Origin of the sequence: Erythrobacter colymbi, assembly GCF_002155685.1 — a bacterium.
GTDB classification, from domain to species: domain Bacteria; phylum Pseudomonadota; class Alphaproteobacteria; order Sphingomonadales; family Sphingomonadaceae; genus Erythrobacter; species Erythrobacter colymbi.
The window spans coordinates 56,127-279,807 of sequence record NZ_MUYK01000002.1 but is presented as its reverse complement, the minus strand read 5'-3'; the positions used below and the strand labels follow the sequence as shown (position 1 = coordinate 279,807).

At 67.5% G+C, this 223,681-nt stretch carries 227 protein-coding genes and 1 tRNA gene (1 of these 228 running past the window's edge); 82 read left to right on the top strand and 146 right to left on the bottom strand.

Going from position 1 to position 223,681, the window contains the following annotated elements:
• The 9 genes from BZF57_RS04650 to lexA form a co-directional block, all read left to right on the top strand.
• A protein-coding gene (locus BZF57_RS04650) for a peptidylprolyl isomerase (protein WP_086735156.1) crosses the window boundary here: on the top strand, positions 1–286 show its end. The gene continues 1,649 nt to the left of window position 1, outside the view; 286 of the gene's 1,935 nt are visible here — the last part of the coding sequence; its start codon lies beyond the left edge, outside the window; the stop codon is at positions 284–286.
• Between the two features lie 13 nt (positions 287–299).
• The gene (trpE, locus tag BZF57_RS04645) at positions 300–1,820 is read left to right on the top strand and encodes an anthranilate synthase component I (protein WP_240505855.1); all 1,521 of its coding nucleotides are present in this window, start codon (positions 300–302) and stop codon (positions 1,818–1,820) included.
• Complete coding sequence (locus tag BZF57_RS04640; protein ID WP_086735154.1) at positions 1,817–2,698, top strand: phosphodiester glycosidase family protein; 882 nt, start codon at positions 1,817–1,819, stop codon at positions 2,696–2,698. The genes trpE and BZF57_RS04640 overlap by 4 nt, the downstream gene beginning before the upstream one ends.
• A complete protein-coding gene (locus BZF57_RS04635) occupies positions 2,695–3,306 on the top strand; it encodes an anthranilate synthase component II (protein WP_086735151.1) in 612 nt (203 codons plus the stop codon). Before BZF57_RS04640 ends, BZF57_RS04635 begins: the two co-directional genes overlap by 4 nt.
• The gene (trpD, locus tag BZF57_RS04630) at positions 3,303–4,295 is read left to right on the top strand and encodes an anthranilate phosphoribosyltransferase (RefSeq protein WP_086735148.1); all 993 of its coding nucleotides are present in this window, start codon (positions 3,303–3,305) and stop codon (positions 4,293–4,295) included. Before BZF57_RS04635 ends, trpD begins: the two co-directional genes overlap by 4 nt.
• A gap of 105 nt (positions 4,296–4,400) precedes the next feature.
• Positions 4,401–5,201 (top strand): indole-3-glycerol phosphate synthase TrpC, encoded by an 801-nt coding sequence (gene trpC, locus BZF57_RS04625; protein WP_086735146.1) that lies wholly within the window; start codon positions 4,401–4,403, stop codon positions 5,199–5,201.
• The gene (moaC, locus tag BZF57_RS04620; protein ID WP_086735144.1) at positions 5,198–5,671 is read left to right on the top strand and encodes a cyclic pyranopterin monophosphate synthase MoaC; all 474 of its coding nucleotides are present in this window, start codon (positions 5,198–5,200) and stop codon (positions 5,669–5,671) included. Before trpC ends, moaC begins: the two co-directional genes overlap by 4 nt.
• The gene (locus BZF57_RS04615; protein WP_086735142.1) at positions 5,668–6,849 is read left to right on the top strand and encodes a molybdopterin molybdotransferase MoeA; all 1,182 of its coding nucleotides are present in this window, start codon (positions 5,668–5,670) and stop codon (positions 6,847–6,849) included. Before moaC ends, BZF57_RS04615 begins: the two co-directional genes overlap by 4 nt.
• Positions 6,850–7,047: 198 nt before the next feature.
• Positions 7,048–7,734, top strand: a complete 687-nt coding sequence (gene lexA / locus BZF57_RS04610; protein WP_086735140.1) for a transcriptional repressor LexA — start codon at positions 7,048–7,050, stop codon at positions 7,732–7,734.
• A 178-nt stretch (positions 7,735–7,912) separates the two neighbouring features.
• Here lexA and BZF57_RS04605 read toward each other — a convergent pair whose 3' ends face one another.
• Complete coding sequence (locus BZF57_RS04605) at positions 7,913–10,141, bottom strand: ComEC/Rec2 family competence protein (RefSeq protein WP_240505854.1); 2,229 nt, start codon at positions 10,139–10,141, stop codon at positions 7,913–7,915.
• Positions 10,142–10,302: 161 nt separating this feature from the next.
• On the opposite strand from BZF57_RS04605, the gene gltX reads away from it, so the two are divergent.
• The 3 genes from gltX to BZF57_RS04590 all read left to right on the top strand — a co-directional run bounded on the left by gltX (position 10,303) and on the right by BZF57_RS04590 (position 13,308).
• On the top strand, positions 10,303–11,739 hold the full coding sequence (gene gltX, locus BZF57_RS04600) for a glutamate--tRNA ligase (protein WP_086735138.1): 1,437 nt from the start codon (positions 10,303–10,305) through the stop codon (positions 11,737–11,739).
• Positions 11,740–11,815: 76 nt separating this feature from the next.
• Positions 11,816–13,102: a citrate synthase gene (locus tag BZF57_RS04595; protein ID WP_086735136.1), complete on the top strand. Its 1,287-nt coding sequence runs from the start codon at positions 11,816–11,818 to the stop codon at positions 13,100–13,102.
• A 35-nt stretch (positions 13,103–13,137) separates the two neighbouring features.
• Positions 13,138–13,308 carry a hypothetical protein gene (locus BZF57_RS04590; RefSeq protein WP_240505853.1) on the top strand — a complete coding sequence of 57 codons (171 nt, stop codon included), beginning with the start codon at positions 13,138–13,140 and terminating at the stop codon, positions 13,306–13,308.
• A 7-nt stretch (positions 13,309–13,315) separates the two neighbouring features.
• Here the strand turns inward: BZF57_RS04590 and BZF57_RS04585 are convergent, their stop codons facing one another.
• From BZF57_RS04585 to BZF57_RS04570, 4 genes are all read right to left on the bottom strand, one after another.
• Positions 13,316–14,719: a sensor histidine kinase gene (locus BZF57_RS04585; RefSeq protein WP_086735131.1), complete on the bottom strand. Its 1,404-nt coding sequence runs from the start codon at positions 14,717–14,719 to the stop codon at positions 13,316–13,318.
• 8 nt (positions 14,720–14,727) lie between these two features.
• Entirely contained in the window at positions 14,728–15,663 is a 936-nt protein-coding gene (locus tag BZF57_RS04580) for a hypothetical protein (protein WP_086735129.1), read from the bottom strand.
• Between the two features lie 43 nt (positions 15,664–15,706).
• Entirely contained in the window at positions 15,707–16,903 is a 1,197-nt protein-coding gene (locus BZF57_RS04575; protein WP_086735127.1) for a hypothetical protein, read from the bottom strand.
• A 112-nt stretch (positions 16,904–17,015) separates the two neighbouring features.
• Entirely contained in the window at positions 17,016–17,342 is a 327-nt protein-coding gene (locus BZF57_RS04570; RefSeq protein ID WP_086735125.1) for an Hpt domain-containing protein, read from the bottom strand.
• 70 nt (positions 17,343–17,412) lie between these two features.
• On the opposite strand from BZF57_RS04570, the gene BZF57_RS04565 reads away from it, so the two are divergent.
• Positions 17,413–19,962, top strand: a complete 2,550-nt coding sequence (locus BZF57_RS04565; RefSeq protein ID WP_086735123.1) for a coiled-coil domain-containing protein — start codon at positions 17,413–17,415, stop codon at positions 19,960–19,962.
• Here BZF57_RS04565 and BZF57_RS04560 read toward each other — a convergent pair.
• From BZF57_RS04560 to BZF57_RS04450, 25 genes are all read right to left on the bottom strand, one after another.
• The gene (locus tag BZF57_RS04560; protein ID WP_086735121.1) at positions 19,959–20,243 is read right to left on the bottom strand and encodes a DUF1467 family protein; all 285 of its coding nucleotides are present in this window, start codon (positions 20,241–20,243) and stop codon (positions 19,959–19,961) included. The genes BZF57_RS04565 and BZF57_RS04560 overlap by 4 nt on opposite strands.
• A complete protein-coding gene (locus BZF57_RS04555) occupies positions 20,243–21,829 on the bottom strand; it encodes a ribonuclease J (protein WP_086735948.1) in 1,587 nt (528 codons plus the stop codon). Before BZF57_RS04555 ends, BZF57_RS04560 begins: the two co-directional genes overlap by 1 nt.
• Positions 21,830–21,921: 92 nt before the next feature.
• Positions 21,922–22,716, bottom strand: coding sequence for a type III pantothenate kinase (locus BZF57_RS04550; protein WP_086735119.1), 795 nt, complete (start codon positions 22,714–22,716; stop codon positions 21,922–21,924).
• A gap of 15 nt (positions 22,717–22,731) precedes the next feature.
• Positions 22,732–23,457: a biotin--[acetyl-CoA-carboxylase] ligase gene (locus tag BZF57_RS04545; RefSeq protein WP_086735117.1), complete on the bottom strand. Its 726-nt coding sequence runs from the start codon at positions 23,455–23,457 to the stop codon at positions 22,732–22,734.
• On the bottom strand, positions 23,454–24,932 hold the full coding sequence (gene nuoN / locus BZF57_RS04540; RefSeq protein WP_086735115.1) for an NADH-quinone oxidoreductase subunit NuoN: 1,479 nt from the start codon (positions 24,930–24,932) through the stop codon (positions 23,454–23,456). The genes BZF57_RS04545 and nuoN overlap by 4 nt, the downstream gene beginning before the upstream one ends.
• Complete coding sequence (locus tag BZF57_RS04535; protein ID WP_086735113.1) at positions 24,932–26,509, bottom strand: NADH-quinone oxidoreductase subunit M; 1,578 nt, start codon at positions 26,507–26,509, stop codon at positions 24,932–24,934. The genes nuoN and BZF57_RS04535 overlap by 1 nt, the downstream gene beginning before the upstream one ends.
• Before the next feature lie 14 nt (positions 26,510–26,523).
• Entirely contained in the window at positions 26,524–28,569 is a 2,046-nt protein-coding gene (nuoL, locus tag BZF57_RS04530) for an NADH-quinone oxidoreductase subunit L (RefSeq protein WP_086735110.1), read from the bottom strand.
• 7 nt (positions 28,570–28,576) lie between these two features.
• Positions 28,577–28,882 carry an NADH-quinone oxidoreductase subunit NuoK gene (gene nuoK, locus BZF57_RS04525; protein WP_086735108.1) on the bottom strand — a complete coding sequence of 102 codons (306 nt, stop codon included), beginning with the start codon at positions 28,880–28,882 and terminating at the stop codon, positions 28,577–28,579.
• Positions 28,879–29,502 carry an NADH-quinone oxidoreductase subunit J gene (locus BZF57_RS04520; protein WP_086735946.1) on the bottom strand — a complete coding sequence of 208 codons (624 nt, stop codon included), beginning with the start codon at positions 29,500–29,502 and terminating at the stop codon, positions 28,879–28,881. The genes nuoK and BZF57_RS04520 overlap by 4 nt, the downstream gene beginning before the upstream one ends.
• 138 nt (positions 29,503–29,640) lie before the next feature.
• The gene (gene nuoI, locus BZF57_RS04515; RefSeq protein WP_086735106.1) at positions 29,641–30,129 is read right to left on the bottom strand and encodes an NADH-quinone oxidoreductase subunit NuoI; all 489 of its coding nucleotides are present in this window, start codon (positions 30,127–30,129) and stop codon (positions 29,641–29,643) included.
• An 8-nt stretch (positions 30,130–30,137) separates the two neighbouring features.
• The gene (gene nuoH / locus BZF57_RS04510) at positions 30,138–31,202 is read right to left on the bottom strand and encodes an NADH-quinone oxidoreductase subunit NuoH (protein WP_086735104.1); all 1,065 of its coding nucleotides are present in this window, start codon (positions 31,200–31,202) and stop codon (positions 30,138–30,140) included.
• A 121-nt stretch (positions 31,203–31,323) separates the two neighbouring features.
• Positions 31,324–33,339, bottom strand: coding sequence for an NADH-quinone oxidoreductase subunit NuoG (gene nuoG / locus BZF57_RS04505; RefSeq protein WP_086735102.1), 2,016 nt, complete (start codon positions 33,337–33,339; stop codon positions 31,324–31,326).
• Positions 33,332–33,700 (bottom strand): hypothetical protein, encoded by a 369-nt coding sequence (locus BZF57_RS04500; protein WP_086735100.1) that lies wholly within the window; start codon positions 33,698–33,700, stop codon positions 33,332–33,334. The genes nuoG and BZF57_RS04500 overlap by 8 nt, the downstream gene beginning before the upstream one ends.
• Positions 33,697–34,989 carry an NADH-quinone oxidoreductase subunit NuoF gene (gene nuoF, locus BZF57_RS04495; RefSeq protein ID WP_086735098.1) on the bottom strand — a complete coding sequence of 431 codons (1,293 nt, stop codon included), beginning with the start codon at positions 34,987–34,989 and terminating at the stop codon, positions 33,697–33,699. Before nuoF ends, BZF57_RS04500 begins: the two co-directional genes overlap by 4 nt.
• Positions 34,989–35,165 carry a hypothetical protein gene (locus tag BZF57_RS21070; protein WP_156076232.1) on the bottom strand — a complete coding sequence of 59 codons (177 nt, stop codon included), beginning with the start codon at positions 35,163–35,165 and terminating at the stop codon, positions 34,989–34,991. The genes nuoF and BZF57_RS21070 overlap by 1 nt, the downstream gene beginning before the upstream one ends.
• Positions 35,162–35,305, bottom strand: a complete 144-nt coding sequence (locus tag BZF57_RS21305; RefSeq protein ID WP_169712931.1) for a hypothetical protein — start codon at positions 35,303–35,305, stop codon at positions 35,162–35,164. Before BZF57_RS21305 ends, BZF57_RS21070 begins: the two co-directional genes overlap by 4 nt.
• Positions 35,306–35,974, bottom strand: a complete 669-nt coding sequence (nuoE, locus tag BZF57_RS04490) for an NADH-quinone oxidoreductase subunit NuoE (protein WP_086735096.1) — start codon at positions 35,972–35,974, stop codon at positions 35,306–35,308. It abuts the gene before it with no gap.
• Positions 35,967–36,914: a hypothetical protein gene (locus BZF57_RS04485; protein ID WP_143738339.1), complete on the bottom strand. Its 948-nt coding sequence runs from the start codon at positions 36,912–36,914 to the stop codon at positions 35,967–35,969. Before BZF57_RS04485 ends, nuoE begins: the two co-directional genes overlap by 8 nt.
• A 35-nt stretch (positions 36,915–36,949) precedes the next feature.
• The gene (locus tag BZF57_RS04480; RefSeq protein WP_086735092.1) at positions 36,950–38,161 is read right to left on the bottom strand and encodes an NADH-quinone oxidoreductase subunit D; all 1,212 of its coding nucleotides are present in this window, start codon (positions 38,159–38,161) and stop codon (positions 36,950–36,952) included.
• Complete coding sequence (locus BZF57_RS04475; protein ID WP_086735090.1) at positions 38,158–38,949, bottom strand: NADH-quinone oxidoreductase subunit C; 792 nt, start codon at positions 38,947–38,949, stop codon at positions 38,158–38,160. Before BZF57_RS04475 ends, BZF57_RS04480 begins: the two co-directional genes overlap by 4 nt.
• 6 nt (positions 38,950–38,955) lie before the next feature.
• A complete protein-coding gene (locus BZF57_RS04470) occupies positions 38,956–39,495 on the bottom strand; it encodes a NuoB/complex I 20 kDa subunit family protein (RefSeq protein ID WP_206073190.1) in 540 nt (179 codons plus the stop codon).
• Positions 39,496–39,542: 47 nt separating this feature from the next.
• On the bottom strand, positions 39,543–39,917 hold the full coding sequence (locus BZF57_RS04465) for an NADH-quinone oxidoreductase subunit A (RefSeq protein ID WP_086735944.1): 375 nt from the start codon (positions 39,915–39,917) through the stop codon (positions 39,543–39,545).
• Between the two features lie 147 nt (positions 39,918–40,064).
• A complete protein-coding gene (locus BZF57_RS04460; protein ID WP_086735086.1) occupies positions 40,065–41,516 on the bottom strand; it encodes a coniferyl aldehyde dehydrogenase in 1,452 nt (483 codons plus the stop codon).
• A gap of 278 nt (positions 41,517–41,794) precedes the next feature.
• Positions 41,795–42,406 (bottom strand): hypothetical protein, encoded by a 612-nt coding sequence (locus tag BZF57_RS04455; protein ID WP_086735084.1) that lies wholly within the window; start codon positions 42,404–42,406, stop codon positions 41,795–41,797.
• Positions 42,407–42,418: 12 nt separating this feature from the next.
• On the bottom strand, positions 42,419–42,652 hold the full coding sequence (locus tag BZF57_RS04450) for a hypothetical protein (protein WP_143738338.1): 234 nt from the start codon (positions 42,650–42,652) through the stop codon (positions 42,419–42,421).
• A gap of 219 nt (positions 42,653–42,871) precedes the next feature.
• Between BZF57_RS04450 and BZF57_RS04445 the strand changes: the two genes are divergently transcribed.
• Positions 42,872–44,068 (top strand): thiolase family protein, encoded by a 1,197-nt coding sequence (locus BZF57_RS04445; RefSeq protein ID WP_086735080.1) that lies wholly within the window; start codon positions 42,872–42,874, stop codon positions 44,066–44,068.
• A gap of 21 nt (positions 44,069–44,089) precedes the next feature.
• On the opposite strand, the gene BZF57_RS04440 is transcribed toward BZF57_RS04445, so the two are convergent.
• Positions 44,090–44,584 (bottom strand): SH3 domain-containing protein, encoded by a 495-nt coding sequence (locus BZF57_RS04440; RefSeq protein WP_086735078.1) that lies wholly within the window; start codon positions 44,582–44,584, stop codon positions 44,090–44,092.
• A gap of 83 nt (positions 44,585–44,667) precedes the next feature.
• On the opposite strand from BZF57_RS04440, the gene BZF57_RS04435 reads away from it, so the two are divergent.
• Together BZF57_RS04435 and BZF57_RS04430 are read left to right on the top strand one after the other, a co-directional pair.
• The gene (locus tag BZF57_RS04435) at positions 44,668–45,675 is read left to right on the top strand and encodes a 2-hydroxyacid dehydrogenase (protein ID WP_086735076.1); all 1,008 of its coding nucleotides are present in this window, start codon (positions 44,668–44,670) and stop codon (positions 45,673–45,675) included.
• Positions 45,676–45,688: 13 nt separating this feature from the next.
• The gene (locus BZF57_RS04430; protein WP_086735074.1) at positions 45,689–46,111 is read left to right on the top strand and encodes a hypothetical protein; all 423 of its coding nucleotides are present in this window, start codon (positions 45,689–45,691) and stop codon (positions 46,109–46,111) included.
• Here the strand turns inward: BZF57_RS04430 and BZF57_RS04425 are convergent.
• From BZF57_RS04425 to BZF57_RS04395, 7 genes are all read right to left on the bottom strand, one after another.
• Positions 46,108–46,806: a lipase family alpha/beta hydrolase gene (locus BZF57_RS04425; protein ID WP_086735072.1), complete on the bottom strand. Its 699-nt coding sequence runs from the start codon at positions 46,804–46,806 to the stop codon at positions 46,108–46,110. The two genes, BZF57_RS04430 and BZF57_RS04425, sit on opposite strands and share 4 nt — an antisense overlap.
• Positions 46,807–46,822: 16 nt before the next feature.
• Positions 46,823–48,226, bottom strand: coding sequence for an NAD(P)H-dependent flavin oxidoreductase (locus tag BZF57_RS04420; RefSeq protein WP_086735070.1), 1,404 nt, complete (start codon positions 48,224–48,226; stop codon positions 46,823–46,825).
• Positions 48,227–48,326: 100 nt separating this feature from the next.
• Positions 48,327–49,058 carry a class I SAM-dependent methyltransferase gene (locus BZF57_RS04415; protein WP_086735068.1) on the bottom strand — a complete coding sequence of 244 codons (732 nt, stop codon included), beginning with the start codon at positions 49,056–49,058 and terminating at the stop codon, positions 48,327–48,329.
• A gap of 9 nt (positions 49,059–49,067) precedes the next feature.
• Complete coding sequence (prfB, locus tag BZF57_RS04410) at positions 49,068–50,195, bottom strand: peptide chain release factor 2 (protein ID WP_086735066.1); 1,128 nt, start codon at positions 50,193–50,195, stop codon at positions 49,068–49,070.
• Positions 50,196–50,286: 91 nt separating this feature from the next.
• A complete protein-coding gene (locus BZF57_RS04405) occupies positions 50,287–50,826 on the bottom strand; it encodes a peroxiredoxin (protein ID WP_086735064.1) in 540 nt (179 codons plus the stop codon).
• Between the two features lie 42 nt (positions 50,827–50,868).
• Positions 50,869–53,391, bottom strand: a complete 2,523-nt coding sequence (locus BZF57_RS04400) for a penicillin-binding protein 1A (RefSeq protein ID WP_086735062.1) — start codon at positions 53,389–53,391, stop codon at positions 50,869–50,871.
• Between the two features lie 54 nt (positions 53,392–53,445).
• Positions 53,446–54,354, bottom strand: coding sequence for an N-acetylmuramoyl-L-alanine amidase family protein (locus tag BZF57_RS04395; protein ID WP_086735060.1), 909 nt, complete (start codon positions 54,352–54,354; stop codon positions 53,446–53,448).
• A gap of 424 nt (positions 54,355–54,778) precedes the next feature.
• Between BZF57_RS04395 and BZF57_RS04390 the strand changes: the two genes are divergently transcribed.
• Positions 54,779–57,514 (top strand): Rne/Rng family ribonuclease, encoded by a 2,736-nt coding sequence (locus BZF57_RS04390; protein WP_086735058.1) that lies wholly within the window; start codon positions 54,779–54,781, stop codon positions 57,512–57,514.
• A 178-nt stretch (positions 57,515–57,692) separates the two neighbouring features.
• On the opposite strand, the gene BZF57_RS04385 is transcribed toward BZF57_RS04390, so the two are convergent.
• Positions 57,693–58,325 (bottom strand): class I SAM-dependent methyltransferase, encoded by a 633-nt coding sequence (locus BZF57_RS04385; RefSeq protein WP_086735056.1) that lies wholly within the window; start codon positions 58,323–58,325, stop codon positions 57,693–57,695.
• Between the two features lie 86 nt (positions 58,326–58,411).
• On the opposite strand from BZF57_RS04385, the gene BZF57_RS04380 reads away from it, so the two are divergent.
• Positions 58,412–58,708 (top strand): hypothetical protein, encoded by a 297-nt coding sequence (locus BZF57_RS04380; RefSeq protein ID WP_086735054.1) that lies wholly within the window; start codon positions 58,412–58,414, stop codon positions 58,706–58,708.
• On the opposite strand, the gene BZF57_RS04375 is transcribed toward BZF57_RS04380, so the two are convergent.
• Positions 58,709–59,464, bottom strand: coding sequence for an SDR family NAD(P)-dependent oxidoreductase (locus BZF57_RS04375; RefSeq protein ID WP_086735052.1), 756 nt, complete (start codon positions 59,462–59,464; stop codon positions 58,709–58,711).
• 154 nt (positions 59,465–59,618) lie between these two features.
• On the opposite strand from BZF57_RS04375, the gene BZF57_RS04370 reads away from it, so the two are divergent.
• From BZF57_RS04370 to zapE, 3 genes are read left to right on the top strand one after another with little or no spacing between them, the layout of a single operon-like run.
• Positions 59,619–60,410 (top strand): succinate dehydrogenase iron-sulfur subunit, encoded by a 792-nt coding sequence (locus tag BZF57_RS04370; protein WP_086735942.1) that lies wholly within the window; start codon positions 59,619–59,621, stop codon positions 60,408–60,410.
• Positions 60,411–60,414: 4 nt separating this feature from the next.
• A complete protein-coding gene (locus tag BZF57_RS04365) occupies positions 60,415–60,882 on the top strand; it encodes a PaaI family thioesterase (RefSeq protein WP_086735050.1) in 468 nt (155 codons plus the stop codon).
• 4 nt (positions 60,883–60,886) lie between these two features.
• Positions 60,887–62,008, top strand: coding sequence for a cell division protein ZapE (gene zapE / locus BZF57_RS04360; protein ID WP_086735048.1), 1,122 nt, complete (start codon positions 60,887–60,889; stop codon positions 62,006–62,008).
• Here zapE and BZF57_RS04355 read toward each other — a convergent pair.
• From BZF57_RS04355 to BZF57_RS04300, 12 genes are all read right to left on the bottom strand, one after another.
• On the bottom strand, positions 62,005–63,900 hold the full coding sequence (locus BZF57_RS04355) for an XrtA/PEP-CTERM system amidotransferase (RefSeq protein WP_086735046.1): 1,896 nt from the start codon (positions 63,898–63,900) through the stop codon (positions 62,005–62,007). The two genes, zapE and BZF57_RS04355, sit on opposite strands and share 4 nt — an antisense overlap.
• A gap of 10 nt (positions 63,901–63,910) precedes the next feature.
• Entirely contained in the window at positions 63,911–64,915 is a 1,005-nt protein-coding gene (gene xrtA, locus BZF57_RS04350; protein WP_086735045.1) for an exosortase A, read from the bottom strand.
• A complete protein-coding gene (locus tag BZF57_RS04345) occupies positions 64,905–66,125 on the bottom strand; it encodes a TIGR03087 family PEP-CTERM/XrtA system glycosyltransferase (RefSeq protein ID WP_086735043.1) in 1,221 nt (406 codons plus the stop codon). Before BZF57_RS04345 ends, xrtA begins: the two co-directional genes overlap by 11 nt.
• Positions 66,125–67,186: a FemAB family XrtA/PEP-CTERM system-associated protein gene (locus tag BZF57_RS04340; RefSeq protein ID WP_086735041.1), complete on the bottom strand. Its 1,062-nt coding sequence runs from the start codon at positions 67,184–67,186 to the stop codon at positions 66,125–66,127. Before BZF57_RS04340 ends, BZF57_RS04345 begins: the two co-directional genes overlap by 1 nt.
• Positions 67,183–68,109, bottom strand: a complete 927-nt coding sequence (locus tag BZF57_RS04335; RefSeq protein WP_086735039.1) for an XrtA system polysaccharide deacetylase — start codon at positions 68,107–68,109, stop codon at positions 67,183–67,185. The genes BZF57_RS04340 and BZF57_RS04335 overlap by 4 nt, the downstream gene beginning before the upstream one ends.
• Positions 68,110–68,112: 3 nt before the next feature.
• Positions 68,113–69,303 (bottom strand): XrtA/PEP-CTERM system-associated ATPase, encoded by a 1,191-nt coding sequence (locus tag BZF57_RS04330; RefSeq protein ID WP_086735037.1) that lies wholly within the window; start codon positions 69,301–69,303, stop codon positions 68,113–68,115.
• An 18-nt stretch (positions 69,304–69,321) separates the two neighbouring features.
• Positions 69,322–70,983 (bottom strand): preprotein translocase subunit YajC, encoded by a 1,662-nt coding sequence (locus tag BZF57_RS04325; RefSeq protein WP_086735034.1) that lies wholly within the window; start codon positions 70,981–70,983, stop codon positions 69,322–69,324.
• Entirely contained in the window at positions 70,980–71,975 is a 996-nt protein-coding gene (locus BZF57_RS04320) for an AAA family ATPase (RefSeq protein WP_086735031.1), read from the bottom strand. Before BZF57_RS04320 ends, BZF57_RS04325 begins: the two co-directional genes overlap by 4 nt.
• A gap of 15 nt (positions 71,976–71,990) precedes the next feature.
• Positions 71,991–73,511, bottom strand: a complete 1,521-nt coding sequence (locus tag BZF57_RS04315) for an XrtA system polysaccharide chain length determinant (protein WP_086735029.1) — start codon at positions 73,509–73,511, stop codon at positions 71,991–71,993.
• 15 nt (positions 73,512–73,526) lie between these two features.
• Positions 73,527–74,168 carry an XrtA/PEP-CTERM system exopolysaccharide export protein gene (locus tag BZF57_RS04310; protein ID WP_086735940.1) on the bottom strand — a complete coding sequence of 214 codons (642 nt, stop codon included), beginning with the start codon at positions 74,166–74,168 and terminating at the stop codon, positions 73,527–73,529.
• Between the two features lie 200 nt (positions 74,169–74,368).
• Positions 74,369–75,595, bottom strand: coding sequence for a pyridoxal-dependent decarboxylase, exosortase A system-associated (locus BZF57_RS04305; protein WP_086735027.1), 1,227 nt, complete (start codon positions 75,593–75,595; stop codon positions 74,369–74,371).
• On the bottom strand, positions 75,592–77,133 hold the full coding sequence (locus tag BZF57_RS04300; RefSeq protein ID WP_086735024.1) for an acyl-CoA ligase (AMP-forming), exosortase A system-associated: 1,542 nt from the start codon (positions 77,131–77,133) through the stop codon (positions 75,592–75,594). Before BZF57_RS04300 ends, BZF57_RS04305 begins: the two co-directional genes overlap by 4 nt.
• Positions 77,134–77,190: 57 nt before the next feature.
• On the opposite strand from BZF57_RS04300, the gene BZF57_RS04295 reads away from it, so the two are divergent.
• The 4 genes from BZF57_RS04295 to BZF57_RS04280 all read left to right on the top strand — a co-directional run bounded on the left by BZF57_RS04295 (position 77,191) and on the right by BZF57_RS04280 (position 80,023).
• Positions 77,191–78,126, top strand: a complete 936-nt coding sequence (locus BZF57_RS04295; RefSeq protein ID WP_086735022.1) for a GNAT family N-acetyltransferase — start codon at positions 77,191–77,193, stop codon at positions 78,124–78,126.
• Positions 78,127–78,215: 89 nt separating this feature from the next.
• On the top strand, positions 78,216–78,503 hold the full coding sequence (locus tag BZF57_RS04290; RefSeq protein ID WP_086735020.1) for an acyl carrier protein: 288 nt from the start codon (positions 78,216–78,218) through the stop codon (positions 78,501–78,503).
• 45 nt (positions 78,504–78,548) lie between these two features.
• Complete coding sequence (locus BZF57_RS04285; protein ID WP_086735018.1) at positions 78,549–79,238, top strand: alpha/beta hydrolase family protein; 690 nt, start codon at positions 78,549–78,551, stop codon at positions 79,236–79,238.
• A complete protein-coding gene (locus BZF57_RS04280; RefSeq protein WP_086735016.1) occupies positions 79,235–80,023 on the top strand; it encodes a hydrolase 1, exosortase A system-associated in 789 nt (262 codons plus the stop codon). The genes BZF57_RS04285 and BZF57_RS04280 overlap by 4 nt, the downstream gene beginning before the upstream one ends.
• Here BZF57_RS04280 and BZF57_RS04275 read toward each other — a convergent pair.
• The 8 genes from BZF57_RS04275 to BZF57_RS04240 all read right to left on the bottom strand — a co-directional run bounded on the left by BZF57_RS04275 (position 80,020) and on the right by BZF57_RS04240 (position 88,471).
• A complete protein-coding gene (locus tag BZF57_RS04275; RefSeq protein ID WP_086735014.1) occupies positions 80,020–81,228 on the bottom strand; it encodes a class I SAM-dependent RNA methyltransferase in 1,209 nt (402 codons plus the stop codon). The genes BZF57_RS04280 and BZF57_RS04275 overlap by 4 nt on opposite strands.
• Entirely contained in the window at positions 81,225–82,613 is a 1,389-nt protein-coding gene (locus BZF57_RS04270; RefSeq protein WP_086735012.1) for an NAD(P)H-hydrate epimerase, read from the bottom strand. The genes BZF57_RS04275 and BZF57_RS04270 overlap by 4 nt, the downstream gene beginning before the upstream one ends.
• Positions 82,610–82,921 (bottom strand): hypothetical protein, encoded by a 312-nt coding sequence (locus tag BZF57_RS04265; RefSeq protein ID WP_086735010.1) that lies wholly within the window; start codon positions 82,919–82,921, stop codon positions 82,610–82,612. Before BZF57_RS04265 ends, BZF57_RS04270 begins: the two co-directional genes overlap by 4 nt.
• Before the next feature lie 22 nt (positions 82,922–82,943).
• Positions 82,944–84,665 (bottom strand): dihydroxy-acid dehydratase, encoded by a 1,722-nt coding sequence (gene ilvD / locus BZF57_RS04260; protein ID WP_086735008.1) that lies wholly within the window; start codon positions 84,663–84,665, stop codon positions 82,944–82,946.
• 42 nt (positions 84,666–84,707) lie between these two features.
• Positions 84,708–85,424 carry an N-formylglutamate amidohydrolase gene (locus BZF57_RS04255; protein WP_086735006.1) on the bottom strand — a complete coding sequence of 239 codons (717 nt, stop codon included), beginning with the start codon at positions 85,422–85,424 and terminating at the stop codon, positions 84,708–84,710.
• A 91-nt stretch (positions 85,425–85,515) separates the two neighbouring features.
• Positions 85,516–86,319 (bottom strand): 4-(cytidine 5'-diphospho)-2-C-methyl-D-erythritol kinase, encoded by an 804-nt coding sequence (locus BZF57_RS04250; protein ID WP_086735004.1) that lies wholly within the window; start codon positions 86,317–86,319, stop codon positions 85,516–85,518.
• Positions 86,316–86,822 carry a hypothetical protein gene (locus tag BZF57_RS04245; protein WP_086735002.1) on the bottom strand — a complete coding sequence of 169 codons (507 nt, stop codon included), beginning with the start codon at positions 86,820–86,822 and terminating at the stop codon, positions 86,316–86,318. Before BZF57_RS04245 ends, BZF57_RS04250 begins: the two co-directional genes overlap by 4 nt.
• Positions 86,822–88,471 (bottom strand): electron transfer flavoprotein-ubiquinone oxidoreductase, encoded by a 1,650-nt coding sequence (locus tag BZF57_RS04240; protein ID WP_086735001.1) that lies wholly within the window; start codon positions 88,469–88,471, stop codon positions 86,822–86,824. Before BZF57_RS04240 ends, BZF57_RS04245 begins: the two co-directional genes overlap by 1 nt.
• Positions 88,472–88,598: 127 nt before the next feature.
• Here BZF57_RS04240 and BZF57_RS04235 point away from each other — a divergent pair, with 127 nt between their 5' ends.
• The 5 genes from BZF57_RS04235 (at position 88,599) to BZF57_RS04215 (ending at position 93,362) form a co-directional block, all read left to right on the top strand.
• Positions 88,599–89,408 carry a uracil-DNA glycosylase family protein gene (locus tag BZF57_RS04235; protein ID WP_086734999.1) on the top strand — a complete coding sequence of 270 codons (810 nt, stop codon included), beginning with the start codon at positions 88,599–88,601 and terminating at the stop codon, positions 89,406–89,408.
• On the top strand, positions 89,390–91,162 hold the full coding sequence (locus BZF57_RS04230) for a lytic transglycosylase domain-containing protein (protein WP_240505852.1): 1,773 nt from the start codon (positions 89,390–89,392) through the stop codon (positions 91,160–91,162). Before BZF57_RS04235 ends, BZF57_RS04230 begins: the two co-directional genes overlap by 19 nt.
• A 15-nt stretch (positions 91,163–91,177) precedes the next feature.
• The gene (gene moaB, locus BZF57_RS04225) at positions 91,178–91,708 is read left to right on the top strand and encodes a molybdenum cofactor biosynthesis protein B (protein WP_086734997.1); all 531 of its coding nucleotides are present in this window, start codon (positions 91,178–91,180) and stop codon (positions 91,706–91,708) included.
• 143 nt (positions 91,709–91,851) lie between these two features.
• Positions 91,852–92,937, top strand: a complete 1,086-nt coding sequence (locus tag BZF57_RS04220) for a PA0069 family radical SAM protein (protein WP_086734995.1) — start codon at positions 91,852–91,854, stop codon at positions 92,935–92,937.
• A gap of 20 nt (positions 92,938–92,957) precedes the next feature.
• Entirely contained in the window at positions 92,958–93,362 is a 405-nt protein-coding gene (locus BZF57_RS04215) for a hypothetical protein (RefSeq protein WP_086734993.1), read from the top strand.
• Here BZF57_RS04215 and BZF57_RS04210 read toward each other — a convergent pair.
• The 3 genes from BZF57_RS04210 to BZF57_RS04200 are packed head-to-tail and all read right to left on the bottom strand — an operon-like array spanning position 93,359 to position 95,905.
• Complete coding sequence (locus BZF57_RS04210) at positions 93,359–93,820, bottom strand: DUF1330 domain-containing protein (RefSeq protein ID WP_086734991.1); 462 nt, start codon at positions 93,818–93,820, stop codon at positions 93,359–93,361. The genes BZF57_RS04215 and BZF57_RS04210 overlap by 4 nt on opposite strands.
• A complete protein-coding gene (locus tag BZF57_RS04205) occupies positions 93,793–94,296 on the bottom strand; it encodes a GNAT family N-acetyltransferase (RefSeq protein WP_240505851.1) in 504 nt (167 codons plus the stop codon). The genes BZF57_RS04210 and BZF57_RS04205 overlap by 28 nt, the downstream gene beginning before the upstream one ends.
• A 1-nt stretch (position 94,297) precedes the next feature.
• On the bottom strand, positions 94,298–95,905 hold the full coding sequence (locus BZF57_RS04200; protein WP_086734988.1) for a long-chain fatty acid--CoA ligase: 1,608 nt from the start codon (positions 95,903–95,905) through the stop codon (positions 94,298–94,300).
• A 274-nt stretch (positions 95,906–96,179) separates the two neighbouring features.
• On the opposite strand from BZF57_RS04200, the gene BZF57_RS04195 reads away from it, so the two are divergent.
• On the top strand, positions 96,180–97,319 hold the full coding sequence (locus BZF57_RS04195; RefSeq protein ID WP_240505850.1) for an OmpA family protein: 1,140 nt from the start codon (positions 96,180–96,182) through the stop codon (positions 97,317–97,319).
• A gap of 42 nt (positions 97,320–97,361) precedes the next feature.
• On the opposite strand, the gene dnaE is transcribed toward BZF57_RS04195, so the two are convergent.
• From dnaE to BZF57_RS04170, 5 genes are all read right to left on the bottom strand, one after another.
• Complete coding sequence (gene dnaE, locus BZF57_RS04190) at positions 97,362–100,862, bottom strand: DNA polymerase III subunit alpha (RefSeq protein WP_086734984.1); 3,501 nt, start codon at positions 100,860–100,862, stop codon at positions 97,362–97,364.
• Positions 100,863–101,006: 144 nt separating this feature from the next.
• The gene (locus BZF57_RS04185) at positions 101,007–101,486 is read right to left on the bottom strand and encodes a glutathione peroxidase (protein WP_086734982.1); all 480 of its coding nucleotides are present in this window, start codon (positions 101,484–101,486) and stop codon (positions 101,007–101,009) included.
• Between the two features lie 21 nt (positions 101,487–101,507).
• Positions 101,508–101,795 carry a hypothetical protein gene (locus tag BZF57_RS04180; RefSeq protein ID WP_086734980.1) on the bottom strand — a complete coding sequence of 96 codons (288 nt, stop codon included), beginning with the start codon at positions 101,793–101,795 and terminating at the stop codon, positions 101,508–101,510.
• Between the two features lie 59 nt (positions 101,796–101,854).
• Entirely contained in the window at positions 101,855–102,538 is a 684-nt protein-coding gene (locus tag BZF57_RS04175) for an ABC transporter ATP-binding protein (RefSeq protein WP_086734978.1), read from the bottom strand.
• Positions 102,531–103,784 carry a lipoprotein-releasing ABC transporter permease subunit gene (locus tag BZF57_RS04170; protein WP_086734977.1) on the bottom strand — a complete coding sequence of 418 codons (1,254 nt, stop codon included), beginning with the start codon at positions 103,782–103,784 and terminating at the stop codon, positions 102,531–102,533. Before BZF57_RS04170 ends, BZF57_RS04175 begins: the two co-directional genes overlap by 8 nt.
• Before the next feature lie 229 nt (positions 103,785–104,013).
• Here BZF57_RS04170 and purF point away from each other — a divergent pair, with 229 nt between their 5' ends.
• From purF to BZF57_RS04155, 3 genes are all read left to right on the top strand, one after another.
• Positions 104,014–105,501 (top strand): amidophosphoribosyltransferase, encoded by a 1,488-nt coding sequence (gene purF / locus BZF57_RS04165; RefSeq protein WP_086734974.1) that lies wholly within the window; start codon positions 104,014–104,016, stop codon positions 105,499–105,501.
• 6 nt (positions 105,502–105,507) lie between these two features.
• On the top strand, positions 105,508–106,233 hold the full coding sequence (locus BZF57_RS04160; RefSeq protein ID WP_086734972.1) for an SDR family NAD(P)-dependent oxidoreductase: 726 nt from the start codon (positions 105,508–105,510) through the stop codon (positions 106,231–106,233).
• A gap of 135 nt (positions 106,234–106,368) precedes the next feature.
• Entirely contained in the window at positions 106,369–106,716 is a 348-nt protein-coding gene (locus tag BZF57_RS04155; protein ID WP_086734970.1) for a PilZ domain-containing protein, read from the top strand.
• Between the two features lie 117 nt (positions 106,717–106,833).
• Here BZF57_RS04155 and BZF57_RS04150 read toward each other — a convergent pair whose 3' ends face one another.
• The 3 genes from BZF57_RS04150 to BZF57_RS04140 form a co-directional block, all read right to left on the bottom strand.
• Complete coding sequence (locus BZF57_RS04150) at positions 106,834–108,063, bottom strand: serine hydrolase domain-containing protein (protein ID WP_338029815.1); 1,230 nt, start codon at positions 108,061–108,063, stop codon at positions 106,834–106,836.
• 66 nt (positions 108,064–108,129) lie between these two features.
• A complete protein-coding gene (locus BZF57_RS04145) occupies positions 108,130–109,515 on the bottom strand; it encodes a cryptochrome/photolyase family protein (protein ID WP_086734968.1) in 1,386 nt (461 codons plus the stop codon).
• Between the two features lie 168 nt (positions 109,516–109,683).
• Positions 109,684–110,679, bottom strand: coding sequence for a metal-dependent hydrolase (locus BZF57_RS04140; protein ID WP_086734966.1), 996 nt, complete (start codon positions 110,677–110,679; stop codon positions 109,684–109,686).
• Positions 110,680–110,785: 106 nt separating this feature from the next.
• Between BZF57_RS04140 and BZF57_RS04135 the strand changes: the two genes are divergently transcribed.
• Entirely contained in the window at positions 110,786–111,736 is a 951-nt protein-coding gene (locus tag BZF57_RS04135; RefSeq protein ID WP_086734964.1) for an alpha/beta hydrolase, read from the top strand.
• On the top strand, positions 111,733–112,215 hold the full coding sequence (locus BZF57_RS04130) for an RNA pyrophosphohydrolase (RefSeq protein WP_086734962.1): 483 nt from the start codon (positions 111,733–111,735) through the stop codon (positions 112,213–112,215). The genes BZF57_RS04135 and BZF57_RS04130 overlap by 4 nt, the downstream gene beginning before the upstream one ends.
• Positions 112,216–112,324: 109 nt before the next feature.
• On the opposite strand, the gene BZF57_RS04125 is transcribed toward BZF57_RS04130, so the two are convergent.
• The 5 genes from BZF57_RS04125 to BZF57_RS04105 all read right to left on the bottom strand — a co-directional run bounded on the left by BZF57_RS04125 (position 112,325) and on the right by BZF57_RS04105 (position 117,989).
• Positions 112,325–112,825, bottom strand: a complete 501-nt coding sequence (locus BZF57_RS04125; protein WP_240505849.1) for a tetratricopeptide repeat protein — start codon at positions 112,823–112,825, stop codon at positions 112,325–112,327.
• A 62-nt stretch (positions 112,826–112,887) separates the two neighbouring features.
• Positions 112,888–114,066: an RsmB/NOP family class I SAM-dependent RNA methyltransferase gene (locus tag BZF57_RS04120; RefSeq protein ID WP_086734960.1), complete on the bottom strand. Its 1,179-nt coding sequence runs from the start codon at positions 114,064–114,066 to the stop codon at positions 112,888–112,890.
• A 123-nt stretch (positions 114,067–114,189) separates the two neighbouring features.
• Complete coding sequence (gene guaB / locus BZF57_RS04115) at positions 114,190–115,644, bottom strand: IMP dehydrogenase (RefSeq protein ID WP_086734958.1); 1,455 nt, start codon at positions 115,642–115,644, stop codon at positions 114,190–114,192.
• Between the two features lie 87 nt (positions 115,645–115,731).
• Positions 115,732–117,240, bottom strand: a complete 1,509-nt coding sequence (locus tag BZF57_RS04110) for a M28 family peptidase (protein WP_086734955.1) — start codon at positions 117,238–117,240, stop codon at positions 115,732–115,734.
• Positions 117,237–117,989 (bottom strand): 3-hydroxybutyrate dehydrogenase, encoded by a 753-nt coding sequence (locus BZF57_RS04105; protein ID WP_086734953.1) that lies wholly within the window; start codon positions 117,987–117,989, stop codon positions 117,237–117,239. Before BZF57_RS04105 ends, BZF57_RS04110 begins: the two co-directional genes overlap by 4 nt.
• A 105-nt stretch (positions 117,990–118,094) precedes the next feature.
• Between BZF57_RS04105 and ypfJ the strand changes: the two genes are divergently transcribed.
• Together ypfJ and BZF57_RS04095 are read left to right on the top strand one after the other, a co-directional pair.
• Positions 118,095–118,985 carry a KPN_02809 family neutral zinc metallopeptidase gene (ypfJ, locus tag BZF57_RS04100; RefSeq protein WP_086734951.1) on the top strand — a complete coding sequence of 297 codons (891 nt, stop codon included), beginning with the start codon at positions 118,095–118,097 and terminating at the stop codon, positions 118,983–118,985.
• A gap of 1 nt (position 118,986) precedes the next feature.
• Positions 118,987–119,517, top strand: coding sequence for a hypothetical protein (locus BZF57_RS04095; RefSeq protein ID WP_240505848.1), 531 nt, complete (start codon positions 118,987–118,989; stop codon positions 119,515–119,517).
• A gap of 36 nt (positions 119,518–119,553) precedes the next feature.
• Here the strand turns inward: BZF57_RS04095 and BZF57_RS04090 are convergent, their stop codons facing one another.
• Positions 119,554–121,275, bottom strand: coding sequence for a M56 family metallopeptidase (locus BZF57_RS04090; RefSeq protein ID WP_086734949.1), 1,722 nt, complete (start codon positions 121,273–121,275; stop codon positions 119,554–119,556).
• Positions 121,272–121,661, bottom strand: a complete 390-nt coding sequence (locus BZF57_RS04085; protein WP_086734947.1) for a BlaI/MecI/CopY family transcriptional regulator — start codon at positions 121,659–121,661, stop codon at positions 121,272–121,274. The genes BZF57_RS04090 and BZF57_RS04085 overlap by 4 nt, the downstream gene beginning before the upstream one ends.
• A gap of 124 nt (positions 121,662–121,785) precedes the next feature.
• Here BZF57_RS04085 and BZF57_RS04080 point away from each other — a divergent pair, with 124 nt between their 5' ends.
• A complete protein-coding gene (locus tag BZF57_RS04080; RefSeq protein ID WP_086734945.1) occupies positions 121,786–123,360 on the top strand; it encodes an esterase-like activity of phytase family protein in 1,575 nt (524 codons plus the stop codon).
• Here the strand turns inward: BZF57_RS04080 and BZF57_RS04075 are convergent.
• From BZF57_RS04075 to BZF57_RS04060, 4 genes are all read right to left on the bottom strand, one after another.
• Positions 123,357–123,740, bottom strand: coding sequence for a PaaI family thioesterase (locus BZF57_RS04075; RefSeq protein ID WP_240505847.1), 384 nt, complete (start codon positions 123,738–123,740; stop codon positions 123,357–123,359). The two genes, BZF57_RS04080 and BZF57_RS04075, sit on opposite strands and share 4 nt — an antisense overlap.
• Positions 123,737–124,306, bottom strand: coding sequence for a TetR-like C-terminal domain-containing protein (locus tag BZF57_RS04070; RefSeq protein WP_086734943.1), 570 nt, complete (start codon positions 124,304–124,306; stop codon positions 123,737–123,739). The genes BZF57_RS04075 and BZF57_RS04070 overlap by 4 nt, the downstream gene beginning before the upstream one ends.
• A 17-nt stretch (positions 124,307–124,323) precedes the next feature.
• Positions 124,324–124,782 carry a YiiD C-terminal domain-containing protein gene (locus tag BZF57_RS04065; protein WP_086734941.1) on the bottom strand — a complete coding sequence of 153 codons (459 nt, stop codon included), beginning with the start codon at positions 124,780–124,782 and terminating at the stop codon, positions 124,324–124,326.
• 98 nt (positions 124,783–124,880) lie between these two features.
• Complete coding sequence (locus BZF57_RS04060) at positions 124,881–125,873, bottom strand: C13 family peptidase (protein ID WP_086734939.1); 993 nt, start codon at positions 125,871–125,873, stop codon at positions 124,881–124,883.
• On the opposite strand from BZF57_RS04060, the gene BZF57_RS04055 reads away from it, so the two are divergent.
• Together BZF57_RS04055 and BZF57_RS04050 are read left to right on the top strand one after the other, a co-directional pair.
• Complete coding sequence (locus tag BZF57_RS04055) at positions 125,854–126,204, top strand: type II toxin-antitoxin system ParD family antitoxin (protein WP_240505846.1); 351 nt, start codon at positions 125,854–125,856, stop codon at positions 126,202–126,204. The genes BZF57_RS04060 and BZF57_RS04055 overlap by 20 nt on opposite strands.
• Complete coding sequence (locus tag BZF57_RS04050; protein ID WP_086734935.1) at positions 126,197–126,493, top strand: type II toxin-antitoxin system RelE/ParE family toxin; 297 nt, start codon at positions 126,197–126,199, stop codon at positions 126,491–126,493. The genes BZF57_RS04055 and BZF57_RS04050 overlap by 8 nt, the downstream gene beginning before the upstream one ends.
• Before the next feature lie 60 nt (positions 126,494–126,553).
• Here the strand turns inward: BZF57_RS04050 and sdhA are convergent, their stop codons facing one another.
• From sdhA to sdhC, 3 genes are read right to left on the bottom strand one after another with little or no spacing between them, the layout of a single operon-like run.
• Positions 126,554–128,422, bottom strand: a complete 1,869-nt coding sequence (sdhA, locus tag BZF57_RS04045) for a succinate dehydrogenase flavoprotein subunit (RefSeq protein ID WP_086734933.1) — start codon at positions 128,420–128,422, stop codon at positions 126,554–126,556.
• Entirely contained in the window at positions 128,422–128,808 is a 387-nt protein-coding gene (gene sdhD / locus BZF57_RS04040) for a succinate dehydrogenase, hydrophobic membrane anchor protein (RefSeq protein WP_086734931.1), read from the bottom strand. The genes sdhA and sdhD overlap by 1 nt, the downstream gene beginning before the upstream one ends.
• 12 nt (positions 128,809–128,820) lie before the next feature.
• Positions 128,821–129,201, bottom strand: a complete 381-nt coding sequence (gene sdhC, locus BZF57_RS04035; protein WP_086734929.1) for a succinate dehydrogenase, cytochrome b556 subunit — start codon at positions 129,199–129,201, stop codon at positions 128,821–128,823.
• 110 nt (positions 129,202–129,311) lie between these two features.
• Here sdhC and BZF57_RS04030 point away from each other — a divergent pair, with 110 nt between their 5' ends.
• From BZF57_RS04030 to BZF57_RS04020, 3 genes are read left to right on the top strand one after another with little or no spacing between them, the layout of a single operon-like run.
• On the top strand, positions 129,312–130,037 hold the full coding sequence (locus BZF57_RS04030; protein ID WP_086734927.1) for an SDR family NAD(P)-dependent oxidoreductase: 726 nt from the start codon (positions 129,312–129,314) through the stop codon (positions 130,035–130,037).
• Between the two features lies 1 nt (position 130,038).
• Positions 130,039–130,959: a 50S ribosomal protein L11 methyltransferase gene (locus BZF57_RS04025; RefSeq protein ID WP_086734925.1), complete on the top strand. Its 921-nt coding sequence runs from the start codon at positions 130,039–130,041 to the stop codon at positions 130,957–130,959.
• 36 nt (positions 130,960–130,995) lie between these two features.
• Positions 130,996–131,817 carry a sterol desaturase family protein gene (locus BZF57_RS04020; protein ID WP_240505845.1) on the top strand — a complete coding sequence of 274 codons (822 nt, stop codon included), beginning with the start codon at positions 130,996–130,998 and terminating at the stop codon, positions 131,815–131,817.
• Between the two features lie 3 nt (positions 131,818–131,820).
• Here BZF57_RS04020 and BZF57_RS04015 read toward each other — a convergent pair whose 3' ends face one another.
• The 13 genes from BZF57_RS04015 to recN form a co-directional block, all read right to left on the bottom strand.
• Complete coding sequence (locus BZF57_RS04015) at positions 131,821–132,408, bottom strand: DUF1989 domain-containing protein (protein ID WP_086734923.1); 588 nt, start codon at positions 132,406–132,408, stop codon at positions 131,821–131,823.
• Positions 132,405–133,145 carry a guanitoxin biosynthesis heme-dependent pre-guanitoxin N-hydroxylase GntA gene (gntA, locus tag BZF57_RS04010; RefSeq protein WP_086734921.1) on the bottom strand — a complete coding sequence of 247 codons (741 nt, stop codon included), beginning with the start codon at positions 133,143–133,145 and terminating at the stop codon, positions 132,405–132,407. Before gntA ends, BZF57_RS04015 begins: the two co-directional genes overlap by 4 nt.
• A 78-nt stretch (positions 133,146–133,223) precedes the next feature.
• Positions 133,224–134,423, bottom strand: coding sequence for an RNA polymerase sigma factor (locus tag BZF57_RS04005; protein ID WP_086734919.1), 1,200 nt, complete (start codon positions 134,421–134,423; stop codon positions 133,224–133,226).
• 23 nt (positions 134,424–134,446) lie between these two features.
• Positions 134,447–134,806, bottom strand: a complete 360-nt coding sequence (locus BZF57_RS04000) for a YciI family protein (RefSeq protein ID WP_086734917.1) — start codon at positions 134,804–134,806, stop codon at positions 134,447–134,449.
• 103 nt (positions 134,807–134,909) lie between these two features.
• Positions 134,910–136,085 (bottom strand): sterol desaturase family protein, encoded by a 1,176-nt coding sequence (locus BZF57_RS03995; RefSeq protein WP_086734915.1) that lies wholly within the window; start codon positions 136,083–136,085, stop codon positions 134,910–134,912.
• Between the two features lie 74 nt (positions 136,086–136,159).
• Positions 136,160–136,657: a CinA family protein gene (locus BZF57_RS03990; protein WP_086734913.1), complete on the bottom strand. Its 498-nt coding sequence runs from the start codon at positions 136,655–136,657 to the stop codon at positions 136,160–136,162.
• Positions 136,654–137,655, bottom strand: a complete 1,002-nt coding sequence (locus BZF57_RS03985; protein ID WP_086734911.1) for a hypothetical protein — start codon at positions 137,653–137,655, stop codon at positions 136,654–136,656. The genes BZF57_RS03990 and BZF57_RS03985 overlap by 4 nt, the downstream gene beginning before the upstream one ends.
• Positions 137,655–139,739 carry an NAD-dependent DNA ligase LigA gene (gene ligA, locus BZF57_RS03980; protein WP_086734908.1) on the bottom strand — a complete coding sequence of 695 codons (2,085 nt, stop codon included), beginning with the start codon at positions 139,737–139,739 and terminating at the stop codon, positions 137,655–137,657. The genes BZF57_RS03985 and ligA overlap by 1 nt, the downstream gene beginning before the upstream one ends.
• 13 nt (positions 139,740–139,752) lie before the next feature.
• The gene (locus BZF57_RS03975; RefSeq protein WP_086734906.1) at positions 139,753–140,661 is read right to left on the bottom strand and encodes an alpha/beta hydrolase; all 909 of its coding nucleotides are present in this window, start codon (positions 140,659–140,661) and stop codon (positions 139,753–139,755) included.
• 58 nt (positions 140,662–140,719) lie between these two features.
• A complete protein-coding gene (locus BZF57_RS03970) occupies positions 140,720–141,625 on the bottom strand; it encodes an alpha/beta hydrolase family protein (protein WP_086734904.1) in 906 nt (301 codons plus the stop codon).
• A 133-nt stretch (positions 141,626–141,758) separates the two neighbouring features.
• Positions 141,759–142,283, bottom strand: a complete 525-nt coding sequence (locus tag BZF57_RS03965) for a hypothetical protein (RefSeq protein WP_086734903.1) — start codon at positions 142,281–142,283, stop codon at positions 141,759–141,761.
• Positions 142,280–142,627 carry an ADP-ribosylation/crystallin J1 gene (locus BZF57_RS03960; protein ID WP_086734901.1) on the bottom strand — a complete coding sequence of 116 codons (348 nt, stop codon included), beginning with the start codon at positions 142,625–142,627 and terminating at the stop codon, positions 142,280–142,282. The genes BZF57_RS03965 and BZF57_RS03960 overlap by 4 nt, the downstream gene beginning before the upstream one ends.
• A complete protein-coding gene (recN, locus tag BZF57_RS03955) occupies positions 142,627–144,294 on the bottom strand; it encodes a DNA repair protein RecN (protein ID WP_086734899.1) in 1,668 nt (555 codons plus the stop codon). The genes BZF57_RS03960 and recN overlap by 1 nt, the downstream gene beginning before the upstream one ends.
• A gap of 315 nt (positions 144,295–144,609) precedes the next feature.
• On the opposite strand from recN, the gene BZF57_RS03950 reads away from it, so the two are divergent.
• The gene (locus tag BZF57_RS03950) at positions 144,610–145,242 is read left to right on the top strand and encodes a class I SAM-dependent methyltransferase (RefSeq protein ID WP_086734897.1); all 633 of its coding nucleotides are present in this window, start codon (positions 144,610–144,612) and stop codon (positions 145,240–145,242) included.
• A gap of 6 nt (positions 145,243–145,248) precedes the next feature.
• Here the strand turns inward: BZF57_RS03950 and BZF57_RS03945 are convergent, their stop codons facing one another.
• Complete coding sequence (locus BZF57_RS03945) at positions 145,249–146,982, bottom strand: methyl-accepting chemotaxis protein (protein WP_086734895.1); 1,734 nt, start codon at positions 146,980–146,982, stop codon at positions 145,249–145,251.
• A gap of 29 nt (positions 146,983–147,011) precedes the next feature.
• The gene (locus BZF57_RS03940; RefSeq protein WP_086734893.1) at positions 147,012–148,250 is read right to left on the bottom strand and encodes a carbohydrate porin; all 1,239 of its coding nucleotides are present in this window, start codon (positions 148,248–148,250) and stop codon (positions 147,012–147,014) included.
• A 211-nt stretch (positions 148,251–148,461) separates the two neighbouring features.
• On the opposite strand from BZF57_RS03940, the gene BZF57_RS03935 reads away from it, so the two are divergent.
• The gene (locus tag BZF57_RS03935) at positions 148,462–149,109 is read left to right on the top strand and encodes a hypothetical protein (RefSeq protein ID WP_143738336.1); all 648 of its coding nucleotides are present in this window, start codon (positions 148,462–148,464) and stop codon (positions 149,107–149,109) included.
• 80 nt (positions 149,110–149,189) lie between these two features.
• On the opposite strand, the gene BZF57_RS03930 is transcribed toward BZF57_RS03935, so the two are convergent.
• Entirely contained in the window at positions 149,190–149,966 is a 777-nt protein-coding gene (locus BZF57_RS03930; protein WP_086734889.1) for an outer membrane protein assembly factor BamD, read from the bottom strand.
• A gap of 135 nt (positions 149,967–150,101) precedes the next feature.
• On the opposite strand from BZF57_RS03930, the gene BZF57_RS21585 reads away from it, so the two are divergent.
• The 4 genes from BZF57_RS21585 to BZF57_RS20570 all read left to right on the top strand — a co-directional run bounded on the left by BZF57_RS21585 (position 150,102) and on the right by BZF57_RS20570 (position 152,622).
• Positions 150,102–150,944: a hypothetical protein gene (locus BZF57_RS21585; RefSeq protein WP_240505844.1), complete on the top strand. Its 843-nt coding sequence runs from the start codon at positions 150,102–150,104 to the stop codon at positions 150,942–150,944.
• Positions 150,945–151,058: 114 nt separating this feature from the next.
• Positions 151,059–151,319, top strand: coding sequence for a type II toxin-antitoxin system CcdA family antitoxin (locus BZF57_RS03920; protein WP_086734887.1), 261 nt, complete (start codon positions 151,059–151,061; stop codon positions 151,317–151,319).
• Positions 151,319–151,618: a CcdB family protein gene (locus BZF57_RS03915; protein ID WP_086734885.1), complete on the top strand. Its 300-nt coding sequence runs from the start codon at positions 151,319–151,321 to the stop codon at positions 151,616–151,618. The genes BZF57_RS03920 and BZF57_RS03915 overlap by 1 nt, the downstream gene beginning before the upstream one ends.
• A 221-nt stretch (positions 151,619–151,839) precedes the next feature.
• Positions 151,840–152,622: a phosphatidylserine/phosphatidylglycerophosphate/cardiolipin synthase family protein gene (locus BZF57_RS20570; protein ID WP_143738334.1), complete on the top strand. Its 783-nt coding sequence runs from the start codon at positions 151,840–151,842 to the stop codon at positions 152,620–152,622.
• A gap of 321 nt (positions 152,623–152,943) precedes the next feature.
• Here the strand turns inward: BZF57_RS20570 and lepA are convergent, their stop codons facing one another.
• The 3 genes from lepA to BZF57_RS03900 form a co-directional block, all read right to left on the bottom strand.
• Entirely contained in the window at positions 152,944–154,761 is a 1,818-nt protein-coding gene (lepA, locus tag BZF57_RS03910) for a translation elongation factor 4 (RefSeq protein ID WP_086734883.1), read from the bottom strand.
• 66 nt (positions 154,762–154,827) lie between these two features.
• Positions 154,828–156,978 carry a putative bifunctional diguanylate cyclase/phosphodiesterase gene (locus BZF57_RS03905; protein WP_240505843.1) on the bottom strand — a complete coding sequence of 717 codons (2,151 nt, stop codon included), beginning with the start codon at positions 156,976–156,978 and terminating at the stop codon, positions 154,828–154,830.
• A gap of 142 nt (positions 156,979–157,120) precedes the next feature.
• Positions 157,121–159,844, bottom strand: coding sequence for an EAL domain-containing protein (locus tag BZF57_RS03900; protein WP_240505842.1), 2,724 nt, complete (start codon positions 159,842–159,844; stop codon positions 157,121–157,123).
• A 202-nt stretch (positions 159,845–160,046) separates the two neighbouring features.
• Between BZF57_RS03900 and BZF57_RS03895 the strand changes: the two genes are divergently transcribed.
• A complete protein-coding gene (locus tag BZF57_RS03895; protein ID WP_086734881.1) occupies positions 160,047–161,744 on the top strand; it encodes a PHA/PHB synthase family protein in 1,698 nt (565 codons plus the stop codon).
• A 134-nt stretch (positions 161,745–161,878) separates the two neighbouring features.
• Complete coding sequence (locus tag BZF57_RS03890) at positions 161,879–162,739, top strand: alpha/beta fold hydrolase (RefSeq protein WP_240505841.1); 861 nt, start codon at positions 161,879–161,881, stop codon at positions 162,737–162,739.
• Between the two features lie 75 nt (positions 162,740–162,814).
• Here BZF57_RS03890 and BZF57_RS03885 read toward each other — a convergent pair whose 3' ends face one another.
• From BZF57_RS03885 to BZF57_RS03855, 7 genes are all read right to left on the bottom strand, one after another.
• On the bottom strand, positions 162,815–163,897 hold the full coding sequence (locus tag BZF57_RS03885) for a DUF2855 family protein (RefSeq protein WP_086734877.1): 1,083 nt from the start codon (positions 163,895–163,897) through the stop codon (positions 162,815–162,817).
• A 29-nt stretch (positions 163,898–163,926) separates the two neighbouring features.
• The gene (gene dnaN / locus BZF57_RS03880; RefSeq protein WP_086734874.1) at positions 163,927–165,054 is read right to left on the bottom strand and encodes a DNA polymerase III subunit beta; all 1,128 of its coding nucleotides are present in this window, start codon (positions 165,052–165,054) and stop codon (positions 163,927–163,929) included.
• 200 nt (positions 165,055–165,254) lie between these two features.
• The gene (locus BZF57_RS03875) at positions 165,255–165,791 is read right to left on the bottom strand and encodes a hypothetical protein (protein ID WP_086734871.1); all 537 of its coding nucleotides are present in this window, start codon (positions 165,789–165,791) and stop codon (positions 165,255–165,257) included.
• Between the two features lie 29 nt (positions 165,792–165,820).
• Positions 165,821–166,582 carry a 3-oxoacyl-[acyl-carrier-protein] reductase gene (fabG, locus tag BZF57_RS03870; protein ID WP_086734869.1) on the bottom strand — a complete coding sequence of 254 codons (762 nt, stop codon included), beginning with the start codon at positions 166,580–166,582 and terminating at the stop codon, positions 165,821–165,823.
• A gap of 17 nt (positions 166,583–166,599) precedes the next feature.
• Entirely contained in the window at positions 166,600–167,178 is a 579-nt protein-coding gene (locus BZF57_RS03865) for a hypothetical protein (protein ID WP_086734867.1), read from the bottom strand.
• Complete coding sequence (locus BZF57_RS03860) at positions 167,178–168,116, bottom strand: ACP S-malonyltransferase (RefSeq protein WP_086734865.1); 939 nt, start codon at positions 168,114–168,116, stop codon at positions 167,178–167,180. Before BZF57_RS03860 ends, BZF57_RS03865 begins: the two co-directional genes overlap by 1 nt.
• Before the next feature lie 37 nt (positions 168,117–168,153).
• Positions 168,154–168,984: an LD-carboxypeptidase gene (locus BZF57_RS03855; RefSeq protein ID WP_086734863.1), complete on the bottom strand. Its 831-nt coding sequence runs from the start codon at positions 168,982–168,984 to the stop codon at positions 168,154–168,156.
• Between the two features lie 56 nt (positions 168,985–169,040).
• Between BZF57_RS03855 and BZF57_RS03850 the strand changes: the two genes are divergently transcribed.
• From BZF57_RS03850 to BZF57_RS03840, 3 genes are read left to right on the top strand one after another with little or no spacing between them, the layout of a single operon-like run.
• Positions 169,041–170,468, top strand: a complete 1,428-nt coding sequence (locus tag BZF57_RS03850; RefSeq protein ID WP_086734861.1) for a glutamate ligase domain-containing protein — start codon at positions 169,041–169,043, stop codon at positions 170,466–170,468.
• Entirely contained in the window at positions 170,465–170,755 is a 291-nt protein-coding gene (locus BZF57_RS03845; RefSeq protein WP_240505840.1) for a hypothetical protein, read from the top strand. Before BZF57_RS03850 ends, BZF57_RS03845 begins: the two co-directional genes overlap by 4 nt.
• Before the next feature lie 36 nt (positions 170,756–170,791).
• Positions 170,792–172,333: a class I adenylate-forming enzyme family protein gene (locus tag BZF57_RS03840; protein ID WP_086734859.1), complete on the top strand. Its 1,542-nt coding sequence runs from the start codon at positions 170,792–170,794 to the stop codon at positions 172,331–172,333.
• Here the strand turns inward: BZF57_RS03840 and BZF57_RS03835 are convergent.
• The 4 genes from BZF57_RS03835 to BZF57_RS03820 form a co-directional block, all read right to left on the bottom strand.
• Complete coding sequence (locus tag BZF57_RS03835; protein ID WP_086734857.1) at positions 172,330–172,683, bottom strand: response regulator; 354 nt, start codon at positions 172,681–172,683, stop codon at positions 172,330–172,332. The two genes, BZF57_RS03840 and BZF57_RS03835, sit on opposite strands and share 4 nt — an antisense overlap.
• Entirely contained in the window at positions 172,680–174,146 is a 1,467-nt protein-coding gene (locus BZF57_RS03830; RefSeq protein WP_086734855.1) for an HWE histidine kinase domain-containing protein, read from the bottom strand. Before BZF57_RS03830 ends, BZF57_RS03835 begins: the two co-directional genes overlap by 4 nt.
• 142 nt (positions 174,147–174,288) lie before the next feature.
• Positions 174,289–174,930, bottom strand: coding sequence for a glutathione S-transferase family protein (locus BZF57_RS03825; protein ID WP_086734853.1), 642 nt, complete (start codon positions 174,928–174,930; stop codon positions 174,289–174,291).
• Positions 174,931–174,941: 11 nt separating this feature from the next.
• On the bottom strand, positions 174,942–175,889 hold the full coding sequence (locus BZF57_RS03820; protein WP_086735919.1) for a DUF808 domain-containing protein: 948 nt from the start codon (positions 175,887–175,889) through the stop codon (positions 174,942–174,944).
• A 209-nt stretch (positions 175,890–176,098) separates the two neighbouring features.
• Between BZF57_RS03820 and rpsF the strand changes: the two genes are divergently transcribed.
• From rpsF to BZF57_RS03800, 4 genes are all read left to right on the top strand, one after another.
• Positions 176,099–176,464 (top strand): 30S ribosomal protein S6, encoded by a 366-nt coding sequence (gene rpsF, locus BZF57_RS03815; RefSeq protein WP_086734850.1) that lies wholly within the window; start codon positions 176,099–176,101, stop codon positions 176,462–176,464.
• Positions 176,464–176,688 (top strand): 30S ribosomal protein S18, encoded by a 225-nt coding sequence (gene rpsR, locus BZF57_RS03810; protein ID WP_017665523.1) that lies wholly within the window; start codon positions 176,464–176,466, stop codon positions 176,686–176,688. Before rpsF ends, rpsR begins: the two co-directional genes overlap by 1 nt.
• A 14-nt stretch (positions 176,689–176,702) precedes the next feature.
• On the top strand, positions 176,703–177,308 hold the full coding sequence (rplI, locus tag BZF57_RS03805) for a 50S ribosomal protein L9 (RefSeq protein WP_086734848.1): 606 nt from the start codon (positions 176,703–176,705) through the stop codon (positions 177,306–177,308).
• A 133-nt stretch (positions 177,309–177,441) separates the two neighbouring features.
• Positions 177,442–178,878, top strand: a complete 1,437-nt coding sequence (locus BZF57_RS03800; protein WP_086734846.1) for an AMP nucleosidase — start codon at positions 177,442–177,444, stop codon at positions 178,876–178,878.
• 63 nt (positions 178,879–178,941) lie between these two features.
• On the opposite strand, the gene BZF57_RS03795 is transcribed toward BZF57_RS03800, so the two are convergent.
• On the bottom strand, positions 178,942–179,430 hold the full coding sequence (locus BZF57_RS03795) for a hypothetical protein (protein WP_086734844.1): 489 nt from the start codon (positions 179,428–179,430) through the stop codon (positions 178,942–178,944).
• A 174-nt stretch (positions 179,431–179,604) separates the two neighbouring features.
• On the opposite strand from BZF57_RS03795, the gene BZF57_RS03790 reads away from it, so the two are divergent.
• A complete protein-coding gene (locus tag BZF57_RS03790) occupies positions 179,605–180,372 on the top strand; it encodes an SDR family NAD(P)-dependent oxidoreductase (RefSeq protein WP_086734842.1) in 768 nt (255 codons plus the stop codon).
• A 113-nt stretch (positions 180,373–180,485) separates the two neighbouring features.
• On the opposite strand, the gene rimK is transcribed toward BZF57_RS03790, so the two are convergent.
• From rimK to BZF57_RS03770, 4 genes are all read right to left on the bottom strand, one after another.
• Positions 180,486–181,391: a 30S ribosomal protein S6--L-glutamate ligase gene (gene rimK, locus BZF57_RS03785; protein ID WP_086734840.1), complete on the bottom strand. Its 906-nt coding sequence runs from the start codon at positions 181,389–181,391 to the stop codon at positions 180,486–180,488.
• Between the two features lie 73 nt (positions 181,392–181,464).
• Positions 181,465–181,932: an ATP-dependent zinc protease family protein gene (locus tag BZF57_RS03780; RefSeq protein WP_086734837.1), complete on the bottom strand. Its 468-nt coding sequence runs from the start codon at positions 181,930–181,932 to the stop codon at positions 181,465–181,467.
• Positions 181,933–181,956: 24 nt separating this feature from the next.
• Positions 181,957–183,831 carry a M2 family metallopeptidase gene (locus BZF57_RS03775; RefSeq protein ID WP_086734835.1) on the bottom strand — a complete coding sequence of 625 codons (1,875 nt, stop codon included), beginning with the start codon at positions 183,829–183,831 and terminating at the stop codon, positions 181,957–181,959.
• A gap of 72 nt (positions 183,832–183,903) precedes the next feature.
• On the bottom strand, positions 183,904–184,665 hold the full coding sequence (locus BZF57_RS03770) for an alpha/beta fold hydrolase (protein ID WP_086734833.1): 762 nt from the start codon (positions 184,663–184,665) through the stop codon (positions 183,904–183,906).
• A 78-nt stretch (positions 184,666–184,743) separates the two neighbouring features.
• On the opposite strand from BZF57_RS03770, the gene BZF57_RS03765 reads away from it, so the two are divergent.
• The 3 genes from BZF57_RS03765 to BZF57_RS03755 are packed head-to-tail and all read left to right on the top strand — an operon-like array spanning position 184,744 to position 187,877.
• Positions 184,744–185,193 (top strand): MarR family winged helix-turn-helix transcriptional regulator, encoded by a 450-nt coding sequence (locus BZF57_RS03765; protein ID WP_086734831.1) that lies wholly within the window; start codon positions 184,744–184,746, stop codon positions 185,191–185,193.
• Positions 185,186–186,265, top strand: coding sequence for an HlyD family secretion protein (locus BZF57_RS03760; RefSeq protein WP_086734829.1), 1,080 nt, complete (start codon positions 185,186–185,188; stop codon positions 186,263–186,265). The genes BZF57_RS03765 and BZF57_RS03760 overlap by 8 nt, the downstream gene beginning before the upstream one ends.
• Positions 186,266–186,272: 7 nt before the next feature.
• Positions 186,273–187,877 carry a DHA2 family efflux MFS transporter permease subunit gene (locus BZF57_RS03755; protein ID WP_206073189.1) on the top strand — a complete coding sequence of 535 codons (1,605 nt, stop codon included), beginning with the start codon at positions 186,273–186,275 and terminating at the stop codon, positions 187,875–187,877.
• 3 nt (positions 187,878–187,880) lie between these two features.
• Here the strand turns inward: BZF57_RS03755 and BZF57_RS03750 are convergent, their stop codons facing one another.
• The 17 genes from BZF57_RS03750 to BZF57_RS03670 form a co-directional block, all read right to left on the bottom strand.
• A complete protein-coding gene (locus BZF57_RS03750) occupies positions 187,881–188,531 on the bottom strand; it encodes a 2-hydroxychromene-2-carboxylate isomerase (protein WP_086734827.1) in 651 nt (216 codons plus the stop codon).
• Positions 188,532–188,541: 10 nt separating this feature from the next.
• On the bottom strand, positions 188,542–189,123 hold the full coding sequence (locus tag BZF57_RS03745; protein WP_143738331.1) for an aspartate-semialdehyde dehydrogenase: 582 nt from the start codon (positions 189,121–189,123) through the stop codon (positions 188,542–188,544).
• On the bottom strand, positions 189,120–189,725 hold the full coding sequence (locus BZF57_RS03740) for a DUF2238 domain-containing protein (RefSeq protein ID WP_086734823.1): 606 nt from the start codon (positions 189,723–189,725) through the stop codon (positions 189,120–189,122). The genes BZF57_RS03745 and BZF57_RS03740 overlap by 4 nt, the downstream gene beginning before the upstream one ends.
• A gap of 9 nt (positions 189,726–189,734) precedes the next feature.
• Positions 189,735–190,760: an aspartate-semialdehyde dehydrogenase gene (locus tag BZF57_RS03735; RefSeq protein ID WP_086734821.1), complete on the bottom strand. Its 1,026-nt coding sequence runs from the start codon at positions 190,758–190,760 to the stop codon at positions 189,735–189,737.
• A 144-nt stretch (positions 190,761–190,904) separates the two neighbouring features.
• Positions 190,905–193,190 carry a S9 family peptidase gene (locus BZF57_RS03730; RefSeq protein WP_086734819.1) on the bottom strand — a complete coding sequence of 762 codons (2,286 nt, stop codon included), beginning with the start codon at positions 193,188–193,190 and terminating at the stop codon, positions 190,905–190,907.
• Between the two features lie 182 nt (positions 193,191–193,372).
• On the bottom strand, positions 193,373–193,741 hold the full coding sequence (rplS, locus tag BZF57_RS03725) for a 50S ribosomal protein L19 (protein ID WP_069310445.1): 369 nt from the start codon (positions 193,739–193,741) through the stop codon (positions 193,373–193,375).
• Positions 193,738–194,613: a tRNA (guanosine(37)-N1)-methyltransferase TrmD gene (trmD, locus tag BZF57_RS03720; protein ID WP_086734818.1), complete on the bottom strand. Its 876-nt coding sequence runs from the start codon at positions 194,611–194,613 to the stop codon at positions 193,738–193,740. The genes rplS and trmD overlap by 4 nt, the downstream gene beginning before the upstream one ends.
• Positions 194,614–194,961, bottom strand: coding sequence for a hypothetical protein (locus tag BZF57_RS03715; protein ID WP_086734816.1), 348 nt, complete (start codon positions 194,959–194,961; stop codon positions 194,614–194,616).
• The gene (locus BZF57_RS03710; RefSeq protein WP_086734812.1) at positions 194,958–195,287 is read right to left on the bottom strand and encodes a hypothetical protein; all 330 of its coding nucleotides are present in this window, start codon (positions 195,285–195,287) and stop codon (positions 194,958–194,960) included. Before BZF57_RS03710 ends, BZF57_RS03715 begins: the two co-directional genes overlap by 4 nt.
• The gene (locus tag BZF57_RS03705) at positions 195,280–196,245 is read right to left on the bottom strand and encodes a carbon-nitrogen hydrolase family protein (RefSeq protein ID WP_086734810.1); all 966 of its coding nucleotides are present in this window, start codon (positions 196,243–196,245) and stop codon (positions 195,280–195,282) included. The genes BZF57_RS03710 and BZF57_RS03705 overlap by 8 nt, the downstream gene beginning before the upstream one ends.
• A gap of 22 nt (positions 196,246–196,267) precedes the next feature.
• The gene (locus BZF57_RS03700) at positions 196,268–197,089 is read right to left on the bottom strand and encodes a TIGR04222 domain-containing membrane protein (RefSeq protein WP_086734807.1); all 822 of its coding nucleotides are present in this window, start codon (positions 197,087–197,089) and stop codon (positions 196,268–196,270) included.
• Complete coding sequence (locus tag BZF57_RS03695; RefSeq protein WP_086734805.1) at positions 197,089–197,637, bottom strand: glycine-rich domain-containing protein; 549 nt, start codon at positions 197,635–197,637, stop codon at positions 197,089–197,091. The genes BZF57_RS03700 and BZF57_RS03695 overlap by 1 nt, the downstream gene beginning before the upstream one ends.
• 4 nt (positions 197,638–197,641) lie before the next feature.
• A complete protein-coding gene (rimM, locus tag BZF57_RS03690) occupies positions 197,642–198,142 on the bottom strand; it encodes a ribosome maturation factor RimM (RefSeq protein WP_086734803.1) in 501 nt (166 codons plus the stop codon).
• 6 nt (positions 198,143–198,148) lie between these two features.
• Positions 198,149–198,637, bottom strand: coding sequence for a 30S ribosomal protein S16 (gene rpsP, locus BZF57_RS03685; RefSeq protein ID WP_086734801.1), 489 nt, complete (start codon positions 198,635–198,637; stop codon positions 198,149–198,151).
• Positions 198,638–198,692: 55 nt separating this feature from the next.
• Positions 198,693–200,153: a signal recognition particle protein gene (ffh, locus tag BZF57_RS03680; RefSeq protein WP_086734799.1), complete on the bottom strand. Its 1,461-nt coding sequence runs from the start codon at positions 200,151–200,153 to the stop codon at positions 198,693–198,695.
• A gap of 132 nt (positions 200,154–200,285) precedes the next feature.
• Positions 200,286–200,361, bottom strand: a tRNA-Ala gene (locus BZF57_RS03675).
• 258 nt (positions 200,362–200,619) lie between these two features.
• On the bottom strand, positions 200,620–200,964 hold the full coding sequence (locus tag BZF57_RS03670) for a TIGR02300 family protein (protein ID WP_086734796.1): 345 nt from the start codon (positions 200,962–200,964) through the stop codon (positions 200,620–200,622).
• A gap of 174 nt (positions 200,965–201,138) precedes the next feature.
• Between BZF57_RS03670 and aroA the strand changes: the two genes are divergently transcribed.
• From aroA to BZF57_RS03625, 9 genes are all read left to right on the top strand, one after another.
• Positions 201,139–202,455: a 3-phosphoshikimate 1-carboxyvinyltransferase gene (gene aroA / locus BZF57_RS03665; protein ID WP_086734794.1), complete on the top strand. Its 1,317-nt coding sequence runs from the start codon at positions 201,139–201,141 to the stop codon at positions 202,453–202,455.
• Positions 202,452–202,679, top strand: a complete 228-nt coding sequence (locus BZF57_RS03660) for a hypothetical protein (RefSeq protein WP_086734792.1) — start codon at positions 202,452–202,454, stop codon at positions 202,677–202,679. Before aroA ends, BZF57_RS03660 begins: the two co-directional genes overlap by 4 nt.
• Complete coding sequence (locus BZF57_RS03655; RefSeq protein ID WP_086734790.1) at positions 202,676–202,945, top strand: CBU_0592 family membrane protein; 270 nt, start codon at positions 202,676–202,678, stop codon at positions 202,943–202,945. Before BZF57_RS03660 ends, BZF57_RS03655 begins: the two co-directional genes overlap by 4 nt.
• Positions 202,942–203,961: a proline iminopeptidase-family hydrolase gene (locus tag BZF57_RS03650; protein ID WP_086734788.1), complete on the top strand. Its 1,020-nt coding sequence runs from the start codon at positions 202,942–202,944 to the stop codon at positions 203,959–203,961. Before BZF57_RS03655 ends, BZF57_RS03650 begins: the two co-directional genes overlap by 4 nt.
• Positions 203,958–204,578 carry a (d)CMP kinase gene (locus tag BZF57_RS03645; RefSeq protein WP_086734786.1) on the top strand — a complete coding sequence of 207 codons (621 nt, stop codon included), beginning with the start codon at positions 203,958–203,960 and terminating at the stop codon, positions 204,576–204,578. The genes BZF57_RS03650 and BZF57_RS03645 overlap by 4 nt, the downstream gene beginning before the upstream one ends.
• Before the next feature lie 215 nt (positions 204,579–204,793).
• Entirely contained in the window at positions 204,794–206,500 is a 1,707-nt protein-coding gene (gene rpsA / locus BZF57_RS03640) for a 30S ribosomal protein S1 (protein ID WP_086734784.1), read from the top strand.
• A gap of 115 nt (positions 206,501–206,615) precedes the next feature.
• Entirely contained in the window at positions 206,616–207,371 is a 756-nt protein-coding gene (gene gloB / locus BZF57_RS03635) for a hydroxyacylglutathione hydrolase (protein ID WP_086734781.1), read from the top strand.
• A 1-nt stretch (position 207,372) separates the two neighbouring features.
• Positions 207,373–207,717: a DOPA 4,5-dioxygenase family protein gene (locus BZF57_RS03630; protein WP_086734779.1), complete on the top strand. Its 345-nt coding sequence runs from the start codon at positions 207,373–207,375 to the stop codon at positions 207,715–207,717.
• A complete protein-coding gene (locus BZF57_RS03625; protein WP_086734777.1) occupies positions 207,717–208,697 on the top strand; it encodes an NADPH:quinone oxidoreductase family protein in 981 nt (326 codons plus the stop codon). Before BZF57_RS03630 ends, BZF57_RS03625 begins: the two co-directional genes overlap by 1 nt.
• 61 nt (positions 208,698–208,758) lie before the next feature.
• Here the strand turns inward: BZF57_RS03625 and BZF57_RS03620 are convergent, their stop codons facing one another.
• The 8 genes from BZF57_RS03620 to BZF57_RS03585 form a co-directional block, all read right to left on the bottom strand.
• Positions 208,759–209,295 carry a F0F1 ATP synthase subunit B family protein gene (locus tag BZF57_RS03620; protein ID WP_086734775.1) on the bottom strand — a complete coding sequence of 179 codons (537 nt, stop codon included), beginning with the start codon at positions 209,293–209,295 and terminating at the stop codon, positions 208,759–208,761.
• On the bottom strand, positions 209,288–209,782 hold the full coding sequence (locus tag BZF57_RS03615) for a F0F1 ATP synthase subunit B family protein (protein WP_086734772.1): 495 nt from the start codon (positions 209,780–209,782) through the stop codon (positions 209,288–209,290). Before BZF57_RS03615 ends, BZF57_RS03620 begins: the two co-directional genes overlap by 8 nt.
• Before the next feature lie 86 nt (positions 209,783–209,868).
• Positions 209,869–210,093 (bottom strand): F0F1 ATP synthase subunit C, encoded by a 225-nt coding sequence (locus BZF57_RS03610; RefSeq protein ID WP_066530046.1) that lies wholly within the window; start codon positions 210,091–210,093, stop codon positions 209,869–209,871.
• Between the two features lie 64 nt (positions 210,094–210,157).
• Positions 210,158–210,919: a F0F1 ATP synthase subunit A gene (locus BZF57_RS03605; RefSeq protein ID WP_086735915.1), complete on the bottom strand. Its 762-nt coding sequence runs from the start codon at positions 210,917–210,919 to the stop codon at positions 210,158–210,160.
• 102 nt (positions 210,920–211,021) lie between these two features.
• Positions 211,022–211,369 (bottom strand): AtpZ/AtpI family protein, encoded by a 348-nt coding sequence (locus BZF57_RS03600; RefSeq protein ID WP_086735913.1) that lies wholly within the window; start codon positions 211,367–211,369, stop codon positions 211,022–211,024.
• A gap of 410 nt (positions 211,370–211,779) precedes the next feature.
• Positions 211,780–212,166, bottom strand: a complete 387-nt coding sequence (locus BZF57_RS03595; RefSeq protein ID WP_206073188.1) for a YdbL family probable chaperone protein — start codon at positions 212,164–212,166, stop codon at positions 211,780–211,782.
• A 28-nt stretch (positions 212,167–212,194) separates the two neighbouring features.
• On the bottom strand, positions 212,195–212,365 hold the full coding sequence (locus tag BZF57_RS21580; RefSeq protein WP_086734767.1) for a YnbE family lipoprotein: 171 nt from the start codon (positions 212,363–212,365) through the stop codon (positions 212,195–212,197).
• Positions 212,366–212,472: 107 nt separating this feature from the next.
• On the bottom strand, positions 212,473–215,625 hold the full coding sequence (locus BZF57_RS03585) for an intermembrane phospholipid transport protein YdbH family protein (protein ID WP_162290947.1): 3,153 nt from the start codon (positions 215,623–215,625) through the stop codon (positions 212,473–212,475).
• Positions 215,626–215,724: 99 nt separating this feature from the next.
• Between BZF57_RS03585 and radC the strand changes: the two genes are divergently transcribed.
• The 6 genes from radC (at position 215,725) to BZF57_RS03555 (ending at position 219,866) form a co-directional block, all read left to right on the top strand.
• Positions 215,725–216,459: a RadC family protein gene (gene radC / locus BZF57_RS03580; RefSeq protein ID WP_086734762.1), complete on the top strand. Its 735-nt coding sequence runs from the start codon at positions 215,725–215,727 to the stop codon at positions 216,457–216,459.
• A gap of 68 nt (positions 216,460–216,527) precedes the next feature.
• Positions 216,528–217,838: an adenylosuccinate lyase gene (gene purB, locus BZF57_RS03575; RefSeq protein WP_086734760.1), complete on the top strand. Its 1,311-nt coding sequence runs from the start codon at positions 216,528–216,530 to the stop codon at positions 217,836–217,838.
• Between the two features lie 76 nt (positions 217,839–217,914).
• A complete protein-coding gene (locus BZF57_RS03570) occupies positions 217,915–218,313 on the top strand; it encodes a LapA family protein (RefSeq protein ID WP_086734758.1) in 399 nt (132 codons plus the stop codon).
• Complete coding sequence (gene pyrF / locus BZF57_RS03565; RefSeq protein ID WP_086734756.1) at positions 218,310–218,984, top strand: orotidine-5'-phosphate decarboxylase; 675 nt, start codon at positions 218,310–218,312, stop codon at positions 218,982–218,984. Before BZF57_RS03570 ends, pyrF begins: the two co-directional genes overlap by 4 nt.
• A gap of 10 nt (positions 218,985–218,994) precedes the next feature.
• Entirely contained in the window at positions 218,995–219,357 is a 363-nt protein-coding gene (locus tag BZF57_RS03560; RefSeq protein ID WP_086734754.1) for a bleomycin resistance protein, read from the top strand.
• 2 nt (positions 219,358–219,359) lie between these two features.
• Positions 219,360–219,866 carry a GNAT family N-acetyltransferase gene (locus BZF57_RS03555; protein ID WP_086734753.1) on the top strand — a complete coding sequence of 169 codons (507 nt, stop codon included), beginning with the start codon at positions 219,360–219,362 and terminating at the stop codon, positions 219,864–219,866.
• Here the strand turns inward: BZF57_RS03555 and BZF57_RS03550 are convergent.
• Positions 219,863–220,351 carry a hypothetical protein gene (locus BZF57_RS03550; protein ID WP_086734751.1) on the bottom strand — a complete coding sequence of 163 codons (489 nt, stop codon included), beginning with the start codon at positions 220,349–220,351 and terminating at the stop codon, positions 219,863–219,865. The genes BZF57_RS03555 and BZF57_RS03550 overlap by 4 nt on opposite strands.
• Before the next feature lie 108 nt (positions 220,352–220,459).
• Between BZF57_RS03550 and BZF57_RS03545 the strand changes: the two genes are divergently transcribed.
• The 4 genes from BZF57_RS03545 to trpA all read left to right on the top strand — a co-directional run bounded on the left by BZF57_RS03545 (position 220,460) and on the right by trpA (position 223,563).
• Positions 220,460–221,095, top strand: a complete 636-nt coding sequence (locus tag BZF57_RS03545; protein WP_086734749.1) for a phosphoribosylanthranilate isomerase — start codon at positions 220,460–220,462, stop codon at positions 221,093–221,095.
• A 154-nt stretch (positions 221,096–221,249) separates the two neighbouring features.
• On the top strand, positions 221,250–222,434 hold the full coding sequence (gene trpB / locus BZF57_RS03540) for a tryptophan synthase subunit beta (protein WP_240505839.1): 1,185 nt from the start codon (positions 221,250–221,252) through the stop codon (positions 222,432–222,434).
• Positions 222,431–222,787, top strand: a complete 357-nt coding sequence (locus BZF57_RS03535; RefSeq protein ID WP_086734745.1) for a hypothetical protein — start codon at positions 222,431–222,433, stop codon at positions 222,785–222,787. The genes trpB and BZF57_RS03535 overlap by 4 nt, the downstream gene beginning before the upstream one ends.
• Complete coding sequence (gene trpA, locus BZF57_RS03530; protein WP_086734743.1) at positions 222,784–223,563, top strand: tryptophan synthase subunit alpha; 780 nt, start codon at positions 222,784–222,786, stop codon at positions 223,561–223,563. The genes BZF57_RS03535 and trpA overlap by 4 nt, the downstream gene beginning before the upstream one ends.
• Positions 223,564–223,681: the final 118 nt, after the last annotated feature.

Sequence of the window (223,681 nt, the reverse complement as noted above, 5' to 3'; positions counted from 1 at the left end):
CGTGCCCCCGCCGCTGGTGCTGATGTTCAGCATGGCCGAGGGCACCACCAAGACCCTTGAAGGCCCGCGCAATCTCGGCTGGTATGTGGTCGACCTCGACGACATCAGCACCCTCCCGCTCGACAAGGAGCCGCAGCTGGTGGCGCAGACCCGCCAGCAGCTTGCACAGGCGCTGGCGCAGGAATACCGCGCGCAGGCGACGCTCGCGATGCGCAAGGAGCTTGAGGTCACCACCAACTCGGCCGGGATCGCCGCTGTCCGCAAGCAGCTCTCCGGCGAGCAGTAAGCGCGAAGAGCACGTGACCGCAGCCGGATTGCCAGAGAACGCCGCCGCCGCCGCCGCCAGCCTCGCCGAGGGCAAGCCGGCGCTGGTGTGGCGCCGCATCATCGCCGACAGCGACACGCCTGTGGGCGCGGCGCGGCGGCTGATCGTGCCCGGTCGCGGCGACTTCCTGCTCGAATCGGTCGAGGGCGGCGAGGTGCGCGGGCGCTACAGCCTGCTCGGCCTCGATCCCGATCTCGTGTTCCGCGCCAAGGGCGAAGCCGCCGCGATCAACCGCGAATGGCGGATGGACCGCGAGGCCTTCGCGCAGCTCGCGGGCAATGCGCTGGCCGAATTGCGCGCGCTGGCAGGCACCTGCCGCATCGATCCGATGCCCGAGGGCCTGCCCCCGACGCTCGCCTGCCTTGTCGGCTATTTCGGCTATGAGACCATCGGTCTCGTCGAGACCCTCCCGCGCGCGGCGCAGAGCCCGCTCGACCTGCCCGACATGCTGTTCGTGCGCCCGACGGTGATCCTCGTTTTCGACCGGCTGACCGACGCGCTCTTCGCGGTCGCGCCGATCTGGGAGGCGGACGACCCTGAGGCCGCGGTCGAGCGCGCGGGCGAGCGGATCGATGCGACGCTGAGCCAGCTCGGCCAGCCCATGCCTTCGGGCCTTGGCGAGGATGTCCCCGCCAGCCTCCCCGACCTTACTCCGGTGATCGCGCCCGAGGACTACAAGGCGATGGCGCTGGCGGCGAAGGAATACATCGTCGCGGGCGACATCTTCCAGGTCGTGCTCGCCCAGCGCTTTACCTGCCCCTTCGCCCTGCCCCCGCTGGCGCTCTACCGCGCATTGCGCAGGGTGAACCCCTCGCCCTTCCTCTATTTCCTTGATCTGCCCGGCTTCGCGCTGGTCGGCTCCAGCCCCGAGATTCTGGTGCGGGTGCGCGAGGGAGAGGTGACGATCCGCCCCATCGCCGGCACGCGTCCGCGCGGAAAAACGCGCGATGAGGATGACGCCAACGAAACATCGCTGCTCGCCGATCCCAAGGAGCGGGCCGAGCACCTCATGCTGCTCGATCTCGGGCGCAACGATGTCGGCCGCGTGGCGGCGGCAGGGACGGTCGAGGTGACCGACAGCTTCACCGTAGAGCGCTACAGCCACGTGATGCACATCGTCAGCAATGTCGTCGGGCGGCTCGATCCGGCGAAGGACGCGCTCGATGCGATGATCGCAGGCTTCCCCGCCGGCACCGTTTCGGGCGCGCCCAAGATCCGCGCCTGCGAGATCATCGCCGAGCTCGAACCCGAAACCCGCGGCGCCTATGCGGGCGGCGTGGGCTATTTCGCGCCGGATGGCTCGCTCGACAGCTGCATCGTGCTGCGCACCGCGGTGGTGAAGGACGGGGTGATGCACGTGCAGGCGGGCGCGGGGATCGTCGCCGACAGCGACCCCGATTACGAACTCGCCGAATGCCGCGCCAAATCGGGCGCGCTGATCGCCGCCGCGCGCGAGGCGGTGCGGGTCGCGGGCGAACCGGGGTACGGGCAATGAAGCGCGTTGCCGTTCTCGCCCTCATCCTCTGCCTTGTCGCGTGCTCCCCGCCGCAAGGAGGCGAGGCGCTGGTCAAGGTCAAGCTCGATGGCTCCGAGGTGGAAGAGACCGCCACCCCCTCGCCTGCGCCGAGCGAAGCGTCCGGGCCTTCGGCCTGCGAGAGCGTGACTTTCGAAGGTGTCGCGCTGACCCATTGCGTCGCCGATCCCGCGCAGCACAGCATCGGGATGGCGAACCTCGGCAAGGACAAGCAGCCCTTCGGCTCGCTCGCCGCTTTCGCCGCCAGCGTCGATCCGGCCACGATTGCCTTCGCCATCAACGGCGGGATGTATGGCGATGACCTCAAGCCCATCGGCTACTACGTCCAGAACGGCGAGCGCCTGAAGGAGCTGAACCGCGCGGATGGGGACGGCAATTTCTACATGAAGCCCAATGGCGTGTTCTTCGGCAATGCCAGCGGCGGCTGGCGGGTGCTGGGGAGCAACACCTTCTTCAACACCGTCGGCGACCGCCCCGGCTTCGGCACACAGTCCGGGCCGATGCTGCTGGTCGACGGCAAGCTCCACCCCGAGATCCAGGACGATGGCCCCTCCAAGGCGATCCGCAATGCCGTCGGTGTCGATGGCAGCGGCAAGGCGCATTTCGTGATTTCCGACGCGCCCGTCAGCTTCGGCCAGCTCGCCCGCTATTTCCGCGACCAGCTCAAGGTGAGCAACGCGCTCTATCTCGACGGGCAGGTCTCCTCGCTGTGGGACCCGGCCAAGGCACGCATGGACAAGGGCCGCGTCGGCCCGATCATCGTGGTGACGAAACGCGCAGCCAAGCCCGCAGCGGCACAACCCACGGCGGCGGCCACGCCGAAGGCAGAGGCACCATGATTCTCGTCATCGACAATTACGACAGCTTCACCTTCAACCTCGTCCATTACCTGATGGAGTTGGGGGCCGAGGTGCGCGTGGAGCGCAACGATGCGCTGACCGCCTCGGAAGCGCTGCGCACCAATGCGGCCGGGTTCCTGATCTCGCCCGGCCCCTGCACCCCCAACGAGGCGGGGATCAGTCTCGATCTGGTCGCCGCCTGTGCCGATGCGGGCAAGCCGCTGATGGGCGTGTGCCTCGGCCACCAGGCGATCGGGCAGCATTTCGGCGGCACGGTGCAGCGCGGCGGGCTGATGCATGGCAAGACCTCGCCGGTCAGCCATGACGGGACGGGGGTCTTCGCCGGCCTGCCCTCACCCTTCATCGCCACGCGCTATCACAGCCTTGAGGTGGTGAACGTGCCGGACGAGCTCATCGCCAATGCCCATGCCGAAACGCCCGGCGCTGATCACCCGAGCGTGATGGGCTTCCGCCACGCGGAGCTGCCGATCCATTCGGTGCAGTTCCACCCGGAGAGCATCGCCACCGAGCATGGCCATGCCCTCCTCGCCAATTTCGTGAAGCTGTGCGGGCTCGACCCGGTGCTGCCCGCGCGGGCGACCGCATGAGCCCGCTCCCCGACATCACCGCCCCCCTGAGCGAGGCCGAGGCCGAGCGCGCATTCGGCATCCTGCTCGACGGAGCGCCTACGGAGGACGAGATCGCCGACTTCCTCGTCGCGCTGTCAGCCCGGGGGGAAACGGCAGACGAGATCGCGGGGGCGGCGCGGGCCCTGCGCGCGCGGCTGATCCCCATCGCCTCGCCCGAAGGCGCGATCGACGTCTGCGGCACGGGGGGGGACGGGCACCACACGCTCAACGTCTCGACCGCGGTCAGCCTCGTGGTCGCCGCCGTGGGCGTGCCGGTGGCCAAGCACGGCAACCGCGCGGCGAGTTCCAAGGCGGGTGCGGCGGACACGCTGGAGGCCCTCGGCCTCGACATGGACGCAGCAGGGCGCACGGCGGAGAAGACCCTCGCCGAGATCGGCATCTGCTTCCTCTTCGCGAAGAACCACCACCCGGCGATGGCGCGCATCCAGCCCATCCGCACGCGGCTCGGCATCCGAACGATCTTCAACCTCATGGGCCCGCTGTCGAACCCCGCCAAGGTGACGAGCCAGCTGATCGGCATCGCGCGGCCCGCCTATGTCCCGATCTATGCCGGCGCGATGGCGCGGCTCGGCACGGGCAAGTCGCTGATCGTCTCGGGCGACGAGGGGCTGGACGAGCTGAGCCTCGCGGGGGGCAACGAGGTTGCGGTGGTGACCGGCCAAGCCTTCACGATGGAACGGGTCGATGCGAGCGCGGCGGGCCTCCCCCACGCGCCGATCGAGGCGATCCGGGGCGACGATGCGCGGCACAATGCCGCCGCCCTGAAAGCGCTGCTGATGGGCACCCCCGGCCCCTACCGCGACGCGGTGCTGTTCAATGCGGCAGGCGCGCTGACCGTGGCCGGGCGCGGCAACGACTGGCGCGAGCGGGCTGCGATGGCCGCCGAGGCGCTGGATTCCGGCGCGGCGCTGGCGCTGCTCGAAAAGTGGATTGCGCTGGCGAAGTAACTTATCCCCGTTCGCCCTGAGCTTGTCGAAGGGCTGTCCTTCCCCCTATCTGCAGCTTGAAGAAGAACGGTGCTTCGACAAGCTCAGCACGAACGGTTTTGCAGAATGAACAAGCTCGAAGAAATCTGCGCCAACAAGGCCCGTGAAGTCGCCGCGCGCAAGCCCGCGACCACGACCGCCGCGCTCGAAGCCGCTGCCGCCGCGCAGACGCCGCCGCGCGGGTTCGAGGCCACCCTGCGCGCCCGCGCCGCCACCGGCTATGCCCTGATCGCCGAGATCAAGAAGGCGAGCCCCTCCAAGGGTCTCATCCGCGCCGATTTCCACCCCGCCGATCATGCCCGCGCCTACGAGGCGGGCGGTGCCGCGTGCCTCTCGGTGCTCACCGATGCGCCCTATTTCCAGGGGCACGAGGACTACCTCGTCGCCGCCCGCGCCGCCTGCGCCCTGCCGGTGTTGCGCAAGGACTTCATGGTCGATCCCTGGCAATGCCTCGAAGCCCGCGCCATCGGGGCCGATGCGATCCTCATCATCGTCGCCGCGCTTGGCGACGGGCAGATGGCCGAGATCGAAGCCGCCGCGCGCCAATACGGCATGGACGTGCTGGTCGAAGTGCATGACGAGGCCGAGATGGAGCGCGCCGCCCGCGTGCTCAGCTCCCGCCTGATCGGGGTCAACAACCGTGACCTCAAGACCTTCACCACCAGCCTCGCCACCACCGAGCGTCTCGCCCCGCTCGCGCCCGAAGGCACGCTGCTGGTGGGCGAGAGCGGGATCAACACCCGCGCCGATTGCCAGCGCCTCGAAGCCGCCGGCGTGCGCACCTTCCTCGTCGGGGAGAGCCTGATGCGCGCTGACGATATTGCGAGTGCCACCCGCGCCCTCATCGGGACAGAACAGGCGGCATGAGCAAGCTCACCCACCTCGATGACGAGGGCGCCGCGCGCATGGTGGATGTCGGCGGCAAGCCCGCCACGGCGCGCCGCGCGGTCGCAAGCGGGCGGATCACCATGTCGGCCGCGGCCCTCGAAGCGATCCGCGCCGGCAATGCCCCCAAGGGCGACGTGCTGGGCGCGGCGCGCATCGCGGGGATCATGGCCGCCAAGCGCACCGGCGAGCTCATCCCGCTGTGCCATCCGCTCGGGCTCGAGGCGGTCACCATCGATTTCGCCTATGAGCCATCCGCGATCCGCGTCACCGCCACCGCCTCGCTCACCGGCAAGACCGGGGTGGAAATGGAAGCGATGACAGCCACTTCCATCGCACTCCTCACGATCTATGACATGGCCAAGGCGATCGACAAGGGCATGGTGATCGAGGGCGTGCGCCTGATCGCCAAGTCCGGCGGCAAGTCGGGCGACTGGAAGGCTGCGGAGTGAACGCCCCGCTCGGTCTCGAGGAAGCGCAGGCCCGCCTGCTCGCCCTCGCGCCGCTGCTGCCGTCCGAGAGCGTTCCAAGCGAACAGGCGCTCGGCCGCATCCTTGCCGAGGATGTGCCCGCCGCCCGCACCCAGCCCCCGGCCGATCTTTCGGCGATGGACGGCTATGCGTTGGCCGGAGGTGACGGTCCGTGGACGCTGGTGGGCGAGAGCCGCGCGGGCGCGCCCTATCGCGATGTTCTCTCGCCCGGCGAATGCGTGCGCATCTCGACCGGCGCGATGGTGCCCGCAGGCGCGGACCGCGTGCTGTTGCAGGAGGATGCGGTCGACACGGACGGCCGCATCTCCGCCACCGAACTACCCCCCGCAGGCCGCCACATCCGCGCGCGCGGGTTCGATTTCCACGCGGGCGACCGGCTGCTCGCCAAGGGCGCGCCCGTCACCCCCGCCCGCCTAGCGCTGGCGCTCGCAGGCGGGCACGCGGCGCTCCCCGTCACCCGCCGCGCGCGCGTCGCGGTGATGGACAGCGGCGACGAGCTGGCGAGCGATCCTGCCGCCTGCCTCCCGCACCAGATCCCCGCCAGCAACGCCGCGATGATCGCCGCCATGCTCGCCCCCCTCGGCTGCGAGGTGACGCGCATCGGCCCCGTGCCCGATGACCGCGCGGCGCTGGCCGAGGCGCTGGCGCAGGCCGAGGGCGCGGACATCCTCGTGACCTCCGGCGGGGCATCGGTGGGCGATCACGACCTGATCAAGCCCGCGCTCGCCGATTGGGGGGCGGAGATCGCCTTCTGGAAGATCGCGATCAAGCCGGGCAAGCCGCTGCTGGTGGCAACGCGCGGCCCGCAGGTGATCCTCGGCCTGCCGGGCAATCCGGTGTCGAGCTTTGTCACCGCCTTCCTCTTCGCGCTGCCGCTGGTGCGCAAGGCCGCAGGCGAGCTCGACCCCCTGCCCGCCAGCACCATGATGATCGCGGGCGAGACCCTGCCGCCCATCGGCCCGCGCCGCGAGTTCCTGCGCGCGGTGAGCACAGGCGGCGAGGTGCGGCTCGCGGGATCGCAGGATTCCTCCGCGCTCTCGGCCCTCGCTGCGGCCGATTGCCTGATCGACCGCCCCGCGCACAGCCCGGCGCTGCCCGCGGGCGAGGCCATTCGGGTGTTCCACCTCCGAAATGGCTGAAATGCGCGGGTTTGCCGCGCGAGCGTGTTGACACCTGTTCCGCAGTTGCCTAATTGTTCCTTGTTCGTTCACCTTAATGGCGAACGACAAGTGCAAACAACGCACCTCGTCGAAGGTGCCTCTTGGCGCACGCAAGGGATTGGCACGGCGCATCCGGCAACGGGCGCGGCGTGGGTGCGACCACAGGAGAGTTGACCAATGCTGACCGCAAAGCAGCGCGAGCTCATCGTCTTCATCCAGCAGCGGCTGGAGGAGACCGGCGTCTCGCCGAGTTTCGAGGAAATGAAGGAAGCGCTCGACCTGAAGAGCAAGTCGGGCGTGCACCGGCTGATTTCCGCTCTGGAAGAACGCGGCTTCCTGCGCCGCCTGCCCAACCGGGCGCGCGCGCTCGAAGTGATCCGCCAGCCCGGCGATACGACGCCCTCGCGCGGCGCTGCGCCTGCGGGCGGGAATGTGGTGCCGATGCCTGCGCCTGCTCCGCGCCAGCCCGAGGCGGCGAACGACGTGATCGAGCTGCCGCTCCACGGGCGGATCGCGGCCGGTGCGCCGATCGAGGCGCTGGAAGGCCAGTCGACCCTGCCGGTTCCCGCCGCGCTGCTCGGCCCGGGCGAGCACTATGCCCTCGAGGTGTCGGGCGATTCGATGGTCGAGGCCGGGATCTTCGATGGCGATTTCGCGCTGGTCCGCCGCACCAACACCGCCCGCGATGGCGAGATCGTGGTGGCGCTGGTGCGCGGCGAGGAAGCGACGCTCAAGTACCTGCGGCGCGAAGGCGGCCAGGTGCGGCTCGACCCGGCCAATGCCGCCTATGACCCGCAATACTACCGCCCCGACGAGGTCGAGGTGCAGGGCAAGCTCGCAGGCCTGCTGCGGCGCTACCACTGAGGCAAAGCGGGCCGGAGCCCGCGCCGGTGCGGGAGCGAAAATCGCTCCATTGGCAACGGCGCGCCTATGGCTTCGGCCCGATTGCCGAATGATTTCAACAATGTTGGAATTGAAGGGGCGCTGCGGGCGCCCCTTTTCGCATGGGCTCAGAGCCCCGCCAGACCCCGCCAGACCCCCTCTAGACCCCCTTCAGCCCCGTCTCGGCAGGCGTTTGCGGCGGGTTCGCGGCGGCTGATGCTCCGGGCCGGGGTTTTCCAACCGGATCCTCCGGCACCCGCCACCAGCCATGCGATCCCTGATCCTCGGCGACCGTGGCGATGGTCTCGTCCGACAGGTCGATGGCCAGCCCGCCCGACTGCGTCAGAAACCGCCGGTCGGCCTTGAGCCAGCGCGGACGGCAGGAGCGCGGGAGGAACCGCTCGGAGACGACGATGTCGGCCTCGCGGCAGGCGGCGGCGAGCGCACGCTCCTCGACGCGGGCCGTCCCCCGCCCGAGCAGCAGCACCCAGTCCCTGCCCCCGCGTTCGATGGTGAGCGTGCAGAAGGCCTCGGAACAGCGCGCGCCCGGCCATTGGGCGAGCGGCACCGGCTCCGCGCCGACACCGGCAAGCTCCATCAGATTGTCGCGGGTGTAGGACGAGCGGCTGTCGCGCAGGGAGAGAAGGCGCGTCTCTCCATCAGGCCCGGGCATGGTGATCCCCACCTGCTGCCCGTCCCCCGCCACCAGCAGATCGGGGATCGGGGTCGTCGCCACCAGCCCGCTCGCGAGCGCCACGGGCACCAGCCCGATAAGCCGCACCCGCCCGCGCCACAGCCCGAGCCACAGCCCCCCTGCCGCGAAGAGCGCAACCGAAAGCCCGCTGATCTGCGGCATCAGCCGCACCGCCCCGGCCTGTCCGGCGGTGACGTGGGCGATCCACAAGAGCGGCGCCAGCGAGCGTTCGACCAGCCACCAGAACGGCGCGCCAACTCCGACGAGGTCCGCGACCAAAGCCAGTGCAATCAATGGCATGGAGACGAACGTCACCAGCGGGATCGCCACCACATTGGCGAGCGCCCCGTACATCCCAGCGCGGTGGAAGTGGAACAGCACCACCGGCATCAGCGCCAGCTCGATCACCACGCCGGTGACGAACAGCATCACCGTCTTGCGCCCCGTCCGCACCCACCACGGCTCCTCCCGCGGGGCGAGGAAGGCGCGGACCGGGGCGCTGTTTGACAGCGCAATGATCGCGAGAACGGCGGCAAAGCTCATCTGGAAGCTCGGGCCGATCGCGCTTTCAGGCCACAGCAGCAGGACGACGCCCGCCGCGACCGCCACCATCCGCAAGGACAAGGCCTCGCGTCCCAGCACCAGCGCGCCGAGCACCAGCAGCGCGGCAATGCAGCTCCTCACCGTGGGGACCTCCGCGCCGGTGAGGAGCGTGTAACCGATCCCCACCACCGCGCCGCTCGCCGCCGCGACGATCGGCAGCCGCACCCTCAGGGCGAGCGCGGGCCACAGGGCGAGCAGGCGCAGCACCGCGAAATAGGCCGCCGCGATCACCGCGCTCACGTGCAGCCCGCTGATCGAGAGCAGGTGCGTGAGACCCGCATCGCGCATCGCCGCCTCGTCGCCCTCGGTAATCCCCCCGCGGTCGCCGCTGGCAAAGGCCGCCGCAATGGCGCCGGGCGAGCCGGGAACGCGCGCCTTTACATGCTCGGCGAGCGCCCGCTGGAGATCGGCGAGACCGGTGCGTTCGGGTGCGGGCTCGATCACGGCGAGCGGGCCTACCAGCGTGCCGGTCGCCGAGAGGCCCTGGAACCACGCCGCGCGGGCGAAGTCGTAAGCGCCGGGCAGCATCGGCGAGGCGGGCGGCATCAGCCGTGCGCGCAGCCGCACGATGGCGCCCTCGGCGAGCCCGGCTGGGACCCCGCCCTGCCCCAGCGCCGCCATCGGGACATTCACCCGCACCTTTCGCGCGACGCCGGCCTCGGCATCGCGCATCGCCAGCGTCAGGCGCAGACGGCCCTCGGCAGGCTGATCCTCGCGCGAGAGCACCCTGCCCTCGATCTGGACCACGGCCGGACGCGCGATCGGCTCGGCGCCGACAATGGCCGAGCGCGCCCAGACCACCCCCACGCCGAGTGCAAAGACCAGACCGCAAGCAACCACCGCGAGGCGCAGGTTCGCCCGCGTCTCGTCCGCCGCGCTGCCCGGCGGCCAGACCGCCAGCGCGCCGAGCGCGAGCCCCGCTCCCCCCGCCAGCGCCGCGATCCATTGCCACGGCTCGGGCAGCACGAACCACGCGGTGATACCGAGCGCGAAAACCACCGCCAGCCACGGCGCACGGTCGAACCCTGCGCCGGCGAGAAAGGCCTCCGCCGCATCCGCCCAGCCCGAAGGGCCGCCGCCGGTGCTGGACAAGCGCCCTGCGGTTTGCCAAGGGCGCAGGCGTTGGTCTCCGGCGGCATCTGGGCCGCCCGGTTCCTCTCCCATCGGAATGATCGGCACATCGCGCATCGGCTCACCCCCCGACCGGCCTGCCTCGCGACAAACCGCTCAAAGTGAACAGGAAAGCAAGGCTCATGGCAAGCGAAAGCAGCACCCCCGGCGCGGCGCCCAGCGGTGAGATCGTCACCCGCTTCGCCCCTTCGCCGACCGGCTTCCTGCATATCGGCGGTGCGCGCACCGCGCTGTTCAACTGGCTCTATGCGCGCCACCACGGCGGGCGCACGCTGCTGCGGATCGAGGACACCGACCGCAAGCGCTCCACGCAGGAAGCGATCGACGCGATCATCGAGGGGCTCGACTGGCTCGGCCTCGATTACGACGCGCCCCCCGTGTTCCAGTCGGACCGCGCCGAGCGCCATGCCGAGGTCGCCTGGCAGCTGCTGAAGGCAGGCCACGCCTACAAGTGCTTCGCCACGCCCGAAGAGCTCGAGGCGATGCGCGAGGAGCAGCGCGCCCAGAAGAAGCCGCTGCGCTATGACGGGCGCTGGCGCGACCGCGATCCCGCCGAAGCCCCCGAGGGCGCGCCCTTCGTCATCCGTCTCAAGACGCCCGAGGAAGGCGAGGTCACGATCCATGACCGCGTCCAGGGCGCGGTGACGGTGAAGAACGAGGAGATCGACGACTACATCATCCTGCGCGCCGACGGCACGCCGACCTATATGCTCGCGGTGGTGGTCGACGATCACGACATGGGCGTGACCCACGTGATCCGCGGCGACGATCACCTGAACAACGCCTTCCGCCAGCTCCCGATCATCCGCGCGATGGACGCGATCGAGGGCGGCTGGCCCGACCCGGTCTATGCCCATATCCCGCTGATCCATGGCAGCGACGGGGCCAAGCTCTCCAAGCGTCACGGTGCGCTCGGCGTCGAGGCCTATCGCGACGAGTTCGGCATCTTGCCCGAGGCACTGTTCAACTATCTGCTGCGTCTGGGCTGGGGTTACGGCGACCGCGAGGAGATCACCCGCGCCGAGGCGACCGAGCTGTTCGATCTCGACGGGGTGGGCAAGAGCCCCTCGCGCTTCGACATCAAGAAGCTCGAACACCTCAACGGGCACTACCTGCGCGAGGCAGATGATGCGCGTCTGGCGGCACTGGTTGCCGCCCGCATCGGGGATCATGCCGATATCGATCTGCTGACCCGCGCCATGCCCGTGCTCAAGGTGCGCGCGAAGAACCTCAACGAAGTGGTTGAAGGCGCAGGCTTCCTTTTCGCGCAAAGGCCGCTCGCCATGACCGAGAAGGCCGAGTCGCTGCTCGAGGGGGATGCACGGGCGATTTTGCGAAAGATTTACGAGGCGCTGCGGGCGGAAAACGACTGGACAAGCGAGGCGCTCGAAGCCACTACGAAGGCGCTCGCCGAGGCGCAGGGATTGGGTCTTGGCAAGCTGGCGCAGCCAATGCGCGCGGCGCTGACCGGGACGACCACATCACCCGGTATTTTCGATGTTCTGGTCCTGCTCGGACGAGACGAGGCACTGGCCCGGCTCGACGCGCAGGCCGCCTGAAGACCGCCCGGACAGCCCAAGCTGGGTTCGGGCAACCGGCGGGGGCCGGACAAGAATTTTGGACAGGAGACAGATCTTGGCAGACAAGACGGCGAAACTCGAAATCGGCGGCCAGAGCTACGAGTACCCCGTACTCGAAGGCAGCACCGGCCCCGATGTGATCGACATCCGCAAGCTTTACGCGCAGACGGGTGCCTTCACCTTCGACCCCGGTTTCACTTCGACCGCCGCTTGCGAAAGCGCGCTGACCTATATCGACGGTGACGAAGGCGTGCTGCTGCACCGTGGCTATCCGATCGGCCAGCTGGCCCAGGATTCGAGCTTCATGGAAGTCAGCTACCTGCTGCTCAACGGCGAACTGCCGAGCAAGGAAGAGCTCGACGACTTCAGCTACACCATCACCCGCCACACCATGCTGCACGAGCAGCTGATGACCTTCTACCGCGGGTTCCGGCGCGATGCGCACCCGATGGCAGTGATGTGCGGCGTGGTCGGCGCGCTTTCGGCGTTCTACCACGACAGCACCGACATCTCCGATCCGCAGCAGCGCATGATCGCCTCGCACCGCCTGATCGCGAAGATGCCGACGATCGCGGCGATGGCCTACAAGTATTCGGTCGGCCAGCCCTTCATCTACCCCGACAACTCGCTGAGCTACACGGGCAACTTCCTGCGCATGACCTTCGGCGTGCCTGCCGAGCCCTATGTGGTGAACCCGGTGGTCGAGCGGGCGCTGGACCGCATCTTCATCCTCCACGCCGACCACGAGCAGAACGCCTCGACCTCGACCGTGCGTCTGGCAGGGTCCTCGGGCGCGAATCCCTTCGCGTGCATCGCGGCGGGCATCGCCTGTCTGTGGGGCCCGGCGCATGGCGGCGCGAACGAAGCCGCGCTCAACATGCTCAAGGAAATCGGCACCCCGGATCGCATCCCGCACTACATCGAGCGCGCCAAGGACAAGAACGATCCGTTCCGCCTGATGGGCTTCGGCCACCGCGTCTACAAGAACTACGACCCGCGCGCGACCGTGATGCAGCAGACCGTGCGCGAGGTCTTCGCCTCGCTCAAGGTCACCGACCCGCTGTTCGAAACCGCGCTCCAGCTCGAAGAGATCGCGCTCAACGATCCCTACTTCATCGAGAAGAAGCTGTTCCCGAACGTCGACTTCTATTCGGGCATCATCCTCTCGGCGATCGGCTTCCCGACTACCATGTTCACCGCGCTCTTTGCCCTCGCCCGCACCGTGGGCTGGGTGGCGCAGTGGAACGAGATGATCAGCGACCCCGGCCAGAAGATCGGGCGTCCGCGACAGCTCTACACCGGCCCGACGCAGCGCGATTACGTGCCGCTCGACAAGCGCTGAGAGCCTGACAGATGCTTATGCTGAGGGCGGCAGGGATGTTCCTTGTCGCCCTCGGTTGTATCTGGATCCTGCAAGGCTTCGGACTGCTGCACTGGCCCGCCGACATCTTCATGCTCGGCGAGCGGCAATGGGCGCTCCGGGGCGGCGCGATGATGCTGGGGGGTGCGATCCTCATCGGGCTGCCGCGATGGCTTCGCCGAGACTGACGGGCGCTCAGGCCGCGGGCAGTTCCAGCGTGAACAGCGCGCCCCCGCCCGGTGCACTTCCGACCGTCAGCGTCCCTTCCATCGCCTCGGCGAGGCGGCGCGAGATGTAGAGGCCGAGGCCCGAGCCCTTGTCCTTGCCCCCGTCGCTGTCGCGGCCGAGGCGCTCGAACTTGTCGAAGATGCGCTCCGCCTGCTCCGGCGTCACTCCGGGCCCCTCGTCCGCGACCGTTAGCGCCACGCGCCCTTCGGCAGCCGGCAAGGCGCTGATCGTCACCGTGCTGGCCGCCGGGGCATAGGCAATCGCGTTGCCGACGAGGTTGATGAGGATCTGGAGCACGCGGCGGAATTCCGCCGTCGCCACCGCCGCGCCGGGCTCGCCATCGACCACCAATATCGTATCGCGGTTCTGCGCGCGCACGCCGAGAATGCCTGCCGCGCGGGTCGCGGCGTCGGCGAGGTCGACCGGCTCCTTGGCCGTGCTGAAGCCCGGAGTCTCGACCACCTCGAGATCGGCGAGATCATCGAGCATCGCGGCAAGGTGCTGCCCCGCGCTGGCGATGGTGCCGGCATATTCGCTGTATTCGTCACGCAAAGGCCCCGCGAGCCGCGCGCGCATGGTTTCGGCATTGGCGATGATCCGCGCCACCGGCTTGCGCAGCACCGGCGTCAGCGCCGTGCCGACAAGGCGCGTGGGCGAGGCTTCGGGGGCGATGTCCTCGACCGGGGGCGCGGCGCCATAGTCGTCCGGCAGCGGCTCGTCGGCGATCAGCAGCAGCTCGAAGCCGAGCGGCTGCTGGGCGTCCGGCCCCAGCGGGATCATCCGCACCCGCCAGTTGCGCTGCGATCCGGCAAAGCGGCAGCTCGCCCCGTCAAGCAGGCGCCAGTGGAGCGGCTGGTGGTGGGTGATGCCGGTCAGCTCGACCAGCGTGGTCCAATCGGCACCGGGCGCAGCCAGAGCTGCCGCTTCGAGCGCGGAGGCATCGGGGGCGCGGGCGCTCAGCACCTGGAGCCGCTGGCGGGCATCGAGCCGTGCGCTGATCTCGGCCGTGGCGCGGTCGATCGCGTCGATCCGCTCGGCAAACTCGCGCGCACCCGGCTGCACCAGCAGGCTGCGCTGCCAGTTCTCGACCAGCACCTCGCAGCCGCCGCCGTCTGCCTCGCCGACGGGGTGGATGCGGGCAAAGCCGGAGACTTCGGCGTCGCCATCGAAGGCGGAAAAGCTGCGCGCGATCTTCAGCCCCATGCGGCGCGCCTGCTGCACGAGGGCAAGCAGTTCGGGGATCGCGAGGGTGCCCGGCAGATCGCCGCCGCAGCGCTCCTGCAATTCGGCCAGCGGCGCGTCGGCAGACAGCAGCCGGTCGCGCGCGTCGGTCAGGCCGTAGGCGCCAAGCAGGCTTTCGGTCTGGTCCATGCTGTTCATCACGCCACCGGGCCGGAGCCGAGCAGCGCGGCGGCGCGCTCGGGCGACAGTTCGCCCAGCGCACGCGGCAGGCGGGCCGCGGGATCGATCAGCACCAGCTGCCGCTCGATTGCGGCTGGCGATTGTCCGGCCGCGCGAAGCATCAGGGCGAGGCGCAAGCCCTGCCCTTCATGGCAGGCGAGCACGGCCTGCTCGCGGGGCCTGTGGGTCTGGGAGGCGAGCACGCTGGCGAACAGGGCAACCCCGGCATGGTCGAGCACCAGCGCCGCGACCGATCCGCGCCGCATCGATGCGACAAGCCGCGCGATCAGACCGAGCCGCGAGGTCGCCTCGTCATAGCCCGCCTGGAGCCGCACCAGCCCCGCGCTGTCGCTGGCGCTTGACTGCGCACGGGCGAGGAGGGCGTGGAACAGCTCGGCAGGAAGCTCGCCCAGCGGCAGCTCCATCCGCCGCTGCGCCTGCACGAAGCGCGATTGTGCGGCTAGCGCCGCCATCGCCAGCGCAGCAACGCCGCTATCCTCGGAGGCGATCAGTTCCTGGAGCAGCGGGCTCAGCACCGGATCGAGCGCGTGGCGCTGGAGCAGGCGATCGGCAATCAGGCTCTCGGCGGCAAGGGCATGGCAATGGGCGAGCAGCGCCTCGTCGGCCAGCAGGGTCTCGGCAAGGGCATCGAGCGCCGCGGGATCATCGGCAGGCGCGCGGGCGGCGGGATCGCGCCCGGCCTGCGCGCCGAGCAGCTGGCCCGCCAGATCGAGGATCATCCCCCGCACACGCGCCAGCACGGCATCGCTGACCAGCGCCTGCGCCTCCGAACCGAGCAGGTGGCGCAGCACCGGGACGACCGCCGCCAGCGCGCGGGCTTCGCGCGCAGCACCATCCCGCAGGATCGCCTCGACTGCATCGTCGGCGGCAAGGTCCATCGTCTCTTCGCCCATCGTCCTTCGGGCATAGTGCCCGCATAGTTAAGGACGGGTTAGATTATTCCTTACCGCGGCGCAGCAGCAAAGCTGCAAGCAGCCCCAAGGCGAGACAGGCCAGCACTTCAGGCAACAGGCCAAAGGCGGCGGAAAGGGCGAGGCAAAACAGCAGACTCGCCCGGTCGCGCGCCGCGGCGGCGAGCCACGTGTCTCCCCCGTGCGAGACAAGGCGCGCCAGACCGATGACGAGCGGGCCGGTCACAGCGAGCGGTTGCCATTCGGGCCAGGGGACGAGGGCGAACCAAGCGGTGACGGCAGCGAGGCCATCGGCGGCGGCCGAAAGCACCGCGCCCGCGCGCACTGCCGGCTCCTCGCGGCGCAAACGCGCCTCGACGGCGCCGAAGGTGGCAGCGAGCGCGGTCCCGAAGACACCAACCCCGGCCGCGGCGAGCCCGGCTGCGGGAAAGCCGAAGGCCGAGGTCATCACGCCGACCAGCAGCAAGGCAAGGCCCGTTCCGCCCGCCACCGCCCCGCCCTGCGTGAATCCGCGCGCCACCGCTTGCCGCACGGTGACCGACGCCAGCGCGAGCGAGGGCGCGCGCCAGTCGGCCGGCGGCGCGGCACGGGCGATCATCGCGGTTTCCTGACCGGCGAGGGTCGCAGGGCTCTCTGCCAGGAGCCAGCTTTCAGGCACCAGCTCGCGCGCGGCGAGGTCCTGTGTCGGCGTCCCCGCCTGAAGCGCCAGGCGAAGCAGGACCGAGATCGCATCGGCATCGGCGGGAAAATCGGCAAGGTGCTGCACCGGAGCGCCGCGCATCGCCAGCACCCCGGCCCAGTGGCGCGCGGCATCGATCCGTTCGAAATCCGCAGGATGGGCCACCGCGAGCGGGTGGTCGGCCGGGATGGTCGCAACGGCCCTTGCAAGGCCCTCCCCGCCGCCCAGCACCGCCTGCACCACGCCCGGATCGGGCACCAGCCCGTCGCACAGGATGACGAGATCATCCTCGGCGCGCACCAGCGCAGGGATCGCGGCAAAGCCCTTCAATGCGTGGAATTGCACGCCCTGCCCCTCGAGCTCCTGCTGGAGCGCGATGATCTCGCCGCTCGTCGCCTCAGTCAGGCACAGCACCCGCTCGACCCCGAGCGAGCGGAGCAGCGCCGCCTGCCACGCCAGCACGCTGCGTCCGGCGAGCGGCAAGGCAGCGCGCACGCTGCCGTCCTCGCCGGCCCGCAAGGCGGCAATCAGGCCGATGCGCATCGCTCTCCCCTTCCCTCGTCACGTGGACAGGGACGCAGGATTGGCGGTTTCGGCGCGGGGGTTCAAGACGGCAGCGGCGCTTTTGCCCCTGCCGGGGGAACGCCGCAGCCGGTCAGATGCGGTTGGGATCGCGCGGCAGCGAGCGGCTGAAGCGGCCGAGCACGGCCTCGACTTCGCGGATCGCCATCGGCTCGCCGGGTGCGGCATGGAGCGCAATTTCGGCGGCCTGGAGCAGGTCTTCGGCGTGGAAACTTGCCGCAAGACCCTTCAGCCGCATCGCTGCGACGTGCCAGTTGCCGTCGCAGCGCGCGCGCTTGAGCAGATCGAGCTGGCGCATCGCGCTTTCGAGAAAGGCCACGCGCAGATCGCGCAGCAGGGCGGCATCGTCGCCGGCAGCTGCGGCGAGGGTCGCATCGAGGGCTCCGTGATTGAATGCCATGACAAGGGGATAGCCCGGACAAGGTTAAAGCGGGGTTTATCCCGAGTCGGGCTGTGGTATGAGAGCAGCCATGACAGGACGGCACCAGATACGCGCCTTGGGGCGCAAGAGCGGCAATGACGGCGCAGGTGACACCGGCACGCCCGAACCGGAGACGGTCGAGGACGCGCTCGATCTGGCCGATAGCTGGGTCGAGGACGAGGACGATGGCAACGCTGCGGAAGCATCGCCCGTCCGCTTCGGCTGGCTTGCCCCTGCCCTCGCCTTTCTGGTCGTGGCGGCCTGGACCACGTTCTTCGGGTGGTCGCACATGGCCGCGATCGAGGCCGGAGCCGCACCGGCGCAATGGGCCGAGTGGATCGTCGCCTGGGCCGTGCCGGTTGCGCTGGTCGGGATCGTCTGGCTGCTGGCGATGCGCTCCTCGCGCGCCGAGGCGCACCGTTTTGCAGCGAGCGCCGCACTGATGAGCCGCGAGAGCGCGGCGCTCGAAGCCCGGCTCAAGGTGGTGAACCGCGAACTGAGCCTCGCCCGCGAGTTTCTCGCCGCCCAGTCGCGCGATCTCGAAGCGCTCGGACGGATCGCGGCCGAGCGGCTCTCGACCCATGCCGGCGAATTGCAGGCGCTGATCCGCAACAATGGCGCCGAGGTCGAGACCATCGCCACCACCAGCGAAACCGCGCTCGGCAACATGAATCGCCTGCGTGACGATCTGCCGGTGATCGCCAACGCCGCGCGCGATGTCGCCAACCAGATCGGCAGCGCGGGCCGGGTCGCCGAAGACCAGCTTGCCCGGCTTTCGGGCGGGTTCGAGAAGATCGGGACTGTCGGCGCGCAGAGCGAGACACAGGTCGCGCAGCTCGGCAGCAGTGTCAGCGAAACCCTCGCGGGCTTCGAAACCCAGCTTGTCCGGATCGAGGCGCTGGTGGGCGAGCGCTTCGCCGCGCTCCAGACCGAAGCGGAGGCCTATCGCGCGGCGGTCGGCGCGCTCGAGAACGAAGCGCTTGGCGCGCTGCGCGAACGGGCAGGCATTGCCGCGACGGAGACGGAAAGCATCGCGGCGCGCTTGCAGGAAGCCGGAGACAGCGCACACGCACGGCTCACCGAAGCGGTCACCGCGCTGCACGATTCCATGGTCGAGAAGCTGCGGATGGTCGAAGACCTCGACCGCACCACCAGCGCGGCCGCCAGTCAGCGGATCACCCAATTGCGTGACGAGGCCATGCGCTTCGACAGCCAGCTTGAAGCGCGCAACCGCAGCTTCGACGAGCTGATCGAGCAGCGCCAGGCCGCCTTCGAAACCCAGGCCGCCCAAGCCAGCGAAGTACTCGCCCAGCGCCTTGCCGCGCTCGACGATGCCCTCGCCCAGCGGCGCGAGGCGCAGCTTGCCGACATCGAGAAGCTGGTCGCGCAGGGCGAAGCGATGGCGGCGCGCGTCGGCGAACTCTCGCAGGCGCTTGGTGAGGCCGGGCAGACGGGCGAGACCGCGCGCGCGCAGCTTGAAACGGCGCTCGAAGCGCTGGCAGGGCAGCTCGCCGACAAGCGCGCGGCGCTGGCGGCGACCGATGCGCAGATGGCGCAGCTGACCGACAATGGTGTGCGGCTGCTCGAAATCCTGCAATCGGGCGCACGCACCTGCCGCGAGGAACTTGCCGGGGCGATCGGCCAGGCCAATGCCGCGCTCGAGGATGCCGAGGCGCGCGCCGATAAGGTCGGATCGTTGATGCTGCGCAGCACGCAGGCCGGCAGCGACCTGTCGGGCTATCTCCTCCAGACCCGCAACGAGATCGACGCGGCGGAAATCGCCATCGCGGCGTTCAAGTCGCGGCTGGCCGACGAGACCGAAGACGCGCTCGCCCGGCTGCAGGGTCTGCGCGGCGGCTTTGCGCGGCTCGCGGAAGAAAGCGGCGCGCTCGCCGGCGAGACGCAGGAGGCGCTGCGCGATTCGCTCGGCGCGCTCGAGACGGCGATCACGTCGGCCTTTGCCACCCTCGATGAAGGTGCGCGCGAGAAGATGCTGGCGCTGGCCGGAAACCTCGGCACCGAAGCGGTCGAGGTGCTCGAACGCGCGCTGCGCAACGAGACCGCGGCGACGCTCGGCGCGCTCGAGCAATCGGCTGCCCATGCCTCGGGCGTGGGCCGCGAGGCGGCGGTCCAGCTGCGCGACCAGCTGGTCAAGGTCAACGAGCTCACCGGCAACCTCGAACAGCGGGTCACCCGCGCGCGCGAACTGGCCGAGGAGCAGGTCAACAACGACTTCACGCGGCGCATGGCGCTGATCACCGATAGCCTCAACTCGGCCTCGATCGACATCGCCAGCGCGCTGTCGAGCGAAGTCGCGGACACGGCTTGGGATGCCTATCTGAAGGGCGACCGCGGGATCTTCACCCGCCGCGCGGTGAAGCTGATCGACAACGCCGCCGCCAAGGACATTGCCGCGCTCTACACTGCGGACGAGACCTTCAAAACCAACGTCAGTCGCTACATCCACGACTTCGAGGGGCTGCTGCGGCAGACGCTCTCGACCCGTGACGGGCACGTGCTGAGCGTGACGATGCTCGGCTCGGACATGGGCAAGCTCTACGTCGCGCTCGCCCAGGCGATCCAGCGCTTCCGGACCTAGGCGGCGGTGCTCGCCGGGGGCTTGGGCAGGATGTCGATGTCCGCGGCGGTGATCCAGCCATAGGTGAAGTTGGCGACGAACAGCGCGGTCAGCAGGCTGGCGGCAATGGTCGCGCGCATGACGAGCTTGCCCGGGCGGAAGTTCGCTGGCGCACTATCGGCCTGACCCGGCACCTTCTCCACCCCCGCTTCGTCCGCCGTGCGCACGCCGAAGGGGAGCAAGATGAAGGCGCACATCACCCAGAACAGGAAGTAGATCGCGAGGATCGAGGTGATCGCCATCAGCCGGCGGCCCCCGGCATCACCACACGCACCTGCGGGCGCTTGCCCGACCAGCGCTGCGCGGCACGGCGCGCGGCAAGTCGCGCGGCTTCGCGGATCGCGGCCTCGTCCTTGGCATCGCGGCCCTTGAGCCTGCCGATCGCCTTGAGCACGTCCTCGGAGGCCTCGGCGAGGAACTCGGGCAGATCCTCGTCGAGCGGGAGGCCCACGGCCTCGATCACCGGCTTGGCGCCCCGCGCGAGCACCACGACCAGCACGCCCTCACCCGCAATCCGGCGGCGCATGGTGATCGCATCGCCATCGGCGGGCGCGATGATGTCGCCATCGAGCACCAGTCGGCCCGCGCGCACCTGCGCCACGGTTCCGGGCTTGCCGGGGGCGAGACGCACGAGATCGCCGTTCTTCTGCACGACCTGCGAGGGGATGCCGCAAGCCTTCCCGACCCGCGCCTGCTCGGCCATGTGGCGGATCTCGCCGTGGACGGGCACGAGGATTTCGGGTTTCAGCCAGCTGTAAAGTGCCTCCAGCTCCGGCCGCCCCGGGTGGCCCGAGACGTGGATCAGCGCCTGCCGGTCGGTCACCATCTGGATGCCGCGCGCGGCGAGCTGGTTCTGGATCTTGCCGATGGCAATCTCGTTGCCCGGGATCTGGCGCGAGGAGAACAGCACCACGTCGCCCGCGACGAGCTCGATCGGATGGTTCATGTCCGCCATCCGCCCGAGCGCCGCGCGCGGCTCGCCCTGTCCGCCGGTGGCGAGAATCAGCACCTCGCCCCGCGGCAGGCCCATCGCCGTGTCGAAATCGATCAGCGGGGGCAGGTCGGCCAGATAGCCATTGTCCTGCGCGACCTCGATGATGCGGTCCAATGACCGGCCCGCGACGCACAGCTGCCGTCCGGTCTCGCGCGCGACATCGCCCAGCGTCTGGAGCCGTGCGACGTTGCTGGCAAAGGTGGTGACGACGACGCGCTTACCCGTGTGGCGCGCGACCTCCTCCATCAGCGCGCGGTGCACCGCACCCTCGCTGCCCGAGGCATTGGGGTTGAAGACGTTGGTCGAATCGCACACCAGCGCTAGCACGCCCTCCTCACCGATTTCGCGCAGCTCTTCCTCGGTGGTCGGCTCGCCGATGATCGGCTCTTCATCAAGCTTCCAGTCGCCCGTGTGGAATATCCGTCCGTGCGGCGTGTCGATCAGCAGCGCGTTGCCCTCGGCGATCGAGTGCGCGAGCGGGAGATAGGTGATGGAGAACGGGCCGAGGTCGATCTGGCCGTGATCCTCGGCGATGATGTTGAGCTCGACTTCGCCGAGAAGCCCCGCCTCTTCGAGCTTCCTCGCCACCAGATCGGCGGTGAACGGGGTCGCATAGAGCGGCACGCCCAGATCGCCCGCGAAATAGGGCACCGCGCCGATATGATCCTCGTGCGCGTGGGTCAGGACGATCCCGAGCAGGTCCTTGCGCCGCTCCTCGATGAATTCGAGGTCGGCGAAGACCAGCTCGACGCCCGGATATTCGTTGCCCGAGAAGGTCATGCCCAGATCGACCATGATCCATTTGCCCTGACAGCCGTAGAGATTGACGTTCATGCCAATCTCCCCCGAGCCGCCGAGCGCAAGAAACAGGAGTTCGTCTTCCGGGGTGTAATCGTTCTTCACGGGGTCTCTTACGTTGGCCGCGCTCAGGCGGTTTCAGCCTGGCGGGCGAGGATGGCGAGGCCATCGAGGGTGAGGTCGGCGTCGACGTGATCGAAGATCTCGGTCGCGTCGTCGAACAATATGGCGAGCCCGCCCGTAGCGACAACCTTGGCGGGGCGACCGATTTCGCTCTTCATCTTGGCGACCATGCCCTCCATCATCGCGACATAGCCCCAGAAGACGCCGATCAGCATCTGGTCTTCGGTGTTGCGACCGATCACAGAGCGGCTTGCGGGCGCGCGGATCGCGATGCGCGGGAGCTTGGCGGTCTTGCCAACCAGCGCGTCGAGGCTGAGGTTGATCCCCGGCGCGATCGAGCCGCCCTTGTAGGCCCCGGTGAAGTCGACCGCTTCGAACTTGGTGGCGGTGCCGAAGTCGACGATAATCAGGTCGCCGCCATATTTGTGGTGCGCGGCAAGGATGTTGAGCGCGCGATCGGCGCCCAGCGAGGAAGGCTGATCGACATCGATCTCGAACCGCCAGCGCGCCGTCCCCTGTCCGGCAAAGAGCGGGGTGATGCCGAAATACTTCTCGCACAAAACGGTCAGGTTGTGATCGGCGCGGGGGACGACCGAGGCGACGATGATCTGCTTGATCTGGTCGCGCTCGACGCCTTCGATCTTGAGCAGCTGGAGCAGCCACACCGCATATTCGTCACCCGTCCGGCGCGGATCGGTGGCGATGCGCCAGCGCGCGCGGATATGGTGCGTGCCGTCCTCGCCGTAGGTGAACAGCGCGAAGACGACATTGGTGTTCCCGACATCGGCGGCGAGCAGCATGGTGAGATTCCCTGTTTAGGCGATATCGCCAGCGCGAATGACACGTTCGCTGCCATCCGCCAAGCGCAGCCGCAAGGCGCCGTCGGATTCCTCGAGCCCGGCGAAGGTGCCGGAGAGGATCGAGCCGTCGGTGTCGTGCACGGTCATGCTCGAGCCTTGCGCGTGGATCGAGCGGGCGAGGAAGGCGTGGAGCGTCGCGCCGAGGCCATAGGTGCGCCACGCTTCCAGCCTGCGGTCGAAGGCGGCGGCGAGGCTGGCGGCGAAGTCTTCGAGTGCGGGCGGCGTGCCGGTGACGTCGGCCATCGCGGCGGTCTTGCGCCCTTCGATCTGCGGCGCCCGCGCGAGGTTCACCCCGATGCCGACGACGATATGCCCGCGCACCATCTCGAGCAGGATCCCGGAAAGCTTGCCGCCATCGAGCAGCACGTCATTGGGCCATTTGAGGCCGAGCGGCGCGTCCTCACCCAGAATGGAAGCGGCGGCATCGCGCACGGCGAGCGCGGCGACGAAGCTGAGCGAGGCGGGCGGCGGACCGGCGTCACCGGCTTGGGTCCCGAGCAGCATCGCGGTCGAACCCATGAAATTGCCCGCCCCGTCGAACCACTCGCGGCCCTGGCGTCCGCGTCCGGCGGTCTGGCGGCGCGCGACCAGCCAGCGGCCCTCGGCCCACCCCTCTCCGCCACGGATCGCGGCGGCGAGGTCGGCGTTGGTCGAGCCGGTCTCTTCGACGAGTGTGATCAAACCGCGAGAAACAGCGAGGCGGCGGCCTTGTCGGCCAGAACGGTGAGCGACGGGGTCAGCAGGTAGCCCAGCGGCGAGATGATTGCCGCAGTCAGGAACAGCAGCACCCAGTGCGCCGGGCCGCTCTTTCCGGTGACCACGCCCGCAGGCTCGTCAAAGAACATCACCTTGACGAACTTGATGTAGTAGAAGGCCCCGATCACGCTCGCCGCGATGGCGATGGCACCGAACGCCACCAGACCCGCCTCGATGGTCGCCTGGAAGATCACGAACTTGGCGTAGAAGCCGAGCAGCGGCGGAATGCCGGCGAGGCTGAACATCATCAAGAGCAGCACCCAGGCAATCGCCGGACGCGTCACCGAAAGCCCGCGGATGTCGGCAAAGGTCTCGAACAGCGCGCCGTCCTCGTCCCGCAGCATCAGCAGCGCGACGAAGCAGCCGAGGCTCATGGCGACGTAGATGAAAAGGTAGACGAGCATCGCGCTCGCCCCTTCCGCGTTCGCCACCGCCAGGCCGAGAAGGATGAAGCCGATATTGTTGATCGACGAATAGGCGAGCAGGCGCTTGAGGTTCTCCTGCCCGATCGCTCCCAATGCGCCGAAGACGATCGATGCCAGCGCCATGAACATCACGATCTGCTGCCAGGCGGTGACCTGTCCGCCGAACACCTCGAACACCACGCGCGCGGTGAGGCCCACGGCGGCGACCTTGGGGGCGGTGGCGAAGAAGGCGGTGACGGGGGTCGGCGCGCCTTCGTAGACGTCGGGCGTCCACATATGGAAGGGCACTGCGCTGATCTTGAAGGCAAGGCCCGAGAGCACGAAGATCACCCCGAACAGCGCGCCGGTGCCCATCTCGCCGGTGAGGCCAGCGCGCACCGCCGCGAACGAAGTGCCGCCGGTGAAGCCGTAAAGCAGGCTCATGCCATAAAGCAGGATGCCCGAGGCCAGCGCGCCCAGCACGAAGTACTTGAGCCCCGCCTCGCCCGAACGCGTGTCACGGCGCAGGATCGCGGCCAGCACATAGGCCGAAAGGCTGTTCAGCTCGAGCCCGAGATAGAGGCTCATGAAATCATTGGCCGAGACCATGATGCTCATGCCCACGGTCGCGAACAGCACCAGCACCGGATATTCGGCGCGCATCCCGCGCTCGGTTCCGGCGGCAGGGCCCGCGAAGAAGGCAGGCGCGATGATCAGCGCGCCGATGGCGGCGAGATAGATCAGCGCCTTGGCGAAGAGCGCGAAGGTGTCGACCTTGATCAGCCCCCCGAAGGCGAGGGTCGCCGGGCCGACCGCGCCGACATGCTGGGCCGGAACGATGGCGATCCCGGCCGCGAACAGCGCCGAAGCGGCGATGATGGCGATCGGGCGCGCGGCCTTGTCCCCGCCCCATGCGGCGACCAGCAGCAGCACGAGGCCGGTGGCGGTGAGCAGCAACTCGGGAATGACGAGCGCGAAGGAAGCGGCGAAATCCATCAGTGCGCGCCCTCCTTGGCGCTCTCGTGTTCCATGCCCTCATGCCCCGCGCCATGGTGGCCGAGCGCATTGGCGGCCCCGGCGCGCGGGGTGCCCGGTGCAAGGCGTGCGTCACCGGCAGGTGCGGCGGCGGCGAGCCGCGCGTCGAGCACGGCAATGTCCTTGCGCATCGGGGCGAGGAAGCTTTCGGGATAGACCCCCATCCACAGCACGGCGGCGGCGATGGGCGCCATCATGATCCACTCGCGCGCCGAGATGTCGGGCATCGCGGCGGCGTCCTCGTTGGTCTGACCGCCAAACGCCACGCGGCGATAGAGGTAGAGCATATAGGCCGCACCCAGAATGATGCCCGTGGTGCAGATCAGCGCGACCGTGCTCGAGGTCTGGTAGATGCCCGCCAGCGACAGGAACTCGCCGACGAAGCCGCTGGTGCCCGGCAGGCCGATGCTCGCCATGGTGAAAAGCAGGAAGAACAGCGCGTAGTAGGGCATGTTGATCGCGAGGCCGCCGTAACGCGCGATCTCGCGGGTATGGAGGCGGTCGTAGATCACGCCGACGCACAGGAACAGCGCGCCCGAGACAAGGCCGTGGGAGAGCATGACGATCATCGCGCCCTCAAGCCCCTGCACATTGAACGCGAACAGGCCGACGGTGACGATCGCCATGTGCGCGACCGAGGAATAGGCGATCAGCTTCTTCATGTCGGCCTGCACCAGCGCAACCAGCGAGGTGTAGACCACCGCGATCATGGAGAGTGCGAAGACCAGCCATGCGAACTGCGCGGAAGCCTCGGGGAACATCGGCAGGCTGAAGCGGATGAAGCCGTATCCGCCGAGCTTGAGCAGCACGCCTGCGAGGATCACCGAGCCGGCGGTCGGTGCCTGCACGTGCGCGTCGGGCAGCCAGGTGTGGAGCGGCCACATCGGCACCTTGACCGCGAAGCTCGCGAAGAAGGCCAGCCACAGCCACGTCTGCGCCTCGCGCGGGAAGCCGTATTGCATCAGCGTCGGGATGTCGGAGGTATCGGCCTGCGCCACCATCCAGAACATCGCGATCAGCATCAGCACCGAGCCGAGCAGCGTGTAGAGGAAGAACTTGTAGCTCGCGTAGATGCGGTTGTCCCCGCCCCACACGCCGATGATGAGATACATCGGGATGAGGCCCGCCTCGAAGAAGACGTAGAACAGGAACAGGTCCTGCGCCGCGAAGGTGCCGATCATCAGCACCTCCATGAACAGGAAGGCCGCCATGTATTCGCCGACGCGCTTGGTGACCGATTCCCAGCTCGCCAGGATGCAGACCGGCATCAGGAAGACGCTGAGCATGATCAGCATCAGCGCGATCCCGTCGATCCCCAGCGCGTAGCTGAAGCCTGCGAAGAGGTTCGCCTTCTCGGTGAACTGCCACTGCGGGCCGCCCACGTCGTAGTTGGCCCAGAGCAGGATGCCGAGCACGAAGGTGACGAGCGTCGCCCCGAGCGCGATCCAGCGGGCGGCATTCGCGCCCGAGAACAGGCACGCGATCGCGCCTGCCAGCGGCACGCACATCATCAGCGACAGGATGGGAAGGCCTTCCATTACGAAGCGCGCTCCTAAAGCAGAACGTAGGTGACAGCGGCGACCAGCCCGAGGAGCATGATCAGCGCATAGGTGTAGACGTAGCCCGACTGGACCGACTTGGCGGCGACCGACGAGCGTTCGACCACCCAAGCGATGCCGTTGGGGCCGAAGCGGTCGATCGTGCCGACATCGCCAAGCTTCCAGAAGGCGCGGCCCAGCGCGAAGGCGGGCTTCACGAAGATCGCGCCATAGAGCTCGTCGAAGTACCACTTGCGGTAGACGAAGTTGTGCAGGGCCCCGAAGGTGCGCACGAACTTGCCCGGAATGTCGGGCTTGGCGATGTAGGCCACATAGGCACCGACGAGGCCGATCACCATGACGATGCTCGCGGTCAGCTTCACCCACAGCGGCACGCCGTGCATCGCGTGGATAAGGTCTTCGTTGTAGAAGATCGACCCGTTCCAGAACGCAGCGCCATCGATGAATTGGTGGTGGAACACGAAGCCCGCAAAGACCGCGCCGAGGCTGAGGATGCCGAGCGGCAGCAGCATCGGCAGCGGGCTTTCGTGCGGGTGGTAGCCCGCCGTGCCGTCGTCCGAAGCGTGTCCGTGCGCGTGGTGATCATCGTGGCCGTGGGCATTATCGCCGTGGCCGTGGCCGTGCGCATGATCGTCGTGGACCGCGTGCTGGATATGCTCCGACTGGTCCCAGCGCGGCTTGCCCCAGAAGGTGAGGAACATCAGGCGCCACGAGTAGAAGCTGGTCAGCAGCGCCGCGATCGCGCCCGCCCAGAAGGCGAACTGCCCCGCTCCGTTGTGGCGCGCGAAGGCCGCTTCGAGGATCGCGTCCTTGGAGTAGAAGCCCGCGAAGCCGAACACGCCGATGATGCCGACGCCGGTGATCGCCAGCGTACCCGCCATCATCGCCCAGAAGGTCAGCGGGATGTGCTTACGCAGGCCGCCGTAATAGCGCATGTCCTGCTCGTGGTGCATAGCGTGGATCACCGAGCCCGCACCCAGGAACAGCAGCGCCTTGAAGAAGGCGTGGGTGAACAGGTGGAACATCGCCGCCCCGTAAGCGCCGACACCCGCCGCGAAGAACATGTAGCCCAGCTGCGAGCAGGTCGAATAGGCGATCACCCGCTTGATGTCCCACTGCGTCGTGCCGATCGTGGCGGCGAAGAAGCAGGTCGCGGCCCCGACGATGGTCACGAGCGTCAGCGCGGTCGGTGCGGTCTCGAACATCGGCGAGAGGCGGCACACCATGAACACGCCCGCGGTCACCATGGTCGCCGCGTGGATCAGCGCCGAGACGGGCGTCGGCCCCTCCATCGCGTCGGGCAGCCAGGTGTGAAGGCCCAGCTGCGCGCTCTTGCCCATCGCGCCAATGAACAGGAGGATGCACAGGATGTCCATCGTGTAGAGGCGCATGCCGACAAAGGTGATCGTCGCACCGCTCATCGAAGGTGCGGCTTCGAGGATCGCCGGGATCGAGGTCGTCTGGAACACCAGATAGGTGCCGAAGATGCCGAGCATGAAGCCCAGGTCACCCACGCGGTTGACCACGAAGGCCTTGATCGCCGCCGCGCCCGCGGAGGGCTTCCTGAACCAGAAGCCGATCAGCAGATAGGACGCGAGGCCCACCCCTTCCCATCCGAAGAACATCTGGACGAGGTTGTCGGCCGTCACCAGCATCAGCATCGCGAAGGTGAACAGCGAGAGATAGGCGAAGAAGCGCGGCTGGTCCGGGTCTTCCTCCATGTACCCCCACGAGTAGAGGTGCACGAGCGCCGAGACGGAATTGATCACGACCAGCATGATTGCGGTCATGGTGTCGACGCGCAGCGCCCAGTCGAAGGTCAGCGTGCCCGACTGCACCCACTTGAGCACAGGGACGACCTCGGGGGTCGCTGTGCCGCCGAGGAAGCCGAGAAAGATCGGCCAGCTGAGGCCGGCCGCGAGAAACAGCCCGGCGGTGGTCACGCTCTTGGCCGCGACATTGCCGATCATGCGGTTGCCGAGGCCCGCCACAAGGGCAGCCACCAGCGGCGCGAAAACGATGATGAGGATCGGATGCACGAGCGTCTTACCCCTTCATCCGGTTGATATCGTCGACCGCGATCGAGCCGCGGGTGCGGAAATAGATCACGAGGATCGCAAGGCCGATCGCCGCCTCGGCCGCAGCCACGGTCAGCACCAGCATGGCGAAGACCTGACCGGTGAGGTCCTGCAGGAAGGCGCTGAAGGCGACGAGGTTCAGGTTCACCGCGAGCAGGATCAGTTCGACCGCCATCAGGATGACGATCACGTTCTTGCGGTTGAGGAAGATCCCCAGCACGCCCAGCACGAACAGGATCGCGGCGACGGTGAGGTAATGTTCGATGCCGATCACAGCTCGACCCCCTGGCCCACTTCGGGGCTCTTCATGACGGTTGCATCTTCCGGACGGCGGCGGATCTGCTTGGCGACATCCTGCCGTGCGCGGGCGCCGGGCTTGGGCGGCTGGAAGGTCAGCACGATCGCGCCGATCATCGCGACCAGCAGGATGATCCCGGCGATCTCGAACAGCACGATGTATCGGCCGTAGAGCAGCTCGCCCAGGGCTTCGATGTTGCTGGTGCCCGCGGCCTGCGCGGCGTCCCCTGCGGCCTTGCCAAGGGTGAGGCCGCCGGCATTGTAGGCGCCCACGCCCAGCAGCAGCTCGGCCAGCAGGATCGCAGCGATCAGCAGCCCCAGCGGCGCGTTGCGGCTGAAGCCTGCCCGCATCGCGGCGAAATCGATGTCGAGCATCATCACCACGAACAGGAACAGCACCGCGACCGCGCCCACGTAGACGATCACCAGCAGCATCGCGATGAACTCGGCGCCGAGCAGCACCATCAGGCCCGCGGCGTTGAAGAAGGCGAGGATCAGCCACAGCACCGAGTGCACGGGGTTCCTCGCCATCACCACCATGACGGCGCTGGCGACGACGATCGTCGCGAAGAAATAGAAGGCGATGGCCTGTATCAGCATGATGCGTCTCCGCCGATCCGCGCGCCCCGGCGCGGCGCCGGGTGTCCAGAAAGCGGCATTTGATCCCTTAGTCCAAGTGTGAGCCGCAGCAGAACGCCCCGGCCCGTTAACCCCATGTCCTCGTCGCCGCGCGCCCTAGCGATAGGGTGCGTCGGCTTCAAGGTTGGCCGCGATGGCCCTTTCCCATTTGTCACCATTCGCGAGCAGCTTGGCCTTGTCGTACAAGAGCTCCTCGCGGGTTTCGGTCGAATATTCGAAGTTCGGCCCCTCGACGATCGCATCGACCGGGCAGGCTTCCTGGCAGAAGCCGCAGAAGATGCACTTGGTCATGTCGATATCGTAGCGGGTGGTGCGGCGGCTGCCGTCCTCGCGCGGCTCGCTCTCGATGGTGATCGCCTGCGCGGGGCACACGGCCTCGCACAGCTTGCACGCGATGCAGCGTTCCTCCCCGTTCGGATAACGCCGCAGCGCGTGCTCGCCGCGGAAGCGGGGCGAGAGCGGAGCCTTCTCGAAGGGGTAGTTGATCGTCACCTTGGGCTTGAAGAAATACTTCAGCGTCAAGGCATGCGCCTTGAGGAATTCCCAGAGGGTGAACGATTTGATGAGGTGGGAGACGGTGGTCATCGAAGCTCTCAAAAGATCGCGAACTGTTCGCCGAAGGCACCGGTGGCCATCAGCCAGCTGCTCGTGGCGGCGACAAAGAACAAGCTCATCGGCAGGAACACCTTCCACCCGAGGCGCATCAGCTGGTCGTAGCGGTAACGCGGCACGGTCGCCCAGATCCAGCTGAACATGAAGAAGAACACGAAGGTCTTCAGCAGGAACCAGATGATCCCCGGCACCATGTAGAGCACCGGAATGTCGAGCGGCGGCAGCCACCCGCCCCAGAACAGCAGCGTGTTGAGCGAGCACATCAGCAGGATGTTGGCATATTCGCCGAGCCAGAACAGCGCGAAGCTCATCGAGGAATATTCGGTCTGGTAGCCCGCGACGAGCTCGCTCTCGGCCTCGGTGAGGTCGAAGGGCGCGCGCGCGGTCTCGGCCAGGGCGGAGATGAAGAACACCACCCACATCGGGAAGAGCAGCGGGTGGATCGCATAGGCGTTGATCAGGCCGAGCCCGAAGCCCTGCTGCGCGTTCACGATCCCGCTGAGGTTGAACGTGCCCGCGAACAGCACGACGCAGACCAGCACGAAGCCGATCGAGACTTCGTAGGAGATCATCTGCGCCGAGGCGCGCATCGCCGAGAAGAACGGGTATTTGGAGTTAGACGCCCACCCGCTCATCACCACGCCGTAGACGCCCATCGAGCTGATCGCGAGGATGTAGAGCAGGCCCACGTTGATATCGGCGAGCACCATGCCGGCGCTGAACGGGATCACCGCCCAGGCCGCGAGCGCGACGGTAAAGGTGATGATCGGCGCGAGCAGGAAGATGCCCTTGTTCGCGGCGCTCGGAATGATGGTCTCTTGCAGGAAGACCTTGAGGCCATCCGCGAAGGATTGCAGCAGGCCGAAGGGCCCTACCACGTTGGGGCCTCTGCGAAGCATGATCGCGCCGAGCACCTTGCGGTCGACATAGATCACCATGGCGACGCTGAACATGACGAGCAGCGAAATGACGATGATCGCGGCGAGCGTCGCCACGGTCCAGGCCCATTCGTAAGGCAGGCCGAGGGATTGGAAGAAGGCGGTCATTGCAGTGCACCCATGGCCGTCACCCCCGCGAAGGCGGGGGTACAGCTAACTTGGCGGGAAAGGATGGAGGACAGCTGGATCCCCGCCTGCGCGGGGATGACGGATGAAGCGGGAAGCCGGGTCATTCCGCGGCCTCCTTCACTTCCGCCCCGTGCAGCAGCTCATCCGAGCAGCGCTGCATCACCTCGCTCGCGCGGGCGATGGGGTTGGTGAGGTAGAAGTCCTTGATAGGATAGCCCGCAAGCTCGCCCTCGAACTTGGCACCGCTGTCCGCCTTGGGCAGCGCGCCGTAATCGGCGAGGCCCTCTTCCCCGAACGCGGGGACGGCGGCGATCATCTTGGCCTGCAACTCGCCGAAGCTGTCGAAGCCCACGGTCACGCCCAGTGCATCGGCCAGCGCGCGCAGGATCGTCCAGTCCTCGCGCGCGTCACCGGGGGCGAAGACCGCCTTCTCGGCGAACTGCACGCGGCCCTCGGTGTTGACGTAGGTCCCGTCCTTCTCGGCGTAGGATGCGCCCGGAAGGATGATGTCGGCGTGATGTGCGCCCTTGTCGCCGTGGTGGCCAATATAGACCTTGAGGCTGCCCGCGTAGGGCGCATAGTCCATCTCGTCCGCGCCGAGGCTCAGGAGAACCTTGGGCGAAGCGGCGGCGATGTCGCCCATACCGCCCGGAAGCGTGAAGCCGAGCATCAGCGAGGCCATGCGCGCCGCCGAGATGTGCAGCACGTTGAAGCCGTTCCAGCCCTCACGCACGAGGTTGAACTTGTCGACCAGCTTGAGCGCGGCCGGCAGCGCACCCTTGGCGAGCGCCGCCGCGCCGAGGATCACTGCGGGACGCTGGGCGTTCTTCATCACATCGCCCAGTTCCTTGGGGATGCGGTTCAGCAGCTTCAGATCGCTGCCGAGGAAGGTTGCCGGATAGGTCGGGTCCCATTCCGGCCCGATGATGTAGACCTTCGCCCCCGCCTTCACCGCCTTGCGCAGGCGGACATTGAGCAGCGCGGCTTCCCAGCGGACATTGCTGCCGACGATCAGGATCGCGTCAGCCGTCTCGATCCCGGCGAAGGTGCTGTTGAAGTTGACCGCGGCAAGGTTCGACACGTCATAGGTCATGCCGGTCTGGCGCGCTTCGGTGAGGTTCGAACCGCAGGCATTGACCAGCGCCTTGGCGGCAAACATCGTCTCGGCATCGAGCAGATCGCCCGCCACGGCCGCGATGCTGGCCTTGTCGCCTTCCAGCGCGGAGGCGATCATCCCGAAAGCCTCGGTCCACTCGGCCGGCTGGAGCTTGCCCTCGCGGCGCACCCACACGCGGTCGAGGCGGCGCTTGGTCAGGCCGTCGACCTGATAGCGGCCCTTGTCGGAGAGCCACTCCTCGTTGACGTCGTCATTCACGCGCGGCAGCGCACGCATGACTTCGCGGCCCTTGGAGTGGAGCGTAATGTTGGCGCCGACCGCGTCCGATACGTCGATCGAGAGCGTCTTCTTGAGCTCCCACGGGCGGGCTTCGAAGGCGTAGGGGCGCGAGGTCAGCGCACCGACCGGGCACAGGTCGATGACGTTCGCCGACAGTTCATGCGCCGCCGCCTGTTCGAGATAGGTCGTGATCTGCATGTCCTCGCCGCGATAGAGCGCGCCGATTTCGTCGACGCCCGCGATCTCTTCCGAGAAGCGCACGCAGCGGGTGCAGTGGATGCAGCGGGTCATGATCGTCTTGATCAGCGGGCCCATGTATTTCTCGGTCACCGCGCGCTTGTTCTCATGGTAGCGCGAGCCGCCGCGGCCATAGGCCACCGCCTGATCCTGCAGATCGCACTCGCCGCCCTGGTCGCAGATCGGGCAATCGAGCGGGTGGTTGATGAGCAGGAACTCCATCACCCCCTCGCGGGCCTTCTTGACCATCGGGCTGTCGGTGCGGATCTCCTGACCGTCGGTCGCGGGCAGCGCGCAGGAGGCCTGCGGCTTGGGCGGCCCGGGCTTCACCTCGACAAGGCACATGCGGCAATTGCCGGCGATCGAGAGGCGCTCGTGATAGCAGAAGCGCGGGATTTCCTTGCCCGCCATCTCGCAGGCCTGGAGCACGGTCGCGCCCGCCGGAACCTCGATTTCCTGACCGTCTACGGTGACCTTAGGCATGATTCTGATCCGCTAGGAAACTGTGCACACACACGACGAGCACCAGCAGGGCCGAGACGATGGTCAGGCCCCAGTTGTACTGGCCGTTGACGCCGTCCGAAAAAACGCCGGCGAAATGGTTGATGGCGGCCGCCAGCAGCACCAGCACGGCGCCCGCGGGCTTGCGCAGCCACACGCCGAGCGCTCCGGCTGCGCCCAGCACGCCGCTGACGGCGGAGGCGAAGACCATCTCCGAGCCGTAGAAATCCTCCGACCCGCGCTGGACGATGTCGTAGAGCATGAAGGCGGCAAGGCACGCCCAAGGAACGAAGCACGCCAGCGCGAGCACGCGCGCAGGGGTGTAGGTGAGCTCCTGGTTCACTCCGCCGCCTCCGCAAACTTGGCGTTATGCTCCGCGATCCGCCGCTCGAGCTCGGGGCGGAAGTGGCGGATGAGGCCCTGGATCGGCCACGCGGCGGCATCGCCCAGCGCGCAGATGGTGTGGCCCTCGACCTGCTTGGTGACTTCCTGCAGCATGTCGATTTCCTCGACCGCCGCATCGCCCGTGCGCAGGCGCTCCATCATGCGCCACATCCAGCCCGTGCCCTCGCGGCAGGGGGTGCACTGGCCGCAGCTTTCGTGCTTGTAGAAATAGGACAGGCGGCTGATCGCACGGACGATGTCGGTCGACTTGTCCATGACGATGACCGCCGCCGTGCCGAGGCCCGAGCCCAATTCCTTGAGCCCGTCGAAGTCCATCGGGGCGGAGCGGATCTGCGCGGCGGGGACGAGCGGCACCGAGGAGCCGCCGGGGATCACCGCCAGCAGATTGTCCCACCCGCCGCGGATACCGCCGCAGTGCTTCTCGATCAGCTCCTCGAAGGGGATGCTCATCGCTTCCTCGACCACGCAGGGCTTTTCCACGTGGCCGCTGATCTGGAACAGCTTGGTGCCCTTGTTGTTCTCGCGCCCGAAGGACGAGAACCACGATGCCCCGCGCCGCAGGATCGTCGGCGCGACGGCGATGGACTCTACGTTGTTGACCGTGGTCGGGCAGCCATAGAGGCCCGCGCCCGCCGGGAAAGGCGGCTTGAGGCGCGGCTGGCCCTTCTTGCCCTCGAGACTCTCGATCATCGCGGTCTCTTCGCCGCAGATATAGGCGCCTGCGCCGCGGTGCATGAAGACATCGAAGTCGTAGCCCGAACCGCAGGCGTTCTTGCCGATCAGCCCGGCGTCATAGGCCTCCGAGATCGCCTTCTGGAGCGTCTCGGCCTCGCGGATATATTCGCCGCGGATGTAGATATAGGCCGCCCGCGCGCGCATCGCGTAGCCGGCCACCAGTGCGCCTTCGACCAGCTTGTGCGGATCGTGGCGGATGATTTCGCGGTCCTTGCACGAACCGGGCTCGGATTCGTCGGCATTGATGACGAGGAAGCTCGGCCGGCCGTCACGTGATTCCTTGGGCATGAAGGACCACTTCAGCCCCGTCGGGAAGCCCGCCCCGCCCCGCCCGCGCAGGCCCGAGGCCTTGATCTCCTCGATGATCGCATCCTGCCCGCGCGCGAGCAGCGCCTTGGTGTTGTCCCAGTCCCCGCGCTTCTGCGCCGCCTTCAGGCTCCAGTCCTGGAAGCCGTAGAGGTTGGTGAAGATGCGGTCCTTGTCGGCAAGCATCACTGCATTCCCTTTGCCTTGGCGCGCTTGATGCGCACCAGCGAAATCACCTGAAACACAAGGCCGAGGCCCATGATAATCACGCCCATCTCGTAGGGCCCCGTCGCGGTCAGCACCGCGCCCAGCGCAAAGCCGGTGAGCCCGAGGATCGCGAAGAGCAGCGTCAGCGGGTTCATGCAAACGCCCCCGACTGCCACATGCCGATCAGAACCACGACAATGACCAGGATCACCCCCACGCGCACCAGCCCCATCAGCACCTTGAAGGCGATGAAGGCGAGCAGGATCGCAACGATGATGGAGACGACGGAGGTCACTTACCACTCGCCCCGATAGTCATGGTTGGCATCGACCATCGCGGTCAGCGTGGTCGGCCCGCCCGCAGGCTCGGACGTGTGACGGCCCGGCTCCTGCGTGCCCGTCTTCGGCTGCTGGCCCGCGGCAAGCGCATCGAGCACCGCATCGAGGCGCTCGGGCGTCAGGTCCTCGTAGTTGTCGTCGTTGATCTGAACCATCGGCGCGGTCGCGCAATTGCCCATGCATTCGACTTCGGTGAGGGTCCAGAGGCCATCCGCCGAGACCCCGCCCTTCACCATCCCGCGCTTCTTGCAGGCGGTCATGATGTCGTCGCTCCCGCGCAGCATGCAGGGCGTGGTGCCGCACACCTGCACGTGGAATTTGCCGACGGGCTTGAGGTTGTACATGAAGTAGAAGCTGGCGACCTCGAGCACGCGGATCACCGGCATGTCGAGATATTTGGCGACATACTCAATCACAGGCAGCGGCAGCCAGCCCTGCGTATCGGTCTCCGCGCCGACCTGCCGCTGGGCAAGATCGAGCAGCGGCATCACCGCCGAGCGCTGGCGCCCTTCGGGATACTTGGCGATGTGCCAATCGGCGGTTTTCTTGTTCTCCGGCGTCCACGCGAAGCCGCCCCAGCGGGCGCGCAGTTCGGGAGTGTCGGGAGCGGGGGTACGGTCAGCCATTGATTACTCCGGCTCGAATGGCGCGCTGACGAAATGCATCAGCTTCGGTCGGCGTTTCGCGGTAAAGCCGGATCGAGTTGATCGTCCCGCCCGGGCCGCTGAAATTCATGTCAGCGCGTAATCCGTTATTTGGATCAGACAATTCCCACTGACAAACCTGCGGGGGCCACTGACCATCGCCGAGCCGACACGCAAAAGCGACTGGCGAGCCAACGTCGCTCGAGGCTCGGGATATCACCGCAATAAGAGCAGCCATCCCCTTCCCTCGCAGGTCCTCCAGACGAACATCGAAGTAAGGATCGCGCGTGCCATAACGGACTTGCGTTTCGTCGGTCACGAAATCGGCGATGGCTTCAAGCTTGCCCTTCACGACGGCTTCGCCCACGGCGTCCCGTCGGCCATATGCTGCTAAGCGCTCCAGCTCCTGCCGCTCGATGACGCTCTTTTGCTCCTGCTCGGAACGCACAAGCCGAATAGGTGGCGGTGGCATAGCGCCGTCTGGCGTGCGCTGTACCTTGCGCTTTTCCTCTCTCCGGCTCCGAGATTCGGGCGTCTCGATCGCCGCGACCATCAGGTAAGGCCGAGGAACCCGGCTGCTGGACGAAAGCGCATCCTCAGGCCAGAAGTTGACCGTGTATATTTGGTCACCTGGACAGCTCCACTCTGTCTGCTGAAGCTGACTGTAGATGGAGCTCGATACACCATACATGCCCGAAATCTGCCTGCACGATCTGAGCAAGGCTACCAGTTCGCCCCGCGAGGGCCGAATAGCGAACACGTCCTCATCGCCGAAATCGCCAATGCGCGAAATTCGCGAAGCAGCTGCATCAAGCGCACCGGCATCAAGCTCGTTCAGGAATGCGGCCATTGCCGGATGCGGCGCGGCTCCCTGACGATCCTGCCCACGCGCTTCTGAAAACCCTGACGTACCGAACATCAAGGCCAGACAAAGTGCAATCCGGGCGCGCCCTATGCTCACCGGTCACACTCCCCGAACACCACGTCGATCGCGCCCAGAATGGCGGTCGCGTCGGGGAGCATGTGGCCCTTGGACATGAAGTCCATCGCCTGGAGGTGCGAGAAGGCGGTGGGGCGGATCTTGCAGCGGTAGGGCTTGTTGGTGCCGTCGCTGACGAGATAGACGCCGAATTCGCCCTTGGGGCTTTCGGTGGCGACATAGACCTCGCCCGCGGGGACGTGGAAGCCTTCGGTGTAGAGCTTGAAGTGGTGGATCAGGCTTTCCATCGACTGCTTCATCTCGCCGCGCTTCGGCGGCGAGACCTTGCCGTCGGTGCTGGCGATCGGGCCTTGCGGCATATCGCGCAGACACTGGCGGATGATCTTCGCGCTCTCGTAGACTTCCTTCACGCGCACCATGAAGCGATCATAGCAGTCCGAGTTGGTGCCGACCGGAATGTCGAACTCCATACGGTCATAGACGTCGTAGGGCTGCGACTTGCGCAGATCCCACGGAATGCCCGCGGCACGGATCATCGGGCCGGAGAAGCCCCAGGCAATCGCGTCCTCGCGCGACACGACGGCGATGTCGACGTTGCGCTGCTTGAAGATGCGGTTGTCCATGACGAGGCTCATCGCGTCCTCGAACAGCTGGAAGAAGCGGTTGTCGAGCCAGTCGCCGATATCGACCAGCAGCTTCTCCGGCACGTCCTGATGGACGCCGCCCGGGCGGAACCATGCCGAGTGCATCCGCGCGCCTGAGGCCCGCTCGAAGAAGTTGAGGCAATCCTCGCGCAGATCCATGATCCACAGGTTCGGCGTGAACGCGCCGACATCGAGGATGTGCGCGCCCATGTTGAGCATGTGGTTGCAGATGCGGGTGAGCTCGGCGAACAGCACGCGCAGGTATCGGGCACGCAGCGGCACTTCGAGGTTCAGCAGCTTCTCGATGGCGAGCACATAGGAGTGCTCCATCGCCAGCGGCGAGCAATAGTCGAGCCGGTCGAAATAGGGCAGCGCCTGGAGATAGGTCTTCTGCTCGATCAGCTTCTCGGTGCCGCGGTGGAGCAGGCCCACGTGCGGATCGATCCGCTCGATCACTTCGCCGTCAAGCTCCATCACCATGCGCAGCACGCCGTGCGCGGCCGGGTGCTGGGGGCCGAAGTTGATCGTGTAGTTGGTGATGACCTCGCCTTCGGTGGTCGGCGACTGTTCGAGTTGCATGCTCATCGGCCACCCTCCTTCGAGGTGGGATCGGGCGCGCCGGGGGCACCCTTGCCGCTGTCCTTCTGCGCGGGCGCGGCAGGGGCGACGGGCTTGGCGGCGGCTTCATCCGCCTTCTTGCCCGCGCCGGTGTCGGCGGGCTTTTCGGTGGTCTTGGGCTCGGCGACCGGGGGCGCACCGCGCGACTTCTCGTCACCCGGAAGCACGTAGTCCGCGCCTTCCCAGGGCGAGAGGAAGTCGAAGGTGCGCATTTCCTGCGCGAGCACGACGGGCTCGTACACCACGCGCTTTTCCTCCTCGGAATAGCGCAGTTCGGTGTAGCCCGTCATCGGGAAGTCCTTGCGGAACGGGTGCCCCTCGAAGCCGTAATCGGTGAGGATGCGGCGCAGATCGGGGTTGCCGGCGAAGGTCACGCCGTACATGTCGAACACCTCGCGCTCGAGCCAACCGGCGTTGGGCCACAGCGTGGTGGCGGTCGGCACGGGGGTGTCCTCGCCGGCCGAGCACTTCACCATGACGCGGTGGTTCTTGGTGAGGCTCTGGAGCATGTAGACGACTTCGAAGCGCTCGGGCCGCGAGGGGTAGTCGGCCCCGGCGATTTCCATGAGCTGCTGGTAGGCGTGGTCATCGCGCAGGATGCGCAGCACCTTGTCCACCGCATCGCGCTCGACGCGGAAGATCACCTCGCCATGCGCCTCGATGGCCTCGATCAGCCAGACCGAGATGGTCTCGCTCACGGCGTCGATAACGCCTTCGTTCGAGGCGAAGCGCGGTGCGGAATGCAGAACGGCCATGCGCCCTTACCTCTCGATCGTGCCCACGCGGCGGATCTTCCGCTGCAATTGCATCACGCCGTAGAGCAGCGCCTCGGCGGTCGGCGGGCAGCCGGGGACATAGATGTCGACCGGCACAATGCGGTCGCAGCCGCGCACCACCGAATAGGAATAGTGATAATAGCCGCCGCCATTGGCGCAGCTTCCCATCGAGATGACGTACTTGGGGTCCGACATCTGGTCGTAGACCTTGCGCAGTGCCGGGGCCATCTTGTTGCACAGTGTGCCCGCAACGATCATCACGTCCGACTGGCGCGGGGAGGCGCGCGGCGCGGCGCCGAAGCGCTCCATGTCATAGCGCGGCATGTTCACGTGGATCATCTCGACCGCGCAGCACGCAAGGCCGAAGGTCATCCACCAGAGCGAGCCGGTGCGCGCCCACTGGAACAGCTCCTCGGTCGAGGTGACGAGGAAGCCCTTGTCGGTGACCTCGGTCTGGAGCGCCTTGAAGAAATCGGCATCGGGCGCGCGAACCTCGCCGCCCTGGGCGGTCGCGAGCTTCGACATGTCCGGCAGTCCTTGGGCCAAAGAACCCGGACCTGAAACGATGTTATTCATTCCCAGTCCAACGCCCCTTTCTTCCATTCATAGGCAAGCCCCACCGCGAGGATGAAGAGGAACACCATCATTCCGCTCCATCCGATCCAGCCTGTCTTTCCAAGGCTCACCGCCCAGGGGAACAGGAAGGCCGCTTCGAGGTCGAAGACGATGAAGCTGATCGCGACGAGGTAGAAGCGCACGTCGAACTGGCTGCGCGCGTCTTCGAAGGCGGGAAAACCGCATTCGTACTCGGACAGCTTTTCCGCATCGGGATTGTGCACGCCGGTGAGGCGCGACACCGCCATGGGCGCGAACACGAAAAGCACCGAAAGCCCGAAGGCCACGAGTACGAATAACAGTATCGGCAGATACTGGCTGAGGTCGATCACGACGATGTCCAAGCAATTAATCCCGTGGGCCGCCCTAGGCCCGTCACGCGGCAGGTGCAAGCCTTCGACTCGGGGAAAACCCCGTAAGGATGTTGCAGGAAATCGAACAGAGGTTGCGGGCGCGGCGAACCGTCGCCCGCCCTGCCCCTACTTCATCATCCGTGCCGTAGCCTGCTCGGTCGCCTTGCCATAGGGCGGCTTCAGCCCGCCGAGCTTGGCGATGTCGATCTTCGGCTGGTGATAGACCGCGCGGGCGTGGCTGAATTCGCGGAAGCCCTCGATCGCGTGGTAGCTCCCCATCCCCGAAGGCCCGACCCCGCCGAAGGGCAGGTCTTCCATCGAGACATGGAACACCACGTCATTGGTGGTCACCCCGCCCGAGATGGTGCGGCTGAGCACGCGCTCCTGCTCGGCGCGGTCTTCGCCGAAATAGTAGAGGCCGAGCGGGCGGTCGTGCTCGTTGATGTAGTCCACCGCCTGATCGACCGACTTGTAGGTCATCACCGGCAGGACGGGGCCGAAGATCTCCTCCTGCATCACGGTCATGCCGTCATCGACACCGCGCAGCACGGTGAGCGGCATCTTGCGCTGGTTGGCATTGGCGAAATCCTCGCCCGCCGGGTTGACCTCGATCACCTCGGCGCCCTTTTCGCGCGCATCGGCGACGAGGCCCTGGAGCCGCTCGAAGTGGCGGTCCGAGACGATCGAGGCATAATCGTCATTGTCGAGCAGGCGCGGATACATCGCGGCCGCTGCCCCTGTAACGCCTGCGACCGCCTCGTCGGCCTTGTCCTCGGGCACCATCAGGTAATCGGGCGCGAGGCAGATCTGCCCCGCATTCATCATCTTGCCGATCGCGATGCGCTCGCCCGCCTTGGCGAAATCGGCGCTGCGGCCCATCACCACCGGCGACTTGCCGCCCAGTTCGAGCGTCACCGGCACGAGATTCGCGGCGGCCGCCTGCATCACGCGGCGCCCGGTCGCGGTCGATCCGGTGAAGACGAGGTGGTCGAATTGCAGCGACGAGAACGCCGCGGCGACTTCGGGGCTGCCGGTGACGACCGCCACTTCCTCGGGCGCGAAATATTCCGCCGTCAGCTCGGCCATCAGCTCGCTGGTGCGCTCGGTGAATTCGCTCGGCTTGATCATCGCCCGGTTGCCCGCGGCGAGCACCTGCATCAGCGGGCCGAAGGCGAGCTGCACCGGAAAGTTCCACGGGCTGAGGATGCCGATAACCCCCTTGGGCTCGTAGCGCACCTCGGCCTTGGCACCCATCAGCCCGAGCGGGAACTGCACCTTGCGCTTTTCCGGCTTCGACCATGCATCGATGTGCTTGAGCGCATGATTGCCCGCACCCACGGTCGCCGCGATGTCGGTCAGCATCGACTGGTGCATCGAGCGGCTGCCGAAATCCGCGCTCATCGCCTTGGCAAAGGCCTCGCCGTTATCCTTCACCAGCGCGATGGCGCGCTTGATGCGGTCCTTGCGCTGGCTGATCGGCTCGGGCCGCGAGGCGGTGAAGGCAGCGCGCTGGCGCGCAAGCAGGGCTTCAAGTTCAGCGCGGCGGTCGTCGGCCATGTCGTTCTCCCGTTCGGACATTGGTTTTGATTTGCGACCCGTTGTTGCGCAAAGCACGCTGGGGCGCAAGCGGGGCGGGCCTATAGCCCTCTCCCCTTGCGGGAGAGGGTTGGGAGAGGGGTCCGGAGCAAGGCTCCGGCCCTGCCCCCTCTCAACTCCGGCTAGGCAGCAAGCTGCCAAGTCTGCGTATCTCTCCCGCGGGGGGAGAGAACAAGTGGGGGAGAGACGCAGTTCGCTAAGGGGGGCTTCTCCTGCGTTGCCTGCCTTAGCAAGCGGGAGGGACGTAAGCTTGAACTGCGCTAAATTACCTTAGTGCGATACAGGCGGAAGAACTGCCCGAGATTGGCGGCCACCAGTTCATCCCCGAGCTCGCGGCTCATGAAGACCGTCTTGAACAGCCGATGATCGAGCCAGACTTCCGGTCCGCCGAGAGCGTCGCGCGTTACAGCAACATCGAAGTCGGCCGGGCTCCATGGCATCATCGCCCACTCGCCGCCGGGCGGTCCACGGTCGAGCATGTTCGTGCTGTGTGCTTTTGTGAATGCGGATTTGGTGTTTCCGAACGTCCAGCAGAACCACAGGCCCTTGACCGGGGTTGCCCTGTCGCTCTGCCACAGGTCGACAGGGTAGAGCCCGCCCTCGCCGAGGTCGTGGCGGGACAGAATGTTCGCAACCGTTTCGTCGACGATATAGAAGCCGTTGGCGTCAAACAGCGGGGGAAGGGATCCAAGCTTCGCCTTAGGCAAATAGACAGATCTTGGGAGTGTTGCAGGGTCGACCGGCTGCCCCCCTTTCAGTGCTTTGAGACCGCTCTTCGCACTTTCAAGGTTCTCTTCAACAACGTCTGTCGTCGCCATGATGATAAGCGACGCATTGCTCATGACATTGCTCACCCACAGGTACTCGCTCATGCTATTCGCCCTCTACCAATAACGGGGCCGCGACAGGGCTGCAGCCAGGATCCCGAGCGCCATCACCAGACCGATCGCGCCGGCCAGCCCGAGCGGCTCGACCAGCAGCCAGCGGAGGAATTGCTGGACGAGCGCCAGCCCCCGCCCGCGCGATCCCACTGCGCCTTCGGTCCAGTCAAACGCAATGAAGGCCGCGAACATCGCCGCGAAGGTCAGCCACAACAGAGGGGCGCGGTATCGTTCCATCACGGCTCGTGTGTCTCGGGCAATGAGTATCCGGGGAGATGCAAAGAAACTTCTAAAATCAGCCGACAATCTCCAATTCTGGGAACAGGCGACGGGGACGCCGTGGCAGAATGGATCGCCTCGTCCCACGCAGCGCCAATCGACTGCCTCTGCATTGCCATTGCCGCATCGCAGCATTACATCGCCCGCCACATACTCCCGTCACGCAAGGACTTTGCCATGACCCAGCTTTCCCCCGCCGATCCCGTCGTGATCCTTTCCTATGCCCGCACCCCGATGGGGGCGATGCAGGGGGCGCTGTCGGAGGTTTCGGCGACCGATCTCGGCGCGATTGCGGTGAAGGCCGCGGTCGAGCGCGCGGGCGTTGCCGGCGAGGATATCGACCGCGCCTATATGGGCTGCGTGCTGCCCGCAGGCCTCGGGCAGGCGCCGGCGCGGCAGGCGGCGATCAAGGCGGGGCTGCCGCTTTCGGTGCAGGCGACCACCGTCAACAAGGTCTGCGGCTCGGGCATGCAGACCGTGATCATGGGCGCGGAAGCGCTCGCCAGCGGCTCGATCGACGTGGTGGTCGCGGGCGGGATGGAGAGCATGACCAATGCGCCCTACCTCCTCAAGAAGCACCGCTCGGGCGCGCGGCTCGGCCATGACACGGCCTATGACCACATGTTCCTCGATGGCCTCGAGGACGCCTACGAGCCGGGCCGCGCGATGGGCACTTTCGCGCAGGAAACCGCCAACGCCTACCAGATGACCCGCGAGGAGATGGACGCCTACTCCATCGAATCGCTCGCCCGCGCCAACAAGGCGATCGCGAGCGGGGCCTTCGCCGACGAGGTGGTGCCGGTGACCGTCAGCACCCGCGCGGGCGACGTGGTGGTCGAGCATGACGAGGCGCCCTCCAAGGGCCGCCCCGACAAGATCCCGCAGCTGAAGCCCGCCTTCGCCAAGGACGGGACGATCACCGCCGCGACCTCCTCCTCGATCTCGGACGGCGCGGCGGCGCTGGTGCTGACCCGCGCGAGCGTGGCCGAGGCCAAGGGGCTCGCCCCCGTCGCCCGCGTGGTCGCCACCGCCGCCCATGCGCAGGCCCCCGCGCAGTTCACCACCGCGCCGATTCCGGCGATCCAGAAAGTGCTCGCGCGCGCCGGCTGGAGCATCGAGGATGTCGACCTGTTCGAGGTGAACGAGGCCTTCGCCTGCGTCGCGATGTTCGCGATGCGTGATCTCGGCATTCCGCACGAGAAGATCAATGTGAACGGCGGCGGCACGGCGCTCGGCCACCCGATCGGGGCGAGCGGCGCGCGGATCATTGTCACGCTGATCAACGCGCTCAAGCAGCAGGGCAAGAAGCGCGGCGTTGCCTCGCTTTGCATAGGCGGCGGGGAAGCGACCGCCGTGGCTGTCGAACTGGTCTGAAGGCCGTAAGGCCGGGCGGCGTTACTCGTCGCCCGGCAGCTGGTCCGAGCCCCACAGGCGCGCGGCGCTCATGAAGCCCTTGCGCCCGGCGATGTCGACCTCGCACCAGCCCTGCTTGCACGGCTTGATTTTGGCGACGACGCCCGGTTCAGCCTTCCATTTGATCGCGGCAGCGTCGCTCGGCCCGGCGCGGACCTCGGCCAGCCCCTCGCCGATCACGAGCCCGGCGCGCGCCAGATCGAGCTGGCTCGCCGAGATCCAGCCCTGCGTGCCCTCGTGGTCCTCGACCAGACGCCAGCCCTCGCGGATGCGGATGACCTTCACCGGCATACCCTGCCGCTGGTAGACCCAGGCGACGGGATACTCGGCGCTCGGCCCGACGCGCATGTTGACCTTCTCGTAGCGCAGCGCCGCCCAGTAGGGGAGCGCCCGGTCCTGCGCGCGCAGGGGCCCGAGGAATCCAACAAGCGCAAGCGTCGCAAGGGCAAGGATGGCAAAGATCCGGAACTTCGGCATGCCCCACCGATAGCCCCGACCGCAGTGCGGATTCAAGGCCATGAGCCTTGACCGCCAAGCCCTATCGGCATTAGCCCACAGCCATGACCCAGCGCCCTCCCCGCCCGCTCGCCGCGCCCGCGCGCGTGATCGTCACCCGCCACCTGATGCCGGGCGTCGAGGCGCGGATGCGCGAGCTGTTCGACGTGGTGCTGAACGAGAGCGACACCCCGCTGACCCGCGACCAGCTCGCCGCCGCGATGCAGGATTGCGACGTGCTGGTGCCGACGGTCACCGACCGCATCGACGCCGACCTGATCGCGGGTGCAGGCGATCGACTCGGCCTCATCGCCAGCTTCGGCGCGGGGACCGAGCATATCGACCTCGCCGCCGCCGCCGGGCGCAAGATCATCGTCACCAACACGCCCGGCGTCTTCACCGACGACACCGCCGATCTCGCGATGGCCGCGATCATCGGTGTGCCGCGCCGCATCCGCGAAGGCACTGCGCTGGTGCGCCGGGGCGAGTGGACCGGCTGGGCGCCTTCGGGGCTGCTGGGGAGGAAGCTCGCGGGCAAGGTGCTCGGCATCGTCGGCATGGGCCGCATCGGCCAGGCGGTCGCCCACCGCGCCCGCGCCTTCGGGCTAGAGATCGCCTATACCAACCGCAAGCGGCTGCCCGAGGCACTGGAGCGGATGCTCGGCGCGCGTTACGTCGCCGATGTCGATGCGCTGATGGCCGAGGCCGACATCCTCACCCTCCACTGCCCGCTGACCGAGGAGACCCGCCATCTCGTCGATGCGCGCCGGATCGCGCTGATGAAGCCGGGCAGCTCTATCGTGAACACCGCGCGCGGGGAGCTGATCGATCAGGAGGCGCTGATCGCGGCGCTGGAAGCAGGGCACCTCGCCGGAGCAGGGCTCGACGTCTATCCCGACGAGCCCAAGGTCGATCCGCGCCTGATCGCGCACCCCAACGTGATGACCCTCCCCCACATCGGCAGTGCCACCGCCGAGGGCCGCGAGGATTCGGGCCACAAGGTCATCGCCAACATCCGCATGTGGGCCGACGGCCACCGCCCGCCCGATCAGGTGCTGACCGCGCTGATCTGAGGAGTACAGCACGATGCGAGCCCTGCGTCTGCTTGCGATAATCCCCGCGACGGCACTCATCGGAGCCGCGCCGCCGATCCCGCGCGAAACCAGGCCCGGCGAGGGCGTTCTGTGCATTGGCACTTTCATCTACTTTGTCGAGAAGATCGGCAGAATGTGCCGACCGGGCGAGGATGAAGAGTTTCAGCAGCGGATAGGCGGCTACGCGAAGAGATTTGACGAATACATCATTCGCAATTCGGGCGGTTCATCCGCAGCCCTCGAGACGTTCAAGAACGGGCAGAACCTCGATAGCGACGACAGGGGCTATATCTGCGAAGGCGACGTCGCGCAGAGCTACGACGTGTTCATCAAGATTCCTCGCGAAGAGCTGGACAAAGCCGTCGACGAAATTCTTTCGCGCGACGGCCCGGCCTCGTTCGGTGACTGCGTCTAGCGCGCCAGCCAGTCTCCCAGCTCGGTCACCACTCGCGCGATGGCGGGCCGCGTCGACGCCATGGCGAAGTGCGAATAGGGCACCTCCACCTCCGCATCGCTCTCGTGCGGCAAACCGCGCGCGGCGGCCGGGGCGATCACGCCGTCGGTGCGCGACCACAGGGCGATCGTCGGCACCGGAGGCTTTATCGCCGGATCGTCGGGCACCGGCGGGGCATCGACCGAGTGGTCGTTGATCGCCTCGTAGAGCCGCCACGCATTGTTCGCGCGCCGGTCACCCGAGAAGGGCGTGCCCAAGGTCATCACCAGCTCGACGAGCTCGGGATGGCGCTGCGCCAGCACCCGGGCATAAAGCCCGCCGAGACTCCAGCCCACCAGCGCGACCTTGCGCCGCTCGGCCGCGGCGACCTCCGCAAGCCGGTCGAGCGCGCGGGCGAAGGTCTTTTTCTGGATGCCGGTCAGAAAGCCGAGCTGCGAAGCATGAGCACGGTAGCCGGTCGCATCGAGCGTGCGCCGCAGCAGGGCCGTGGCGCTGTCGCTCGAAAGGATGCCTGGGATCACCAGCACCGGCTGCCCCGCTCCGTCCCGCGCCCCCGCAACAGCCTGCGCGCGGCGCAGTGGGGCTAGCGCGATCGGCACTGTAACGGGCAGTTCGCGCAGGAAGCGCGCGACGGGCGGCGGGGCTGTGTCGTCCATCGCCGCCCCTCGCCGATCAGTCGCCGGTCAAAATCCGCTCGACCAGTTCGCCCACGCTAGGGGTGTAGCCGTTCGAGTAGAAGGGATCGGTCTTGAAGTTGTAGGCCGCGTGGCCCGCGAAGGCGAGGTTCTTGTCCGGATCGTCGCCGTGGGCGATGTCCTGCAGGGTCTTCTGGATGCAGAAGCTGCGCGGATCGGCGAGGCGCCCGGTGGTGAAATCGTCGTGGTCCTTCCAGCTCGAGAAGCCGCAGTGCGACAGGCAGCCCATGCAATCCTGCTGGTCCTTGCGGATGGTCTCGCGCGCTTCGGGAGTGACGAAAACGATCGTGTCGTCGGGCGTCTTGAGCGGTTCAGTGTGCCCGGCGCGCATCCACATTTCGGCGCGGGCCTTGTCCTCGGGCTTCACCCAGAAGCTGCGCGCCTTGCCGTCTTCGCCGAGCTGGACCGTGCCTTCTTCCTCGCCGCGCTTGAAGAACGGGATCTGGCGCTCCGAACGGTGCATCAGGTCGTAGAGGAACGGGGTCTTGACCGCGCTCGAATAGAAGCCGGTGGGCGAGAACTTGTGGAGAAGCACGTCGCCCGGCTCGACCGTGCGCAGCATGTCTTTCCAGATCTGCGGGATCGGGCTTTCCTGCGTCAGCAGCGGGCGCGTGCCGAACTGGAAGGCGATGGTGCCGAGCTCGGGGTTGTCGATCCAGTGGTTCCAGTCGCGCAGATACCAGACGCCGCCGGCCATCACGATGGGCACGGAATCTGCAACGCCCTCCGCGCGCATCGTGTCGCGCAGCGCCTTGACGCGGGGGTACGGATCTTCGGGCTTGGTCGGGTCCTCGGCGTTCGAGAGGCCGTTGTGCCCGCCCGCCAGCCACGGGTCCTCATAGACCACCGCCGCCATCAGCTCGGCGACCTTGTGATACGAACGCTTCCACAAGGCGCGGAAGGCGCGCGCGGAGCTTACGATGGGGAGGTAGCTGACATTGAAACGCGCCGCGATCTCGGCGAGCTTGTAGGGCATCCCCGCGCCGCAAGTGACGCCGGTCACCATGCCGCGGGTGCGCTCGAGCACGCCTTCGAGCACGGCCTGCGCCCCGCCCATTTCCCACAGCACGTTGATGTTGATCGCGCCCTTGCCATTGGCGATCTCGAAGGCCTTCTTCACCTGCGTGGTCGCGCCTTCGATGGCGTAGCGGATCAGTTCCTGATGGCGCTCCTCGCGGGTGCGGCCGTGATAGACCTGCGGAATGACATTGCCGTTTTCGTCATAGCTGTCGGCGTTGACCGCGCTCACCGTGCCGATCCCGCCCGCGGCAGCCCATGCGCCCGAGCTTGCGTGATTGGTTGCCGAAACACCCTTGCCGCCTTCGACCAGCGGCCAGACTTCACGCCCGCCGTAAACGATCGGGCTCAATCCCTTGAACAATGAAAATCCCCTTTTGCGCACATCGATCCGGCGCCAGTCTTACGTAATCTTGCCATAGTGCGGGTGTCCCCATCTCGCAACCTTGCGAGATAAGCCGGTGTCAGCCTGCCTCGCAGACCTTGATCGCTTCAGGCTCGGTGCGTTTCGGCCCGCGCTGGAAGCGGGCAAAATAGCCCTTGATGTCAGGACGTTCGATGTACTCTACGAGCACATAGCCGACCGCCTCGAACTCGCAGAACAGCACCGTGTGCGGCAGGCCGTGACGCCCGACCGGGCTGTCGCTCTCCACCACAACGATCTGCCCGCCGGTGTTAAGCGCGGGCCACATGTTCCACAGGAAGGCATAGGGCTCGGTCACTTCGTGGTACATGTGGACCATGAAGATGCGGTCGAAGCTGTCGGGCGGAAGCTGCGGGTTGTCGGTATCGCCGAACTTGATCGAGATGTTCTCGAGCCGCTCGCGTTCAACGCGCCGGCCAAGCCGGTCGAGCGCCTCGCGGCTGATGTCCTGCGCCAGCACGCGGCCATCGGCACCGACGCGTTCGGCGAGGCGCACGGTGTAGTAGCCCTCCCCCGCCCCGATGTCGGCCACGGTCATGCCCGGGCGCATGTCGGCGAGGTCCATCACGACCTTGGCCTCGTTGCGCTCGTCACGCGCGTCCTCGTTGGAGAACTGGTTGGAGACGACGCTCGCCACCGGACGGTCGGGCGACGGGAAGGCGAGCGCGGTTTCAGGGCGCTCCGACGCAGCCGGCGCGAGCGGATCGCAGCCCGTCAGCAGCAGTCCTGCTCCCAGCAGGCCAACACCGGGAAGGAGCGCGCGCCGCAGCATCGCCCGCGCCTACTCCACGTCCTCGATATCGACCTTCTCGCCGGTCACGCGCTGGGCGAGCGCGGCCGAGATGAAGGGATCGATCGCGCCGTCGAGCACCGCGTCGGGCGCGGTCGAAACCACGCCGGTGCGCAGGTCCTTGACCATCTGGTAGGGCTGCAAGACGTAGGAGCGGATCTGGTGGCCCCAGCCAATGTCGCTCTTGGCCGAGTGCTCGGCACTGGCCGCTTCCTCGCGCGCGCGCATCTCCGCTTCGTAGAGCCGCGCCTTGAGCATGTTCATCGCGATTTCGCGGTTCTTGTGCTGGCTGCGGTCCTGCTGGCTCGCGACGACGATGCCGGTCGGCTGGTGGGTGATGCGCACCGCGGAGTCCGTGGTGTTGACGTGCTGCCCGCCCGCGCCCGACGCACGATAGGTGTCGATCTTGAGGTCGGCCGGGTTGATCTCGATCTCGAAGCTGTCGTCGATCACGGGGTAGACCCACACGCTCGAGAAGGAGGTGTGGCGGCGCGCCGAGCTGTCATAGGGGCTGATGCGGACGAGGCGGTGGACGCCGCTCTCGGTCTTGGCATAGCCATAGGCGCCGTCGCCCTTGATCAGCAGCGTCGCCGACTTGATGCCGGCCTGTTCGCCCGCCTGGTATTCGACCGTATCGACCTTGAACCCGCGACGCTCGGCCCAGCGGGCATACATGCGCAGCAGCATTTCGGCCCAGTCCTGGCTCTCGGTGCCGCCCGCGCCGGCGTGGATTTCGAGATAGGTATCGTTGCCGTCCGCCTCGCCGGAGAGCAGCGCCTGCACCTTGTCGGCATCGGCCCGGTCGGCAAGCGCGGCGAGCGTCGCGAGGCCATCCTCGACGATCGTCTCTTCTCCCTCGGCCTCGCCCATCTCGATGAACTCGACCGCGTCGGCCATTTCGGCGGCGATCTCGTTGACGGTGTTGACCGCGGTCTCGAGCGTCTTCTGCTCGCGGCTGATCGCCTGCGCCTGCTTGGGGTTGTCCCAGAGGTTCGGATCCTGCACGCGCGCGTTCAGCTCGTCGAGCCGGCGCAGCGCACGCTCCCAGTCGAGCGACAGCCGCACCAGCGCGAGCGCCGCTTCGATCCGGTTGATGTAAGACTGGGCCTCGGCCCGCATCGGTCAGTCCTTCGTGGCGTAAAGCAAATGAGGCCGAAGCGCTTAGCGCTGCGTGCGCGATTGTAAAGCCGCGACGCCGCCTGCCCCGGCCCTACTTCTTCAACGCGCGCACCGCGGCCAGCGTCTTTTCGACATGGCCGCGATAATCGCCGTCGGAATGCACCGCGACGATCTTCCCGTCCCTGGCGATGACGTAGGAGGTGCGGGTGGTCAGCCCGGAACTTCCCATGGCCACATCATAGGCGGCGATCACCTTGGGCATGGCGACGCCGACGGGGAAGGCATCGCGGCATTCTTTGCGGCTGAACTCCTTCAAGGTTTCGATATCGTCGGCCGACATGCCGATCACGCTCGCGCCGGCCGCCTTGAACTTGGGCATCGCCTCGGCGAAGGCATTGGCCTCGAGCGTGCAGCCGCTGGTGAAGGCCTTGGGGTAGAAATAGAGCACCACCGGCCCCTTCGCGAGCGCGGCGTTGAGCGTGAAGCCGAACTCCTTGCCCGCGAGCGCGGCGCGGGTGGCGAAGGCCGGGGCCTTGGCACCCTTGGGCAGCTCGGCCGAGGCGCTGGTGAGGGACAGGGCGGCCAGCCCGAAGGCGGCGGCTGTGAGGGGGGCGAGACGGTTCCGGATCATGCCACGCAAACCCGCAAGGCCCGCAGGTGGTTCCAGCCAGAATCAGTCAATGCCGCCCTCTTCGACGAAATTGTCCTCGCCCTGCGGCTTGTCGACCACCGCATTCTCGGCGCTCTGGCGACCGGCGCGGATCAGCGCGAGGATTTCGTTGCGCTTGGCCGCGATCGCATCCTGCCGCGTGTAGCGCTCGGGTTCGGTATCGGGCTTGAAGGCTTCCCAGATGATCGCCGACTTGGGATCGTCGGTCGGCCAGCCATCGAACACGCGCTTGCCCGAGCGGCGGTCGATCCGCACCATCCGCACGCCCGTGGGGGCGACAGGCGGGAGATCGGACCACTTGGGCTTGGTCTTCTCGATCAGGCTCTTGATAATCGGTGCAGAGATCGTGCCGCCATAGGCATAGCCGCCCATGTTGCGCGGCTGATCGAAGCCCACGTAAGCGCCTGCGATCATCGTTTGCGTGCCGCCGATGAACCACACGTCCTTCGGGCCAGTGGTGGTGCCGGTCTTGCCGAACAGCGGGAGATTGAGGGAGTTAAGCACGGTCGCCGTCCCGCGGCTCACCGCGCCGCGCAGCATGTGCATCACCTGGAAGGCAGTGCGCGCGTCCATCGCCTGCGTGCCCATGACCCCGAAGCGCGGCATCGGCTTGCCATCCCACGCAGGCATGTTGCACCCGCGGCAATCGCGCGTGTCGGCCCGCCAGACGACCTTGCCGCGGCGGTCCTGCACATAGTCAATCACCGTCGGCGGATTGAGACGTCCGTGGTTGGCAAGCGCCGAATAGGCCGCGACCATCTTCACCAGCGTCGTCTCCCCCGCTCCCAGCGCGGTCGAGGGATAGGCGGGGAACTTGCCGATACCGAGCTTCTCGATCTCGCGCACGACATTGGGCATGCCTGCGGTCATGCCGATCTGCACGGTCATGATGTTCTGCGACTGCTCGAGGCCGTAACGCATCGGGTGCTGCCCGCCGCTGCCGGTGCCGCCGCGGATGCACTTCTCGCCCAGCCCCGCGCCCTGATAATAGCAGAAGCGGGTGTTATCGATCTGGGTCGAGGGGGTCATGCCGCTATCGAGGCCCGCCGCATAGACGAAGGGCTTGATGGTCGATCCCGGCTGACGCATTGCCTGCGTGGCACGGTTGAAGTCCGACAGGCGGTGGTCGAACCCTCCCTGCATTGCCAGCACCCGGCCGGTCTGCGCCTGCTCCACCACCAGCGCGCCCTGCGCTTCGGGAATGGTGCGCACAGCGAAACCATTCCCCGAGGGGCTCGCCGCGATGACATCGCCCGCTTTCAGCGCATTGGGCAGGCCGATCAGCGGCGCCTCGCTGCCATCAGCGAACCCGATTCTGGCGTTCTGCCCGCTGCGCGTGGTGACAACGCCGACGCGCCAGTCCTTGTAGCTGATCCCGAGCGGCGATGATTGCAGCTGGCTCGCCCAGTTGCCCTTGGAGACGTCAAGCGTCGCGATCGGTCCGGCCCAGGCGCGCCCGCCGTGATAGCGCAGCAGGCCCTCGCGAAGCGCATCGCGCGCGGCGGTCTGCATCTGCGGATCGAGCGAGGTGCGCACCCACAGCCCGCCCGCATAGACCGAGTTCGGCCCGTTCTCGGCATTCTCGCCGAACTTCGCAATCAACTCGCGGCGCACTTCCTCGAGGAAATAGCCCGCGTCGACCGAACGCTCGCGCCGCTGGGTGACGAGACCGAGCGGCATCGCGGCTGCCGCGCGACGCTCCGAACCGGTGATGAAGCCATTCGCCTCCATCTGGTTCAACACGAAATTGCGCCGTTCGAGCGCAGCCTGCTCCTGACCCTTGCGGCCATAGCGCTCGGGCGCCTTGGGCAGGATCGCGAGGAAGGCCATCTCGTGCAGCTGGAGCTGGTCGACGTCCTTGTCGAAATAGGCGCGCGAGGCGGCCTGCACCCCGAAGGAGCGCCGCCCGAGCGGGATCTCGTTGAGGTAGAGCTCGAGGATTTCCTGCTTGGTCAGCACCTGCTCGATGCGCCCGGCGAGGATCATTTCCTTGAGCTTACGGGTGACCGAATATTCGTCGCCCAGGAGCAGGTTCTTGGCGACCTGCTGCGTAATGGTCGATCCGCCCACCGCGCGCTCGCCCGTGCCGGCCTTGCGGGCATAGTCGAACACCGCATTGGCCGTGCCGAGGAAGTCGACGCCGCCGTGGCTGAAGAAGGTCTTGTCCTCGGCCGACAGGTAGGCCTCGATCAGCTTCTGCGGGAAATCGGCATATTGCAGCTGCACCCTCCGCTCGCGGGCGTAGGAGTGGACGATCTCGCCATCAACTCCGCGCACCACCGTGGGCAGGGGGGTTTCATAGGTGAGCAGCGCCTCGGCCTCGGGCAGATCGCTCGCCAGCCACACGAACACCGCGATCCACAGCGCGAGGAACAGGCCGAAGGCGATCGCCACCAGCTTGAACAGCCGGCTTTCGCGCCAGCGCGCGCGGAACCACGCCAGCGCGCCGCCCAGATCGCGATTCACGCGGTAGCGCAGATAGGCCCAGGTCGAAGGCTGGTCGGGAGGCGTGACGGGGTCGGTCATTGACGGGCGGCAACTAGCACGCGCAGGCTCGCCAAGGCTAGCCGCTTTGCAAGCCTATTCCCCGCCTGCGGAATTCTCGCTGCGGCGCGCGAAGTAGACGCGGATCGCGCGGGCGAGGACCCCGGCATACTCGGCGCGCCCCTCGGGCGTGGTGAGCCGCGCGCGGTCGGTTCCGTTGGTGACGAAGCCGCTCTCGAACAGCACCGAGGGGACGTCCGGCGCGCGCAGCACGGCAAGCGCGGCCGCCCGGCGCGGCTGGGGCACGAAGGCGAGCCGCTTGTCGCCCTCGCGCAGTACGAGGCCCGCAAAAGCGAGCGCATCTTCCTGCGTGCGCTGCTGCGAGAGCTCGACGAGGATCGCGCTCACCGCCTTGCTCTCGCCCTCGATGGTGATGCCGTTCAGCCGGTCGGCATCGTTCTCGCGTGCGGCAAAGCGCGCCGCCGCCTCGCTCGATGCGGCATCGGAAAGGGTGTAGATGCTCGCACCGCTCACCGCGTCATTCGCCTCGCCCGCGGAATCGGCGTGGATCGAGATGAACAGGTCGGCATCGAGCTGGCGGGCGATCTCGGGGCGGTGCGGGAGTGGCAGGATGCGGTCATCGGCGCGGGTGAGCGCCACACGAATGCCGCCCTGCTTCAGCAGTTCGTCCCGCAGCGCCAGCGCCAGCGCGAGGGTGATGCGTTTCTCCTCGAAGCGCTTGCCATCGGCATCCGTGCCGATCGCCCCGGGATCACGCCCGCCGTGGCCTGCATCGATCACCACCAGCGGGCGCGAGGGATCGTCCGGTCCCTCGACCTTGGGCAGTTCGAGAGTGGCGCTTTCCTCGCCCCCGCCGAGTTCGACGCGCACCACATAGTCGCGGCCCCATTGCGGCACCGGAATGCGCTGCCCGAGCGCCGCAGCCGCGCCCAGCACCACTGCCGGAACCAGCACAAGGATCAGGAGCAGGGTGCGATAGCTCATGCGCTTGCCGCTTACGTTCTTGAGCGGAGGAAACGCAATAGAGTTGCGGGGTTTGCCCCACAGTGCTAGCGATATGTGCAGAGAGGCCGGATCAGGACGCGACACGCGTCCCCCACCCGCCTCTTGCGCCGGGGCACTCCTTATCTTTCGCTCCCCGGTCCAGTACAGGTTGATGCAGTGACAGATCGCTTTTCCCGGACAACGAGCACATCGCGCACACCGCGCGAACGTGCCGTGGCGGGAGAAGGCGCGGCGCTTTGCCGCACGAGCGTCGTTGCAGACACGAGCTTCGCGCTGAGCGCCTCTGGCCCTCTGAGCGCGATTTCCCCTTCCGGCATCGCTTTCGGGCTGGCCGGTTCACCACAATATGCGCGCCCCCTTCACACCCGCTTGCGGGCAAGGCCGGGCGCATGGAGACTATTCAATGGCAACGCGCATGCTCATCGATGCGCGCCACCCGGAAGAAACCCGGGTGGCGGTTCTGCAAGGCAACCGGATTGAGGAATTCGACTTTGAATCTGCCGAACACAAGCAGATCAAGGGCAACATCTATCTCGCCAAGGTAACCCGGGTCGAACCCTCGCTGCAGGCGGCTTTCGTCGACTTCGGCGGCAATCGCCACGGCTTCCTCGCCTTCAGCGAAATCCACCCCGACTATTACCAGATCCCCAAGGCCGATCGCGACGCCCTGCTCGCAGAAGAGGCCGAAGCGGCCGAGGAAGAAGAGCGCCTGCGCGCCGAGGAAGAGGCTGAAGGCATCTCCCCGGGTGCGGAATATGACGCCGAGGACGACAGCGGCGAAGCGCTCGCCGAAGACTTCGCCGAAAACGGCGTCGAGGAAGTCGATACCTCCGACAAGGACGATGTCGCCACCATCGAAGGCGGCGCTTCGGACGAAGAGGAATCCTCGGACGAGGACAACGGCGAGAACGAAGAGAGCGCCGAGGACAGCGAAGGCGGCGAGGAACGTCGCGGTCGTGGCCGTGGTCGCCGCCGTCAGGGCAAGGGTGACAAGGGCGGTGACGGCAAGGGCCGCAGCCGTGCCAAGCAGGTCGACGAAGTGCGCGCCAAACGCATGGCGCTGCGTCGCCGCTACAAGATCCAGGACGTGATCCAGCGCCGCCAGGTGCTGCTCGTGCAGGTCGTCAAGGAAGAGCGCGGCAACAAGGGCGCGGCGCTGACCACCTACCTGAGCCTCGCCGGGCGCTACACCGTGCTGATGCCCAATTCGTCGCACGGCGGCGGGATCAGCCGCAAGATCAGCTCGACCAGCGACCGCAAGCGGCTGAAGGAAATGGTCTCCGACCTCAAGCTCCCCAAGAGCATGGGGCTGATCGTCCGCACCGCGGGCATGAGCCGCACCAAGCCCGAGATCAAGCGCGACTTCGATTACCTCGCCCGCGTGTGGGACGAGATCCGCGAGAAGACCCTCGCCTCGGTCGCGCCGGCTCTGATCCATTCGGACAGCGACCTCATCAAGCGCGCGATCCGCGACATCTACAACAAGGAAATCGAGGAAGTCGTCGTCGAAGGCGAGGAAGGCTACAAGTCGGCCAAGGCCTTCATGAAGCTCCTCATGCCCAGCCACGCACGGCGGGTGAAGGCCTACTCGGACCCCGTCCCGCTGTTCCAGCGCTATGGCGCGGAAGACCAGCTGCGCGCGATGTATGATCCGATGGTGCAGCTCAAGAGCGGCGGCTACCTGATCATCAACCCGACCGAAGCGCTGGTGTCGATCGACATCAACTCCGGCCGCTCCACCAAGGAGCACGGGATCGAGGCGACCGCGCTCCACACCAACCTCGAAGCCGCGCGCGAGATCGCCCGCCAGCTGCGCCTGCGCGACATGGCCGGCCTCGTCGTCATCGACTTCATCGACATGGAGTACCCCTCCAACGTCCGCAAGGTCGAGAAAGCGATGAAGGACGCGCTCAAGAACGATCGCGCGCGCATCCAGGTCGGCCGCATCAGCTCCTTCGGGCTGATGGAAATGAGCCGCCAGCGCCTGCGCACCGGCGTTCTCGAGGCGACCACCCGCCCCTGCCCCCATTGCGACGGCACCGGCCTTGTGCGTACCGCCTCCTCGGCGGGCCTTTCGGCGCTGCGTCTGATCGAGGACGAAGCGGCGCGCGGCAAGGGCACGCAGATCCGTCTCGCGGCGAGCACCGAGGCGGCGATCTACCTCCTCAACGAGAAGCGCGCCGACCTCGTCGAGATCGAGCACCGCTACGGGGTCAGCGTCGAAGTCGTGCCCGAGGGCGAGGACGAAGGCGCAAAGATGACCGTGTCGAGCTCCGGCCCGCGTCCGACCCATGCACCCAAGTTCGAGCCGATCATCGACGATGACGACGACGATCTGCCCGAGGAAGAGGACGACTTCGCCGAGGAAGAGGCCGAAGAGCGTCAGGAACGTCAGCCGCGCCGCGAGCGTCCGGAGCGCGCCGACAACGACGATGAAGGGGGGCGCAAGAAGAAGCGCCGCCGTCGTCGCGGGGGCCGTGGCCGCAACCGTGACCGCGAGGATGGCGCCGAAGGCGAATCCCGCGAAGATGGCACCGAGACCGAAGGCGATGTCGATGGCGACGGCGAAGGCGCTGGCGACACCGCCGCTCCCGAAGGTGCCGAAGATGGCGAAGGCCGTCCGAAGAAGCGTCGCCGTCGCGGTGGTCGCGGTCGCAAGCGTCGTGAAGGCGGCGAAGGCGGCGAAGGCGAAGGCGAAGCGCAGGGTGACGATGGCGAGACCGGTGACGTGACCGGCGACGAAGCTGATGCTCCGGCGGAAGTGGAAGCGCAAGCGCCCGCAGCCGAGCCCGAACCCGTGGCCGAGGAAGCGCCGGCTGAAAAGCCCAAGCGCGTCCGCGCGCCGCGCAAGAAGAAGGAAGCAGAGCCCGTGGTCGCCGAAGAAGCGCCCGCCGAACTCGCACCCGAGCTTGCGGCTGCAGCGGCTGACGCCGAGGCCGAAGAAGCCCCGGCCGAAAAGCCCAAGCGCAAGCGCGCCCCGCGCAAGGCCAAGGTCGCCGACGCCGAGCCCGCCGAAACCGCCGAGGTGAGCGAACCGGCTCCGGCCGAAGAAACTCAGGCCGAAGCGCCTGCCGAGGCAGCGCCCGAAGCCGAAGCCAAGCCGCGCCGCGGCTGGTGGCAGCGCACCTTCGGGGAATAAGCCTCGAAACGAACATGAAAGAAGGGCGGGACAGAGCGATCTGTCCCGCCTTTTTCTTTTCCGTCAGTCCAGGCCCACCCCTAACCCCTCCCGCAAGCGGGAGGGGGATTGGTTGGCGCTGACACTCCCCTCCCGCTTGCGGGAGGGGCCGGGGGTGGGCCTGCGCCCGAGGAAACGCCTAATCAACCTTCCGCGCCACACCCCATTTCATCCACCCCGCAAAACGCGGCGCCTTAGGCGTGTAGCCCTCCCCCAACCGCTCGACCGCAAAGCCCGCGCCCGAAAGCGCGGTGGCGATGGGCCGCGTCAGGTGGCAGCCGCCCGCAAGCCGCTTCCACACCGGCTCGATCCGTCCCTGCCATCCGCGAACTTGCGGGTCGGGCGCGCGGCCGTGTTCGAGGAACAGCGCGGTGCCTCCGGGGCGCAGGATGCGGCGCATCTCGCGCATCACCTGCGCGGGATCTTCGACCGAACACAGAGTGAAGGTGCACACCACGCAGTCGAAGCTTTCATCGGCAAAGGGGATCGCCTCCCCCCGCCCTTGCCGCAGGTCCGCCGCCCAGCCCTTTGTCCGCGCCGCCGCGCGCGTGCCTTCGAGCAGGCCCTCGTGCGGGTCGATCCCGGCATAGGAGGTGATCGCGTCGCGGTTGTAGAACTCGTGGTTGATCCCCCCGCCGCAGCCCAGCTCGAACACGTCGCCGCGCGCGAGCGGCACCACCGCGGCTCGGCGTTTCATCACCTGTCCTTGCGAGCACGCGCAGGCGATCAGGCGCGGCATGATGTTCGCTTCGTACCAGCTGGCCAATCCCATTGCGGCTCTCCCCTCTTTCCCGATGCCGCAATGCGTGGCACGTTATACGGCAATTGCCAAACCTGCTTCTTGGGAGGGACGCCAGTATGACCACCACCACGCCCGATACCGCTTCGGACAAGGCCCCGTTCCGCTTTCACCCCAAGCTATGGCTGTGCACCGCGATGCTTTTCGCCTTTCCGGCACTGGGGACGGTGATGGGCCGCGCCACATGGGGGCCGGAGGATTTCGCGGCGATGGCGGTGCTGCTGGGCGGGCTGTGCCTCGGGATCGAGGCGGCGGTCCACTTCCTCGATACGCCGCGCTGGCGGATCGGGGCGATCATGCTCGCGGTGCTGCTGTTCCTGACCGTCTGGGCGCACCTCGCGGTCGGGATCTTCTGATCAGGCCGGAACCTCGTCCCCGCGAAAATCGAACACCCGCCCCGATTGCGCCGGCGTGAGCCGCGCGAGCACGCCGAGCAGGTTCGCCGCCGCATCCTGAGGCCGGGTCAGCTGGCCATCGGGCAGCCCCGACTGAAACGGGGCGGACAGCGCGGAATCGACCGTTCCCGGGTGCAGGCCCACGATCACGCTCTCGGGATGGGTGCGCGCCATTTCCAGCGCGAAGTTCCTGAGCAGCATGTTCAGCGCCGCCTTGCTCGCCCGGTAGGAATGCCACCCGCCTAAGCGGTTGTCCGAAATCGAGCCGACACGTGCGGAGAGCGCAGCGAAGGTGAAAGCCCGGCCGCGCGGCATCAGCGGCAGCACATGCTTGGCGATCAGTGCGGGGCCGATGGTGTTGAGCGCGAAGACCTCGGCCATCGCCGCCGGATCGAGCCGCTTGTAGGTCCGTTCGGGTCCGGTGCCGTCGGGCAGGGTCAAGACGCCGGTGGCACAGATCACCCATTCGGGCGGATCGGCGCGCATCGTCTCGGCGGCGGCAGCGATGCTCGCTTCATCCGCGAGGTCGAAGGCAAAGGGGCGGAAGGCCTCCCCCTCGGGCGCTGAACCACTGCGCGAGCCGGCGTAGACCGCCTCGCACCCACCCGCCGCCAGCGCCTCGCACAGCGCGCGGCCGATCCCGCCGCTTGCGCCGAATACCGCTGCCGAGCGCGGCCAGCGCGCGCCATGTTCCCCGATTTCCGCCTGATCCGTCATCCCTTGCTGAAAGCGCAGGACACCCGCTTGGTTCCGGCGCGTGACGCGCTTTCAACGCCTGTGCGAAACCCTGCAACAACTGACAGTCACCCCCCGCTTGCGCCTCGCGGCGATGCCGCTAAGTAGGGTTCCAAATCGCAACCGGGATCACATGATGGCGACCTTCACTCTCCCCAAGAATTCGAAGATCAATGCGAACGGCAAGACCCACAAGGCGTCGGGTGCCAACGGGACCGGGCGCGTGAAGGCGTTCAAGATCTACCGCTACGATCCCGACTCTGGCCAGAACCCGCGTTACGACAAATTCGAGATCAATCTCGACGAATGCGGGCCGATGGTTCTCGACGCGCTGTTCAAGATCAAGAACGAGATCGACCCCACCCTGACTTTCCGCCGCTCGTGCCGCGAGGGGATCTGCGGTTCGTGCTCGATGAACATGAACGGCAAGAACGGCCTCGCCTGCACCACCGCGATCGAGGACCTGAAGGGCGAAATCCGCATCACACCGCTGCCGCACATGGACGTGATCAAGGACCTCGTCCCTGACTTCACCCACTTCTACGCGCAGTATGCGAGCATCCGTCCCTGGCTCCAGACCGTCAGCCCGACGCCGAGCGGCAAGGAGCGGCTGCAATCGCCCGAACAGCGCGAGAAGCTCGACGGCCTCTACGAGTGCATCCTGTGCGCCTGCTGCTCGACCTCGTGCCCGAGCTACTGGTGGAACTCCGACAAGTTCCTCGGTCCGGCGATCCTGCTCCAGGCCTATCGCTGGCTCGCCGACAGCCGCGACGAGATGACCGGCGAGCGTCTGGACGACCTCGAGGATCCGTTCCGTCTCTACCGCTGCCACACCATCATGAACTGCGCGAATGTCTGCCCCAAGGGCCTGAGCCCCGCCAAGGCAATCGCGGAGACCAAGAAGATGATGGCCGAGCGGGCCATCTGATCCGGTGAGTTTCAAGGACGACGTTTTCGAACACGGGCCGGACCCGGACAATCCGGGCTGGCACCACTGGAACCTCAAGGACGAGACGCTGTTCAACGGCGCAGTGATGGGCAAGCTCATCACCCGCGTCGATGAAGACGGCAAGGCACGGCTCCGGATGTTTCCGGAGCGCAAGCACCTCAACCTTCAGGGCATCATCCACGGCGCGGTCACGCTGGCGCTGATCGACATTGCGCTGTTCGTGACGATGCACCGGATCGGCACCGGCAATGCCGGCCCTTCGGTGACGCTGGAGCTGTCCAGCCAGTTCGTCGGCGGCGGCGATGGCAGCCGCCCGCTCGATGCCGTGACCGAAATCGTGCGCGAGACCGGCAAGCTGGTCTTCATCCGGGGGATGGTGGTGCAGGACGAGGATGTCGTCGCCAGCTTCTCGGGGATAGTGCGCAAGATGCAGCCGCGCGCGCCTGCCTGACGCGGTGCCCGGTCTCCTCGCCCGTTACGATGCGCTGATTGCCAGCGGCCAGCTGCGCGCCGACCCCGACCAGCGCGCCGCGGCCGAGCGCCTCGCGCGCCTTCAGGACGAGCTCGAAGCCCCGCCCCCGCCCAAGCGCTGGTATGTCGCGATCTTCGGCAGCGGCCCGACCCAGCCCGATCCGCGCGGGGTCTATCTGTGGGGCGGCGTCGGGCGCGGCAAGTCGATGTTGATGGACCTGTTCGTCGACACGCTGGCGCTCGAACAGAAGCGGCGGGTGCACTTCCACGCCTTCATGCTCGAAGTCGACCGCCGCATCGCCGCCGCGCGCAAGGCAGAGCTGCGTGATCCGCTGATGGCTGTGGCGCTCGACATGGCGGCCGGGCTCAAGTGCCTCGCCTTCGACGAGATGGTCGTCACCAACACCGCCGATGCCGCGATCATGGGGCGGTTCTTCACCGCGCTGATGGAGGCCGGTACGGTGATCGCCACCACCTCCAACCGCCCCCCCCGCGATCTCTACAAGGACGGGCTCAACCGCTCGCTGTTCCTGCCCTTCATCGATCTGGTCGAGCGTCGGATGGACGTGCTGAGCCTCAACGGCCCCACCGATTACCGCCTCGACCGGATCGGCGGGCTCGCGATGTGGCACGCGCCGCTGGGCGAAGTGGCAACGAACCAGGTGCGCGAGGCGTTCTTCCGCCTCACCGACTTCGCCCCCGAGGATGCCGCCAACGTGCCGAGCGGCGAGCTAGACCTTGGCGCCGGGCGGACGCTGCACGTGCCCAAGTGCCTCAAGGGCGTGGGCGTGTTCAGCTTCAAGAAGCTGTGCGCCGAGAACCGCGGGGCGGCTGATTACCTCGCGATTGCGCAGGCGTTCCACACCGTGATCCTCGTCGGCATCCCGAAGATGGGCCCAGAGAACCGCAACGAGGCGATCCGCTTCACCAAGCTGATCGACGCGCTTTACGAACACCGCGTGAAGCTGTTCGTCACCGCCGCGGCGCTGCCGGAAGAGCTCTATCAGGCGGGCGACGGGGCTTTCGAGTTCGAGCGGACGGTGAGCCGCCTCAACGAGATGCAGAGCGAGGACTACATGGCGCTGGGCCACGGGGTCGAAGACTAGGCGCTTACCCCGAGCTGGCCGAGCGATTTCTCCAGCATCAGCAGCTGCCACATGGTGCGCGAATGGTCCGCGCGGCCCGCAATATGCGCCTCGGCCAGCCCCGCGATGGCCTTGGGTTCGAAGAACCCGGTTTGCGCGAGGCTCCCCGTGGCGATGCCCCGCGCGGCCCCCGAAAGCGGCCCACGCAGCCACTCGGCGATCGGCGTCACGAAGCCCTGCTTGGGGCGGTAGAGAATGTCCTGCGGCAGATAGCGCTCGAGCGTCTTCTTCATCAGGTACTTGCCGGTGGAACCCTTGACGCGCATCCCCTCGGGCAGACGCGCGGCGAATTCGACGAGGCGGTGGTCGAGCAGCGGCTCGCGCGCCTCGAGGCTCACCGCCATGCTGGTGCGGTCGACCTTGGTGAGGATGTCGCCCGGCATCCAGAAGGTGAGGTCGGCATATTGCGCGCGGTCGAGACCACTGCGGCCCGGCGCGCTGCGCATCAGGGCGATCAGCTCGTCCTCGGCCCGGAAACCGTCGAGACTGGCGGCGAAGCTGTCGGTGTAGAGTGCGGCTCGCGCGTCGGGCAGCGTCACCGAGAGCCCGCGCGCATAGCCTTCCTCTCCGCTCTCGGCGAGCGCGAGCAGGGTCGACTTGGCGCGCAGCGGGCGCGGGGCCCAATCGGCCTTCGGCCATGCGCGGCCCAGAGCGCCGAACAGCGGGGCGCGCAGGCCCGCGGGTAGAATGCTGCGGGCCCGCTCCTCGTGGTGGTGGAACACCTGACGCCGGTAGCCTGCAAACGCCTCATCCGCCCCGTCACCCGAGAGCGCCACCGTCACCCGCTCGCGCGCCAGCTGGCACACGCGCCATGTGGGGAGCGCCGAGGCATCGGCGAAGGGCTCGTCGAACATCCCCGCCAGAGCGTCGATGGCCGCAAAGTCGTCGGTGGCGACGATCCGCTCCTGATGGTCCGCGCCGAATCTGGCGGCGACCTGGCGGGCGTAGGAGGTCTCGTCATAGGCGGCGACATCGAAGCCGATCGAGCAGGTCTGCACCGGCGAGGCGCTGGCCTCGGCCATCAGCGCGACCACGCCCGAACTGTCGACCCCGCCCGAGAGGAACGCGCCCAGGGGCACGTCGGCCACCATGCGCGAGCGCACGCCCTCGCGCAGCAGGTGAACGAGCTGGGCGGAAAGATCGGCCTCGCTCCCGCGCTCGCGCTCGGTGAAGGATATGTCCCACCAGCGCTGCGGGCGGCCCGGGGCCTTGCCCTGCTCCATCAGCCAGAAGTGCCCGGCGGGCAGCTTCTCCACGCCTGCAAGGATCGAGTGGCTGTCGGGCACGTAGCCCCACGCCATATAGGCCTCGATCGCCTGCGGGTTGACCCGGCGGCGCAGCAGCGGATGCGCGAGCAGTCCTTTCAACTCGGAGGCAAAGGCGATGCTCCCGTCCGACAGGTGCGCTAGAAACAGCGGCTTTACCCCGAAGCGGTCGCGGGCAAGGAACAGGCGCCGCGTGGCAAGGTCGAAGATCGCGAAGGCGAACATCCCGTCGAGCCGCGACAGGCAGTCCGGCCCCCACTTCTGCCACGCGGCGAGGATCACCTCGGTGTCGCCATTGGTGCGGAAGGTGAAGCCCGCCTGCTCGAGCTCGCGCCGCAGCTCGCGGAAATTGTAGATCTCGCCGTTGAAGACAATCACCGCGCGGCCATCGGCAGCGTGCATCGGTTGGGGGGAGCCGGCGACGTCGATGATCGAGAGGCGGCGGTGACCGAGGCCGACGCCGTGATCGGTCCAGACCCCCGCCCCGTCAGGGCCGCGATGCGCGATCGCGTCGCACATCCGCACGACCCGCGCCGGATCGACCGGCTTGGGCGTTTCGGCATGGAAGATCCCGGCAATTCCGCACATCGTGACAGGCCTAGAGCAGCGCGGTGAGCGCGGCAACGCCCGCGAGGGCGATGATCGCGGCGGCAGCGCTTCCGGGCGCAAAGCTGCGGGTCTCGGCACGGGCGAGCCAGCCCCAGCTCTCGATCGCGGCAAGCGGCCAGCCATAGGTCTCGGGCTCGCGCTCGACGAAGCGCCATGCCGCGCCGAGCAGGATGGCGATGACGATGGCGAAGAACACCCAGCCATAGACGATATGGTCGAAGCCGGTGGCCTTCTCGGCGCCGATATATTGCGCAGCAAGGATCGTGGCGAAGGCGCGCACGCCGTTCGCCAGCACCGGCACGGCGACGCAGGCCGCCAAGAAGCCCGCGCGGGTGCGCCAGCGGGTGAAGCGAGTGGCGCAGACGAGGGCGCCGAGCGTCACCATCGCGACGAGGAACTTCACCCCCGAGCACGCCTCGGCAACGATGAAGAGCCCGGCTGGGGTGTGGATGTGGATCCCCTCGATCCGTGCGGGGATGCCGCTCGCATGGGTGAGCGCGATGGCGATCTCGGCGGTGACGTGCTGGAGCGGCGGGATGATCTCGTCGCCGAAGGGCACGAGGAAGGCGGCGAAGGCGACGGGGAGCGCGAGGACGATACCGGCCCGCAGGCCGAGCACCGTGATAACCGCCGCCTGCACCGCACCGACCGCGCCGACTTGCGCGACGAGATTGATCCCGAGGCCCTCGCCCGCGCGCCAAAGTGCGAGCGTGGCGGCGAGCGGGATCAGCCCCGGCCAGAAGGCCTGCGGGGCGAGGCGCGTGAGATCGTCTTCCTTCAGGGCCACCAGCCAGGCGATGATGAAGGGGACGAGCAGCAGGTGGTTATAGGTGTCGATGTTCCACCACTGGTGCGCCATCGCGCTCCAGCTTGAGGCGGTGACCGCGAAAAGGGCGAGCACCGCCAGCGCAAGCGCTGCCAGCGGCGCGCGCCATGCGGCGGGCAGACGGGCTACGGCGGGTGACGGGGCGAGCGCGGCGGCCTCAGGCGGCATGGCGCTGCCCCTCCCCGCCCTTGCCGAGCAACCCGGCGAGCGGCGCCAGCATCGCTTCCCAAGCGTGGTGATCGCACACGAAACGCCGCGCCGCTGCACCGATGCGGGCGGATGCATCTGGATCGGCGAGCAGAGCGGCGATCCGGTCCGCCATCGCCTGCGGATCGGGCGGGCAGACGATCCACTGCGCCCCGTCCTGCGCCGCGATCCCCGTCGCGGCATCAGGCGTGAGCACCACGGGCTTTGCCATCGCCATCGCCTCCAGCACCTTGTTCTGCACCCCGCGCGCGATCAGCAGCGGAGCGAGCACGGCGTCGGCGGCGGCGATGAAGGGGCGCACATCGGGCACCTCGCCCCAGACATGGACACCCGGGGCGGCGTGATGCGCCATAAGCGCGCGTGTGGGATTGCGGCCGACGACATGGAACATCGCCTGAGGGAGCTTCTCGCGCAGAACCGGCAGCAGCGCCTCGATCACCCACAGCGCGGCCTGTTCGTTGGGGCGGTAATCCATCTGGCCGGTGAAGACGAAATGCGGCCCTTGCTGCCCCGCGAGCATCGGATGCGGCGCGATGGCGGCAGGATCGAACAGCGCGGCGTCGATGCCGTTGCCGATCACCTGCACGTTGGCTGTATCCGGCGCGATGAGGCGGCTGCGGTAGAGCGCGGCCTCGGCCTCGGAGATCAGGATCGTAGCGTCAGCGCGCCGGCCGAGCCGCTCTTCCTCGCGCGCCAGCAGCCGCGCCTCGCGGGCGTTGAGCCACACGCGCTCGCCCGCGGCGGCATAGGATTCGAACTTGGCGCTATCGACGTCGCACAGGTCGATCACGACGCGGCCTGCGAAGCCGTCAGGGACGTACTGTCCCATCTGACCCGAAAAGACGACGATCGCCTCGATCCCCTCGTGCGCGACCGTCTCGCGCACCCAGCGCTCCAGCTTGCGCGAGTGGAAGGCGGTGAGGCTCACCGGCTTGCCCGCCAGCACCGCCTCGACCCCGGCAAGCAGCAGCGGTTTGGTGCGGGGCGCCACGCAGTGCGAGGTCGCAACAGCAGCCAGCGCCGCCTCCGCCGCTGCATCACCCTCGCCAAAGCAGCCGACATGCACCGGGCCGAGCCGCGCCAACGCCTTCAGCAGATGGTGCGAGCGGATGCGATCGCCCCGGTCAGGCGGGAACGGCACACGGTGGGCGAGGAACAGGATGCCGGGCATTACGCCAGCCCGCGCGCGATCCACGGCCCCAGGGTGTTGGCGACGGGCAGCGGCAGCTTCTTCCAGAGTTCGATCTTGCGGCTGTAGCTGGCGTCGGTGGGGTCGATATTGCGCGGCGGCACGCCGGGCGCGGTCCACGCGGCATAGGTCAGAGGCTGCGGCTCGAAGCCCCAGTTCTTCTTGAAGGCAAACGGCCCGCTACCGGTCTTCGAGCGTCCGAAATCGAAGCGCTCCATCCCCTGCCGGCGGGCGTGGAGCATCAGTTCGTAATACATAACCTCGTTGGCGCGCGCCGCGCGGGCAGCGAATACGCCGCCGCCCCAGAAGGGCAGCACCGCGCCGTCGTGGTAGAAGCTGAGTACGCTTGCGAGCGGGGTATTGCCCTCCCACACGGTGAGAATGTCGCTGCTGTCCGGAAAGGCCTCGAGCATCGCGCGAAACAGCGCGCGCGGGAAGACCGGCGTGCCGAGATTGCGCACGCTCGCGCTGTAGCAGGCGAAGTGCGCGGCAAGGTCGCCCTGCCCTCGCCCCACCGTCACGCGGTGGCCGAAGCTGAGACCCTTGCGCACCTCGGCGCGGGCCTTGCGCGGGATCGCGAGGAGTTCGGCCTCGTCGTCGGCGGCCAGAGCGCGCTCGAAGCCGCAATGCTTGTCCGACCAGCTGTCCCAGCCTGTAGGAAGCACGCCGCCGCGCAGTTCGATGCCCGAAAAGCCGCCGCTTGTGGCATGGGCCTGCGCCGCTTCGGCCAGAGCCGCGGCAGCCTCGTCACTGGTGGCGATGATCCCGCCGCCGACGCCAAAGCCGCTCGATACCAGCGCCTTGCCGAACAGCGCCGAGCGCACTTCGATGAGCGGCAGCCAGCCCGTGACCGTGCCGAGCCGCTCGGCGACGAGGCCCGCGGCGCGCTGGCCCGTCCCGGCCTCGACCCCCTTGAGCCACGCCGGCCGGTGGAACAGGCTCGCGCCGGCATCGGCCACGAAGCCCTCGATCCGGCGCACTTCGCCAGCATCGCGGAAATCGAGCGCGCGCACCTGCGTTCCGGCTTTCACCGGCGCGTTCATGCCAGCACCTCTTCCCCGGGCGCGGGGAGGACGAGATCGACCGCGCGTGCCGCTTCGCGGTGGGCTACCATGTCCATCCGGCCCCAGCGGAATTCGTGCACCAGCTCGCGCAGCTTGCCCGCCATCTTGGCGAGGCCGGTGTAATGCCGGAAGCGCGAGCGCAGCGGCGCATGGCCGACCCGCGGCTGATCGGGATCGACCTCCCACGGGTGGAAATAGAACATCGCCGGCCGCCCCTCGCGCCGGTTCACCTGGCGGATCGCCCAGCGCGAGAAGCCGTAGGGCAGCACGCGGAAAAACCCGCCGCCGCCCGCCGCCACGCGTCGCCCGCCGAGGATGGCGGTGGTCACCGGCAGCTCGATCATCGACGACCATGGCAGCGGGCGGAAGGCGAAGCGCGGGGCTTCGGGCCAGCCATAGTGATCGTGCACCACCGGCGCGACGCTGGAGGAATAGGCGTAGCCCTGCTCGGCCAGCTCGGCGAAGGCCCAAGGCGTGCGCTGGTCGATCGAGAAGCTCGGCGCGCGATAGCCGGTCACCCGCACCCCGCTGCAATCCTCGATGATTTCACGCGCCTTGCGGATATCCTCGCCGAATTCCTTGCGGGTGAAGGTGAACACCCGTGCGTGGTCATAGCCGTGGCTGGCGATTTCGTGCCCGGCATCGACGATGCGGCGGATCATGTTGGGATGGCGCCTAGCCACCCAGCCCAGCGTGAAGAAGGTCGCGCGCACATCGGCCTCGGCGAAGAGGTCGATCACGCGGTAGACATTGTCCTCGACGCGGGTCTTTATCGAATCCCACTCGCCGCGCGCGATCACGTTCTCGAAGGCGCCGACCTGGAACCAGTCCTCGACATCGACCGAAAGGCCGTTGACGATGCCGGGGTCACCGGAAGGAGGAATAGGGAAAGTCGCGTTCATGGCTCAGGCGGCCCTGCGCGACGGGTCTTCCTCGAGCCATTCGATCAGCATGGTGAGCACGTGCCGGAAGGATTGCTCCTGCTCCTCGAGCCGCGCCTCGATCCGCTCGAGCGCGGCAGCAAGGCGGGCCTCGGCCAGCGCCGTATCCTCGGGCGAGAGTGCAATGCCGTCGCTGCCGCGATGGGCGTTGCCGGCGGCCTGCAATTCGCTGATCGCCGCTTCAAGCTCGGCGGTGCGTGCGTCGCGTTCGGCAAGGAGCGCGGCAACTTCGGTCGCGGGCACGCTGCCCTGCGGCGCAGGGGTCGGAGCCGCAGCGGCGGGCGCGGCTGTCGCCGAAGCTGGCGCGCTGCGCAGATTGCCTTCGCTGCCGGCACCGCGGTTCTGGTCCGCGGTCATCTCGGCGATGACGTCGTCGAGCATGGCATCGGTGAGCATCTCGGCCCCCTCGATCGCGCCGAGCAGCAGCAGGCGGTTCATCACCTGGTTGACGCGGCGCGGAATCCCCCCGGTGTGGCGATAGAGCGAAGTGAGCAGACCGGGGGCGAAGTCCGGCCGCCCGTCCCAGCCCACATGGCTGAGGCGGTGGGTGATGTAATCCTCGACCTCGGCTGCATCGAGCGCTTCGAGGTGGTGCGAGGCGATGATGCGCTGGCGCAGCTGTTCGAGCCCCGGATGCTGGGCCAGCGTGCGGCGGAACTCGGGCTGGCCGAGCAGCAGCGATTGCAGCAGCGGGTGCGAGCCGAGCTGGAAGTTGGAGAGCATCCGCAGCTCCTCGAGCGCGGTCAGCTCGAGGTTCTGGCATTCGTCCACCACCAGCAGGCAGCGGCGGCCGGCGCGGGCCTCGTCCTGCAGGAAGCGCTCGATCGCGCCGAGTGCGGTCGCCTTGTCATGGCCTTCGACGTGGAGCCCGAAGGACTGCGCCACCACGTGCACCACTTCCGCCCCGTCAAGCGCGGTGGTGACGACCTGCGCCACGGTCAGCGCCGCCGGGTCGATCCGCTCCATCAGATGTGCGACCAGCGTCGACTTGCCCGCGCCGACCTCGCCAGTGATGACGATGAAGCCCTCACCTTGGCTGAGGCCATAGCCGAGGTAGCTCATCGCCTTCTTGTGGCTGATGCTTTCAAAGTAGAACTGCGGGTCGGGGGTCAGCTGGAAGGGGCGTCCGCTGAAGCCGTAGAAGTTCTCGTACATGGGCGTCTCGCACTTCCCTCAGAAATTGTACCGCAGGCCGACCAGCGCCGTGGCGATGGCGAAATCCTGCGCGGTGAATTCGCTGTCGAGGTAATCGACGGCAATCGCCGCGCGGCCCGTCAGGCGCTGGGTGATCGACTGGTTGTAGGCTGCCGATGCACCGATCGCGGTGACATCGTTGTTGCTGCCCCCCGCCCCGTCGAACCAGTTGACGTAGGCGTTGGTGGTGATGTTGGCGCTCTGCCCGATCTGGCGGGTGAGGCCGCCGGTGACATAGTAGCTTTCGTCGGTGAGGCCATCGAGCGGGGCGAGCACCGTGCCCGCGGCGGCGATGAAGGTGCGCCGGTCGTAGCCCGCACCGAAGGCTGCTGTGGTGCGGCCCATCGTGCGCTGGTACGAGGCCCGCACCCCGCGCCCGCGGAAAGCGGCAGAGCGCGCCGAGCCGATCGTGCCGATCAGCGCCTGTCCCTGCGTGCCGCTCACCAGACCGCCGAAGTCGCCGGTCACCGGGTTGCGGATCGCCTGGAAATCGCTGTCGAGCCCGGCCAGCGCATTGTTGATCACGCCGCCGAAGCCGCTCACCCCGTCATAGGCGGCAAGCGCGAAGACGCTGCGCTGGTTGGGGGCATAGGTGAAGGTGCCGTAATAGGTCGTCGAATCGTAGCGACGGCCCACGGACGCGGCCAGATTGGTGCGCGACGAGGGGCGCCACAGCACGCCCACATCCCACAGCAGGCCATCGACCGCGAAGGCGATGCGGCGCGGGGCGCTGCTGTCGGTCACGAAGCGGCCGTCATTGCCGATCACCGGCACGCCGTTCGCATCGCGCAGCGCGTCGCGGCTGGAGATCTCGACATCCTCGTAACCCGCGCCCGCGACCAGTGCGAGGCTGCCCGAGACCGGCAGGGTCACGTCGCCCCTCACGTAGAGGTCGCGCACCCGCTGGTCGAGATTGCTGATGTCTTCCTGAAAGCCGCCCGCGGTCACCGCGAGGCCGACCGGCAGCGGCTCGCCCGGGCGCGTGCCCGCGCGCAGCTGGCCCATGTAGGTGACGCTGTCGTCGAACACGTCGACCGCGTTGCCCGCCTGCGTGACGAGGGCATTGTCGGCCTCGAAGCGGTTGTAGCCGACCCGCGCCACGCCCTGCACGCCGACATCGCCGACGCGGGTGTTGAGGCTCGGCCCGGCATAGGCGCTGTAGAAGCGGCTCTCGGCATCCTCGCGCACCAGCGGGTTCACCGTCGTGCCGCCGCTCGCGTCGATCCGGCTGCGCGAGGCGAGCGCACCGGCCTCGAGGCTCAGCGTGCGCGGAATCACCGCCAGCGTGCCGCGCGCGACGCCGCTGATCGTGTTGGTATCGACCGAGTTGTCGCCATAGCCGATGTTGCGTTCATAGCGGACCGAGACCGCCGCGCCGCTGTTGCGGCCCTGCACGTTGATGTCGACCCCGGCGGCGACCTGCGTGAAGGTCACGACATCGCTGCCCGGCGTGATCTCGGCCGAGACCACCTGGCCGACTTCGATATAGGGCTGGACGACGCGGTTGCCGCGCTGGCCGGGCGCGTCGCCGCCCCCGCCCTGTCCAAGGCCCTGCGCCTGCGCGAAGGCGGGCGCCGGAGCGGCAGCGGCAAGGCCTGCGCCCACAAGCGCGGCAGCGAGAATGCGGGGACGCAGCATCATTTCCCCCTCGATCCATAAGTGCCGAAGCGCCGGCCCGAGGGGCTGTAGCGCGTGGCGTTGAGCAGCAGCTTGATGTCCGCACAGGCAGAAAGCAGCTGCTGCGCGTCTTCCAGCGCGGCGCGGCTGGTCTCGTCGGCGCGCACCACCAGCAGCGCCTGCCCGACATGCTTGGCGAGTTCGGCGGCAGGCGACGCGGCAAGCGCGGGCGGCGTGTCGAAGATCACGATCCGGTCAGGCGCGCCCTGCGTCAGCCGGTCGAGCACGGCAGCGGTGCGCGCACTCGCGAGATATTCGGCATCGCGGGCGGTGGCGGTGCCGGCGGGGAGCACGAACAGGCCCTCGATATCGGTACGGATCACCAGATCCTCGGGCGCAATCGCGGGATCGGAGAGCGCGTCCATCAACCCGTAGTCGGCCTCGATCCCGAGCCGCTCGGTCACGCTCGGCTTGACCACATCGGCATCGACCAGCAGCACCTCGAGGCCGCGTTCGGCGGCGAGCGCGATGGCGAGGTTGGTGGCGCAATAGGTCTTGCCCTCGCCCGGATGGGGCGAACACACGAGGATGCGGCGCGCGCGCGCGCCGCCACCGGCACGGGCATCGGCGAGCAGCTCGCGCTTGACGATGCGGAATTCTTCCAGAAGCCCGGTCACCGCGTCCTCGGGCACGATCAGCCCGCCTTCGCGCAGATGCTCGCGGTCGATTGCAACCAGCGGACCCCGGAACTCGACAGCGCGCGGCGCTTCGGGTTCGGGCGCGGCGGGTTCAGGCGCGGGTGCCGGTGCGGGCGCAGCTTGCGGCTGCGGCACCGGTTGGGCGACGGGTTGCGGCGCAGGTTGCGGCGCCGGACGGCGCAGCGCCTGCGGCACCGGCGGCATATCCGGCAGCTTGGGCGCAGTGATGCGCGGATCGAGGCCGAAAGCGGCATCCGCCCGCTCGAACAGCGAAGCGGGCCTTGCGCCCTCGCGGTTGATCTTGCCCTGATCGGTCATTGTGCGTCCCCGTCCTCAGGCCATCGTCCCGACCGAGACGAACTCGATCGCGAGCAGGATCACGAAAATGCCGCCAAGGCCCGCGCAGGCCCCGGCAAACTGCTTGAGCCGGCGCTTCTCGACGGCGCGGGCGGCGTCCGAAACGGTCAGCGAAATCGCGCCGATCACCGGCAGGTCGAAGGCGCGCTCCAGCTTCTGCGGCGTGGCGAAGCTCGATTTGAGCTGGCCGAGCGCATAGGCCCCCGAAACCCCCGCCCCGATCCCGACGATCAGCACGCCGAGCAGCAGCAGCGGCCGGTTGGGCGCGGCGGGCTTCCTCGGCACGCCCGGCTGCTGGATGATGTCGAAGCGGAACTGGCTGGCCTTGTCCTCGACCTTGCCGCGCGTGCGCAGCGCCTCGCGGTCCTGGAGCAGCTTTTCATAGTTCTGGCGCAGCACGTCATAATCGCGGCTGATGCGGTTGGCTTCGGCTGCGACCGTGGGCTCGCTCGCCTGGCTCGCCATCAGCGCGGCGAAGTTGCTCTGGAGCGCAGCACGGCGGGCCTGGAGGGCTTCCACCGTCGCCTGCCGCTCGCTCTTGATCGCGACCAGCGAGGCATAGGCCGGGTTGGGCGCGCCGCCCGCATCGTCGCCCGCGCCCGCAGCCTGCCGCGCGAGGAGCGCGACCTGCTTGGTGGTCGAGACGACATCGGGGTGGCTGTCGGTCAGCCCGCGCGCGCGCAGTTCGGCGAGCTGGGTCTGGGCCTGGAGCAGCGCGGCCTTCGGGCCGGTCGCATCGCGCCCACCCACGATCGAGCGCGGGGTGGAGGAAAGCTGGCCGGAGATCGCCGCCAGCGCGCTCTGCGCCGCGGCGAGATCGGCATCGACATCGCGCAGTTCGGTGCGCGCCTGCTGGACCTTGCTCGACAGCGCTTCCGAGCCGCCGACAAGATCGGGATACTGCGCCTCGAAGGCGAGACGGCGCTGTTCGGCCTGTTCCAGCTCGGACTTGCGCTCGCCCAGCTGGCGGTCGAGATCGTCGATCGCCGAGCTGATGCCCGCCTTGTTGCCGACGATGTGCTCCTCGCGCAGGATGTCGAGCAGCTTCTGCACCACATCGCGCGCCAGCACCGCGTTCTCGGCATCGGAGAAATCGCGCTTGCCGATCTCGGCGGTGATCTCGAACAGATTGTCCTGCTCGCTCGTCACCTTCACCTTCTTGTCGAGCTCGGCCACGACCGCGTCGATCGCGCCGCGATCGGTCAGCCCTTCGCCGAGGCGCGTGGTGGTGACGACCTTCTCGAGGTTCTTCGCGCTCGACAGGGTCTGGCGCACCCGCATGATCTCTTCCTTGCCGTCACCGGCAATGCCGAGCTGCTTGGAGAGCACGTCCTGCACATCGACATAGACGCGCGCCTTGCTCTCGTAGGTGTTGGGGATCATGCTGACCACCAGCCACCCGAGCAGGCACACGCCCCAGGCAATCGCGATCGCGATCCAGCGCCGGTGCCAGACCGACCAGAGCGCCGCGCGCAGTTCGTCGAAGATCTCGCTCATCCCCCTGTCGCCTTCTTAGAACCGGCTCTCGGGGATGATGATCGTGTCGCCGGGCTTGAGCATGACGTTGGCGGTGGAATCGCCCTTGCGGATCAGGTCGGTGAGCCGCAGGCGGTATTCGACCTGCGTGCCGCGCTCGCGGTCGAGCCGGATCAGCTTGGCGCGGTTGCCGGCGGCGAACTCGTTGAGCCCGCCGACCGCGATCATCGCGTCGAGCGCGGTCATGTTCGCGCGATAGGGCAGCGAGGCCGGCTGCGGGGTCGCGCCGATGATGCGCACCTGCTGGGTGAAGTTGCCCTCGGGCGTGTTGACGATCACCGAGACGATCGGCTGCTCGATATACTTCGACAGCTCGCCGGCGATGTAATCCTGCAACTGGGTCGCGGTCTTGCCCACGGCGGGGATGTCCTGCACCAGCGGGATCGTCAGCCGGCCATCGGGGCGCACGCGCACCTTGTCGGCGCTGAGTTCGGGATTGCGCCAGACGTGGATGGTGATCTCGTCTAGCGGGCCGATGGTGTATTCCTCGCTCGGCACGACGCTGCCGTCGCCATAGCTCGCCGGGGGGAGCTGCTTGCCGCCGCTGGCGCAGGCGGCGAGCAGGGCCGCCAGGATGCCGAGGACGGCGAGGCGCGGAAAGAGCGGACGGTGGAACATCGGTCGTGGATCCTTGGCCATTTCGTGGGCGCCCCGCTGGCACGCAGGAGCGACCTGCGACACGGATAGCACCCGGATATCGGGGTTCTTGTCGCCGGAAATGGTGAACATATTGTTAGTTATACAGCGCCGAATCCGGCCCTATCCCGGATCGGGACAGCGCTTTTCCGGGGGTTAACGCCGCCCCCCGGGTCCCTCCGTCAGACGAGGATTTCGGCCGCCGGGCCGTGGCCGAGAAAAGCGCTCGGGGAAGCGCTCGCGCCGTAGGCTCCGGCGCAGAACACCGCGACCAGATCGCCCACCTCGGCGCGGGGCATCATGGCATTGTCGGCAAGCCGGTCGAGCGGGGTGCACAGGCAGCCGACAATGTTCACTTCCTCCGTCGGCTCTGCCCCGTAACGCGTTGCAATCGCTGACGGATAGTTGCGGCGCACCACCGTGCCGAAATTGCCCGAGGCCGCCAGCTGGTGGTGCAGGCCGCCATCGGTGACGAGGAAGGTCACCCCGTGGCTCTCCTTGCGGTCGATCACGCGGCACAGGTACACTCCCGCCTCGCCCACGAGATAGCGGCCGAGCTCGATGCACAGTTCGGTATCGGCGAGCACATCGGGCAGGCTTGCCACCCGCTCTGCCAGCGCGGCGCCGACCCGGGGCAGGTCGACGGGCGTGTCGCCGGGGAAGTAAGGGATGCCGAGTCCCCCGCCCATGTTGAGCTTGGGGCAGCCGTGGCCGATCGCCTCGGTCAGCTCCGCCGCGAGCGCCAGCACGTTGGCCTGCGCCTCGATGATAGCATCGGCAGAGAGCGTCTGGCTGCCGGTGAAGATATGGAGCCCCCGCCACTCGGCCCCGCCCGCGATCATGCGTCTGGCGAGGTCGGGCACCTTCTCGGCATCGACGCCGAACTGCTTGGCCCCGCCGCCCATCTTCATGCCCGATCCGGTCATTACGAAAGACGGGTTCACGCGGATGGCAATGCGGGGCGCGATCCCGAGCCGCGCGCCGATGGCGAGCGCACGCATCCCCTCGCCCTCGCTCTCGCAATTGAGCGTCACGCCTGCGGCAATCGCGGCTTCCAGTTCGTCGTCGCGCTTGCCGGGGCCGGCGAAGCTGATGCGCCTGGGGTCGATCCCCGCGGCCACGCACAGCTTCAGTTCCCCCGAAGAGGCGATATCGAACCCGTCCACCTGCGGCGCCATATGCGCGATCACCAGCGGATGCGGGTTGGCCTTGACCGCGAAGTTCACCCCCACACGCGCAGGCAGCGCCGCGCGCAGCTCCGCCACCCGCCGGTCGAGCAGCGCCTTCGAATAGACGAACAGCGGCGTCGCCCCCGCCTCGGCCACCAGCTCGCTCACGCGGCGGCCGCCGATGGCGAGTTCACCATCGAGGCTCTCGAAGCCGGAGGGGATCGGGCCGACAGGCTTCATTCGCCGAATTCCTTGTTGAGCTCCGCCTGCAAGGCGGTGCGGTCGATCTTGCCGTTGGGATTGATCGGCATGGCATCGCGCCAGTGGATCATCTGCGGCTGCATGAAATTGGGCAGGTCGCGCTGGAGCCGCTTGGGCAGCTCCTCCGCGCCCGCCGCATCGCCGCGCACCACCAGATGCACCGCTTGGCCCAATCGCGCGTGCGGCACGCCGAGCGCCACGGCCTCGGCAGCAAGCCCGGTCGCCAGAGCGGCTTCCTCGATGTCCTGCGGACTGATGCGGTTGCCCGCGCTCTTAATCATCGCATCGCGCCGTCCGGCAAAATAGAGCAGGCCCCCGGCCGAGCGCTTCACCCGGTCGCCCGAAAACACCGCCATCCCGCCATATTGCGAAGCGGCAGGCGCGGGCTTGAAGCGTTCCGCGGTGCGCTCCGGGTCCTGCCAGTAGCCCAGCGCCACCAGCGGCCCGCAATGGACGAGCTCGCCCTCCTCGTCATCCGCAGCCACCTCGCCCGCATCGTTGATCACAAGGATCTCGGCAAAGGGGATCGCTGTGCCCATGGAAGTCGGGTGGGTATCGACCAGCGCGGGATCGAGGAAGGTCGAGCGGAAGGCTTCGGTGAGGCCATACATCGGAAACAGCCGCGCCTGCGGGAACATCCCGCGCAAGGACCGCACCAGATCGACCGTCAGCGCCCCGCCGCTGTTGGTGAGGCGGCGCAGCGGCGCGCGGGCCTCTGCGGGCCACGCGATCTCGGTCAGCTGCACCCACAGGGGCGGCACCGCGGCGAGCGTCGTCACCCCGTGCTTCGCGCAGGCCTTGGCCACATCCTTGGGGAAGAGGAAATCGAGCGGCACCACGCTCCCGCCCGCATACCACGTGGAGAGGAGCTGGTTCTGCCCGTAGTCGAACGAGAGCGGCAACACGCCCAGCGTCACGTCGTCTTCGGCAAGGCCAAGGTAATGCGCCACGCTCACCGCGCCGAGCCACATGTTGGCATGGCTCAGCATCACCCCCTTGGGACGACCGGTCGAGCCCGAGGTGTAGAGGATCGCCGCCAGCTCCGCCGGATCGGCCTGCGATGCGCCGAGTTCCAGCCCCGCCGCCTCGGCCGCCGCCAGCGCCGCGCTCTCGTCGAGCATCGCGCAACCCTCCGGCAGATCGCCGCCCTCGAGCGTGGCAAGCCGCGAGGGCGTGCCCACCAGCATCCGCGCGCCGCTATCGGCAAGGATATGCGCCACCTGCGCGCGCTTGAGCAGCGGGTTGACCGGCACATGCACCAGCCCTGCCCGCGCCGCCGCCAGCGGCATGAGGCAGGTCAGCTCGCCCTTGGCCGCCCAGCTTGCCACCCGCGCGCCCTTCTCGGGCACCTCACGCGCCAGCCATCCGGCCAAACGCGCGACACGCAACCTTAACTGATTGTGGTTAAGCGTGCCCTCGCGCAGCACCAGCGCCGGGCTCTCGCCGCGACCCGCCGCCCCCGCCAGTTCGGCGAGGTGGTCAAGCGGACGCGGGAGCGGATCGGGCTGATGCGGCATAGTCTGGAGCATTCTTTACCTGTGATCGAAGCGCGGTATCACGATAGCGTTAACGTCTTGCAAGCGCTGACTGGCGCGGGGACGGCTGCACCCTTCGACCGGGCCGAGTGGTTTGCGCTGCTCGCCGAGACCGGGCTCGAGCCGCTGGTCGCCATCGCGAGCGACGCGGGCGAGACTGCGGCGCTTGCCCTGACCGAGGCCGGCGGGCGCATCACGCCGCTTCGTAACTGGTACAGCTTCACCTGGCGCGAGCTGGCACCGGCTGGCCCGCAGGGCGACCGCCTGCTCGAAGCCATCGCGCGGCAATTGAAGAGCCGCGGCTGGCGCGTCACGCTCGAACCCGTGCCGGGCGAGGACGGCTCGGCCGAGCGGCTCGCCCGCGCCTTCCGCGCCGCGGGCTGGCACGTGGGCGTCAAGCCCTGCGACATCAACCACGTGCTCCCCGTGCGCGGGCGCAGCTTTGCCGAATACTGGGACACCCGCCCCGGCCCGCTTCGCACCACGCTCAAGCGCAAGGCGAAGAAGGTCGAAGTGGAGGTGCTCACCCGTTTCGACGCGGGCGTCTGGGCCGATTACGAGGCGATCTACGCCGCCAGCTGGAAGCCCGCCGAGGATCAGCCCGCCATGCTGCGCGCCTTTGCCGAAAGCGAGGGCGCGGCGGGCCGCCTGCGGCTCGGGATTGCGCGGGCCGAGGGGCTGGCGGTCGCCGCGCAGTGCTGGACAGTCGAGAACGGCATCGCCTACATCCACAAGCTCGCGCATCTCGAAAGCCACAAGCCGCTGTCCGCCGGCACGACGCTGACGGCCGCGCTGTTCCAGCACGTGATCGACACCGACCGCGTCACCCTCGTCGATTTCGGCACCGGCGACCAGAGCTACAAGGCCGACTGGATGGAGGAAGTGCGCCCGCGTTTCCGCATCGATTGCCTCGATCCGGGCGCCCTGCGCGCCTGGCCCCCGCTCGCCAAACGCTTGCTGAAGCGCGGCGGCTGAGGGCGGCGCACTGCTGCAAAACTTGCACCCGCGCCCGCGCATGGCTAAGCCCCGCCGCCACGGCGGATAACAGGGATTTTACGAGGCCGATGACCACTTCTGCGAACCTCGACAGCGAAGCCGCGCTCGAGCGGGAACTCAAGGGCTTGATCGCCGATGTGCTGGGTCTCGATCCCGCGCAGGCCGAAGCCTTCGGTCCGGAATCGGGGCTGTTCGGCCACCTGCCCGAACTGGATTCGATGGCGGTCGCGGGGCTCCTGACCGAAATGGAAGACCGGCTCGGCATCGTGATCGAGGATGACGACGTCGATGGCGAGATGCTCGAGACGTTCGGCGGCCTGCTGGCCTTCGCTCGCGGCAAGCTAGACCCCCGCTAGGCCGCTCCAGACCCCCCTTAGACCCCCTTCAGAGGGCGCCCTGCGGTGATTTTCACGTGGAACAATCCGGCAGCAGGCGGCACCGAGGGGGCCGAGGAGCTGTGCGTCGGCTTCGACCGTGACCGTGCGGTGCGCGTGCTCGTGCTGCCCGCATGGTTCGACGAGGCGAACAAGCTACGGCGCTTCACGCTGGAGGTGATGCGGCGGCTGGACAGCGCGGGGATCGACAGCCTGCTGCCCGATCTGCCAGGCTGCAACGAGAGCCTTGTTCCCTTGCAGGATCAAACACTTGAAGGCTGGCGTTCGGCGGCGATGGCAGCGGCGGGTGCCTTGCGCGCGACCCACGTGTTGGCGATCCGCGCCGGAGCCCTGCTCGCTCCCGAGAGCCTCCCCGGTTGGCACTATGCCGCCCAAAGCGGCCCCAAGCTGCTGCGCGGCATGATCCGCGCCCGCACCATCGCGTCGCGTGAGGCAGGGAAAGCCGAGACTTCCGAGGAACTTATGGCAGCGGGCCGGACCGGGGGCCTGGTGCTGGGCGGCTGGCCGCTCGGTGCGGCCATGTTCCGCGCGCTCGAAACCGCCGAGCCTGTACTCGCCCCCGGCCAGTCCGACATCGCGCAGTCGGCCATCGGCGGCCCAGGCCTGTGGCTGCGCGCCGAGCCTGACGAAGACGCCGGACAAGCCGATCGCCTCGCCACGCTGATCGCCGAAAGCCTCGGAAATTCAGCCGCATGACCCGGTTGTCGCACACCTTCGCCTGCGGCAACCTGACCCTCGCGGGCACGCTCGACACCGCGCCCGGCAGAACCGGTCTGCTCATCGTCACCGGCGGCAACGAGATCCGTTCCGGCGCGTTCGGAGGGCAGGCCGCCCTCGCCGCGCGGATCGCCGCAGCGGGCTTCCCGGTGTTCCGCTTCGACCGCCGCGGGATCGGCGACAGCGAGGGCGAGAACCGCGGATTTCGCCATTCCGCCAAGGACTTGAGCGCCGCAATCGATGCCTTTCGCGGCATGGTTCCGCACATGACCCGCGTGGTCGCTTTCGGCAATTGCGATGCCGCCTCGGCGCTGATGCTGGCGAAAGGTGCGGGGCTGGACGGGCTGGTGCTCTCCAACCCCTGGACCATCGAGCAGGACGAAGGCGGCGCGGCGGACGATACCCCGCCCCCCGCCGCAGTCCGCGCGCGCTATCTCGAGAAGCTGAAGAACCCGCGTGAAGTCATGCGGTTGCTGGGCGGAGGTGTGAACCTCGGCAAGCTCGCGAGAGGCGTGATCCACGCGCTGCGCCCCCCGCCCCCGCCCTCGAGCCTCGCGCAGGACATGGCGGCGGGGCTGGCGGAATTCGGCGGGCCGGCCCTCATCCTGCTCGCCACCGCCGACCGCACCGCGCAGGTGTTCGAGGCGGCGTGGGACAAGACCGATCCCCGGATCCGCCGCTGCGAAGGCGCAGGCCATGCCTATGTCGAGCCTGCGCACATGGCCTGGCTCGAGGCGCAACTGCTTGAAGGGCTGCGATCTTAACGCTCGAACAGGCTCACCAGCTCGACATGGGTCGACCAGCGGAACTGGCCCACTGGCCGCAGCTTCACGAGCCGGAACCCCGCCTCCACCAGCACCGCCGCATCGCGCGCCCAGCTTGACGGGTTGCAGCTGACATAGACCACGCAGGGCAAGGTGCTCGACGCGATTTCAGCCACTTGCGCGCGGGCCCCGGCGCGCGGGGGATCGAGCAGCACGCCCTCGAAGCGGTTCAATTCGGCAGGTTGCAGCGGGGAGCGGAACAGGTCGCGGTGCAGCGCCAGCACCTGCCCGCCCGTCCGTGCGCCGGCCGCCTTGCACGCCAGATGCGCCGCCTGCTCCGCCTCGACCGCGAGCACCTTGCGGTCCCCCTGACCTTCGGCGCGCAAAGCAAAGGCAAAGGTGCCGAGCCCGGCGAAGAGATCGGCCACGATCCGCGCCTCGCCCAGCCACTCGGCGGCATCGGCGGCCATGCGGGCCTCGGCATCCTGCGTCGCCTGAAGGAAAGCGCCCGGTGGCAGGCCGACCGGCACGCCCGCGAGCGTCACCGTCACCGGCTCGGGCTCCCACATGGTCTCGGGACCGTAGCCCTGGTCGAAGGAAAGCCGCGCAAGCCCCTGATCGCGCGCGAAATCCAGCGCCGCCTCGGTCGCGGCGAGACCTTCGATGGGGAAGTGCGAGAGGCTCGCCTCGACGCCCTGATCGGCGAGCGTCAGATCGATGCCCACCATGCCCTTGGGGCCATGTGCGGCGACGAATTTGCGCAGCGGCACAATCAGCGCGGCCAACGCGGGGTGCAGAACAGGGCACTCCGCCAGATCGACCACGCGGTGCGATCCGCCCTCGCGGTAGCCGAGCACCGCGCCCCTGGCCGTCCGCAGCCCGTGCAGCCCCGCACGGCGACGGCTGTGCGGGGGCGACAGGTGGACGGGGAGCAGCTCGGCCGGCTCCAGCCCCTGCCCGCGCGCGGCATTCACCACCCGGTCGCGCACGAAATCGGCCAGCACCGTGTCGTCGGCATGCTGGAGCTGGCACCCGCCGCAGGTCGCGAAATGGCGGCAGGGGGGCGTCTGGTGATGGGGTCCGGGCGTCACCACGCCCGCGGCATCGATCGTATCGCCGGGTACGGCGCCGCTCGCGTGGCGGCCGGATTCGGTCACGCCGTCGCCCTTGGCGGCGAGGCGGATGATGGGTTCGGAATGGCTCACAGGCAGGCCGCTAGCGCGTCCGCCACCCTTTCGGCAAGCTGCGAGGGCGTGAAGGCCGGCCCTGCCCGCCGCGCGGCCTCGGAATGGAGCCACACCGCCTCGCAGGCGGCGGTAAAGGGATCGGCCCCGCCCGCCATCCGGCTCGCGGCGATCCCGGCGAGGACGTCCCCCGTCCCCGCAACCGAAAGCCAGCTCGGCGCAGGGGGCGCGAGCGCGAGGCGGCCGTCGGGCGCGGCGATGCAGGTGTCGGGGCCCTTGGCCAGCACCACCATCCCGCTCACCCGTGCCACAGCGAGCGCCCGCGCGCGCCGCCCTTCGGCGATCACCCCGAAGCTGCGGCACAGGGTCTCGAGCTCGCCATCATGGGGCGTGGCAAGGAGCGGCGTGCTCTCGGGAATGAGCGCGGGAGTGAGGAGCATCAGCGCGTCGGCATCGATTACCAGAGCGCGGGCGCGGTGCAGTGCCTCGGTAAGCGCGGTACGTGCAGCCTCGTCGCGCCCCAGGCCGGGGCCGACCAGCACGGCGGCGAGACGGGTGTCGCCAAGGGCCTCGGCCAGAGGAGCGGTGTCGGTGACCACATCGGGCGGCGTGCGCGGATCGGCATGGGGCGCAAGGAGCTTCACATAGCCTGCCCCGCCATGCTGGGCCGCCGCCGCCGCGAGCAGGCTCGCCCCCGGCATCGCCCCGCCGACGATGCCCAGGAGCCCGCGGCGATACTTGTGGCTGTCTGCCGCCGGCGCTGCGATCTGCGGCCGTCCGATCATCTGCGCGGCACCCTCGACTGGCGCGATGCCGATCGGGACAAGCCGCATCTGCCCCATATGCAGTCGCCCCGGCAGGCTCCAATGCGCGAACTTCCATGCGCCGAGTGCAAGGGTCAGGTCGAAGACCGGCAGCCGCTCGTTCAGCACCGCGCCCGTGTCGGTGGCGATGCCCGAGGGCACGTCGACGGCCACCCGCAAGCGGTGGCGCGCGGCAAGGTCACGCAGCAGCAGCGCGTGTTCGGCCACCAGCGGACGAGTGAGGCCCGAGCCGAACAGGCAGTCGACGAACACCTCCCCCGCCGCCGCGCCCGAGGTGCCGACCGGCCCGTCCCAGCGCGCCTTCGCCTCGCGGGCGGCGTCGGTGGCGGGCGCGAGCGGGGCGATCACTGTCACCGCGTTGCCCGCCTCGCGCAAGACACGGGCGATGACATAGCCATCGCCGCCGTTGTTTCCGGGGCCGCACAGCACGGTGACGGAGCGCCCCGCGGCCACCCGGCGGATCCACTCGGCCGCGCCCCCTGCGGCGGTCTCCATCAGCGCCGAGACGCTCGTCCCCGCATCGAACAGCGCCTGTTCCGCAGCACGCATCTGCGCGGCGGTGAGGACCTGTGCGGCGGTCACGTCGGCGGCGCGTCCGGTGGCTCGCGCGAGATGCGGTAGCGGTCCTGACCGACCGCGAACTGCAGCACGCCCTGCGCGGGCTCGAGCACCACGGGATCTGCCCCGTCGACCGGAGCGAGCGCGCCGTTCGCGGGATCGAAGGTCATGCGCCGGAAGCCGCCGTCGGGGTGGTGGAGGATGATCTCCTTCGTCCCCGCGACGCGCTCGATGGTGCAGACCCGGGCGAACTCGGCCCCCGCCCCGATGGCGCATTCGATCTCGTCGCCCGGCGGTTCCGGGCTGGCACCGGTGCCGCCGCAGCCTGCCAACAGGACGAGGGCGAGAAGCGCGCTAGATATCCGCAAACACATGGGTTTCCGACTTCGCCCCCGGGTGGGTCAGCGCGCCGTAACGCGCCTTGCCGACGACCTGGCTGTAGCGCCACAGCGCGCCCGACTGGTAATCGTTGCTGCGCGGCTGCCACTTGGCGCGGCGCTCGGCCAGCACCTCTTCGGCGACTTCGAGATCGATGGTGCCGGCCGTCGCGTCGATGGAGATGATGTCGCCATCCACGACGAGCGCGATGGGGCCGCAATCGGCGGCTTCCGGGCCAACATGGCCGATGCAGAAGCCTCTGGTGGCGCCCGAGAAGCGCCCGTCGGTGATCAGTGCGACCTTCTCGCCCATGCCCTGCCCGTAGAGCGCGGCGGTGGTCGAGAGCATCTCGCGCATGCCGGGGCCGCCCTTGGGCCCCTCGTAGCGGATCACGATCACGCAGCCCTCGGCAATGTCGCGGCTTTCGACGGCGGCGAAGGCGTCCTCCTCGCAATCGAACACCCGCGCGGGGCCGGAGAACTGCAGCCGCGCCATGCCAGCGACCTTCACGATCGCGCCATCGGGAGCAAGGCTGCCTTTGAGGCCCACCACGCCGCCCGTGGGCGTGATCGGGGTCTTCACATCATAGAACACCTTCTGGTCGGGGTTCCAGGTGATCTCCTCGAGGTTCTCGCCGATGGTCTTGCCGGTGACGGTGATCGGGTTCGGGTCGAGGAAACCGCCGTCGAGCAGCGTCTTCATCGCCATATAGACCCCGCCGGCTTCGTGCATGTCCTTGGCGACATACTTCCCGCCGGGTTTCAAGTCCGCGATGTAAGGCGTTGATTTGAAGATGTCGGCAACGTCGAACAGGTCGAAGTCGATCCCCGCCTCGCTCGCCATGGCGGGGAGGTGCAGCGCGGCGTTGGTCGAGCCGCCGGTGGCCGCCACGACGCGGGCGGCGTTCTCGAAGGCGGCGCGGGTGCAGATGTCGCGCGGGCGCAGATTGCGGGCGACCAGCTCCATCACCTGACGGCCCGCCGCGACCGCGATATCGTCACGCGACCTGTAAGGAGCAGGCGCCATGTTGCTGTTCGGCAGGGACAATCCGATCGCCTCGCCGACGCAGGCCATGGTGTTGGCGGTGAACTGGCCGCCGCACGCGCCGTGGCCCGGGCAGGCGACCTTTTCGAGCGCGATCAGCTCTGTCAGCGGGCAGTTGCCGGCGGCGAACTGCCCCACGGCCTCGAACACATCGACCACGGTCACGTCGTTTCCGCGGTGGGTGCCGGGCAGGATCGAGCCGCCATAGACGAAGATCGAGGGCACGTTCAGCCGCAGCATCGCCATCATCATGCCCGGCAGGCTCTTGTCGCAGCCGGCAAAGCCGACAAGCGCGTCATAACAATGGCCTCGGACCGAAACCTCGACCGAATCGGCAATGATCTCGCGGCTGATGAGCGAGGATTTCATGCCCTGGTGGCCCATCGCGATGCCATCGGTCACGGTGATGGTATTGAACCGGCGCGGGGTGCCGCCCCCCGCGATCACGCCCTCGCGACAGATGTCGGCCTGCGCGTTGAGGGTGGTGTTGCACGGCGCCGAATCGTTGCCCGCACTGACCACGCCGACGAAGGGCGCGGCGATCTCTTCCTCGGTCATGCCCATCGCGTAGTAGTAGGAGCGATGCGGCGCGCGCTCCGGGCCGACCGAGACGTGGCGGCTAGGGAGCTTCGACTTGTCAAACTTCTGCGACATAAGATTTCCCGATGAAGGCGATTTGCGTAACGCCCCCTGCCTCTAGCGAAGCGCGGACGCAACCCTTTGCGCAACATTCGCCAACAAAGCCGCCCAGCGCGCGTGCTCGGCGGGGGTCTGGACGAGATCCTGCCTGAGCTCGATGCCGAGGTAATGGCGTCCGTGGGCCTCGGCATGGCGGTTCATGGTGTAGTTGAGGTCGCGCCCGGAATAGGGGAGGTTATCGCCCACCATCAGCCCCTCGGCCGCAAGCAGCGGGATGGCGATGCGCGCGGCGCGATCGTCCTGATTGTAGAGCACCCCCACCTGCCACGGCCGTGCGGCATCCGAGGTTTCAAGCCGCGGGGTGAAGGAGTGGAGCGAGAGGATCATCCCCGGTTCGGCGGCCGCCAGCCAGTCGGCGAGCGCGGTGTGATAGGGACGGTGGAAGCGGGCGAGGCGCGCCCCGCGGTCCGCGCCGATATTGCCGGGGATGAGGTGCCCGTCCGAGGACTCCGGGACGAGGCCGGGAGCGTCCTCCTCGCGGTTCAGGTCGCACACGAGGCGGCTGACGGCGGCGATATGGGCGGGAATGGCATGATCCGCCGCCAGCCGTTCGGCGATGGCCTCGGTGCCGATGTCGAGCGCGATGTGCTCGTGCATCAGGCGCTCGGGGATGCCGAGGGAGATGTCGGCAGGCACAGCGTTGGAGGCGTGGTCGGCGACGAGGACGATCCCGCCGGGGGTGGGCGTGCCGAGTTGGCGGTAGGGGGCGTTCACCGGAACCTCTCCGTTCGTGTCGAGCGTAGTCGAGACACCAGGCACAGGCCTCTCGACTTCGCTCGAGGCGAACGGACGTGAGATGCAGTCCTCACCGCAGCCGCCCCGCCATGGTCCACCAGCCCGAAGGCATGGCCGCCGCCGCCGCGTCGCGGGCGGCGGGCGTTTCGTAGAGCGCAAAGCAGGTCGCGCCCGAGCCGGACATCCGGGCGAGCCACGGATTGGTGGTGTGAAGCGCTTTCAGCACCTCGGCAATCGCGGGGCAGAGCGAAATGGCAGGCGCTTCGAGATCGTTGCGCCCTTCCCTCGCGATCTGCGAGGCTGGGCCTTGGGGGAGCGCCCCGCGATCTTCGCCGTCCCACGCCTTGAACACCGGCCCCGTCGAGAGCGGCACACGCGGGTTGACCAGCAACACAGGGGTGCCGGCGATGTCATCCTCGACCTCTAGCTGCTCGGTGCCGGTGCCAAGGCCGATATGGGTGCGGCTGAGCACACAGGCAGGCACATCCGCGCCGAGCTTGGCGGCGCGCGCCTGCCAGTCATCGGGCAGCCGATGGAGCGCCTCGACGATCCGGAACACCGCCCCCGCATCCGCCGATCCGCCGCCGAGACCAGCCGCGACGGGGAGGTTCTTCTCGAGCGTCACCGCCAGCCCCTGCGGGCGCGGGAGGGAATTGAGGGCGCGGGCGACGAGGTTGTCGAAGGGATTGTCGAGCACCCCGGCGAACTCGCCCAGCGTGGTGACGCTGTCCTGCGCGGCAGGCATCGCCGTTAGCACATCGCCCGCATCGACGAAGGCGAACAGGGTCTCAAGCTCGTGATACCCGTCCTCCCGCCGCCTGCGGACATGCAGCGCGAGGTTGATCTTGGCGTAGGCGGTTTCGGTTGTGCTCATGCGAAAGGACGAAGCTGCTTCCAGCTCATGCGTGCAGCACGATCCATCAGTCTTTCGGCCTCACGTTCCGACAACACGAACATATAGGCGATCTCACTTGCCGAAATGTCAGAACGCACTTCCATGAGTTCCTTCACGGTGTCGGTGAGATCATTAGTGTCGAAGAACCGGGCGACCTGCCCGTGATGGGGGCCGAGCCTGATTACGTCCTCGAACCGCACGAAATCCGGCGGCCATGCCCCCTGCTCCTCGATCATCTTCAACTCGCCAGCCGTAAGGCGCTTGAAATAGAAGTTGTCGTGGATGCGCTCTTCCTGAGCGATCATCCAGTCTTGGCCGCATGCCGAGCAGCGGGACGCGTAGAGCCACCATGCATCGCCGCCATGCTTTGCTACTTCCATCAAAGTCGAAAAGACGCGCTCGTCCCGCCCATCGCCGCCCATACCGACGACGGCGAAGTCACCGAGCGTCGAGCACTCACAAGATCGCTCGACGCTCCCCATCACATATTCGGATAGTTCGGCCCGCCGCCGCCTTCCGGCGTCACCCAGGTGATGTTCTGGTTGGGGTCCTTGATGTCGCAGGTCTTGCAGTGGACGCAGTTCTGCGAGTTGATCTGGAACTTGGGCTCGCCGGTCTTCTCGTCGGTCAGCCATTCGTAGACCCCCGCCGGGCAATAACGTGCCGAGGGGCCGCCGAACACGCCGAGCTCGCTCGCCTTCTGCAGCTCGAGGTCCTTGACCTTGAGGTGCACCGGCTGGTCCTCGGCATGGTTGGTGTAGCTGTAGGCGACGTTGGTCAAGCGGTCGAAGGTGATCACGCCATCGGGCTTGGGGTAGTCGATCTTCGGATACAGATCGGCGCGGCCCGTGTAGGTGTAGTCCGGCTTGTGCTTCATCGAGATGGGCAGGCCGATCTTCAGAGTGCGCATCCACATGTCGATACCCGCGAGCGCGGTGCCGATGTCGCCGCCGTACTTGGCGACCGCCGGCTGGGCGTTCTGGACGAGCTTCAGCTCGGTCGCAATCCAGCTCGAACGCACCGCCGCGTCATAGTCCATCAGCTCGGTCTTTTCCTGACCCGCCGCGATCGCCGCCGCGATGCTCTCGGCCGCCAGCATCCCGCTCTTCATCGCGGTGTGGCTGCCCTTGATGCGCGGCACGTTGACGAAGCCCGCCGCGCAGCCGATCAGCGCGCCGCCCGGGAAGGCGAGCTTGGGCACCGACTGCCAGCCGCCCTCGTTGATCGCGCGCGCGCCGTAGCTGACGCGCTTGCCGCCCTCGAGGTATTCGCGGATCGCCGGGTGGTTCTTCCAGCGCTGGAATTCCTGATAGGGCGAGACCCAGGGGTTCTTGTAATCGAGCGCCGTCACGAAGCCCAAGGCCACCTGACCGTTCGCCTGATGGTAGAGGAAGCCCCCGCCCCAGGTGTCGCTTTCGGTCAGCGGCCAGCCCTGCGTGTGGATCACGCGGCCGGGCTTGTGCTTCTTGGGATCGATGTCCCACAATTCCTTGATTCCGAGGCCATAGACCTGCGGCTGGCAGTTCGCCTCGAGGTCGAACTTGGCCTTCATCTGCTTGGTAAGATTGCCGCGCGCGCCCTCGGCGAAGAGGGTGTACTTGGCGTGGATCTCCATGCCGGGCTGGTAATCGCCCTTGTGGCTGCCATCGGCGGCGATGCCCATGTCCTGCGTGATCACGCCCGCAACCGCGCCGCTTTCGTCGAACATCACTTCGGCCGCCGGGAAGCCCGGGAACACCATCACGCCCAGTGCCTCGGCCTGTTCGGCGAGCCAGCGGGTGAGGTTGCCAAGGCTGCCGGTGTAGCAGCCGTGGTTGCTCATCAGCGGCGGCATGATCGCGTGCGGGAGCGAGGTCTTGCCGGACTTCGAGAGCACCCAGTGCCAATTGTCGGTCACCGGGGTCTGCGCCATCGGACACCCTTGGTCTCGCCATTCGGGCAGCAGCTCGTCGAGCGCCTTGGGATCGACCACCGCGCCCGAGAGGATGTGCGCGCCGATCTCCGAACCCTTCTCGAGCACGATCACTTCCAGATCGGCGTTGATCTGTTTCAAACGGATCGCAGCCGACAGCCCCGCAGGACCGCCACCGACGATCACGACATCGCAGGGCATTGATTCACGTTCGCTCATCGAGGCTTTCCTGATCCTTGTTGGTTTTTGCCGCGCGGGCCGCACAGTCTGGCGATATGCCTTGCCCGTCCACTTGCTAAGCGCTCGGCAGACAGTCAAGAGCCGCATTGGATAGCATGACCCCCTGATGAGCCACCCCGCCCCCTCCCTCGCCCACGAATTCGCGAGCGCGCTGGCCTGGTGGCAGATGGCCGGGGTGGATTGCGACTTTGCGGATGACGCTACGACGTGGCTGGCCGAGGCGCCCGCTGCCCCCGCAGCCGCCGGTCCCCACAGTGCCGTGACCGGCCGCACCGGTGGCAAGACGGCGGTATCGCCCCCGCAAGATAATGTTGCGCGCACCGCCGCGCCACTGACCGCGGTCCCCGAGCAGAAGGCATCCCCGCGCCGCGATTTTCTGGGCGATTCGCCCCCCACTGATCTTGCCGCCTTCCGCCAGTGGTGGATGGAGACGCCCGAACTGTCGCCCTCTGCCGGTTTTCCACGGGTTCCGCCGCGCGGGCCAGCGGACGCAGCGCTGATGGTGCTGGTGCCGCAACCCGAGGCCGAAGACCGCGAGACGCTGCTGTCGGGGCCGCAGGGGCGCCTCCTCGCCAATATCCTCGCCGCGATGGGTCTGGACGAGAGCGCGGTCTATATCGCCGCCGCCCTCCCCGCGCACACGCCGCTTGCCGATCTGCCCGCGCTCGCGGCAGGGGGCCTTGATGCCGTGACCCGGCATCACATCGCGCTGGTGAACCCGTCGCGCCTCATCGCTTTCGGCACCGGCCTTGGCCCGATGCTGGGCGGCACGGCCGAGCAGCCTTTACGGGAAATCAACCATGCCGGGCGCAAGGTGCCGGCAAGCCTGAGCGAAACGCTCGATGCCCTGATGGATATGCCCCGGCTCAAGGCCCGGTTCTGGCGGAGATGGATGGAATGGTCGGCAACCCACTGAAGCGTCCGGCAACGGCGCTGGCGGCGATGGTGTTGGCAGCAGTCGGCCTCCACGCGCCCGCCCATGCGCAAGCCGGCGACCTCGTGGCCCGCTGGAACGGCGCCACCCCGAGCGACCGGGCGATCGCGCCCGTCCTCTCGCCCGAAGACCGCACCCTCTACCGCCAGCTCTTCGCCGCGATCGATACCGAGCAATGGCCGGTGGTCGAGAGCCTGCTTGCCCAGCGCCCCGACGGGATCCTGACGCAAGCCGCGAAGGCCGAATATTACACCCACGCCAAGAGCCCCAAGATCGCGCCCGAGCAGATCGCGGCGTGGTTCAACGCGGGCACCGATCTGCCTCAGGCCGAACAGCTCGTCCGCATGGGTGCCAAGCGCGGGCTCACCACCTTGCCCGCCCTGCCGACCGCGCAAGGCTTCGCGCGCCAGCCCTATGCCCCCAAGCGCATCCTGCCGCGTCCGGTGAATGACGGCACCATGCCGGCCGAGACCGCGAGCCTGATCCAGGCCGCGATCAAGGCCGACAACCCTGCCGAGGCCCAACGCCTGCTGGCCGAGATCGATCCGGTCCTCTCCAGCGACGCCCGGGCCGAATGGCGTGAGCGGGTCGCATGGAGCTTCTACATCGAGAACCAGGATAACGCCGCGCTCGAACTCGCACGCACCGTTGCCGAGGGCACGGGCGAATGGGTGCCCGAAGGCGCATGGGTCGAAGGCCTGGCCGCCTGGCGCATGGGCTATTGCCAGCTGGCGGGCGAGGCCTTCGGGCGGGTTGCCGACCGCGCCTCCAATGTCGAACTCGCCGCTGCCGGGCATTACTGGGCCGCGCGCGCCGCGGTGCGCTGCCGCGAGCCGGGCGCCGCGCAGCAGCATCTGACCGCCGCCGCGCGGATGGACGAGACGCTCTACGGCATGCTCGCCGCCGACCAGCTCGGCATCGAGCTGCCCCAGCATGCGCCGCCCGCCGCCCTCAGCCGCGAGGACTGGAACCAGCTTCAGGCGCGCCCCAATGTCCGCGTCGCCGCCGCGCTGATCGAGATCGGCCGCCCCGCGCTCGCCGACGAGGTGCTGCGCCACGAGGCCAAGATCGGCCCGTCCTATCAATACCCCGCCCTCGCGCGCCTCGCCCGCGAGCTTGGGCTGCCCTCGACCCAGCTGTTCATGGCGCAGAATGCGCCTTACGGCATGAGCAGCGATCCTTCGCTGCGCTTCCCGGTCGCCTATTGGCAGCCGGTGGGCGGCTGGCAGGTCGATCCCGCGCTCGCCTTTGCCCACGCCTTGCAGGAATCGAACTTCCGCGCCGCGGCGGTCAGCCCGGCCAATGCCCGCGGCCTGATGCAGATCATGCCCGGCACTGCGAAGGACCATTCCGGCCGCCTCAGCCTCGGCGCGAGCTACGAGGATCTGAACGACCCGCAGGTCAACCTCGCCTACGGCCAGCGCCACTTGGAAATGCTCCGCGACAGCCCGGCAACCGGCGGCGTCCTGCCCAAGATCATGGCCGCCTATAACGCCGGCCTCACCCCCGTCGGCCGCTGGAATTCCGAGATCAACGATCAGGGCGATCCGCTGCTGTGGATGGAATCGATCCCCTATTGGGAAACCCGCGGCTATGTCGCGATCGTGATGCGGAACTACTGGATGTACGAGCGCGCCGCCGGCGTGCAGTCGCCCAGCCGCCGCGCGCTCGCACAGGGGCGCTGGCCCGAATTCCCGCGGGCTGCTACCACCCGTTCGGCCAGCCTGGTGCCGTAACGGGAGCAAGACAACGTGGCGATTGACGCAAGCCGGACCTTCAAGCCGATCAACATCGCCGTCCTGACCGTATCCGATACTCGCACGCCCGAGACCGACACCTCGGGCGACATTCTCGCCGAACGCGTGACCGGCGCAGGCCACAACCTCGCCGCGCGGCTGATCGTGAAGGACGATGCCGCCCTTCTTGCCGCGCAGTTCGAGGCGTGGATCGACGATCCTTCGGTCGATGCCGTGGTCTCGACCGGCGGCACCGGCCTCACGGGGCGCGACGTCACCCCCGAGGCGCTGGCGATGGTCAAGGGCGCACGCGAGATCCCCGGCTTCGGCGAGCTGTTCCGCTGGCTGAGCTTCAAGACCATCGGCACCAGCACGGTGCAATCGCGGGCTTTGGCGGTAGTGGCGCGCGGGACCTATATCTTCGCCCTCCCCGGATCGAACGGCGCGGTCAAGGACGGATGGGACGGCATTCTCGCCGAACAGCTCGACAGCCGCAACCGCCCCTGCAACTTCGTCGAACTGATGCCGCGCCTGAAAGAGGTGTGATGCGGCCTCGGTCCAGCCCGGCACCAGCGGGCTCTCGCGGCGGGCCAGAACCCCTCTAGCCCCCCGCCAGACCCCCTCCAGCCCCGTCTTGACCGGCACTCGCGCGGGCCTTTTGCCTTGGCAAGCGCGGTTTTGTTCCGTAAATGTTCCACGTGAAACATTCGGGCGTCAAAGGTCGCGGTGCGCAATCGGGGGCGGTCCCCACCCGCTTCGGGCTGGCGACACGCGAGGTCGATGGCGACTGGCGGGACTATGTCGAAACGCTAGATGGCCCGCCGGTCAGGCTGCGCACGACCGTGACCGAGGAGCGGCCGAAGTCGATCCTTACCTTCAACCAGTCGCCCGATGTGCCCTTCGACCGCTCGATCAACGCCTATCGCGGGTGCGAGCACGGCTGCATCTACTGCTTTGCCCGGCCCACCCACGCCTACCACGATCTCTCCCCCGGCCTCGACTTCGAGACCAGGCTTTTCGCCAAGCCCGAGGCTGCGGCGCTGCTGCGCAAGACATTGGCGAAGAAGGGTTATTCGCCCAAGCCTATCGCGATGGGCACCAACACCGACCCCTATCAGCCGATCGAGCGCGACTGGCGGCTGACCCGCCAGATCCTCGAAGTGTGCCTCGAAACCCGTCATCCGGTGACGATCACCACCAAGTCCGACCGCGTGCTCGCCGACGCCGACTTGCTGGAGGCGATGGCGCGCGAGAAGCTGGTGGCGGTGTCGATCTCGGTGACCACGCTCGATCCGGTGCTGTCCGCCAAGCTCGAACCGCGCTGCGCCGCGCCGCACAAGCGCTTGGCGGCGCTGGGAAAACTGGTGGAGCTGGGCGTCCCGGTGCACTGCTCCGTCTCGCCGATCATCCCCGCGATCACCGATGAATTCATCGAGGGCATTATCGCCCGCATCGGCGAACTCGGGGTGCGGAGCGCCAACTGGATTCCCCTGCGCCTGCCCCACGAAGTCGCCCCGCTGTTCCGCGAGTGGCTCGCTGTCCACTACCCCGAGCGCGCGGGCAAGGTGATGGGAATCGTGCGCGAAATGCGAGGGGGGCGCGACAACGATCCCAACTTCCACAGCCGGTTCAATCCGACGGGCGTTTGGGCCGACCTGATCCGCGCAAGGTTCAAGCTGGCGTGCCGGAAAGCAGGGATCGGCAAGGCGCGGTTCGAGCTCGATGGCTCGCGCTTCACGCCGCCCGAGGTGGGCGGACAATTGCGGCTGTTGTGATTTTCAAATAGGCGTCGCCAATGTCGATCACGTCTTTGTTTGAGCGGCTAAACGCGCCCTTAGCGAACAATCGGTGGTCTTGGGGCGGCATCGACCAGACCAGCAAGCGTGTCTTTCTACGTGCTTGGCAAGATCAGACAGTGGTTGTTGATGGATTGCGGTTCGTGCGACTTGCCCATCATGAGGCTTACACGCTGGACCCGGACAATCTAGGCTATCAGGAGCGTCTGCGCCATTTGGAGGCAATTCGGATGTCTCATGAAGTTTACGTTGTTATGTGCCGAGCTCGCGACGTGAAGGCCCGCCCCAGGGAGATTGCGAGCTACGACGACCGTGACGTTTTCAAAATCGGCCGCATGATCAATCTCAACGGAGACGAATGGGGGGAGATTGTCGAGCGAGTTCCGGTGAGGCAGCTCGGCTAACCGAACCCCTCACCCGCCTCGCCCGGGTGGAAGCGCACCAGACGGCTGTCGACCAGTGCTGCGGTGCGGTTGACCACGGCCTTCTGGTACTCGGGGTCCTTGATCATCGCGAAGAAGGCGCCCGCGTTGGGGTATTGGGCGATGAAGGCATCGTGCCAGCGTTCGCCTTCGGGGCCGGTCACCACGGTCTCGAACCGCCCGCGCCACAGGATCTGGCCGCCGAGCTTGCGGAAGATCGGCCCGCTGGTCACCCCGTATTCCTCGTAGGCGCGCCGTCCGCTCCAGCCTTTGCCGGCGTGCTCGTGACCCTCGGGATACTCGGCCATATCGCGATAAAGCAGGAGGTTGAGCATGTTGATCGGCGTGTCGCGCGCCAGGTCCTTGAAGGCCTGGAAGTTTACCGCCGAAGGGTCGATATAGGTTTCACAGGTCACGTCCGATCCTCCCTCAAATCGCATTGCATGTAGACCGTATCGAGCAGCCGGCCGAATTTCTTGCCGACATTGCGCATCCGCCCGGCGTGGACGAAGCCGCACTTGCCGTGGAGCGCCACCGAGGAAGGCTCGCCCCCGCCGACCACGGCGAGCATCTGTTCGAACCCGGCCGCGCGCGCGGCATCGATCAGGGCCGGAAGAAGCACGCTCCCGATCCCGCCGCCGCGCGCCTCGTGCGACACATAGATGCTGTCCTCGCAGGTGTGAGCATAGGCCGCGCGGTCGCGGAAGCGGGCGGCATAGGCATAGGCGATCACCCCGCCATCGCGCTCCGCGGCGAGGAAAGGCATGCCGCGCGCCAAGAAGTCCGCGATCTTCTCCGCCCATGCACCCGCATCGGGTGCGGCGGTGTCGAAGGTCGCGGTGCCGTTCGCCACGTGCCAGGCATAGATCGCGGCGATGGCCTGCGCGTCGTCCACCCGCGCAGGCCGGATCGTCACATCAGGCAAGCGTGTAGTCCGCAAAGCGGTCACGCAGGTCCTTCTTGCTGATCTTGCCGGTGGCGGTATGCGGGATATCGTCGACGAATTCGACCGCATCGGGCAGCCACCACTTGGCGATCTGCGGCTTCAAATGCTCGATGATATCATCCGAGGTGACCTCGGCGCCCGCCTTCTTAACCACGAACAGCACCGGGCGCTCGTCCCACTTGGGGTGGTAGATGCCGATGCAGGCGGCTTCTGCCACGGCGGGGTGGCCGCAGGCGGCGTTTTCGAGCTCGACCGAGCTGATCCACTCGCCGCCGGACTTGATCACGTCCTTGGTGCGGTCGGTCAGTTGCAGGGTGCCGTCGGGGTGGATGATGCCGACATCGCCGGTGTCGAACCAGCCCTCGTTGTTTGTCGCATCCTGCTCGGCCTTGAAATAGCGGCGGATCACCCACGGCCCGCGGATCTGGAGTGCGCCCGAGGTCTTGCCGTCACGCGGCAGCTCGGTGGTCATGTCCGAAAGGTCGACCGTGCGCAGCTGGACGCCGAAGATCGGGCGGCCCTGCATCGCGGTCTTCTCGACCTTCTGTTCGAGCGTGAGCGTGTCCCAGTCCCAGGTCGGCCCGCCGACGGTGCCGATGGGGCTGGTTTCGGTCATCCCCCAGGCGTGCTGCACGCGGGTGCCGTTCTTGAGCAGCCGCTCGATCATGAATTTGGGCGCCGCCGAGCCGCCGATGGTCGCGGCCTTCAGCGGCGGCAGGTCGAGCCCCTCGCGGTCGCAATACTGGAAGTGCGCGAGCCACACGGTCGGCACGCCCGCCGAATCGGTCACGCCCTCGCGGATCATCAGATCGTGCAGCACCGCCGGGTCATTGACGGCAGAGAACACGAACTTGATCCCCGCCATTGCGCCCGCATAGGGCAGGCCCCAGCTCGCCGCGTGGAACATTGGCACCACGGGGAGCATCACCGAGGCGCTCGAGAAATTGAAGGCCGCCGGTTGCAGCCCCGCCATTGCGTGCAGGACGGTCGAGCGATGCTCGTATTGCACGCCCTTGGGGTTGCCGGTGGTGCCGGAGGTGTAGCAGATCATGCAGGGATCGGTTTCGGGGCCGGTGACCCACTCGAAATCACCGTCCTCGGCCGCGATCCAGTCCTCGAAGGCGGGGGCGTGTTCGCCGGAATCGTAGCAGATGTAGTGCTCGACTGTAGGCCAGCGGCTCTTCATCCGGTCGACGATCGGCTGGAAGGCCGCGTCATAGCACAGCACGCGGTCCTCGGCGTGGTTGACGATATAGTCGAGCTGATCATCGAACAGGCGCGGGTTCACGGTGTGGAGCACCCCGCCCATCCCCGCAACGCCATACCAGCTGACGAGATGGCGCGAATGGTTCATCGCCAGGCTCGCGACCTTGTCGCCCGGCTTCAGGCCGAGGCGCTGGAGCGCCTGCGCCATCTTCAGCGCATCGCGGCGTATGCCTGCCCAGTCGGTGCGGGTTTCGCTGCCATCGGCCCAGCGGCTGACGATCTCGCGCGTCGGTGCCTCGCGCGCGGCGTGATCGATCACCGCGGTCACCCGCATGGTCCAGTCCTGCATTGCTCCGAGGCGTGCGCTCGCCATGTCCGATCTCTCTCCTGTTGGTGTGGTCCCCGACCCATGCGTTGCATGGTGTAACAAGGTCTCTCATGCCGTGGAGCCTGCCGCTTGGCAATCGCTTCACCCAATCACCGGCACGTCCCGCCTCTGGCGATGCAACAATTCTTATGCCGCAGGGCTTGCCCCTCACCCGCCGGGAACGGCCGCGCGCGATGCACGGCCCGGGGCTCCTCTCCGAACCCCCGGCGGACCATGCGAATTGTGAGGTAACAGGACAATGAAAAGAGCGACATTTCTGATGGCGGGCGCAGCCGCGGCTGCGATCGCGGTGCCGGCCTTGGCCGACGGGCCCTATATCGGCATCGAGGGCGGGGTCAGCTTCAAGGACCAGGTCAAGGTCGACGTCCGCCCTGACGATGCGACAGAGGACGATGCCTTCACCCGTGCGGCGGTCGGCCGGACCAAAATGGGCGTCGATGGCGATGTCATCCTCGGCTACGACTTCGGCGCCTTCCGGCTCGAGGCCGAGGGCGGGTACAAGAACAACAAGTATCGCGGCCTTGCCGTGTTCGACAACGCGATCCTGCCGACCGGCGTGACCGTTCCCTCGGGCACCGTGGTCCAGAACGAGCGCGATCTCGAAATCTGGAGCGGCATGGTCAACGCTCTGGTCGAATTCGGGAAGGAAGACGGCTTCCAGATCTACGGCGGCGGCGGCGCGGGTGTCGCGCGGCTCGAACTGCCGGTGGTGGTCGCCGATGTCGGCACGGTGATCGACGACAAGCAGACCGATTTCGCCTGGCAGCTGATCGGCGGCGTCAAGGTCCCGGTGACCGACCGGATCGATCTCGGCGTGAAGTACCGTTACTTCAACATCGACAACTTCCGCCTGACCGGCGCCAACGGCAGCGATCTGCGAGCGGATTATTCGGCGCATTCGGTGCTCGCGAGCCTCGTCTACAATTTCGGCGGGCGCAGCCAGCCCGAGCCGGAACCCATGCCCGCACCGCCGCCGCCCCCGCCGGTCGTCGCTCCGCCTCCGCCGCCGCCGGTGGCCGCACCCCCGCCCCCGCCGCCGCGTCCGGCGTGCAACACCGGGCCGTTCATCGTGTTCTTCGACTTCGACCGCGCCGATGTGAGCCCCGAGGCTGCCAGCATCCTCAACAATGCGGTGACCGCCTATGCCAATTGCGGCGTCGCGCGAGTGATGCTCGCCGGGCACACCGACACGGCGGGAAGCGCGCAGTACAACCAGGGCCTCGCCGAGCGGCGCAACCAGGCGGTGCGCAGCTACATGACCGCGCGCGGGATCCCCGCCGGGCAGATCTCGGGTCAGGCCTTCGGCGAATCGCAGCCGCGCGTGCCCACAGCCGACGGTGTGCGCGAGGCGCAGAACCGCCGCGTGGAAGTGACCTACGGCCCGGGTTCGGGAATGTAAGGACGATGCGAGGGGGCCGGAGCGATCCGGCCCCCTTTCGCGTCAGGCCACCAGCCTCAGATTCCCGCGCCGTTTGAGCGGGGCGAGGCTCACCTTGGCGATACCGTCGACCGCCGCGAGCCGCTCGGCCAGTTCGCCCGTCAACACGAAATTGCGCCCGAGCCGCAGCTGCACCTGCCCGCCCTCGGCAAGGTTGAGGCGCACCACCACCTCGCCCGCGCCGGTCGGACGGTCGCCGCGTCCCGCGTCAAGCTCGATCTGGAGTTCGCGCAAGGCATCGACCGTCGAGATTTCAGCGGTCAGTTCCATCGCGGTCGTGCCGCTTACCGCCGCCAGCGGCCGCGCCCCGCGCACGGTGAGGCGCGGGGGCTCGTCGGGGTTGGGGGCGTCGAGTTCGACCGTCAGCAGCAGGCACTCGCCGTTCGCCGCCCAGCGCTCGAAATCGGGCACCAGCGCTTCCTCGAAACAGGCGGCCGAGAACTGGCCCGAGGCATCGGAGAAATCCGCGCGCACGAATGTGCCACCCTTGCGGGTGCGGGCCTTGTTGATCCCTTCGAGCAGCGCCGCCATCACCGCCGTCCCGCGCCCGCCCGGAGGCGCGCCCGCTTCCATCAGGCTCTGATAGGTGCGCGCGCCGTTGGCCGAAGCGACATCGCGGTACTGCTGCACCGGGTGGGCGGAGAAGTAGAAGCCGAAATTCTCGCGCTCCTTGGCCATCTTCTCGGGGCGGCTCCAAGGCGCGCAGGGCTGGAGACGCAGGTCCTCGGCCGGGCCGGCATCGCCGCCGAACAGGCCGGCTTGCCCTGACGAGCGTTCGCGGATCGCGGCATCGGCGACCGCCATCAGCATATCGGCATTGGCGAAGAGCAGCGCGCGGTCGGGCTCCAGCACGTCGAAGGCACCCGCGCAGATCAGGCCTTCCAGCTGGCGGCGGTTCATCGTGCCCTGCGGCAGCCGCTCGAACAGATCCTTGAGGCTGGCATAGGCCCCGTTCGCCTGCCGCTCGGCGACGATCGCCTCCATCGCCTTCTCGCCGACATTGCGGATGCCTGCGAGGGCATAGCGCACGGCATAACCCTCGTCGGTCTGCTCGACGGTGAACTCGGCCTCCGAGGCGTTGATGCAGGGCGCCAGCACCGACACGCCGCCGTGACCATTGGGATAGCGGCGCGCGTCGTCGACGAAGACGTTCAGTTTCTCCGACTGGTGCATGTCGAAGCACATCGAGGCGGCGTAGAATTCCTCAGGGTAGTGCGCCTTCAGCCATGCGGTCTGATAGGCGAGCAGCGCATAGGCCGCCGCGTGCGACTTGTTGAAGCCGTAGCCTGCAAACTTGTCGATCAAGTCGAACAGCTCGTTGGCGCGCTTGGGTTCGATGTCGGAGACCGCCTTGCAGCCCTCGACAAAGCGCCCGCGCTGGGCGTCCATCTCGGCCTGCACCTTCTTGCCCATCGCGCGGCGCAGCAGGTCCGCGTCGCCGAGCGAATAGCCCGCGAGCACCTGCGCGGCCTGCATCACCTGTTCCTGATAGACGAAGATCCCGTAGGTCTCGGCGAGGATGCCTTCCAGTTTGGGGTGCGGATATTCGATCGGGACCACGCCCGCCTTGCGCTGGCCGAACAGCGGGATGTTGTCCATCGGGCCGGGGCGGTAGAGCGAGACAAGCGCGATGATGTCGCCAAAATTGGTCGGCTTCACCGCCTTGAGCGTGCGGCGCATGCCTTCGGATTCGAGCTGGAACACCCCCACGGTGTTGCCCGCCTGCATGAGGTTGTAGACCTGCGCGTCGTCCAGGGGCAGCGCGCCGAGATCGATGGCGATGCCGCGCTTCTCCAGCAGGTCGACCGCTTTCCTCAGCACCGAAAGGGTCTTGAGGCCGAGGAAGTCGAACTTCACCAGCCCGGAGGATTCGACATATTTCATGTCGAACTGCGTCACCGGCATGTCCGAGCGCGGATCGCGGTAGAGCGGCACCAGTTTCGCCAGCGGACGGTCGCCGATCACCACGCCCGCCGCGTGGGTCGAGGAATTTCGCGGCAGGCCCTCTAGCTGCATCGCGAGGTCGACGAGGCGCTTCACGTCCTTGTCGTTGTCATATTCCTTGCGGAAATCCGCCGCCCCGTTGAGCGCGCGCGGCAGGGGCCAGGGGTCGGTCGGATGGTTGGGCACCATCTTGCACAGCCGGTCGACCTGCCCGTAGCTCATCTGCAGGATGCGCCCGCAATCGCGCAGCACCGCGCGGGCCTTCAGCTTGCCGAAGGTGATGATCTGCGCGACGTGATCGCCGCCGTACTTCTGCTGGACGTAACGGATCACCTCCCCGCGCCGCGTTTCGCAGAAGTCGATATCGAAGTCGGGCATCGACACGCGTTCGGGGTTGAGGAAGCGTTCGAATAGCAGCCCCAGCCGGATCGGGTCGAGATCGGTGATGGTGAGCGCCCATGCGACCGCAGAGCCCGCGCCCGAACCACGCCCTGGCCCCACCGGAATGCCCTGTTCCTTGGCCCACTTGATGAAGTCGGCAACGATCAGGAAGTAGCCCGGGAAGCCCATCTTCACGATCACGTCGATCTCGAATTCGAGGCGGTCGAAATAGATCTTCCGCTCCTCCTCGGTCAGATCGGGATAGGCCGAGAGGCGCGCTTCCAGACCCAGCCTCGAATCCTCCGCCAGCATCCGCGCCTCGCCCGCCAGATCGCCCGCAAGGCTCGGCAGGATCGGCTTGCGGTAGGGCGGCGCGAAGGCGCAGCGCTGGGCGATCACCAGCGTGTTGGCGAGACCTTCGGGAAGATCGGCGAAGGCCTCCTCCATCATGCTCGCCTGCTTGACGAAGGCCTGCGGATTGGAGCGCGGGCGATCATCGGCGTCGATCTGGGTCGAATTGGCGATGCACAGCATGGCGTCATGCGCCTTGTGCATGTGCGGCTCGGCAAAGTTCGCGGGATTGGTCGCGACCAGCGGCAGATTGCGCGCATAGGCAAGGTCGACCAGCGCATCCTCGGCACGCTCGCACACCGGATCGCCGGCGCGGGCGATCTCGATGTAGAGCCGACCGGGGAAGAGCGCTTCGAGCTTTTCGATGAGACGGACGGCGGCGTCCTGCTGCCCTTCGGCGAGCAAGCGCGTCAGCCCACCCTCGCCCGCGCCGGTAAGCGCGATCAGACCATCGGTGCGCCCTTCCAGATCGGCGAGCGTCACATGCGGATCGCGCTCGAGCGGACGGTCGAGATGCGCGGCCGAGACGAGGTGGCACAGGTTGTCGTAGCCCGCGTCATTCTGCGCGAAGAGCGGCAGGTAATCGACCGTCCCGCGGTCGTCACCCCGCGCCACGCCGAGCAGCGCGCCGATGATCGGCTGCACGCCTTCGCCCTTGCAGGCGGCGGCGAAGGCCATGATGCCATAGAGCCCGTTGCGGTCACAGATCGCGATCGCCGGAAAGCCGCGCTCCTTCGCCAGCTTGGCGATGTCCTTCGGATCGATCGCCCCTTCGAGCATCGAATAGGACGACAGCACGCGCAAGGGGACGAAGGGAGCGAAGGGCATGGGTGCGAATATGCGGACGGCGGGGGGATTCGCCAAGCGTTCGCGGCCAGAAATACCCCGCTTCGTCACCCCCGCGCAGGCGGGGGTCCAGCTACTTCGCGTAGCCCAGCTGGATCCCCGCCTGCGCGGGGATGACAGGGAGGGTCAGAGCAGCTTCTCGATGTCCTTGGCGATGGCCTCGGGCTTGTCGGTCGGGGCATAACGCTTCACCACCTTGCCGCTCCGGTCGATCAGGAACTTGGTGAAGTTCCACTTGATCGCCGTGGTGCCCATCAGGCCCTTCTTCTCCGACTTCAGCCAGTCATAGAGCGGCGAGGCGTCCGCGCCGTTGACGTCGATCTTCGCCATCAGCGGGAAGGTGACGCCGAAATTGACCTTGCAGAACTCGGCGATCTCGTCGGCATTGCCCGGCTCCTGCCCGCCGAACTGGTTGCACGGGAAGCCGAGCACCTCGAAACCGCGATCCTTGAAGCGTTGGTAGAGCGCCTCCAGCCCGTCGTACTGCGGGGTGAAGCCGCACTTGCTGGCGGTGTTGACCACCAGCAGCACCGTTCCGAGCTTCTCCTTCAGAGCAAGCTCCTGCCCGCGGTTGGTGGTGACGGTGAAATCGGCGATGGTCGTCATGGTGCCCCCGGTTGTTCTGGTTCAGCCCGTGCCTTCTGGCGGAAAATCGGGGCGCGAGGCAAGCGCCATCGCTTCTTCGGCGGAGTAGGCGCGGTCACCGGCCTTCTCGATGACGTATCCCGCCCTGTCATCCTCGGGCAGCTGCGCCATGTGGCGAATCATCTCGGCAAAAGTCCCGCGCAGCAACGGGATGCCGCCGCCGTCCAGCTTGCCGCTCTGGTCGGCGGAGACGATCCGGGCCCGGTCGTCCCATGCCGCTTCGCCCGACTGGGTGGTGCTGCCCTGAAACGTGCTGGGGTGGTCGGTCATGGAAGGCTCCTCGCTGCGTATCCGCCGCTTGTGCGGAGAACTTGCGCGCGGCGCCTATCCTAGATCAGCACGCCTTCCCTGAGACGGACGACGCGATCCATCCGCGCGGCGAGGCGTTCATTGTGGGTCGCGACCAGCGCCGCGCTGCCCTCGCCCCGCACCAGTTCGAGGAACTGTCCGAGCACGGTGTCCGAGGTGTGCTCGTCGAGGTTGCCGGTCGGCTCGTCCGCCAGCACCAGCGTCGGCCGGTTGGCGAGCGCGCGGGCGACCGCGACGCGCTGCTGTTCGCCGCCCGAAAGCTGGCTCGGGCGGTGGGTCAGCCGGTGGCCAAGCCCAAGGCTGGTGAGGATCGCATCGGCGCGCGCGTGGGCCTCGGCGCGGGGCGTGCCGAGGATCATCTGCGGCATCACCACATTCTCGCGCGCGTCGAAATCGGGGAGCAAATGGTGGAACTGGTAGACGAAGCCCAGATGCTCGCGCCGCAGGGCCGTGCGCGCGTCGCCTGCGAGCTGTTCGGCCTGCGTGCCGGCAATCGCGATCGAGCCTTCGAAGCCGCCTTCCAGCAGCCCCACGGCCTGAAGCAGCGTCGACTTGCCCGAACCCGAGGGCCCGAGCAGCGCGACGATCTCGCCCGGCTGGATTTCGAGATCGACCCCGCGCAGCACGTCGATCCGCTCGCCGCCCTGCTCGAAGGAACGCTTGAGGCCCTTGAGGGCGACGATGGGTGCCACCGGGCTATTCATAGCGCAGAACCTGCACCGGATCGGTGTTCGCCGCCTTGAACGCAGGGTAGAGCGTCGCGAGGAAGCTCATCCCCAACGCCAGCATGACGATCCCGAACACCTCCCAAGGGTCGGTCCGCGAAGGCAGGGTCGAGAGGAACCGCACCTGCGGATCCCAGATTTCCTGACCCGTGGTGAAGGCGATGAAATCGACGATCGGCTCGCGGAAGAAGAGAATGATCGAACCCAGCAGCAGCCCCGAGATCGTCCCGATCGCGCCCACCGTGGTTCCGGTGGTGACGAAGATCTTGAGCAGGCTCCGCCGCGTCGCGCCCATGGTGCGCATGATCGCGATGTCGCGGGTCTTGGCGCGCACCAGCATCACGAGGCTCGAGAGGATGTTGAACGAGGCGACCACGACCATGAAGGACAGCGCGAAGAACATCGCCACCCGCTCGACCTGCAAGGCCTCGAACAGCGCCGAATTCATCGACTTCCAGTCGGCGATCACGGCCTTGCCCGCAAGCCGCTGCGAGACCGGGGCGAGGATTTCGCCGACCTTGTCGGGCTTGTCGACCGTCACTTCGATCTGCGCGACCGAATCCCCCATCAGCAGCAGGCTCTGCGCATCGGCGAGCGGCATCATGATGAATTTCTCGTCGAAGGTCGAAATACCGACCTCGAAGATCGCGCCGACCTCGTAGGGCACCTGGCGCGGGGTGGTGCCGAAGGGCGTGGTGCGGCCCGAGAAATTGATGATGGTGATGACATCCCCCACGCGGATGCCGAGGTTCTGCGCCAGCCGACTGCCGACCGCGACGCGGCCGAGCCCGTCGGTCTCGGACAGCGTGCCGAGGCTCTTGATATCGCCCAGCAGCACCTTGTCGCCAAGTGCATCGAGATCCTTCTGCGTCTGGCCGCGCAGCAGGATGCCTTCGGAATTGCCGTTGAAGTTCACCAGCAGCGGCTTTTCGATCATCGGGGTGGCCGAGGTGACGCCCGGGGTCTTCTCGAGTTCGCCGAGCACGCCCTGCCAGTTCTCGATCCGCCCGCCATAGGCCTGCACCACCGCGTGGCCGTTAAGCCCCACGATCTTGTCGAGCAGCTCGCCGCGGAAGCCGTTCATCACGCTCATCACCACGACAAGCAGCGCGACCGACAGCATCACCACCCCGACCGAGATCGCGGCGACAAGCGCAATGAACGCCTCCCCCTTGCCCGGCCAGAGGTAGCGCTTGGCGATCATCCATTCGAAGGGGGAGAGCATGGGTGGTGAGAGGTGCCCGTTGTTCGCTGAATGCTGCCTGTAGAGTGGCAGCGCCCAGCCCGCAATCCCGAGTCCTTGTTGTCCTACCGCTTTGCTACTTGAGGACGGTGTGTCACACGCCAGTCGCCAAAAAGGCGGGCATCGCGGGGCTGCTTGCCCTTGTAATTGATCCGTCACATCGCCATTGGGGCGGTGCGCCGACGCGGTGTGCACGCGAACAGGTCTGGTGATGCCGATGAGCCCCCTCAATGTGACCCACCCCTTCCTCGATGCCGATGGCGACAAGCTGCGCGAGGAATGCGGCATTTTCGGCGCGATCCGCGCCAATGACGCGGCTGCGACGACCGCGCTGGGCCTCCACGCGCTCCAGCACCGCGGACAGGAAGCGGCCGGCATCGTCAGCTTCGACGGCAAGGAATTCTACGCCCGCCGCGGGCTTGGCCATGTCGCCGAGAACTTCTCCTCCTCCGATGCGATAGCCGCCCTGCCCGGCCATATGGCCGCAGGCCACGTGCGCTATTCCACCACCGGCGGATCGGGCCTGCGCAACGTCCAGCCGCTCTTTGCCGATCTGGCCAGCGGCGGCTTTGCAGTCGCGCACAACGGCAACATCTCGAACGCGATGGCGCTGCGGACGGACCTGGTGAACAAGGGTTCGATCTTCCAGTCGACCTCCGACACCGAGGTGATCATCCACCTCGTCGCCACCTCGCGCTATCCCACCATCGCCGACCGTCTGGTCGATGCGCTGCGGCTGGTCGAGGGGGCCTATGCCCTGATCGTGATGACGCCCGAGGGCATGATCGCCTGCCGCGATCCGCTCGGCATCCGCCCGCTTGTGATGGGCCGGATGGGTGACGCGATCCTCTTCGCCTCCGAAACCGTGGCCTTCGACGTCGTCGGCGCCGAGGTGATCCGCGAGGTCGAGCCGGGCGAGCTGGTGCTGGTCGATTTCGCCGGAGAGATCCGCTCGGTCCGGCCCTTTGGCAGCCCGCCGGCGCGGCCCTGCATCTTCGAGCACGTCTATTTCAGCCGCCCCGACAGCGTCTTTGCCGGTCGTTCGGTCTACGAGGCGCGCAAGGCGATCGGCACCCAGCTCGCGATCGAGGCTCCCTGCGAGGCGGACCTCGTCGTCCCCGTGCCCGACAGCGGTGTGCCCGCGGCAATCGGCTTTGCCATGCAGTCGGGCCTGCCCTTCGAGCTCGGCATCATCCGCTCGCACTATGTCGGGCGCACGTTCATCCAGCCGGGTGACGGCGCGCGGCATTCCAGCGTCAAGCGCAAGCACAATGCCAACCGCGCGCTCGTCGAAGGCAAGCGCATCGTGCTGATCGACGATTCGATCGTGCGCGGCACCACCAGCCTCAAGATCGTCGAGATGATGCGCGAAGCGGGCGCGGCCGAAGTCCACTTCCGCGTCGCCAGCCCGCCGACCGCGCATTCGTGCTTCTATGGCGTCGACACGCCCGAACGCTCCAAGCTCCTCGCCGCGCGCATGGAGCTGGAACCGATGCGCGAGTTCATCAAGGCCGACAGCCTCGCCTTCATCTCGATTGACGGGCTCTACCGCGCAGTCGGCAAGGAGAAGCGCGACAAGGCCTGCCCGCAGTTCTGCGACGCCTGCTTCACGGGCGAATACCCGACCGCGCTGACCGACCTTGCGCTGGCCGAGGCCAAGGCCGCGCAGCTTCCCTTTGCCGATCCGAAAGCAGCCTGACGCCCCATGACCGACACCACCACCGCCAAGCCGCTTGCCGGCCAGACCGCGCTCGTCACCGGAGCGAGCCGCGGGATCGGCGCCGCCACCGCGAAGGCGCTCGCCGCCGCGGGGGCGCATGTCATTCTCGTGGCGCGCAAGGTCAAGGCGCTGGAGGAGGTGGAAGACGCGATCCATGCCGCAGGCGGCACCTCGACCATCGCCCCGCTCGACCTTACCGAACCCGATTCGGTCACGCGGCTGGCGGGCGCTATTGCCGGGCGCTGGCAGAGCCTTGACATCATGGTGCTCGCCGCGGCCTACCTGCCCGAGCTGACACCGGCCTCGCAGATGGAGCCCAAGCAGTTCAACCAGGCGCTGCTCACCAATGTCGTGGCAACACAGGCGCTTATCGCCGGGTTCGACCCGCTGCTGCGCCATGCCAAGGCCGGACGGATCATCGGCCTCACCAGCTCGGTCGGCAGTGCGCCGCGTCCCTATTGGGGGGCATACAGCGCAACCAAGGCCGCCTTCGAGAACCTGCTCGCGACCTATGCCGCCGAAGTCGAGCGCCTCTCGCCCCTTCGTGTCGCCATCATCGATCCGGGCGCGACCCGCACCGAGATGCGCGCGCGGGCCTATCCGGGTGAGGATGCCGCCAGCGTCAAGCCGCCCGAAGTGGTGGCCGACCGTCTGGTGGCGCTGCTCGCCGAGGGCTTCGACGGCCTCCACCGCGAGCGCATCGAGGGCTAGGCCAGCCCGCGGAATTTCCGCCTAACACTCTGTTAACCCTGATCGACAGCCTTTCCTTAAGGAACGGGGGCGCAAACTCCCGCGCGGACCAACCCGCCCCGTGAGACCGCAGGCTTCGATACAAGGTAGACGGCAATGCCGCCCAATTCCGATCCCTATCGCACTGCATCCCAGGAAGACCGCTGCGGCCCGCGCACGCGGCTGACGATCCCGGCGACCTTGCGCGCCTCGGGCGGCCGCGCCTTCCAGAGCGTGGTCCACGATCTCTCGATTTCGGGCTTCTCTGCCGCCTCGATCAACCGGATGCACGAGGGCCAGATGTGCTGGCTGACCCTGCCCGGCCTCGAATCGCTTCAGGCCGAGGTGGTGTGGTGGGACAACTGCATCGTGGGCTGCGCGTTCAGCGAGCTGCTGAGCCCGATCGTCCACGACAACATCCTGCAGCGCTACAGCAACGTCGGCACCTATCGCCAGGTGATCTGACCGCCGCTCCCCGCAGCGCAATGTTTCACGGGAAACATCGCGCGAGAGGGGTGTGACAGGGGTCTGGAGGGGGTCTGGCGCGCGCGAAGCCGCTGCGAGACCCCCGCGAAGCCCCGCTTATTCGGCGCTCGCCGCGATCTTCGCCACCACCGCGCGCGCATCGCCGCGGCTGCCGGCCGAGGTCGCGGTCGGCCAGTTGCTCACGATCGCTACCACCAGCTTCTTCGCCGGCACCAGCGTGATCGACTGCCCGAAGATCCCCTGCGCGCCATAGCTCCCGAAGGGATAGGCCCACCACTGGTAGCCATAGCCGAAGCCCGGCGCGTCCGGGAACTGCACATGGGCCTTGCCGGCCTCGGCAAACCAGCCATCGGGCACGATGCCCTTGCCCCCCTCGAGCGCGAACTGGCCCATCCGCGCATAATCGGCGAGGCGGATCGACAGGCAGCACCCGCCGATATTCCCGCCGCGCGGATCGACCATCCAGAACAATCCGCCCTCGAAGCCCGCCGGATCGACGATCTTGGCCTTGGCATATTCGGCGAGCGGCTTGCCCACGGCATTCTCGACCAGCACGCCGATGAGGTTGGTCTCGCCGGTCTTGTAGACCCACTTGGTACCCGGCTCCGCCTCGCGCGGGAGCTGCTTCATTTGCGCGACGATCGCCTCGGGGCCGTATTCGACCACGAAACGGTTCATCTGCGCGACGTCGGACTGGGGATCGGCATAATCCTCGTTCCACTTCACCCCGCTCGTCATCGTGGCGAGCTGGCGGACGGTGACGCCCTCATAGGCGCTGCCCTTGAGGCCGGGGATATACTGCGTCACCGGATCATCGAGGCTGGTGATGAAACCGTCCTTGATCGCCGCCCCGAGCAGGGTCGAGGTGAAGCTCTTGGCGACCGAGAAGCTGGTCCAGCGGTCGTCATGCGTAAGGCCGAGGCCATAGGCCTCGTAGCGCACTTTGCCGTCCTCAAGCACCATGATCCCGGCCGCATTGGTATCGGTCATCAGCTTGGCGAGATCCGCCTGCAACTCGGCGCTGAGCGGAGCGCCCTTGGGCAGCGCGCGCGGGGTGGCCGCGGGGGCGACCTCGTGACCGGCGAACCACTGCTCCATTGCGCGGAAACGCTCGGCCCGCTGGGCATCGGACCAGAACAGCACCTGAAGCTCGGACTGGTCGCGCGCCGGGGGCTGGACGAGGCGCGCACTCGGCGCTTCGGGATATTGCGGCGGCCGCGCGAGCGCAGGCGCATCGGCCGCGGTCTGCGCGTGGAGCGGCGCGAGCCCGCCCATCGCCAGCGCAAAAGCCGCGCCTGCCAGCATGCCGTGTTTCAAGCCCATCATGTCACCCTCTCGTCTGTTATGCGGGAGGGTGCATAGGCCCGCGAGAGGCCCCCGAGCAAGCCCCCGTCAGGCGGACTTGATCGTCTTCAACGCCGCCAACGCCCGCTCGCGCGCCTGCTTGTGCGGCACAATCTTGCGCGGATAGCCCGCGGGCCGCCGTCCGAACTCCTCGGGGTCGTGGACATAGGGCTCCTCCAACCCCTTCAGCTCGGGCACGTACGTGCGAATATAGCGCGCGGCGTCGAATTTCTCGGACTGCGAGAGCGGCGCCATGATCCGGCTGAACACATTGCTGTCCACCCCCGTCCCCGCAGTCCACTGCCAGTTGGTGGCGTTGGAGGCATAGTCGGCATCGCACAGCGTGTCCCAGAACCACTTCTCGCCCTCGCGCCAGTCGATCAGCAGGTGCTTGATGAGAAAGCTCGCGGTGATCATGCGCACGCGGTTGTGCATCCAGCCGGTCTGCCACAGCTGGCGCATCCCGGCATCGACGATCGGGTAGCCGGTGCGGCCCTCCTGCCATGCCTTGAGGTCACGCGCGGCAGCGGGGTCATTGGCGGGATCACGCCAGGGGAAGCGGTCGAAATCCTCGCGGTAGTTCTGGGTGGCGTAGGCGGGGAATTGCAGGATCGCGTTCTGCGAATAGTCGCGCCAGATCAGCTCGCCCTCGAAGGTTTCCCATCCTTTCGAGCGCTTGTCCTTGAAACGGTGCCATATCTGGATCGGCGAGATTTCGCCGAAATGCAGATGCGGCGAGAGGCGCGAGACCTTGTCGACCGAGGGGAAATTGCGCTTGTCGTCATAGTCGTCGACGTCGGCTTCCCAAGCGGTGAGCCGCGCGTGGGCGGCGGCCTCGCCGACTTCCCAGAAGTCGCGCATCCCGCCCGCCCAGTCGGGCTTGGTGGGGAGCAGGTTCCACGAGGCAAGATCGTCCGAGGCGGGCCACGTCGCCGGGGCTTCGAGGCGTTCGGGCGCGGGGACTTCCGAGCGCGGCGGGAACTCAGCCCGCACGGCGCGGCTGAAGGGGGTGTAGATCTTGTACTGCCCGCCCGTGCCGGTGGTGATGCTGCCCGGCACCATGAGGTAATTGCCGTGATGGAGTTGCAGGTCGAGGCTCTTTGCCAGCTTGCGCTCGGCATTGAGCCACCACGGCTCGTAATGGCAATTTGCGTGGATGGTGGCCGCGCCGGTTTCCTGCGCGAGCTTGGTGAGTTCTTCCACCGCCTCCCCGCGCCGCAGGATCAGCTTGCTGCCCTTGGCTTCGAGGCTTTTCGCCAAACTCGCCAGCGAATGATGCAGCCACCAGCGCGAGGCCCCGCCATAGGCGTGATGCTTCGGGCTCGCGTCGTCGAGCACATAGACGGCGACGACAGGGCCGGCCTTGGCGGCATGATAGAGCGCGGGATTATCGGCCAGACGCAGATCGCGCCGGAGCCAGATGATTTGGGTCATGCTTCTCCTTACCCCCTCCTCTTCAGAGGAGGGGCAGCGAGACTTGGTGAGCGCAGCGAGCCTAGTCGCAGCGGGGTGGTGCCGGAGGCGAAGCGCGACGCATCCGCGCCGCGCCACCACCCCCAACCCCTCCTCTGAAGAGGAGGGGAGTAGACTGGGCCAACGCGGCTAGGGCGCGGGAAGTTCCTCGCACTTCACATCCGGCAGCGCGAGGCTGAACCTGTCCCCCACCCGCGGGTCGGTGAAGCGCGCATCGCGCAGGATCACCGAGCCGTCCGCCGCGCGGGTGAGAAAGGGCGTGCGAGACCAGAACAGGAAGGCGTCGAGCTGGGAATTTGATCGGCGCAGAGCCTCGAAATCAGGCCAAGCGCAGGGCTTGTCCGTGATCGGCTTAGCCGTCCACGGACTTTGCGTTTCTCCTTGGGGGATGACGTAGTATCTGTTCTTCTCTCCAAGGATCAATTCGCGCTGGCCTGACCAGATCGGAACCGGCGCGGCAATCCGCTGTGCCTCAGGAATTTCAGGACTCTGGAACCGGCCATCTTTGTCGATCGGCGGAACCTTGGAATTGATCGAGTAGACCACGAATGCGGCCTCTGTCGTTACCCAATTCCAGCCGATATAGCCCAGCATCGCCACGATCCCGAGGATGGCGGGCCAGCGATAGCTCGCCCCCGCCTTCTCCCGCCGCCGAGACACCCACACCGCCGCACTCAGCAGCGCCCAGATCCACGGGTCGATGATGAACAGCGTGTCGCCGTAGAACCACTGCGAGGAGAACGGCTCCAGCAGCCGGATGCCGTAGACATTGAGCCAGTCGAAGAAGGGGTGGCTGAGACACCCGATGAAGGCCATTGCAAAGAGCCACCCGAAGCGCACCGGCAGCCGTCCCTCGGGCCGCGTCCCGCGCTTTTCCTGCCAGCGGTCGAACGCCCATAATATCCCCGCCAGCACCAGCGGCAGCAGCACCAGCGCGGGCGGGCCGTGGGTGATGCCTCTTCGAAACGCGAGATGCTCTGTGCCTTCCAGCCAGAAGAAGCACGCCGCGTCGACGTCGGGCAGGTTCGCGCCGATGATGAGCGCAGGCATGGCGAGGCCGGTTTTCCGCTTCAGCCCCGCCTGCCCCAGCACTGCGCCGACAAGGCTATGTGTCAGATTGTCCATCGCCTTTCAGGCTAGCGCGCCTCCCGCGATCAGGCGAGTGGAAATGCGCTTGGAAAACCGCCTCCCCCTCGCCTATCGCATCGCGCAGACACGGGAGAGAACCACGATGACCGACGCGCCCTATATCCGCCCCGACATGAAGGCCTTCCTCGACATGATGGCGCAAGTGAACGGGCCGAAGCTCGCCGACATGACGCTGGAGGAGGCGCGACAGTCCTATGTCGCGATGCACGGCATCGCCGACCGTCCGGCGCGCGCGCTGCCGGTGATCCGCGACCTCGCCTGCCCCGGCCCGGCGGGTGACATTCCGCTGCGCCTCTATGACGCGCGCGAGAGCCGCGACGAAGCCACTCCGGTGATCGTCTTCTACCACGGCGGCGGCTTCGTGATCGGGGATCTCGAGACGCACCACGCGCTGTGCACCGAGATCGCGGCGCTGATCGATCTGCCGCTGGTCGCGGTGCATTACGCGCGCGCGCCCGAGGCGCCCTTTCCCGCCGCGATCCTCGATTGCGAGGCGGCGACGCGCTGGGTGGCCTCCTCGCCCGCCGAGCTGGGCCGCACCGCGAGCGGCATCATCACCATCGGCGATTCGGCGGGCGGGAATGCCACCGTGGTCGTCAGCCAGCTGCTGGGCGCGAACCCCGCCGCGGTGCCCGTGGTGCTGCAAGTGCCGATCTTCCCGCTGGTCGAGGACGCGATCGGCTCGGCGAGCATGGAGGCGTTCAGCGACGGCTTCCTGCTCACCGCGGACACGATGGCTTTCTTCGATGCCGCCTACGGCGCAGACCGCGCCGACCCGCGCGGCTTCCCGATCCTGTCGGACCACGCCTCCGCCCCGCCCACCATCGTCGTCACCGCCAGCCTCGACCCGATCCGCGATTCGGGCCGCGCCTATGCCAAGGCACTGGTCGATGCGGGGCGCGATTGTGTCTTCATCGAGATGCGCGGCGTCACCCACTCCTTCACCAACTTGCGCCAGATGGTCCCCTCGACCCAACGCGATCTCGAACGCGTGATCGCCGCGATGCGCTTCATGCTGGAGAACCCCGCGTGAGCGATCCGGCGAGCCTCCCCTACCGCCCCTGCGCCGGCTTCATGCTGGTGAACGCCGAGGGTCTCGTCTTCGTCGGCCAGCGGATCGACCCCTCCGCGCACGGCTTCTGGCAGATGCCGCAGGGCGGGATCGACAAGGGCGAGGACGTGCGCGAAGCCGCGTTGCGCGAGCTTGCGGAGGAAATCGGCGTGCCCGCGGACAAAGTCGAGGTGATCGCGCAGGCCTCGAAGCCGATCCGCTACGACCTGCCGCCCGAGCTTGTCGGCAAGGTGTGGAAGGGCAAGTATCGCGGGCAGGAACAGCACTGGTTCCTCGGCCGCTTCCTCGGCGAGGACGCGGACATCGACCTCGAAGCGCATGACCCGCCCGAATTCAACGAATGGCGCTGGATCGACCCGGGCCTGCTGCCCGAGGTCATCATTCCCTTCAAGCGCGCGGTCTATGAAGAGGTGCTGGCGGAGTTCCGGGGGCTGATCTGATCAACCTGTCATCCCCGCGCAGGCGGGGATCCAGCTGTCTTGAGCGGTGCCGGATTTCGAAAGCGAGCTGGAACCCCGCCTGCGCGGGGGTGACAAGCTACACAAACCCTCAGTTCGAAGCCGGCGCGCTTTCGCCCTTGCTCTCGACCGCCAGCCTTGCGGGCACGCCGCGGGCGATGGTGCTCTGCAAGGCGACCGTCTCGGGGCAATCGTCACCGCACAGCGATTGCAGCTTGGCGAGGTTCTTTTTCGCCTTTTCGAGCGCGCCCTTCTCGACCAGCGCCGCGCCCTCACCCGAGATCGCGGCGAAATTGCCCGGATCACGCTCGAGCGCCTCGCGGTAATACTTGATCGCCTTGCCCTGAAGGCCCTGCTGGCGCGCGGCCTCGGCGAGGTCGATGAAGATCGGAGTATAGGCCGGATCGACCGCCAGCGCGGCCTCGAACGCGTCGGTCGCCTGCTCCGGCTCGCCCGCCGCCAGCAGCGCCTGACCCTGCGCAATCAGCGCGGCCGCGCGCGGATCGGGGGTCTGCACATCACCGGCGATGGTGATGCTCGCGGTCATCGCGAGGCACAGCGAGAGAGCGGCAGCGGCAGGCGCGAAACGCATCAGAAGCTCCTTCAGTGCTTGAGACCGGGAACCGGACGGCTGGGTCATACCACCGGATGCTATCATGGTGAACGAAGGCAAGCGACGAAAAAACCATCCGTGCCGTCGCGGAGCGGTTCAAGTCGGATTCCTGCACCGCGTGGCTGCCCAACGGGGAGCGAGAGCGCCTCGGCGCGCCACCCGGGATGGCGGGCGAGGAAGGCGGCGATGCGGTCCGGCCCCTCGGCATCGAGCACCGAGCAGGTGACGAAGGCGACACTGCCGCCGGAGCGGACAAGCTGGGCCGCAAGATCGAGCACATGATCCTGAAGCGCGTTCAGGCGCGCGAGTTCCGCCGGGTCGAGTCGCCAGCGCCCCTCGGGGCTGCGTCGCCATGTCCCGCTGCCCGAGCACGGCGCGTCGACCAGCACGTGATCGGCCTTGCCCGCGAAGGGCGCGAGCGCCAGCATCTCGCGGCCCGGATCGAGCAGCACGGTGTGATCGACCGCCGCCCCTGCCCGGCCTGCGCGCGGTGCGAGGTTGCCGAGGCGGCGCTTGTCGGTGTCGGCGGCGACAAGGCTTGCGGCATTGCCGAGCCTTGCAGCGAGCGCGAGGGTCTTGCCCCCGCCGCCTGCGCACAGGTCGATGATGGTGTCGCCGGGCGAGACGGGCAGCGCCTCGACGATCAGCTGGCTGCCCAGATCCTGGATCTCGACCAGGCCCTGCTCGTAGGCGGGCCACTGCTCGACCGGAGTGCCCGAGGCGAACCGCAGGCCCTGCGCCGAAGCGAGAATCTCGCCGGCTTCTGGAAGGTCGATCCCCGCGCGATCCGCCTTCAGCGCGTTGACGCGGATGTCGAGCGGGGCGCGGCCGAGCAGCGCGGCAATCTCGCGCCCGCCGAGGTCCGATGCGCGCAAGGCCGCGGCGAGCCATTTGGGGGCAAGGCCCGTATTGGCGGCTTCCTCGCCTTCCCCGCGCACGGCAGGGCCGTGGGGGGATCCGTCGAACAGCGCCGCGACGGCTTCGTCCTGCCCTGCAACCGCCAGCATCGCCGCGCGCCCGCTCGCAGGCACCGGCCCACACAGCCGGATCGCGCGATAGACGAGGTCGCGCACCGCACGGCGGTCCTTGGATCCGGCATAGCGGCGCGTGCGGAAATAGTCGGCGATGATCCGGTCCGCCGGCGCGCCCTTGGAGCGCGCGGACGCAATTACGGTATCGAGCAGCTCGATCGCCGCCTGTACTCTAGCGGCGGGGGTCACTCTCTGATCCTTATGTTGTCATTCCCGCGCAGGCGGGAATCCAGCTCACTTTCGGAGCGTCGAAACACACAAGCTGGATCCCCGCCTGCGCGGGGATGACAAGGCTGGAGCCGAAGCCCCACCTCACCGCGTCGGGTAATTGGGAGCCTCGCGGGTGATGGCGACATCGTGGACGTGGCTCTCCGAAAGCCCTGCATTGGTGATGCGTACGAATTGCGCGCGCTTCTGGAGATCGGCGATCGTGGCAGAGCCGGTGTAGCCCATCGCCGCTTTGATCCCGCCGACGAGCTGGTGGACCACATCCGCCGCCGGGCCCTTGAACGGCACCTGGCCCTCGATCCCCTCGGGGACGAGCTTCATCGCGGAGACGTCCTGCTGGAAATAGCGGTCGGCCGAGCCGCGCGCCATCGCGCCAACAGAACCCATGCCGCGGTACGCCTTGTAGGAGCGGCCCTGGTAGAGAAACACCTCGCCCGGGCTCTCGGTGGTGCCTGCGAGCATCGAGCCGATCATCACGCTCGAGGCGCCGGCTGCGAGCGCCTTGGCGGCGTCACCGCTCGTGCGCAGGCCGCCATCGGCGATGACCGGCACGCCCGACTTGGCGGCTTCGGCGGCGCTTTCCATGATCGCAGTGAGCTGCGGCACGCCCACGCCCGCGACCACGCGGGTGGTGCAGATCGAGCCCGGGCCGATCCCGACCTTGACCGCGTCCGCTCCGGCATCGACCAGCGCGCGGGTGGCCTCGGCGGTGGCGACATTGCCCGCGATCACCTGCACCGCGTTCGAGAGCTTCTTCACGCGCTCGACCGCGCGGCTGACTTCGATGTTGTGGCCGTGGGCGGTGTCGATCACGATCACGTCGACCTCGGCATCGACCAGCGCCTCGGTGCGCGCGAAGCCGGCGTCACCCACGGTGGTCGCGGCGGCCACACGCAAGCGGCCGGTCGCGTCCTTGGTGGCGTGAGGGTAGTTCACGGCCTTCTCGATGTCCTTGACCGTGATGAGGCCGATGCAGTGGAAGGCATCGTCGACCACCAGCAGCTTCTCGATCCGCCGCGCGTGCAGGAGCCGCCGCGCCTCTTCCTGCCCGGTGCCGAGCGGCACGGTGGCGAGGTTCTCGGTCGTCATCAGCTCGCGCACGGGCTGCGCGGGGTTCTCGGCAAAGCGCACGTCGCGGTTGGTGAGGATGCCGACGAGCTTGCCCGCCGCGTCCACCACCGGAATGCCGCTGATGCGGTTGGCCTGCATCAGCGCCTGCGCCTCTCCGAGGGTCGCGTCGGGGCCGATGGTGATGGGGTTGACCACCATACCGCTCTCGTAGCGCTTCACGGCGCGCACCGCGGCGCATTGCGCTTCGATGTCGAGATTGCGGTGGAGCACGCCGATCCCGCCCAGCTGCGCCATCGCGATCGCCATGTCTGCCTCGGTCACAGTGTCCATCGCCGAGGACAGGACGGGAATGTTGAGCTTGATGTCGCGCGTCAGGCGGGTCGAGGTATCCGCCATGCTCGGCAGGACGCTGCTTTCCGCCGGGCGGAGCAGCACGTCGTCGAAGGTCAGACCGAGCGGGATATCCATGCTTGCCACTTTCTCAAGAACGGGAGGGAGCATCTCCTCTGGCGGGAGATTCGTGGCGGCCCATGTAACCGCGGATTTGCCTTCGCGCTAGGGGCCGGTCTTCGCAGGCGCGGGATAGATCGCGGGGTCGGCAATCTCGCGGATCAGCGCCTCGTGCAGCAGCAGGTCGTCGATCGCGCCGCCCAGCTCCACCGTGGCCGCCTCGTCCGAGGGCTGATGGTAGCGCGTGGCGATGAAAGGATCGAGGATCGCGCGGCTGCCATAGGTGCTCGACAGCAGCACTGCGGGCACGCCGGCCTGCGCCAGCGCCCAGCCGTCCTGCCGCTTGAGGAAGCTGTCGGCAAGCTCCTGGTCGCCCACCGCAAGGCCCGCCTTGGCGATCGCGGCGAGGATCACCGCATCGAGCTGCGGATCGCGCCCGCGCCCGACAAAGCCGACCGGGCTCCCCGCCGGGGCGACAGCCATCATGTCGAGATTGAAGGCGGCCACGATGCTCGCGAGCGGGAATGGCGGATTGCGCACGAAGGAGCGGATGCCGAGCAGCCCCGGCTCCTCCGCGGTGGTGGCGAGGAAATAGATGTCGCGGCCCAGCGCCGGCCCTGCCTTCAGCCGCCGCGCGAGTTCGAGCATCATCGCGATCCCGCTCGCATTGTCTGCCGCGCCGTTGCAGATCCGGTCGAGCGCGCCCGGCTCCCCGCATTCACCGAGGTGGTCCCAGTGGGCGAGCACCAGCACCGCGCCCGATCCGGGGACGCTGCCCGGGATCATGCCGATCACGTTCTGGCTCGGAAACTCGCGGCGGTCCGAGGTGCCCTCGACACTGATCGAGAGATTGAGTTCGAGCGGATCGAGAATCCCCGCCTCGGCTTCGGCCTTGAGCCCCTTCCAGCGGCGCTGGCCGATGAAGTCGCCGAAGGCCTTGTCGGTGATATAGGCGGCGAGATTGTCGACCTCCTCCGCCGCAAGCTGGAGCCGCGGCTGTCCCTCGCTGGCGCGCACCTCGTCGAGCGCGGCGTTATCGGGCAGCACGGTCAGCACCGCGGTCGCGCGCTGGCGGAACAGCGCATCGCGGCGGGCGGCATCGCGGCCCGGATCGGCGAGCATCACCACGATCGCTCCGGCGAGCGCATCGCCCAGCACCGAGCCATCGCCATAGCCCACGAACACCACCGGCACGCCCGTCCCCGGCCCACCGATAGCGAGCGCGCGGCGGCGCGGGGTAAAGACCGCGGCGGCATCCTCGGCCACCACCACCCGGCGGCGGCCCTGCCCGAGGATCAGCTGCGCGCTCTGCGGCTCGGTCGCCAGCAGATCGACCGGCAGGCGCCAGTAGGAGCCCGGGTCATTGGTGCCCGAGACCAGCCCGACCTCGCCCATGCGCTTTTCGATGTAGGTATAGGTCGTGCGCCCGCCGGGAGTGCCGGGCTTGCGGCCCGCCTTCTCGTCGCTGGCGAGCACGTTGATATCGGCGGTGAGGCGCATGGCGACCTCGTCGCGGTCGACCACCGGCATGCTCTCCACCGGCGCCTTGGCGCAGGCGGCGAGCAGCAGGCTCGCCAGCAGGACAAGAAACAGCGGGAGGGAGCGGCGGATCATTCGGCCGTCCAGCCTCCGTCGATCGCGTAATTCGCCCCCGTGATCCCGCGCGCCGCATCGCTGCACAGGAACACCGCGAGGGCGGCGACATCCTCGGGCGTGATGAACTGCTTGGTCGGCTGCTTGGCGAGGAGGATGTCGTTCATCACCTGCTCGCGCGTCATCCCGCGCGCGGCCATGGTGTCGGGGATCTGATTCTCGACCAGCGGCGTCCAGACATACCCCGGAGAGATGCAGTTGGCGGTGATGCCGTGGGTCGCCAGTTCGAGCGCGATGGTCTTGGTGAAGCCCGCCAGCCCATGCTTGGCAGCGACATAGGCGCTCTTGAAGGGCGAGGCGACCTGCGAATGGGCGCTCGCGGTGTTGATGATCCGCCCCCACCCCTTCGCCTTCATCCCCGGCACTGCGGCCTGCACGGTGTGGAACGCGGCCGAGAGGTTGAGCGCGAGAATCGCGTCCCACTTGGCCGCCGGAAAATCCTCGACCGGGGCGACGTGCTGCATCCCGGCATTGTTGACGAGGATGTCGACCGGGCCGACCTCTTCCATCATCGCCGCGATGGCGGCGGGGTCCATCAGGTTTGCGCCATTATAGGAAGCACCCAGCTCCTCGCACAGTGCGGCGATTGCGTCCGCATCGCCCAGCCCGTTGAGAATCACCGCGGCCCCTTCAGCCGCCAGCGCGCGGGCAATCGCAAGGCCGATTCCGGATGTGGAGCCGGTGACGAGAGCACGCCGGTCCTTGAGCATTCGCCGCATCTCCTGCACGTTCGGGCTATTGCGGTTCGCTTTTGCCGCGGCAATCGCGGCTGTCCAGCAAATAGCTGAGCGTGCCGGAGGAAAGGGGAAATACTGATGCGTTTGGGCCCGTTCGACACGTCACGGATCAATGTGCGCTCCAGCGACGGGGGCGGTGGCAGCGGCATGGGCCGCGCCGGCGGCGTGGGCTGCGGAACGCTCGTGATCGCCCTGATCGGCGCGCTGGTGTTCGGGCTCGACCCCTCGCAGACCATCGGCCTCGTCCAGAGCGTGCAGGAGCAGACCGGTGCGCCTGCACAGGGCAGCCGCGCGGGCGGCGGGCGAGAGCTCTCGGAGCAGGAAATCTGCACCAGCAGCGAATATGCGACCGAGGCGTGCAGCGCGCTCACCAACCTCAATGATACCTGGGAAGCGAGCTTCCGGCGCGTGGGGCTCCCGTTCGAGCAGCCCGGGCTCGACCTGTTCCGCAACGGCCGCGTCGACACCGGGGGCTGCGGCAGCGCGACCTCGGCGGTGGGGCCGTTCTACTGCCCGGCGGACAAGGTCATCTACATCGACACCAGTTTCTACGACCAGCTCGCGCAGATGTCGGGCACGGGCGGGGACTTCGCGCGCTATTATGTGATCGCCCATGAATACGGGCATCACATCCAGTCGATCACCGGGCTATCGGACCAGGTGCGCACCGCGCAGCGCAGCAATCCGGCGGCGGCCAACCGCTTGCAGGTGGCGATGGAACTTCAGGCAGATTGCTATGCCGGGATGTGGGCGGGCAAGAACCGCCAGCTTATCGATGCGGGCGATCTCGAGGAAGGATTGAAAGCCGCCAGCGCCATCGGGGACGATACCCTGCAACGCAACGCGGGCCAGTCGGTCAATCCCGAGAGCTTCACCCACGGCACCAGCCGCCAGCGCATGGCGGCATTGCGGCTGGGACTGGAGGCGACTGACGACCGCGCCTGCAACGTATTTTTCGAAGGAGGATAATATGACCCCGCCCCGCCCCCGCCTCTCCCTGCGCATGCTCCCGCTCGCGATGCTGGCCGCGCTTGCGCTCCCCGCTACGGCAGCACAGGCGCAGGCCATGCCCGAGCCCGATGCCAAGGAAGTCGCCAAAACCCCCTTGCGCGATCTCAACATCGACGGGCGCGACATTCCGGCGGTGTTACAGGCGGCAGTGGCGGACCCTTACGCGACCAAGGGCCTCGGCAAGTGTTCGGCAATCGTCGCGGCCATCGCCGAGCTCGATATGGTGCTGGGGGCGGATTACGACATTGCCGAGGATGATGGCAGTGACCGCATCAGCGAGGGCCGCATCGGGCAGAGCGTGGTCGGATCGGTGATCCCCTTCCGCGGCATCCTGCGCGAGGTGACGGGGGCGGCGGACAATGACCGCAAGCTGCGCGCGGCCTATACGGCGGGGATGGTGCGGCGCGCGTTCCTGAAAGGCTGGGGTCTGGGCCGCGGCTGCGCCTATCCGGCGCGGCCGAAGACAGCGGCGGCGGCGAGCGGGAGGTAGACCCTCCCCGCCCGCGCGCCGTGCCGGGGCTCCCGATCAGCCCTCCTTGTCACTCCAGCGGCTGATCTGCGCATCGAGCGTGCGCAGGAGCTGCTTGCGCATGTCGTCCGGGATGTCCTTGTCGCTCGCGATCTCGGCGCGCGCTTCCCTGAGGCCGGTGAGCGCGGAGGCCATCACCCGGCGCTGGCAGATGCTGACGATCTGGACGCCGTCCTTGGTGCTGGTTTCCGAGACTTCCTCACTGCCCGGCTTGCATTCCTGCTTCACCACGACCCGCGGGCCTCCGGCCGCGACCGAGGCGGCGCTTGCGGCACGGGCCTCGGCCTGGGCTTCGGCAATGATGCGCGGCAGGTCGGCGAGCGCCATGTCGGCCTCGGCCAGCGCGGCGCGCACATCGGCGAGCACGGCTTCGCGTTCGCCCCGGCTCATGGCCTCGCGGGCCTCGCCGTGTCGGGCGTGGGCTTCGGCATCCGGGCCGCCGCGGGTGACGATCTTGACGCGGCGTTCCTTGCCGTCGGCATCGCGCCACACCTTCTCGGTGACCTGCATGTTGCCTTTGGCATCGGGGCTGTCGGGATCGAGCATCAGGATCGCGGGCGGCTCGGGGGCTTCGGGCGCCTCGGGAGCCTCGGGCGCGTCCGGAGCCTGGGGCGGTTCGGGCGGCTCGGGAGCTTCCGGCGGTTCGGGGGCTTCCGGGGCCTCGAACACGTTCTCGCTCGCGGCGTAGCTGATCGAGGCGGTGAGCGGCAGCACCAGCAGACCCACGCCAAGGAGCGCGCGGCCGGCCATGCGGCGGCGGGGGGACAGATCGGACATGGCAAGACTCCTCAGGCGGTGGATGATCGACTTCTCGCCTAGCACCGGGCAGGCCATCGGCGCGGTGAGAGCGGCATGGTGGGCAGCGCCCGGTGCGGCGGCAAAGCGGGCGATGAGCGCGGCATAGGCGGCCCGCTCCTGCGCCGAGCGGCGCTCCATCACGCGGGCATCGCAAGCCGCCTCCTGGTCGCGCCGCAGCGCGAGCCAGCCATAGCGGCCGAGCGGATTGAACCAGTGCAGCGCGAAGAGCGGCTGCACCAGGATGTTGACGAGCAGGTCGCCCCCGCGATGGTGCGCGAGCTCATGCGCCAGCGCGAGATCGCGGCCGCGGCGGTCGTGGAGCGCGAGGAAGCCCGGCGGCAGCGCGATCACCGGATCGAGCACGCCCATCGCCAGCGGCGCAGTGGTCGCCGGGGTCTCGATCAGACGCACCTTGCCGAACGGGCCATCGGTGCGCCCGACCTCGCGGGCCTCGGCCAGCAATTCGTCACGCAAGCTGAAATAGGCGGCAAAGCGCAGCCACAGGAACACCGCCGCCCCGCCCAGCCACACGGCGAGCAGGATTTCGGCGAGCGGCCAGTCGGCAACCATCGCGATGAGGTCGAACCCGGCCTGCGGCGCGGTCTCGGCGGGCACAGAGTATACGGCGGGAATGGTTTCGGCACTGCCTTGCGCGGCGGCCTGCCAGATCGCGGGATCGGCCGGCGCTGGCGCGGCAGCTAGCGTATCGGCCACCGCAGGCGCGGCGACCGGAGCGGCTGCCTTGGGGGCCATCCACGCCGGCAGCACCACCGGCGGCAGCACCAGCCGCGCGAAGGGCAGCAGCCACAAGGCATAGGCGGCCTGCGGGCCGAAATGGCGGGTGACGGGGCGGCGCAGCAGCAGCACCGCAGCGATCAGCGCGCCGGTCCACACCAGCGTCTGCAGCAGCACCGCGCTCATGCCCGGAGCTCCTTCAGCAGTGCCTCGATCTCGGCGAGATCCTGGTCGGTCAGCGCCTCGCTCTCCGCAAGGTGCGCCACCAGCGAGGCCGCGCTGCCGCCGAACAGGCGGTCGACCAGCCGGCGGCTCTCGCCCCCCACGTAAGCCTCGCGGGCGATGGCGGGTGTATAGAGAAAGCGCCGCCCGTCAGGCTCGGCCAGCAGCGCGCCCTTCTGGACGAGGCGCGAGAGCAGGGTCTTGACCGTCGCGAGGCTCCAGCCCCGCTGGGCGCAGACTTCCTCGCACACATCGGCCGCCGTCTGGCGCGGACGGTCCCACAGGACCTCCATCACCGCGTGCTCGGCCTCGGTTATGCGTTCGCCTGGATGTTCCTCGGACGTGCTCACAGCATGTCTCCCTCAGCTCTGATTACACCTGTAGTCATGGCGACTACATATGTAAACCTTGCGCGTGGCTGAACGCCGACCGACACGGCTTGCGCTTCGTTCAACCGGCGATACATCCGGACGAATGACATTCACCCGCGCTCTCGCCCGCCTTGTCGCAGGCGCCGCCCTCGCCGCCGCCGCCCTCCCCCTCGCCGCGCAGGCGCCCGATGCCTTCCTGCCCGACACGTTACCGGTGCAGCTCGATCCCGCCCAAGCCGATGCAAAGGTGGGCGAGCTGATCTTTCGCGGCGGGGTCGAGATCGCGCCCGACAAGGCCGATATCGGCGGCATCTCCAGCCTCGAATGGCACGGCAATTCCCTCTTCGCAGTGACCGACGATGGCCGCTGGATGGAGCTCGAGACCGGCGAGATCGCGGGCAAGCTGGTCGATGTCGCGGGGATCCGCTTGGGGCCACTCCACGACCAGAGGGGCGCGATGCTCGATGCCAAGAAGCGCGGCGATGCCGAGGCGCTGACGCGTCTCCCGTCCGGCGAATGGCTGGTCGCCTTTGAGCAGGAGCACCGCATCTGGCGCTATGCCGATCTCGAAGGCCCGGCGGGCGCCGCCGATACCCGCGCCGCCACGCTCACCGCCGGGGCCGCGCCCAATGACGGGATCGAGACGCTCGCCGCCTGGCCCGGCGGGCTGCTCGCCTGCGGGGAATGGACCGGAGCCGCGCGGCCCAATTGCCTGCGTATCGGCGACGACGGCACGGCAACGCCCTTCGCCCTCCCCGCGCCCGAAGGCATCGCCGAAGTCGGCGGCGTGCCGACCGACGCCGCCTGCAAGGCCGACGGCACCTGCTATGTCCTGTTCCGCAGCTACACCCCCGGCAAGGGCAACCGCGCAGCGGTGGTCGCGCTCGCGCCCGACAACACCGTCACCCCCCTCGCCGTGCTCGCCCCGCCGCTGCTGGTCGACAATTTCGAGGGGCTGGCGGTGCGCGAGGATGCGGGGCGGACCTTCCTCTACCTGGCCTCGGACGACAACCTCAACAACTGCGCGGCGGTGAGCAAGCCCTCGTGCCAGCGCAACCTCCTCTACAAGTTCGAGATCGCCCCGCCCCCCGGCGTGCCCGCCGCGCTCGCCGCCGCGCGCCCGGGTAAGCGCCCGCATCCCGAGGCCGCGAGCGTCAGCGTGGTGCTGGAGACGAGCCTCGGCCCCGTCACCATCGCGCTCGAGACCGCGCGCGCACCCGTCACCGCAGGCAATTTCCTGCGCTATGTCGACGAGAAGCGGCTCGACGGCACCAGCTTCTACCGCGCTATGGTGCTGGGGCCGGAGGGCACGGTCGCGGGCCTCGTGCAGGGCGGCACCCGCAGCGATCCCCAGCGCATCCTTCCCCCGATCGCTTTCGAGCCGACCAGCACGACCGGCCTCACCCACACCCACGGCGCGCTGTCGATGGCGATGCTCGCACCGGGCGGCGCGGACGGGGATTTCTTCATCGTGATCGAGGACCAGACCGGCTTCGACGCCAATCCGGCGACGGGCGATCCGGGCTATGCGGCCTTCGGCTATGTCACAGGCGGGATGGATATCGTCACCCAGATCCTCGCCGCCCCGCGCGATGCGCAGGCGGGCGAAGGGGTGCTGAAGGGCCAGATGCTGGCCGCGCCGGTGACGATCCTGTCGGCGCGGCGGGTGGAGCCCTAAAGCACCAGCTGCGTCTGGATCACCACCGCCACCGGCTTGCCCTCCGCGGTGTCGATCGTGGTCTGCCACACCGACATCCGCCGCCCGGTCTTGAGCGGGACGCTGCGCCCCTGCACGGTGCTGCCGACCGACGCCGCGCCGAGGAAGTTGGTCTTGCTCTCGATCGTGGTCGTGCCCTTCGCGCCTTCGGGAAGACACGCCACCGCGCCGACCGCACCCAGCGCATCCGCAAAGGCCATGATCGCCCCGCCATGCATGATGCCCCCGGCCGTGCACAGATCCGCGCGCACGGTGATGTGACCTTCGACCAGCTCTGCGGATGCGGCGGTGACGGTCACGCCCATCAGCTTCGAAAAAGGCATGGCATCGGCCGGGTTCATCGCTTGTTCTCCTCCCGCGCCGCGAGGCCCGCGATGCGCAGCACCTCCTCGGCAAATTCGTCGCCGCTGCGCAGCCGCAGCATTCCCGCCCGCTGGAGCCCGATCGCGCCGTGGGCGAGCATCCACACCCGCATCACCTCGCGCCGCCGGGTGTCGTCGTCCGCGCCCGGCGTCGCCAGCGCATCGAGCGCGACCGCGATCACCTTGTCGACCGCCGCGCGCAGGGGCGCATGGGCGTTGATCTGCTCGTAGCGCCGTCCGGTCATCACCGCGTAGAGCCCCGGCTGGTCGAGCGCGAAGCGCACATAGGCCGCCATGAAAGCCGCAGGATCGGGCGCAGGGGCCAGCGTTGCCGCAAGCTGCGCGAAGCCCCGCGCCGCCAGCCCCGCCAGCAGCGCCTCGCGGTCGGCAAAGTGGTTGTAGAGCGCCCGGTGCGCCACCCCCAGCTTCTCGGCAAGCGAGCGCAGCGAGAAGCTCGCCGAGGGATCCTCGGCCACCAGCTCCAGCGCCGCATCGAGCGCAGCCGTGGCAAGGTCACCGTGGTGATAGGCTTCGCGCCGGGTCATCCGCCCCGCTTAGGCAATCACGCCGCCTGCGCCAAGGCCGAGAGGTGCCAGTCGACGCTCATGCGCGCGACCTCGCGGCCTTCGGCGTCCTCCATGCGGATGGTGACGGGGAAGCGCACCTTGCCCTCGGCATCGAGCGCGGTGAACAGCGCCTCGCGCGCGCCGTCGACCGAAGCGTAAGCGGTGATGGTGCCCTTGGCGGGCCGCGCATAGGCGATGGTCGATCCGGCCGCGACCGGACGCAGCGCGGCGAGCCGTTCGAGGAACATCCCCGCCATCGCCGCGCCCGAGGCGGCTTCGGCCAGGGTGAACAGCGCGCCCGCGTGCATCGTGGCGATGTGGTTGGAGGTGTTCTGGCTCTGCTCGAGCGTGGCGGTGGCCGTGCCCTCGCCGATCGTGCCGAGCTCGACCCCAACATAGGAGGCAAAGGGGACGACGGCGGAAAGCTGGGCCTTGAGCATTTCGTAGGGGTTCATGCGAATCGCCTTGTGCTGGATTATGTATCCACTGGATACATTGAGTCCGGACGAATGCAAAGCCGCCACGGGAGCGTCTGAAAATCCTCGGGAAAAGCCTATTCGCTGAAGGCGGGGCGGCCCACCGGGGCGCTTGCGGTGCGCGGCATCTGCGCCTCGATCTGCGGCAGCCAGCCGCGCGCATTCGCGCCGATGTTGACCTGCGGCAGCGAGGCGAGGAAGCGCGCCTTGGCCTCCCACTCGGCAACCGAGCGGCCGGCGATGCGCGCGGCCTCTTCCAACCCGACCGGCTGGCGCAGCGCGCGGTTGATTAGGGCGTCGCCGTAGAAGGTCCAGTCATTCTCGGCCTGGCACCCGAAGGAGCTGCGCGTGCTCGCCGCGGCGGTGAGGATCGCGGTGTCGGGGCTCGCCAGCGCGGGCACGAAGACGCCCGAATAGCAGGCCGACAAGATCAGCACGCGGCGCGTGATTCCCGCCTCGGCCAGCGCCTGCTTCATGCTCCTGGGCGAGAGAATGCCATAGCCGGTATCGCCCCAGTGATAGGCCAGCCCGAGGTCGTTGCCGTGGCTGGTGGTGTAGAGCACCAGCACGTCCTCCTTGCCGTCCATCAGCGAACCGATGTGGCCGAGCGCAAGCAGCAGCGCGGAGATCGAGCCGTGGGGCGCATCGTCGCGGGTGCCATCGGGCCCCGCCAGCGTCAGCGTGCGCCCCGCTGCCCCGTAGCGCGCGGCGAGCACCCTGCCCGCCTCCCGCGCTTCGCGCGCGAAGACCGGATCGCTGTCGAGCGCGATGGTGAGGACATAGGCGTCCGCCGTGCCGGGTCGCTGGGGTGCAAGCCCGGCGAGCGCCGCATCAAGCCGCCGCGCCTGTTCGCGCATGACGGCGGGCGCGACGCCGCGATGGAGTTCGGGCGAAAGCTCATAGCTCTGCCGCCGTTCAGCCGGAGTCTTGCCGCTGGCAAGCTCGGGCCAAGGGAGAACATGGGCGGGCGGCTGGTTGGGACCGGTGGCAGGCGCAGGCGCGGATTGCGACAGCGCGGGAACGGCGGCCAGCGCCGCCAGAAGCCCCGCGATGATCCTGCCCCTGTTCATCGCCGCCCAAGCTGCCCGCGCACCATGCGGGCGTCAAGCGCTATCCCGGGGCCGGATTGAACCCGTTACCAAGTTCTGGTATCGCGGCGGCATGGGAAAGAACACCTCGATCTCGCTCGGCGACCATTACGAAGCCTATGCCCGCCGCAAGGTGGAATCGGGCGAGTTTGCCACCATCAGCGAAGTGATCCGCGATGCCCTGCGCCGCGCCGAGGAGCGTGATCTACGAATCGCGAACCTGCGAGAACTGATCCGCGAGGGCGAGGAAAGCGGCGAGCCTAGACCCTTTGACTGGGACGGATTCCTCGCACGCAAGTTCCCTGATGCTTGAAGTCGTTCTGCGTCCGAGAGTGTTCGACGAGCTCGAAAACATCGCCGACAATACGATATCGGAATGGGGTCAAACCCGTGCCAAATCCTATATCGAAGACATACGCCGACAGATCGATCGGGTAGCCGAATTTCCCGGCATCGGATCGCCGGTCTATGGGCTGCCACCCGAATATCGCAAAGTCCGCGCTGGAGCGCATCGGATCATTTATCGCCAGACCGCCACCGAATTGATCGTCGTCCGGATCATCCACGAGCGACAGGATGTGACCAACGATCTCGATGGTTGATAAACAAAAGGCCCGGTCCTTCGGGGGACCGGGCCTCGTCGTTTCAGCGGAGCACCGCGATCAATACACCCGCGCCTTGGGCTCGATGTACTTGATGTCGTCGGTCAGCGTGTATTCGTGAACCGGACGGTAATCGATGCGGATGTTGCTGCCGCGGCCGCCCCAGCCGTCGAACCAGGCGATGGTGTGCTTCATCCATTCCTTGTCGTTGCGCTCGGGGTAGTCCTCGTGCGCGTGGGCGCCGCGGCTTTCCTTGCGGTTGGCCGCGCTCGCCATCGTCACGTTGGCCTGCGCCATCAGGTTGTCGAGTTCGAGCGTCTCGATCAGGTCGCTGTTCCAGATCAGCGACTTGTCGGTGACGTGGATGTCCTCCATCCGCTTGTTCTGCTCGGCGAGCTTGGCGACGCCCTCGTCCATCAGCTTCTGGTCGCGGAACACGGCGCAGTGCTTCTGCATCGCCTTTTGCATTTCCGCACGGATCTGCGCGGTGGGCGAGCCGCCGCTGGCATAGCGGAAGTGGTCGAGGCGGGTCAGGGCGAAGTCGGCGCTGTCTGCCGGAAGCTCGGCCTGCTTGGCATTGGGCTTCAGGTTGTCGCGCAGGTGGTGGCCGGTCGCGCGGCCGAACACCACGAGGTCGATCAGCGAGTTCGAGCCGAGGCGGTTCGCCCCGTGCACCGACACGCAGGCCGCCTCGCCCACGGCATAGAGGCCGGGGATGACCTGATCGGGGTTGCCGTCCGGCCCCAACGTCACGACCTGCCCGTGGTAGTTACACGGAATGCCGCCCATGTTGTAATGCACCGTCGGGGTGACGGGCAGCGGCTGGCGGGTGAGATCGACGCCTGCGAAGATCTTGCCGCTCTCGGTGATGCCCGGCAGGCGCTCGGCGAGCACCTTGGGGTCGATGTGGTCGAGGTGCAGGTAGATGTGGTCGCCATCCGGCCCCACACCGCGCCCCTCGCGCATTTCGAGCGCCATCGAACGGCTGACGACGTCGCGCGAGGCGAGGTCCTTGGCCGACGGGGCATAGCGCTCCATGAAGCGCTCGCCCTCGGAGTTGGTGAGGTAACCACCCTCCCCGCGTGCGCCTTCGGTGATGAGCACGCCCGCGCCGTAGATGCCGGTCGGGTGGAACTGGACGAACTCCATGTCCTGCAGCGGCAGGCCAGCACGCAGCACCATCCCGCCGCCGTCGCCGGTGCAGGTGTGAGCCGAGGTGGCGGTGTAGTAGCAACGGCCATAGCCGCCAGTCGCCAGCACCACGCTCTGCGCGCGGAAGCGGTGGATCTTCCCGTCGTCGAGGCACATCGCCATCACGCCGACACACTGCTTCACGCCGTCACGCTCGGCCATGATCAGGTCGAGCGCGAAGTATTCAATGAAGAAGTCCGCGTCGTACTTGAGGCTCTGCTGGTAGAGCGCGTGGAGCATCGCATGCCCCGTGCGGTCGGCCGCGGCGCAGGTGCGCTGCACCGGCGGGCCTGCGCCCATGTTCTGCATGTGCCCGCCGAAGGGGCGCTGGTAGATCGTACCGTCGGCGTTGCGGCTGAAAGGCACGCCCGCGTGCTCGAGTTCATAGACCGCCGCCGGGGCTTCGCGCGCGAGATATTCGATCGCGTCCTGGTCCCCCAGCCAGTCAGACCCCTTGACGGTGTCGTACATGTGCCAGGTCCAGTGGTCGGGCGAGTTGTTGCCGAGGCTGGCGGCGATCCCGCCCTGTGCGGCGACGGTGTGCGAGCGGGTGGGGAACACCTTGGAGATGTTCGCCGTGCGCAGGCCTGCTTCCGCGGCGCCCATCGTCGCGCGCAGGCCCGAACCGCCCGCGCCCACCACCACCACGTCATAGGTGTGGTCGACGATCGTGTAGGCGCCCTTCAGATGCGCGCCTCCGACGTCGTTGGCCGTTCCCTTGGGTGCTGCGGTTGCCATCAGGCGTTACCTCCGAATGCGAGCGCGGCGACGCTGAAAATCCCGAAGGCGCCGCCGCCGATGGTTGCAAGATTGAGCGCCGACAGGCACCCGAATTTGGTGCCGGCATCGTGGACATAGTCCTCGATCAGCACCTGAAGCCCGAGGCGGGCGTGCCAGAACAGGCTGATCACCAGCAGGATCATCGCGGTCGCCGAAACCGGCTGCGAGAGCCACTTGGTGACGGTGGCATGGCCATAATCGCCCAGCGTCGCGAGGCTGACCAGCAGCCAGGTCATCAGCACGATGTTGCCGATCGCGGTGAAGCGCTGGAGCAGCCAGTGATGCGCCCCGTGGTGCGCCGCGCCGAGCCCGCGCACGCGGCCGATGGAGGTTCCGTTACCCATGTCGTGCGCTCCTCAGCCCAGCAGGACCACGGCCCAGAAGGCCGCAGTGCAGAAAATCGCGATGACCGGCGCTGCGACCGACCACATGCGGTTGGTGTCGAGCTCGTAGCCCGCGCCGATATCGAGCACGAAATGGCGAAGCCCGCTCATCATGTGGGTGAAGAAGGCCCAGCTGAGGCCCACCAGCACCAGAATGCCAAGGGGCGAACCCATCGCACCCTGGAAGCCCGCATAGGCTTCCGGCCCGCTCGCGAGCGCGCCCAGCCACCATACCAGCACACCCAGGCCAACCAGCGCCATGCCGTCGCCGGTTGCGCGGTGGAGGATCGATACGAGCATGTGCGGCCCCCAGCGCCAGATCTGGAGGTGGGGAGAGAGCGGTCTTTGGTTCATGGTGATCCCGTTTGGTCCCTGTTCAAGGCCCTCCCACTTAGCGCGGCTGACGCATGAGGCAAGCGGCGACATGGTGGACATGGCTTGCAAAGTTTCGGATAGGCGATTGCATGGGACACATTCTTGTAACCGGATCAAGCCGCGGAATTGGCAGGGCGGCGCTCGAGGCGCTGGCCGCGCGCGGCGCAAAGGTCATCGGCCATGCCTCGCGCGTTCACGGCGCAGGTCAGGGCACAGCGCCGATCATCGCGGCCGATTTCGGCGATCCGCTGAGCGTGCAATCGCTGTGGGATCAGGCGCTCGACATCGCGGACGGCGAGATCGACGTGGTGGTGAACAACGCCGGGCGGTTCGAGGCGAACCGGCTGGAGCGCTCCGACATCGAATGGCTCGATGCGTGGGAGGATACCGTCAGGGTCAACCTCACCAGCGCGGCGCAGCTCTCGCGCTTTGCGGTGCTGCACTGGCAGGAGCGCGGCTTTGCGGGCAGGCTGGTCCACGTCGCCAGCCGTGCCGCCTATCGCGGCGACAGCCCGGCGCATTGGCACTATGCCGCCGCCAAGAGCGGGATGGTGGGCATGCACAAGACCATCGCCCGCGCCTATGCCAAGGACGGCATCCTGAGCTTTGCCGTCACCCCCGGCTTCACCGATACCTCGATGGCGGACGATTACCTCGCCAGCCGCGGCGGCCCGGGGCTGCTCGCGGACATCCCGCTCGGCCGCGTCGCCACCCCGGACGAGATCGCGAGCATCATCACCTTTTGCGCCCTCGACGCGCCCCCCAGCATGACCGGCGCCGTGATCGACGCCAACGGAGCGAGCTTTGTCAGGTAACATGGCGTCCGCTGACACGACGTGGAAACTCTCCGCCTTCGCCCCCAAGCCGGTCGTGCAGGCCGCGCTGCTGGCGCATGACCTGATCGACGACTGGGACTTCGAGCTCGTCATCGCCGGGCGCGAGGTGGCGGAGGACCGGCCCGACGACTGGGTGCTCGAGGGCTGGTATCCGAGGAAGCCCGGCAAGGCCGAGAAGGCCGCGCTCGCGGGACTGTTCGAAGGCACCGCGCCCAAGATCACCGTCGAGGAACTGCCGCCCGAGGACTGGGTCACCCTCAGCCAGCACAATGCGCCGCCGATCCGCGCGGGGCGGTTCCATGTCCACACGCCCGATTATCCCGCCGATCCTGACCTCATCGACTTCGTGATCCCCGCCAGCCAGGCCTTCGGCACCGGCCAGCACAAGACCACCGCCGGCTGCCTTGAAATGCTCGGGCACATGAAGGCGAGCGGCGTGATCGCGCGCAATGTCGCCGACATCGGCACGGGCACGGGCCTGCTCGGTTTCGCCGCCCTTGCCCTGTGGCCGCGGATCACCCTCACCCTCACCGATATCGATCCGGTCTGCACCGGCGTGGTCGAGGAGAACGCCGCGCTCAACGGCGTGACGATGGGTGCCGGCGCAGGCGAGGCGGTGATGATTATCGCCGACGGCATGGACGATCCGCTTCTTCAGGTGCGCGGGCCTTACGATCTGCTGATCGCCAACATCCTCGCCGGGCCGCTGGTGAGCCTCGCCCCCGATTTCGGCAAGGCCGTACCGCCGGGCGGCCACCTGCTGCTGGCGGGGTTGCTGGCGGGCGAGCAGGAAGCGGCGGTGCGGCGCGCGATGGCCCTTGCCGGCTTCCGCCTCGCCGCGAGGCTCCAGCGCGGCGACTGGGCGATCCTGTGGCTACGCAGAAGGCGCGCGATCAGGTGATGATCATTTGATGGTTTTGCGTTATGACTCCGCCCCATGTCCGCCCCAGCGCCTTCCGTGATCGACCTCGTCACCCAGCACATGACGCGGGTGCTCTATTTCGATCTCAGCCGCTACCTGATCGCGGCAGGCGCGTTGACGCTGCTGCTGCTGGTCTTCCGCGGCTTTGCCGAGAACCGGAAGATCCAGCGCGGGCGCCGGCCCACCCGCGCCGACTACACGCGCGAGCTGCTGTCCTCGATGCGGACCGTGGGCGTCTATGCCGTCGTGACGCTCGCGATCCTCGCAGGGCGCCAGAGCGGACTGATCCTGCTCACCATCAGGGACGCGGCGCTGTGGACCATCATCTGGCAGTTCGCGCTGATGGTGATCGCGCATGACGCGTGGTTCTACTGGGCGCACCGCGCGATGCACCATAAGCGGCTGTTCCGGGCGACGCACCTTCACCACCACAAGTCGCGCACGCCGACGCCGTGGACCGCCTACAGCTTCACCATGACCGAGGCGGTGATCGAGGTCGCCTTCGTGCCGGTGTTCCTTCTCGTCACCAGCCAGCTCGGCATCGCCTATGCGGGCTATGCGATCCTGTTCTTCATCTGGCACCAGATGATCCGCAACGTCATGGCCCATGCGGGCAGCGAGCTGTTCCCGGCAGGCTGGGTCGACAATCCGTGGACGAGCTGGATCGCGACCACCACGCACCACGACCTGCACCATTCCTCGGGCCACAATTTCGGTTTCTACTTCACCTTCTGGGACCGCTGGATGGGCACCGAGCACCCGCGCTACCGCGAGACCTTCCGCGAGGTCACCACCCGTAGCCGCGCGCCCGAGGCTGTGGCGGAACCCGCCGAATAGGTCTCATCCCGCGCGTTCCACGCGATAGTCGATCGGCTTGAAGGTCCCGCCGCTGGAGGCATAGGCCGAGCACGCGGTCAGCCCGATCACGAGGTCCATCTCCGCGCGCAGCCGGATGTAATCACCCGCGCGGGTCTCGGGCGGCAGCACCGCAAGCTTGCCGTCGGGCGCGAAGGTCACGTTCATGAAGACGTTGAACGCGCAAGGGATCATGTCGGGGGTGACGCCATGCGGCGCCAGCGCCTCGGCGAGGTTGCCGAAGCACCCGCGATGCACCGGCTTGTCGGGGTAGAAATGCCGGAAAGTGTCGACCGAACACGGCGTCAGCAGAAAGTCGTGCGCGGGCGCGGTGTCTTCGAGGATCGTCAGCATCACCCGCGAGCGGTTCGACCACAGCCTTGCGCCGGTGGTGAGGCGCAGGGTCTCCTCGTAATCGAAGGTGCGCCCGTTCGAGATGATCTCGCTCGGATCGCCATCGGCCACGGCGACGAGGTCACTCACCTGCCCGCCCTCGGGGTCGATCACCGTGAGGATGTCGCCCCGCGCAATGCGAAAGGCGGTGCCGCTGCGCGGCGCGATGCGCTGCGTCATGCGGGCTCGCCCGGCGCGAAGGGGCAGACCCAGTTCTTGCCCACCGCACGCCCGCTGTACTGCCGCGCCTCGCTCACCATGCCGTGGCGCGCGAGCATCGGGTTGGGCGCGCCATCACAGGCCGCGTCGCGGGCAAGGATCACCGCGCGCATCCGCTCGTATCGGTCCTCGGCGCGCAGGCGGGCGAATTGTTCGTGGAGGTTGAAGACGATCGCCGGAAACGGCAGCCGCCGCGCCCGGCGCGAGGCGTGCGGGTGGAGGCCGACCGCGAAATAGGCCTTGCCGCCGAAGCTCAGCGCGAAATGGGCGTCGACCGGATCGCTGCTGAAACCGGGCTCGGGCGCAAAGCCTGCCGCCCGGTCGAGCGCGGCGAGACGGCTGAGGCGTTCCCACAGCGCTGCCTCGAAGCCGCGCTCGTCGAGGGTGCGCGGGCCTTCGAACACCACCGCGAAGCTGCGGAACTCGGGCGTGTCGGCGGCATCCACGGCGCTCCATGCGGCAAGCGCGCCGTGGATGCGGGCATCGCCGCGGTCATCGGTGATGGCGCGCGCGGTTTCGATCCTCAGGCCGTCCTGCGCGAGCGCGGACTTGGCTCCGACACAGGGGAACGCCGCCGCCTCGATATGGGCGCGCAGGGTCTCGGCCAAAGGCTTGGCGATGAAGGGCCGGGCGAAGGGGCGGAAGGCCGCCATGTGATCGGCATCGGGGGCGTGAAAGCGGCGGGGCTGGATGTTCATGCTGCCGGGCTAGGCGGGTTGCCAGCCTCGGACCCTAACCTCGGTGCGCCGCACGCGACAGGCCGTGCCAGTGGTCGGTCAGGCGAGCGCTGTCCGCCGCTGCTCCAGCCACAATCGCTCGGCGCGCGGGGGATCGAGCGCGAGCGCCGCATCGAGCGCCGCCGCCGCCTCCTGCCCTCGCCCGACACGCGCCAGCAGATCGGCGCGGGCGACATGGTAGGGCCGCGCGAGGGCAAGCCGCTCGGCAGGAAGCGCATCGATCAGGGCCAGGCCTTCCGCAGCTCCCTCGACCTGCGCCACGGCCAGCGCGCGGCTCAGCGCCACCATCGGCGAGGGGCGCAGCGCGAGCAGGACATCGTAGAGCCGCAGCACCGAAGGCCACTCCACCCGCCGGTCAAAAGCACGGCGCGCGTGGGCGAGCTGGATCGCGGCCATCACCTGATATGGCCCAGACTGCCCCGCCTGTACCGCGGCATCCATCAGCCCGCGCGCGCGGTCGATCCGCGCATAATCCCATTGCGCGCAGTCCTGCTGCGAGAGCGGCACCATCGCCCCCGCTCGGTCCAGCCGCGCCCCGGCCCGCGATCGCGCCAGCAGCACCAGCGCGGCAAGGCCTAGCGCCTCGGGCTCTTCGGGCAGGAGCTCGGCGACCAGCAGCGCCAGCCGCTCGACCTCGCCGCCAAGATCGGCGTCCATATCCTCGGGCAGCGCGGCCGACAGCTCGCCGCCCGCATCGGCATAGGCGGCGGTGAAGGCGAGCTCCAATGCCAGCAGCACCGCGCCCAGCCGCTCGGGCCAGTCGCGGCGCGGGGGCAGTTCGAAGGCGATCCCCGCCTCGCGCACCTTCGCCTTGGCGCGGGTGATGCGCTGGAGCATCGCGGGCTCGCTGACGAGGAAGAGCTGCGCGATCCGCCCGACCGGCAGCCCGCAGATCACTTTCAAGGCCAGCGCGGCGCGCACCTCGGCTCCCAGCGCGGGGTGGCAGCAGATGAACAGCAGCCGCAGCCGCTCGTCGGGGATCGGCTCGGGGAGCGTGAGGATATCGGCCATGTCGGTGACCTCCGCCAATGCGTCAACCTTGCGCGCCTCGCCCCGCGCCTTGCGCAGGGTATCGAGCGCGCGGCGCTTGCCCGCGACGAAGAGCCATGCGGCGAGATCGCGCGGGGCCTCGGCAAGCGCGAGCGCGGATGCGGCGGCCTCGGCAAAGGCCTCCTCCGCCGCATCGAGATCGCGAAGCTGTGCGGCAAGCGCGGCCACCACGCGGGGCCGCGCCGCCATGATCGCCTCGGCGCGCGCGTGGCTCAGCCTTCCGCCCCCATCTGCCACACCGGGCGCACTTCGACCCCGCCCTTGGGCACCGGGATCCGCTTGGCCCATTCCAGCGCCTCGTCGAGGCTGGCGACATCGATGATGTAGAACCCGCCGAGCTCCTCGTGGGTCTCGGCAAACGGGCCGTCATGCAGGGTGACGACGCCGTTGTCGGAGCGCACGGTGGTCGCGGTCGAGGCGGGCTTCAGCCGCTCGCCCGAAAAGGGCACGCCCGCCGCGACCAGATCCTCGGCCAGCTTCATGTGCCCGGCCAGCGTTGCCTCGAGCAGCGCCGCCCCGCCCTCGCCCGCATAGGGGCTTTCGTCTTCGTTGATCATCAGCATGAACTGCATGGGTCGTCTCCGTCATCGGCCCGCCGGGATGGCAAGGCTCTGATACGGAGACGCGGATGCCAAGCCGGATTCGACAGGCGCCCCAAACTTTCTGGGCGAAAAATTATTCCGCCGGCTCGGCCCCGCCGCTCTCGTCGAGCTTCTTGCCGGTGCGGGTCCAGGGATAGAGGAACTGCCCGCCATAGCCGGTCGGCACATCCTCGGGGATGCCGTAATCCTTCGGCCAGCGGCCTTCGGGCAGGTGGAAGGTGCCGAACAGCTTGTCGATCCAGGGGAAGTGGATCGCGAAATTGACGTCGAAAGCCTCGCGCTCCAGCCCGTGGTGCCAGTGGTGGAAGCGCGGCGTGGCGATCCAGTGGCCGAGCCGGTCGAAGTCCCCGCCCACATTCGCATGGAGCAGCGAGGACCAGACATAGATGAAGCCGATATAGGCCTGCATCACCGCGGCATCGAAGCCCAGCGTGAACAGCGGCAGCGAGGTCACGGCGCGCAAGGCGACCACCTCGACGATGTGCATCCGCGAGCCCGCGAGCCAGTCCATCGACTTGGCGCTGTGGTGCACCGCGTGGAAGCCCCACAGGAACGGGATCTGGTGGAACAGGCGGTGATACCAGTATTGCAGGAAATCCGAGGCGACGAGCACGATGGCGAACTGCACCACCCATGGCAGGCCCGCCACACCCGCGCGGAAGGCATCCCAGCTATTCGTGTTGGCGTTGATGATCTGCGAGGGCGCGAGCGTCAGGAAGGCGAGCACCTGCACGAACATCGTGCTGACGAGGAAGTAGAACAGATCCTCGCGCCATTCGTGGCGGAACAGGCGCTGCTGCCGGCGATGCGGCACGAAGCGTTCCAGCGGCGCAAACATGAAGCCGGTGGCGAGCAGGTTGACCACGAAGAAATCGAGCCCGAAGAACATGCCCCACCCGCCGGCACTCTCGCCCTCGACCGTCGCCCCGCCGAGCAGGGTGGCGGCCAGACCGATCATCAGCGCGGTCATGCCCAGCACCTTCCTCGGCCGCAGCAGCAGGCTGAGCAGCGCCAGCGCATAGCTCGACAGCAGCATCACGTGGATCGCGGTGCGGAAGCCCGCCCAGTCGCGGATGATCTGGAGTTCGGGAGTAGTGAAGACCGCAGGGAACTTGAGCGCGGTCACCATCGCAAAGCCGCTGATCGCGAAGAGCAGCGCAAAGAAGCCCGCGAACCACCCCGAGCCGAAGCGCCGCACCTCGACCGGCGATTCGAGATCGCGCATCAGTTTCTGGAAATATCCCGCCATTGTGGCGTCACGCCCCGTGCCTGTTTTGCGAAGGTGTAGCGGAAAATTCTTTCCAGACAGCTACCTGCGCCCGATCAGCTGCCGAGCGTCTCTTCCAGCAGCGCGAGCGCGTTGCGGGTGAAGGCGGCCATGTTGGCGATGCGGTCGTCCGATGCGGTGTCGAGAAGCCGCGTGTGCTCCCCGCCCGGCCCCGCCAGCGCGGCAACACTGCGCCCCGCGGGCGCGCCGGAGGGGTGGGAGGAGCCGCCGACCGAGCCGCTCTCGGCCAGCCCCCACTCGGCCCCGAAATTCTCCCGGATCGCGCGGGCTTGCAGCAGCGCATAGTCCTCGGTGGCGCCGCGCATCCCCTTGTAGGCCTCGCGCGGCAGGGCGAAGAGCACGTCGCGCGCGCGGAAGGAATAGACCACGCCCCCGCCCACAAAGAAATCGAGCGCGCCGGGCACGGTCAGCAGGCTGGCCGCGATCAGGCCACCGGTAGCCCCGTCGGCCACCGCCACCTTCTCCCCCCGCGCGCGCAGGAGAGCCGCGATGCGCAGGGCCTGGGGGTGGAGTTCGGCGAGGAGGTCGCTCACGGCGCAATCCGGGTGATGGTGGTGATCTCGCCGCCGCCCTGTGGTCCGTCTGGGGTAGTGACGTTCGCGAGCCGCGTCGTCCGACCGGAGATCGGCAGGCCGGTGACAGGGTCGAACGTAATGGCAATTTCGTCGGTGAGTTCGAGCCCGAGGATCGCGTCCGCCGGTTGGAGTGGACCTTTCAGCGCCCCCCGAGACCGCATCCGGTCGATCACGCCCAGCGTCAGCTTGTGGATCACCTCGGGATCGAAGACCGTTGTCTGAACGAGGCTGATATGCGCATCGGGCGTGCGGCTCACCGACCCTTGCGAAACCGCCGGGATCGGGGTGGGCGAAAAGGGCGTGGGGACCTCGACATCGCTCGCGAGCGTCTCGCCCGCGGTAAATATGCTTCCACCATAGCCCAGCATGGCCGGCCAGCCGCGGATCAGCAGGCGGGGGGCCTCTTCCGCCGTGCTATTGATAAACGGTTCGAGCACGGTCCGCATCGCTGCCACGGCGCCCTCGTTCACCGGCTTGCCCGAGAATCCCGCAGCCGCTTCCGGGAAGGCGCGCAAGCTTTCCTGCAAGGTCGGCCAGTCGCGCAGTCGCACCATTTCGCCCGCGGAGTCGAGTTCGACCACCACTGGGAGAAGATAGACCCGCAAGCCCGGCGGCACCGCATCGAGGGCACGCCTGTCCGACAGATCGAGCCTTCGATCCCCGCTGTTTATGGCGAGCTGTTCGATTGTCAGCGCATAGCCGCCGTCGATCTTGGCAAAGGTCAGCCGCTGCTCCAACTCGATCGCGTTAGTGCTGCTGGCGAATTTACGCTCGAACCGCAGGCGATAGGCCTGCGGCGTATCGAGCGGGGGCGCAAAGGGGATGGTGACCTCCTCCCTGCTTTTGACGACCTGCGGCGATGGCGGTGCCGGCTCGGCCTCCTGCCCAATCGAAGGGGCCGACAGGCTGACAGCGAGCGCTGCGAGCAGCAGGCGCGCAGGATGCGGCAGCCGCATCACCCTTCGCCCCCCAGCGCCTCGGCGACGATAGCCGCCCAGCCTGCTTCATCGGTGGTCTCGATCCCGAGTTCGGCGGCCTTCTTCAGCTTCGATCCTGCACCCGGCCCGGCGACCAGCAGGTCGGTCTTGGCGCTGACGCTGCCCGCCGCCTTCGCGCCCAGCCTTTCGGCCTGCGCCTTGGCCTCGTCGCGGCTCATGGTTTCGAGCTTGCCGGTGAAGACGACGGTCTTGCCCGCGACGCGGCTGGCGACGGTCTTGACCTCGTAGCGCGGCGGGGAGACTTCGGCGAGGAGGTCTTCCCACACCGCGACATTGTGCGGCTCGTGGAAGAAATCGCCCAGCGCCTCGACCACGCTCGGCCCGATGCCGTCGATGGCGGTGAGTTCGCTCGCCGCTTCCATGTCGCCTGCGTGGGCGCGCTCGGCGAGCGTGCGAAGCGCGGGCAGTTCGTGGAAATGCTTCATCAGATCGCGCGCGGTGACCTCGCCGACATGGCGGATGCCGAGCGCGAAGAGCAGCCGTGCGGCGTCCGGCGCGCGCTTGGCCTCGATCGCGGCGAGGAGGTTGTCGACCGACTTCTCCTGCCAGCCTTCGAGGCTCAGAATCTCCGAGCGGCGGCGGCGCAGGCGGTAGATGTCGGCGGGGCTCTCCAGCCAGCCGAGGGCGAAGAACTGGGCGATGGTCTTCTCGCCCAGCCCCTCGATATCGAGCGCCTTGCGGCTGACGAAATGTTCGAGGCGCTGGGTGCGCTGCGCAGGGCAGATGAGGCCGCCGGTGCAGCGCACATCGACCTCGCCCTCCTCGGCGACCGCCTCGCTGTCGCATTCGGGGCATTTGGTGAAGTCCGGCTCCACCGCTTCCAGACGCGGTTCGTCACGGGTGAGGTTCTCGACCACCTGCGGGATCACGTCGCCCGCGCGCTGGATCACCACCCGGTCGCCGACGCGAAGGCCCAGCCGCGCGATCTCGTCGCGGTTGTGGAGGGTGACGTTGGTAACCGTCACCCCGCCCACCAGCACCGGCGCGAGGCGGCCAACGGGCGTGAGCTTGCCGGTGCGCCCGACCTGGATGTCGATGCCCTGCACGATCGTCTCGGCGCGTTCTGCCGGGAACTTGTGCGCCAGCGCCCAGCGCGGGGCCTTGGCAACGAAGCCGAGCCGCTCCTGCCAGTCCAATCGGTCGAGCTTGTAGACCACGCCGTCGATATCATAGGCGAGCCCGGGCCGCGCCGCGCCGATGGCATCGAAATGCGCGACCAGCTCGTCCGCCCCGCCGACGAGGCGCACGAACAGCGGCGACACGGGGAAGCCCCAATCGCGCAGCTTTGCGACAACCTCGGCCTGGGTTGCCCCGGGCACCGCCGAAGCCGCGCCCCAGCCATGCGCCCAGAAGCGCAAGGGGCGCTTTGCAGTAACGCTCGCGTCCTTCTGGCGGAGGCTTCCGGCGGCGGCATTGCGGGGGTTGGCAAACAGCTTTCCGCCCACTTCATGCTGCGCAGCATTGAGTGCGGTAAAGGCCTGTTTTTCCATATAGACCTCGCCGCGCACCTCGAACACCGCAGGCACGCCTGCGGGGAGGCTCTGGGGGATGTCAGGGATGTGTGCGACATTCGCCGTCACGTCCTCGCCCACCTGCCCGTCACCGCGCGTCGCGGCGCGCACCAGCACCCCGTTCTCGTAGCGAAGCGAGCAGGAGAGGCCGTCGATCTTGTCCTCCGCCGTGATCGCCAGCGGCTCGCCTTCGGGCAGGTTGAGGAAGCGCCGCATCCGCGCCAGCCACTCGGCCACCTCCTCCGGGGAGAAGGCGTTGTCGAGGCTCATCATCCGCACCTCGTGCGTCACCTTGCCGAGCGGCGAAGCGGCGATGGCGTGCCCGACCTTGCGGCTCGGCGAATCGGCGCGGACGAGATGCGGGAAGGCCGCCTCGAGCTCGGCATTGCGGCGCACCAGCGCATCATACTCGGCGTCGGTGATCTCGGGCGAGTCCTCGGCGTGATACAGCCGGTCGTGATGGGCGATGGCCTTGGCAAGGCGCATCAGCTCGTTGGCGGCATCCGCCTCGGACAGTCCTTCGGTGCTCATGCGCGCAGCCTTTTCACCGCCCCTTGGCAATGTCCAGCAGAGCCGGGCCGATCGCGGCAAAATCCTTGGTACCGGGAACGAGGAGGTTGAAATGCTGCGCCTGATCGACGCGGATCACCTCCACCGCGATGCCCTGCGCGCGCAAGCGATCGAGCACCGCCGGATCGGGATCGGGCAGCGCGCCGTCGACCACCAGCAGGCGCTTCACAAGCGGGGCGTTGCTGACCGGATCGAGCATCGCATAGCGCCCCGGCAGTTCGGTGGGTGAGCCGCCCAGCAGCGGCGCGATCACCGGCTGCCCGCAGATTGCCGCATCGGCGCCGACAAACGGCCCGACCGCCAGCGGACCGTCGAGCGCCACGAGCGCGCGGGCGCGGGGCAGATCGGCGGCGACCACCGCATCGCCCTTGTTCCCGCTCGCCAGCCACACCGCAGGGGTGACCCCTGCCGAATGGCCCATGAGGGTGATGCGCGAGAGGTCCAGCGGATGATCGCGCGCAAGGGTCTTCACATAGGCGAGACCCTGCGCCCAGTCGGTGAAGGTGTTGGGCCAGCCCCCGTCAGAGCCAAGCTCGCGGTAGGACGGCGTCCAGGTGGCAACGCCGTTCGCCGCCAGAAAGGCCGCGAGCGGGGCGACGTTGACCGTACCGCCCATCCCTGCCCAGCACCCGCCGTGCCAGATCACCGCAAGCGGGAACGGTCCCTTGCCTTGGGGCATGCGCAGCTCGCCATATTGCCGCGCGGACTCGGTGCCGTAGGCGACCTTGAGCGTCGGCGGCGGCGCGGGGAGCGTATTGACGGTGCGCGGGTCGTAATCCGTGGTGTCGGTCACGGCAAAACGCGCATCGGGAGCGGGTGTCGCCGGCGCGCAGCCAGCTAGGGTTGCGGCAAGCGCGGCGGCTGCGGCGGCAAGGTGCTTCATCTCTGTCTCCCCCGGGATGTGCGTCCAGCCTAGCGTCTTGCGCGCACCGGGCAACGGGTCATTCGCCGCCCCGGAGAACCGCCAGCATCGCCGCCTCGTTGGCTTCGTAGACCGGGTTGCCGGGGGTGATGATGGCGAAGTGGCTCGCGCCGGCATTCTCGCGCACCGTCACCCTGCCCGCGCCCGTCGCGAGCGCGGCCTGCGTCGCGGCGGAGGGCGCGGGGAGCTTCGCCTGCACGAACAGCAGCTCGGCCAGTTGCGGGGCGATGGTCGCGGGCGAGATCGCCTTGTAGCGCTCGGGGAAGCGCTGCGGCTCGCCCCCCATGAAGGGATCGACCGCGGAGAACTGGCACAGGGCATCGAAAGCAGGCCGCTCGGCCCCGACATCGCCCGGCCCGTCGAGCACGATCGCCGAACGCACCCTGAGCGCCGCGCGCGCGCCGACAGGGCCATCGGCACCATCCGCGCGCGCGAGCCACTGCGCGGGCAAGGCGCCTGCCGAATGGCCGACCAGCGTGACGCGGTTGCGGTCGATAGGGTAGCGCTCGGCCACATCCTCGATCAGTTTCGTCGAGGCGGCCCAGTCGGTGAACGAACCCGGCCACCCGCCCCCGTCTCCCACCTCGCGGTAATCGACATTGAGCGTCGCGATCCCGAGCTGCTGCCAGCGCGTCGCGAGCGGGGCCATGTAGGCCTGCGAGGCGATCCCGGTCTTCCAGCACCCGCCATGATAGATCACAGCGAGCGGGAACGGGCCTGTCCCCTCGGGGAGCCTGAGTTCGGCAAACCCGCGCGGATGGCCGGCATAGCGCAGGATAGCGTCGGGCTTGGACGCGGCGAGGTTGGCGTCGGTGCCATAGGTGGCGTTATTCGGCTGCACGGCAGGCTTGGCCTCCTGAGGCGCGGGCGCAGGGGTGGCGGGGGAGCAGGCTGCGAGGAGAAGGAAAGGGAAAAGGCGGATCATCTCAAAACCTCGTCATGCTGAACTCGTTTCAGCATCCATCGCGCATCACAGAGTTGCCGGAGTTTGCGGCGGAATGGACCCTGAAACAAGTTCAGGGTGACGGGAAATTGGCACCAGCCAGGTACTTTGCAAATCACACCACCCAACGCATCTCGGAGTTGGTGACAGCCCACACGTCACCTACCCGATCTACCTGATAGCGCATGCCGGCACCGATAGAGGCGGTGTCGACAATGCAGCGCCGCGCAGTCGAGCAATTGACCGCTTGAACAGTGAGGTGCCCCGCCTCCTTGCCGCTCCCGTCGAACCATGTGGTCATTGCCGAGAACATGCCGAAATCGCCTTCGACCGTCTTGCTGGTGCAATCGGCGACAGGAACGACGTGGAGGAACGCGCCGGCCAGTCGATCTGCGAGCAGGTCGTAATCGAGCGGCTGATCCGAAGCCAGACAGAGATTGGCCACTTCGGGCGCAACTTTTCCGGTGGCCGCCTGATCGGTCGCGCCTTCGATATACCACGCTAAATCGGCTTTGATCGCGGCGGCGACGGCTTCGCTGACAACAGGCTTCCGGTCGACCTCCTCGGATAGCGACACCCCGCCAGCGACCAGCGCAACAAGCGCGGCGAGGATCGCGAACTGCCCCGATCGACCGCTCACTCCGCGCGAAACTCGTCTACCACGCGGATCGCCCCGACAATTGCCGCGTTAAACGCCGGCAGCTCTTCGGCGGGGATCCAGTATTCCTGATGTTCGCGCCCACCGGCATTTTCGACCGTATAGTGCGCGAGGAAGGCGGCATCGACATCGAATTCGGTGACGTAGCCCGCGCCAGACGCCCCGACATTCCAGTCGCGCGCGATCTTGATCGCGTATTCGCGGGTGGTGACGGGATAGAAGATCGGCTGTTCGGGCAGGCGCGGCGGGAATTCGCGCCAGCCGCTGTCCGCGATCAGCCGCAATTCCTTGGGGCCGACCGGCCGCCAGAGCGTGATGGTGTCCATCACACCCCCTCCAGCAACCGGTCTGCCTGCGCCCTCGCCTCCGGCGTCACCTCGGCGCCGGACAGCATCCGCGCAATCTCCTCCTGCCGCCCAGCGTGGTCGAGCAGCACGACGCTCGTCCGCGTCACGGTGCCGGTCGAGGCCTTGGCGATGAAGTAGTGCTGCTGGCCGCGCGCGGCGACTTGCGGCGAGTGCGTGACCGCCAGCAACTGCCCCTCGTTCGCCGCCAGCCTTGCGAGGCGTTCGCCGATGGCGCTCGCCACCGCCCCGCCGACGCCGCGGTCGATCTCGTCGAAGATGATCGTCGCCGCCCCGCCCTTCTCCGCCAGCGCGACCTTGAGCGCGAGGATGAAGCGCGACAGCTCCCCGCCGGACGCGATCTTGTTCAGGGGCGCGAAGTCCGCGCCGGGGTTGGTCGAGATCAGGAACTCCACCGCGTCCATCCCGTGCGCGCCCCAGCGCTCTTCGGGCAGCGGCGTGACGCTGGTGCGGAACTTGGCGGCGTCGAGCTTGAGCGGCGCCAGCTCGGCCGCCACCGCCGCGTCGAGCCGCTCGGCCCCAGCGACGCGCGCGGCGTGGGCCTTGCCGGCGGCTTCGACATAGACGAGCCGCGCTTCCTTGGCGGCGGCTTCCAGCGCATCCAGTTGCGCCTCCCCGCCCTCGATCGCGTCGAGGCGCGCGCGCATGGTGCGCATCAGCTCGGGCAGGTCGTCGACCTCGCAGCGGTGCTTGCGGGCCGCGGCGCGCAGCTCGAACAGGCGGGTCTCGGCGCGTTCGAGTTCGTGTGGATCGTGGACCAGCGCCTCGGCGGCAAGCCGCAGCTTGTCCTCCGCCTCGCTCGCCTCGATCACCGCGCGGTCCAATGCGGCGAGGGCTTCGGCCAGCAGCGGGTGCTGTTCGGCAATGCGGTCGAGCTTGCGCGCGGCGACCCGCAGGCTCGCGAGCGGCGAATCCGAGCCTTCCCACAGATGCCGCAGCGCCTCGAGATCGCCCGAGAGCTTCTCGCCCTTCTGCATGTCGGCGCGGGTCAGTGCGAGGCGTTCCTCCTCGCCCGCGACCGGATCGAGGGCGGTCAGTTCGGCGAGATGCGCGATCAGCAGGTCCTGGTCGGCCTTGGCCTGTTCGACGCTACCCCGAGCCTCGGCCAGCTGCGCCTCGGCCCGCGCCCATTCGCCATAGGCCCGTTCGAGCCCGGCCACATCCGTCCCGGCATAGCGGTCGAGCAGCAGCCGGTGCCCGCGCGGGTTCACCAAGCCGCGGTCGTCATGCTGGCCGTGGAGTTCCACCAGCGCGGGCGCCAATTCGCGCAGCAGGGCGACGCTCGCGGGCTGATCGTTGATGAAGGCCTTGGAGCCGCCGTCGGCCTTGACCTGACGGCGGATCATCAGCGGCTCGCCCGGCTCGATCGCGATCTCGGCATCATCCAGCGCGGCGGCGACCGGCGGCGGGAGCGCGGCGAATTCGAAGCTGGCGGTGACCGACGCCTTGTCCTCCCCGGCGCGCACCAGCGAAGTCTCCGCGCGGTCGCCCAGCACAAGGCCCAATGCGTCGAGCAGGATCGACTTGCCCGCCCCCGTCTCCCCCGTCAGCACGCCCAGCCCGCGCGCGAAATCGAGATCGAGCGCTTCGATGAGGACGATGTTGCGGATCGAGAGGCGGGTCAGCATGGATGGGTCAAGCGATAGCGCAGCGCCGCTGGAAGGTCACGCACAAGGCTGCGCAAATCCACCGGGCTTTGCGCGCGGCCGGTCGCAGTCTGGGTAGTTATCCCTAAGCACGCCGTCCGCGGCTTTCATGCCTTGGCGCACCAGCCGTCACGACCCGCAGGAGGCGAGGACGCCGCGGCAACGGCGTCCGGCGACGCGCAAAGGCAGCTTATCGACGAGCCGTCAGACGCTTGCTTGCAAATCGCGCGCGGATTTGCGAACGCGGGGAAAGATCGTCCCCGCCCCCGGGGGCTCGACAGAGGATGCCGGCCCCCGATGGCTTTCAATGAAATTGCGCGCGAACGCAGGCTCACCCGCTGGAAGCGCGAGGTGCGCAGCTTCTTCGGGCCGTGGGGCGTGTTCTTCCAGGGGTTCCTCGAACACCCCGTGATGGTCGGCTCGATCATCCCCTCCTCGCGCTACACCATCCGCAAGATGCTGGAGCCGGTGGACTGGGCCTCGTGCAAGCTGTTCGTCGAATACGGCCCGGGCGTCGGCACCTTCTGCCGCCCCGTGCTCGACCGCCTGCCGCGTGACGGGACGCTGCTGGTGATCGACACCAACCCGCTGTTCATCGACTACCTGAAGCGCACCATCGGCGACAGCCGCTTCATTGCGGTGCACGGTTCGGCCGAGGACGTGGAGGAGATCATCCGCGCCCACGGGTTCGAGCACGCCGATTACGTGCTCTCGGGCCTGCCGTTCTCGACCCTGCCCGACGGCGTCGGCCCGCGCATTGCGGCGGCCACCCACCGCGCGATCCGCCCGGGCGGCGCGTTCCTGACCTACCAGTTCAGCAAGGTCGCCGGAAACTTGAGCGCGCGCTATTTCGGCCGCGTCGACACCGGCTTCGAATGGCGCAACATCCTCCCTTGCTGCCTCGCCTGGGCGTGGAAGACCGAGGAATAGCGCCGCTTACGCGGCGCGCCGGCCTAGCATAGGCAGACCGGGCGCGGCCCCATCATCGAGCCGGAAGGCCGCGACCATCCGCCGCAGCTCGCCCGATTGCCGCGCGAGGCTGCTGGCCGCTGCGGTCGCCTGTTCCACCATCGCCGCATTGGCCTGCGTCGTGCGGCCGATATCGCTCGCCGCGCCGCTCACCTCCTGAAGATTCTCCGCCTGCACCTGCGAGGCTTCGGCGATGGTGTGGACGAAGGCGTCGATATTGCCGAAGCTGCTGGTGATCGCGGCGAAGGACTGTCCGGTCTTGCCCACCAGCGTCACCCCCTGGCTGACATGCTCGGCGCTGGTGCGGATCAGCGCGGTGATCTCGCTCGCCGCCTCGGCGCTGCGCTGGGCGAGCGCGCGCACCTCGCTTGCGACCACCGCAAAACCCTTGCCCGCCTCCCCGGCCCGCGCCGCCTCGACGCCGGCATTGAGCGCGAGCAGATTGGTCTGGAAGGCGATCCCCTCGATCAGGGTGATGATCTGGCCGACCTCCTGCGAGGCCTGTTCGACCGAGGCCATCGTCTCGACCGCCTGCCGCACCACCTCGTCACCCTCGGTGATCTCGGCCCGCGCATCGGCGATCGCGCGCTGCACCGCCTTGGCATTGGCCGCGGTGCTCTGCACATTGGCCGCCACCTCGCCGATCGTGCTGCTGGTCTGGTCGACCCGTGCCGCCTGCAATTCGTTGCGCCGCGCCAGATCGCTCGAGGCGCTGTGGATCTCCTCGGCCCCGGTCGAGACGCTCTCGGCGGCGGTTGCGACCTGGAGCATGACCGCGCCGAGTTCCTGCGCGGTGCGGTTGAAATTCTCGCGCAGGGTCTCGTATTCGGGCGTCCAGCGGGTCTCGATCCGGCAAGTGAGATCGCGCGCGGCCAGGCCCTTGAGGCCATCGGCGAGCGCGGCCACCACCGTCTGCTGCATGCGCTCGGCATCCTGCCGCGCCAGCGCGCCCTGGCGGAACACCTCGGCCGCCGCGGCAATCTCGCCGATCTCGTCATCGACATCCGTGCCGGCGAGCGCCTGCCCGTAATCCCCGCGCGACATGGTCTTGAAATGCTCCGACAGTCCGTAGAGCCGGAGAACCACGTGCTTCTGCACCGCGCGGATCGCACCTGCGAGAACCGCGAAGGAGAGCACCGAGATCACGATCAGCATCCACAGGCTGCTCGCCCGCGCGGCGGCATTTCGCGCGGCGAGCAGGCCTTCATAGGCGATGCCGATCTTCTCCATCGCGGCCTCGAGCTTGTCGAAGCTGGCATTGAACTGCGGGAACAGTCGCTCGGCCGCAGCCTGATCGCGCCCGGCGGCATCGACCATCTTGCGCGCCGTGGCGAGATAGGCCTCGACATCGCGATTGGTCGCCTCGAGCTGCTCGTGCAGCGCCGGATCGACGGCAAGCCTGCGGTTCTCGGCCATGATCTGGCGGAAATTGGCGGTGTATTCGGCAAGGTCCTTGCTCGCCTGCTGCACGGCGCCCGCATTGCCGCTGGCCGCACCGTAGAGCGCAGCGAACACCGCGCCGCGCACGGCATCATGCATCATGTCGCCGACCATGTGGTTGCGCAGCATGCTGACGATCACCTCGCCTTCTGCATCGGTGCGGGCGCGCTGGTAATCGTTCCACGCGGCCGAGGCGGTCTGGAGGCAGATGAGGGCAATGAAGATCGATCCGATCAGGATCACGCGGCGCTTGATGGTCATGGGAGACGATCCTTCGGGCGAGCGGCGGCTCACAAGGTCTGCGAGAAAGCGAAAGTGAAGCGCAGGCCGACAATGACCGCATCGCGCACCCCCGGCGCGCGGCCCGGGTTGCGGACATACTGGGCATCGGCCTGCACGGTCAGCCAGTCGGCAAGGGCATCGGCAAGGGTGATCTCGACCCCGGTTTCGGCGGCCCGCTGGGGGTTGCCCGCCTCGCTTTCGTTGAGGCGGTACTTGTCCGACAGGAAAGCCTGGTTGAGGCCGAGGGAAAACTGGCTGGCAGGCCGCGCGGGGAGCGGCCGGTTGACGAGGATCCCGGCCTGCCACCCGCCGCGATAGGGGGTGGTATCGCCGTCGGAAATCCCGGCGCGCAGGAACAGGCTGGCGCGGTGCGGAGCATCCGGCTCGCCGTCGACCGGGCCTCCGACGGGCCATTCGAGCAGCACGTAACCGCCTTGCGCGCGGGCATGGCGTGGATCGCCGTCCGCATCGGTCAGCCGGATATCGTCCTGCCTGCGGGTATAGGTCCACGCACCCAGCGCCACCTTGCCCGCGCCGCCCGTCCAGCCGCCCTCGCCGATCAGCAGCGCCCCTTCCTTCAGGAGCGGCGCCATGCCGCCGGCATCGCCCAGCACCCCGGCCTCGGCATTGACCACCGCGAAGGCGGCGTAGGTATCGGGCGACGGCGCGATGCGGACCTCGGCGGTGAGTGCGGTGGAGGGGAAGATCGCGGGCCCGTTGGGCCCGGTCGCCGCCAGCTCGGAACCGATCCCGAAGGCGGGGGCGATTAGCAGCCCGGCGGCCTCGTTGCTGTAGAAATCCGCGTTGAGATCGATGAAACCCGCGCGCAACATGACCGCGCCCCCGGCGAGCGATTGCGCTAGGTAGAACTGGTAGAGCTTGACCCGGTTATCGGGCACTTCGCTGTTGTTGATGCCCTGCATCGTGCCGGCCAGATCATTGGGACGCTGTCCGGTTCCGGCGATCGCCTCCGCCACGAACTGCGCACCACGCCATCCGGCGGCGGCCTCGAGATCGACCTCGGCGGTGAGCGTGGCGAGATCGACATAGCGCAGCCCCGTATCAGCCCCGCGCGCCACGCCGACCGCATCGACGATGTACTCGCCCGAGACGGTGACCGCGCGGGCGGGCGGCTCGGGCTCGACGGCGGGCGGCGCGGTGTCCTCGGCCCGCACGGACTGCGCACCGAGCACGGCAGCGGCGAGCCCTGCGGCAAGAACCTGTGTATCTCCGACACGCAAAGCCATGGGACACCCCGACGGTCGAGCGCACAGGCATCGCACCCTTGCGACACCTTTCGATGGCGCCGGTTTCTCACGGGGATTTGAAGATGGTCTCGCCGCAGGCCTCGGTGTGGCTGCGTATCTTAAAGATATTTCAGATGGATGGGGCGGCGGGGTGCAATCGGTTGCAGCCAATCGGCTTGCCGCCGGGGTGTGCGGGGTGCAGGATCGGGGGATGAACCGTGCTGTCTCTCTTCGCCTTGCGGGCCTTGCGGGATGCGCTTTGGCGCTGGCGGGGTGCGCGACCGTCGGTCACGCCGACCGCGCGGGCGCGCCCGACTGGTATTGCCAGCTGGAAGAGAGCGCGGGCGACAGCGCGTGGCTGATCGACGATGACGTATTTCCTCTGTGGGGTCACTGGACCTGGTTCGGTAAGGAACGGGTGCACGTGATGGGCTTCGTCTCGGGCAGCACGGCGGAAGAGCTCGCCGCGTTCCGCGCGGGCGGCTTTTTCGCACCGGAGGTGGAGACGAGCGTCATCATCGCGCCCTTCCGCCCGGTCCCGCCGGAAGGCGCATGGCTCACGCTACATGGCAATGGCGCGTCGGTGGGGCCGCTGTTCTACGGGGAGAAAAGCAGCGGGCGCGGCGCGGTCACGCTGACCGGCGCGCAGTTCGCTCCGCTGCTGGCGGGCGCGGAGGATGTGACGCTGATCGTGCAGGACAAGGCCGGCGCGGTGCTCCACAATGTGGCGCTGCCCCGCGCCGTGCTGGCCGAAACGGCCGCGCATCTCTCCGAGGTCTTTGCGAAGGTCGAAGCAATGCAGGCCGACAAGCCCGCGCAATGCCTCGATCACCGCGACGATATCATCATGGCGGGGTGACAGGGGGCGGAGGGATCTCCCTCAAGCCGTGGTGAAAGGCGCTGCATCGGCTGCAAGGCAGCCGCAAGCGCCCGGCCCAATCAACTTTCTTTCTTCACCAGCTTGTAGGCGCGCTCGTACCACTCGCTGCCCGGGTAGTTGGCGCCCAGCACCGCGGCATACTTGGTCGCTTCCTGCGGCACGCCGAGCGCGAGGCTGGTCTCGGTCAGGCGGAACAGCGCCTCGGCGGTGTGGCTGGTGGTGTCGAACTTCTCGACCACGTTGCGGAAGCGCATGTCGGCGGCGAGCCACAGGCCCATGCGCTCGTAATGGCGGCCGATCTCCATCTCCTTGCCCGCAAGGTGATCTGCGACAAGATCGAGCTTCAGCCGCGCGTCGGCGGCGTATTCGCTCTGCGGGAAGCGGCGGTTGACCTCGCGCAGTGCGGTCTGGGCCTGCTCGGTGATCTTCTGGTCGCGGTTCACGTCGCTGATCTGCTCGTAATAGGAGAGCGCGATCAGGTAGTAGGCGTAAGGCGCATCCTTGTTGCCCGGGTGGATCGACAGGAAGCGCTGCGCGTTCTGGATCGCCTTGTTGTAATCGCGCGCGATGTAATAGCTGAAGGCGCTCATCAGCTGCGCGCGGCGGGCCCAGGGCGAATAGGGGTGCTGGCGCTCCACCTCGTCGAACAGCGCTGCGGCCTGCAGGGTGTTGCCCCGGTCAAGTCGCCGCTGCGCCTCGGCATAGAGCGATTCGACATCGCGCGCGACATAGGCGACGTCCTTGCCCTCCCCGCTCCCGGCGCAGGCCGACAGGGAGCCGAGGGTAAAGGCGGCGAGCGCGGCATAGGCGACGCGGGTGGTGAGCTTCGATTGCATGGAGGCAGCGTATAACGAGGGGCTGAGTGAATGGGAAGTGAAGGCCGCGCCCCCTCCCCCGCAGCGCCCCCACATTTTCCTACCCCGCGTTTTTGTGATCCTCTCCTGGCCCCCCAAGGAAAGGTCCCCCTCCCCATGACCCGCAAGAAAGATCCGCGCACCACCCGCCTCCCCGTTCCCGCCGGCGAGCTCCCCGCCTTCGCCCCCGTCCCGCGTCGCTGCAACCGCCACGACGGCTGGACCCCCGACCGCCAGCGCGCCTTCATCGAGGCGCTCGCCGATCTCGGCTCGGTCGAGGCCGCCGCCCGCGCGGTCGACATGAGCAGCGTCGGCGCCTACCAGCTGCGCCGCCAGCCCGGCGCCGAGGAGTTCCGCGCCGCCTGGGACGCCGCCCTCCAGCTCGGCATCCAGCGGATCGAGGACGTCGCCATGGACCGCGCCCTCAACGGCGTCGAGGAGCCGGTCTACTCCTACGGCAAGCTCGTCGGCACCCGCATCAAGCGCAACGACGGCCTGCTGATGTTCCTCCTGCGCAACCGCGCGCCCGAGCGCTTCGCCGCCGGCGGCGGCGCCAAGGCGATGAACGCGGTGGGCAAGCAGGAGCTTGCGCGGCTCAAGAAGCAGTGGCGCGCGGAATGGGAGGCCGAGCAGGGCAACGTCACCTCCGCCGACATCCGCGCGAGCATCGACCGCAAGATCATGGACATCCGCCGCCAGGTCGAGCGCGAACGCCCCGCCCGCCGCGCCGCGCTCAGCGAGGAAACCCTCGCCGCCTTCACCCGCTTCTGCGAACTGCGCGACCGCGACCTCGCCGCCACGAATGCCGACGAGCGGACGGTGCGGATCACCGCAGTGACGCTCGAGACCCCCTCGACGCATTTCGATCCGCCGGTGCTGCGGGTGTTGCCTGCCCCGGAGCGCACGGAGGAACCGTCGAAGACGGACGCGTCATCGAAGGATGGCTCGTTCGGCCCCTAGGGGCGAGGCGGCTATGGTCCTCCCCTTCAGGGGAGGGGGACCATCCGCAGGATGGTGGAGGGGCGGGTGAGGCTTGCACTTGATGCATACGATCAATGCATATAGCATCGCCCCATGAACAACCCCGCCCACCCCCGCCGCGACGCCGCCGTCGGCCCGCGCAAGCGCACGACCATGACGATCCGGCCCGATTACCTCGCCGACGCGAAGCGGCTCGGCATTACCGTGTCCGAAGCCGCCGAACGCGGCCTGCGCGATGCAATCCGCGAGGCCGAGGCGGCGCGCTGGCTCGCCGAGAACGGCGAGGCGGTCGCGGCGGCGAATGACTGGGTGGAGGCCAACGGCCTGCCCCTCGCGGATCGCCGCCTGTTCTGATGGCACGCTTCGACGTCTACGCCCTCGCACGCGGCGGCGCGTTGGTGGTCGATTGTCAGGCGGATTTGCTCGACGGGCTGACAACCCGTGTGGTGGTGCCGCTGATTGCCGAAAGCGCCGCGCCCAAACCTGCGCGCAGGCTGAATCCGGTGTTGGTGGTGGGCGGGGAGCGGTTTGTGCTGATGACGCAGTTTCTTGCGGCGGTCGAGGTGCGCGAGCTGGGGGCGAAGGTGGAATCGCTGGCGAGCGAGGGCGAGACGGTGCTGGGGGCGCTGGATTTTCTGCTGACGGGAGTGTGATTTCGACGCTCTACTCTCTCCGGGTCGGAAGACCGTCCGTGGGGACGTGGAACATAGTCAGATCATCATCGCTTGGATGAAAACAGTAAGCGACTATAATAAGTGCAGTCGTTGCGCGACGCATAATGCTAGCGATTTGTTCATCATTTGGGAACAGTCCGGACAACCAGCGAAGACCATTCAAAATTTACACCTTTTACCTAATTATTCAAGGTAGACAAATGGCAAATTCACCGCAAGATAGCTATGAGCGAATGATGAGTGGCTTAATTCCGATTGATCCAACTGAAGCGCTAAATCGTGCCCGTTCGCTTATCCAAACAGAACCAAACTACCGAAAAGTTGGTGAGACTAGTCAAGTTCTTCCAGAAACACTAAAGTGGCTCGGCCAACTTGGAGCACTTATTGACGCGATGAAATTGGTGAAAGAGGGCGTAGATTTTTCCTTGGCACAAAGAATGCTCGTTTCGAGCAGAGGCAGCCAAGGAGGCGCCGAGATACAAGCGGTTCTATATCGAGTTTTGGCTCATGCGGAAATCAGAGCGCCCACTGCTGCTCAAGGCGCTTTTGTTGCGGCAGGTGAGGAGGTCAATGCCTACGGTGCAATTGCAAAGATTCTAGAAAGCGCACAACAAAACTTACTAGTCGTTGATCCGTACCTTGACGCTACGTTTGTAACGGATTTCCTCGCAGCAACACCTGAGGGGGTTGTTATAAATGCACTTGCCGATGCTTCATCTGTTAAAACGACACTGTTGCCTGCGGCGCAGCGATGGAATGGCCAGTTTGGAGACACTCGACCGCTTAACGTGAGACTGGCTCCAGCAAGAAGCCTTCACGATCGACTCATTATCGTGGACGAGACAGTCGTGTGGTCACTTACACAATCAATAAAAGATTTTGCAAAGCGCGCCCATGCGGCCGTTCTGAAAGTCGATGATGAAACCGGCCGGCTCAAATTCGAAGCTTATTCACTTGCGTGGAATGGCGCGACCCCAAATTAAAAGCCAAGGCTCAGTTGCTGGGCCTAGTTTCGGGAGCGAGCGAAGCGAGCCTGTGACACGCCCACCCCCTGCCCCTCCCGCAAGCGGGAGGGGGGAAGAGCGGCGTCTTCGCGTCTTTGCGTGAAACGTTCGGAGGATGGCGCTTGCCCCTCCACCACCCTCGGTGGTCCCCCTCCCCAGTAGGGGAGGAATGGGTGCCGATCCTCCCCTCCTTTTCAAAGGAGGGGATCGAGGGGTGGTTGCGCGGCGCGCAGCGTCGCGCTCGCTGCGCTTGCCACCACCCCCTACCCTCTCCTCTAAAGAGGAGGGGGACTCAGGGCCTTATTCTTCACCCATGCGTAAGGCCGCGATGAAGGCTTCCTGAGGAATAGAGACGTTGCCATACTCCCGCATCCGCGCCTTCCCCTTCTTCTGCTTCTCGAGCAGCTTCTTCTTGCGCGTGATGTCCCCGCCATAGCACTTGGCGGTCACGTCCTTGCGCAGGGCGGCGATGGTTTCGCGGGCGATCACCTTGCCGCCGATCGCGGCCTGGATCGGGATCTTGAACAGGTGACGCGGGATCAGGTCCTTGAGGCGCTCGCACATGCCGCGGCCGCGTTCTTCGGCGTTGGCGCGGTGGACGATCAGCGAGAGGGCGTCGACCGGCTCGTTGTTCACGAGGATATTCATCTTCACGAGGTCGCCCTCGCGGGTGCCGATCTGTTCGTAGTCGAAGCTGGCATAGCCGCGGCTGATCGACTTCAACCGGTCGTAGAAGTCGAACACCACTTCGTTCAATGGCAGCTCGTAGCTCACCTGCGCGCGGCCGCCGACATAGGTGAGTTCGGTCTGGATGCCGCGGCGGTCCTGGCACAGTTTCAGGATCGCGCCGAGATATTCGTCGGGGGTGTAGATCACCGCCTTGATCCACGGCTCCTCGATCGACTCGATCCGGTTGGTGTCGGGCCAGTCGGCGGGGTTGTGGATGTCGATGGTCTTGGCGTCCTCGGTCTTCGAATGGCCGAGGTGGATGCGGTAGACCACGGATGGGGCGGTGGTGATGAGGTCGAGGTCGTATTCGCGGCTGAGGCGTTCCTGGATGATTTCCAGGTGCAAGAGGCCGAGGAAGCCGCAGCGGAAACCGAAGCCGAGCGCCGCGCTGCTTTCCATCTCGTAGGAGAAGCTCGCGTCGTTGAGGCGCAGCTTGGCGATGCTTTCGCGCAGCTTCTCGAAGTCGGCGGCGTCGACCGGGAAGAGGCCGCAGAAGACCACCGGCTGGACTTCCTTGTAGCCCGGCAGCGCCTCGGTCGCCCCGCCCTTCACCGTGGTGATGGTGTCGCCGACGCGGGCCTGTTCGACTTCCTTGATCTGCGCGGTGATGAAGCCGATCTCGCCCGGGCCGAGCTCGGAAAGGTCGGTGCGCTTGGGGGTGAAGCAGCCGACCCGGTCGACGAGGTGCTGGGTGCCGCCCTGCATGAAGCGGATGTTGAGGCCCTTCGTCAGCTTCCCGTCGATCACGCGCACGAGGATCACGACGCCGAGATAGGGGTCGTACCACGAGTCCACGAGGCTGGCCTTGAGCGGCGCCTCGATGGTGCCCTTGGGCGGCGGGATCTTGGCGACGACAGCCTCGAGCACTTCCTCGATCCCGATGCCCGACTTGGCCGACGCGAGGACGGCGTCCGAGGCGTCGAGGCCGATGATGTCCTCGATCTCGGCCTTGACCTTGTCGGGCTCGGCGGCGGGGAGGTCGATCTTGTTGATGACGGGGACGATCTCGTGATCGTGCTCGATCGACTGGTAGACGTTGGCGAGGGTCTGGGCTTCCACGCCCTGCGCGGCGTCGACGACGAGCAGCGCGCCCTCGCAGGCGGCAAGGCTGCGGGAGACCTCGTAGGCGAAGTCGACGTGGCCGGGGGTGTCCATCAGGTTGAGCTGATAGGTCTCGCCGTTCTTTGCGGTATAGGTAAGGCGCACGGTCTGCGCCTTGATGGTGATGCCGCGCTCCTTCTCGATGTCCATGTTATCAAGGACTTGCTCGGACATCTCGCGCGCGGTGAGACCTCCGGTGAACTGGATCAGCCGGTCGGCGAGGGTCGATTTGCCGTGGTCGATATGGGCAATGATCGAGAAGTTGCGGATATGGGAGAGGTCAGTCATCGCCGCGCGATGTAGCGCCCGGTCGCCGCATTGTCATTCGCCAAAAACGCAACTGCCTTGGGGGGATCAAACCGTCTCCGCACGTGCTGCGCCGGCATAGCCGAACTTGGGAACGGCGGTGCCCTGATCGATCCCGAGGAACTTGCCCGGAGCCAGCGGTGCGAGCGGTGTCCCTGCTGCCGCCAGCGCATAGGGCGAGACGCGGTTGCGGGTACACAGGCCGCCCGATCCGTCCTCGATCAGCGACTGCTCGAACTCCAGCCCCTGCACGTCGCCGTTGGAGCGGATCACGGTCGCCACGGCCAGCTGTCCGCCGCCGAGGTCGACCACGAACTGCGTGCCCTTGGGCACATCGGCCAGGCCCTGGATCAGCGCGCCCGTGCGCGACAGATTGCGCAGGGTGACCTCGTAGGCGTAATCATCGTGGATCACCTGGATCTTGCGGAACACCGTGCGCCTCCGGGCGCGGCGGGTGCGTTCGGCGCCGGGGTCGATCTTCCAGGCGCCGTCCGCCATCTCCGACGCGACCATCGCCGCATCGACCGGCTCGCTGAAGATCGGGCCTTCGAGATAGCGCACGCCGCATTCGGTGAGCGCGGCGAGCAGGCCGGCGCTTTCGATGCCGCCGGCCATCGTGTCCATCTGGAGCGCGCCCGCCAGCGCGACGATCGCGCGCACGAGGCCCAGTTCGCGGCTGTCGTGGCGTTCGGCCTCGGCGACCAGCTTCTGGTCGATCTTGATCGCATCGAAGGGCGCGCGGCGCAGGTAGGCGAGCGAGGAATAGCCGCTGCCGAATTCGTCGAGCGTCAGCCGCACCCCGAGCTTGAACAGTCCGGCCAGCGCGCGGTCGACCACCGAGGCGTCGCCGAAGAACACTGCCTCGCTGATCTCGAGTTCGAGCCGCGAGGGCGCGATCCCTGCGGCATCCACCGCATCGGCGACAAGCGTGACGAAGTCGTCGGCGAGGAACAGCGGTACCGGCACGTTGACCGCGATGCGCACGGTATCGGGCCAGTCGCACGCCCGCGCGCAGGCAGCGGCGATGGCCCAGCGACCGACATCGGCGAGCAGCGCAGAGCCTTCGATGATCTGCGCGAATTCCTCCTCGTCGATGATCCCGCGGTCGGCGTGGTTCCAGCACACGTGCGCCTCGAGCGAGGAGACGGTGCCCGCCGCGGCCTCGACGATCGGTTCGAAGCGCAGGAACAGCTGCTCCTCGCGCAGGGCCGTGCCCAGATCCTGTTCGAGCCGGCGGCGGAAGATCGTTTCGTTCTCGAGCTCGCCCGAGAAGAAGCGGTACTGCCCGCGCCCGCCGTTCTTGGAGGCATAGAGCGCAAGGTCGGCCGCGCGCACGATCTCGTCGCGGGTCACCCCGTCGTGCGGCGCGATGGCGATGCCGACCGAAGCCCCGATCACGCAGCGCCCCTCCTCGAGACTGTAGGGCTGGCGCAGCATGGTGATGATCTTCATCGCCAGATCGCCGAGCACCCCGCGGTCGTCGACATCGGGGAGCATCACCTGAAATTCGTCGCCGCCCAGACGGCCGATCTCGCATTCGCGGTCGATCGCGCGGGTAAGGCGGGCCGCGACCTGCTTGAGCAGCTCGTCCCCCGCCGCGTGCCCGAGCGTGTCGTTGACATGCTTGAAGCGGTCGAGGTCGATCATCATCACCGCGCAGTTGCGCCGCGCGGTGCGGAAGGCGGTCAGCGTCGCTTCGATGTTGTGCGCCATGCGGTGGCGGTTGGACAGGCCGGTGAGCGAATCGTAGCGGGCGAGCCGCGCGGTCTCCTCCTCGCGGTGGTATTCCTCGGTGATGTCGGCGCCGGTGCCGCGGAAGCCGATGAAGTGGCCCGCGGCATCGGTGACGGGCTGGCCGGACAGACGCAGCACCGTCCCCTCGGGCCGCCGCGCCGCGCGCACGGCCATGCCGGCAAAGGCCTTGTGCGCGCCGAGCATCAGCGCGAGCGACTTGCCGCGCTCCTCGCGGTCGGCGGCGGCGAAGATCGTCGGCAGAGGCTGGCCGATGAGCTCGCCGAGCGGTACATCAAGCCGCGCGGCGATGGCGGCAGACAGATAGGTGAGATGGCCCGAGGCATCGCTCGCCCAGAACCAGCCGAGGCCCGACTGTTCGAGCTCGTCGAGCATGGCGAGGCGCTCGCCATCCGACATGGCCGACCCGGCAGCGAACGGCGCGCTGCGGGTGTTACGGGAAGACAAGAGACCCTTCAGGGACATCTCGCGGGCAAACCTCCAGACCTCTGGCCGGCATCGGGGACGCCGCCGGGTTTTCCGAGACCTAAAGCCCGATGGTTATTTTTTGGCTAAAGGCTTTGCCTAACACGCGGCGAAAGGAACGCCTTTACCAGCCTGCCGAACCGGTCGCCGGGCCCTTGAGCACCGCGAAGGAGCCATCCGCGCGGCGGCGCAGGGGCTGGTGGAATTCGATCCCGACGCGGTTTTCGCGCGACCAGCGCACCTGTGCGGTGACTGTCTTGTCGGCGGAAAATTCGACCCGCACCGCGCTGCCGGCGGGCATGTTCCACAGCCCTTCGATCATCGCCCCGCTTTCGGAGATGTTGCGGAGCGTCGCATTGAGGCGGTTGCCGTTGTGGACCACCACGACACGGCGCAGCAGGTTCTGGCGCGGCGCACGGGCGGACTGCGGGCCATCGGCCTCGGCGACGAGATCGCCCGAGACAAGCGCGGTCGCGTCCGAGGCGTTCATCGGCTTGAAGTAGATATAACCCTGGATGTGCGAACAGCCGAGCAGGCGCACAAGCTCGAGCTCGTCGAGCGTCTCCACGCCTTCGGCGGTCGTGTCCATGTGCAGCGCTTCGGCGAGCGAGGTAATCGAGGCGATGATCGCGCCGTTGCGGCTGCCTTCCTCGGTCGCGCCCTGCACGAAGCTGCGGTCGATCTTGATCTTGTCGAACGGCGCCTTCTTCAGATAGCCGAGCGAGGAATAGCCGGTGCCGAAATCGTCGAGCGCGAGACGCACGCCGACCCGCTTCAGCGCCTTGAACATCGCGTCCGTGCCCGAGCTGTCGTTGAGGAACACGCTTTCGGTGATTTCCAGCTCGAGCCGCGAGGGCGCCACGCCGCTATGGGCGAGCGCATTGGCGACGATGTTGGGCAGATCGGGGTTGGCGAATTGCAGCGCCGAGACGTTGACTGCGCAGCGGATCGAGCGCGGCCAGCGCGCGAGGTCGGCGCAGGCGGTGCGCAGCGCCCACTGGCCGATCCGGTCGATCAGGCCAGCATCCTCAGCGATGGGCACGAACTTGGCCGGGCTGATCCACCCGCGCTTGGGGTGGTGCCAGCGCATCAGCGCCTCGAAGCCGACGATCTTCTCGTTCGCGGCATAGACGACCGGCTGGTAATAGAGCTCGAGCTCGCCCTTGGCGATCGCGTCGCGCAGGTCCTGCTCCAGCTCGGCGCGCTCTTCGGCGGCGGCGTGCAGGTCTTCGGCGTAGAAGCGGAACACCCCGCGCCCGGCGTCCTTGGCGGCATACAGCGCAAGGTCGACGTTGCGGATCAGCTCTTCGCTGTTGGTGCCATGCTCGGGCGCGACGGCGATACCGACCGACGCGCCGATCACCACGCTCTGGCCCTGGATCGAATAGGGCTGCGACAGCGAGGCGATGATCTCCGCCGCCATGTTGCCGAGCGAAGTGCGGGTCTGGTCGCCCGGCACGATCACCTGGAATTCGTCGCCGCCCAGACGCCCGCAGCGCCCTGCCCCGCCGATCGCGCGTTCGAGCCGCTGCGCCACCTGCTTGAGCAGCGCGTCGCCCGCCGGGTGGCCGAGGGTATCGTTGACGTGCTTGAAGCGGTCGAGATCGAGCATCAGCACTGCGCAGCTGCGCTCGCGCCCGCTGGGAGCGGCAAGGATCTGCTCGAGCGCGTGGCTCATCTGCACGCGGTTGGCGAGGCCGGTGAGCGAATCGTAATGCGCGAGGCGCGAGACCTGCTGTTCGCTGCGGCGCTTTTCGGTGAGGTCGGTTCCGTGGCCGCGGAAGCCGCAGAAGTTCTTGTAGCTGTCATAGACCGGACGGCCGGCCAGCGCCCACCAGCGTTCGTCGCCGGTGGTGGCAGCGCGCACCTCGACATCGTGGAAGGCCGAACGGGCCGAGAGGTGGAACGCAAGCGTGCGCTCCGCGTCGGCGGCGCCTTGCGAGGGGTCGACGATTTCCGACAGCGGGCAGCCCACGACCTCGTCCGAGGTCTTGCCGAGCACGGTCGCCGCCTTGGGCGAGATATAGGTGATGAGACCGCGGCGGTCGGTTTCCCAGAACCAGCCCTGCCCCGTCTCCTCGAAGCTGCGCAGAATGTCCTCGGCGCGGGCCGCGACCCTCTCGCGCGCCTCGCGGGCGTGGCGGCGGCGCTGGGCGGCCTTCCATTCCAGACGCGCGATCAGCGAAAGGGTCAGCGCGGCGGCGATCACCGCGGCATAGGTGACGTTTTCGGGCGCCAGCACGGCGAACCCAGCCCAGCTCGCGATCTTGGCGCAGAACAGCGAGATGATGCGCATGTCGAACAGCGCGGCCGCCGCGGCATTGACGCAGACCAGCGTGGCGATGGCCCATTGCCACGGCAGCCCCTCGCCCACCCACAAGGCCAGCGCGAAGCCCGCGCAGGCCATCGGCAGGACGATGCCGACAATGACGATCGTCAGCCGTGCCAAGCCGTGGGTCGCAGCCTGGCGCTCGTTCCGGGCGAAGAGAGAACCGCAGGCGAACAGGGTGGCCGATGCAAGCGCGAAGCTCAGCGTCATCGTCGAGGGAAGGCCCTGGTGGACGACGGCGGCCATGCTGAAAGCGGCGATCAGGAACAGGGTCATCCCGCCCGCTTCGCGCGGCAGGAAGAAGTTCTGCTCGCTCGCCGGCTCGTCGATCGCCTGTTGCAGCCCGCCGGCCCGTTCCGGGCGCAGCCGCTCGGGCCCGCGCCGCTCGCCGCGGGCGCGCAAATCGTTTGCACCCGCTTCGAGGTTGGCCTTTTCCTTGGCGACCGAACGCAGGTCCCGTCCGCTGCCGATGGGGCGCGGGTTATGCGTCGCAAATTTTCTGATAGGTTCCCCAGCCATCCTCGTCCCATGCCAGAAGATGGTTGATAAAAGCGTTAACCGGCATCCCTAATTCTTTCACCACGTGCTGCCCGGGCCGCGCGAGCCTGCCCCAGCACACGCTTGCAACTTGGCATCCAAGTCTGCATTCTCGGACCCACGACCGGCGACAAGGACACAGCCGCGCGAAGCGGCGCCCGCAAGGTCAGGAGAAGGGGATCCCATGGCACGCAGCGAAGTGAAGCTCGAGAACGAAGCAGCCCAGTCCACCAACGCCCTCGGGCCGCTGGTAGGCCTGGCGCGCGAGGATTTTGTCAGCGCGGTCGCGCTGTTGCTGCGCGAGACCGCCTCGGACCCCTCGCGCTTCCTGCGGCACGGCACCGCGATGGCGCAGGACATGGTCAAGATCATGACCGGCAAGAGCGAGCTTGCCCCCGATCCCAAGGACAAGCGGTTCATGGACCCGGCGTGGCAGTACAACCCGTTCTTCCGCGCCGGCGCACAATATTACCTCGCCGTGCAGAAGGGCATGAGGAACTGGCTCGAAGAGCTCGAGCTCGACGAGCTGGAACGCAACCGCGCGAACTTCATCGCCAACATCATCCTTGATGGCCTCGCGCCCACCAACTCGCTGATCGGCAACCCCACGGCGCAGAAGCAGATCATCAATTCGGGCGGTTTGAGCCTCATCAAGGGGCTCCAGAACGCCTATAACGACCTCGTCCACAACAAGGGCATGGTCAGCCAGGTCGACAAGCGCCCGTTCAAGATTGGCGAGAACATCGCGACTTCGAAGGGCAATGTCGTCTACCGCGACGAGATCATGGAGGTGCTGCAATATGCGCCGACCACCGAGGAAGTGTATGAAATTCCTCAGCTGACGATCCCGCCGCAGATCAACAAGATGTACATCAACGACCTGTCGCCGGACAAATCGGTGATCAAGTGGCAGGTCGACAACGGGGTGCAGACCTTCGTGATCTCGTGGCGCAATCCGTCCAAGGATCAGGGCCACTGGGGCATGGATGACTACATCTCGGCCTGCGAGAAGGCGCTGGAGGTGGTCTCTTCGGTCACGGGGTCGAAGAAGGTCAACGTTTCGGCCGGTTGCTCGGGCGGGCAGACCGCTTCGGTGCTGGCATCCAAGCTCGCCGCAACCGGCAATCCGATCCTCGGCTCGCTGACGCTGATGGTCTGCGTGCTCCACCCCAAACCGACCGATATCGAGGCCGGGTCGCTGGTCAGCGAGAACGGGATGCAGCTCGCCCGCCAGCGCGCGATGAAGCAGGGAGTGATCAAGGCTGACGACTTGGCGCGCGGCTTCGCCTGGCTGCGCCCGAACGATCTCATCTGGAACTACGTCATCAACAACTACCTGCTCGGGCAGGACCCGCCGGCCTTCGACGTGCTGTTCTGGAACGCGGATGCCACCAACCTCTCATCCAGCCTGATGGGCGACTTCCTGACCCTGTTCGAAACCCTCGCCTTCACCAAGAAGGGCGAGGTCGAGATGGCCGGACACAAGGTCGACCTCAGCAAGGTGACCGCAGACCTCTTCATCCTCGGCGGGGTGACCGATCACATCACGCCCTGGAAGGCGACCTACCGTTCGACCCAGCTGTTCGGATCGAAGGACGTGACTTACGTCCTCTCGCAGAGCGGCCACATGCAGGCGATCCTCAACCCGCCGGGCAACCCCAAGGCCAAGTATTTCGTGCAGGCCAAGCCCGGCAAGCTCCCCGAGACCGCCGACGAGTGGCTGCAGGGCACCGAAGAGGTCAAGGGCAGCTGGTGGCCGCTGTGGATGGAATGGGTGCAGAAGCGCTCGGGCAAGAAGAAGGCCGCGCCGGCCGCGCTCGGCAATGCCACCTACACGCCGATGGAAAAGGCGCCGGGACTCTACGTCGTCGAAGAAGTCTGATACAGGGAACCTGCGTCACAGGCGTTCCGGCACCGGTATGCCGACGCAAAAGCTTGTGGGCGCGCGCGCTATGGGATCGGCGTGCGCGCCCAACCCGCCCTCCTTTCGGGAGGGCGCAGAAAGGACGTGAATACGTGACCAATCCCATGGACGACGCGGTCGTCTCGATGGAGCAAGTGGGCGGCCGGACGCTACGGACTGCTGCCTGGCGGCTCGATATGCCCTCCGACCATCTGCCGGTTCTGTTCTTCAACGGCATCGGCGCGAATATCGAAGCGGTGGCCCCTCTGGCGGCGACCATGCCCGAGCGCGGCTTCATCATGTTCGACATGCCGGGCACGGGCGAATCGCCCGATCCGCTGGTGCCCTACAACCCCTTCACCATGAGCTGGACCGCCGCCCAGCTGCTCGACAGGTTCGGGCTCGACGAGGTCGACGTGATGGGCGTCTCGTGGGGCGGCGCGATGGCGCAGCACTTCGCGCTCCAGCACCCGGGCCGCACCCGGCGGCTCACCCTGATCGCGACCACGCCGGGGATGCTGATGGTGCCGGGCAACCCCGCCGCCTTCACCAAGATGGCCGATCCGCGCCGCTATGTGGACCCCGAGTTCATGGCGAAGCATTTCAAGACGCTCTACGGCGGCCTCACCGAGACCGACGGGCAGGACCACAAGTCGAGCCACATCGGCCGGCTGAAGCCCCCCTCCCCGCGCGGCTACATGTACCAGCTGATGTGCATGCTCGGCTGGACGAGCCTTCCCGCCCTCCCCTTTATGAGCAAGGAAACGCTGATCATGATGGGCGAGGAAGACCAGATCGTCCCGCTGATCAACGGCAAGATCCTGAAGGCGATGATCCCCAATTCGCGGCTGATCACCTTCGCAGGCGGCGGGCACCTGTTCCTGCTGACCCACGCGGACGAGAGCGTGGCGGCGATCCGCGAGTTCCTCGATGCGCCGGAGACGGCCAAGGAAGCGGGACGCGCGGCGGCGTGATTTCGGGAGTACCGCGCATTCCGTAACAAAAAAGGGCGGCCCCGGTTGGGTGCCGCCCTTTTTCGTGTCCCGCCCTCAGGGCTCGATGACGATGCCCTTGGCGGGGTCGATCTGCCCGGCGACCATGCTGGTGAACACATCGCGCGCGGCGACGAGGCCCTTGTGGCGCTCGATCGCGATGGTGCCTTCGGCCGCCTTCAGGAACTCGCGCCATGCGGCGGCGACGAGCTTGCCGCCTTCCTCCGGCCCGTGCGCCTTGAAGAAGGCGACCGCGTGGTCCGGGGCGAAGAACAGCTGCGGCTTGGGGCCGGGCAGCGGCGCATTCTGGCCGAACACCGAGCGCGCCTCGATATGGGTCGCGCCGACCAGCACCGATTGCATCAGCGCCTCGCCGAAATGGTGGTGGATGCGCCCCAGCAGCTCGGCATTGCCGGCAAAGTCGACACTGACCGAGGGCACCGCCGCGAGGCTCGCCAGATCGTCATAGGCGACGACAGAATCGTAAAGCCCGCTCGCCTCGACGAAGGCGACATTGCCCTTCGAGGTCAGGCCGACGCGCCTGATCCCCGGCGAGGACTGCCGCGCGACGCTGGCGAGGCCCATCGCGGTCTTGGACGAGGCGCTGGTGACGACCAGCTGCTCCGCCCCGAACCAGTCGACCCCGCGCAGGAAGTATTCGATCAGGAAGCCGGTGCGGAACAGCGGGCCGAAGATCATCCGCTCCGCCTCGCGCGCCGGATCATGCTCGGGATCGGCGGCAAGGCGCGTGTAGCTGTTGTAGACCGGGCTCATCGGCTGGCGGTGCGCGGCCATGTCGGTGAAGCCCCCGGCACTCACCCGTCCGGGGAGCACATCGAGGTGGCTCGCCATCGGCAGGTAGCCATAGACCCGCTCGCCCTCGGCGATGTCGGGATGGCGGCTCTCGATCACCCGCGCATGGCCCCACATCGGCACGATGCCGAGGCCATCGGGAGCGGGGAAGAAGTCCCAATACTTGAACCCGTCGCCCACCACCGCATAGGTGACGTTGTTGGCGGTGACCGAGAAGCTCTCGATCGCAAGCCGCACTTCGCCGTCGCCGAGCGGGGCGAGCGGCACCTCGGCCAGCGCAGCATCGGTCAGCGCGGCCTTGCGGACATGGACTTCGGTGGCGTTCATCGCCTTTCCCCTCCCTTATGTGGCGGGGATCACACCCGCATCGGCATCAGCACGTAGAGCGCGCGCGCCTGGTCGTTCTCGCGGATCAGCGTCGGCGCGCCGGCGTCAGCGAGGTGGAGTTCCACCGTGTCGTTGTCGATCTGGCCGAGGATGTCCTTGAGATAATTGGCGTTGAACCCGATCTCGAGCCCTTCGGCCTTGTACTCGGCCATCAGCTCTTCGGCCGCCGTGCCGTTGTCGGGCGAGGTGACCGAAAGCGTCACGCGGTCATTGTCGAGCCCGATCTTGACCGCACGGGTCTTCTCGGTGGCGATGGTCGCAACGCGGTCCACGCCCGAGTAGAACAGCTTGGGATCGACCTTGAGCAGCTTGTCGTTCGCGGTCGGGATCACGCGGCTGTAATCGGGGAAGGTGCCGTCGATCAGCTTGGAGGTGAGCACCACCCCGCCCTCGCCGCCCAGCGTGAAGCGGATCTTGCTCGCCGACAGGTCGACCAGCACATTGCCGTCCAATGCCTCTTCGAGGAGCTTGCGCAGCTCGCCGACGGCCTTGCGGGGCACGATCACGTCGGGCATTCCGGCAGCGCCTTCCGGGCGCGGCAGGGTGAAGCGCGCGAGGCGGTGACCATCGGTCGCGGCGGCCTTCAGCAGCGGCTCGTCCTCGTCGGTGACGTGCAGGAAAATGCCGTTGAGGTAGTAGCGCGTTTCCTCGGTCGAGATCGCGAAGCGGGTGCGGTCGATCAGCTCGGCGAGCATGCGCGCGGGCAGTTCGAAGCTGGTCGGCAGATCGCCTTCGACGATCACGGGGAAGTCGTCGCGCGGCAGGGTCGGCAGCTTGAAGTTCGAACGGCCGGCCTTCACTTCCAGACGGTTGTCGTTGGTGGTGAGGCTGACCTGGCTTCCTTCGGGCAGCTTGCGCGCGATGTCGAACAGCAGGTGCGCGGAAACGGTGATCGCGCCGGGCTGGTCGACCGAGGCGGCGCTCATGGTTTCGACCACCTGGAGATCGAGGTCGGTCGCCATCACCCGCACGGAGCCGCCTGCATCGGCATCGATCAGCACGTTGGAAAGAATGGGAATTGTGTTGCGGCGCTCCACCACGGATTGAACATGGGAAAGGCACCGCAGCAGCGTCGCGCGTTCGATCGTGGCCTTCATCGCTTGTCCCTATCGGTCCTGTATGTTGCGTAAGGGGAGAGGAATCGCCCCCAAGCGCCGGAAAGTCCCGAAAACCTTAGCGCCAAGACGGGCACGGGCAAGCGCGATTGCCCTCTGGGACAGCATGGCTTGGGGATAAGCGGTGCGCTGGCTCGCGGCATGGCCGCTACAGGGGGATTTCGCCGGTTCCGCCGCCGCGATCAGCGGCGCGCGTCCCACCGCAGCTGCGCCGACCGCGCCGAATGGAAGGCGCCCGCGTAGGAACCGACCATCGCGGTTGCCAGCTTGCGCTCAACCTTGCCCGAATAGGCGAAGGTCTCGACCTCCTTTTCGAACTCCGGGCCAAGGCCGGCTGCCATCATGTCGTCGAAGGTGGAATCGGCGCTGCGGATGTGGAGCGCCATCTGCCGGTCGAGCAGGTCGACATTCACGCCCTGCGCAACAAGCCGGGCGCGCATTTCGGCGACGAAGGCATTGCTGACATTCATCTCGCGGAAGATGTCCTCGTCCTGCTCGGCGACCGCATGGGTTGCGAAGCAGGCGTCGAGCGCGCGGCTGAGGGCGAGGTAATCGACCTTGGCCGCATCGCCCAGACCCTCGGCCGCGAGAAACTCGTCGACGAGCATCGCGCCGAACGCGGGGTTCGCGCTCGCCAGGCAATCCTTCTCGCCGGCAAGCGCCGGAACCGCGCTGGCGGCCAGTGCCAAGCCGATCAGACCCCTGAACACCGTCCGCATCAGCCCGTCCCCCTCCTCGTGTCCGGGCCTCAGCCCAGCATCGCCATCCCGCCGTTCACGTGCAGCGTCTCGCCCGTCATGTAGGCGGCCTCGCGGCTGGCGAGGAAGGCGACTGCTGCGCCGATCTCGGCACCCTCGCCCATCCGGCCCATCGGAATGCGGCCGTTGATGGCGGCCTGCTGCTTTTCATCGAGAGCAGCAGTCATCGCGGTGCGGATGAAGCCCGGCGCGACGCAGTTCGCCGTGATCCCGCGGCTCGCCACTTCCTGCGCGAAAGCCTTGGTCATGCCGGTAAGGCCCGCCTTGGCCGCGCAGTAGTTCATCTGCCCGGGATTGCCGGTGCTGCCGACGACGCTGGTGATGTTGATGATGCGCCCGAAGCGCGCCTTCATCATCGGCTTGGCCGCCGCGCGCATCAGGCGGAAGCTGGCTTCGAGGTTGATGCGGATCACCTGATCCCATTCCTCGTCCTTCATCCGCATACCCAGATTGTCGCGGGTGATGCCGGCGTTGTTGACGAGGATGTCCATCGTCCCCAGCGTATCGATCATCGCCGGGATCAGCTCCTCGACCTGGGTCTGATTGCCCAGATCGCAGGTGATCTCGACATGGCCGTCATGGTCGTGGGGATAGGCTTCGTTGAGCTCGTCACGGAAGGCGCGCAGCTTGGCCGCGTTGGAACCCGACAGCGCCAGACGCGCGCCCTGCGAGGCCAGCGCATGGGCGATCGCCGAACCGATCCCGCCGCTCGCGCCGGTGACCAGCGCATTCATCCCCTTCAAAGAAAACATCGCGTGGCTCTCCGGAATTACTGTGACGTGAAATTGCGCAAGCTGGCGCGCTGCATGGCCTTGGCGGCGAGGTAGACGCCGATCTGTTCAGGCTTGCCGCTCTCGGCGCCGAAACCCAGTTCGAGGATGAAGTTGCCGAACATCTCGGCATTGGCGTCGTTCACGGTGTCGACATCGCCGCCCATGCCTTGGGCGATCTGGTCTTCGAGCGCGTCCCAAAGCGCCGCGCGGTCGCCCTTGCCCAGCGCCGTGTCGATCTTGGCGATCTCGGCATTCGTCAGTTTGCCGCTGCGGCGGAAGCCAAGCTCCATCAGCCGCCCGAATTCGTAGAGCAGCGCCGAGCCCGCCTCGGGGTCGGTCCAGCCATATTGCGTGCCGCAGCCCGTCGCCACCGACATCACCAGACCGCCGAGCGCTTCCAGCGCGGGATCGTTGCTGTCGCCGATCACGTCGATCTTGCCGACGAGGCTGTCGACTTCGGCCTTCTGCTCGGCGGAATAGCCCTTCTGGATGCAGGCCAGTTCGGCCTGTTCACCGGCCGAGGCCGACGAGGCCATCATCAGGGCCGGGCCGGCCAGCAGCAGCATTGCACGCATCAAGCGATCTCCTTCGCGAAGGCCTCGAGATCCGCCATGGTCACGAGGCTGGTCACCTGCGCCTCGCGGTCGGTCCGGCTCACCATCGGCCCGACGACCTTGCCGCCCAGTTCGACGAAGCTTTCCACCCCATCGGCCCGCATGGCAAGCACGCTTTCACGCCAGCGCACGCGGCCGGTGACCTGTTCGACCAGCAGCGCGCGCTCCTCGTCGGGGTCGGTGACGGCGGCGGCGGTGACATTGGCGTAGAGCGGCAGGGCCAGCGCCTTGGGCGCGGTCGCGGCAAGGGCGTGGGCCATTTTCTCGGCCGCGGGCGCCATCAGCGAGGAGTGGAACGGTGCAGAGACGTTAAGGATCATGCCGCGCTTGATCCCGTGCTCCTTGGTCAGCGCCACCGCGCGCTCGATCGCGCCGGTGTGACCCGAAAGCACGACCTGCGAAGGATCATTGTCGTTCGCGACCTCGCACACCTCGCCTTGCGCGGCAGCTTCGGCGAGCGCCTTGGCCTGATCGATGTCGGCACCGAGCAGCACCGCCATGGTGCCCTCGCCCACCGGCACCGCCGCCTGCATCGCCCAACCCCGCAGCTTGAGGAGGCGCGACGTTTCGGCGAGAGTGAAAGCCCCGATCGCCGCGAGCGCGGTGTATTCGCCCAGCGAATGGCCCGCGACGCAGTTCGCCGTCTCGAGGATCTTCACCCCGAAATCGCGTTCGAGCACCCGCAGCGTGGCGATGGCGTTGGCCATGATCGCGGGCTGCGCGTTCTCGGTGAGGGTGAGCCGGTCTTCGGGGCCCTCGCGCATCAGGGCAAAGAGGTTCTGACGCAGCGCCTCATCAACCTCACCAAACACGTCGCGCGCGGCCTCGCTCGCTGCGGCGAGTTCAACGCCCATGCCGACCTTCTGGCTGCCCTGCCCCGGAAAAATGAATGCGCGCATCGCTGACCCCGTAGCTTATGGAAATTGGGGCGCGCCGTTACGTCCGCGCGGGCGGGCTGGCAAGGCCGAAGGGCACAACCCTGTTGGCAGAGGTGTGCCCGATCTCCGCCCGGCCGAGGTACGGGACTCCCATCCGGTCGCACCAGAAACGCGCGATCTCTTCCTCGCTCTGGCCGAATTCGACGTAGTTTTCCGGCACATCGGTGATGAAGCCGAGCCTCAGGCCGGCCAGCCGCGGCATGGTGCCGGCCAGATGGAAGAACAGCCGGTCGATCGAATACACGTGCTCGGCCACTTCCTCGACCATCAGCACATGGCCGGTGAGGTCGGGCATCATCGGCGTGCCTGCGATCATGGCGAGCGTGATGAGGTTGAAGGCCGCGGCGGGTGTGGTGCCGTCGAGGCTCGGCTCGAGGCCGCTGGTATCGCCCTCGAGCCAGCGCAGCACCCGGCGGATGCCCTCGCGCCCGCCCTCGGAGCGCGCGCTCACAGGCATATGGCCGTGGACCGACTGGCCGATCCGGTCGCGGTAGAGCGCGGCGAGCAGATAGCCGCAGTCGGAAAAGCCGACATAGGTCTTGGCCCGGGCCGCGCGGTTCATCTGGGCCACTGCCGCTTCCGCGATGCGGTTCGAGCCGTAGCCGCCCTTGGCGAACCACACGACATCGAAGGCCGGATCATTGGCGAATTCGAGCAGCGCGGAGAGCCGCCGCAGGTCGTCCCCCGCAAAATGCCCGGCGCGCTCGAAGCACTGGTCGTGGAAGGTGACGCGGTGCCCGGGGAACTCGGCCGCGACCAGCGCCTCGAGCGCAGCCTTGTGCTCGGGCGTGATCGGGGTCGCCGGTGCGCAGATCGCGATATTCGTCATATGCCCCAGCCTATGGCGCTTGTCAGGGGACGTGCAAGCCAATAACCAAGCCGCATATGGATAACACGGCCTCGTCGGAGCCGCTTGCAGGGCGGCTGCTGTTCTTCTGCGGCATCGGCGGGTCGGGGATGCTCCCCCTCGCCCAGATCGCGCACGGCCTCGGCCATCCCGTCGCCGGATCGGACCGCAGCCGCGATCAGGGCCGCTCGCCCGAAAAATTCGCGTGGCTGGAAGCCAACGGCTTTGCGCTCTTTCCGCAGGACGGGAGCGGAGTGACCTCGCCCGATCAGGTACTGGTCGCCTCGGCCGCGATCGAGGACACGGTGCCCGAAGTCGCGCGGGCGAAAGAGCTCGGCTGCCTGCGCCTCAGCCGCGCCGAGCTGCTTTCGCGCCTGTTCAACGCGGCCGATTTCTCGGTCGCGGTGGGCGGCACCTCGGGCAAATCGACCGTGACCGGGATGATCGCCTGGATCTTCGCCCATGCGGGCCTCGATCCCACGGTAATGAACGGCGCGGTGATGAAGAACTTCGTCTCGCCCGAAAACCCCTTTGCCAGCGCGCGGATCGGCGGTGCGGGGGTGTTCGTGAGCGAGGTCGACGAAAGCGACGGTTCGATCGCGCTCTACCGCCCGACCGTGGGCGTGCTGCTCAACGTCAGCCTCGATCACAAGAGCATCGAGGAGCTGCGGGTGCTGTTCGGCAATTATGTCGCGGCATCGGGGACGGCGGTGATCAACCTCGACAGCGCCGAGGCCGGATACCTTGCTCCGCGCGCCGGCAAGGTCGTGACCTACGCGATCAGGGCGCGCGAGGCCGACCTGACGGTCGAGCCCGAAAGCATCGAACACAGCGCGAGCGGCATCACCGCAGCGCTGGTCGACAACCGCAGCCGCGAGGTTGTCCCGCTCGATCTGCCGATGCCGGGGCTGCACAACCTCTCGAACGCGCTGGCGGCGATCGCGGCGGCGAACGCGGCCGGGATCGGCGTGCGGCACGCGGCCTTCGCGCTGCGCCAGTTTGCCGGCCTCGCCCGCCGCTTCGACGTGATCGGCACCTCCCCTTCCGGCATCACGGTGATCGACGATTTCGGCCACAATCCGGAGAAATGCGCCGCCACCCTGCGCACCCTCAGGGCGACGCCGGGGCGGGTGATCGCCTTCTTCCAGCCCCACGGTTATGGCCCGCTGCGCCAGATGGGCACCGAACTCGCCCAGACCTTCGCGCGCGAGCTGGGGCCGGATGACCTGACGATCATGTGCGATCCGGTCTATTTCGGCGGCACGGTCGACCGCAGCGTCGGGAGCGAGCGGATCGTCGGCCTGATCGTCGCTGCGGGTGGCCATGCAGAGCATATCGCTGACCGCGAGGACTGCGGCGCGCGCATCCTCGCAGCTGCCCGCCCTGGCGACCGGATCGTGGTGATGGGCGCACGCGACGACACCCTGACGGACTTTGCCCGATCGCTTCTCGCCCGCCTTCCGTGAGCCTCTACGCCCGCGCCGTGCGCCATGCGTGGCGGATGGCGGGCGTGCTGGCGCTCTCCGTCCTGCTGGTGCTGACGACCGACCGGTTCTACGGCCATTCGAGCCTCGCCTTTGCCGGGGCGATCATCATGCTGCTTATCGCCAATGCGCCGATGCTGCGGTTCAACTGCCCGCGCTGCGGCAAGAACGCCTTCTTCCGCGGGCCTTTCGTGGTGCCCTGGCCGAACCGCAGCTGCAACCGCTGCGGGCTCGACCTCGACACCCCGCCCCCTTCGCAAAATCGCTGATGGCTGCGGCGGCGGGGGGCGGTTAGCTTCAGGCCCATGCATTCGCGCGACTTTTCCCTCGATACGCTGCTCGCGAACTGCGCGCAGCGTCACGGCCACCGCCTTGCGAGCGTCGACGGCACCCAGCGCCTGACCTGGGCCGAGCTCGATGCACGGGTGACGAACCTTGCCCGCTGGCTTCTGGCGCGGGGTATCGCGCCCGGCGACCGCATCGCCATCCTGATGACCGACGGTGCGCCCTTCCTCACCACCCTGCTCGCCGCAGGCCGGATCGGAGCGATATCGGTGCTGCTCAACTGGCGGCTTGCCCCGGCGGAACTGGCGTGGATCTGCGGCAATGCCGAGCCGGCGATGACCTTCGTCAACCCGCGCTTTGCCGATCTGCTGGCGGGTGCTGCGGCGGGGGAGGTGTGGCTGGTTGACGAAGCACATTCGCGCGACGGCTGGTTCGAAGAGGCTGTTGGATCCGCCCACGGCCCGATCCAACACGCCTACGACCTCGGCCTCGATCTTGCCCCCGACCGGCCGCTCTACATGATGTACACCAGCGGCACTACGGGTAAGCCCAAGGGCTGCCTTCAGGCCGGGAGCGCCGTCGCGGCCTCGGCGCTCGGCTTCGCGCAGCACCGGCGGTTCACGGCGGACGAGGTGCTGCTCTCGGTCAATCCGCTGTTCCATGTGGTGGGGATGCAGCAGGTCGCCGCGATGCTCGCCTGCGGGGGCACCTCGGTGTTCGCAGGCCGCGACGACGACAATGCCGCGATCCTCGAACTCGTCCACCGCGAGGGCTGCACCACCACCAGCGCCTTCCCGACGATCTGCTTCCCGTGGCAGGCGATGAATCCGGTGCGCGAAGGCCGGATGCCGCTCACCAACTATACCGGCGGGGCGGGCATGGGCCGGCCGCAGATGTACGACTTCATCGAGAAGGACTGGGACGCCCGCGTCGTCGGCGGCTACGGCCAGACCGAGATCTGCGGCTTTGCCACCTTCATCGACTACCCCGACATGCTCGAAGCCCCCCGCTCGATCGGCTGGACGCTGCCGCACGTGACCATGACCGTGCTCGATCCCGAAGGGAACCACTTGCCCCCCGGCGAAGAGGGCGAGCTGTGCCTGCGCGGGCCTTCGGTGATGCTCGGCTACTGGCGCAACCCCGAGGCTTCCGAGGCCGCGCTCGGCCACGGCTGGCTGCGCACCGGCGATCTCGGCACGATGGACACCCGCGGGCGCGGCTATCTGCTCGGGCGCGCCAAGGAGCTGATCAAGACCGGCGGCGAGAACGTCTACCCCGCCGAGGTCGACGCGATCTTCGCCGCCATGCCCGAAGTCGCCGACGCCGGGTGCTGCGGGGTGCCCGACAAGCAATGGGGCGAGGCGGTCAAGGCCTTCGTGGTGCTGAAGCCCGGCCAGACCCTCACCCGCGAGGAGATCACCACCCGGTTCAAGGGCCAGATCGCCGGATACAAGCGCCCGCGCTACATCGAGTTCGTCGACCAGCTGCCGCGCGATCCCATCGGCAAGCTGCTGCGCCGCGAGCTGTCCGCAAGGCCGGTCACGCCCGACCAGGCGGCCTAGCCCGCCGGCAGCACCCGCTTGAGGTGCACCAGCAGGTCTTCGCCATGCAGCGGCTTGGCGAGCACGGGTGCGCCCGCCATCTCGGCGGGAAGCTGGCTTTCGCTGAAGCCGGTGACGATAACGAAGGGGATGCCCCGCTCTTTCAGTACCCGCGCCACCGCCAGCGAGCTTTCGTTGCGCAGCGACACATCGAGCACCGCCGCATCGCACCCCGTCGTCTCGATCTGGCCGAGCGCCTTGGCAACCGAGGGGCACGGCCCGACCACGGTGGCACCGGCAGCCTCGATCAGGTCCGCGATCTCGCAGGCGAGGAAATACTCGTCCTCCACGATCAGCACCCGCGCGCTCATGCTCCGGCTCCTTCCTGCACATTGCCGATCGGGCAATCGAGGCGCCAGCGATAGCCTGCGGGGGCGAAATCGCTTTCGACCTCGGCATCGAGGCTCATGGCGACCATCTCGCCGGTGACGATCGAGCCGAAGCCGCTGCTGGCCGGAGGGGTGACGGGCGGGCCTCCGCTTTCGGTCCAGGTCATCTCGAAACGGTCGCCCGCAGGATCGGCAAGGCGGCGCCAGTCGAGCGTCACCCGGCCGCTATCGGTCGACAGGGCGCCGTACTTGCTGGCGTTGGTGACGAGTTCGTGGAGCGCCATCCCGATCGCCTGCACCGCCGATGAGGACAGCGCAATATCCTCGCCTTGAAGGATGATGCGGTGGCCGATGAGGTCCTTGAAATGGCCGAGCTGGGTGCGGATCAGCGCGTCAAGCTGCACCCCCTTCCATTCGTTCATCACCAGAAGATCCTGCCCCGCCGCGAGCGAGCGGATGCGCGCGGCGAAGTTGGCCATGAAGGTTGCATGGTCCGCGCCGCTGGTGCGCTTGGCGACCGAGAGCACCACCGCGAGCAGGTTCTTGGCACGGTGGTTGACCTCGCCCAGCAGCAGCTGGACATGGCGTTCGCGGTTCTTCTCGTCGGTGATGTCGAGATTGGTGCCCACCACCCATTCGGCCCGCCCGTCCGGCCCGGCCCGCGCGGTCTCGACCGCGCGCAGGTGGCGCAGGCTGCCGTCATCGCCGCGGAAGATGCGGAACTCGCGGGTGCCTTGCGTGCAGTTGCGAACCGTGTTGAACAGCAGGCGCTGCTGTTCGGCCAGATCGTCGGGGTGGATGCGGGCAAGGTAGACGTTATGATCCAGCTTCCCGTCGGGCGTGGGCTTGAGGCCGTAAAGCTCGAACAGGGTGCTGTCCGAGGTAACCTCGCCGGTCGCGATGTTCCATTGCCACAGGCCGATGCCCGCGGTCTCGGTGGCGAGGTGCGTCTTCACCTCGCTTTCGCGCAGGGCCTCCATCGCCGCGAGGCGCTCCGCATCGCGCCGTTCCAGTTCCTCGACCACCTGCTGGTTCGCGGCGGCGAGATCACGGCTGATCTGGCGCTCGCGGCGCAGCTGCTGGTTGGCGGCCTGCAAGCCGTAAATCAGCGCCAGATCGATCGAGACCACGAAGAGATAGAGGCCGAGCGCCACCCGCGCCCCTTCGAGCTGGAAGGAATAGACCGGCGGGACGAAGTAGTACCAGGCGAGGAAGAACGACAGGAGCGCCGCCAGCGTGCCCATCCGCACGCCGAAGACGAAGGCGGTGAACACGACGGCGGGGAAGAAGGTGACATAGGGAAAGCCCGGGGGCAGCGCGCTGTTGAGCAGCATGCGCGCCCCCCAGGCGAGCGCGACGATGCCGAGCGTCGCGGCCAGACGCACAGGGCTGCCGATGCGGTCCGAAGGCAGGCCTTCGATCCAGCGCGTCAGCCCGGCGGACATGCGTGATCCGCTCTGCGCTTCAGTCACCCGGCAACACCGATCGCTTGCTCCCTGCGTCCTGTGAGAAGACCGCCTTCTACCGCAGCCGGCCTTGCGCTCCAACCGGCCTGCGGCATGGCGGGTTGCATTCCCTGCAAGCCGACTACTGCGGCAGCGCCTTGCGGCCCTCTTCCTCGCGGGTGAAGGCGCGGATGTAGGCCGGACGTGCGGTGAGGCGCTCGCGGTAGGCCTTTAGGCTTTCCGGCACGCCCTCGTCCAGCCCCACGCTCTGTGCGAGGATCAGGGCATAGCCGACGCAGATGTCGGCGACGGTGAATCGGTCGGCGCAGAGGAACGCGCGGGCCTCGAGGCGCTGTTCGATCTTGATTAGGCGCTTGTGGAACCACTTGGCGTAGGCGTGGCCGGCCTCCTGCAATCCCTTGTCCTTCTCGAACAGGCAGAAGCGCATGTAGACGGTCTGCGGGAAGGTGATCGTGGCATCGGCGTGGTAGGTGAAGTCGAGGTATTCGCCATAGTCGCGCTCGCCCGGCGCGACCGCCAGCGGTGTCGGCCCGTCGCGGGTGGCGAGGTAATGGGCGATGGCGCAGCTCTCGGTCAGCTTGGTTTCCCCGTCGACCAGCATCGGCACGGTGCCGAGAGGGTTGATCGCCAGATATTCGGGCGCGAGGTAGCGCGGGGGGAACGGGAGGACCTTGAGGTCGATGTCGACGCCAGCTTCCTCGGCCGCCCAGGTCGCGCGAAGCCCGCGCGAGCGCGCGCAGGTGTAAAGGACAGGTGTGGTCATGGGGGACGCGCTTAATGTGCCTTGTCCGCGCCCACACCCAGCACTTTGTGCAGGCCGAGCGCGATAATCGTGCCGAGCACCAGGCCGACGATGGCGGAGAGCGCCGTCGCCGTCAGCCACCCGAGCACGCCGCCTGCCGCACCCGCCATCTCGTGGACGGCATGTTCGGCGCCGTGGATCGGGGCATAGAGCCCGTCCCAGCCCAGCTTGTGGAGGCTGTCGACCACGATATGCCCGCCGACCCACAGCATCGCGACAGTGCCGATCAGCGACAGGGCGACCAGCAGCTTGGGCACGAAAGCGAGGAGGAAACGCCCGAAGCTCTGCGCCGCCTTGCTCGCCTGCTTGGTGAGGTGGAGGCCGATATCGTCGAGCTTCACGATCAGGCCGACGACGCCGTAGACGCCCACCGTCACCGCGACCGCAACCAGCGCCAGCACCGCACCGCGCATGACGAGGGTCTCGTCGGCGACCTCGTTGAGCGCGATCGCCATGATCTCGGCCGAAAGGATGAAGTCGGTGCGGATCGCCCCGCCCACACGCTCGTTCTCGAAGGCGACGGGATCGGTGATCTCGTCCTCCAGCGTGTCGCCGTGCTTGGCGAAGCCCAGCTTCTCCATCACCTTCTCCGCGCCCTCGTAGGCGAGGAAGGAGCCGCCGAGCAGCAGCAGCCAGACGATCGCGGCCGGCAGGAACTCCGACAGCAGCAGCGCGCCAGGCAAGAGGAACACCAGCTTGTTCTTGAGGCTGCCCTTGGTGATCTTCCAGATGATCGGCAGTTCGCGCGCAGGGGAGAGCCCGGTGACGTAGCTCGGGGTGACCGCCGCATCGTCGATCACCACGCCCGCCGTCTTGGTGCCCGCGCGCCCGGCGGCCACCGCCACGTCGTCGATCGAGGCGGAAGCCGCCTTGGCGATGACCGAAATATCGTCGAGCAGTGCGACCAGACCTGAAGGCACGGACAATTCCCCCTGTTGCGATTCGAGCAATGAAACCCCGCGCCTGCCCGTCCGGTTCCCTGCGGACAAGACTTGCAATTGCGCGGCAAAGCTGTAAGGGGCCGCGCTTCGCTTGGGATGCGCCCTTGCGGAAGTCGAAGAAAGCCGGAGGGGCCCCGTTCATCCGGAACGGATCAGCCAGCGATCGGCAGGTAGTGAAAGGACGCAAGATGGCGCTCTACGAGCACGTCTTTCTTGCGCGTCAGGATCTGAGCCAGGCTCAGGTCGACGCGCTGGCGGCGCAAGCCACCGAAATCGTCGAAGCCGGCAACGGCAAGGTCACCAAGACCGAAACCTGGGGCCTGAAGTCGCTCGCCTACAAGATCGAGCGTAACCGCAAGGCGCACTTCGTGCTGCTCAACATCGATGCCCCGGGCAACGTTGTCGCCGAGCTCGAGCGCCAGACCCGCATCAACGAAGACATCATCCGCTACATGACCATCCGCGTGGACGCCCACGAGGAAGGCCCCTCGGTGATGATGCGCAAGAACGAACGCGAGCGGAAGCGTCGCGAAACCCGTGAGGAGCGTGACTGATGGCCCGCCCGTTTTTCCGCCGCCGCAAGTCCTGCCCGTTCGCGGCCAAGGACGCCCCCAAGATCGATTACAAGGACGTGCGCCTGCTTCAGGGCTTCATGTCCGAGCGTGGCAAGATCGTGCCTTCGCGCATCACCGCCGTCTCGGCGAAGAAGCAGCGTGAACTGGCCCAGGCGATCAAGCGCGCGCGCCAGATCGGCCTGCTGCCCTTCATCGTGAAGTAAGAGGAGAAGGACACATGGATATCATTCTCCTCGAGCGCATCGAGAAGCTCGGCGCGATCGGTGACATCGTCACCGTAAAGGACGGCTATGCGCGCAACTTCCTGCTGCCGCAGAAGAAGGCGCTCCGTGCCAACGAAGCCAACAAGAAGGTCTTCGAAGCCAACCGTGAGCGTCTGGTGGCCGAAAACGCCGCCCGTCGCACCGATGCCGAAGCCCAGGGCGAGAAGGTCGCTGGCGCAGAAGTGGTGCTGATCCGCGCCGCTTCGAACGCCGGCCAGCTCTATGGTTCGGTGAGCGTGCGCGACATCGTCGCCGGCCTCGCCGATCAGGGCCACTCGGTCGACAAGCGCATGGTCATCCTCGGCGCGCCGATCAAGACCATCGGCATGCACGACGTGACCATCGCCCTGCACCCCGAAGTGCGCGTGACCGTCAAGGCCAACGTCGCCCGTTCGGACGACGAAGCCAAGCTGCAGAGCGAAGGCGTCGACGTGCTCGCCCAGATGTTCGCCGACGAACAGCGCGAGATCGAAGAGCAGGCCGAAGCGACCCGCATCGACACCAGCCTCGAGCCGGGCGAAATCCCGGCCGAACTGCTCGAAGGTGGCGAGGACGCGTAAGCCTCCCGCACCTTTCCGGCGCAAGATAAGAGGGCGCGAAGATCACCACGATCTTCGCGCCCTTCTTGTAAACAGCCCCCGCACAGGCAAAAGTGCCATACAACGATAACAACAAAGGAGCAGAACAACTGCCATGATCGACATTCCCACCATCCTTGCCGAACTCCAGCGGCATTACGACGATGCGGTGCGCACTCTCCGCGAGGACGTGATCGCCTTCGGGCGCGACGGAACCCTGCCCGCACCCGCCAAGCGCGCTGACGGCTCATATGCCTATCCGCAGATCACGCTGCGCTACAACGGCGTCGGCGGCCAGCGCGATCGCAGCCGGGCTTTCGGGCGGCTGGAGACACCGGGCACCTACACGACCACCGTCACCCATCCCGAACTGTTCACCCAGTACCTCACCGAACAGCTCGCGCTGATCGTCAGCGAATACGAGGTCGATGTCACCGTCACCCGGTCGCGCCAGGAAATCCCCTTCCCCTATGTCCTCGACGGCGAGGCGGGAGCGGCGATGGTCGGCATCGCCCCGCAGGAGATCGCGGCGCACTTCCCGTCGACCGACCTTGCGCTGATCGGCGACGAACTGGCCGACGGGATCGAGATCGACGGCGACCACGATATGCCGCTCTCGCTGTTCGATGGCCTGCGCACCGATTACTCGCTGGCGCGCCTGAAGCACTACACGGGGAGCGAGGTCAGCGATTTCCAGGACTTCATCCTGTTCACCAACTATCACCGCTATGTCGATGAATTCGTGAACTGGGGCGCGGCGCAGATCGGCAAGGACGGCTATGTCGCGCTGACCGGTGCGGCGGGGCTCGACATCCGCGAGCCGACCACCCACGCGCAGGACCAGCTCAACGACACCGCCTGGCGCCGCCACCAGATGCCCGCCTATCACCTGATCCGCGAGGACGGGCGCGGGATCACCCTCGTCAACATCGGCGTCGGCCCGTCCAACGCCAAGACGATCTGCGATCACCTCGCGGTGCTGCGCCCGCACGCATGGCTGATGATCGGCCACTGCGGGGGGCTCCGCTCGACCCAGAAGATCGGCGACTTCGTGCTCGCTCACGCCTATCTGCGTGACGATCACGTGCTCGATCCGGTGCTGCCGCCCGAAGTGCCGATCCCGCCGATTGCCGAAGTGCAGCAGGCGATGGCCTTCGCCGCCGAGCAGGTTGCGGGCGTGCAGGGCGCGAACCTCAAGCAGCGCATGCGCACCGGCACGGTCGTCACCACCGACGACCGCAACTGGGAGCTGCGCTATTCCTCCAGCGCCAGGCGCTTCTCGCAGAGCCGCGCGATCGCGATCGACATGGAAAGCGCGACCATCGCCACGCAGGGCTACCGCTTCCGCGTGCCCTACGGGACGCTGCTGTGCGTGTCGGACAAGCCGCTCCACGGCGAGATCAAGCTGCCGGGGCAGGCCAACAAGTTCTACGAGGAGGCGATTGCCGCCCACCTGCAGATGGGCATCGTCGCCTGCGCGATGCTGCGCGACGAGGGCGACCGCTTGCACTCGCGCAAGCTGCGCGCGTTTAACGAACCGCCGTTCCGGTAAGGCGAAGGGCGGCGGGCCCCCACGCCGCCCCTCTTACAATCCCGCTCCGTGACGGGACGAACCTTACAGCTCGTCCTTGTCGCCCGAGAGCTCGATTTCCTTGTCATCGGCCGTTTCGGCGGCGATGTCGAGCATGCTCGACAATTCGCTCGACGAGGCGCTGTCGAGCACCTTGATCACAAAGTAGAGCACGTCGCCGCGGATTTCCCAGCTGCCGAGCTTCATTTGCGAGGAGGCCTCAAGCAATTCGAGCGCGGCCTTGCCGCCGATCCCGTCCGCCTCGATGCGGCCGGCGGGCGAGAAGACTTCGCGCACCGTCAGCCCCGATACTTCCTGCGTCGTGCCCGAGACGAACACCAGCTGGGTGCGGCCTTCCTTCGAGTAATTGAAGGTGATCTTGTAATCGCCGTCACCGTCGACGGTGTATTTAATGCCCTCGCGGTCGAGGCGGCTGGCGACCTTGGCATCCTCGGCAGCGGCCGGGACGGCGGTGGCAAGGGCGATGCCGGCAAGGCTCAGCAGCGAGAGCGAAAGGGCGGGACGCGTATTCATCGGCTTCCTCCGGTCGCGACCCGTGCACGTCTCATAGCCGATTTTCCGCGCGACACTTGGATATTTTGGCCATTTCCTTGGCGTGGGCGCGATGATCCTCACCATTTCGGGGAAGATGACCGCGTCGCGCCGCTGCGCTAGCCATACCGCAGACCCAACGCCGGAGACCATGCCATGCCCCACCCCTCCCCCTCGCGCTCGATTGCCGGACGAGTCGCGATCGTCACCGGGGCGGCGAGCGGCATGGGCCGCGCGACCGCGCAGCTCTTCGCAGCGGAAGGGGCGAAGGTCGCCGTCATCGACCTCGATCCTGCCGCCTGCGCAGCAGTGGCGGCCGAATGTGGCGGCGGCGCGCGGGCCTATGCGCTCGACGTGAGCGATGGCGAGGCGATCGTGCGTGTCGTGGGGCAGATCGCCGCCGACTTCGGGGGCATCGACATTCTGGTGAACAATGCGGGCGTATCGAGCTCCTGCGCTCTCGACGATCCCGGCTACGAAGAGGTGTGGCACCGCGCGCTCGGCGTGATGCTGACCGCGCACCAGCGCATGGTCCGCGCGAGCCTGCCCTGGCTCAGGCAGAGCGACGCGCCGCGGATCGTCAACATCGCCTCGACCGAAGGGCTCGGCGCGACGCCGGGCGATACGCCCTATGTGGCGGCCAAGACCGGGGTGATCGGGCTGACGCGCGGCCTCGCGGTCGATCTTGGGCCGGAGGGGATCACGGTCAACTGCATCTGCCCGGGGCCGATCCGAACCGCGATGACCGATGCCGTGGCCGAGGAGCACAAGACCATATTCGCCAAGCGCCGCACCGCCCTCAGGCGCTACGGGGAGCCCGAGGAGGTCGCGCATATCACGCTATCGCTGGTCCTCCCGGCGGCGAGCTACATCACCGGGGTGGCGATCCCGGTCGATGGTGGGTTGATGGCGCGCAATGCCTGACGGGCGCTAACGTCGTCCAGACCCCCTTTAGACCCCCGCCAGACCCCCTCCAGACCCCTGTCAGCACGCGCTTGCAGGGGTCTGGCGGAACGTTTCACGTGAAACAGCGCAGGTCAGCCCCGCCCCTTGGTCTTGGTCGTCCCGCCCTTGGCGTTGGCGGCGATGAAATCGATGATCTGGCCGGCGATGTCCTTGCCCGTCGCGCTCTCGATCCCTTCGAGGCCGGGGGAGGAATTGACCTCCATGATGACCGGGCCGTGATTGCTCCGCAGCATATCGACCCCGCACACGTTCAGCCCCATGCGCTTGGCCGCCCGCACCGCGGTGGAGCGCTCCTCGGGGGTGATCTTGATCACCTCGGCCCGGCCGCCGCGGTGGAGGTTGGAGCGGAACTCGTCCGCCGCCCCGGTGCGCTTCATCGCCGCGACCACCTTGCCGCCCACCACCAGCGCGCGGATATCGGTGCCGCCGGCTTCCTTGATGAACTCCTGCACGAGGATGTTGACGTTGGCCCCGCGGAAGGCCTCGATCACCGACTTGGCGCTGCTCATCGTCTCGGCAAGCACCACGCCGATGCCCTGCGTCCCCTCGATCAGCTTGATCACCACCGGCGGGCCCTTCACCGCGCGGATGATCTCCTCGGCCTGCTTGGGATCATTGGCATAGGCGGTGAGCGGCAGGCCGAGCCCGTGCTTGGCGAGGATCTGCAGGGACCGCAGCTTGTCGCGGCTGCGCCCGATCGCGACGCTCTCGTTCAACGACCAGATCCCGGCCATCTCGAACTGGCGCAGGATGGCAAGGCCATAGTTGGTGATCGAGGCCCCGATGCGCGGGATCACCGCGTCATAGGCCTGGATCGGCGCGCCGTTGTAGAACACCTGCGGGCGGTGGCTGGCGATATGCACCGTGCAGCGCAGCGTGTTGAGGATGTCGAGCGTGTGCCCCCGCGCCTCGGCGGCTTCCTTCAGGCGCCGGTGCGAATAGAGGTTGGCGTTGCGCGCCAGCATCGCGATTTTCATGCAGACCCTTTCAAGACCGGTCTTGAACCCTAGTTTGGCGCGCTTTCCTGACGACACCCGGCCAGAAAGCGCTCTACCGGCGGACGCGCCCCATATGCGCTATCGCGGGTGATTGCAGCCACGAATGTCCGCTATCCACCACCATCCGCCGCCGGAGCGCGGTGCGCCCGATCAGCATCGGGAATTGCATCTGGGAACGGTCCGCCAGGCTGATCTCCGCCCGGAAGGTGACATTACCGATGGAGAGCGGCGTCTTTATGACAAAGCGGGTCTGCTGGTCGCCGTTCGACGAGGTGATGCCGCGCACGTCGACATGGATCGCCTCGCACAGATGGCGCTGGCCGTCCCAGTCGACCGCAAAGCGCACGAAGCGCTCCCCTTCGCGCTGGAAATCCTCGAGCACATGGGCATGCAGCGAGGAGGTGCGCGCGCCGGTGTCGATCTTGGCGGGGATGCCGGACAGGCCAAGGTCGGGGAGGCTGACGAGCTCGCGCCAGCCCACCACCATCGGCGGCGAACGCCCCTCCCTGCGCCCGGCCATCAGCGTGCCCCCGCCCGCCTTGGCCTACCAGCCCGCCTTCTCGCCCTTGTTCTGCTCCTTCAGCCACTTCATCAGCGGCGCGAAATATTCGAGCATCGGCTTGGCGCTCATCTCGCGGGTGCCGGTGAAGGCCTCGAGCGCATCGGGCCAGGGCTTCGAGGCCCCCATGTCGAGCATCTTGCCGAGCTTCGCGCCCACTTCCTTGTTCCCGTAGAACGAGCAGCGGTGGAGCGGCCCCTTCCAGCCGGCCTGATCGCAGGCGGCCTTGTAGAACTGGAACTGGAGGATGCGGGCCAGGAAGTAGCGCGCATAGGGCGTGTTGCCCGGGATGTGGTACTTGCCACCCGGATCGAAGGCGGTCTCGGGCCGGTCACCCGGAGGCACGATGCCCTGATAGTCGCGCTTCAGCTTGACCCAGGCGTCGTTGTAGGTGTCCGGCGTGATCGACCCGTCGAACACGCCCCAGCGCCACTTGTCGACCAGCAGGCCGAAGGGGAGGAACGCGATCTTGTCCATCGCCTGACGCAGCAAGAGGCCGGTGTCCTTGTCGGCGCTCGGCACGTTGGCGCGGTCGAGCAGGCCGATCTGGACGAGATATTCGGGCGTGATCGAAAGCGCGATGAAATCGCCGATCGCCTCGTGGAAGCCGTCATTTGCGCCGTTCAGATAGGTGAAGGGCCGCGCGTTATAGGCGCGCTGGTAGTAGTTGTGGCCGAGTTCGTGGTGGATCGTGATGAAGTCGTCCGCATTCACCTTGATGCACATCTTGATGCGGATATCGTCCTTGTTGTCGATATCCCAGGCGCTCGCATGGCACACCACCTCGCGGTCGGCGGGCTTGGTGAATTGCGAGCGCTGCCAGAAAGTCTCGGGCAGCGGCTTGAAACCGAGCGAGGAGTAGAAGCCCTCGCCGTACTTGACCATGTCGAGCGGGCCCTTGCCCTTGGCCGCGAGCAGCTCGCCGATGTCATAACCGACATCGCCCGCGCCGGCAGGCGCGACGAGCGGGTAGATATTACCCCATTCCTGCGCCCACATGTTGCCGAGGAGGTCAGCCCGGATCGGGCCGGTGCGCGGCTGCACCGCATCGCCATACTTCTTGTTGAGCTGCGCGCGGACATAGGTGTGGAGCGCGATGTAGAGCGGCTTGGTCTCTTCCCACAGACGCTCGGTCATGGCGGTGAATTCTTCCGGGCTCATGTCATAGCCCGAACGCCACATCGCCCCGACGTTGTCGAAGCCCAGCTCCTTGGCACCGGCATTGGCGATGCCGACGAGCTTGGCGTAATCGTCCTTCATCGGCGCGCCGACATTGTCGTGCCAGCTGGTCCACATTTCCTTGAGCTCGGCCGGGGTGCGCTCCGGGTTGCCCATCTCGGCCTCGATGTCGCTGCCGTTGATCGGCTTGCCGTTGAGGGTGCCCTTGCCCTTGCCGTACTGGCTGTTGAGGCGGGTCGCGATCTCGTTCAGCTCGGTCGCGGCGCCCGGCGTGGTCGGCGCGGGCAGGACGAGGCCATTGCGCATGATGTTGAGCTTGCGCGCGACATCGGCGTCGAGCCCGGGGATCGCGGCATAGCGGGCCGAAAGCAGCGCGTATTTCACGCTCTTCTCGGTGCCGACGGCGTTGATCCGTGCGGCCATCGCGTCGGTATCATCGGTGATGTAGGTGTTGTTGACCCAGTTCACCTGGCTCGCTTCGACCGTGTAGTCGAACATGTCCTTCTCCGCCGCGGCGACGAATTGCGCGGCGCCCTCGGCGGTCAGCGGGAATGGCAGATCGGCCTCGGCGGCAGCGGGGGCAGCCTCGGGCGCGGCAGTTTCGGCGGCAGCGGGCACGGCCAGCATGGCAACCGCCAGCGCGGCGAGCGAGGGCTTCAAAAGCAGGGGCAGAGATTTCATGGGGAAGGTCCTGTCAGTCGGTCTGTCTGTCACGTGACATGGCGTAGCGTTTGAACCTGTGCCTCGCCTGAATCAAGCCGCGAGGAAGGCAGCAATCGCCGCGCCGAGTTCGGGCTTGGTCACGCTGTTGAGGTGCGTGCCGGGCACCTCGATGTAGCGCGCATCGGGGAGAAGTGCGGCAAGTTCGGGCGCGGAGCCGTTGTCGCGGTCCTCGTCGCCGCAGATGACGGCGGTGGGCATGGTGATGTTGGCCAGCATCGCGAGGTCGAAATCGTCCATCGCATCGAGCAGCAGCCGCGCCGCGACCCGGTCGACCCCCTGCGACTTGAGGAAGGTGCGCGCGGTATAGGCCGGATCGCCCGGCTTGATCGTGTCGAATTCGTCGATCACCCGCTTGAAGTGGTTCGCGCGGCGCTCCCACCCGGCGAGCCCCGCCACGCCCATGCCGCAGATCGCGAGCCGGCGGGGTTCGAGGATGCCGTGGGCGACCGTGTGGATCGCGGTGCGCGCGCCGAGCGAGAAGCCGACGAGGTCGAAGCCCCCCGCCTCGAGGCCGTAATGCTCCGCCAGCGCCGCGACATCGCGCACCAGCACGCCGGGGGGATAGGCTTGCGGGTCACGCGGGGCCTCGCTCTCACCGTGGACGCGGAAGTCGAGCATGATCGACCGGAAGCCGCTGGCTGCGAGCCGGTCGCCGTGGCCCCACTTCAGCCAGTTCATCTGCGCCGAGGAGAACAGCCCGTGGAGCAGCACCACCGGCGGCCCCTCACCCACGATATGGACGGCAAGGCGGGTGCCGTCGAAGCTGGCGAAATGTTCGGTCGTATCGGTCATGGCACGCCTGCTAGCGCGGTTCCCGCGGAGGGGCCAGCACCCTTGAATATAATAAGCACGCTTATTATAAGTGCGCGCATGACAATCGAGACCGGATACCGACTCGCCGACAATTCGCGCCAGCTGCGCCGTCTGTTCGACGAGCGGGTGCGCGGGCTCGGGCTCACCGGCCCGCAGGCGCGGCTTCTGCTCTCGCTCGAGCGCTACCCTTCCGAGAACCAGGCCTTCTATGCCGAACGGCTCGAGATCGAGCCGATCACCCTCACCCGCATCGTCGACCGGCTGGAGGATGCCGGCTGGGTCGAGCGGCAGGCCGATCCCGCCGATCGCCGCGCGCGCATCCTGCACCTGACCGACAAGAGCCGCGGCATCGTTGCCCGCGTGCGCGACGGTGTCGAAGGCCTGACCGAGGAAATGCTCGAAGGCTTCGACCCCGCCGAACGCGCGGCCTTTGCCGCGATGCTCGAACGCATTGCCGCCAATCTCGTCGCTGCCCGCCAACCCCAACCCGAGGCCCTCCATGGCTGAAGCCGATCCCGCCCGCGCGCCGGAAGCCGCGACCGCAACGCCCCTGCCCTCGCCCGAAGAGGCGAAGGCGCGCCGCCCGTGGCTGCGCTGGAGCATCATGCTGATCGTCCCGCTGGCGCTCGCGCTGGGCGGCTGGCTCTACTGGCAGAGCCTTGCGGGCAAGGTTTCGACCGACAACGCCTATATCAAGCAGGACATGGTCTCGGTCAGCGCCGAGGTCGGCGGGCCGATCACCGAGGTGCTGGTGAAGGACGGCGACGAGGTACAGGCGGGCGACCTCCTGTTCCGCATCGATCCCGAACCCTTCCGCTTGCAGATCGCCGAGGCCAATGCCGCCATCGCCGGCGCGCAGGTCAATGTCATCGCACTGCGCAACGATGCCGACCTCACCGGCACCGACATCGCCGCCGCGCGCAGCGACGTGGGCTTTGCGCAGGCGCGCTTCGAGCGGGTCAAGGCGCTGCGCGACAAGGGCTTCTCGACCAAGGCCGACTACGAGGCTGCCGAGCAGGCGGTGATCCAGGCGCGCGAGCGGGTTCGCCAGGCCGAGGATCGCCAGCGCGAGGCCAAGGCGCGGCTCGCCAGCGGCCCCGCGGTGCCCGGCGTCAACCCGCAGGTCGCCGCTGCCGAAGCCCAGCGCGCCAATGCCCAGCTCTCGCTCCGCCGCACCGAAGTGCGCGCGCCCTCGGCCGGCCGGATCGCGCAGGCCGACCGCCTGCAGCTCGGCCAGCAGGTCGTCCCCAACCTGCCGGTGCTGACGCTGGTGCGTGACGGATCGACCTACGTGGAAGCCAATTTCAAGGAGACCGATCTCGACGCAATGGCAGTGGGCCAGCGGGCCGAGATCCGCTTCGATGCCTATCCCGACCTCGTCCTCAAGGGCCGCGTCGCCAGCATCGGTGCGGGGACGGGGGCGGAATTCTCGGTGCTTCCGGCACAGAACGCGACCGGCAACTGGGTCAAGGTGACCCAGCGCGTGCCCGTGCGCATCGCGATCGAGGGCAAGAGCCCGCGCCGCCTGATCGCCGGGCTTTCGACCGAGGTCACCGTCTTCACCGGCGAAAAGCAGTAAAATCGCCGTGGCAAGCGGGGCTCAAGCCTCCCCTGAGGCGGGTCAGAGCGGGGCGAGACCCCCGCAAACCGCCAATGGCGGGCGGCTGGACGTGCCCGAACTGGAGAGCGCGAACTACCCGCTGATGATCGTCGGGGTGATGGCGGCATCGCTGCTCCAGATCCTCGACACCACCATCGCCAATGTCGCCCTGCCCCACATGCAATCCTCGCTGGGGGCGACGGTCGACACGATCACCTGGGTCCTGACGAGCTACATCATCGCCTCGGCGGTCGCCCTGCCCCTCACCGGTTGGCTCGCCGACCGGATCGGGGCGCGCACCCTGTTCATCGGTTCGGTCGCGGGGTTCATCACCGCCTCGATGCTGTGCGGGATCGCGCAGAACCTCGAGGAGATGGTGATCTTCCGCGCGCTTCAGGGCGTGGCGGGGGCCTTCATCGCCCCGCTCAGCCAGTCCTTCATGCTCGACGCCACCCGCCCCTCGCGCCACCCGCAGATCATGGCGGTGTGGGGCATGGGGATCATGATCGGCCCGATCCTCGGCCCCATCCTCGGCGGCTGGCTGACCGAGACCGCGAACTGGCGCTGGGTGTTCTACGTGAACCTCCCCGTCGGCCTTGCCTCGCTCGCGATCCTTGTCGCTTACCTGCCCAAACGCCCCACGCGGCCGCGCCGCTTCGATCTGGCGGGCTTCATGCTGCTCGCCGTCGCCCTCGCCTCGTTCCAGCTGATGCTCGACCGCGGGCAGCAGGAGGACTGGCTCGCCTCGGCGGAGATCTGGATCTACCTCTTCCTGATGCTGTCAGCGACATGGATGGTGGTGGTCCACTTCGCCACCGCGAAGGCCCCGATGTTCGAGCGCTCGCTTTTCGCCGACCGCACTTTCGCCATCGCGCTCGCCTTCATGATCGTGATCGGGATCGTGATGTTCGCGGTCATGGCGCTGCTGCCGCCGATGCTCCAGAATCTGTTCGGCTACGGCGTGATCGACACCGGCATCGTGCTGATGCCGCGCGGGGTGGGCATTCTCGTCTCGATGCAGATTTCGGGACTGCTGATGCGCCGCGGGGTCGACGCAAGGCCTGTGGTGGCGAGCGGCTTCCTGATCTGCGCGCTCTCGCTGTGGCAGATGGCGCACTGGTCGCTCGCCGTTGACGAGATGCACGTGATCGTCAGCGGCCTGCTCCAGGGCCTCGGCATGGGTCTCGTCTTCATCCCCTTGCAGGTGAGCGCCTTTGCCACCCTCAGCCCTGCGCTGCGCACCGACGGGTCGAGCCTCCTCAACCTGTTCCGCTCATTGGGCGCATCGGCCGGGATCGCATGGATGACGGTGCTCCTTGCCCGCAACATCCAGACCGCGCACGAGGACTTGGGCGGCAACATCACCGCGGCGACCGGCAACATCGTCGATTTCTCGACCATCGACCGCTTTCAGGCGCTCGGGGATACGGCGATGACGATCATCGATGCCGAGGTGAACCGGCAAGCGGCGATGATCGCCTATATCGACGATTTCTACCTGATGATGTGGATCACGCTGGCCGCCGCGCCGCTCGCGCTGCTGATGCGCCGGAACAAGGGGCCAGCCGGGCCGGTCGCCCTGTCGGAGTGATGCTCAGCGCCGCGTAAGGCCGTGCTGCTCCATCCGCCACAGCGCCATCTCGATACGGTCCTGACCGAAGAAGGGCTCGCCCTTGAACACCAGCGTCGGCACGCCCCAATGCCCCGCCGCCTCGAGCGCGGACTGGTTGGCGGCGATTTCGGCGTCGAGCGCGGCGGCATCGGCTGCGGCCTCTGCTTCCAGCTCGGCAAAGTCGAGCCCCGCGCGGGCGCAGGCTTCGGCAATGTGGTCACCCAGATGCCAGTCGTCGACGCTGCCGCTCCAGATCACCTGCGACACTTCGTCGGCAAAGGCGAGGCCTTTCCCGCGCCGCTCCGCCGCCTGCCCCATCCGGCACAGGCGGTGGATATGGGGCTGCTCCGCCGCGATCTCGCGCGTCATCAGGTTCTGCACCACCGGATCGGGGCGCGGCCAGCGATAGGGAATGCCGAGCATCTGTGCCGAGCGCGCGGCGTCGATGAAGATGTAGCGCCCGACATTGGGGCTGCCGGTGAACAGGATCGAAGGATCACGGATCGCGATCGGCAGCACGGTGCGCAGCGCGATCGCAAGGTCATATTCCTCCGCCATCGCGCGATAACGGCCGACGGCGAGATAGGAATAGGGCGAGCGGAAGCTGAAGAACAGATCGGCCTGGAGCGTCATCGCCAACTCCTCAGCGGAAGAAGCACTGGGTGCCGGCGTAGAGCATCTCGACCTTGTCGCCCGCGATAAATCCGCCGCGGTTCTCGCGGAGCGTGAATTCCTCGCCCAAGGTGCTGCCATCGACTTTGGCGAAACCCGGGGCTGCCTCGACCACACTGCGCGCCGAACCGAGCTGCACCGTGCCTGCGAGCTTGATGGTGCCCTTGGCAGCCGTGTCGCCGTCCTGCATCGCGTGCCAGTTCCATCCGACCAGCTGGCCCTGCTGGAAATGCGCGGTGAGCCCGCCAGCGTAATCGGAGAAAGTCACCGGCCCCGCGCCGCATTCGGGGTTCTCGCCGCTGCGCAGTTTCGGCCCCAGTGCCTTGGCGAGCGCGGCCTCGACCTCGGCCTGCCCGGCGGCGAAGAAGAAGCTTTCCGCCCCCGCTGCCAACCCGTCGCCGCGCAGTTCGACCGCATTGGCGGCAAGCGGCGCTTCGGCAGGAGCCTCGGCGCTCGCGGTTCCGGTTGCGGCGGCCTCCGGCGCGGTGCCGCTGTCGCAGCCTGCCAGAGCCAGTGCGCCTGCCAGCGCGGCCACAGCCCATCCGTTTCTCATTGCCCTCTCCCTTCCCACCAGCGCGCACCCGCTACCCAAGGCGCGACCAGCACAGCGCCCAATCCGGCTAGCGCCATATCCTTCTGTGCGTCAAACATATCGCCCTGTTCGCCATTGTAAGCACCGGCCGCCTCGGGCGCGAGCGCTAGCGTGAGGCTCCACTCGAAGATCTCGTAAAACCCGCCCACCGCCAGAACGAACAGAACCGCGAAGACCAGCGCCATGCGCGGCGAGAGGCCCCAATAGCGCACCCCCGCCTCGACCACCGGCACCATCGCCAGCGCGCCGAAGGCGAAGTGGACGAGGCGGTCGAAATGGTTGCGCTCGCTCGCCAGCGCGGGGAGCCACGTGTCGTAGGGCACGAAGCTGTAGGACCAGCGCGCGGCAAATAGGTGCAGCAGCACGAAGGCGGTAATGCAGGCGGCAGAGGCGGTGCTCAAGGGCGCGCGGGCCAGCGTGCGCCACGCAAAGGGCAGCGCAATCGCCACCGGCCCGACCTGAAGCCAGGTGTTCGACGGATAAAGCGCGCCCCAGGCACTCAGCGGGATGCCGAGCGTCACTGCCGCCAGCATCCAGCCTTGCGCCCTCGGCAGCGGCGTCATGCCCGCCGCTTAGCCCTTCTTGAGGTGGCGGCGGCCGAGCAGCTCGGCGATCTGCACCGCGTTGAGCGCAGCGCCCTTGCGCAGGTTGTCCGAGACGACCCAGATGGTGAGGCCATTCTCGACCGTCGGGTCCTCGCGCACGCGGCTGACGAAGGTCGCGGCATCGCCGACGCATTCGATCGGGGTGATGTAGCCGCCATCCTCGCGCTTATCGATCAGCATGACGCCCGGCGCCTCGCGCAGGATGTCCATGGCCTGCTGGGCCGAGATCTCGTTCTCGAACTCGATGTTCACCGCTTCCGAGTGGCCGACGAACACCGGCACGCGCACGCAGGTCGCGGTCAGCTTGATCTTGGGGTCGAGGATCTTCTTGGTCTCGACCACCATCTTCCACTCTTCCTTGGTCGAACCATCGTCGAGGAAGACGTCGATATGCGGGATCACGTTGAAGGCGATCTGCTTGGTGAACTTGTGGTTCTCGACCGGATCGCCAACGAAGATCGCGCGGCTCTGGGCGAAGAGCTCGTCCATGCCCGCCTTGCCCGCGCCCGAGGTCGACTGGTAGGTCGAGACCACCACGCGCTTGATCGTCGCGGCATCGTGCAGCGGCTTCAGCGCCACCACCAGCTGCGCGGTTGAGCAGTTGGGATTGGCGATGATGTTGCGGGCGGTGTAGCCGTCGATCGCGTCGGGGTTCACCTCGGGCACGACCAGCGGCACGTCCGGATCCATGCGGTAGAGCGACGAATTGTCGATCACGATGCAGCCGGCCGCCGCCGCCTTGGGGGCATATTCCTTGGCCGGGCCCGAGCCTGCGGCGAACAGCGCGATGTCCCATCCGGCGAAATCGAAATGCTCGATGTTCTTGCACTTGAGCATCTTGCCGGTGTCGCCGAACTCCACTTCGGAGCCAGTCGAACGCGGCGAGGCGACCGCGACGACTTCGTCGCACGGAAACTCGCGCTCGGCGAGGACCTGCATCATCTCGCGCCCGACATTGCCGGTCGCGCCGACCACTGCCACCCGGTAACCCATTCCGAACTCCTGCAATCCAGCGGACAAGCCGTCACCCTGAACTTGTTTCAGGGTCCATCCTGCCGCCCGCGCCGCCGCTCTATGGTGCGAGATGGATGCTGAAACAAGTTCAGCATGACGAATAGCTATGTCGAGAGAAGAAAATTACTTCGGCGGCGTCACCCCGTGCGCTTCGAGAAAGCGGAAGATGCTGTTCCACACGTGCGGGCCGATATTGGGGCCCGAGACGCGGTGGGTGTAGCCGGGGTAGAGCATCATCTCGAAGGGCGTGTTGCTCTCCTGCATGACGCTGATGAACTCCGAGGAGTTCTCGAAGATCACGTTGTCGTCGGCCATGCCGTGGATCAGCAGCAGCGGATCGGCGATCTTGGTCGCATCGGGAATGGCGCTGGACTTCGCATAGGCTTCCGGCACTTCGCGCGGGTCGCCCATGTAGCGTTCGGTGTAGTGGGTGTCGTAGAGCTCCCACCGCGTTACCGGCGCGCCCGAGATGCCCGCGGCATAGAGCCCCGGATCGGCCTCGAGCATCTTCAGCGTCATGTAGCCGCCGTAGGACCAGCCATAGGTCGCGATCTTGGCGGGGTCGACGAAGTCGAGGCTCTTCAAAAACAGCGCGCCCGCCTTCTGGTCGGCCACCTCGACCGTGCCCATCGCGCGGTAGATCGGCTGCTCGAAATCGACGCCGCGGTTCGGCGAGCCGCGGTTGTCGAGCACGAAGTAGATATAGCCCTTGTCGACGATCGCCTGCGCCAGCGTGCCGCCCCAGCCCTTGGTCACCTGCTGCGAGGAAGGCCCGCCATAGTGGCTGAAGAACACGGGGTAGCGCTTGCCCTTCTCCATCTTCGGCTTGATCATCATCCAGTGGAGCGGCGTGCCGTCCTCGGCGGCGATGGTGCCGTATTCGGGCGCGGTGTGGCCGGCGAGGAATGGGGCATAGGGGTGATCGCCCTCGACGCGGTTCTCCTCGATCCACGCCACGCGCGCGCCATCGGGCGTGGCGAGGTAGGACTGCGAAGGCTGGCTCGGCGAGGAACGCGCGACGTAGAGCAGCTTGCCCGCCCCATCCATGCTCGCCCCGTTGGTGAAGGCGGGATCGGTGAGCAGCTCGGGCTCGCCGGTGCCGTCAAGCCGCGCGCGGTAGACCTGCTGGGTCAGCACGCCAGTGACCGCCTGATAGGTGAAGGTGCCCGCCGCCTCGTCGACGCCGACCAGCGAAGTCGCCGGGGAGGTGCCACGGGTGAGCTGCTGCCACTGCCACCCGCTGACGGGGGCCGGGCCGTGATGGGTCTCGAGCGGTTTGTAGGCACCCCGATAGAACTGCCCGTAACCGTCGCGCTCCGACCACCACAGCAGGCTACCGTCCTTGAGGAAGCGGTAATCGTCGCTGAGATTGATCCAGTAATCGGGCCGCGCCGCCTTTTCGGTGAAGAAGATCTGCGAAGCGCCGGTCGCCGGATCGACCTTCAGCATGTCGATCTTCGTCTGCGCGCGGTCCTGCCGCTGGACGTAGATCGCGCTGCCATCCGGCGCCCAATCGACGCGGGCGACATAGATGTCGAGGTTGGCGCCAAGGTCGACCTTGACGCTGCCCGAGCCATCGGGGTTCATCACGTAGAGCTCGACCACCGCGTTGTCCGTGCCCGCCGCTGGGTAGCGCTGGTCGAACACCTTGGTGCCTTTCGCCCCAATCGCCGCGCGGGTGACGACGCCGACGGAGGCCTCGTCGGTCCGCTGGACGACGATGCGGGTGTCGTCCGGGCTCCACCAATAGCCTTGCAGCCGCGCCATTTCCTCCTGCGCGACGAATTCCGCCTCGCCCCAGCGGATCGTCTCGGCCTCGCCTGCGGGGGTGACGGGTTGCGCCTCAGCCCCCACCGGCCCGACCCACAGCCGCCGGTCGCGCACAAAGCTCACGAAGCCGCCCTTGCTCGACAGCTTGGGGTTGAGTTCGGTGCCCTCGGTATCGGTCAGGCGGGTAACGGTGCCATCGAGCTTCGCGAGGAACAGGTCGCCATCCAAGGGCACCAGCACGCCCGAACCGTCGCTCGCCCACTGGTAGCTGATGATCCCCTTGAGGCTGCCGACCCGCGCGCGCTCGCGCTGCATCTTCTCGTCTTCGGATAGTTCGCGGCCCGAGCCGAGCTTCTCCGAATCCACCAGCATCCGCCATTCGCGGGTCTCGATGTCGTAGCCCCACAGGTCATAGCGGTCGCGGTCATCGGCGCGGTTGCGCAGCAGGGTGAGATAGCGGCCGTCGGGCGAGAGCTTCACCTGCCGCGGTGCGGGGCCATCGAGGCCGGGGGACGCGAAGACGCGCTCGAAGGTCAGCGTGGGGGGTGCGGCTTCAGCCATTTTGGGCGCCTCCGCCAGAACGGGTGCAGACAGGCAGGTGGAAAGGGAAAGGGCAACCGCAGCAAGAACCGAACGCATCCAAAGCTCACCTCGTCATTGCGAGCCGCCGAAGGCGGCGCGGCAATCCATCGACCGACGTTGGACCATGGATTGCTTCGTCGCTGACGCTCCTCGCAATGGCGGGCGGCAAAGGCAAGGGCCGGAATCGAAAAGGGCGGCTCCTCGCGGAGCCGCCCCTCGAATTGCTGGCTGTAAGCGCCTTACGCCTTGGGCGCAGTCGCCTTGCGCTCGACAATACGCGCGCTCTTGCCGGTGCGGCCGCGCAGGTAATAGAGCTTGGCGCGACGCACCACGCCGCGGCGGACCACGGTGATGCTCTCGACGATCGGCGAGTAGAGCGGGAAGACGCGCTCGACGCCCTCGCCGAAGCTCATCTTGCGCACGGTGAAGTTCGAACCCATGCCGCGGTTCGAGCGGGCGATCACGACGCCTTCATAGGCCTGGATACGCTCGCGGTTGCCTTCCTTCACCTTCACGCCGACGCGGACGGTGTCGCCTGCGCGGAATTCGGGGATGTCCTTGCCGGACTTGGCGATTTCTTCGGCTTCAATCTGCTGGATCAGGTTCACTGGTCCGGTTCCTTGGTTTTGCGCCGCGCGCCAGAGGCAGACTGGACCCGAGCACCCTCATGGCGCTCCCACAAGTCCGGCCTGCGTGACCGTGTGTCATCTTCGCTCCTTGCCTTGCGCCAAGCAGCGATCTTCGCATGATCCCCCGATCGCAGCACTTCGGGGATCGTGCGCCCTTCCCATTCAACAGGTCGGGTATAGTGCGGGTATTCGAGGAGGCCGTTTTCGTACGACTCCTCCTCCCCGCTCAAGGTCGCGCCCATTACGCCGGGAATGAGGCGAATGCAAGCGTCAAGGATGGTGAGCGCGGCCATCTCGCCGCCCGAGAGCACGATGTCGGCGAGGGAGACCTGCTCGATTGCGGGCCGGGCCTCGAACAGGCGCTCGTCGAAGCCCTCGAACCGCCCGCAAAGGATGACGACGCCGGGGCCTGCCGCGAGTTCGCGGATGCGCTGTTGGGTGATGGGTTTCCCGCGCGGGGTCATGGCGAGAATGGGGCGCACATCCTCCCCCACCGGGGGAGGGGGACCATCCGCAGGATGGTGGAGGGGCGAGCCACCGCGATCCAAAAGGTGATCTTGCGGAGAAGCACCGCTCGCCCCTCCACCGTCTTCGACGGTCCCCCTCCCCGTTCCGGGGAGGATTATGCTGTCCAAAGCCCGCGCCAGCACATCGCACTTCAGCACCATCCCCGCCCCGCCGCCTGCGGGCGTGTCGTCGACGGTGCGGTGCTTGTCGGTGGCAAAGTCGCGGATCTGCACCGTCTCGCAGGCCCACTTGCTCTCCGCGAGCGCGCGCCCCGCGATGGAATGCCCGAGCGGTCCGGGAAACATCTCCGGGTAGAGCGTGAGGATGGTGGCGGCGAAGGTCATTCAGTCGAATACCGATGAGTTGGACTGGGCAGGCTTGCGCGCGCGCCGACCCAGTTTGCGCGCGATCAGCACCGGGACAAGTGCAATGGCAGCTGCCATCGCCCAGTATAGCGCATAGATCGGCATCTCGGACCAAAACGTGACGGGATACTCGCGGCAGCAGAAGCCCTGCTCCCAATCGATCAGGAAGGCGAGCCCCACAACCGGCATGGGCCCGGCAATACCGGCGGCGAGAATGGTGCGTTTGGACGAGCCAAGCCCCGTCCAACGCCCGAGCGCAACGAACGTCAGAAACGCGGGAGCGGCGACGATAGCGAGAACGAAAAGGATGGTGGCGGCGAAGGTCATGCCTTGACCTTCCGGGAGTTCCAGAGGCGGACGACAAAAGCGGTCGGCAAGGCAACTGCCAGATAGGCGATCGGCATGACTGCCCCGAAGAATACCAAGGCGATAAAGTCAGCGCGTCCGGTGTCGAAGTCCCCTTCCTGCCACCCCTCAGGGATTGGTCGGGGCAGGAGAAACACGCTTAAAGCTATCCCAAGGGACAGCAGCGGCACGATGGCAACGCCCCACCACCATTTGGGGAGAGCGCGAGACGCTGTCATGCTTCGGACCAGCAGAGAAACTGAGGTCGCAAAAGCAAAGGCGATCATGATGTCGAACGCGTTAGACATCTGCCTCTCCGCCCCAGCGCACCCCATCCTTCGCCCGCGTATCGACCGTCAGCTCGAACACATCGGGCCTTGAATAATGCCCGTCAGTATCGAGGTTCGCCAGCCCATCGGCCACCTCGGCAAGGTCGAGCTCGGCGAAGAGCGTCTCCTCCCCCTCGCCCGCCTCAGCGATCACGCGGGTATCGGGCGCGGCGATCAGGGAGCCGCCGCGGTTGAGGACCTCGGCGGGGATCGCTTCGATCAGCTCGCGCGCGGCGGCATCACCGCCAACCCGCTCCAGCCCGTCGAACAGATCGTCCTTCACCTGCACCAGCCCCGCCGCCAGCACGAAGCAGCGGCCCTCCATCGCATAGTGCCGCGAGGCGATCTGGTGGCTCTCGCGCACCGTCGGCCAGGCGGCGATGTGCACATCCTCGCCGAGATTATGCATCGCCGCGCGCGCCAAGGGCATCCAGTGCTCCCAGCAGATCAGCGTGCCAAGGCGGCCCCACTCGGCCTGATGCACGCCCAAGGTGGAGCCATCGCCGCGCGCCCAGATCAGGCGCTCGCCGTGGGTCGGCACCAGCTTGCGGTGATCGAGCACAGGTTGGCCGGGGCGGAAGGTCAGCTGGTTGTTGACGAGGCTGCGCCGCACCCGTTCATGCGCGCCGATGGAGATGACCGCGCCGCTCGCATCGGCGAGCTCCTGCAAGGGCAAGAGCCGCTCGTCACCCGGTACCACCGCCTGTTCGAGCATGATCCGGTGGAGCGCCTTGGCCCCCGGATGATCCCACAAGGCCGCGCCCGGGGCCTCGTCGAGCCACAGCGGATAGCCGCCCAGAAAGGTCTCGCCGAACGCGACGACCTTCGCGCCGCTCTCCACCGCGATGCGGGCAAGCGCCACGGCCTTGTCGATCCCGCCCTGGAAATCGAGCGGGACAGGCGCGGCTTGCACGACGGCGACAGAAAGCTTGGTCATCCGCGCCACTTACGCGCGCGTGTCAGCCCCCGCAACCACCGCAGCCACCGCCGCAGCCCGAACCGCCACCGTCGCTGCCGGCATCGACCCCGCCGCCGCTGTCTCCGCTCTGCTGGCGCATCGCGTGGACCGGCTCCCACGGGGTGCCGACGAGCACGCCCGTGCCGAACAGCGCGACCGCCATCGGCGCCTCCTCGGGGCGCGGGGCGCGCGAGAAGCGGCTGTTGCGGGCGCGCAGATCGTTCACCGCGGCAATCCCGGCAAGCGTGCGCGGATCGCTCGAGGCAAAGCGGATCACGGCAAACACCACCGTGAGAACAAGGAGGATCACCAGAAAACCGGTCGGCTCGCCCAGCGCGCTGCCCGCCCGCTGGCGGTAAAGCCCCAGCACGAACAGCGCGGCAAAGGGCGCGATGGAGAACCAGCGCAGCCGCGAGTATTCGTCGGGCCGCATCAGCAGCCCCGCGCGGCGCAACCTGGCCGCGACCCGCTCAGCCTCGGCCGCGAGTGCCTTGCGCGCATGGCCGAGCGTCACCGGCGCATCGATCGCCAGCACCGCCCGCGCAGCCGGGCTCGAGACCGCCCGCGGATCGGCGATCGCAAGCTTGCCCTTCTGCCCCTCGGTCAGCCCGCCGCGCACGAACATGTCGGCGAGCAGCGAATCGGTTAGCCGCGCGCGCCCGCCCGCAAGCAGCGCCACGCTTTCGAGATCATCGGCGGAGGCACGCCGTCCCGGCGCGCGCAACTGGGCGGGGATCCACCACGCGGCAAGGCAGGCACAGCCCAGCAGCATGATGTAAAACAGCAGGAATTCGCTGCCCGTCCATGACGAGAACAGCTCCATCACATCATCCTTCCCGCGAGCCAGCCCGTCACGAGGACAAGCAGACCCAGCGCCAGCGCGACCCGGCGTTGCAGCAGAATAACACCGGAAATGTTAACACGAACTCCCTGCGGATCGACGGAGAAGCGCCGATGCGCATCGGGCCAGATGTCGGCCGGGGGCACCTCGCCGAAGGCTCGCTCGTAAGCCGCGAGGGTATCGGCATATTGCCGGTAGTAGCGCTCGCGCTCGACAGGGCCGCCCTGCGTCGGTCCGTGGTGCAGATCGCCGCCGAGGACCTCGGGGCAGAACACATGCCAGTAATCGCGGCTGTAGGTGAGGTGGAGGTGCCATGCCTGATCGACCGCGTCGGACGGCGTCACCTCGTGGCCCGCCGTCATCGCGAGATAGCAGAAGCGCTTGTACTCGCCGATCACGCGCCCGGCATGTTCGGGGCTCCAGCGGTTCTCGCGGGCGAGACGGGCGGTGAAGGAGAGCGATGCGTCCGCCGGGCCGATGTGGTGGTCGGCGATGCGCTGCCAGAGAGCGGCGTGGGCGGATGTCTCCACGCCCTCAATTATCGGCGAAATCGGCGCCGATCACAAGCTGCTTGTCGTCCCACCCGATCACGGCGGCGGGGATCATGGGGACCATGAAGGTCTTAGGGCCCTTTTCGGGCGCGGGATCGCGGGTGATCTCGATGATGTCGGTCGCGCCGAAATTCTCGATCGCAAGGACAGTGCCGACGGCCTCGCCCGCATCGGTGACGACCGGCAGACCCAGAAGATCGGCGTGGTAGAATTCGCCATCGGCAAGCGGGGGCAGCGCCTCGCGCGGGACAGTCAGCGCGGTGCCGCGCAGCCTCTCGGCATCGGCGCGCGAGGTGCTTTCGGCAAGGCGGGCGATGGCCCCGCCCTTCCCGTCCTCGCGCACCTTCACGAGGGTCAGGGTGCCATCATTGAAGCTCTTGTGCCGGGAGAGCGCCGCGACGCCCTCTCCGAACAGCTTCAGACGCACCTCGCCCGCCACCCCGTGCGCGCCGGCGATGGCGGCAAGGGTGACGGGCTTGGCCATGACGGATTAGCCTTCGGCCTGCTCTTCGGTGGCAGCTTCTTCAGCAGCCGGAGCTTCCTCGGCGGCAGCCTCTTCAGCGGCGGGCGCTTCTTCGGCAGCCGGGGCAGCGGCAGCGGCCTTGGCTTCTTCTTCAGCGGCGCGCGCGGCTTCTTCGGCCTCGGCGATCTTGGCGGCACGCTCTTCGGCGCGCTCCTTGGCCTTCTCGCCCGGCTCGCCCTTCTTGGGGTTGTTGCGGGCCGCACGCTCCTTGATGCCGGCGGCATCGAGGAAACGGGCCACGCGGTCGGTCGGCTGCGCGCCGACGCCGAGCCAGTAGCGGGCGCGGTCTTCGACCAGCTTCACGCGCTCGGGCGAATCCTTGGCGAGCAGCGGGTTGTAGGTCCCGATCTGCTCGAGATACTTGCCGTCGCGGGGCGAGCGGCTGTTGGCGACGACGATGCGGTAGTACGGACGCTTCTTGGCACCGCCGCGCGAAAGCCGGATGGAAATCGACATGAGTTGTTACCTTTCGAGTGAATTGAACTTTTGAACTGAAACGACTGACTTGAAACTATTTCTTGCGCGGCAGGCCGGGGAGGCCCGGAGGCAGCCCGCTGCCGCCGAGGCCGGGAAGACCGCCCCCGGGGCCGCCGAGACCGCCCATGCCGCCCATCGGGCCGCCGCCGCCCATGCCGCCGCCGAACATGGCGGCGAGGCCCTTGAGGCCGCCCATTTTCTTGATCTGCTTCATCGCACGGGCCATTTCCTGGTGCATCTTGAGCACCTTGTTGACCGTCTGCACGTCGGTCCCGCTGCCTGCCGCAACGCGCTTCTTGCGCTTGGCGTTCATCAGGTCGGGGTTGGCGCGTTCCTTGGCGGTCATCGAGGAGATGATCGCTTCCATGTGGATCAGCACCTTGTCGTCCATGCCGCTCGCCTGCATCGCGGCCTTGGCCTTCTTCATGCCCGGCATCATGCCCGCCAGCATCCCGAGCCCGCCCATATTGCGCATCTGCTTGAGCTGCATGGCGAGATCGTCGAGATCGAATTTGCCCTTCTCGAGGTTGTGCGCCATTTTCTCGGCGTCGGCTTCCTTGATCGTGGCGGCCGCGCGCTCGACGAGGCTGACGACGTCGCCCATGCCGAGAATGCGGTCGGCGACGGAGCCGGGGCGGAAGGGCTCGATCGCGTCGAGCTTTTCGCCGGTGCCGGCAAACTTGATCGGCTTGCCGGTGACCGCACGCATCGACAGCGCGGCACCGCCGCGGGCGTCGCCGTCCATGCGGGTCAGCACCACGCCGGTCAGCGGCACCTCGCCCGAGAAGCTCTGGGCGACGTTCACCGCGTCCTGACCGGTGAGCGAATCGACCACCAGCAGCACTTCGTTGGGGGCCGAAACGCTGGCGACGGCCTTCATTTCGGCCATCAGCGCGTCATCGACGTGGAGGCGGCCCGCAGTGTCGAGCAGCAGGACGTCGAAATTCTGGAGGCGCGCCGCTTCCATTGCGCGGCGGGCGATATCGACCGGCTGCTGGCCGGCGATGATCGGCAGGGTCGCGACATCGACCTGCGTGCCGAGCACCGCGAGCTGTTCCTGCGCGGCGGGACGGTTGACGTCGAGCGAGGCCATCAGGGCCTTCTTGCCGTGACGTTCGCGGATCAGCTTGGCGAGCTTGGCGGTGGTGGTCGTCTTGCCGGAGCCCTGAAGGCCGACCATCATGATCACGACCGGAGGCTTGGCGTCGAGCTTGAGGCCCTCGACCTCCATCCCGCCCAGCGTCTCGACCAGCTCGTCATGGACGATCTTGATGACCATCTGGCCGGGGGTGACCGACTTCAGGACATCCTGGCCGACGGCCTTTTCGGTAACGGCATCGATGAAGCGGCGGGCAACGGGGAGCGCGACGTCGGCTTCGAGCAGCGCGATGCGCACCTCGCGCATGGCATCGCGCACGTCCTGCTCGCGCAGCGCGCCGCGGCCCTTGAGCTTGTCGAACACCCCGCCAAGGCGGTCGGACAGCGTATCGAACATTGCCTTGCGTCTCCTGCCGGGAGCCGAAACGCCCGGAAAATGCGAAAAACGCCGGCGGACGAAACCTCGTCGGCCAGCGTTGCGAAAAACGTCCCCTTGGGGATCGGCTTTTTCGACTTTGATCAGGATGACTGGTGGAGCCTAGCGGGATCGAACCGCTGACCTCAACACTGCCAGTGTTGCGCTCTCCCAGCTGAGCTAAGGCCCCGAGCCAGTCATCATGCAAGGCAGAGCGTGGTGCCCTGCCTGCGGGAGGCGGCCATTAGTAGGGCCGCTATCCCTTGGCAAGCGTAAATTGAAGAACCGGATCAAATATCCCGACTTCGAGCCTGGAGTGCCAGTCCAGTCGCGCAGCGGCCGCGAGCGCAAGCGCGCGAGCCGCAGGTCCAGTCGCCCTCAAGCAGCGAAGCGGTAGGGCAACAAGAACGCACCGAGGACGGGGCCGCGGAGGCGGCCCCGCAATCAATCAGCTTTCGTCGTCGTCGTCGTCACCGGTGCCGGTGGCAACGCCGAGATCGTCGTCGCCACCGAGGTCGACGTCGTTGTCGGGCGAATCGCCGTCCTCGTCGATGTCCTCGATGTCTTCGAGATCGCCCAGATCATCGTCGCCGCCCAGATCCGCGTCAGCGTCGGCATCGACCTTCTTCTCGACTTCCTCGAAGGGAATCGGCTGCTTGGACTTGAGCACCGGCTCGGGCGTCCAGGTCTCGCCGCATTCGATGCAGCTCACCGGATCTTCCTTGCCGAGATCGTAGAAGCGTTCACCGCACTTGGGGCAGGTACGCTTGGTACCCCATTCGGGCTTTGCCATGTCTATTCCTCAAACTGGCCGGCCGCGTTGGTGACGAGGCGGGCGATGCGCATAGGCCAATGCGCGGGATTGAACGAGAATTGTGGGTTCCGGCAAGCCTCTATTCAAGGGGTCCGGCCCGATGCGCGGCGCGCCTTGCCAGAAGCGCGGGGCGCTGTCAAAGACCGCCGCCTTATGAGCAGCCATACCTTCGCAGCCCGAGGCCCCTTGCGCGGCACGATCCGCGTGCCCGGCGACAAGTCGATCAGCCACCGCTCGCTGATGTTTGCCGGCCTCGCGGTCGGCCGCAGCCGCATCACCGGACTGCTGGAAGGCGAGGACGTGCTGGCGACGGCGGCGGCAATGCGCCAGTTCGGCGCGCAGATCGCGCGCGATGGCAATGGCAGCTGGGTGGTCGACGGCGTCGGGGTCGGCAGTCTGCTGGAGCCGCGCGAGGCGCTCGACATGGGCAATTCGGGCACCTCCACCCGACTGCTGATGGGGCTGGTCGCGGGCCATGCGATCAGCGCGACCTTCACCGGCGATGCGAGCCTTTCCGGCCGCCCGATGAACCGCGTGATCGTGCCGCTCTCGCAGATGGGCGCTTCGATCGAGGCTTCGGCCGGCGGCACCCTCCCGCTGATGCTGCGCGGGGCGAACCCTGCCGTGCCGATCACCTACCGTCTCCCGGTGGCGAGCGCGCAGGTGAAGAGCGCCATCCTGCTGGCAGGCCTCAACACCCCCGGCATCACCCGCGTGATCGAGCCCGTTCCCACCCGCGACCATACCGAGCGGATGCTGACCGGCTTCGGCGCGAAGCTCGAAGTGGGCGAGGAGAACGGGGAGACCGTGATCGCGATCCACGGCGAGGCGGAATTGCACCCGATGGACGTGGTGGTGCCGGGCGATCCCTCGTCGGCCGCTTTCTTCATGGTGGCGGCGAGCATCGTGCCGGGCAGCGACCTCACGATCCTCAACGTCGGCCTCAACCCGACCCGCGCGGGGCTTCTCCATGTGCTGCGCCAGATGGGCGCGGATATCGAGGAGGTGGATGCCCGCGAAGTCGGCGGCGAGCCGGTCGCCGACCTGCGCGTGCGCCACGCGCTGCTGACCGGCATCGATGTCGATCCTGCGATCGCGCCTTCGATGATCGACGAATTCCCCGTGCTGTTCGTCGCCGCCGCGCTCGCTTCGGGCACCACCCGCACCACCGGGCTCGAGGAACTGCGCGTCAAGGAAAGCGACCGCCTGGCCGCGATGGCCGCCGCGCTCACTGCCGCAGGCGCGCGGGTCGAGGAGCACGAGGACGGCCTCACCATCCACGGCACCGGCGGCGATCCGCTGCGTGGCACCGCCAACGGCCGCGTCAAATCGCTGCTCGATCACCGCATTGCCATGAGCATGGCAGTCGCGGGCCTCGTCAGCGAAGGCGGCGTCGAGGTCGACGACATCGCGCCGATCAACACCAGCTTCCCGACCTTCATGGGACTGCTGGACGAGGCGGCTGCGTGAAAGAAAAGGTCGCGCTCTACAGCCTTGGCATCGGGATCTTCGCCACGGGTGGGGCGATCTTCAACCACCTTGTTCATGGCAAGCCGATCCGGCTGGAGTTGCTATTCTTCACGCCGCTGATCGCACTGGTATTCGGATACCTTCTGTGGCTGCGCTGGGACTGGGCACCCGAGGAGGGCCGGAAGGCCTGCGCTGAACGGCGGCGTGAAAGGGGCAAGGAATGAACACCCCGCTCGACTGGCCGAGCATCGTCGGCCTCTGCGGCACAGCCTGCATCATCGGCGCCTATGCCTATCTGACGCTCGCCAAGACGACCAATCCCTTCCTGCTCCACGGCACCAATCTCCTGGGCGCGGCGCTGTTGACGGTCAGCCTCATCTACCACACCAACTGGGCGAGCCTGGTGCTGGAGTTCTTCTGGGCCTCCATCGCTATTGTCGGACTGGTGCGCGCGTGGCGGAGCCGCGCCGACGAGGGAGAACAGCCATGATTGTGAAGCCACTCCTAGTCGCCGCACTGGCACTACTCGCGGTCACGGCGTCCGCGCAGACCGCCCTCCCCACCGATCCCGCCGCCGACTGGTCGGTCGCGACCTCGGAGCACCGCGTGCCGGTCGAGGGCGGCAAGGTGTGGGTGCGGGTCAACGGCGTGATCGGCGAGGGCGAGACGCCGGTGATCTTCATCCACGGCGGCCCCGGGGGCACGCATGTGAACTTCGGCAGCCTGCTGAGCCTTGCCGACACGCGCCCCGTGATCCTCTACGACCAGCTCGACAGCGGGATGTCCGACCATCCGGAGAACGCGGCCAACTGGCGCCCCGAGCGCTTCGTCGCCGAGCTCGAGGCGATCCGCAAGGCGCTGGGGGGGGTCGAGCGCTGGCACGTGATCGGGCATTCGTGGGGCTCGGCCCTGGCATTGGAATATGCCGCCGCATATCCCGAGCACACCGCCTCCGCTGTGCTGAGCGGCACCTTCCTTTCGACCTCGCACTGGATCACCGGCACCAACCTGCTGATCCGCGACCTGCCCGATGATGTCGCCGCCACGATCCGCGCCTGCGAGGGGCCAACCCCGCCCGCCGCGAACGTGTGCGAGCCTGCCACCGCCGCCTTCTACGCCGCCTATAACGGCCGCCCCGATCGCCCTGCCCCCACACCCGTCATGCTCGCCTATCGCCAGCGCTACGGCGGCAAGGGGTTCAACGCCACGCTCTACAACGCGATGTGGGGCCCGACCGAATTCCGCGCCTCGGGCTCGCTGGCGGGCTACGATGTTTCGGGCCTGCTCGCGCGGGTCGATGGCAAGCGGGTGATGTTCGTGGTCGGCCAATATGACGAGGCGCGGCTCGACACGGTGCAGGATTTCCTCGCGCTCACCCCCGGCGCGGAGTTGGCGGTGGTCCCCGGCGGCAGCCACGCCTACATCACCGAGCGCCCCGAGGTCGCCGAGGCGATCTTCCGCGACTGGATGGCGCGCAAGGACGCGCAAGGACGCGAGGGCAAATGATCATCGCCGTCGACGGCCCGACCGCATCGGGCAAGGGCACCATCGCCAAGGCACTCGCCGCGCATTTCGGCCTGCCGCATCTCGACACCGGGCTGCTCTACCGCGCTGTCGGCCGGCAAGTGCAGCTGGCAGGCAGCAACCCCGACGATCCCCATGCCGCCGCGGCCGCCTGCGATTTCCCCGTGAGCCTGCTGGATGACGAGATCCTGCGCTCCGAAGAGGTCGGTGGCTATGCGAGCCGCGTCTCGGTGCACCCCGCCGTGCGCCACGCGCTCTATCAGCGCCAGCGCGCCTTTGCCCTGCAGGAAGGCGGCGCAGTGCTCGACGGGCGCGATATCGGCACGGTGATCGCGCCAGAGGCCGAGGTGAAGCTGTTCGTCACCGCCAGCCCCGCCGAACGCGCCCGGCGACGCTGGCTCGAGATGACCGGGCGCGGGATCGATGTCGAACTCGCCGCGATCGAGGCTGACATCGCCGCCCGCGACGCGCGCGACACGGGCCGCAAGGACGCACCGCTCGTTGCCGCCGCCGATGCCGTGGTGCTCGACAACACGGCAATGGGCCGCGACGAGGCCATCGCGGCGGCCATCGCGGCGGTCATCGCGCGGGCGGGCTGAGGCCGCAATTTCCTTGCCTTTTGCGCGTTCCTCGCCTAGGCGCGCGTCCGTTCTCGACATCCACTGCGGTTGAAGGAACCTGCGCGACAGCATGGGGCTGCGCGCGGAAGTCTGCCTCTTGCCCCGCCAGCCCCGGCAATGGTGCCTGGGAAGCGGAGAAAGACCCCGGAAAAACCGGTGGCCGGTAGCACAACGAAACAGGACGTTACGTCATTATGGCAACGCAAATGCCCACCCGCGCCGATTTTGAAGCGCTCCTCAACGAACAGCTCGGCGGCGCCGGCGATGAAGGCTTCGAAGGCCGCGTCGTCAAGGGCACCGTCACCGCGATCGAGAACGGCTTTGCCGTGATCGACGTCGGCCTCAAGAGCGAAGGCCGTATCTCCCTCAAGGAATTCTCGCGTGGCGAGGACGACCACGGCCTGACCGTCGGCGGCGAAGTCGAGGTCTTCGTCGACCGCGTCGAGAACGCCGATGGCGAAGCCATGCTCTCGCGTGACCGCGCCCGCCGCGAAGCCGCATGGGACAAGCTGGAAAGCGAATTCGGCGAAGGCAAGCGTGTCGAAGGCCGCATCTTCGGCCGCGTCAAGGGCGGCTTCACCGTCGACCTCGACGGCGCCGTGGCGTTCCTCCCCGGCTCGCAGGTCGACATCCGCCCCGTGCGCGACGTGACCCCGCTGATGGACGTGCCGCAGCCCTTCCAGATCCTCAAGATGGACCGTCGCCGCGGCAATATCGTCGTCTCGCGTCGTGCGGTGCTCGAGGAAACCCGCGCCGAACAGCGCAGCGAGCTCATCAATGACCTGGTCGAAGGCCAGATCATCGACGGCGTGGTCAAGAACATCACCGATTACGGTGCGTTCGTCGACCTCGGCGGCATTGACGGCCTGCTGCATGTCACCGACATGAGCTACAAGCGCGTCAACCACCCGAGCGAAGTGATCGCCATCGGCGACACCGTGACCGTGCAGATCGTGCGCATCAATGCCGAAACGCAGCGCATCAGCCTCGGCATGAAGCAGCTTGAAAGCGATCCGTGGGATGGCGTCTCGGCCAAGTACCCGGTCGGCATGAAGCTGACGGGCCAGGTGACCAACATCACCGAATACGGCGCCTTCGTCGAGCTCGAGCCGGGCATCGAAGGCCTCGTCCACGTTTCGGAAATGAGCTGGACCAAGAAGAATGTCCACCCGGGCAAGATCGTCTCGACCTCGCAGGAAGTCGACGTGATGGTGCTCGAAGTCGACAGCGACAAGCGCCGCATCAGCCTCGGCCTCAAGCAGGCCCAGCGCAACCCGTGGGACGAGTTCGCCGAGAAGCACCCGGTCGGCTCGGTCGTCGAAGGCGAAGTCAAGAACGCGACCGAGTTCGGCCTGTTCGTGGGCCTCGACGGCGACGTCGACGGCATGGTCCACATGTCGGACATCGCCTGGGGCATCTCGGGCGAGGATGCGCTGGCGCTCCACCGCAAGGGCGAGATGGTCAAGGCCGTCGTGCTCGATGTGGACGTCGAGAAGGAGCGCATCAGCCTCGGCATGAAGCAGCTCGAAAAGGGCGCGCCCTCGGCTGAAGGTGCCTCGACTGCGGGCTCGCTGCGCAAGAACCAGACCGTCACCGTCACCGTGCTCGAAGTGCGCGACGGCGGCCTCGAAGTGCAGGTTGGCGAAGACGGCGCGACCGGCTTCATCAAGCGCTCGGACCTCGGCCGCGACCGCGACGAGCAGCGTCCGGACCGCTTCCAGGTCGGCAGCAAGGTCGATGCGATGGTGATCGGCTTCGACCGTTCGAAGAAGCCGAACTTCTCGATCAAGGCGCGTCAGATCGCCGAAGAGAAGGAAGCAGTCGCACAGTTCGGTTCGTCGGACTCGGGCGCTTCGCTCGGCGACATCCTCGGCGCCGCGCTCAAGAAGGGCAGCGAGTAAGGATAGCGCAAGGCGTTCGCTCTGCGGTGAACGCCTGACGCAACATGAAAGGCCCGCCTGCTCACCCGAGCAGGCGGGCCTTTTCTATTCGGGAACGCAGGGGTAGGATCACCCCATGATCCACGTTCACCAGTTCCCCTGCCTCAGCGACAATTACGGCTATCTCGTCCACGACACCGAGAGCCACGAGACCGTCGCGATCGACACCCCCGACGCCAAGGCCTACCTGCTGGAAGCCGAACTGAAGGGCTGGCGGATCACGCAGATCTGGAACACCCACTGGCACCCCGATCACGCGGGCGGCAACGCCGCGATCCAGGAGGCGAGCGGCTGCACGATCCTCGGCCCCGCCGAGGTCGAGGGCAAGTTCCCGATCGACCGCGTGGTCGCACATGGCGACACGGTCCAGCTGGGCGCGGTAGAAGCGGCGGTGATCGACGTCTCGGGCCACACCAACGGCCATATCGCTTTCCACCTGCCCTCGGCCGGCATCGCCTTTGTCGGCGATTCGGTCTTCGCGCTGGGCTGCGGGCGGATGTTCGAGGGCGAGCCCAAGCAGTTCTGGGCGAGCCTCAGCCGCATCAAGGCGCTGCCGCCCGCAACCCTGCTCTACTGCGCGCACGAATACACTGCGTCCAACGCCCGCTTCGCGCTCCACGCCGATCCGGATAACGCAGCCCTTGCCGCCTATGCCGAGGAAATCGCCGCCAAGCGCGCGCGGGACGAGTGGACCGTGCCGACCACCCTCGAACGCGAGCTTGCCACCAACCCCTTCCTGCGCGCCGACGATCCCGCGCTGATGGCGAAGTGGGGCGGCGCTGCCCCGCACGAGACCTTCGCGGCGCTCCGGGCGGCCAAGGACAGCTTCTGAGATGTCCGCGACTGACGCTCCGGCGATCCGGGGCTTTCACGCGCATATCTACTTCGATCCGGGCGAGGTCGCCCTCGCGCAGGATTTCGCCGCGCGGGCGCAGACGCGCTTCAAGATCGCGGTCGGACACTTCCACCTCGCCCCCATCGGCCCCCATCCGCGCGGGTCGTGCCAGCTTTCGATGAGCCCCGCGACCTTCGCCGAATTCGCGCTCTGGGCGCTGCACGAGCGCGGGGAGCTGACGATCTTCGCCCACGGCCTGTCGGGCGACGACCGCGCCGATCACACCAGTTACGTCGTGTGGTTCGGCCCGTCCGAACCGCTTGACCTCACGATCTTCGGCTGATGCAGGGCCTGCTCGTAGAGCGCCTCTCGGGCGACCTGTCGGGCGTGGCGCTCGCCGACCTCCCCGTCCCCGCGCGCGCGCCTGGCGAGGTGCTGGTGCAGGTGCGCGCCGCATCGCTCAACTTCCCCGACCTGCTGATGACGCAAGGGGAATACCAGTTCAAACCCGAGGTGCCCTTCACCAGCGGGCTCGAATTTGCAGGCGAGGTGCTGGAGGCCGATCCGGCGAGCGGCTTTGCTCCCGGTGACAGGGTAATGGGCGGCAACAAGACCGGCGCCTTCGCCGAATATGCCAGCGTGCCAGCGGGCAAGCTCTCGCGGATGCCACAGGGCATGGACTTCCCCGCGGCGGCAGCGATGGGCGCGGCCTATTCGACGGCCTTTACCGGCCTCGTCGAGCTCGGAGGCTTGCAGGAGGGCCAATGGGTGCTGGTCCACGGCGCAAGCGGAGGTGTGGGCCTTGCCGCCTGCGACCTTGCGCGAGCGCTCGGTGCGCGGGTGATCGCCACCACCGGCTCGCCCGCCAAGGCCGGGCGCATCACCGCCCTCGCCCGCCCGGACGCGGTCATCACCGCCGAGGGTCGCTTCCGCGAGCAGGTGGCCGAGCTGATCGGCGGCGCGCTCGCCGACATCGTCTTCGATCCCGTGGGCGGCGACGTCTTCGACGAATCGACCCGCTGCGTCGCATTCGGCGGCAAGCTGGTGGTCGTGGGCTTCACCTCGGGCCGGATCGCTGACGTCTCGACCAACATCCCGCTGATCAAGGGCTTCAGCATCATCGGCCTGCGCGCAGGAGAATACGCCCGCCGCTTCCCCGAGCGGGGACAGGCGATCAACCGCGCCATCGCGAAGCTGGCAGAGGCAGGCGCGATCACCCCCGCGATCGACCGCACCCTCCCCCTCTCCCGCTGGCGCGAGGGCTTCGATGCGATGGCGCAGCGTGACCTCGTCGGCAAAGTAGTATTTGTGCCGGGAACCTGAGGCGCAAACGAAAAGGGCGGCCCCGCAGGACCGCCCTTTCGTGTTCCGTCGGCAGCGTCGCTCAGAGCGAGGCGATGACGTCGTCAGCAAGTTTCTTGTCGGCCTTGCCGTCGTGCGCCTTGGCGATCAGCACCTTGGAGGCGGCGGCGGCTGCGGTCACGGCGCGGGCCTTGACCTCGGCGACCGCAGCGCGCTCGGCGGCGGCGATCTTGTCTTCGGCCATCTTCTGGCGGCGGGCGACCATCACTTCGCTGTCGGCTTCGGCCTTGGCGAGGATCGCGTCGGCTTCCTCACGCGCGCCCGAAAGCATCGCTTCGGCGTCCTTTTCGGCCGATGCGATCTTGGCGGCGTATTCGGCACGCAGGGCTTCGGCCTCGGCCCGCAGGGTCTTGGCCTCGTCGAGCGCCTTGCGGATCTCGGCAATCTTGTTGTCGAGCCCGCCGGTGATGATGCCGGGGACCTTCTTCCACAGGAACACGCCGAGCAGCACGGTCATCGCGAGCGCGACCCACTGGTAGGTGTCCATACCGAGCACGCTCGGATCGGCGTGGTGCGCTTCGGCACCGGCGGCGGCGAGCAGGGTCACGATGTCAGCCATGCGCCATGACCTCCTTGACCGCGGCCTCGGCGGCGGCGGGTTCGACGTTCGCGCCAGCCACGCGGGCGACGATGTCACGCGCGACGTCGGCGGCGACGCCTTCGATCTCGGCCATCGCGCTGCTGCGGGCGGCGGCGATGGCGGTTTCGGCTTCGGCCAGACGGGCGTCGAGACGGGTCTGGGTCTCGGCCAGCTTGGCCGCGGTGGCGGCGGCCGCCTTGGCCTTGGCCTCGCCGATCACGCCCTGGGCCGCGGCCCGGTTGGCGTTCTCGCGGGTCCGCCAGGCGGCTTCCTCGGCGTCGGCAGCATCGCGCGCGGCCTGGGCCGCGGCGAGATCGCCGGCGATCTGGTTGTCACGCATCTCGACCGTGCCGAGGATCTTGGGCACCATTCCGAGGCCGACGACCACGAAGGTGAAGCCGAAGAACACCAGCAACCAGAAAACCTGGCTGGTGAGGTATTCGGACATTTGTTGGATCTGAGGCATGATGAACCTTTAGCCGGAACGCCGTTGGGCGACCTGCCGGACGCGCGAGGGCAGCCCCGCAGCGTCAGGCAGATGCGCGTGTCGTCTTAGCTGAAGATCAGCAGAACGGCGATCACGAACGCCAGCAGGCCGAGAAGTTCGGCAGCCGCGAAGCCGATGAACAGGCGGCCCTGCTGGCCGTCGGCAGCGCCGGGGTTACGCAGCGCGCCTTCGAGGAACGAGGCGAAGACGTTGCCCACGCCGAGAGCGGCGAGGCCAGCGCCGATCGCCGCGAGACCGGCACCGAGAAGAGCTGCAGCTTGTGCGTCCATGGTATTAAACTCCGTTGAAATTCTGTTTGTTGTCGAGGGTAGTGAAGAGCGCCTGAGAAGGCCCTCAGTGAAGGTTTTCCGCGTCGTTGATGTAGAGCGAGGTCAGCAGCGCGAAGACGTAGGCCTGGATGCCGGCCACGAGGATTTCGAGCGCGCTGATCGCCACCATCAGGACGAAGCTGGGCACGCCGACCAGCACGCCGAGGCCCGCACCCGCGCTGCCGCCGGCGATCACGAAGCTCGCTAGCACCTTGAGGAGGACGTGGCCGGCCATCATGGCGACGAACAGACGCAGCGCGAGGCTGAAGGGGCGGACCATGAAGGACACGACTTCGATCAGGCTGATCGGCAGCGCGAGGAACACCGGGGTGTTCGAGGGCCAGAACAGCGAGAAGAAGTGGAAGCCGTGCTTCCAGAAGCCCACGATCAGCACGATCGAGAAGCTCATGATCGCCAGCACGCCGGTCGCGGTGAAGTGGCTGGTGAAGGTGAAGGCATGCATGTGCGGGATCAGGCCGAGCGGCACCAGGCCGAGCAGGTTCCCGAACAGGATGAACATGAAAAGCGTAAAGATATAGGGCACGTACTTGCGCCCCGCCTTGCCGACGTTCGCTTCGAGCAGATCGTCGATGAAGCCGGTCATGGTCTCGACCGCCATCTGCCAGCGACCCGGCACCAGCGAGCGCTTCATGCCGCCGGCGACAAACAGGGTCACCAGGAGAGCGGTGACCGCCATCCACAGCGCGGAGTTGGTGAACGCGATGCCGACACCGTCAGCCAGTTGCCAATCGGCGCCCGCAACGGGCTCGATTGTGAACTGCTTCATCGGATCGACCTTGCCTTCTTCGGCTGCCACGATCGAAAGATCCCCAAATGTTTCACATGAAACACGCCCCTGAACCGGGTCTGGAGGGGGTCGAGAGGGGGTCTAGACCCCGTCTGTGTCCCTCTGGTCCGGCTCTGCGGGGCGCGTGTTCGCGCTCTGGATAAGGTTTCTGAAAGCCGATGCCGTTCCGAGGAACAGACCGCCTAACAGGCCCCAGGGCGCGATGTCGAACAGTGCGTCAATCGCAAAGCCGATCACCAGGCCGCCGATGATCCCGCCCAGAAGGTTGGCCAAGACGCGGTCGCCGCTGCGGTAATTCGCATCGGCGCCCTTCACCTGCGGCCGGTTGCGCTGCTCTTCGCGCTCGCGTGCGGCCTTGAGCCGCGCTTCGAGCGCGTCGATCCGCGCATCCTCGTGAATGGGTTCTCGTGCGGGTTTCTCGTCGCTCATGCCATCGTCCTTAAAGGCAAGGCCAAGCCACATGCAACAAGGTGCCCGCCGAGGGCGCCGCCCCCTTAGAAGGGGGGCTGATATGTGTCAACATCGGGCGGGGTGACTTTGTGCAGGTGCGAAGAAAAGGTGGCGGGAAGAGAGACGTCGCGCCGTGAGGATGTTGCGTGAGTTGCCTCTTGTGCGTCGCCCCTGCGAAGGCAGGGGCCCATCGAGGTTTCTGTAACCTACAAGGGCCAGCTGGAGCCCCGCCTTCGCGGGGATAACGGAGCAAAGCGCCAAGGCAATTTGCGGAGAGCCGGGATCGGTCGCACAGCGACCGCGAGCGCACGGCGCGAGCCGCAGGTGCCCCGGCGCGCAGCGCCGGGATCAGCACCGAGGACGACCCCGCGTAGGCGGGGTCGCAATCATCAAGGACAACGCTGATCGCGCACCGGCGGGGCGCTGGTGCGGGTCTGCCAGGTGCCGTCGGGCGCCATGTACTTCTCGCCCGGCACGGTGCGGGCGATCGCCTGGCAGCCGGCGGTCAGCGCATAGGCTTCGGGCGTGGCGTTCTGCTCGCGCGCCTTTTCCATGTAGATCGCCTTGCGCTTGATATTGATGTCGTCGACCAGACGCTGGAGCGCCGGATCGGCCGCACCGACAATGCCGAGATAGCCGTCGGGCTTTTCCCCGACCTTGCCCGCCTCGCGCGCGGCGGCATAGGCCGGATCGCGCTGCTGGGCGAGCGCGGGCACGGCGAGCACTGCCAGTACGGCAGCGGCTCCGATCCCTGCAAGAAGCTTACTGCGCATCATCATTCCTCCAAAAACGGGAATGCCTTCATCAGAAGATGTCGGCATTCTCCTCCACCGTGTTGGCCGCATCCTTGGCCAGACGGTAGACCACTTCCTGCCGGATATTGATGTTGAGCTCGATCACGATCGGCTCTTCGGGCGCGGCGATGTTGATGCATCCGCCGAGGCTCCCTGCCGAAAGGATCACGCTTCCGGCCATCAATGCCCGGCGCCTGTTCCTGACTTGCCGCTTCATCGGTGCTGCCCCTTCCCCGCCCTCAGGCCGGGATGTGGCAGCGCGCCGCCTTGCGGTCAATTCGTGTTGCATCATGGCTTGTCTTCGCTTTCGGGAGGTTGAACGGGCGGAATGGCGGGGACGAAGCGGCCTTCCTCGGCCTTGAGCAGGCCCATATCGACGGGGTTGCCGAGGTAATCGGCATCCCAGAAGGATCGCACCATCGTGGCGAGCTGGTAGAAATTCTCCGAGCGCACGTTGATCTTGAAGCGGATCGGCAGCTTGGCGAGGCGGCGGGTGACGAAGTTCTGGCTGGTGCCCGCGCCCTGCCGCACGCCATCGAACTGGAAGCTGGTGATGATCTCGCCATCGAGCTGCCCGCCCAGCCCCACGCTCATCTGGCGATAATCGAGCGAGCGCAGCGCCGAGAAGGCGTAATTGCCCATCGTGCCGAGGTCCTCGTAGGTCAGCTCGCCGACATAGGCGACATTGCCCCCGCCCTCGCGCGCCTGGAGCAGGCCGCCATCGATCCGGCCGCGGCCCTCCTTGTCGAACACCACCGGCACGGTGCCGTCGAAGATGCCGGTGGCCGAAAGGTTGGTGAGCTCCATTTGCGCGACGAACTTGGCGGCATCGAGCCCGGCGATGTCGAAGACATAGCGCCGCTCCTCGGGCTGGCTGAAGTCCATCACCAGCGGGCGCATGGTGAGTGTGCCGCCCATGAAGGGGAAGCGCGCGTCCTCGAGGGCAAGGAGCGTGCCGTCCTTCAGCTCGAACTGGACTGTGCCCGCCAGCACCTCCACCCCGAGGTTGATCGCGGCGATGGTCAGCTTCTGGTCGGGCGCGGTGGTGAGATTGAGGAGGTCGGTGAAGACGACCTGGCCCTTCAATCCGCGCACCGGGCCGAAGGCAGCGGCGAAATCGAAGCCGTCGCTGGCGAAGGTGCCGCTGCTGGTGACCTTGCCGTCCTTCCAGTCGATCCGCCCGTTGCCGGTGACGGTGCCGTCCGCCAGCGCGACGACGCCCTTGGCGAGGTAGGAGAGATCTTCGGGCTGGAAGGCCTTGTCGAAGACGATGCCGGGCACGGTGAGGCGGGCGTTGCCGATGGCGGTTTCGAGATCGTGGCGGATCGCGACGTCGGCGATCCGGCGGCCCGAATCGGGGTGGCGCAGGCTCGCCTCGGCGGTGATGCGCCCGTCGGCAAGTGTGAGGCTCGCGCCCTGCGCGCCCAAAGGCGTGAAGCGCGCGAGGCCCTCGGGCGGGCGGTCGGAGACGGTGAGGCTCGCGTCGGTCAGCTGCAACACGCTGTCGGCAAAGCGCCAGCGCCCGGCGATCGCGCCCATGTCGAGCGGGACGGCGGCGAGCCTTGCGGTGCCGCCGCTGAAAGACCCTTCGATGGCGCTGCCGAGCGTGCCGGTGAGGCTGGCGGCGGCAAAGCGCACCTCGCTATCGCCCGCGCCGATGCGTGCGGCGAGGTTCTCGAGGGCGAAGGGTTGCGGGTAGCGCAGCACGACGCTTGAGGCGGAAAGGCTCGCGGGGCTTTCGCCGAGCGTGCCGTCAAGCTGGAGCGCGCCGGTGCGGGCGGCCAGGCGGAGCGAATTGCCATAGGCGAGGATCGGCGCCCCGCCCTCGGGGCAGAGCGTGATCTGCTGGCTGCCGAGGGTGAGGCCGGACAGCGCCAGCTTGGCGAAACGCACCGGCGTGCAGCGCGTGCCCATCGCGAGGCCGCCTGTGGGCGACCAGCGCCCTTCGAGCGGGAGCGTGAGGTCGTTGACCCCGCCCCCCGGCAACTCGCCGCTGGCGGTGGCGAGGCCCTCGAAGGTGAAGGCACCCTCGGGCGTGCCGCGCAGCGCGATGCGGGGGATGGCGAGGCGGTTGGGCCCGGCGGCGTAGTCGGCCATCGCCATGCGCATCGTCCAGCCGCCGCCGCTGCGGTCCTGCGCCATGCGGCCGTTGATGACGGGAAGCCCCTCCCCGCCCGCGATGAAATCGCCCGCAAGGCCGCTGACCCCGCCGCTGCCGATCGCCGCATTGAGGCGCGAGAGTGCGAGCACCCGCGCACCGCGGCGGCTGGCGAGGCTGGCCTGCGGCACGACGAGCGAAGCCTCGCTGCCCTTGTGGCGGACGATCGCATCGCCGCGGAAGCTCGCCCCGTCGAGTGCTGCGCCGAGCCCGGTGCGGAACCGGGCGAGCAGCGGGGCGATGAGCGTGCCCTCGGCCGAGCGTTCGGCCGAGGCGAGGCTGACGGCGAGATCGGTCGCGGGGGCAAGGCCCGTGCCGCGCAGGGTGCCTTCCCATTGCCCGCTCGCGCCATCGGTTGCGCCGCGCCAGCTCCCCTCCGCCGCGAGCCGCGCGAGGCGGCCTTGCGGTGTGGCGATGCCGCTCAGCGCGAGATTGTGTCCGAGCGCGAGGCGTCCCTGCGACCAGCCGAGCTCGGCAGTCCCGCCGATTCCGGCTGCCGTGATGCTGGCGAAACGCGCCCCGCCGCCGGTGACGTTGAAATCCGCCTCGGCCGCGGCGAAATCGGGGCTGATGCTCGCCTTGGTGCCGATATCCGCCCGCGCCAGCGTCGCACCGCCGCAGGCGAGATCGGCAAGGCGCAAGGGCCCATCGAGTTCCGGCGCGCCCTTCGCGGTCGTCAGCTTCGCGTAGAGCGTCGCCTTGCCCGCGCGGCAGCCTTCCGTGCCGATCCCCGGCGCGGTCGCGGCGAGTGTGCCGGCGAACCCGTCATCGAGCCGCCCTGCCCCCTCGAGCTTCACGCCCACGCGCCCGTAATCGCTCTCGATCAGCCCGCGCGCGTCGGCCAGTTGCACATCGATCGCGGGGAGCGCGGCAGGCTCCTTGCTCCCGGTGAACACCAGCGGATCGAGCTTGCCGAGGCTGAAGGCACCGCCCCTGTAGCTGGCAAAGACCCGCGCGCCCTCCACCGACACGCGGCGCACTTCCGGCCCGCTCCAGCCGACGCCGAGGTCGATCACCATGCGCCTGACAGTGAGGTCGGGCTTCGCCGGATCGCCCACCACGAGGTTCTCGATCACCTGCTGCGAGGGGGTGAGGCTGACGATCCGGTAGGTCGCCGGAACCCCGCGCTCGGCGAGATAGCCGTCGATCACGTCCTCGGCGATTCGCTCGCGCGAGAGCCACGCGCCGGTGCCGCCCACCAGCGCCAGCGCCGCGGCGCCCAGAGCAAAGCGGCGCAGCCAGCGGCGCTTGCCCGGCGTGCTGCCGCCGTGTGGCCCGTTCATGTCCTCACCGTCCGATTGACGCATCGTCTCCGCCACTTGCGCGCATCATCGTCCAAAGGCAATGAGGCAGCTGGAAGCAAGGCTTTCCCGGAGGTCGCATTGCCGGAAGCTGAAGACAGTTTCGATTTTCTCGACGGTGCCGTGCCCGATTGGGATGCGGGCAAGGCCGCGGGCGATGGCCACCGCGCGCGGCTGCGTGCCCGGCTGCTGACCGGCGGGGCCGAGGCGCTCGCGGATTACGAGGTGCTCGAATACCTCCTCTTCGCCGCCATCCCGCGCGGCAACACCAAGCCGCTCGCCAAGGCGCTGCTCGCCCAGTTCGGCAGCCTTGCGGGCGTGATGAACGCCGATCCCAAGGCGCTCCAGCGGGTGAAGGGGGTAGGCGAGAACTCCGCCGCTGCGCTCAAGGCCGTGGCCACCGCCGCGCGGCGCATGGCGCGGGGCGAGATCATGGGCAAGCCGGTGCTCGGAAGCTGGCAGGCGCTGATCGACTACCTCACCACCGACATGGCGCACCTCACGGTCGAGCGCGTGCGGGTGCTCTATCTCGATACCAAGAACCGCCTGATCGAGGATCATCACGTGGGCGACGGCTCCATCGATGAAGCCGCGATCCACCCGCGCGAGGTGATCCGCCGCGCGATGGACGTCGGCGCATCCGCCATGATCCTCGTCCACAACCACCCCTCCGGCTCGCCCGAACCCAGCCGCGCCGACATCCTGATCACCCAGCGCATCGCCGAGGCCGGGCGGCACATGGGCGTCACCGTCCACGATCACGTGATCATCGGGCGCGAGGGGCATACGTCCCTGCGCGCCAAGGGCCTCATCTGACGCTCTTGCCATAAGCGCTCCGTCCGCCTAGCCGCTCGGCCACGTTCGACCCTCATCCGGAGCCGCCGATGGTCCCCCGTTATGCCCGCCCTGCCATGACCGCCCTGTGGGAGCCGGAGGCGAAGTACCGCATCTGGTTCGAGATCGAGGCGCATGCGACGCAGAAGCTCGCCGATCTGGGCGTCGTCCCGCAGTCGGCGGCCAAGGCGCTGTGGGACTGGTGGGCGACTGATCCGAAGATCGACGTCGAGGCGATCGATGCGATCGAGGCCGTCACCAAGCATGACGTGATCGCCTTCCTCGACTGGGTGGCGCGCGAAGTGGGCGAGGAAGCGCGCTTCATGCACCAGGGCATGACCAGCTCCGACGTGCTCGACACGACGCTTTCGGTGCAGCTGGCGCGGGCGAGCGATATCCTGCTCGCCGATCTCGATGCGCTGCTGGCCGCGATCCGCACCCGCGCAGAGGAGCACAAATACACGCCGACGATTGGCCGCAGCCACGGCATCCATGCCGAGCCGGTGACCTTCGGCTTAAAGCTCGCCGAGGCCTATGCCGAATTCGCCCGCTGCCGCACCCGTCTGGTTGCCGCGCGCGCGGAAATCGCGACCTGTGCCATCTCGGGCGCGGTCGGCACCTTCGCCAATGTCGATCCGGCGGTCGAGGAATATGTCGCGGAAAAGCTTGGGCTGGCGGTCGAGCCCGTCTCGACCCAGGTGATCCCGCGTGATCGCCACGCGATGTTCTTCGCGACGCTGGGCGTGATCGCCTCCTCGATCGAGCGCCTCGCTGTCGAAATCCGCCACCTGCAGCGCACCGAAGTGCTTGAGGCCGAGGAGTATTTCTCCCCCGGCCAGAAGGGCTCCTCGGCGATGCCGCACAAGCGCAACCCGATCCTCACCGAAAACCTCACCGGCCTTGCCCGCGTGGTGCGCTCCGCCGTCACCCCCGCGCTCGAGAACGTCGCGCTGTGGCACGAGCGCGACATCTCGCACTCCTCGGTCGAGCGCTACATCGGGCCGGATGCCACGATCACCCTCGACTTCGCCCTCGCCCGCCTGACCGGCGTGGTCGAGAAGCTGCTGGTCTATCCTGCGCGGATGGAGAAGAACCTCAACCGCATGGGCGGCCTCATCCACTCGCAGCGCGTGCTGCTGGCGTTGACCCAGGCCGGCCTCACCCGCGACGAGAGCTATCGCCTCGTCCAGCGCAACGCGATGAAGGTGTGGGAATCGGACGGCGAGCTCTCGCTGCTCGATCTGCTCAAGGCCGATCCCGATGTAACCGCCGCGCTCACGGCGCAGCAGCTCGAGGAGAAGTTCGACCTCGGCTACCACTTCAAGCACGTCGACACGATTTTCGCCCGGGTCTTCGGATGACGGCGGCGGCGCTGGACTCGAGGGACGGATCGCTTAGTCTCGCGCGTATCGGATCGCACCGGGAGAGGCAGGTTTCGTGAGGATTCTTCGCACCATCATCTGGGTTCTGGCCGCGATCGGCTTCCTGATCTTCGCCGCCTACAACTGGGAGCCGGTGGAGCTGCGGCTGTGGCAGAACCTCGTGCTCGAAACCAAGGTGCCGGTGCTGGCGCTGCTCGCCTTCACCGCCGGCTTCCTGCCGATGTGGGCGGTGCATCGCAGCGTCGTGTGGGGGCAGAACCGCCGCATCCGCGCGCTCGAGAATTCGCTCAAGAACACCGCGATGGCGCACCGCGCGGACATGAGCGGCGGCACGGTCGCCCCGCAGGTGGCTGACAGCCCTGTGGACAACTCCGGCAAAACCACGGGAGAACCCGCCGACGTGTTCAGCCCCGCCGATGCGGGCGATGCCGGCGATGCAGGAGGCGGCGAATGAGCAATCCCATCTACCTCGCGCTCGACGTTCCCCAGCTCGAACCGGCCAAGGCGCTGGTCGAGAAGGTCAAGGCGCATATCGGCGGGGTGAAGCTCGGCCTCGAATTCTTCTGCGCCCACGGCGCGCACGGGGTGCACGAGATCGCGCATCTCGGTCTGCCGATCTTCCTCGATCTGAAGTTCCACGACATCCCCAACACGGTCGCCGCCGCGATGCAGGCGATCCATGTCTATGAGCCCGCGATCGTCACCGTCCACGCCAGCGGTGGGCGCGCGATGTTGGAGGATGCCAAGGCGGCCGCCGCCGCAGGCACCAAGGTGGTCGCGGTGACGATGCTCACCAGCCTCGATGCGAATGACCTTACCGCAACCGGCGTCTATGGCAGCGCCGAGACGCAGGTGATGCGCCTGGCCGAGCTCGCCCATGCGGCGGGCCTCGACGGGATCGTGTGCTCGGGGCAGGAAGTGGGCATGGTCCGGAAGGCGTGGAAGGACGGCTATTTCGTCGTCCCCGGCCTGCGCCCCTCGGGCAGCGGCACCGGTGACCAGAAGCGCACCGTCACCCCCCGCGCCGCGCGCGATGCCGGCGCGAGCGTGCTGGTGATCGGCCGCCCGATCAGCCGCGCAGAAGACCCGGCCGCCGCCGCGCGGGCGATCGAGGCGACGCTTTAGGCGGGCGGATGTGACCGATCACGCCACCCCCAATCTCCCCGCCCGCGACTTCGCCGCGACCGCAGCATTCTATGCCATGCTCGGGTTCGAGGAGGACTACCGCTCGCAAGGGTGGATGATCCTCTCGCGCGGGGGGCTGACGCTCGAATTCTTCCCCTGGCCCGATCTCGACCCCTACCAGTCGTCCTTCGGCTCGTGCCTGAGGGTCGACGATCTGCCGGGCCTGATGGCGCAGGTCGAGGCGAGCGGCGTGCCCGATGCGCGGCAGGGCATCCCGCGCTACCACCCGCCCCGGCTGGAAGACTCGGGCCTCACCATCGCCTACTTGATCGACCCCGACGGTTCGCTGCTGCGGCTGATCCAGAACGACTGAGCATGACCACGACGATCACCATCACCCCCGCCACCCCCGCCCACACGCCTGCGCTCAAGGAGCTGCTCGAAGCCGCCTATCGCGGCGATTCGGCGCGGCAGGGGTGGAACCACGAAGCCGACATCCTCGACGACGAGCGCACCAGCCGCGAGGAGCTCGACGCGCTGCTTGCCGATCCGGCGGTGACGATCCTCACCGCGCGCGTCGGCGATTCGCTGGTCGGTTGTGTCGCCGTGACGCGCAAGGACACCCAGCTGGGCTACCTCGGGATGCTGTGCGTGCTGCCGACGCTGCAATCGGCGGGCCTCGGCCGCAAGCTGCTCGAAGCCGCCGAGGATCTCGCCCGCGCGCAGGGCCTTGCCGCGATGGAAATGACCGTGATCGACAGCCGCGACAGCCTGATCGCGTGGTACGAGCGGCGCGGCTATGCCTTCACCGGCGAGCGCCGCCCCTTCCCCGTGCTGCGCGATCCGCCGGTCAATTTCGTGGTGCTGGAAAAGCCGCTCTAGCGCTGCGAGAGGACCTGCACCGGAGGGGCATCCTTGCCGCCTTCATCCGCCGTCAGCTTCTTCACGTCCTCGGGGCTGAGCACCAGCAGCGGCGAGTTCACGTTCCATCCGGCAAGCTCCATGTCCTTGCCCGAGCCCTCGAAAACAAAGGTCTCCGTGCCCTCGCCGCGTTCGAAGCGGGTCTGCATCACGATCGTAGTGACGGTGACCCCGTTGTTGAAGGCGGTGTTGAACCCGGTCTGCTTGCTCTCCCGGACCTTGCCGAGCCGCGAGGCAATCAGGGTCATGGTGCTCTCGACCTGCTCGGCGGACGCGGTCTTGCGCAGGGCCTTGCCGCCCGCCTTGTAGAATGCGGCGGCGTCGCCCTTGTTGTAGAGCGCCTGAAGCGTCTTGACCTGCGCGGAGGCGTCCTCGACCTGCGCCGCCGGATTGCACGCGGCGAGCAGGACGGCGCCCGCGAGGGCTGCAAGCGAACGGACTTTCATCGGCGACCTCTCCCTGTTGCGTATCTGCGAAACTGGAGCGGAGGATGCAGGCAGGTCAAGCACTTCCCGCTTCACGCCAAGGCGCACAGGGGTTAGAGCGCGAAGGCCATGGCTGCCCCCCTCGTCAAGATCTGCGGAATTTCGACGCCCGAGACCCTCGCTGCGGCGGTGGGTGCCGGGGCGAGCCACGTCGGCTTCGTCCACTTCGCCAAGAGCCCGCGGCACCTTGCGCTGGCGGACGCTGCGGCGCTGCGGCGGCAGGTGCCCGCGCACGTCAAGGCGGTGCTGCTGCTGGTCAACGCCGATCCCGCACTGCTGGCCGAGGCGGTTCGGACAGTCGCCCCCGATGTCATCCAGTTTCACGGGGCCGAGACCCCCGAGGCCCTCGCCCGTTTCCGCGCCGAGACCGGGATCGAGGCGTGGCGCGCGCTCGCGGTGAAGGATGCTGCCGCGCTCGATGTGGCCGCCCGGTTCCACGGCGCGGTCGACCGCCTGCTGTTCGACGCCCCTGCCTCCGCGCTTCCGGGCGGCAATGGCACGGCCTTCGACTGGAATCTGCTGCGCTTCTACAAGGGGCCGGTCCCCTGGGGCCTTGCGGGCGGGCTCACCCCCGCCAATGTCGCCGATGCTATCCGCCTCACCGGCGCGCCGCTGGTCGACACCTCCTCCGGCGTCGAACGCGGCCCCGGCATCAAGGACGTGGACAAGATCGCCGCCTTCTGCAAAGCGGCTCGGCAAGCGTAACCTCTCCCGTTCGCCTCGAGCGAAGTCGAGAGGCCAACCTGCGGCGCAGCAAAGTGTCTCGACTGCGCTCGACACGAACGGCATTGATGATCCTATGAACTCTCCCAACTCCTTCAGCGCCAGCCCCCCGCCGAAAGCCAACAGCTTTCGGCAAATGCCAGACTCGCGCGGCCATTTCGGCCAGTTCGGCGGGCGCTATGTCGCCGAGACGCTGATGCCGCTGGTGCTCGATCTCGAGCGCGAATACCGCAAGGCACAGAACGACCCCGCGTTCCAGGCCGAGTTCGACGATCTGCTTGAGCACTATGTCGGTCGCCCCTCCCCGCTCTATTTCGCGCCCCGACTGACCGAGGAATTGGGCGGCGCACAAGTGTGGTTCAAGCGCGACGAGCTCAATCACACCGGCGCGCACAAGATCAACAATTGCATCGGGCAGATCCTGCTCGCGATCCGCATGGGCAAGACCCGCATCATCGCCGAGACCGGAGCGGGCCAGCACGGGGTCGCAACGGCGACGGTCTGCGCGCGCTTCGGCCTGCCTTGCGTGATCTACATGGGCGCCGAGGATGTGAAGCGCCAATCGCCCAACGTGTTCCGCATGAAGCTGCTCGGGGCCGAGGTCGTCCCCGTCACCAGCGGCGGCGCGACACTCAAGGACGCGATGAACGAGGGCCTGCGCGACTGGGTCGCCAATGTCCACGACACCTTCTACATCATCGGCACCGCGGCCGGCCCGCACCCCTATCCCGAGATGGTCCGCAACTTCCAGAGCGTGATCGGCAAAGAAGCCCGCGCGCAGATGCTCGCCCGCACGGGGCGCCTGCCCGACCTGCTGGTCGCGGCGATCGGCGGCGGGTCGAACGCGCTGGGGCTGTTCCATCCCTTCCTCGATGACCCGAGCGTGAAGATGCTCGGCGTCGAAGCGGCGGGCCACGGGTTGGATGGCGACGAACACGCCGCGAGCCTGCTCGGCGGATCGCCCGGCGTGCTCCACGGCAACCGCACCTATCTGCTGCAAGACGAGGACGGCCAGATCACCGAGGGTCACTCGATCAGCGCCGGCCTCGACTACCCCGGCATCGGGCCGGAGCACGCGTGGCTCAAGGAAAGCGGCCGCGTCGACTACACCGCCGTCACCGACGAGGAGGCGCTGGACGCCTTCCAGCTGCTCTGCGCGACCGAGGGGATCATTCCGGCGCTCGAACCTTCGCACGCCATCGCGGCGGTGAAGAAGGTCGCGCCGACCATGCCGAAAGACAGCATCATCCTCGCCAACCTGTGCGGGCGCGGCGACAAGGATATTTTCACGGTCGCGGAGCGTCTGGGGGTCGAGCTTTGAAGACAGTCGGCTGGATCGTCACCGGCCTTGGCTTTGTCGCCGCGTTGCTGTGGAATGCCCTTGGGCAGGACAATGTCGGCATCATGGCCGTCGCCGCGCTCTCGATCATCGCTGGCATGGTGCTGCTCGCTGGCAACGCGGTGATGCGAATGTCGCGTGGGGAACTGCGGCTACGCCCGCTCGATGCACTGAAGCGGATGCCATTGATATTTGTGGTCATGGTGGGCGTCTACGCCTTGGCCCTTGTCGTTTTTCCAGAGACCCGAATCGACTGGACTGAAACCCTCATCAGATGTGCCGTCGTCTCCTTGACAATGGCGTTCTATTTCAGCGCTTACCGAAAGCCCGCATGACCCGCCTCACCACCACCTTCGCCCAGCCCCGCCCCGCCCTCGTCTGCTTCATCACCGCGGGCGATGGCGACACCGCGGCCAATCTCGATGCGCTGGTGGAAGCCGGGGCGGATGTGATCGAGCTCGGCATGCCTTTCACCGATCCGATGGCCGATGGCCCCGCGATCCAGAGCGCCAACCTGCGCTCGCTCGGCGCGGGCACGACCACCGCCGATGTGTTGCGCTACGCGACCGATTTCCGCGCCCGGCATCCTGACGTGCCGCTGGTGCTGATGGGCTATGCCAACCCGATGGTCCGCCGCGGCCCCGAGTGGTTCGCCGAGGCAGCCGCTGCGGCAGGCGTCGACGGCGTCATCTGCGTCGACATCCCGCCCGAGGAGGACGACGCGCTCGGCCCGGCCCTGCGCGCCAAGGGCATCGCCCCGATCCGCCTCGCCACGCCGACGACCGACGCCGCGCGCCTGCCGCAGGTGCTCGAGGGCTCGGAAGGCTTCCTCTACTACGTCTCGGTCGCCGGGATCACCGGCAAGCAACAGGCCCAGATCGCCAGCATCGAAGAGAATGTCGCGCGCATCAAGAAGTCCACCAACATCCCCGTCGCAGTCGGCTTCGGGGTGCGCACGCCCGAACAGGCCGCCGAAATCGCCAAGGTGGCCGACGGCGTGGTGGTCGGATCGGCGCTGGTGGAGATCTGCGGCCAGTACGGCGCCGAGGCTCCCGCGCACCTCAAGACGCTAACCGCCGCGCTGGCCGAGGCCGTTCACACCGCCCGTTAGTTTCTTCGTCATTGCGAAGAGCGCAGCGACGCGGCAATCCATCGTGGAACGTCGCGGCCTGCTCGACCGTTTGTCCATGGATTGCTTCGCCTTCGGCTCGCAATGACGACCAATTTGG

Coding starts and splice junctions, on each gene's coding strand:
- BZF57_RS04640 (WP_086735154.1), top strand. CDS start 1,817: ATGAAGCGCGTTGCCGTTCTCGCCCTCATCCTCTGCCTTGTCGCGTGC.
- BZF57_RS04635 (WP_086735151.1), top strand. CDS start 2,695: ATGATTCTCGTCATCGACAATTACGACAGCTTCACCTTCAACCTCGTC.
- trpD (WP_086735148.1), top strand. CDS start 3,303: ATGAGCCCGCTCCCCGACATCACCGCCCCCCTGAGCGAGGCCGAGGCC.
- trpC (WP_086735146.1), top strand. CDS start 4,401: ATGAACAAGCTCGAAGAAATCTGCGCCAACAAGGCCCGTGAAGTCGCC.
- moaC (WP_086735144.1), top strand. CDS start 5,198: ATGAGCAAGCTCACCCACCTCGATGACGAGGGCGCCGCGCGCATGGTG.
- lexA (WP_086735140.1), top strand. CDS start 7,048: ATGCTGACCGCAAAGCAGCGCGAGCTCATCGTCTTCATCCAGCAGCGG.
- gltX (WP_086735138.1), top strand. CDS start 10,303: ATGGCAAGCGAAAGCAGCACCCCCGGCGCGGCGCCCAGCGGTGAGATC.
- BZF57_RS04590 (WP_240505853.1), top strand. CDS start 13,138: ATGTTCCTTGTCGCCCTCGGTTGTATCTGGATCCTGCAAGGCTTCGGA.
- BZF57_RS04585 (WP_086735131.1), bottom strand. CDS start 14,719: ATGGACCAGACCGAAAGCCTGCTTGGCGCCTACGGCCTGACCGACGCG.
- BZF57_RS04580 (WP_086735129.1), bottom strand. CDS start 15,663: ATGGGCGAAGAGACGATGGACCTTGCCGCCGACGATGCAGTCGAGGCG.
- BZF57_RS04575 (WP_086735127.1), bottom strand. CDS start 16,903: ATGCGCATCGGCCTGATTGCCGCCTTGCGGGCCGGCGAGGACGGCAGC.
- BZF57_RS04570 (WP_086735125.1), bottom strand. CDS start 17,342: ATGGCATTCAATCACGGAGCCCTCGATGCGACCCTCGCCGCAGCTGCC.
- BZF57_RS04565 (WP_086735123.1), top strand. CDS start 17,413: ATGACAGGACGGCACCAGATACGCGCCTTGGGGCGCAAGAGCGGCAAT.
- BZF57_RS04560 (WP_086735121.1), bottom strand. CDS start 20,243: ATGGCGATCACCTCGATCCTCGCGATCTACTTCCTGTTCTGGGTGATG.
- BZF57_RS04555 (WP_086735948.1), bottom strand. CDS start 21,829: ATGAACGTCAATCTCTACGGCTGTCAGGGCAAATGGATCATGGTCGAT.
- BZF57_RS04550 (WP_086735119.1), bottom strand. CDS start 22,716: ATGCTGCTCGCCGCCGATGTCGGGAACACCAATGTCGTCTTCGCGCTG.
- nuoN (WP_086735115.1), bottom strand. CDS start 24,932: ATGGATTTCGCCGCTTCCTTCGCGCTCGTCATTCCCGAGTTGCTGCTC.
- BZF57_RS04535 (WP_086735113.1), bottom strand. CDS start 26,509: ATGGAAGGCCTTCCCATCCTGTCGCTGATGATGTGCGTGCCGCTGGCA.
- nuoI (WP_086735106.1), bottom strand. CDS start 30,129: ATGACCACCGTCTCCCACCTCATCAAATCGTTCACCCTCTGGGAATTC.
- nuoH (WP_086735104.1), bottom strand. CDS start 31,202: ATGACCGCCTTCTTCCAATCCCTCGGCCTGCCTTACGAATGGGCCTGG.
- nuoG (WP_086735102.1), bottom strand. CDS start 33,339: ATGCCTAAGGTCACCGTAGACGGTCAGGAAATCGAGGTTCCGGCGGGC.
- nuoF (WP_086735098.1), bottom strand. CDS start 34,989: ATGCTTGCCGACAAGGACCGCATCTTCACCAACCTCTACGGCTTCCAG.
- BZF57_RS21070 (WP_156076232.1), bottom strand. CDS start 35,165: ATGAACCCGCTGACGCTGCTCTTCGCGATCCTCGGGCTCACCGGCTTT.
- nuoE (WP_086735096.1), bottom strand. CDS start 35,974: ATGGCTGACCGTACCCCCGCTCCCGACACTCCCGAACTGCGCGCCCGC.
- BZF57_RS04480 (WP_086735092.1), bottom strand. CDS start 38,161: ATGAGCATGCAACTCGAACAGTCGCCGACCACCGAAGGCGAGGTCATC.
- BZF57_RS04475 (WP_086735090.1), bottom strand. CDS start 38,949: ATGGCCGTTCTGCATTCCGCACCGCGCTTCGCCTCGAACGAAGGCGTT.
- BZF57_RS04470 (WP_206073190.1), bottom strand. CDS start 39,495: ATGTCGAAGCTCGCGACCGCCCAGGGCGGCGAGGTTCGCGCGCCCGAT.
- BZF57_RS04460 (WP_086735086.1), bottom strand. CDS start 41,516: ATGTCCGAACGGGAGAACGACATGGCCGACGACCGCCGCGCTGAACTT.
- BZF57_RS04455 (WP_086735084.1), bottom strand. CDS start 42,406: ATGAGCGAGTACCTGTGGGTGAGCAATGTCATGAGCAATGCGTCGCTT.
- BZF57_RS04450 (WP_143738338.1), bottom strand. CDS start 42,652: ATGGAACGATACCGCGCCCCTCTGTTGTGGCTGACCTTCGCGGCGATG.
- BZF57_RS04445 (WP_086735080.1), top strand. CDS start 42,872: ATGACCCAGCTTTCCCCCGCCGATCCCGTCGTGATCCTTTCCTATGCC.
- BZF57_RS04440 (WP_086735078.1), bottom strand. CDS start 44,584: ATGCCGAAGTTCCGGATCTTTGCCATCCTTGCCCTTGCGACGCTTGCG.
- BZF57_RS04435 (WP_086735076.1), top strand. CDS start 44,668: ATGACCCAGCGCCCTCCCCGCCCGCTCGCCGCGCCCGCGCGCGTGATC.
- BZF57_RS04430 (WP_086735074.1), top strand. CDS start 45,689: ATGCGAGCCCTGCGTCTGCTTGCGATAATCCCCGCGACGGCACTCATC.
- BZF57_RS04425 (WP_086735072.1), bottom strand. CDS start 46,806: ATGGACGACACAGCCCCGCCGCCCGTCGCGCGCTTCCTGCGCGAACTG.
- BZF57_RS04415 (WP_086735068.1), bottom strand. CDS start 49,058: ATGCTGCGGCGCGCGCTCCTTCCCGGTGTTGGCCTGCTGGGAGCAGGA.
- prfB (WP_086735066.1), bottom strand. CDS start 50,195: ATGCGGGCCGAGGCCCAGTCTTACATCAACCGGATCGAAGCGGCGCTC.
- BZF57_RS04405 (WP_086735064.1), bottom strand. CDS start 50,826: ATGATCCGGAACCGTCTCGCCCCCCTCACAGCCGCCGCCTTCGGGCTG.
- BZF57_RS04400 (WP_086735062.1), bottom strand. CDS start 53,391: ATGACCGACCCCGTCACGCCTCCCGACCAGCCTTCGACCTGGGCCTAT.
- BZF57_RS04395 (WP_086735060.1), bottom strand. CDS start 54,354: ATGAGCTATCGCACCCTGCTCCTGATCCTTGTGCTGGTTCCGGCAGTG.
- BZF57_RS04390 (WP_086735058.1), top strand. CDS start 54,779: ATGGCAACGCGCATGCTCATCGATGCGCGCCACCCGGAAGAAACCCGG.
- BZF57_RS04385 (WP_086735056.1), bottom strand. CDS start 58,325: ATGGGATTGGCCAGCTGGTACGAAGCGAACATCATGCCGCGCCTGATC.
- BZF57_RS04380 (WP_086735054.1), top strand. CDS start 58,412: ATGACCACCACCACGCCCGATACCGCTTCGGACAAGGCCCCGTTCCGC.
- BZF57_RS04375 (WP_086735052.1), bottom strand. CDS start 59,464: ATGACGGATCAGGCGGAAATCGGGGAACATGGCGCGCGCTGGCCGCGC.
- BZF57_RS04370 (WP_086735942.1), top strand. CDS start 59,619: ATGGCGACCTTCACTCTCCCCAAGAATTCGAAGATCAATGCGAACGGC.
- BZF57_RS04355 (WP_086735046.1), bottom strand. CDS start 63,900: ATGTGCGGAATTGCCGGGATCTTCCATGCCGAAACGCCCAAGCCGGTC.
- xrtA (WP_086735045.1), bottom strand. CDS start 64,915: ATGCCGCCTGAGGCCGCCGCGCTCGCCCCGTCACCCGCCGTAGCCCGT.
- BZF57_RS04345 (WP_086735043.1), bottom strand. CDS start 66,125: ATGCCCGGCATCCTGTTCCTCGCCCACCGTGTGCCGTTCCCGCCTGAC.
- BZF57_RS04340 (WP_086735041.1), bottom strand. CDS start 67,186: ATGAACGCGCCGGTGAAAGCCGGAACGCAGGTGCGCGCGCTCGATTTC.
- BZF57_RS04335 (WP_086735039.1), bottom strand. CDS start 68,109: ATGAACGCGACTTTCCCTATTCCTCCTTCCGGTGACCCCGGCATCGTC.
- BZF57_RS04330 (WP_086735037.1), bottom strand. CDS start 69,303: ATGTACGAGAACTTCTACGGCTTCAGCGGACGCCCCTTCCAGCTGACC.
- BZF57_RS04325 (WP_086735034.1), bottom strand. CDS start 70,983: ATGATGCTGCGTCCCCGCATTCTCGCTGCCGCGCTTGTGGGCGCAGGC.
- BZF57_RS04320 (WP_086735031.1), bottom strand. CDS start 71,975: ATGACCGATCAGGGCAAGATCAACCGCGAGGGCGCAAGGCCCGCTTCG.
- BZF57_RS04315 (WP_086735029.1), bottom strand. CDS start 73,511: ATGAGCGAGATCTTCGACGAACTGCGCGCGGCGCTCTGGTCGGTCTGG.
- BZF57_RS04310 (WP_086735940.1), bottom strand. CDS start 74,168: ATGTTCCACCGTCCGCTCTTTCCGCGCCTCGCCGTCCTCGGCATCCTG.
- BZF57_RS04305 (WP_086735027.1), bottom strand. CDS start 75,595: ATGAAGCCTGTCGGCCCGATCCCCTCCGGCTTCGAGAGCCTCGATGGT.
- BZF57_RS04300 (WP_086735024.1), bottom strand. CDS start 77,133: ATGCCGCATCAGCCCGATCCGCTCCCGCGTCCGCTTGACCACCTCGCC.
- BZF57_RS04290 (WP_086735020.1), top strand. CDS start 78,216: ATGACCACTTCTGCGAACCTCGACAGCGAAGCCGCGCTCGAGCGGGAA.
- BZF57_RS04280 (WP_086735016.1), top strand. CDS start 79,235: ATGACCCGGTTGTCGCACACCTTCGCCTGCGGCAACCTGACCCTCGCG.
- ilvD (WP_086735008.1), bottom strand. CDS start 84,665: ATGTCGCAGAAGTTTGACAAGTCGAAGCTCCCTAGCCGCCACGTCTCG.
- BZF57_RS04250 (WP_086735004.1), bottom strand. CDS start 86,319: ATGAGCACAACCGAAACCGCCTACGCCAAGATCAACCTCGCGCTGCAT.
- BZF57_RS04245 (WP_086735002.1), bottom strand. CDS start 86,822: ATGGGGAGCGTCGAGCGATCTTGTGAGTGCTCGACGCTCGGTGACTTC.
- BZF57_RS04240 (WP_086735001.1), bottom strand. CDS start 88,471: ATGAGCGAACGTGAATCAATGCCCTGCGATGTCGTGATCGTCGGTGGC.
- BZF57_RS04235 (WP_086734999.1), top strand. CDS start 88,599: ATGAGCCACCCCGCCCCCTCCCTCGCCCACGAATTCGCGAGCGCGCTG.
- BZF57_RS04230 (WP_240505852.1), top strand. CDS start 89,390: ATGGTCGGCAACCCACTGAAGCGTCCGGCAACGGCGCTGGCGGCGATG.
- BZF57_RS04220 (WP_086734995.1), top strand. CDS start 91,852: ATGTTCCACGTGAAACATTCGGGCGTCAAAGGTCGCGGTGCGCAATCG.
- BZF57_RS04215 (WP_086734993.1), top strand. CDS start 92,958: ATGTCGATCACGTCTTTGTTTGAGCGGCTAAACGCGCCCTTAGCGAAC.
- BZF57_RS04210 (WP_086734991.1), bottom strand. CDS start 93,820: ATGCGATTTGAGGGAGGATCGGACGTGACCTGTGAAACCTATATCGAC.
- BZF57_RS04200 (WP_086734988.1), bottom strand. CDS start 95,905: ATGGCGAGCGCACGCCTCGGAGCAATGCAGGACTGGACCATGCGGGTG.
- BZF57_RS04195 (WP_240505850.1), top strand. CDS start 96,180: ATGGCGGGCGCAGCCGCGGCTGCGATCGCGGTGCCGGCCTTGGCCGAC.
- dnaE (WP_086734984.1), bottom strand. CDS start 100,862: ATGCCCTTCGCTCCCTTCGTCCCCTTGCGCGTGCTGTCGTCCTATTCG.
- BZF57_RS04185 (WP_086734982.1), bottom strand. CDS start 101,486: ATGACGACCATCGCCGATTTCACCGTCACCACCAACCGCGGGCAGGAG.
- BZF57_RS04180 (WP_086734980.1), bottom strand. CDS start 101,795: ATGACCGACCACCCCAGCACGTTTCAGGGCAGCACCACCCAGTCGGGC.
- BZF57_RS04175 (WP_086734978.1), bottom strand. CDS start 102,538: ATGAATAGCCCGGTGGCACCCATCGTCGCCCTCAAGGGCCTCAAGCGT.
- BZF57_RS04170 (WP_086734977.1), bottom strand. CDS start 103,784: ATGCTCTCCCCCTTCGAATGGATGATCGCCAAGCGCTACCTCTGGCCG.
- purF (WP_086734974.1), top strand. CDS start 104,014: ATGCCGATGAGCCCCCTCAATGTGACCCACCCCTTCCTCGATGCCGAT.
- BZF57_RS04160 (WP_086734972.1), top strand. CDS start 105,508: ATGACCGACACCACCACCGCCAAGCCGCTTGCCGGCCAGACCGCGCTC.
- BZF57_RS04155 (WP_086734970.1), top strand. CDS start 106,369: ATGCCGCCCAATTCCGATCCCTATCGCACTGCATCCCAGGAAGACCGC.
- BZF57_RS04150 (WP_338029815.1), bottom strand. CDS start 108,063: ATGATGGGCTTGAAACACGGCATGCTGGCAGGCGCGGCTTTTGCGCTG.
- BZF57_RS04145 (WP_086734968.1), bottom strand. CDS start 109,515: ATGACCCAAATCATCTGGCTCCGGCGCGATCTGCGTCTGGCCGATAAT.
- BZF57_RS04140 (WP_086734966.1), bottom strand. CDS start 110,679: ATGGACAATCTGACACATAGCCTTGTCGGCGCAGTGCTGGGGCAGGCG.
- BZF57_RS04135 (WP_086734964.1), top strand. CDS start 110,786: ATGACCGACGCGCCCTATATCCGCCCCGACATGAAGGCCTTCCTCGAC.
- BZF57_RS04125 (WP_240505849.1), bottom strand. CDS start 112,825: ATGCGTTTCGCGCCTGCCGCTGCCGCTCTCTCGCTGTGCCTCGCGATG.
- guaB (WP_086734958.1), bottom strand. CDS start 115,644: ATGGATATCCCGCTCGGTCTGACCTTCGACGACGTGCTGCTCCGCCCG.
- BZF57_RS04110 (WP_086734955.1), bottom strand. CDS start 117,240: ATGATCCGCCGCTCCCTCCCGCTGTTTCTTGTCCTGCTGGCGAGCCTG.
- BZF57_RS04105 (WP_086734953.1), bottom strand. CDS start 117,989: ATGCTCAAGGACCGGCGTGCTCTCGTCACCGGCTCCACATCCGGAATC.
- ypfJ (WP_086734951.1), top strand. CDS start 118,095: ATGCGTTTGGGCCCGTTCGACACGTCACGGATCAATGTGCGCTCCAGC.
- BZF57_RS04095 (WP_240505848.1), top strand. CDS start 118,987: ATGACCCCGCCCCGCCCCCGCCTCTCCCTGCGCATGCTCCCGCTCGCG.
- BZF57_RS04090 (WP_086734949.1), bottom strand. CDS start 121,275: ATGAGCGCGGTGCTGCTGCAGACGCTGGTGTGGACCGGCGCGCTGATC.
- BZF57_RS04080 (WP_086734945.1), top strand. CDS start 121,786: ATGACATTCACCCGCGCTCTCGCCCGCCTTGTCGCAGGCGCCGCCCTC.
- BZF57_RS04075 (WP_240505847.1), bottom strand. CDS start 123,740: ATGAACCCGGCCGATGCCATGCCTTTTTCGAAGCTGATGGGCGTGACC.
- BZF57_RS04070 (WP_086734943.1), bottom strand. CDS start 124,306: ATGACCCGGCGCGAAGCCTATCACCACGGTGACCTTGCCACGGCTGCG.
- BZF57_RS04065 (WP_086734941.1), bottom strand. CDS start 124,782: ATGAACCCCTACGAAATGCTCAAGGCCCAGCTTTCCGCCGTCGTCCCC.
- BZF57_RS04055 (WP_240505846.1), top strand. CDS start 125,854: ATGATCCTGCCCCTGTTCATCGCCGCCCAAGCTGCCCGCGCACCATGC.
- BZF57_RS04060 (WP_086734939.1), bottom strand. CDS start 125,873: ATGAACAGGGGCAGGATCATCGCGGGGCTTCTGGCGGCGCTGGCCGCC.
- BZF57_RS04050 (WP_086734935.1), top strand. CDS start 126,197: ATGCTTGAAGTCGTTCTGCGTCCGAGAGTGTTCGACGAGCTCGAAAAC.
- sdhA (WP_086734933.1), bottom strand. CDS start 128,422: ATGGCAACCGCAGCACCCAAGGGAACGGCCAACGACGTCGGAGGCGCG.
- sdhD (WP_086734931.1), bottom strand. CDS start 128,808: ATGGGTAACGGAACCTCCATCGGCCGCGTGCGCGGGCTCGGCGCGGCG.
- sdhC (WP_086734929.1), bottom strand. CDS start 129,201: ATGAACCAAAGACCGCTCTCTCCCCACCTCCAGATCTGGCGCTGGGGG.
- BZF57_RS04030 (WP_086734927.1), top strand. CDS start 129,312: ATGGGACACATTCTTGTAACCGGATCAAGCCGCGGAATTGGCAGGGCG.
- BZF57_RS04025 (WP_086734925.1), top strand. CDS start 130,039: ATGGCGTCCGCTGACACGACGTGGAAACTCTCCGCCTTCGCCCCCAAG.
- BZF57_RS04020 (WP_240505845.1), top strand. CDS start 130,996: ATGTCCGCCCCAGCGCCTTCCGTGATCGACCTCGTCACCCAGCACATG.
- BZF57_RS04015 (WP_086734923.1), bottom strand. CDS start 132,408: ATGACGCAGCGCATCGCGCCGCGCAGCGGCACCGCCTTTCGCATTGCG.
- gntA (WP_086734921.1), bottom strand. CDS start 133,145: ATGAACATCCAGCCCCGCCGCTTTCACGCCCCCGATGCCGATCACATG.
- BZF57_RS04005 (WP_086734919.1), bottom strand. CDS start 134,423: ATGGCGGCGCGGCCCCGCGTGGTGGCCGCGCTTGCCGCACAGCTTCGC.
- BZF57_RS04000 (WP_086734917.1), bottom strand. CDS start 134,806: ATGCAGTTCATGCTGATGATCAACGAAGACGAAAGCCCCTATGCGGGC.
- BZF57_RS03995 (WP_086734915.1), bottom strand. CDS start 136,085: ATGGCGGGATATTTCCAGAAACTGATGCGCGATCTCGAATCGCCGGTC.
- BZF57_RS03985 (WP_086734911.1), bottom strand. CDS start 137,655: ATGCGGCTGCCGCATCCTGCGCGCCTGCTGCTCGCAGCGCTCGCTGTC.
- ligA (WP_086734908.1), bottom strand. CDS start 139,739: ATGAGCACCGAAGGACTGTCCGAGGCGGATGCCGCCAACGAGCTGATG.
- BZF57_RS03975 (WP_086734906.1), bottom strand. CDS start 140,661: ATGAAGCACCTTGCCGCCGCAGCCGCCGCGCTTGCCGCAACCCTAGCT.
- BZF57_RS03970 (WP_086734904.1), bottom strand. CDS start 141,625: ATGATCCGCCTTTTCCCTTTCCTTCTCCTCGCAGCCTGCTCCCCCGCC.
- BZF57_RS03960 (WP_086734901.1), bottom strand. CDS start 142,627: ATGGACACCATCACGCTCTGGCGGCCGGTCGGCCCCAAGGAATTGCGG.
- recN (WP_086734899.1), bottom strand. CDS start 144,294: ATGCTGACCCGCCTCTCGATCCGCAACATCGTCCTCATCGAAGCGCTC.
- BZF57_RS03950 (WP_086734897.1), top strand. CDS start 144,610: ATGGCTTTCAATGAAATTGCGCGCGAACGCAGGCTCACCCGCTGGAAG.
- BZF57_RS03945 (WP_086734895.1), bottom strand. CDS start 146,982: ATGACCATCAAGCGCCGCGTGATCCTGATCGGATCGATCTTCATTGCC.
- BZF57_RS03940 (WP_086734893.1), bottom strand. CDS start 148,250: ATGGCTTTGCGTGTCGGAGATACACAGGTTCTTGCCGCAGGGCTCGCC.
- BZF57_RS03935 (WP_143738336.1), top strand. CDS start 148,462: ATGAACCGTGCTGTCTCTCTTCGCCTTGCGGGCCTTGCGGGATGCGCT.
- BZF57_RS03930 (WP_086734889.1), bottom strand. CDS start 149,966: ATGCAATCGAAGCTCACCACCCGCGTCGCCTATGCCGCGCTCGCCGCC.
- BZF57_RS21585 (WP_240505844.1), top strand. CDS start 150,102: ATGACCCGCAAGAAAGATCCGCGCACCACCCGCCTCCCCGTTCCCGCC.
- BZF57_RS03920 (WP_086734887.1), top strand. CDS start 151,059: ATGAACAACCCCGCCCACCCCCGCCGCGACGCCGCCGTCGGCCCGCGC.
- BZF57_RS03915 (WP_086734885.1), top strand. CDS start 151,319: ATGGCACGCTTCGACGTCTACGCCCTCGCACGCGGCGGCGCGTTGGTG.
- BZF57_RS20570 (WP_143738334.1), top strand. CDS start 151,840: ATGGCAAATTCACCGCAAGATAGCTATGAGCGAATGATGAGTGGCTTA.
- lepA (WP_086734883.1), bottom strand. CDS start 154,761: ATGACTGACCTCTCCCATATCCGCAACTTCTCGATCATTGCCCATATC.
- BZF57_RS03900 (WP_240505842.1), bottom strand. CDS start 159,844: ATGGCTGGGGAACCTATCAGAAAATTTGCGACGCATAACCCGCGCCCC.
- BZF57_RS03895 (WP_086734881.1), top strand. CDS start 160,047: ATGGCACGCAGCGAAGTGAAGCTCGAGAACGAAGCAGCCCAGTCCACC.
- BZF57_RS03885 (WP_086734877.1), bottom strand. CDS start 163,897: ATGAACGCCACCGAAGTCCATGTCCGCAAGGCCGCGCTGACCGATGCT.
- dnaN (WP_086734874.1), bottom strand. CDS start 165,054: ATGAAGGCCACGATCGAACGCGCGACGCTGCTGCGGTGCCTTTCCCAT.
- BZF57_RS03875 (WP_086734871.1), bottom strand. CDS start 165,791: ATGCGGACGGTGTTCAGGGGTCTGATCGGCTTGGCACTGGCCGCCAGC.
- fabG (WP_086734869.1), bottom strand. CDS start 166,582: ATGTTTTCTTTGAAGGGGATGAATGCGCTGGTCACCGGCGCGAGCGGC.
- BZF57_RS03865 (WP_086734867.1), bottom strand. CDS start 167,178: ATGCGTGCAATGCTGCTGCTGGCCGGCCCGGCCCTGATGATGGCCTCG.
- BZF57_RS03860 (WP_086734865.1), bottom strand. CDS start 168,116: ATGCGCGCATTCATTTTTCCGGGGCAGGGCAGCCAGAAGGTCGGCATG.
- BZF57_RS03855 (WP_086734863.1), bottom strand. CDS start 168,984: ATGACGAATATCGCGATCTGCGCACCGGCGACCCCGATCACGCCCGAG.
- BZF57_RS03850 (WP_086734861.1), top strand. CDS start 169,041: ATGGATAACACGGCCTCGTCGGAGCCGCTTGCAGGGCGGCTGCTGTTC.
- BZF57_RS03840 (WP_086734859.1), top strand. CDS start 170,792: ATGCATTCGCGCGACTTTTCCCTCGATACGCTGCTCGCGAACTGCGCG.
- BZF57_RS03835 (WP_086734857.1), bottom strand. CDS start 172,683: ATGAGCGCGCGGGTGCTGATCGTGGAGGACGAGTATTTCCTCGCCTGC.
- BZF57_RS03830 (WP_086734855.1), bottom strand. CDS start 174,146: ATGTCCGCCGGGCTGACGCGCTGGATCGAAGGCCTGCCTTCGGACCGC.
- BZF57_RS03825 (WP_086734853.1), bottom strand. CDS start 174,930: ATGACCACACCTGTCCTTTACACCTGCGCGCGCTCGCGCGGGCTTCGC.
- rpsF (WP_086734850.1), top strand. CDS start 176,099: ATGGCGCTCTACGAGCACGTCTTTCTTGCGCGTCAGGATCTGAGCCAG.
- rpsR (WP_017665523.1), top strand. CDS start 176,464: ATGGCCCGCCCGTTTTTCCGCCGCCGCAAGTCCTGCCCGTTCGCGGCC.
- rplI (WP_086734848.1), top strand. CDS start 176,703: ATGGATATCATTCTCCTCGAGCGCATCGAGAAGCTCGGCGCGATCGGT.
- BZF57_RS03800 (WP_086734846.1), top strand. CDS start 177,442: ATGATCGACATTCCCACCATCCTTGCCGAACTCCAGCGGCATTACGAC.
- BZF57_RS03795 (WP_086734844.1), bottom strand. CDS start 179,430: ATGAATACGCGTCCCGCCCTTTCGCTCTCGCTGCTGAGCCTTGCCGGC.
- BZF57_RS03790 (WP_086734842.1), top strand. CDS start 179,605: ATGCCCCACCCCTCCCCCTCGCGCTCGATTGCCGGACGAGTCGCGATC.
- rimK (WP_086734840.1), bottom strand. CDS start 181,391: ATGAAAATCGCGATGCTGGCGCGCAACGCCAACCTCTATTCGCACCGG.
- BZF57_RS03780 (WP_086734837.1), bottom strand. CDS start 181,932: ATGGCCGGGCGCAGGGAGGGGCGTTCGCCGCCGATGGTGGTGGGCTGG.
- BZF57_RS03775 (WP_086734835.1), bottom strand. CDS start 183,831: ATGAAATCTCTGCCCCTGCTTTTGAAGCCCTCGCTCGCCGCGCTGGCG.
- BZF57_RS03770 (WP_086734833.1), bottom strand. CDS start 184,665: ATGACCGATACGACCGAACATTTCGCCAGCTTCGACGGCACCCGCCTT.
- BZF57_RS03765 (WP_086734831.1), top strand. CDS start 184,744: ATGACAATCGAGACCGGATACCGACTCGCCGACAATTCGCGCCAGCTG.
- BZF57_RS03760 (WP_086734829.1), top strand. CDS start 185,186: ATGGCTGAAGCCGATCCCGCCCGCGCGCCGGAAGCCGCGACCGCAACG.
- BZF57_RS03750 (WP_086734827.1), bottom strand. CDS start 188,531: ATGACGCTCCAGGCCGATCTGTTCTTCAGCTTCCGCTCGCCCTATTCC.
- BZF57_RS03745 (WP_143738331.1), bottom strand. CDS start 189,123: ATGAGAAACGGATGGGCTGTGGCCGCGCTGGCAGGCGCACTGGCTCTG.
- BZF57_RS03740 (WP_086734823.1), bottom strand. CDS start 189,725: ATGACGCCGCTGCCGAGGGCGCAAGGCTGGATGCTGGCGGCAGTGACG.
- BZF57_RS03735 (WP_086734821.1), bottom strand. CDS start 190,760: ATGGGTTACCGGGTGGCAGTGGTCGGCGCGACCGGCAATGTCGGGCGC.
- BZF57_RS03730 (WP_086734819.1), bottom strand. CDS start 193,190: ATGCGTTCGGTTCTTGCTGCGGTTGCCCTTTCCCTTTCCACCTGCCTG.
- trmD (WP_086734818.1), bottom strand. CDS start 194,613: ATGACCTTCGCCGCCACCATCCTCACGCTCTACCCGGAGATGTTTCCC.
- BZF57_RS03715 (WP_086734816.1), bottom strand. CDS start 194,961: ATGACCTTCGCCGCCACCATCCTTTTCGTTCTCGCTATCGTCGCCGCT.
- BZF57_RS03710 (WP_086734812.1), bottom strand. CDS start 195,287: ATGTCTAACGCGTTCGACATCATGATCGCCTTTGCTTTTGCGACCTCA.
- BZF57_RS03705 (WP_086734810.1), bottom strand. CDS start 196,245: ATGACCAAGCTTTCTGTCGCCGTCGTGCAAGCCGCGCCTGTCCCGCTC.
- BZF57_RS03700 (WP_086734807.1), bottom strand. CDS start 197,089: ATGGAGCTGTTCTCGTCATGGACGGGCAGCGAATTCCTGCTGTTTTAC.
- rimM (WP_086734803.1), bottom strand. CDS start 198,142: ATGGCCAAGCCCGTCACCCTTGCCGCCATCGCCGGCGCGCACGGGGTG.
- rpsP (WP_086734801.1), bottom strand. CDS start 198,637: ATGTCGATTTCCATCCGGCTTTCGCGCGGCGGTGCCAAGAAGCGTCCG.
- ffh (WP_086734799.1), bottom strand. CDS start 200,153: ATGTTCGATACGCTGTCCGACCGCCTTGGCGGGGTGTTCGACAAGCTC.
- BZF57_RS03670 (WP_086734796.1), bottom strand. CDS start 200,964: ATGGCAAAGCCCGAATGGGGTACCAAGCGTACCTGCCCCAAGTGCGGT.
- aroA (WP_086734794.1), top strand. CDS start 201,139: ATGAGCAGCCATACCTTCGCAGCCCGAGGCCCCTTGCGCGGCACGATC.
- BZF57_RS03655 (WP_086734790.1), top strand. CDS start 202,676: ATGAACACCCCGCTCGACTGGCCGAGCATCGTCGGCCTCTGCGGCACA.
- BZF57_RS03650 (WP_086734788.1), top strand. CDS start 202,942: ATGATTGTGAAGCCACTCCTAGTCGCCGCACTGGCACTACTCGCGGTC.
- BZF57_RS03645 (WP_086734786.1), top strand. CDS start 203,958: ATGATCATCGCCGTCGACGGCCCGACCGCATCGGGCAAGGGCACCATC.
- rpsA (WP_086734784.1), top strand. CDS start 204,794: ATGGCAACGCAAATGCCCACCCGCGCCGATTTTGAAGCGCTCCTCAAC.
- gloB (WP_086734781.1), top strand. CDS start 206,616: ATGATCCACGTTCACCAGTTCCCCTGCCTCAGCGACAATTACGGCTAT.
- BZF57_RS03630 (WP_086734779.1), top strand. CDS start 207,373: ATGTCCGCGACTGACGCTCCGGCGATCCGGGGCTTTCACGCGCATATC.
- BZF57_RS03625 (WP_086734777.1), top strand. CDS start 207,717: ATGCAGGGCCTGCTCGTAGAGCGCCTCTCGGGCGACCTGTCGGGCGTG.
- BZF57_RS03620 (WP_086734775.1), bottom strand. CDS start 209,295: ATGGCTGACATCGTGACCCTGCTCGCCGCCGCCGGTGCCGAAGCGCAC.
- BZF57_RS03615 (WP_086734772.1), bottom strand. CDS start 209,782: ATGCCTCAGATCCAACAAATGTCCGAATACCTCACCAGCCAGGTTTTC.
- BZF57_RS03610 (WP_066530046.1), bottom strand. CDS start 210,093: ATGGACGCACAAGCTGCAGCTCTTCTCGGTGCCGGTCTCGCGGCGATC.
- BZF57_RS03605 (WP_086735915.1), bottom strand. CDS start 210,919: ATGAAGCAGTTCACAATCGAGCCCGTTGCGGGCGCCGATTGGCAACTG.
- BZF57_RS03600 (WP_086735913.1), bottom strand. CDS start 211,369: ATGAGCGACGAGAAACCCGCACGAGAACCCATTCACGAGGATGCGCGG.
- BZF57_RS03595 (WP_206073188.1), bottom strand. CDS start 212,166: ATGATGCGCAGTAAGCTTCTTGCAGGGATCGGAGCCGCTGCCGTACTG.
- BZF57_RS21580 (WP_086734767.1), bottom strand. CDS start 212,365: ATGGCCGGAAGCGTGATCCTTTCGGCAGGGAGCCTCGGCGGATGCATC.
- BZF57_RS03585 (WP_162290947.1), bottom strand. CDS start 215,625: ATGAACGGGCCACACGGCGGCAGCACGCCGGGCAAGCGCCGCTGGCTG.
- purB (WP_086734760.1), top strand. CDS start 216,528: ATGGTCCCCCGTTATGCCCGCCCTGCCATGACCGCCCTGTGGGAGCCG.
- pyrF (WP_086734756.1), top strand. CDS start 218,310: ATGAGCAATCCCATCTACCTCGCGCTCGACGTTCCCCAGCTCGAACCG.
- BZF57_RS03555 (WP_086734753.1), top strand. CDS start 219,360: ATGACCACGACGATCACCATCACCCCCGCCACCCCCGCCCACACGCCT.
- BZF57_RS03550 (WP_086734751.1), bottom strand. CDS start 220,351: ATGAAAGTCCGTTCGCTTGCAGCCCTCGCGGGCGCCGTCCTGCTCGCC.
- BZF57_RS03545 (WP_086734749.1), top strand. CDS start 220,460: ATGGCTGCCCCCCTCGTCAAGATCTGCGGAATTTCGACGCCCGAGACC.
- trpB (WP_240505839.1), top strand. CDS start 221,250: ATGCCAGACTCGCGCGGCCATTTCGGCCAGTTCGGCGGGCGCTATGTC.
- trpA (WP_086734743.1), top strand. CDS start 222,784: ATGACCCGCCTCACCACCACCTTCGCCCAGCCCCGCCCCGCCCTCGTC.